The following is a 230686-nucleotide window of genomic DNA, read 5'->3' on the forward strand; positions in this document are numbered from 1 at the left end:
CACGGCCCGCGGCGACGGCGTGGTGGTGCGCACGTGGCGGCCCGAGAGGGACCGGCGCATCCTCATCGTGCTGGACACCGGGCGCACGTCGGCCGGGCGGGTGGGCGACACCCCGCGCCTGGACCACGCCATGGACGCCGCGCTGCTGCTGGCCGCCCTGGCGGGCAGGGCGGGCGACCGGGTGGACTTCCTGGCCTACGACCGGCGCACGCGCGCGCAGGTGCGCTCGTCGGGCAAGGGCGGCCAGCAGGTGGGCCGGATCGTGGAGGCCATGGCCCCGCTGGAGGCGGAGCTGGTGGAGTCCGACCCGGCGGGCCTGGTGGGGACGGTCCTGGGCACGCAGGGGCGGGCCCGGCGGCTGGTGGTGCTGCTGACCGACCTGAACGCGGCGTCGCTGGAGGAGGGGCTGCTGCCGAGGCTGCCCGTGCTCACCTCCCGGCACCTGCTGCTGGTCGCCGCGGTCAACGATCCGGCGGTGGAGCTGATGGCCGCCGAGCGGGGCAGCGCGGACGCGCTGTACCGGGCGGCGGCCGCGGAGCGGACGCTGGGCGAGCGGCACCGGGTGACCGCCGAGCTGCGCCGGATGGGCGTGGAGGTGGTCGACGCCGACCCCGAGCACATCGCGCCCGCGTTGGCTGACGCCTACATCAACCTCAAGGCTCAGGGCAGGCTGTAGGCCCGGGCCTCCCGCCCTCACCCTCCGGGTGCCGCCCAGACGGGGCGGCACCCGGACGTGCAGTATGGAGGGCATGGTTCCTCCCCCCGACGCCCATGACAACGCCTCCACCGGCGCCGTCCACGGCCAACTGCTCCAGGTGCGCGACATCCACGGCGGCGTGACCCTCCACGCGCCCGCTCCCGCGCCGCCGCCGCTCGCCGACGTGTCCCTGGACCCGCCGCGCCCGGCGACGGCCGTACGGGGACGTGAGGGGCTCCTGGAGGCCCTCGGCGGGGCGATGGAGGCCGGTGCGCCGGTTCCGCACGTGCTGACCGGGCCGGGCGGGTTCGGCAAGACCACGGTGGCGGCGGCGCTGGCCGAGCGTGCGCGTCGTGACGGGTGGACGGTGTTCTGGGTGCGGCCCGGAAGCGTGGCGTCGAGCATGGTCGAGGCCGCGGTGGAGGTGGGCGGCTCCCGGCAGGAGGCCGAGCGGGTGAAGGGGGCGCGGCGCCAGGCGGCCCGGTGGGTGTGGCGGCACCTGGACGCGGCGGCGCGGCCGTGGCTGCTGGTGATCGACAACGCCGACCGGCCCGAGGAGCTGGACCCGGAGAACCGGCCCGGGGACCAGTTGGGGTGGATGCGGGCGAGTCCGGGCGGGTTCGTGCTGGTGACCAGCCGGGTGGACGACCCCGCGCAGTGGGCGCCCGCGCGGGTGCACCGGATCGGGGAGCTGGAGGGGTCGGCGGCGTCCGAGGCCCTGGCCGACCACGCGGGGGCGGGCGGTGCGGCGGGGCTCGCGGGCGCGGAGGAGCTGGCCCGGCGGTTGGGCGGGGTGCCGCTGGCGCTGTCGCTGGCCGGGCGGATCCTGGCCACGCACCGGGTGCTGTTCCCGGACGCGCACGCGCTGTTGGCGCGGCTCGGCGAGGGCGTGGGGGCTCTGGACGAGCTGGCGGCGCCCTTCGTCACCGGTGGCGACGTCGAGCGCGGGCTGCTGTCGGGGGTGTGGGAGCTGTCCCTGCGCCTGGTGGAGGAGCGCGAGCCCAGGGCGGTGCCGCTGTTGAAGCTGTTGGCGGTGCTGGGTCCAGACGCCAGTGAGGTCCCGCTGCGCAGGCTGCCGCTGTCGGAGCTGGACGGCGGGGTGCTGGGATCCCCGACCGACGCGGACCTGGCCAGGGCGGTGAACGCGCTGGTGGTGCACGGGCTGGTCTCGGTCGTCTCGTCCCAGGGGGAGACCGCGCTGCGGCTGCACCCGCTGGTGTCGGAGACCGTGCGCTCCGGGTTCGGGGAGGAGGACTTGGAGCTGGTCAACGAGGCGGAGCGGCTGCTCGCCTGGCAGCGCGACCGGGACCTCCAGTTCGAGCTCAGGGTCCTCTACGAGATCGTCCTGCTGCGTACACGTCTGCACCCTCACGAAAAGGATGCGGCCATGGTGACCGTGGGGAAACTGACGGTGGCCACAACGGCCGTTCATCGAAAGGCATTCGTCTCTCTTGTGGCGGCTGCCCGAGCGCTACTCCGCCTCGGTGCCTTTGAGGAGGCCGAAGAAACCCTCTCCGCCCTTATGGCGTTCGCCGAGAAGCAGTTCGGCCGGTACGACCGCGCTGTGTTCTCGGCCAAGCACCACCTCGCTGAGTCCTGGCTGTACCAGGGCCGGGTGGAGGAGGCGGACGAAGCTTTCCGCGCTCTACACGAGGACAGGAGCAGGGCTCTGGGACACGAGCACGTCGAAACCCTGGATTCCCTCTACCAGCTGGGCCTGATCGCACTCAGGCAGGAGCGTTGGAGCGAGGCAGCGGCCACTTTGGAGGAAGTCGGGGAGGCACGGGTACGCGTCGCAGGGGAGGAGGACCCCCTGGCTCTGCTCGCCTTGCAGAACAGGGCCTACGCGACCATGTGCCAGGGTGACCCCGCCACGGCGGAGGTCGGGTTCCGGCGTGTTCACGCAGTACGGCGACGTGTCCTGGGCGCCGACCACCACATGACGGCTGACGCTGCTTTTTATGTGGCCAGAGCTGCTCAGGAAAAGGGCGACGCTCGAAGAGCTCTTGTGGGATTCACCGAGGTGCTACGGGTCTGGATCATGCAGCTGGGACAGGAACACCACCAGGTGAAAATGGTCGAGCAGCACATCGCGGAGGTCGAAGAACTCATCGTTCAGGGTGGATCCACCCCATCAGGGGCACCCTCATGAGCCGGAGACCACGCGCAGCAACGCCGTCCACTCCGGTGCGGCCAACCAGAGCGTTCGACCGTCCGCATGCACGGAGTCTCGGACACCGACGCCGGACGTAGTGACGACGGTCTCCACACAGCATGTTGCCGCTGCGCTGTAGCTGCTCTTGAACCAGCGCGGGGATTCGGTGTCCACGGCCCGGATGATGGCACGGCACCGCCCACCCGGCCAGTCCGTGGCCTCAATCGGCCAGAGATCGGACGACTCGGCGCGCAGCGGACCGGCCGCTGACCGCAGGCGGCCACGCCCCCGGTCCTCGGCCCTCCGCGCTCGCCGGGACAGGCCCTCAGGCCACCGGGACGGCGGCGGGGGCGTTCTCCAGGTCTCCGGTCTCGCCCTCCTGGTAGGCCTTCCTGCCCACCGTGAACACGTAGACCAGGAACAGCACCTCCGCCAGCACGCCGATGCCCAGTGCCACCGGGATCGGGATGACCCCGGCCGCGGCGTTGCCGGTCACCACGCCCTCGATGAGCCCGGAGACGAGCAGCACCACCACCAGCCCCAGGGCCACCGCGATGGCGGCGCGCCCCTCCTCGCCCAGGGCGCGCATGCGGGTGCGGTCGCCGGGCGCGATGATCGTCCACCCCAGCTTGAGGCCCACCCCACCCGCGACGAAGACGGCGGTCAGCTCCAGCAGGCCGTGCGGCAGGAGCAGCCCGAAGAACACGTCGCCCTGGCCGTGGGCGAGCATGATCCCGGCGGCGACGCCCACGTTCACCGCGTTCATCAGCAGCACCGCCAGGGTCGGCAGCCCCAGGGCCACGCCGTAGATGATGGCCTGCGCCGACACCCACGCGTTGTTGGTCCACACCTGGGCGGCGAACGAGCCCCGGGGGTTCTCCATGTAGTAGTTCGCGAAGTCGTGGTCGACGTACTGGGCCATGAAGTCCGGCGTGCCCAGGGCGTGCAGCACGTCGGGCTCGGACACGATCCACAGGGCGGTGACCGCCGCGATCGCGACCATGCCCGCGCTGGTGCCGATCCACCACCACCGCAGCCGGTACAGCACCGCCGGGAAGACGCGGGTGAAGAACCCGCCGACGTCGCGCCACGCGGAGGCGTGCGCGCCGGTCACCGCCGAGCGGGCCCGGGCCACCAGCGCGGACAGCCTGCCCACCAGCGCCGGGTCCTGACCGGAGGAGCGCACCACCGACAGGTGGGTGGACACCCGCTGGTAGAGCTCGACGAGTTCGTCGATCTCCTCACCGTCCAGCGAGCGGCGCCCGCGCACCAGTCTGTCCAGCCGTTCCCACTCCGGGGCGTGCGCCGCGGCGAACACGTCGATATCCACGCAGGGAACCCTATCCGTTCCGCGCGCGGTCCGGCTCTGGAGCCGGTTGACGAGGCCCCCGTCGACCCGTCCGTCCGGGTGCGCTCCCGACTCCGCCGCGAACAGCCGTCCCGTGTGCCGGGTAGTGTCGGGACGACGGTTTCAGACAGTCCCGAGGGAGCGAGTGCTGGTGTCCTATCCCGGCAACGGCGACGCCCGCGCCGACGTGTACGGCGTGACACCCCTGGTCACGGGTGACGCCGTGGTCCTGGACCTGCGTCCGGCCGGTTTCGCCACCAGGGCGGCGGCTCTGGCCATCGACGCCCTGGTCCAGGTCATCGCCCTGATCGCGCTGAGCGTCCTGGTCACCTGGATCGGCAGGGGCCTGGACCCCGCGATCACCGCGGCCGTGTCGCTGTCGAGCGTGATCCTGATCCTGGTCGGCTACCCGGCGGTCTTCGAGACCGTGAGCCGGGGGCGCTCCCTGGGCAAGATGGCCCTGGGCCTGCGCGTGGTCGGCACCGACGGCTCCCCCGAGCGGTTCCGTCAGGCGCTGGGCCGGGCGCTGGCCGCGTTCGTGGAGATCTGGCTGACGAGCGGCGTGGTCGCGCTGATCACGTCGATGATCAACCGCGACGGCCGCCGCGTGGGCGACTTCGTGGCCGGGACGATGGTGGTGGAGGAGCGCGGCGGCAGGCCGCGCGAGGAGGTCATCCCGATGCCCCCGCACCTGGCGGCCTGGGCGGCCACCACCGAGCTGTCGCGGCTGTCCCCGGAGACCGCGGCGGCGGCGCGCCAGTACGTGCTCCGGTACGGGGAGCTGGCCGAGCACACCCGCCACGAGATGGGCGTCCGGCTGGCCGACACGGTGGCCGCGCAGATCAGTCCGCCCCCGCCGCCGGGGACCACACCGCCCTACTTCCTGGCCGCGGTGCTCGCCGAGCGCCGGCGCCGCCACGAGGCGGCCGCCCAGCGCGCCCAGCCCGGATACCCGCAGGGCGGCCCCCAGCAGCAGTGGTACGGCCCGCACTCCTCCCGCTGAGCCCGGGCGCGCGGGAGCGGCTGGCGCGGCGGCTTCCCGCTCCGGCCGCGACCACGCTGAGCGCTGTCCGAAGCGGCCGGTACTGCGCGGGAGCGCCCGTCAGGCGTGCCAGGAGCGCAGATAGGCCTCCTGCCCGGGGGTGAGCGCGTCGATGCGCACCCCCAGCGCGGCCAGTTCGAGCCGGGCCACCTCGGTGTCGGTCTCCGCCGGCACCTCCACCACGCCCGGCTCCAGGTCGGAGGCGTTGCGGGCCAGCCAGGCCGTGGTCAGGGCCTGCACGGCGAAGGACAGGTCCATCACGGCCGCCGGGTGCCCCTCGGCGGCGCCGAGGTTGACCAGGCGCCCCTCGGACAGCAGGAGCAGGCGGCGCCCGTCGGCCAGCACGTACTCGTCGGCCTGCTCGCGCACGCCCCGGTTGACCTCCACGGCCCGGCTCTCCAGGGCGTTCAGGTCGATCTCCAGGTCGAAGTGGCCGGAGTTGGCCAGGATCGCGCCGTCCTTCATCAGGTCCAGGTGCTCGGCGCGGACGACGTCGCGGTTGCCGGTGACGGTGACGAACACGTCCCCTGCGGGGGCCGCCTCCTCCATGGTGGTGACGGTGTAGCCCTGCATGACCGCGTCCAGGGCCTTGACCGGGTCGACCTCGGTGACGACCACGCGGGCGCCCATGCCGCGGGCGCGCTCGGCCAGGCCCCGACCGCAGTAGCCGAACCCGGCGACGACCACCGTGCGCCCGGCGAGCAGCGCGTTGGTGGCCCGCAGGATGCCGTCGATGGTGGACTGGCCGGTGCCGTACCGGTTGTCGAACATGCGCTTGGTGGCGGTGTCGTTGACCGCGACCATGGGCAGCCGCAGTTCGCCCTCGGCGCTCATCCGGCGCAGCCGGATCACGCCGGTGGTGGTCTGCTCGCAGCCGCCCAGCACGCCGTCGAGGAGGTCGGGGCGGGCCAGGTGGGCCGTGTTGACCAGGTCGCACCCGTCGTCGAGCAGCAGGTGCGGCCGCGACTCCAGGACCGTGACCAGGTTCCGGTCATAGGCCGCCGGGTCCATTCCGGCCCACGCGTGGACCGAAACCCCGTACTCGGTGACCAGGGCGGCGGCGGTGTCGTCCTGGGTGGACAGCGGGTTGGACGCCGCCAGCCACACGCTCGCCCCGCCCGCGCGCAGTGCCCGCAGCAGGTTGGCGGTCTCGGCGGTCACGTGCAGGCACGCGGCCACGCGCAGGCCGTCCAGGGGGCGTTCGGCGGCGAAGCGCTCGCGCACGCTGCGCAGCACGGGCATGGAGCGCTCGGCCCAGTCCACGCGGCGGACCCCGGCCCCGGAGAGGCCGAGGTCCGCCACCTGGTGGGAGGGGAGTGTCATGTGCTGCCTAGTAGCGGTAGTGGTCGGGCTTGAAGGGGCCCGAGACGTCCACACCGATGTAGGCGGCCTGCTCCTTGGTGAGCTGGGTCAGCTTGACGCCGAGCGCGTCCAGGTGCAGCCGGGCGACCTTCTCGTCGAGGATCTTGGGCAGCGTGTACACGTCGGTCGGGTACTCGTCGGGCTTGGTGAACAGCTCGATCTGCGCGATGACCTGGTTGGTGAAGCTGTTGGACATCACGAAGCTGGGGTGGCCGGTGGCGTTGCCCAGGTTGAGCAGGCGGCCCTCGGAGAGCACCAGGACGGACTTGCCGTCGGGGAAGGTCCACTCGTGGACCTGCGGCTTGATCTCCTTCTTGACCACGCCGGGGACCCTGGCCAGGCCCGCCATGTCGATCTCGTTGTCGAAGTGGCCGACGTTGCCGACGATCGCCTGGTGCTTCATGCGGGTGATCTGGTCGGCCATGATCACGTTGAAGTTGCCGGTGGTGGTGATGAAGATGTCACCGGTCTCCAGCACGTCCTCCAGGAGCGTGACCTGGTAGCCGTCCATGGCGGCCTGGAGGGCGTTGATCGGGTCGATCTCGGTGACGACCACGCGGGCGCCCTGGCCGCGCAGGGCCTCGGCCGCGCCCTTGCCGACGTCGCCGTAACCGCACACCACGGCGACCTTGCCGCCGATGAGCACGTCGGTGGCGCGCATGATGCCGTCCGGCAGCGAGTGGCGGATGCCGTACTTGTTGTCGAACTTGCTCTTGGTGACCGAGTCGTTGACGTTGATCGCGGGGAAGGCCAGGGTGCCCTCGCGGCGCATCTCGTACAGGCGCAGGACACCGGTGGTGGTCTCCTCGGTGACGCCCTGGATCCGCTCGGCGATCCGGGTCCACTTGGTGTTGTCGCGCTCCAGGCTGGCGCTGAGCAGGCGCAGCACGACGCCCATCTCCTCGCTGTCGGCGCTGTCGGGGTCGGGGACCGCGCCCGCCTTCTCGTACTCGGCGCCCTTGTGGACGAGCATGGTGGCGTCGCCGCCGTCGTCCAGGATCATGTTGGGGCCCTCGGCGCCCGGCCAGGTCAGCGCCTGCTCGGTGCACCACCAGTACTCCTCCAGGGTCTCGCCCTTCCAGGCGAAGACCGGCACACCCTTGGGGTCCTCGGCGGTGCCGTCGGGGCCGACGACGACCGCGGCGGCGGCGTGGTCCTGGGTGGAGAAGATGTTGCAGCTGACCCAGCGCACCTCGGCGCCCAGTGCGACCAGGGTCTCGATGAGGACCGCGGTCTGGACGGTCATGTGCAGCGAGCCCATGATGCGCGCGCCCTGGAGGGGCTTGCTGTCCCCGTACTCGGCGCGGGTGGCCATGAGGCCGGGCATCTCGTGCTCGGCGAGCCGGATCTCGTCGCGTCCGAAGGCGGCCAGGGAGAGATCGGCGACCTTGAAGTCGAAAGCCATGCGTTCCTCACTCGTGATGGTCGTGGCGCACCCGATTCTAGGGCCGCGACCGGGATCACCGTGCGAAATTGACATTTCACCGTCAGGTTCGCGCTCCTTGGTGGGGAGGGTCGGTTAGGGTCGCGTGCATGGCCGCCCTCGACGACGACCCGCCCCCCTCCGACCTCCGGCCGCGCGGCCCCGTGCCGATCTCCGCGGCCGCCGACCGTGTGGGCACCACCGCGCGGATGCTGCGCTACCGCGAGGGCCTGGGCCTGCTGCCCCGTACCCAGGAGCAGCCCACCGGGCGCGGGCACCGGCACCGCCGGTTCACGGAGGAGGACCTGCGCACGATCGCGGTGGGCCTGGAGCTGGAGCGCGAGTTCGACATCCCGCCCGCCGCGCTGGCCTTCGCCCTGCGGGTGCTGGCCGAGCCCGAGGTGCTGGCGCGGGTGCGCTCGCACGGGGAGCGCCTGGGCAGGCTCGCCGCGGCGCCCGCCCGCGCGCTGGACTTCGAGAAGCAGAAGGCGATGCGGCTGCTGCACGGCCGCCGCCCCTGAACACTCCCGGTTTACGCTCCGACGCGTCCGGTAGCGGCCACAGGTCGGGGCCCGAGACAGGTTTTGGCCAACTGTCCACTGGCTACGGAAGACACGTGGATACCCTACGTTGCGGTGCGGACCTGGACCGGATTCCGGCCCTGGTGCGCGAGGACCTCATGGACGTCGACCGGCTGCGGGCCATCTGGGCCCAGCACCGGCAGAGCCAGCCCCGGCGGGCCAGGGACGCGGCGCGGCGCGAGCTGACCGGCCGCCGGGTGCGGGCGCTGGGCGGCGGGCCCGCCCTGGAGGAGCTGGTGGTCTCCGCCGCGGCGGACGGGGCCTCCGGGCGTCAGTTGACCGCCGCGTTCGTCCTGGAGCTGGCCGAGCGCGCCAGGAACCTGCCCGAGGACTGCCCCGCGCGCTCTCCCCAGCGCCCCGTGGACTCCGAGCAGGCGCTGCGTCTGGCGCGGGCCGCCTCGGTGCCCGCCCATCCGGTGGTGCGCGCCGCCCAGACCTACGCCGAGGCCGTGGCGGTGCTGGCCGAGCTGGACCCCGAGCGCCCCGGGGGCACGCACGCGTGGGCGCTGCCGTGGCTGCTGGCGTCCCTGGTGCTGCGGCGGGCGGACTTCCCGCCGCTGCTGCCCGACCCCCTGGCGCCGCCGTGGAGCGGGCGCGACGCCGACGAGCGCCTGGCCGGGATGGTCCGCCACTTCGCGCGCCTGGTGACCGGCACGCTGCTCGACGAGCTGAGCTGGACCCCCGAGCACGTCCCCGAACCCCGCTCCCCCGTGTCGCCGCTGGCGGCGGTGACGCGCCGCCGCGTCCTGGACTACGTGCGCTCGCGCCGGAGCTCGCTGGCCATGATCCTGCGGGCGCTGGACCCCGCGGCGCGCACGTCGGTGTACTCGGGCGGTTCGGACGACTCCGAGCCCGGCACCGCCTCGGAGGTGGTGGTCCGCAACCTGCTCACGCCGGGGGCCGCGCACTGGTGGACGGCGCTGGAGCTGACGGTGGGCGGGGCGTCCCTGACGCTGTTCGTGGTGGTCCAGGAGGTGGGCCGTCCCCGGACGGGGGTGCTCGCGGTCACCGCGGACGCGCGCCTGACCACCCCGGAGGGGGCGCGCGACGCGCTGGGCATGTCCGGCGCCGACAGCGTGACCGTGATGCCCACGGACTGTGTGGACGACCGCTGGCCCCAGGTGCGCGACCTCGTGGACGAGGCCGTGTCCCGGGCCATGAACGAGCTCACCCGGGTCTGAGCGGTCAGCGCCGCCGGTGGCCGGGGGTCAGCCGCTGATGGCCAGCAGGAGCAGCACCAGCAGCAGGATCACGATGGTGATGAGCACCGCCGGGATCACCCAGCTCTGCTGGAGCACCGAGTTCTGCTCGACGGGGCGCGGCATGGGCTGCTGCGCGCCGGGGCGGGCGTAGGTCTGGTTGGGGTTCATGCCCGTGGCCATGGGGTTGGCGCCCACGTGCAGGCCGTGGGGCATGCCGGGCGGCGGGGGCGGGTAGGCGGGGGCGCCCGGGCGCGGGTTGGACGTGCCCGGGTGGCCGGGGATTCCGGGCCTGGGGTTGGAGGTGCCGGGGTGGACGAAGCCGTGGCGGGGGTCGGAGCCCATGGGGTGCCCCGGCATGCCCGGACGGGGGTTGGCGGCGCCGGGCTGCGCGTACCCCGCGGCGCCCGCCTGCGGGCCGCTGTGCGGCTGCTGGGGGCCCGTGTGCGGCTGCTGCGGCCCGGTGTGCGGCCGGTAGGGCATCTGGGCGCCGGTGAACAGGCCGGTCTGGGCGATCTGCTCGCCCTGCTTGACGGCGTCGTCGGTGGAGGGGCCGGAGGCCTCGGGGCCCTCGTGGCCCAGCAGGCGCATGAGGAGCGTCTGGGCGTTGGGCCGGTTGTCCGGGTTCTTGTCCAGGCAGGACTCGACGATGGGGCGCAGGGCCTCGTCCATGCCGGTCAGGTCCGGGGGCGCGCTGACCACGCGGTGGACGACCGCCGGGACGGTGTCGGAGCCGAACGGCGCCCTCCCGGTGGAGGCGAAGGCGATGACGCAGCCCCAGGCGAAGATGTCGCACTTGTCGGTGATGTCGCGGCCCTCGATCTGCTCCGGCGCCATGTAGGAGGGCGTACCGACGATCGAGTTGGTCATGGTGGCGGTGCCGTCGTCGATCCGGGCGATGCCGAAGTCGATGACGCGGGGGCCGTCCGGGCCGATCAGCACGTTGCCGGGCTTGAAGTCGCGGTGGACGATGCCCGCCTTGTGGATGGCGACCAGGGCGGTGGCGGTGGTGATGGCGAGCCGCTGGAGGGTGGAGCCCTTCTGGGTGGCGCCCTTGGCGATGGTCTCCTGGAGGTCCTTGCCCGGCACGAACTCGCTGACCACGTAGGGCGGGTCGCCGTCGAGCCGGGCGTCGATGATCGCGGCGGTGCAGAAGGAGGCGACCTTCTGCGCCGCCCGGACCTCCTTCTCGAACCGCTTGCGCAGGTCGCTGTCGCGCGACCACTGGTCGTTGAGGACCTTGACCGCGTACTGCTCGCCGCCGGAGTCCTCGGCGAGGTAGACGATCCCCTGGCCGCCCTTGCCCAGCCGCCCTGTCACGCTGTACTCGCCGAACGAGGAGGGGTCGCTCGGCAGTAGCGGTTCGGGACCGGGCATCGGTGTCCTCCGGGAGATAGGGGTGAGGGGGCGCGCAGCACCAGGGTACGGGTTGTGGGGAACGCGGTGGTGCGTCCCGTCGTGCCCCGTTACCCCGGCGCAACCGTTATGACTGCTGGAACGCCCGGGGCGTTCCCGGTCTCACCCGATTTTTCGCGCCTCGTCGACCAGCAGGACCGGGATGCCGTCCCGGATGGGGTAGGCCAGGCCGCTCTCGTCGCAGACCAGCTCGTCGGTCTCGGGGTCGTGGCGCAGCGGGGCCTGGCTCTGCGGGCAGGCCAGGATCTCCAGCAGCCAGCCGTCGATCTTCGTGCTCATGTCCTCGTTCCTCTGCAGTGGGGTGTCCCTCTGCCCCCATGATGCCTGGTCAGGCGCGGACGATGGCCAGGACCTCGTCGCGCAGACCGGCCATGGACGCCTCGTCGGGGGCCTCGACGTTGAGCCGCAGCAGCGGTTCGGTGTTGGAGGCGCGCACGTTGAACCACGACCCGTCGGGGAGGGAGACGGTCAGGCCGTCGAGTTCGTCGACGGTGACGCCGTCCCGCCCGGCGAAGGCCTCGCGTACCGCGGCCATCCGCCCGGGGGCGTCGGCGACCTTGGAGTTGACCTCCCCGGACCCGGCGTAGCGCGAGTAGGCCTCGGCGATCCGGGAGAGGGGGCGGTCGTCGTTGCCCAGCACCCGCAGGACGTGCATCGCGGCGAGCATACCGGTGTCGGCGCGCCAGAAGTCGCGGAAGTAGTAGTGGGCGGAGTGCTCCCCGCCGAAGATCGCGCCCGTCTCGGCCATGGTGGCCTTGATGAAGGAGTGCCCGACCCGGGTGCGGACGGGCTTGCCGCCGTTCTCGCGGACGATCTCGGGCACGGCCTTGGAGGTGATGAGGTTGTGGATGATCGTGGCGCCCGGCTCGCGCTCCAGCTCCTGGGCGGCCACCAGGGCGGTGACGGCCGAGGGCGGAACGGCGTCGCCGTTCTCGTCCACGACGAAGCAGCGGTCGGCGTCCCCGTCGAAGGCCAGGCCGATGTCGGCGCCGGTCTCGCGGACCTTCGCCTGGAGGTCCACCAGGTTGTCGGGGTCCAGGGGGTTGGCCGGGTGGTTGGGGAAGGTGCCGTCCAGCTCGAAGTAGAGGGGGACGACCTCCAGCGGCAGGCCCTCCAGGACGGCGGGGACCGTGTGGCCGCCCATGCCGTTGCCCGCGTCCACCGCGACCCTGAGCGGGCGGATGCCCGAGAGGTCGACCAGTTCGCGCAGGTAGTCCGCGTACCCCGCCAGCAGGTCGCGGTGCGTGACCGTTCCCGCGGGGCCGTCGTGGGCGGGCGCTCCCCCCTCCAGGATCTCCTCGGCCAGGCGGCGGATCTCGTCCAGGCCCGTCTCGCCGCTGATGGGCGCGGCCCCGGCCCGGCACATCTTGATGCCGTTGTACTCGGCGGGGTTGTGGCTGGCGGTGAACATGGCGCCGGGCAGGTCCAGGTGGCCCGAACCGTAGTAGAGCAGGTCGGTGGAGCCGAGCCCGGCGAAGACCACGTCCAGGCCCTGGCCGGTGACGCCCTCGGCGAAGGCGGTGGCCAGCTCGGGCGAGGAGGGGCGCATGTCGTGGGAGACCACCACGGCCTCCCCGCCGACCACACGGGCGAAGGCCGCTCCGATCGCCCGCGCGATGTCGGCGTTGAAGGTGTCGGGGATCACGCCCCGCACGTCGTATGCCTTGAAGATGCTTGCGAGGTCAGCCACGTCTTCTCCGGCCAGGTCGGTTCTGCTTGGGTTCGGTCCCGCGCGGCCGGGCCGCGCGCGGTACAAAACTAGCAAGGCGTCCCCGTGAACCCCCGCACCACCGCCGGTTCGGGCCCGGGCCGGCTCCCCGCCGCGGCGGGGGCGGCGTCGTCTACCCGCCGGAGTGCCGGGGGGGCTGCTGTTCGCCGCGCCCCGGATCGGATCTGACCACGCGCAGGTGCCCCCGGCGCAGCGTCCCGGTCCCCTCGCCGATCTCGTCGGAGGGGTCCTTGCGGGCAGGCGGGCGGGCCGCCTCACGTACGGCGTCGGCGAGGGCCTCCAGGTCGTCGCTGCCCGGGCCGCCGCCCGTCGTCTCGACCGGGAGTCGGACGACCTCCCAGCCGCGCGGTGCCGTCAGCCGGTCGGCGTGCACGGCGCAGAGGTCGTAGCAGTGCGGTTCCACGTAGGCGGCGAGCGGGCCGAGGACGGCCGTCGAGTCCGCGTAGACGTACGTGAGCGTGAAGACGGCAGGCTGTCTGCAGGCGGTACGGGAGCAGCGTCGAACAGGGCTCACAGCGTTCGACTGTATGCCTTTACTGAGGGACACGCCAGCATCGTTCCATGAGCTGGCCCGTTCGCGCTCGTCCGCGGGCTCCGCGCGCCGCCCTCCGACGCTCTCCAGGGGGTCGGCGCACCCCCTCCGACCCGCCCCCCGTCACCGTCCGGCGGCCCGTTCCTCGGGCGAGTGAGCGCTTTCGCCTCGGGAGGGACTACGCGCGGGGCCCGCGATGGCTTAGTCTCGAAGTGTGCGACGAGTGCGCCTTTCCAGTGGCCAACCAGACCGAGTGCGGCGCCGGGACCGCCGCGGCCGAGGCATCCGCGGTCCTCTCGTGCCCTCTGACCTGCCGGTTTTCCGTAGCCGGGCGCAGGCCTTCGACGACCTTGTCCTGGACGCCGTCGAACGCCTCGAACGCCTGTGGGCGCGGGAGCTGGCCAATGTCGACTTCCTCGTGGAGGACGTCCCCCCTGTCGAGCCCCGCGGCCCCCTGACCGAGGCGATCCCCTTCTCCCGCCTGGAGACCGATCCCTCCGGCCGGGCCAGAATCGTGGTGTACCGGCGTCCGGTGGAGATCCGGACGAAGGATCCGGAGGAGATGGCCCTCCTCGTCCACGAGACGGTCGTCGAGGAGGTCGCCAACCTGCTCGGCGTGGAACCGGAGTCGGTGGACCCCGAGGGCTGACCGGGCCGGCCCGGGACCCGTCGGGGCCGCCCGGACGCGTCGGCCCCCGGCCAGCTCGGCTAGGGGACCGCCCCCACCATGCTGTCGCGTACCACCGGGAGTTCGATCCGCACCGGCGCGGGCGTCACCGGCAGCACACCCAGCCCGCCCCCGCCGCCGCGCAGCACGCGGGCGACGTGGACGGGCTCGGAACCGTCCAGGACCTCCAGGCGGACCGCGTAGCCGTCCTCGGGCGCGGTGCCCGGAGGCGCCTGCCAGCCGTCGTCCCCGCCGAACACGGTGGTGGTCCCGGCGGCGACCCGCACGCGCACGGCGTCGCCCTGGGTGGCGTCGGCGCCGATGGGGGTGGCCATGAGGGTGGCGTCGCCCCCGACGGCGGTCAGGAGCAGCTCGGTGTCGGCGCCCTCGGGGACGTCGGGCAGGACCGCGGTGGTGTCCAGCGGGAAGCCGAGCGGCGGCACCGCTGAGGTGTGGGCCGCCTCGACCACCTCGACGTCGTCCCCCTCCCCGGTCACCGCCTCGGCGGCGACACCGGCGACCACGGGCGCGTCCGCCCGCACCACGACCGCGCCGGGCTCCCCGGCCAGGACGGTCTCCAGGCTGAGCCAGGCGGAGGCGGCCGGGGGCACGCTGAAGGTCAGCGGGTCGTCGGCGGTGGCGCCCTGCGCCTCCCCGTCCTCCTCCCGCGTCTCGTCCGTCCCGGCCTCCGGGGCCGGGGTGACGGTGTACACGCGCACCTGGACGGGCTCGTCGCCCGGCGCGGCCACGTGCAGGCGGCGACGGCCGTCGCCGCCGGGAACGCCGGGGATCACGTGCTCCCGGGCGGGCGCGGCCGTGGGCGGGACCCAGTCGGCGGTGCCGGAGGAGTGCTCGGCGAGCAGGGAGGCCGCGACCCGTCCCGTGCTCGTGCGCACGTGGACTCCGACGGCGCTGGTTCCGCCGACCAGTCCGGTCAGGTCCAGCTCGGTCGCCGTCCCCGCGGGCAGGGCGATGCCCCTGCTCTCCTCGGAGGAGGAGGGGCCGCCCTCGGTGTAGACGTCCACGCTGACCGTGGCCCGGGAGTCCTCGGGGTTGGCCAGGTGCACGGTGAGCGCGTCGAGTCGCATGCCCTCGATGCCGTCGCCTCCGGGGAGGGCGAACCAGGTTCCGACGGAGGGTTCGAGGCAGCGGACCTCGGTGGCCGAGCCGTCGGAGAGGGTGGTCTGGGCGGTGTCGAGTCCGGAGGCCAGGGAGCCCTCGGCGCGCACGGCGGTGGGGGCTTCGGTCCCGGCGGTGTCGGTGTTCCACACGCGGCCGGGCTCGGTCAGCTCCTCGCCGACGGTGCCGCCCCGGGCACCGTCCGCGCCGCCGCCCCCACCGGCCTCACCGTTCCCGGAGTCCTCCTCGTTCCCGCCGTCCCCACCGGTCTCGTCGTCCCCGGTGTCCTCGGCGTCCTCCTCGGGGGCCTCGGGAACCGACTCGGCCCACAGCTCGCCCTCGTCGTCGCGGCTCACCCTCGGAGCGAACGCGGCCACGGAGCTGTCCCCCGACTCGTGCGGGGCGGGGCACACCCGCACCGCGTGGTCGGGCCGCACGGTCCCGGGGGCGGTGACGCCCAGCTCCGCGGTGATCGGCCCGGTCGCGAACGCGACGCCGAACAGCGCGGCCAAAGCCAGCGAGACCAGCCCGAACAGCGCGAACCTGTTCTCCACGATCAGTCGCACGGTCTGGTCCTCCCGCTCGGTGCCGGACGCCTGGCGGGCCTGATCGGCCCGGCCGTCCCGGTGTCCTCGTCTGCTGATCCCCGGCGCGGCGCCCCCGCCCGGCACACCGTTCCCGGGGCCGCCGTTGCCGGGTACGCCGTTCCCGGGACCGGCGACGGCCCCGGGCGCTCCCCCGTCGCCCCCGGCCGCGGGGCCGCCGTCCGCACACCGCCCTCCGGGCTCCCCCGGCGCGCTCTCCTCCCGCGGTCACCGGCCACGGCGCCGCTCCCCCCTGCGCACGCCGCGGGTGCCCCGGCGGCGGCCCCCGCCCCGCACGGCGGGCAGCGTGCCGGTGTCCTCCTCGGACGCGGAACCGGGCGGGACGCCGTCCTCCGGCGCGTCCGCTCCGGCGTCCCCGTCCGCGCGCACGCCGGGGTCCTCACCGCCGGGCCGCGACCGGCCGGGCCTGGCGCGTGAGCCCCGGCGCGAGGACGCCCGGGACCTCCCCGAGCGCCGCAGCCGCTCCGGCCGCCGCGGGCGGGGTGTGGGCGTGGCCTCGATCAGCCGCGCCTCCTCCTCGGTCCGCACACCCGGCGCGGCGAGGACCGCGACCACCGTGAGCAGGACCCCCTGCGTGAGCAGCCAGGCCGCGTGGACGTAGTCGGTGTGCCAGACGCGCAGGTCGCCGCCCTCCACGGGCAGCGCCCAGGCCTGGGTTCCGTTCTGGGTGGGGACGGGGTCCAGTTCGACGCCGTCCAGGCTGGCGCGCCAGCCGCTGTCTGCGGCCTCGGCCAGGGCGAGCCGCCGCCCGGTGCCGCCCTCGGGGACCGGGGCGCTCACCTCGTCCGCGTCCCCGCGCACCGCGAGGACCTCGGCTTCGACGCCGTCCTCGGAGACCACCCGCAGCGCGCCGGTGGGGGCGGCCAGCCGCCAGAGCGCGTAGTGGCGCGACAGCGACTGCCGCTCCAGCCCCGGTGTGCCGTCCAGGGTGTCGACCATGGTGACGTCGGCGGGCCCGCTGATCCGCGGGCGCGGGTAGAGCACGTACTGGATGCCGAAGTCGGCCAGGGTGTACATCTGGTCGCCGCCCTGGCCGACGGTGAGTTCGGCCACGGCCCGGTCCATCGCCCCGCGGATCCCGCTCTCGGGCACGAGGTGCTCCTCGCCCAGACGGGGTTCGCGTCCGCGCACGACCAGGTAGTCCACGCCGCCCTCACCGTCGGCGGTGACCACGAGGGTGCGCGGCCGGGTCCCCGCCCCGTCGGACCCGCCGCCCTCGACGGTCCCGGCCCCGGTCAGCGCGCCGGGGACGACGGGTTCGGCGTGCGCGGTGACCGGCCCCCGCACGCCCTCCCACATCCACACGCCCGCGGCGCAGACGGGGGTCGCCAGGGCGAGCAGTCCCACGGCGAGCGCGAAGACCCGCCTGGGCCCGCCCAGGCGCACCATGTCGCCGAAGGAGCGCGCGGCGGTCGCCGCCGACAGCAGCACCGCCGTGGCGGCGAAGGTCAGGGCGACCCCGGGCCAGACCGGCGCCGGGGGGCCGCCGTAGTAGGGCTCGACGACCACCCGGCTGGTCAGGACGGCCACGAGGATCCCGAACAGGGCGAGCGACCACCCCGCCGCGGCCAGCATCCGGTTGCGGAGCAGCAGCAGGGAGCACAGCGCGGCCACGGCGAACCCGGCCGTGACCCAGAACGGCGGTGTCCCGGGGCCGCCCGGCGAGAGCATGAGCAGTTCCTGCGGGGTCGGGCCCGGCGCCGACAGCTCGGGGCGGTGCAGTCCCGCCTCCAGCAGCCACAGGCTGGGGTGCAGGAGCAGTTCGAGCGTCCACGGCATCAGCAGCACGAGCGGGACGGCCAGGCCCAGCGCGACGCTGACGTAGATCCGGCGGCCGAGGTGGCCGAAGGCGACGGCCACCAGCACGCCGGTGACCAGCGACAGGAGCCACACCATCGGCACGAACGCGGTGGCGACCGTCAGGACCAGGCCCACTCCCCAGGCCGCTCGGCGCGAGGGCTTGGGCGGCATCGACACCAGCCGCACCAGCAGCAGTCCCAGCACCGGCAGCAGGACGTGGACCAGGGCGGTGCCCAGGCGGCCCTGGGCGACCGCGCCGGTGGCCGCCGGCAGCAGCGCGTAGGCCGCGGCCGTCCACAGGCGTGCGGGGCGAAAGCCCAGCACCTCGCGGGCGAGCAGGTAGGCGGTCAGCCCGGACAGGGGCACGCAGCCCAGCAGGACGATCGTGACGGCCAGCCAGGGCTTGCCCAGGGTGAGCGTGGACAGCAGGGCGAGCAGTCCGACGTAGGGCGGGACGGGGTCGGCCGCGCCGAGCCCGCTGTCGGGGCTGCCGGACAGGTACAGGTTCCACAGGTCGCCCGCGCCGCCCGCGACCGGGGGCAGGGCGCCGCCCGCCAGGAGGTCGCCCAGGAGCAGGGAGCGCTCGGCGACGAGGGCCACCGCGGCCAGGGCCAGGACCAGCAGCACCCCGGGCCGCAGGAGCACGCTGCGCACGAAGCCGGCGGTGTCCGTGGGGATCTCGTCCTCGTCCTCGGCGGCGGGCGGCGCGGTGACGGCCTGGTGACGGCCGGGGGTGTTGCGCACGGGCTCCCCGGACAGGATCCCGGTGAGCACGTCGTGGACCTGGCGCATGGCCACGCCGCGCGCGAGGAAGGGCCGGATGGCGCTGTAGGTGCGGCGGCGGTCGCGGCGGCGCCGGAAGCGGGCGCGCATCAGCCGGAGCGGCCGCAGGTAGACCAGGGTGATCGCGGCGGCCTCGTCCAGGGCGTTGGCGGGCTGCTTGATGAGCAGGTACCCCACCACCCGCAGCAGCGAGGCCACGGAGTTGCGCAGCAGCGCGGCCACCATGCCGCCCAGGGGCAGGTTGGCCAGCAGCACGAAGACGGCGTGGCGGCGGTCCACCCGGCGCGGGTGGTTGCGGGTGGCGGAGATGGGCCGGCGGCGCCGGGCGGAGGCCTCGGCGTGGTAGGCGACCGCGTCGGTGACGAGGACGGCGCGCAGTCCGGCGCCGCCCACCCGCCAGCAGAAGTCGATGTCGTCGCGGAACAGCGGCAGGGAGGGGTCGAAGCCGCCGAGGCGGTCCCACACGTCGCGGCGCACGAGCATGCCCGCGCTGGAGACCGCCAGGACCTGGCGTGTGCCGTCGTGCTGGCCGTGGTCGAACTCGCGCTGCTCCAGGCCGGTCTCGCGGCGGCCCGCGCCGTCGATGGTCACGCCCGCCTCCACCAGGAGGCGGCGGTCGAACCAATCGCGCAGCTTGGGGCCCAGGACGGCGGCGCGGGGGTCCTGGTCGGCGGCGTCCAGCAGGTGGGCGAGGGCGTCCCGGTCCGGGGTGAGGTCGTCGTGGATGAGCCAGATCCACTCGGTGGCGTCCTCATCGAAGCCGCGTACGGCGCTGGTGGAGCGCGGCAGTTCCAGGGCGGCGCGGACGGCGTCGCCGTACCCGGTGTCGGCGGGCAGCTCCACGACGGCGTCGGCGGGCAGGAACCGGGCCAGGACCTCGGCGCTGTCGTCGGTGCTGCCGGTGTCGGCGGCGACGGCCCGCTGCACGGGCCAGGACTGGCCGCGCAGCGCCTGCATCGTCTCGGGCAGCCAGCGGGAGCCGTCGTGGGAGACGATGACCGCGGTGACGACGTGTCGGGCGAAATCCTGGTCAGGCACGGCTGTGGTGGGTTCTCTCCGGGAGGGGGCGCGGCCCCGATCGGGTCCGCGGGTCCGGCCGGGCGGGGCCGACGGGCGCGACCGCGCTCCGGACGCGGTCCGCGCGCGGGACGTCACGGCCGACCGCGGCCCTCGTGACCTCGTGGGGCCGGACAGGGCCCGCGCGGGACATCACCCTACGCCACCCGCCACCATTACGGGCCTATTCGTCACACGCCGCTGCGGCCGACCATATCGGAGCATTCACACCGCGACGGGAAGGCTCCATTCGAACACACATCCGAATAGGGACCGGCATATCCGGGCATTACAGCCCCCGGCCGGGCCGCGGACACAATCGCCGTGCGCCGGGGAAGGGGCCGAACATGAAAAACGCGCGCCCGGGCTCGCGGCCCGGACGCGCGTCTCACACGCGGCCCTACAGCATCTCCGCCAGGAAATCGAAATCTCCCCCGGCGGCTTTCTTCAGCCTGCGGCGCTCGCGTTCGGAGAGTCCCCCCCAGATGCCGAAGCGCTCATCGTGCTCCAGCGCGTATTCCAGGCACTCCGCGCGTACCTCGCACGACTGGCAGACCTTCTTGGCTTCCCGCGTCGAGCCGCCCTTCTCGGGGAAGAACGCCTCCGGGTCGGTCTGCGCGCACAGGGCACGCTCCTGCCAGCCCAGATCCTCATCCGAGCCGTGCGCCAGCGGGATGACCTCGCTCATGCGCACCTCCTGTTGCCCCCCATAGATGTCCCCGGCCCTTTTCGTCCCCCGGGCCGGGTGGAATCCCACCTTGAAATTACACGTGGGTCGCTTGCTGAGAGTCAAGCGCCCTGCGTGGTAATCCACTGAATATCATGTAACGAACCGCCAACGGCAGCCCGGTGATGTCCGTTCTGCGGATTACCACGCAATTCACGACCTTCCGAGGCGGTGGGGAGCGCGGGCCGACGGAGCCGGGTCAGCGCTTGTCCTCGCCGCCGTACCACCCCTGCTGGTCACCGGTTCCGCCCTGTCCCTGCTGGTCAGAGCCGTATCCGGTGCCCGCTCCGTACTGCCCTCCGTACGATCCGCCGCCCTGGCCGGGCGTCTGGTTGCCGTTGTTCTCACCGGAGTTAAAGAAAGGATCAAGATTGCTGTCGGCGGGGGTGTCCTGCGCCTGCTGCCCCTGGTCAGCGCCCTGGTACCAGCCGTACTGGATCGCGTCCTGGGCGGCCTGCTCGCCGGAGGCGGGCTGCTGCTCGGTGCTCTGCGGGGCGTACTGGGACGGGTCGTAGGCGTACTCGCCCGGCTGGCCGTAGGCGGCCTGCTGGCCCGGGGCGTCGGTGCCGTACTGCTGGCCGTAGGACTGCTGGGCGCCCGTGCCGTACTGCTGCTGGGCCGGGGCGTCGGTGCCGTACTGCTGGCCGTAGGCCTGCTGCGCGGGGTCCGCCCCGTACTGCTGGCCGTACTGCTGGGAGGCGTCGTAGCCCTGCTGGACGGGCTGCTGCCCGGAGGCGTCGGTGCCGTACTGCTGGCCGTAGGCCTGCTGGGCGCCCGTGCCGTACTGCTGCTGCACGGGGTCGGTCCCGTACTGCTGGGCCGGGGCGTCGGTGCCGTACTGCTGGCCGTAGGACTGCTGGGCGCCGGTCCCGTACTGCTGCTGGACGGGATCGGTCCCGTACTGCTGGCCGTAGGCCTGCTGCGCGGGGTCCACGCCGTACTGCTGGGCGGGGTCGGCGGGCTGGCCCGGGTAGGCCGGCTGGGCGAAGGACTGCTGCGCGCCGGTGGCGGGCGGGAACTGCTGCGGGTAGGCGTTCTGCGGCCGCACCACCCTGGGGACCAGGGTGGGGTCGTTGAAGGCCTTGAGCGCGGCGAAGCCGAAGATGCCGAGCACCGCGCCCTGGGCGACGGTCCCCAGCATCCGGGCGAAGCCGTGGCCGATGTTGATCGCGTCGATGAAGCCGCAGATCACCGTGATCAGGCAGAACAGCAGGCCCACACCGGTGATGATCATCGCGGTCAGCACGACCGGGGAGGCGCCCGCCCTGGTCCTTTCGCTGGTCAGCACGAGGGCCACGGCGACGGCGACCAGGATCGTGATGGTCACACCGAAGAAGTTGGCGGAGCCCGCGTCGTACATGGCCGAGGCGAAGGACGTCTCCGAGCGCCAGCCGCTGGATCGGACGATCACCTGGATGAGTCCGGAGAGCATGAGCACGCCCGCGGCTGCAAGCAGGACCCAGGCCCCCGGAAGGCGCAGGCGTTCTAGCGTTTCGTTCTTCAAGAGAGGTTCCCCATCTACTGCTGCTTCGCCGTCGGGTCGTTGGGAACGGCGTCGGGCTGTCACGTGTGGATCGACCGCGTCCGGGCATGGATGTGGGGACACCGGGCGGGGCCGAAGAGTGGGATGGCGACCGCGGCCACGGAGTTCACGGATCTCCGATACCGGAACGGTCACACACGGATCATGCCCACGGCGGGGCAGACGACCCATACACGCCCCCAGACTGCCAGACTTGGACGCATGCGGATAGTCGTACCGGCTGGCGGTATCGGCGGCGCGCGGTTCCTCCGCGGCCTCAGGGCGGCGCTCGGAACCGTGGCGTCGGCCACCGAAGAGCACACCACAGACAGCAGCGTCACCGTCATCGGCAACACCGGTGACGACATCACCCTGTTCGGGCTGAGAATCTGTCCGGACCTGGACACGGTGATGTACACCCTCGGCGGGGGGATCAACGAGGAGCAGGGCTGGGGCCGGACCGACGAGTCCTTCACCGTCAAGGAGGAGCTCGCCGCCTACGGCATGAAGCCCACCTGGTTCGGTCTGGGCGACCGCGACACCGCCACCCACATCGTGCGGACGCAGATGCTCGCCGCCGGATTCCCCCTCTCGGCGGTCACCGAGGCGCTGTGCGACCGCTGGCGCCCGGGCGTGCGGCTGCTGCCGATGACCGACGACCAGGTCGAGACGCACGTGGTCGTCGACGACGGCGGGGGGCGCCGGGCCATCCACTTCCAGGAGTGGTGGATCCGGCACCGCGCGGCGCTGCCCGCCGAACAGATCGTCAGCGTCGGCGCCGAGACGGCCAAGCCCGCACCCGGTGTGCTGGAGGCGATCGCCGATGCCGACGCCGTGATCCTGCCCCCGTCCAACCCGGTGGTCAGCGTGGGCTCCGTCCTGGGCGTCCCCGGGATCCGCGAGGCCATGGTGGCCAAGACCGTGGTGGGCGTCTCCCCCATCATCGGCGGAGCGCCGGTGCGCGGCATGGCCGACGCCTGCCTGACCGCGATCGGGGTGGAGACCAGCGCGGGCGCGGTCGCCGCGCACCTGGGCGCCGACCTGCTGGACGGCTGGCTGGTGGACGAGGCCGACGCGGGCACCGAGGTGGAGGGGATCGAGGTGCGCTCGCGTCCCCTGTACATGAGCGACCCCGCCGCCACCGAGGCGCTCGCACGGGCGGCCGTGGACCTGGCCGTGGAGCTGGCGCAGAGGCGGGGAGGCGGCGAGTGAGCACCGAACTGCGCGTGCGCGGGCTCGGCGGCATCCCCGAGGTGCGGTCGGGCGACGACCTGTCGGCCCTGGTCGCCGAGGCGGTGGCCGCCTCCGGGACCGCGCTGGCCGACGGGGACATCCTCGTGGTCACCTCCAAGATCGTGAGCAAGGCCGAGGGCCGCGCCCGCCGTATGGACCGGGAGGAGGCCGTCGCCTCCGAGACCGTCCGGGTGGTGGCCCGCACGGGCAGGACCGGGATCATGCAGACCCGGCAGGGGCTGGTCATGGCCGCCGCGGGGGTGGACGCCTCCAACGTCGAGCCCGGCACCGTGCTGCTGCTGCCCGAGGACTCCGACGCCTCCGCCCGCGCGCTGCGCGCCGGGCTGCGCGAGCGCCTGGGCGTGAACGTCGGTGTGATCGTGTCCGACACCTTCGGGCGGCCGTGGCGGATCGGGCAGACCGACGTGGCCATCGGCGCCGCCGGGCTGTCCGCCGTGCAGGACCTGCGCGGCACCGCCGACACCCACGGCAACCTCATGGAGGCGACCGTCAACGCGGTGGCCGACGAGATCGCCGGCGCGGGCGAACTGGTCAAGGGCAAGACGAACGGTGTCCCGGTCGCGGTGGTCAGCGGCCTGGGCGGCCTGGTCACCGAGGAGGACGGTCCTGGGGCGGCGGTGCTGATCCGCACGCCCGAGGCCGACCTGTTCCGGTACGGGTCGCGGGACGTGGTCCCGGCCCGGCGGACGGTGCGCTCGTTCACCGACGCGCCGGTGGATCCGGCGGCGGTGCGGCGGGCGGTGGCCGCGGCGGTGACGGCCCCCGCGCCGCACCACACCACGCCGTGGCGCTTCGTGCTGGTGGAGTCGGCGCACACGCGCAAGCGGCTGCTGGACGCGATGCTCGCGGCGTGGGTGGCGGACCTGCGCGGTGACGGGTTCAGCGAGGAGCAGATCGCCCGGCGCACGCGGCGCGGCGACGTGCTGCGCGGCGCGCCGTACCTGGTGGTGCCCTTCCTGGTGGCCGACGGGGCGCACCCCTACCCGGACGCGCGCCGGGCCGACGCCGAGCGGTCGATGTTCCTGGTGGCGATGGGCGCCGGGGTGCAGAACCTGCTGGTGGGGCTGGCCGTGGAGGGGCTGGGGTCGGCCTGGGTCTCCTCGACCATGTTCTGCGCGGACGTGGTGCGCGAGGTGCTGGAGGTGCCCGAGGAGTGGCGGCCGATGGGCGCGGTGGCCGTGGGGCACGCGGCCGAGGCGCCGAAGGAGAGGCCGCCGCGCGACCCGGAGGACTTCGTCGCCGTGCGTTAGCGGACCGGCCGCGACCGTCGCCGACGTGGACCAGGGGACCTCCTTCGTGTCGGTCCCGTACCTGTGGCGGGGTCGGACGGTCCCGACCCGCCGCGGGTGCGGGACCACACTGGGCGGCACCGGTCGCGACGCGTCGGCCGGCGCCCCCTCCGGCCGGTGACGCGGTGGTCGCCGGGGCCTCTCCCCCGGCGACCGGCGCGTCAGGGCGACCGGCGGGCCCGGCAGCGCCATGCTGGTGCGTGCGGGGGCCGGCGGGGAGGTGCGGAGTGTCCGTCGAGGAGTACGTGGTCGCCACGCTGGTGATCGTGGTCGCGGTGATCTTCGGCCGACTGGTCGCGGGGCGGCTGCGGGTGCCGGGCGCGGTCGTGCTGGTGCTGCTGGGCATGCTCCTGGGGCTCGTGCCCTGGCTGCACTCGCTGTCGATCTCCCCCCAGGTCATCCTGCTGGTGTTCCTGCCCCCGCTGATCTACAACGCCGCGTTCTTCTCCTCGCCCAAGGACATGCGCGAGCTGGCGCGCCCCATCGTGGTGATGGCGGTGGGGGTGACGCTGCTGACGGCCTTCGGCCTGGCGGGGATCGTCCACCTGCTGATGCCGTCGGTGGGGTGGCCCGCGGCGATCGCCCTGGGCGCCGCCGTCGCGCCGACGGACGCCGTGGCGGCCTCGGCGATCCTCAAGCGGGTGGGCACCCCGCGCCGGGTGCTGACCCTCCTGGAGGGCGAGTCCCTCATCAACGACGGGGTCGCGCTGACCCTGTTCAGCCTGGCCGTGACCGCCATGGTGCACCCGCTCACGCCCGAGGAGGGCCTGGTCGAGCTGGTGAAGGTCGTGGCGGGCGGCCTGGTCTACGGCGCCGTGGTGGCCCTGGCGGTGTCGTGGTCGCGGACCCGCATGCGGGATCCGTCCCTCCAGCTGATGGTCGTGCTGATCACGCCGTTCGCGGCCTACATCCCGGCGGAGATGGCGGGGTTCTCCGGGGTGCTGGCGGCGGTGGTCGCCGGTTTCTACCTGGGCACGCGCGGTGAGGGGCTGCTGCCGCCGCGGGTGCGGGTGAACGGGCAGACGATCTGGGGCGCCCTCGTGGGGCTGTTGGAGTCGATGCTGTTCGTGGTGCTGGGGTTGCAGCTGGACTCGGTGGTCACGGCGGTGCGGGACCAGTTCGCCTTCCTGGACCTGGTGTGGGTGGCGCTGGCGACGACGGCCACGGCGGTCGCCCTGCGCATGGGGCTGATGCTGGTGGTGATCCCGCTGCACCGGATCCCGCCGTTCTCGAAACTGGAGGGCGCCGACCTGCGGGAGCGGTTGGTCGTCGGGTGGAGCGGGATGCGCGGGGCGGTGTCGCTGGCGATAGCCCTGTCCCTGCCCGCTGCGCTGGGCGGCGAGCCGTTCACCGAGCGGGGCGCGCTGGTGTTCGTGGCGGGGGTCGTGGTGCTCGGGACGCTGGTGGGGCAGGGGATGACGCTGCCGCTGCTGCTGCGCAAGCTGGGCATGGCGCGCGAGGGCGCGCGGCGGATGGAGTTCCTGCGGGCGGACGAGCAGATGAGCTGCGCGGCGCTGAGCAAGGTGGACGAGCTGCTGCGGGAGGGCGAGGTGGACGACCGCACCGCCGACTCGCTGCGCGCGGTGTACACGCGGCGCGTCTCGCAGGTGCGGGGGCTGATGGACGCCGCGGACGGGCGGGCGCGTGAACGGGTGGACAGCGGCAGGGCCGTGCACGCGCAGATCACGCAGGCGCGCAGGGACGCGCTGGTGTCGATGTACCGGGAGGGCGACATCGACCACGCCGTGTTCCAGGAGATGAGCCGGGACCTGGACATCCGGGACACGGGGGCGGGTCCGTACGGTTCGTGAGTCGCGGGGCGGCCGGGGCCGCCTTCTCCGTGGGGGCGGGGCCTCCGGGACCGCTGCGCACGCCGCGTGTGAATGTGTGGGAACCAGAGCCCGCGGGGCGCGAACGTCCGCGCGGGCGAGCACGGACTGTGACGAGCGGTGGACGCGTCGGTCGCCCCTCCTGGTACTGAAGAGGCTTTTGAGGCTTGAGGAAAGCGCTGAGGCTCCCAGAAAAACTACAAACTTTCCTTACCGTTTTCGTTGACGCAGCCGCGTGACAACTTTAAAGTTTCCTAACAATTAGCGGCTCACAGAGCCCCTTCGTCACCCCCGCTCGACGACAGGAGCAACCCCCGATGCCCGAACACCGCCTCAGGAAGGCCCCCAGGGCCGCGAAGGCCGCGCTGACCGGCGCCCTCGCCCTCCTGACCGCCGGACTCCTCGCCGGTTTCAGCCAGCTCTCCCCCGCTCCCGCCGAGGTCGAGACCGTGTCCGACAGCGACTCAGCCCAGGTCCAGCAGACCGGCCAGTGGCTCACCGGGTACTGGCACAACTTCAACAACGGCTCCACCGTGATGCCGCTGTCGGAGATCCCCTCCGAGTACAACCTGGTGGCCGTCGCCTTCGCCGACAACCACCCCACCCTCGACGGCGGAATCACGTTCAACCTGGCCAGCGGCGAGCTGGGCGGCTACACCGACCAGCAGTTCCGCGACGACATCGCGGCCATCCAGGCCGAGGGCCGCAAGGTCATCATCTCCGTGGGCGGCGAGCGCGGCCACGTGGACGTCACCAACGCCACCCAGGCGGGCAACTTCGCCGACACCGTGTACCAGCTGATGCAGGACTACGGCTTCGACGGGGTCGACATCGACCTGGAGCACGGCATCAACGCGCAGTACATGTCCCAGGCCCTGCACGACCTGAGCGGCCGGGCCGGGTCGGACCTGATCATCACGATGGCGCCGCAGACCATCGACTTCCAGAGCCCCGACCGGGAGTACTACAAGCTGGCGTCGGACATCTCCGACATCCTCACCATCGTCAACATGCAGTACTACAACTCCGGCTCGATGCTGGGGTGCGACGACCAGGTGTACCACCAGGGCACCCCGGACTTCGTCGCCGCGCTGGCCTGCATCCAGCTGGAGATGGGGCTGAGCCCGGACCAGGTGGGCCTCGGGCTGCCCGCCGTGCAGTCCGCCGCCGGGGGCGGGTACATGGCGCCCGGCCAGGTCGTGCGCGCCCTGGACTGCCTGGAGGCCGGGACCGACTGCGGCTCCTTCTCCCCCGCCGCCCCGTACGGCCCCATCGGCGGTGTGATGACCTGGTCCATCAACTGGGACGCCACCAGCGGCTACGCCTTCGCCGAGACCATCTCGGCGCGCCTGGCCACCGGCCCCGGCAACGGCGGCGGGCCCACCGAGGAGCCGACCGAGGAGCCCACCGAGCAGCCCGGCGACTGCACCGCCGCGGCCTGGACGGCCGACAGCGTCTACACCGGCGGCGACGTGGTCTCCCACGAGGGCTCGGAATACCGCGCCCAGTGGTGGACCCGCGGCGAGGAGCCGGGCACCACCGGCGAGTGGGGCGTCTGGAGGCTCGTCGGCACCTGCTGACCCGAGGCCGCGTGGGAGGGCCCCCACCCCTTCCGTCACACGCGGCTCCCCGGCGGCCCGTCACACGCTCCCCACGGGTGACGGGCCGCCGGCCCCCACGAGGAGGGGGTGAAGCGCCGTCCCCCGGCGCTTCACCCCCTCCTCCGGCGTCTAGACCAGCGGCAGCGAGGGGCGCCGGACGCTGGGGGCCACGCCGTCGCTGGCCTCGGCCGCGCGCTGGCGCTCCTGCGGCACCGGACCGTAGGCCGTGGTGCGCTGGCGGACGGGGCGGCCCGTCGGCTCGACCAGGGCGCGGATGTCGCTGATGGTCTTGAACGACCCCTGGCCCGACCCGGCCATCCGGCTGATGGTCTCCTCCATCAGGGTGCCGCCGACGTCGTTCACCCCGCCCGAGAGCAGCTGGCGGCAGGTGTCCTCGGCGAGCTTGACCCACGAGCACTGGATGTTGTCGATGTGCCCGTGCAGCAGCAGGCGGGCCAGGGCGTGCACGGCGCGGTTCTCCCGGACCGTCGGCCCGGTGCGGGCCAGCCCGGCCAGGTAGATGGGCGCGTTGGTGTGCACGAACGGCAGCAGGACGAACTCGGTGAACCCCCGGCGGCCGTTGCGCTCCACCGACCGCTCCTGGAGGGAGCGCAGCAGCTTGATGTGCGCCACCCAGTGCCTGGGCGAGTCCACGTGCCCGTACATCATCGTGGACGTGGTGGGGATGCCCAGGTCGTGCGCGGACGTGATGACGTCGATCCACTCGGCCGCGGGCAGCTTGCCCTTGGTGAGGATCCAGCGGACCTCGTCGTCGAGGATCTCGGCGGCGGTGCCCGGCACGGAGCCGAGCCCGGCCTCGCGGGCGCGCAGCAGCCACTCGCGGACCGGCAGGTTGGTGCGCGCCGCCCCGTTGACCACCTCCATCGGGCTGAACGCGTGGACGTGCATGTCCGGGACGCGCTCGCGCACGGCGGCGGCGATGTCGAAGTAGGCGGTGCCGGGCAGGTCCGGGTGGATGCCGCCCTGCATGCACACCTCGGTCGCCCCGGCCTTCCAGGCCTCCTCGGCGCGGTCGGCGACCTGCTCCAGGGAGAGCGTGTAGGCGTCGGCGTCGGTGCGGCGCTGGGCGAACGCGCAGAAGCGGCAGCCGGTGTAGCAGACGTTGGTGAAGTTGATGTTCCTGGTCACGACGTAGGTGACGTCGTCGCCGACCGCGTCCCGGCGCACCCGGTCGGCCAGGTCGGTCAGCGCCTCCAGCTCGGCCCCGTCGGCGTGCAGCAGGGCGAGCGCCGCGTCGTCGGACAGCCCCGCGGGGTCGGACTCGGCGCTGCGCAGGGCCGCCGCGATGTCGGGGTCGAACCTGCGCGGCACGGCCCCCTCGCGGTCCACGCCGGAGCGCAGCTCGTCCCAGTCCCCGTAGACGGCGTCGAAGTCGCCGCGGCGGTCGGCGGTGCGCCCCTCGGCGTCGATCCCCGTGTGCAGGTCGGTGCGGCCGGAGGAGACCAGCACCGCCTCGGGCTCCTGCCAGGGGCGGCCCACCACGGGCGCGTCCTCGCGGGCCAGGCCGGTCTCGGGGTCGGCGAGGGCGGCCACGTGCCCGGCCACGCGCGGGTCCAGCCAGGGCTCCCCGGCCAGGACGTACTCGGGGTAGACGGTGAGCCGCTCGCGCAGGGCGAAGCCGTGGGCGGCGGTGCGCGCGGCGAGGTCGTCGATCTGCGGCCAGGGCCGCTCCGGGTTGACGTGGTCGGGGGTGAGCGGGGAGACCCCGCCCCAGTCGTCGATCCCCGCGCGCAGCATCAGCCCGTACTCGTCCACGCCCCCGTGCTCGGCGCCGATGAGGTTGGGCGGCGCCTGCACGTGCGCCCTGGGCCCCATGACCAGGCGGGTGACGGCGATGGCGGCGGCCATCTCCTCGCGTTCGGCGTCGGGCCGGTGCATCATCGCGGTCGCGGGCTTGGCGCGGAAGTTCTGCACGATGACCTCCTGGACGCCGCCGTAGCGCCGCGAGGCGCCGCGCATCGCGAAGATCGACTCGGCGCGCTCGGCGGTGTTCTCACCGATGCCCAGGAGGATGCCGGTGGTGAAGGGGACGCTGGAGCGCCCGGCGTCCTCCAGCACGCGCAGCCGTACCGCCGGGTCCTTGTCCGGGCTGCCGTAGTGGGCCTGGCCCTTCTCGGTGAACAGCCGGGTGGAGGTGGTCTCCAGCATCATCCCCATGGAGGGGGCGACGGGCTTGAGGCGCTGGAGGTCGGCCCAGGTGAGCACGCCCGGGTTCAGGTGCGGGAGCAGGCCGGTCTCCTCCAGCACCATGATGGCCATGGCCCGCACGTAGGACAGGGTGTCGTCGTAGCCGTGGGCGTTGAGCCACTCGGCGGCCTGCTTCCAGCGGTCCTCGGGCCGGTCGCCGAGCGTGAACAGGGCCTCCTTGCAGCCCATCCCGGCGCCCCGCCGGGCGATGTCCAGGACCTCGTCGGGCGACAGGAACGGGGCGTCGAGGCGGCCGGGCACCGTGGCGAACGTGCAGTAGTGGCAGCGGTCGCGGCACAGGCGGGTCAGGGGGACGAACACCTTGCGGCTGTAGGTGACGACCCCGGGGCGGCCCGCGGCCTCCAGCCCGGCGTCGCGCACCCTTCCGGCGTGTTCGAGGAGGACGTCCAGGTCCTCGCCCCTGGCGTGCAGGAGTACCTCTGCCTCGGTGACGTCGAGGGTCTTGCCGTCCCGGGCGCGGGCCAGGGCCCTGCGCATGGCGGACGGGGTCGGGGAGGGGACGGGGGCCGGGTCGTTCGCACCACTCATAGGGCGCAACCCTACGCCCCGCTCCTTTCGCGCGCGCGGACGCACCACCGGTGGCACCGGATGTGTGCGGGGCGTCACCGCCGGGTTCCGCCGCTGGTCGGGAGTGCGGGAGGGGCCTCGGGGCGTGGTGGGGTCTGTGGTCCAGGAGTGCACGTTGTGGGCCACTGGTCCGGGAGTCCACGATGGCTGGGACGGCGTGGACGGACCCGCTGGGCCGGAACGCCCGCAGCGGCCGGGAGGCGGAGCGCGAGACGCGGACGCAGGTGCCGGTCCGGTACGTCCGCGGGGCTGGGCACTGCGGCGTGGGCGGGCCTCTGTCCGCAACGTCCACGGGGGGCCGGCGGGTGCGCGGGCGGCGTAGGGTCGGCACGTACGGGAGGGAGGCCACGTGCTGAGTCGGCTGCGCAGTAGCCCGTGGGTGCGGTTGGCGCTGTTGCTGGTGGTGTGCGTGTGCGTGGGACTGGCCCTGCGCGCGAACTGGGCACAGGCCCGGGACGCCGCGGCGGCGCTGCCCCTGTGGGTGCTGCCCGCGGCGGCGCTGACGGGCATGGCGGGGCTCACCGCGCAGATGCTCGCCTGGCGTGCGCTGCTGGCCGGGATGGGCTCCCCCCTGCCCCGCCGCACGGCGGCCCGCGTCATGTTCGTGGGACAGCTCGGCAAGTACCTGCCGGGTTCGGTGTGGGCCTTCGTGGCCCAGGTGGAGCTGGCCCGGGACTGGAACGTGCCGCGCACGCGCGGTGCGGCGGCGACCCTGCTCGCGGTGGGGGTGACGGTCGCGGCCGGTCTGGCGGTCGCGGCGGTGGCCCTGCCGCTGTCGTCGGCGGAGGCGGCCCGCCGCTGGTGGTGGGCGCTGGCGCTGGCGCCCGTGCTGCTCGCCGCGCTGCACCCGCGCGTGGTCGGCTGGGGGATCCGGCTGGCGGCCCGCCCCTTCGCCCGGTTCCGCGAGGTCGCCGAGGCCGGGCCCCTGGACGTGCGCGGGAGGTCCATGGCCGCGGCCGTGGGGTGGACCCTGGTGGCGTGGGTGCCCCTGGGCCTGCACGTGTGGCTGCTGACCTGGGCGGTGGGCGGCGAGGCGCTGCGGTCGCTCGGTCCGGCGGTGGGCGCCTACGCGCTGGCGTGGACGCTGGGGCTGCTGGTGGTGTTCGCCCCGGCGGGCCTGGGGGTGCGCGAGGCGGTGCTGGTGGTGGCGCTGTCACCGGTGGTGGACGCCGGGGCCGCGCTGGTGGTGGCGGTGCTGTCGCGGCTGGTGATGACCGTGGCGGACGTGGCCTGGGCGGGGTTGTCGGTGCTGCTGTCCCGGCGTGCCGTGCCGGGATCGGAGGCCGTGCCCGGACCGCGTCCCTGACGGGCGTCGTCCCGTTCCCCGGCCGGTCCCGCGGAGGCGGTGGGCCCGGGGCGGGGGTGGCGGCCGGGATCGTGGCGGCGCTGGGGGCACCACCGCGCTCGCCCGCGACCCGGCCGCCGCTCTGGCGCACCTGTCCGAGGACGACCGCGACGCCCTGCTCCTGAGCGCCCGGGGGAGCTGGCCTACGGGGAGACCGCTCTGGTGGCGTCCCCGTGGGCGCCGTGCACTCCCGCCTCCGGCGCCGGAGGCCCTCAGGCCCCGAGCAACCGCTCGGTGTAGGCCCGCCAGTACGGCTCGGTCTCCACCGGGCGGACCCCGGCGCGCAGCCGCTCGGGCTCCCCCGGCGCGTAGAACTCCCCCAGCGCGCGGGCCAGGTCGGCGGCGTCGCCCGGCGCGCACAGCAGGCCGTCGACCCCCTCGCGCACGTGGTCGGGGAGGGTCCCGGCTCGGGTGGCCACCACCGGAATCCCGTGCTCGTGCGCCAGCCACACGTTCTGGGTGGCGGTGGCGGTGCGGTAGGGCAGCACCACCGCGTCGGCCGAGGCGAACAGCTCCGGCAGCTCGGCGGCGGGGACGTACCCGTCCCGCAGCCGCACCCGGTCGGCGATCCCCAGCCCGGCGGCCAGTTCCTCCAGCTCCGCCGTGCCGCCCCAGAACTCCCCGGCCACGGTGAGCGCCACGTCCCCGGGCGCTCCGTCGGCCAGGGCGCGCAGCAGCAGGTCCACCCCCTTGTAGGGGCGGACGATGCCCAGGAAGAGCAGGTGCCGCCGCTCCCCCGGCGCCGGGGCGACCGCGCCGCCGGTCTCGGGCAGGTGCGGGGGCATCTGGGCGACCACGGGCCGCCGCGCCCCGGGGCCCCCGAGCCCCTCGGCCAGGCGCGCCTGCTCGGGCGAGTGGGCGACCACGCCGTCCACCCGCCGCAGCAGGGCCCGCACGAGGGACACGTCCACGGCACGCCGTTCGTGGGGCAGCACGTTGTGGCACAGCGCCACCACCCGCGCGCCCCCGGAACGCCGCACGGAGCGCACCCCGGCGAGGACGCCGAGGTAGGCGGGCACCTGCACCGGGGAGAACAGGGTGAGCACCACCAGGTCGGCCTCGCGGGCCAGGCGCCGCCCCGTCCGCCACCACCCGTCCGGCCGGTACCAGGCCAGCTCGTGGCGGGTGCCGGGGTAGGGCTCGCCCTCGGGGACCTCGATGGTCTGCTGTCCGGGGTAGAGGGCGGCCGGGTACTGCGCCCGCCAGGACTCCACGGCCGTGGGGTGGCCCAGCGCGCTCAGCCGGTGCGCCAGCTCGGTGGTGTGCCGGGCGCCGCCGCCCTTGTAGGGGTGGGCGGGCCCGACCAGGGCCACCCGCGCCGCCGGGCTCACGCGCTCTCCCTGGAGCGCACGATGAGGTCGGCCAGCAGGGCGATCGCCGCGATGATCAGCCCCGTCATGAGGATCATGACGGTGTTGTTGGGGATGTAGAGCGGGTTGCGCACCTGGTCGAAGACGAACTTGGCGGCGCCGACCCCCAGCAGCACCAGGGAGGGCGGCATGAGCACCTTGAGCGGGTTGAAGTACATCACCATGCGCAGCACCTGGAGGATGTAGCGGTAGGCGTCGCCCACGAAGTGGAACTTGGACGTGCCCGCGCGCTTGGCGTACTCGATCGGCACGTACCTGACCGGGTGCTGGTTGGACAGGAAGGCCAGCGTGATGGTGGTGACGCAGGAGAACCCGGGCGGCAGCAGCCGCAGGTAGGGACGGGCGACCTCGCGGCGGAACACGCGCAGCCCCGAGTTGAGGTCGGGGATGCGGGTGTTGGTGAGGCGTTCGGCGATCTTGCGGATGACCCACTTGGCGGGCACCCGCAGGGCCTTGTGGCTGCCCATCTCCTGCGTGCGCGCGCCCACGACCTGGTCGGTCTCGGGATCCTCCTCCAGCATGCCGACCAGCTCGGGGATGCGCTCGTTGGGGTAGCTCATGTCGGCGTCGGTCCACACGACGAACTCGCCGCGGGCCCGCTGGCTGCCGATCCGGCGGACGGTGCCCGACCCGCCGTTGTGCCCGAACGCGATGACGCGCATGTGCGGGTAGAGGGGCTCCACCTCGCGCAGCCGGGCCAGGGTCGCGTCGGTGGAGGCGTCGTCCACGGCCAGCAGCTCGTAGGAGTACCCGGAGGCGTCCATGGCGCCGCAGATCCGTTTGACCTCGTCGACGACGTGGGTCTCCTCGTTGTAGCAGGGGAGCACGATGGTGACGCGGACCGGCTGGTCCTCGCCGTGCTGCCTGGGTGCGTCGTCGCTTCTGTGGCTCATGGGTTCTTCTTCGGCGGGATGGGGGCGGGTTCGGGAAGGGGCCGGGCCGGGCGCTCATCCCCCGTCGGGGAACACGGACACCCACACGTTTCCCCTGAAGGCCCAGGAACCGGTCGGCGGTTCCATGAGGGTACTCGGGTCCATCCGGGCGTTCACCTGGAAGGGGCGCTCGGGCTCGGCCTCACCGCCCGTGAGGTCCTCCAGGACCTGCCAGTCGGAGGCGGCGAGCACGGCGTCGCGGTCGCGCTCGTGGATCTCGGAGACCACGCGGTCCACGTCCCCGGGGGTCGGCTCGTCCATGGACGCGGTGGGCACCCCGCAGACGTTGCGCAGCAGCGGCATGTAGTTACCGGCCGTGTCGGAGTCGACCACGACCACCGAGGCGTCCTCCGACAGCGCCGCGCAGAGCCGGTGCGTGGCGGCGACGGTGCCGACGTCCTGTCTGTACCCCATGATCCCGGCCGCCGTGCCCGCGGTGGGGACGATCAGCGCCACCGAGGCGCTGGCGGCGACCACGACGGGGAGGGCGCGGGCCGCCGCCGTGCTCCGACCGGAGTGGGCGGCGACGGCGCAGTAGCGGGTGAGCCAGGCCAGGAACCAGACGGCGAACAGGATGAACGCCGGGATGACCAGGGCGATCAGCCGTCTGCTGGCCCAGGGGTGGTCGGGGGTGATGGCGGGCCGCAGCAGGGTGGTGCCGACCGTCCACACCAGCAGCATGGCGGGCAGCAGCCACTGGGGGTCGCGCCGCTGGAAGAGGCGGCGCAGCACGTGGGCGACGCCGAGCGAGGCGAACAGGACCGTGGCCAGGCCCACGTACCAGCCCACCCAGTACAGGCTCATGTCGTAGTAGGTGCGGCTGCCCTCGACGGGCAGTCCCTCGCGCTGCTGGACGTAGGCGACCCAGCCGTCGGTGAAGTCGCTGCCGTGCCCGTGGTCCGGCCACAGCAGGGGGCGGACGGCGAACAGCACCATGGCGAGCAGGGCGAGCGCGGCCACCGCGTCGGGCAGCCGGCGCACGCGTTCCACGCGCGGAACGCCGTGGCGCCACAGGGCGGCGGTGGCCGCGACGGTGACGGCGATGACGACGGCGCTGATGAGCAGCAGGGGGTTGAGGGAGTCGGAGAGGTACTCCAGGTAGGGCAGGGACAGCCCGTACCCGGCGTACAGGCCCAGCCCCACGCCCGCGGCCAGCCCGCCCAGCAGCGGCAGGGCCTGTCCCCGGCGGGCGAGCAGCAGCAGGCCGACGAACCCGACCACGGGCAGCAGGTCGCGGATCGCGTCGATGCGCACCACCAGCCCCAGGCCGAACGCCAGTCCCGCCACGGCGGCCAGCGTGTGCGCGGCCGACCACCGGTCGGTGATCCGGGTGCGCCGCGCGAGCGCGTCGTAGGCCAGGACCAGGCCGCCCAGCAGCAGGATCTGGGTGACCGGCTCGCTGTAGGTGAAGCGGCTGACCCACTGCTGGGGCAGGCACACGGCCAGGACCAGGGCGGCCAGGGGCGCCCAGCGGATCCCGACCAGGCGCGCGGTGAGCCCGGCGAAGGTGAGCACGCCCAGCGCGCCCAGGACCGGCGTCGTGACGAGCATCCCGTCGAGCCCGCCCAGCCAGTAGCCGATGGAGGTCACCAGGGGCGCACCGGCCATGAACTGCGGCCAGATGACGTCGCCGCGCTGGTAGTGGGCCAGGCTCTGGTAGCTGAGCGAGGGGTCGTCGCCCGCGATCAGCTCGCGCTGCTGCGGGATGGGCAGGAACCCGTTCTCGGCGATCCACGCCGTGTACATGGCGTAGGAGGCGGGGTCGCGGCGGATGACCAGGGCCTCGGCGTGGTAGGCGATCTGCACGGCGGCGAAGGCGACCGTGATCAGCACGACGAGGGCGACCGGCCACCAGGGCGCGTCCTCCCCATCGGGCGGGTCCGGAATGAGCCGGGGCACCAGGAGGCAGGCCGCGAGCACGGCGGGCGTTCCGAGGACGGCTGCCGTCAGCGGGGTGAGGGAGCCCAGTGCCAGGAGGGGGAAGGCCACCAGGAGCCAGGCCGAGACGGCGATCGCGGGGAGCGCGGTGGCACGGGCGAGGAACCGTCCGGGGAGCAAGCGCATGGGGCAACTCTGACAGCTCCCCGGCACCAACGCACACCCGCGGCGGCTCGCGCGCGGGGTCCGCGCGGACCCCGCGCGACGCCCTAGAGTGGCGGGCATGTCCGAAACTCCCGCGCAGCTGTGGCGCGCCCTGGTCTCCGACGACCCGTCCCGACCCTTCGTGACCTCCTACGACGCCTCGGGCGGCCGGGTGGAGCTGTCGCGCGCCACCTTCGACAACTGGGTGTCCAAGACCGCGAACATGCTGGTGGACGGCTTGGGGGCGCAGCCGGACGACCGGGTGGTGCTGGCCCTGCCGGTGCACTGGCAGTCGCTGGTGTGGCTGGTCTCGTGCTGGTCGGTGGGGGCCGTGGCGGAGTTCGCGCGGCCCGGCGCGGACCTGCCCGAGGGCGCCCAGGTCGCCGTGGCCGACGCCGACCGCCTGGAGGCCGCCCTGGACAGCGGAGCCGAGGAGGTGGTGGGCACGTCCCTGCACCCGCTGGGGCTGCCGCTGGCCGAGGTGCCGCCCATGGTGCTCGACTACTCGGTGGAGGTGCGCGGGCACGGCGACCACTTCTCGCCCTACCCCGTGGACCCGGGGGCGCCCGCTCTGCGCGGCCCCGGCGTCCGGACCGGCGCGGAGCTGACCGCCGGGGGCCGCGACCGGGCGCGGCGGTGGGAGCTGGACGCCGGGGACCGGGTGGCGCTGTTCGCCGAACCCGACGCCCCGCTGACCCTGCTCGGGGAGGGCGCGGAGCTGCTGCTGGCCCCGGTCGCGGCGGGCGCGCCGCTCGTCCTGACGCCGCTGGGCTCCGCGGGCCCGGACGAGGTGCTGCGCAGGACCGGCATGGAGAAGGTCACCGTGGCGGTGCGCGGGGCGGAGGGGGCCGGGGGCGCGGCGCTGCCGGACCGGGCCCCCTTCCGGACGGTGGGGCTCTCCTAGGGGACGTGTCCCGCGGGCTCCTGGGCGGCGCGTCCGGCGACCCGGGGTCGGGGGGTCCCGGCGCGGCCGCTCACCCCTCGCGGTAGTAGGCGTCGAGCACGGTGCGCTCGCGTGTGGCCTCGTCGTAGGTGTAGACCTCGCGGCCCTCGACGAACACGCGCAGGGCGCGGCTCATCACGTCCAGCGGGTCGCCCGACCACACGACCACGTCGGCGTCCAGGCCCGGCTTGAGGGAGCCGACCCGGTCGGAGATGCCCATGATCTCGGCGGGGTTGACCGTGAGGGCGCGGATCGCGGAGCGCGGGTCCATGCCCTCCTTGACGCACAGGGTGGCCTGGTGGACCAGGAACTCGATCGGGACGACCGGGTGGTCGGTGGTCAGGGCGACCTTGACGCCCGCCCGGTCGAGGATGCCGGGGTTGGCCAGGGTCTTGTTGTTGACCTCGACCTTGGAGCGGCTGGTCATGAGCGGACCGGTGATGACGGGGATGCCGCGCGCGGCGATCTCGTCGGCCAGCAGGTGGCCCTCGGTGCAGTGGTTGATGATCAGCCGGTAGCCGAACTCGTCGGACAGGCGCATCGCGGTGTGGATGTCGTCGGCGCGGTGCGTGTGCTGGCACCAGGGGAGTTCGCCGTCCAGGACCCGGACCAGCACCTCCAGGGTGGTGTCCCGCTCGAACGGGGTGCCCTCCGAGGCCGCGTGCTCGCGCCTGGCCCGGTAGTCCTGGGCCCTGGTGAAGGCGTCGCGGATGACGGCGGCCACGCCCTGGCGGGTGGAGGGCAGCTTGTCCTTGTTGCCGTAGACCCGCTTGGGGTTCTCGCCCAGGGCGCTCTTGACGCTGGCCGGGTGCCGGATCAGGCGGTCCTCCATGCTGCGGCCCCAGCACTTGATCGCCACGGTCTGGCCGCCGATGGGATTGCCCGAACCGGGCTTGACGACCGAGCTGGTGACGCCTCCGGACAGGGCGTCGGCGAAGCCGCGGTCGGCGGGGTTGATGGCGTCCAGTGCGCGCATGCGGGCGCCGTTGGGGTCGGTCATCTCGTTGGTGTCGTCACCGGCCCAGCCGACGCCCTCCTCGTCGATGCCGATGTGGCCGTGGGCCTCCACGAAGCCGGGGAGCACCCACTTGCCGGAGGCGTCGACGACGGTGGCCCCCTCGGGGACCGTGACGTCGGCGCCGACGGCGGCGATCCGGCCGTCGGAGATGAGGACGGTGCCCCCGTCGATGGGGTCTCCGTCGACGGGAACGACGTATCCGGATGTGATCGCGATATCCATGGCGGGCAACCTAGCCCATCACGGGGCGTATCCCCAAGCCCTCCTGGGCTCGGGCGGACGGCCCGCTACCCCGCCGGCCAGCGGGCGGTGAGCAGCTCCGACCCCGGCGTGAGTTCCACGGTCGCGGCCTCGATGGCGTCGCGCACCGTGGTGCAGCGGCCCACCTGCTCGGGTTCGGCGGTCAGGTCCCCGCCCTCGGCCGCGAACGCGTAGACCATGCTGGGGCGGTCGGCGAACTCCATCAGCCGGAAGGCGCCGCCCAGACCGGGGTGGTTCGGGGTCTGCTCGGGGATGACTCCCATGGTGACGATGCCCGCCTCGATCAGGTCGGCGAGGAAGTCGCGCTGGGCGTTGAGGACGGCGGCGCCGCCCTGCGGCCGCTGGAGGGCCGACTCGTTGAGGACCACCCGCAGCACGGGCCCCTCCGTCCCGGTCATCGCGGCCCGGTGGGCCATCTCCTCCTCCACCATCTCCTCGACCTCGTCCGGGGACAGGTCCGGATGGCGCGGGCGCAGCACCGCGCGCGAGTACTCGCGGGTGCGCAGGAACACCGGGACCGCCATGGGCTGGTGCTCCCACAGGTGGGTGGCGTGGACGCCCAGCTCGCGCTGGTCGCCGAACTCGTTGGGGAAGGCCTCGGCCTGGAGGGTGATCGCCCAGGCGTCCACGAGCTGGTGTTCGGCGCCCAGGGCGGTGTCCACCCGTTCGACCAGCGAGCGGGCCGGCCGGCAGTGCGCGCTCTCCACCTCGCGGAGCTTGTCGTCGGTCACCCCGACCGTCGCGGCGAGTTCGGCGCGTGAGAGCCCCCTGTCGGAGCGCGCGCGCAGTACCCTCGCGGCGAAGGGGAGCCACATCGCGGACGGCAGTGCGGTGTTCAATCCACTTCCCTCCCTCCAGCGCCAGGCGGGGCCTCGCTCCCGGCACACCGCCGGCGCCCCGCCCCGTCCTCTTCCGACCCTCTCCCGTGCCGGGGTCGCCGGTCAAGCGACCGGACGGGTACGGCGATCCGTGACAAGTCATCGGGGCGTCGCGGCGGAGCGGCCTCGGGGGCGGACCGTGGTCGCGCCATGACGGAAAGCCAACCCGCTGACGAGGGCACTTCCCCCGGCCGAGTAGCCTGTGTGCCGCCCAGCCGCGATCCTCATTTCCGGAAGTGAACCGATGAAGCTTCTGCCCCTCCCGGCGACAGCCCTCCTGGCCTGCACCGCCCTGCTCGCCGCCTCCGCCTGCGCCAACGGCGCCGCAGCCCCGGCCGACCAGGGCGGATCGGAGGGCGGCGGCACGCCGGAGGAGACCGCCTCCGAGCAGACCGGCAGCCCCGCCGAGGTGGACGTCACCGGAGTCGAGGGCGCCACGCTGCACACCAGCGAGGGCGACATCGAACTGGAGCTGTTCCCCGAGGAGGCGCCCGTCACGGTGGCCAACTTCGTGGGCCTGGCCGAGGGCGAGGGCGTGCCCAACCCGGCGACGGGCGAGGCCGCGTTCTACGACGGCACCGTGTTCCACCGGGTGATCGACGACTTCATGATCCAGGGCGGCGACCCGCAGGGCACCGGCCAGGGCGGCCCGGGCTACACCTTCGAGGACGAGTTCGACTCCGGCCGCGAGTTCTCCGAGCCGGGCGTGCTGGCCATGGCCAACCGCGGCCCGGACACCAACGGCTCGCAGTTCTTCATCACCGTCGAGCCCACCCCGCACCTGAACGGCATGCACACGATCTTCGGGCACGTCGCGGACGAGGCGTCCATGGAGGTGGTGAACGGCATCGCCAACGTCGAGACCGACATGAACGACCGCCCCACCCAGGACGTGACCATCGAGTCCGTCACCGTGCACCGCGCGGAGTAGACGGCCCGTGTCCGGGGCCGCCGCGTCCGCCTAACGGCGTCTGGCGCGGGCGGCCCTGGCCCGCTCCACGGCCGGTCCGATGGCCCGCGCCAGCGCCGCCACGTCCTCCCGGGTGGAGGTGCGGCCCAGCGACAGACGCAGGCTGCTCAGCGCGGTCCCGGCGTCGGCGCCCATCTCCAGCAGCACGTGGCTGGGCTGGGCCACCCCCGCCGAGCAGGCCGAGCCGGTCGAGCAGGAAATGCCCTTGGCGTCCAGGAGCATGAGCAGCGCGTCCCCCTCGCAGCCGGGGAAGGAGATGTGCGAGATCCCCGGCAGCCTGCGCGCGGGGTCGCCGTTGACGACCGCGTCGGGCACCGCCTCGCGGACCCGCTCCTCCAGCTCGTCCCGCAGGCCCGCCAGGTGCTTGGAGTGCTCCTCGCGTTCGGCGACCGCCAGGTGGACGGCCGTGGCCAGTCCGCGCAGCAGCGGCGGGGACAGGGTGCCCGAGCGGATGTCGCGCTCCTGGCCGCCACCGTGCAGGACCGGCACCGGGGCCAGGCCGCGCGCGACCAGCAGCGCGCCCGCGCCCACCGGGCCGCCGAGCTTGTGGCCGCTGACCGTCAGCGCGCTCACCCCGCTCCCGGCGAAGTCGACCGGTTCCACGCCCACGGCCTGGACGGCGTCGGTGTGGAAGGGGATGCCGTACTCGGCGGCGACGGCGGCCAGCTCCCGGACCGGCTGCACCGTGCCCACCTCGTTGTTGGCCCACATGACCGAGACGAGCGCGACCGCCTCGGGGCCGGAGCCGCCCTCGATCGCCTCCCGCAGGACCTCGGGGTCCACCCGGCCCAGCGCGTCCACGGGGATCTTCTCGTGCACGGCCCCCTGGTGCTCGGCCATCCAGTGCGCGGGGTCGAGGGCGGCGTGGTGCTCGACGGCACTGGTGAGAATCCTGGGCCTGCGTGCGTCGGGCGTGTTGCGCGCCCAGTACAGGCCCTTGACGGCGATGTTGTCCGACTCGGTGCCGCCCCCGGTGAAGACCACCTCGTGCGGGGTCGAGCCGAGCGCACCGGCCAGGCGTTCGCGCGCCTCCTCCACCGTGCGGCGCGCGGCGCGCCCGTGGCCGTGCAGGGACGACGGGTTCCCGAGGGCGCCGAGCTCGGCCGCGACGTCGGCGGCGACCTCGGGGCGCACGTCGGTCGTGGCAGCGTGATCCAGATACACCATGGCCTGACAAGGATACGTCCGTCCCGGGTCGTCCGGCCTCTCCGGGCCCGCCGTGGCCGCACGCATCCGACGCGTTGTCCACAGGCGGGAAGGCGTTCCCCTGCGGCCGCGCCGCTCCCGATAACCTTGTGTCATGCCTGAGTCCGCGTCCTCGCAGCCCGTCCAGTCCGGCCAGAACCCCGAGACCGCACCGTCCCCGAGCCCGGCCGGGGCCCCCGGCGGGCACTGGCCCGCGCCCACGGCCGAGCGGCCGGTGCGCGCCCGGCTGTCGCTGCCGGGGTCCAAGTCGATGACCAACCGCGCGCTGGTCCTGGCCGCCCTGTCGGAGACGCCGTGCCTGGTGCGCCGCCCGCTGGTCAGCCGGGACAGCGAGCTGATGGCGGGCTCCCTGCGCGCCCTGGGTGTGGGGATCACCACCGAGGGGGAGGACATGGCGGTCACCCCCGCCCCGCTGCGCGGCCCGGCCTCCGTCGACGTCGGCAACGCGGGCACGGTGATGCGGTTCGTGCCGCCGGTGGCGGCCCTGGCCTCGGGCACGGTGGAGTTCGACGGCGACCCGCGCGCCCGCGAGCGGCCCGTGGGCGAGCTGCTGGCCGCCCTGCGCGCCCTGGGCGCCGACATCGACGACGGCGGCCGCGGCGCGCTGCCGATGGCCGTGCACGGCACCGGCGCCGTGCACGGCGGCGAGGTGACGCTCGACGCGTCCGGCTCCTCCCAGTTCGTGTCGGCCCTGCTCCTGAGCGGCGCCCGCTTCACCGAGGGCGTGCACGTGCGCCACTCCGGTCCCCCGGTGCCCTCCCAGCCGCACCTGGACATGACCGTGGAGATGCTGCGCGCGGCCGGGGTCACCGTGTCCACCGCCGACAACTCCTGGAGGGTCGAGCCGGGACCGGTCAAGGTCTCCGACATCACCGTGGAGCCCGACCTGTCCAACGCCGCGCCCTTCCTGGCCGCCGCCCTGGTCACCGGGGGCGAGGTGACGATCGAGGGGTGGCCGGAGCACACCAGCCAGCCCGGCGACGAGCTGCGTTCGCTGTTCACCCGGATGGGCGGCGAGGTCTCCCGCTCGCCCGAGGGACTGCTCACCCTGCGCGGCACCGGCCGGATCCTGGGCATCGACGCCGACCTGCGCGACGTGGGCGAGCTCACGCCCACCGTGGCCGCCGTGGCCGCGCTCGCCACGACCCCCTCCCGGCTGACCGGCATCGCGCACCTGCGCCGCCACGAGACCGACCGGATCGCCGCGCTGGCCGCCGAGATCAACCGGCTGGGCGGCGACGCCGAGGAGCTGCCCGACGGACTGGTCATCAACCCGCGCCCGATGCGCGGCGGGGTGTTCCACTCCTACGACGACCACCGGATGGCCACCTCGGGGGCGGTGATCGGGCTCGCGGTGCCCGGCGTGGAGGTGGAGAACATCGCCACCACGCGCAAGACCCTGCCCGACTTCCCGGGCCTGTGGGCGGAGGCCCTGGCGTGAGCCGCACGCGGGGCGGGGGACGCCACCTGGACGAGGACGACATCCGCGTGCGCGCCCGGGGCGGTTCGCGCCCCCGCACCCGCAACCGGCCCAAGCACGAGAACGCCGTGGAGGGCCTGGTCACCGCCGTGGACCGGGGCCGGTACCGCTGTCTGGTCAACGGCGTTCCCGTCGTGGCGATGAAGGCCCGCGAGCTGGGCCGCGGCTCGATCGTGGTCGGCGACCGCGTCGACGTGGTCGGCGACCTGTCCGGCAGACCCGACACCCTGGCCCGCGTCGTGCGGGTCAGGGAGCGGGCGTCCGTGCTCAGACGCACGGCCGACGACACCGACCCGGTCGAGCGGGTGATCGTGGCCAACGCCGACCAGCTGGCGATCGTCTGCGCCCTGGCCGACCCCGCGCCGCAGCCGCGCTTCGTGGACCGCTGTCTGGTCGCCGCCTACGACGCCGGGCTCGCACCCCTGCTGTGCCTGACCAAGGCCGACCTGGCCGACCCGGACGAGCTGGTGCGGGTGTACGCGCCCCTGGGCGTGCCCTACGAGGTGCTCGACCCCGAGAGCGGCCTGGACGGCCTGCGCGCCCGTCTGGCCGACCGCACCACCGTGCTCGTGGGCTCCTCCGGGGTGGGCAAGTCCACCCTGGTCAACCGGCTCGTCCCCGGCACCGACCGGGCCGTGGGCCACGTCAACGCCGTCACCGGACGGGGCCGCCACACCTCCACGTCCGCCGCCGCGCTGCCCTTCGAGGGCGGCTGGCTGATCGATACCCCGGGCGTGCGCAGCTTCGGCCTGGCCCACATCGACCCCGAGGACATCGTCGAGGGCTTCGCCGACCTGGCCGAGGCCGCCGAGGACTGCCCCGCGGGGTGCTCCCACCAGCCAGACGCCCCCGGCTGCGCGATCCAGGCCGCGCTGGAGCGGGGGGAACTCGACCCGGACCGCGTGGCCTCCCTGCGCCGTCTGCTCACCAGCCGCGAGGGAGACGCGGCCGGCACTGACGAGAACGAGTCCTGACCGGCACCACCCCTGTTCCCGGAGGAACCCCATGAAGGACGACGACAGGCGTACGAGCGCGGTGGGCGTCACGGGGGCCGCCAGCGCCCTCCTCGTGACAGCGGCGGTGCTCCTGGACATATGGATGGGGAACGGCGGGCCGGACCTGACGGTACTCGCCTACGTGCTCCTCGGGCTCGCCGTCGTCGCGCTCGCCTGGCAGGCGGTCCTCCTCGTACGGCCCCTCCGGCGTCGAGGCGCCCCGGGGAAGCACTCCGTCGAACGGTGACGGGCGGCCCCGGGCGTCAGCGCCGACGGGCGTCCACCGGCTCCCCGGTGTCGATGACGTGCGCGCGGCCCCAGGCCCCGAGCGGGGCCAGGGCCTCGTTCAGGGACTCCCCCAGCGGGGTGAGCGAGTACTCGACCCGGGGCGGCACCTCGCCGAAGTCCTCCCGGTGCACGACCCCGTCCTGCTCCAGCTCGCGCAGGTGGGAGGCCAGGACCTTCTCGGTGACGCCGTCGAGCGTCCGGCGCAGCTCACCGAAGCGGCGCGGCTCCTCCTCCAACGCCCACAGGATCAGCACCTTCCACCTGCCGCCGATGACGTCCATCGCCGCGTCGATGCCGCAGTGGTACGCGCCGGGCCTCCGTACGCCGACCATCGCCCCTCCCTCCCACCAGCACGCTTACCCCGGAGTGCGCACGCACTCCGAAGTGCGTACTTGTCGGGGCTCCGACGGGCGACGAGCCTAGTGCACATGAACGCACACGACACCGACAAGCCCCGCGTCGCCCTGCTCGGGCTCGGGGACATGGGCACCGCACTCGCCCGGGCCTGGCTCGCCGCCGGGTACCCGCTGACCGTCTGGAACCGGACCCCGTCCCGAGCCGAGCCGCTGGCCCGGGAGGGCGCCGACGTCGCCGCGACGGCGGCCGGGGCGGTGGCCTCCGCCCGCCTGGTGGTGGCCTGCCTGCTCGACGACGACTCCGTGGGCGCGGTGCTGGCCGACGCCGACCTGGCGGACCGGGACCTGTTCAACCTCACCACCGGGACGCCGGACCAGGCACGGGCCCGCGCGGAGTGGGCGCGCGGGCGCGGCGCCCGCTTCGTCAGCGGCGGCGTCATGGCCGTTCCGCCGATGATCGGCGCCCCCGGCTCGGGCGGGTACGTGTTCTACAGCGGTTCCGAGGAGGCCTTCGCCGAGCACGAGACGGCCCTGTCCGCCGTGGCCGGGACCGTGTTCGTCGGCGAGGACGCCGGGCTGGCCGACCTGTACGACGTGGCCCTGCTCAGCGCGATGAGCGGCATGTTCGCCGGGGTCGCGCACGCCTTCGCCCTGGTCCGCGACGAGGACGTGCCGCTGAAGGGGTTCGCGTCCCTGCTGGCGGACTGGCTGGGCGCGATGACCCTCGGCGTCCACACCACCGCGGAGCAGTTGGAGAGCGGCGACTACACCACGGGCGTCGTGTCCAACCTCGCCATGCGGGTGAGGGGCAACCGGACCCTGCTGCGCACCGCCGAGGAACGGGGGGTGAGCACCGAACTCCTCGCACCGTACGCGGAGCTGATGGAGCGCCGCCTCGCCGGGGGCCACGGCGACGAGGACGATACGGGGGTGGTGGACCTGCTCGCCGCGTCCCGCCGCTGAACGCGGGCGGGCCGCGCTCACCGGGCAGCCGCACCGGCTTCCGCCGACTGCGGCCGCCCGGTCAGGGCCCCGGGGCGGCGCCGGCCGGAAGGGTCCGTCGTGCCGGTGCTCCGCGGCGTGACCCCGTACCCGTAGCGGGGTTCGGGCGCCGGCACCGGCTACGGGCACAGGACCATCACAGCTCGAAGTCCCCGGAACCGCACCGGCGACGCCTTCTGGGGTCAGACCTCCACGGTCCCGCCGCAGCGCCAGTACCGGGTGCGGTCGCGCTCCATGAACCCCTCGTCGACCAGGCCGCGGCGCAGCACCGCCACGTTGGCGCTGAACCCGCTCAGGACCGCGTTGACCTCGGCCTCGCTGTAGCGCACCCCCGGTTCGAAGGCCCGGGCCACCTGGTCGAGCAGGACCAGCCGGGCGGCGCGTCGGACCGGGATCGCGGTGATCCGCCCGTCGGCCATGCAGGCGCGCAGCACCTCCCGGCGCTCGCTCTCCGTCAGCGGACCCTCCACCACGCCGCCACCTCCCTCAGCGGCCGACCATCAGCATCCCGTGCACGACCGTCTCGACCCTGCGCGCGGCCTCGTCGGGGTCGATGGGCTGCAGTGAGTAGGACACCGTCAGGCGCAGGGCGACGTCGGCCGCGACCTCGGCGGCGGAGTCGGCCAGCTCCGGGTAGCGCTCCCCCAGCAGGGCGGTGATGCGCTCGCCCAGGACGCCCAGCAGGGGCTCGGAGCGCGTGGTGAGCACCGGCAGGAGCCCGTGGTCCCCGGTCACCACCGCGCGCAGCAGCGGGTTGTCGCGGGCGGACAGCAGCACCAGGCGCGTGGCCCGGCTCACCGCGTGCGGCGGGTTCTCGCCCTCCTCCTCCAGGAGGCGCACCACCCGGTCCAGCAGCGCGTTGACCTCGCGTACCACGACGGCCTGGAGCAGGCCCTCCTTGCTGCCGAACACGTTGTACAGGGTCTGGCGCGACACCCGGGCGACCGCCGCGATGTCCGCCATACGCCGTTCGGACCAGCCGCCCGAGACGACCTCGGCGTAGGCGGCGTCCAGCAACCGCTCCCGCGCCGAGGTGCCCTCGGCGCGTCCCTGTCGGTTCGCGGTGTCCATGCTCCCCATCCTCGCATCCGCCGCCGCGGACGACATCCCCGACGCCCCGCCGGGCCGCCGCTCCCGCGGCCCCGGGCGATCGGGACCTAACACTCTGGTCACGCGTGTGCGTCCCTTTGGCCATGTTCGTGCCCGTGAGGGTAGCGTTACCGGTCATGGTGTCCTTTGACGATGACCTCCGGCTGGCCCACGTGCTCGCCGACGCTGCCGACGACATCGCGCTCAAGCGCTTCCGGGCGCTCGACCTCGTCGTCGACACCAAACCCGACTTCACCCACGTCACCGAGGCCGACCGGATGGTGGAGGAGACGCTGCGCGGCGTGCTCTCCCGCGCCCGGCCCCGCGACGCCGTGGTGGGCGAGGAGTACGGCAAGACGGGCAACAGCAACCGGGTGTGGGTCATCGACCCCATCGACGGCACCGCGAACTACGTCCGCGGCGTCCCGGTGTGGGCGACCCTGATCGCCCTGCTGGAGGGGGACCGCCCCGTGGTGGGCGTGGTCTCGGCCCCGGCGCTGTACCGCCGCTGGTGGGCCTCCCGGGGTGGCGGCGCCTGGCAGGGCCGCAGCCTGTCCAAGGCCTCGCGCTGCCACGTGTCCAAGGTGTCGGAGCTGTCGGAGGCCTCGCTGAGCTTCTCCTCGCTGACCGGCTGGGAGCAGCAGGGCCGCCTCGACTCCTTCCTCGGCCTGACCCGCTCGGTCTGGCGCACCCGCGCCTACGGCGACTTCTGGTCGCACGTGATGGTCGCCGAGGGCGTCGTGGACATCTCCGCCGAGCCCGAGCTGTCGCTGTGGGACGCCGCGCCGCTGCCCGTCATCCTGGAGGAGGCGGGCGGACGGGCCACCAACCTGCGCGGCGAGGGCTTCGAGGACGGCGGCCCCCTGGTGTGCACCAACGGGGAGATCCACGACCAGGTGCTGACCTGGCTCAACGGCGGCCCCACCCCGCTGCGCCGCGTCTGAGCCCCACCCCCGGGCACGACAGCGGGTACACAGGTGAGCACCGTACGTAGTAACGTGCGGTGGTGTGCTGAACACGACACCCCTGCGGGCCGTCCTGTGCGCGGCCGCGGTCCTGCTGGCCACCGCCTGCGGCGGTGGCCACGGGCACGGTCCCGGACAGCTGGGCGAGATGATCGCCGACACCGTGCGCTCCTCCGTACGGGGCGAGGGCCCCGGCCTGGGCGTCCCCGACACCGCTTTCGACCCCGCCAGGTACCTGTGCGTGCCCGCCGTGGACGGCCGGACCGCCCGCCTCTGGCGCACCGAGGCGCCGCGCACGGCCGCGGACGGCCCCGTCGAACTGGGCGTCCTGGCGCCGGAGGACGCGGACACCGACTCGGTGACCGTCTCCGTCATCGGACCCCGCGGCGGCACCGCCGCCACCGAGGCGGCGGTCTCCCCCGGCGAGTGGACCCGCGTGCGCTACCCCGACGACTTCGAGGGAGCCGGGGGCGACCCCTCCACCGGGGTGCACACGGTGGTCTGGTCGGACACCGGCTCCGGGACGCCGCTCACCTGCGACGGCTTCGAGGCGGTCTGAGGCCCGGGTCGCGCCGCGTCCCCAACCACCCCTCCCCCTACGCACAGCCCGAAACGGCGGCCCGAAATTCGCGCCGCCGGGTTGAACCGAAACCGTCCCCTTCCACGATGAGTCTGGTGAAACCCCGCCACCCCCGCGGGTATCCCGCCGCCGCCGTCGCGGCGTCCGGATCTCACAGACATCACGGGAAGGGGCCGAATGCTGCGTTCCCTCACAGCCGGGATCGTGCTGGCCTTCGCCGGTTCACGGGCCAACGTGGCCCGGACCATCCTGTCCTGCGCGGGCATCGTCGTCGGTGTCGGCGCGCTGATCCTCGTGGTCAGCGCCAGTGACTTCGGCCAGCGCTTCGCCACCGCCTACAGCGAGGCCAACGCGGGCCGCCCGGCGACCCTGGAGGTCACCGTGCACGGCCGGGTCACCGACCGCGCCGCCTTCGAGCAGGACCTGGTCCGGGCGGGCGGCCAGGACATCTCGATCTACCACAGGCCCTCCCAGGTCCCCTCGATCCGCTCCGGCGGCTCCGTCCTGCCCGACGTGGAGTTCCTCGGCGTGGACCCCACCCTGGGCGACATCCGGCGGATGAACCTGGCCGAGGGCCGCTGGTTCACCGAGGCCGACACCGAGTCACTGGCCCCGGTCATGGTCGTCAACGAGGAACTCGCGAACGCGCTGGGCGACCTCACCCGCGTCCAGGTCGGCACCGACCAGTGGACGGACGTGCGCGTCATCGGCGTCCTGGAGGGCTCCGCGCTGGACATGGGCTGGTACAGCGCCTACCTGCTGCGCGCCCCCGCCTCCGAGGAACTGCTCTTCGGGACCTCCACCGGCGCCCAGGAGCAGGAGGAGTCGGCCGACCCGTTCCTCATGGGCGACATGACCACCTACCAGGTGAGGATCGACCCCAGCGACCCCGCGGCGCGGGACCCGTGGGGCGAGGTCTTCTCCGAGCGACTGGCGTCGGTGTCCTGGCGCTGGGGCGTGGAGGACCAGGAGGCCGTCATGGCCTACCGCACGGACTACGCCGAGGAGATCGGCCAGGTCATCACCTACATGTCCTGGGGTCTGACCGGCATCGCCGCCGTCACCCTCACCACCGGCCTGCTGGGCGTGCTCAACGTGGGACTGGTCACCGTGCGCGAACGCCGCCGCGAACTGGCCACCTACCGCGCCCTGGGCGCGAGCCGGTTCACCCTGTTCGTGGCCGTGGTCATGGAGTCGGTCGTGGTGTCCCTGGTGGCCGGGCTCATCGCGCTGGCCGCATGCTGGGCCCTGCTGGCCGCTGTCGGCGCGGTGCTGGGCGGCGTCGTGTCGCTGCCCGCCGACGTCCCCCTCGTCATCCCCGCGTCCGGAGTACTCGTCGGCCTGGGCAGCGCCGCCCTCGTCGGGATGCTGGCCGGGATCATCCCCGCGATGCGGGCGCTGCGCGCGTCCGTGGTCGCCGGACTCCGGGAATAGGAGACATCACGTGAAGAAGTGGATCATCATCGGCGCGGTCCTGGTCCTCGTGGGAGGACTGACCGGCGCCGGCTACCTCCTGGTGTCCCGTCTGGGCGGCCCGGGCGCCGGAGAGGACGCCGGCATGCAGGAGGCCGCCCTGGACGTGGGCGGGGCCCCGGTCGAGGTGGTGCTGGGAGAGGTCAGCTCCGTGCTGGTGCTGGACGCCGTCGTCCGGGCCGAGCCCGGCGAGGCGGTCGAGGCCCGCAACGGGGGCACGGTCTCCCACCTGTGGGTGGGCGAGGGCGCCGAGGTCGACCGGGGCGCCCCGGTGGTCAACGTGAGGGTGCCCGCCGAGGGCGCGCCCGTCACCGGGGAGGACGGCCAGGCCCCCGACGCCCCCACCACCGAGGAGGTCACCCTGTACGCGCCCGCCGCCGGAACGGTGTCGGGGCTGGAGGACGTCATGGTCGGCGACGTGCTGGAGCCCGGCGCGGTGGTGGCCACGGTCGCCCCCGAGGAGTTCCGGGCCGTCGCGTCGATCCCGCCCAACGACCTCTACCGGTTCTACGAGGACCCCGAGGACATCCTGCTCCAGATCGACCAGGGGCCGCCCGCCGCCGCGTGCGAGTTCCTGTCCCTGGGTACGGCCGAGGGCGGCGCCCCCGTCCCCGGGGACGGGGGCGGCGAGGGCACCGAGGACGCCGGCGGGGGCGGCGGCGGGGCCGAGCTGGCCTGCCGCGTGCCCGCCGACCTGGAGGTCTTCGAGGGCGTCCAGGGACAGCTGTCGGTCAGCACCGGCGCGGCCACGAACGCGATCATCGTCCCCGTGACCGCGGTGCGCGGCACCGCCGGGTCGGGCGAGGTCGTGGTGGTGGGCGAGGACGGCACCGAGGAGACCCGTGAGGTGGTGCTGGGCGTCTCCGACGGGTCCTCCGTGGAGGTCACCGAGGGACTGAGCATCGGCGAGACGGTCCTGGACCCGATCCCGCTCGACCCCCGGTTCGACGTGCCCGGCGCGCACGACCCCGAGGACGCGTTCGTCGAGGAGGGTGAGGGCTAGATGTCCGTCGACGCACCGGCCCCCGAGGCCGCGCCGCGCCACGCCCGCCCGGCGCCCCTGCTGGACGTGGTGGGGATGACCCGGCACTTCACGGTGTCGGGGGCCCGGATCGACGTGCTGCGCGACTGCACGTTCCGGGTGGGGCGGGGCGAGGTGGTGGCGATCGTCGGCCAGTCCGGCTCGGGCAAGTCCACCCTGCTCAACGTGCTGGGCCTGCTCGACCGGCCCAGCGGCGGCACGTACACGTTCGACGGCGTGGACACCACCCGCCTGGGCGAGGGCCCGAGGTCGCGCCTGCGCGGCGAGGGGATCGGCTTCGTGTTCCAGCAGTTCCACCTGCTGGAGCGGCGGACCGCCCTGGCCAACGTCGGCGTGCCGATGGTGCTCGGCGGCGTGCCGCTGCTGCGCCGCCGGGCGCGGGCCCGCGAACTGCTGGAGGCCGTGGGGCTGGGGCACCGGCTGCACTCGCAGCCGCACCAGCTCTCCGGCGGTGAGCAGCAGCGTGTGGCCCTGGCGCGGGCGCTGAGCCGGGAGCCCGCCCTGATCCTCGCCGACGAGCCCACGGGCGCACTGGACGCCGCCAGCAGCACCATGATCATGGACCAGTTGCTGGAGCAGGCCCGGATCCGCGACGCGGCGGTGGTCGTGGTGACCCACGACCCCAAGGTGGCCGAGCGGGCCGACCGGGTGGTCGAACTCGTGGAGGGCCGTACCCGCTGAGCGCGCGCCGCCCGGGAGACCGGGCGGCGCACCGCCGCTCGGGCACACGAAAAACGCCGGGCGCGAAATGCGCCCGGCGTTTTGCTGGTAGCGGGGACAGGATTTGAACCTGCGACCTCTGGGTTATGAGCCCAGCGAGCTACCGAACTGCTCCACCCCGCGTCGTGATCTCTATTTTAGGGGGTTTGGCCCCTGGTGGCAAATCGGTTTTCCCTGCGTTTCCGCGTGGAAAACCGGTGGAGATCCCACCCTTCGGCAGTCGGTTTCCCGACCGCCTTCGGCAATCCTACCAGCGCTTGCGCCCTGGTCCGACCGCCCGGGCTCCCCTGGAGGAACCCGCCTTCCGTTCCCCTCCGCAAAAGGGGGGATCCGGAAAACCGACGGACCCGGGATTTCTCCCGGGTCCGGGTCTGGTAGCGGGGACAGGATTTGAACCTGCGACCTCTGGGTTATGAGCCCAGCGAGCTACCGAACTGCTCCACCCCGCGTCGTTGTGTCTACACAGTAGCGCGCCCCGGACCGAAACCCAAATCGGCGGACCCGGACGCGTCAGCGGGCCCGCGAAACCCCGGCGAACGCCGGACGCGGCGCCCGGTGGGCCCCGCGGGCCCGGCCCGCCCCGACGGCCACCATCCCCGGCTCCGGCGCCCGGGGAGCGCGCGGGCACCCGGGCGGGGCCTCCCGGGAACGCCGAGGGGGCGGGGGCCCGAGGACCCCCGCCCCCTCAGGGAACGGTCACCGCCGCAGGGCGGGGCTCAGTTCTCGTCCAGCTGCTGCTGGATGTCCTCCAGCGCCTCGCGCAGGCGGTCGTTGGCCTCCTCGTTGGACTGCTGGGCCTCTTCCCAGGCCTCGACGGCCTCGTTGAGGGACTCGGTGAGGTCCTCGTTGCCCCCACCACCGCCTCCGCCGCCGCCACCGGCCTCGGACTCCTCCTCGGGAGTCTGCTCGACGCCCTCCTCGGGGGCCGCGCCCTCTCCGTCGAAGAGGTTGCTGAGCGCGTCCGGCAGGCTGTTGCCGATGGCCACCTCGTCACCGAAGCCGACCATGACCTGCTGGAGCAGCGGGAAGGAGGCGGCTCCGCCGCCGCCCGCCTGCACGTACAGCGGCTCGACGTAGAGCAGGCCCCCGGCGAAGGGCAGCGTGAGCAGGTTGCCCCGCGTCACCTCCGCGTTGGACTGCTCCAGCGGCAGCAGCACCTCGCGGACGTCGGCGTCGGCGTCGAAGGCGTTCTGCACCTGCCCCGGGCCGAGGATCACCGTGCTCCGCGGCAGCTCCAGCAGCTTGAGCTGGCCGTACTCCTCGGAGCGCGGATCGCTGTCCACCGCCATGAAGGCCGCCAGGTTCTCACGGCCGCGCGGCACGAACGTGCTGGTCAGCGAGAAGGTGGACTCCTCACCCGGGTACTGGATGGTCTGCCGGTAGGGCGGCTCGGGGGCATCGGTCTCGCTGGTCGGGTCGCTGGGGACCGACCAGAAGTCCTGACCGCCGTAGTAGGCCGCGGCGTCCGTCACGTGGTACTCGCGCATGATCTGGCGCTGCACCTTGAACAGGTCGTCCGGGTAGCGCAGGTGGTCGACGAGCTCCTCGCTCATCTGGTCCCTGCTGACGACGGTCCCGGGGAAGGCGTCCATCCAGGTCTGGAGGACCGGGTCCGCCTCGTCCCACGCGTACAGGGTGACGGTGCCGTCGTAGGCGTCGACGGTGGCCTTCACCGAGTTGCGGATGTAGTTGACCTCGTTGCCCGGCAGCGCGCCCACCTGCTGGGCCGAGCCGTCGGTGAAGGTGTCGGTCACCGCCTGGGTGAAGTCGATCCGGTTGGCGTACGGGTAGCCGTCGGACGTGGTGTAGGCGTCCACGATCCACACGACCCGGCCGTCGACGACCGCCGGGTAGGGTCGGCTGTCCGTGGTCAGGTACGGGGCCACCTTCTCCACGCGCTCCACCGGGTCGCGCTCGTAGATGATGCGCGAGTCGTTGGTGATGGCGCTGTTGAGCAGGATGTTGGGTTCCTGGTACTTGATCGCGTACAGGATCCGGTCGAAGAAGCTGGCCAGCTGGACGCCGCCGTCGCCGTCGTAGCGGTTGTAGGCCTGCGAGTCGCTGCCCTCCCCACCGCCTCCGGCGCCCTCGGCGCCCTCGCCGCCGCCCTCGGCGGGCGCCTCCTCGGCGGTCTGCTCCGAGGCCTCCTGGTCCGCGTCGGACGGGGCGCGGGCCTCGTCCGGGCTCGGGGAGACCTCCGGCTCGACCGCGTCCTCCGGGGTCGGGACGTCGCCGGTCTCCTCCTCGGCGTCGAGGGGGTAGTCGTACTCCTCCTCGGCCTGCACGATCGCGTACTCGGCGCCCTCGCGGCCGTAGTAGATGCGCGGCTCGTACTCGCCGACGACGTCGCTCAGCTCACCGCGCGGAGGGATGTTGTACTCGGTGAAGACCGGGCGCCCCTCGGCGTCGATCTGGGTGCCCGCGGCGGCGACCATGCCGTAGCCGTGGGTGTAGATCAGGTGCCGGTTGAGCCAGTTGTCCTGGTCGGCGGGCGGCCCGTCCAGCTCTCGGACGGCCACGATCGTGTCGATCAGGTTGCCCTCGGAGTCCGGGTAGCGGTCGACCTCCAGCACCTCGGGGAACTGGTAGAAGCCGCGGACCTGCTGCATCTGCTGGAAGGTCTGCGAGACGACGGAGGGGTCGACCAGGCGCACGGTGGTGTCCTGGGACTCCTCCACCAGGTCCTGGGCGCTGAGCTCGGTGGTGGCGTCGTAGGCCTGCACCTCGGCGTCGTCGATGCCGTAGGCCTGGCGCGTGTACTCGATGTTGCGCTCGATGTAGGGGCTCTCCAGGCGCTGCTCGTTGGGCGCGACCTGGAAGCGCTGGACGATCTCGGGGTAGGCCACGCCGACCAGCACCGCGGACAGCACCAGCAGTCCGAGGCTGGCCATGGGCACCATGATGTTCTTGAAGTAGATGTTGGCGAAGAACAGCACGGCGCAGATGACCGAGATGACCGTGAGGATGAGCAGCGCGGTCTTGACGGCGTTCACGTCGGTGTACGAGGCGCCGAAGGTGTAGCCGCGCTCGGAGAAGACCAGGCCGTAGCGGTCCAGCCAGTAGGAACCGCCGCGCAGCAGCACGAACAGGCCCAGCAGCACCGACAGGTGCACGCGGGCCGAGGGGGTGGCGCGCTGGCCGGAGTCGTTCTGGAGGCGGACCCCGCCGTACAGGTAGTGCACGATCACCGCGGCGATGAACGCCAGGATGACCGCCGCGTACAGGTAGCCGAGCAGGATGCGCAGGAACGGGTAGGTGAACGCGAAGAAGGCCACGTCCATGCCGAACTCGGGGTCGTTCACCCCGAAGTCGGTGCTGTTCACGAACTGGAGGTAGGACCGCCAGTCACCGCTGGCCGCGGCTCCGGCCAGCAGCGCGAGGGCGCCCACGGCGATCCAGAAGAACAGTTTGCGGTGCGGGTCGATGGACTGCCGGTAGCGGTCCAGGCCCTGCTGCTCCAGGCTCATCGGTCGGATGCCGGGCCGGGAGCGGTAGGCGAAGAAGATGCTGGCGCCGACGATGACGGCCATCACCAGTCCGGCGACGGCGAACAGCAGCACGCGGGTCCACAGTTCGGTCAGGAAGACCGAGGTGTAGCCGACGGATTCGAACCACTTGAAGTCGGTCCAGAAGTTCGCGGCGAGCATCAGCCCCGCGATGATGACGACCACGGTCGCCGCGACTGGCGCGAGCAACCTTGATCGGCGAGGCATACGCGCAGGTGGTGCGCCGGGCGATCGGAAGCTCACGCCTCCCCCTCGTTCTGGCTTGGTAGGTGCGTATGGGTGCGCGTGTGGCGCTCTGTTACTGAAAACTTAATCGGTGGTCCCCGGGTTCCCGAAACGGCCCTCGTCCGGGTGACAAGGCTGCATCGTTGCTGTATCGGAGTCGCATCCGGAAGGCCACGTGGCGACCCTACTGTCCGAAAACAGGGGCGTCGCGCTTCCCGCATCGGTCACTATGGAAACGTGTCGAACATTCGCGAAGCCGTCATGGACCTCGAACGCCACGCCGCCGAGCAGGGCTGGGACCGGCCGCTGGGCCTGTACGCCCTGGTGCCGACCGCGGAGCTGCTGCGGGCGGAGCCCGCGCTGGCCGGTCTGCTGGGCATCGACTCCCCAGCCGACCCCGACGAGCTGACCCCCGTCGAGCAGGAGCAGCTGCCCGCCGACGTCCCGCTGGAGGAGGCGCTGGGCCGCATCCTGTGGCCGGAGGGCGTGGCCGGGTGCGCGCTGGTGATGGAGCGCCTGGTGGTCAAGGGCACGGACGAGACCCTGGCCCCGGACGAGCAGCCGGGCTCCTCCGGCCGCGAGACCGAGGAGATCCGCATGGTCGCCGGTGTGCTGCGCGACGGCTCGCGGCACTGCGCGATGCGCATGCGCAGCCACGACAGCGAGTCGGAGGTGCTCAACGGGGCGGATCTCATCCCGGCGCTGACCTCCGCGCTGGCGCTGACCCTGGACCTGGACGAGGAGTCCGGACAGGACTGATCTGGGCCGTTGGGGGCGCCCGCGGGGTCGCGCGGGGCCCGGGAGCGCACCCGGGGAACGCGGGTGCGCGCCCGGGGAGTCACCTGTCCAGGAAACCCGGGCACGGGACGGGCGCCGCGCCCCTACTCGCAGCGCGGCAGCTCGCCCTCGCCGGTGCGGATGGTCTCCAGGGCCGCGACCGCGTCGTCGAGGGTCTCCACCCGGACCACCTCCAGTTCGCCGTAGGCGGCCGACTGGGCGACCTGGGAGCAGCTGTCGGCGGCCACGAGGAAGTACTCGGCGCCGTCGCGCTGGGCGCTGACCATCTTCTGCGGGATGCCGCTGATCCCGCCCACCCGACCGTCGGCGGTGATGGTGCCCGACCCGGCGACGGCCGCGCCGCCGGTGAGGCCCTCCTCGCTGAGCCGGTCCATGATCCCGAGCGCGAACATCATGCCCGCGCTGGGCCCGCCGATGTCGCCGATCGTGATCTCCACGTCCACGGGGAAGTCGGTCTCGTCGGCGATGAGCACGCCGATCGCGGCGCCGCCGGAGTCGCCCTCCTCGCTGGCGACCTCCACCTCGACGGTCTCGCCGTCGCGCTCCAGGGTGAGTCCGACCGGGTCGCCGGGCTCGCGGTCGCCGACCATCTCCACGACCGCGGCGCTGCCGGCGGGGACGTCGGGGTCGCCGCCCTGGGTGGGCACCGGCTCGCCGTCCACGGCCACGACCGTGTCGCCCGCCTCCACCACGCCGTGCGCGGGCATGCCCTCCAGGGTGCCGCTGACCACGGGGACCGCCTCGTACTCCATGCCGAGCTGGGTGAGCGCGGCGGCGGTGGCGTCGGTCTGCGAGTCGTTCATCTGCACCGTCTGGCGCTCGGTGACCTCCTCGGGCGTGCGCCCGGCTGGGAAGAGCAGCTCCTCGGGCAGGACCGCCTGGGTGGGCGAGAGCCAGGCGGTGACGACGGTGAGGAAGTCGAGCCGGTGCCCGGGCCCGCCCGCGTACTGCACGGTCACCATGGACAGGGTGCCGTCGTGCTCGTAGCTCTCGGCGCCCTCGATCTCGATGACCTGCCCGCGGTCGGTCTCCCCGACCGTGTTGACGGTCAGGCCCGGCGCGGCGACCAGGTAGGGCACGGGCAGGTGGAGGCTGCCGATCCCGAGCCCGACGAGGAGGACGAGCGCGACAACGAGGGTCATGGCACGACGAAGCATGCTCCCCAGCCTATTGCCGCGTCCGGACCGGCGGGGGTCCGCCCTCCCTCCGGCTCACCCGGCCGCCGCGGGCGGTCAGGGGGCGCCCACCCACTCGCTGCGGCCGTCCTCGAAGTCCTGCTGCTTCCAGATGGGCACCTGGGCCTTGAGGTCGTCGATGAGGCGGCGGCAGGCCTCGAAGGCCTCCTGCCGGTGCGCGGCGGCGGCGGCCACGACCACCGCGATGTCGCCGATCTCCAGCTGGCCGACCCGGTGCGTCGCGGCCATCCGCACCACGGGGCGGCCCGGGACGGAGGTGTCGCTGAGGACCTTCTCCATGACGACGCGCAGCTGGGCCTCCACCGTCGGGTGGGCGGAGTAGGCCAGGCGCGCGACGTCACGGCCGTGGTCGTGGTCGCGGACGGTGCCGACGAAGACCGCGGTGCCGCCCGCGCGCGGGTCGGAGACCGCGGCGAGGACCTCGTCCACCGACAGGGGGGTGTCGCGTACTGACGCGAGAGTGATCTCTTCCACGACATGACCGTATCAACCGGTTGTTCCCCCATGTGGGGACACGGGTGCGCGTTCCGACGCACGCGCACGGGCACCGGCACAGGAAGCGCGCCGCACTCCCACGGTCCCGGGTCGGGTTGGGAGCCGGCGTCGGCCGCGTTCCCGGCGTGTGCCGCGCGCACGGGCTCCGGGTCAGGTGGCCGGGGTTCGTCGGCGCGCCGTCGATACGCGTGCCGCGCGGACCCCGGGCCTCACGCCCCCTTGCGTTTGCGCAGGTGGCGGATGGCTGCGGCGGTGCCGATGGCCGCCGCGGCGGCTCCGGCGGCGCCCGCGGCGGTGATGGTGACCTCCTTGCGGCCCAGGCTGCGGCCGACCAGCGCGGGCCTGCCGCTGCGGGACTCCAGCAGGGCTGCCAGGGCGGACTCGTTGTCGTGGGCGGGCTTCCACCCGGCCTCGCGCAGCACCGCGCAGTCCACCACGCACGGGTAGACGAGGAACTTCAGCTCGCCCTCGGCCGCCGGGGTGATCCGGGCCTGGTGGAGGCGGCGGACGGCGCCGAAGGCCAGGTTGGCGGGCACCTCGAAGTGCTTCATCCCGGAGACGGCCTCCACCTCGTCCTGGGTGAGGGAGCCCTCGCTGGCCACGGCGACCACGCCCTCGGGCCCGTCCACCCCGTGCAGGGCGCAGAAGGCCAGGGCGCTGACCAGGTCGTCCTCGTGGCAGAACTGCCAGTGCTGTTCGTGCCCCTTGACGGTGAGCAGGCGCGGGGCGGAGAAGTGGCGGCTGAGGAGGGTGTCGAGCCCGGGCCCCACGAGCGGGGCGGGGCGCACGACGGTGACGGTGAGGCTGGGGTGGGCCCGGCGGGCGCGCTCGGCGAGGGCCTCGATCTCGGCGAAGTCGCCCATGAGCCCCTCGCTGTTGTCGGACACGCGCGGCGCGTTCTCCGCCAGGGGCACGGGGCTGTCGGGGGCGGCCCCGTAGACCATGGTGCTGGTGACCAGGATGACGCGGGGGACCCCCGAGGCCGCGGCGGCGGTCAGGACCGTCTGGGCCGCGCGGATGTTGTGCGCGCGGCGCCGCGCGGGCCGGGTCTCCAGGGAGCGGTCGTCGGCGGTGTGCACGAGCACGTCCACCCCGCCGAGGCGGGAGACCAGCCCGGGGTCGCACACGTCGGCGATGCGCCAGGTGACGCCGCGCAGGTCGGCGAGCTCGGCGTCGATGGCGACGACCTCACGCAGGCGCGCGGAACTCTCCGGCGCGGCCAGGCGTTGCACGAGGAGCCGGCCCACCCCGGAGGCGGCACCGGTGACAGCGACCACCGTGCCCGCTCCCTCGGAGGGGCTGTGCTCTGGGCGAACCTGGCTGCTTTCGGTATTCACTCCGGGCGACTCCCAGCTAACGTGACAGTGGAGACCAAACCTAATCCTGCCTGAGGTCTGATTGTGAGCGACCTGCCATTCGGTTTCAGCATGCCGAACGATCCCGATGACGAGTCCGGACGCCGTTCTGGCGACTCCGGCTCGGGTGCCGGCAGCGGCGGCCCGGGCGGAGGAGGATCCGGAACGCCGGACGGCTTCCCGTTCGGCGACCCGCAGCAGATGGCCAACATGCTGCGTCAGTTCGCCGACATGATGTCGGCCCAACCCGGCCCCGCTCCCGGTTCCGGCGGCGACCAGAGGTCGTCGTCCGGTGTGAACTGGGACATGGCCAAGGACGTCGCGCGCCAGACGGTCGCCCAGGAGGGCGACCCGAGCGTTCCGGCGTCCGACTACGCCAGGGTCGAGGAGGCCCTGCGCCTGGCCGACCTGTGGCTCGACCAGGCTACCGACCTGCCGTCGGGCGTCCACACCGCCCAGGCCTGGAGCCGGTCGGAGTGGATCGAGCGGACGATGGACTCGTGGGCGCAGCTGTGCGACCCGCTGACCAGCAAGACCGTCCGGTCGATGGGGCAGAACCTGCCCGAGGAGATGCGGTCCGTGGCCGGTCCGCTGCTGGGCATGATCCAGCAGATGGGCAGCATGATGGTCGGCCGCCAGGCGGGCCAGGCCGTGGGCGAGCTGTCCCGCGAGGTGGTCGGCACCGCCGACATCGGACTGCCCCTGGCCGGTGAGGGCCGTGCGGCGCTGCTGCCCTCCGGCGTGGCGCGCTTCAGCGAGGGCCTGGAGGTCCCCGAGGACGAGGTGCGCCTGTACCTGGCCGCCCGCGAGGCGGCCGTGCACCGGCTGTACTCGCACGTGCCGTGGCTGCGCTCGCACGTGTCCCGGCTGGTCAACGAGTACGCGGACGGGATGTCCTTCGACATCAGCGGCCTGGAGGACCGGCTCGGCGAGATCGACCTCACCAACCCCGAGGCGCTCCAGGAGGCCCTGGGCGGCGTCGGGGGCGAGGGGCTGTTCCAGCCCGAGGACACCCCGCAGCAGAAGGCGGCGCTGGCCCGGTTGGAGACCACCCTGGCGCTGATCGAGGGCTGGGTGGCCACCGTGGTCTCGTCCGCGGTGTCGGGCCGTCTGCCGCAGGCGGACGCCCTGGCCGAGGCGACCCGGCGCCGCCGGGCGACCGGCGGGCCCGCCGAGCACACGTTCGCCGCCCTGGTCGGCCTGGAGCTGCGCCCGCGCCGCCTGCGCGAGGCGTCCGCGCTGTGGTCCGCCCTGGAGGAGGCGCGCGGTGTGGAGGGCCGGGACGCGGTCTGGGAGCACCCGGACCTGATGCCCACCGGCGACGACCTGGACGATCCCGAGGCCTTCGTGCGCGGGGGCGGTGACGGGTTCGGCGACGCCGACTTCGACATCTCCTCGCTGACCGGGGACGCTCCCGGCCGGGAGAGGGCGGGGACCGACGGGGACGCGTCCGGGGAGGGGCCTTCCGACGAGGGCGCCCCCGGCGGTGACCGGGACGGCGACGGGGACGACGACCGGAGAGAGGGCGCGTAGGTGTCGCTGCACGCGGACGCCCGGGCGGTGCTGGACGCGTGGACCGCGCCCGACGCCCGGCAGGAGGAGCTGCGCCGCTCCTACCTCGACCACCTGGACGCGCACGGGGACGGGATGTGGCGCTCCTGCCTGCCCGGCCACGTGACGGCCAGCACGGCGATCATCTCCGCCGACGGCTCGCGGGCGGTGCTCACCCTGCACCGGATCCACCGGATCTGGTTGCAGACCGGCGGGCACTGCGAGCCGGAGGACGCCACCCTGGGCGCGGCGGCGCTGCGCGAGGCCACCGAGGAGTCGGGCATCAGGGGGCTCACCCTGCTGCCCGAGCCCGTCGGGCTGGACCGCCACGCGGTGCCCTGCGGGGGCGGCAGCTTCCACCTGGACGTGCAGTACGCGGCGGTCGCCCCCGAGGACGCGGTGCTGGTGCGCGACCCCGACGAGTCGGCCGACCTGGGCTGGTTCCCGGTGGACGACCTGCCCGAGCCCTCCGACGAGGTGTGCCGTTCGCTGGTGCGCGCAGCGGCCGAGGCGGTGGGGCGCCGCCTGCGGGCGTCCGCCCGCCCCCCGAGCACGGACCCGGGCACGCGCTGACCTGGAACGCGGCGGCGCGCTGGAGCGGTCGCCAGCCCCGTTCCTGCGGTCCCACGGCACACGACGGCCCCGCACCGGTCACGGGTTCCAGCGATCCCCGCGGCACCCCGGAGTCCGGGGCGCCGCGGGGATCGTGGGTTCGGGGGCCGGAGGCGGGTTCTTCGAGGCGCTGGACCGGGAAGACGGCGGTGTCCCGGGCAGGGCCGTTCGCGTCGGGTCGGCGGCGTGGCCCCCGGCGGCCCGGGCACCGCGGCACCCGCCCCACCGGTGCGTGGCCGGGCTCACTCGTCGAAGGCGACCTCGGCGGCGTCGAGCTCCTCCTCGTCCTCCCCGGCTCCGCAGGGGTCGTCGGACTCGGCGCGGGAGGCGGCGCTGAAGCCCTCCAGGTAGCCGCGGGCCCGCTCGGCCTTGGGGTAGCGGCGCACCAGGTCCCAGAACTCCCGGCCGTGGTGCGGGATGAACAGGTGCGCGAGTTCGTGGATGAGCACGTAGTCCACGACCCAGGAGGGCATTCCGGCGACGCGGCGGGAGATGCGGATCGTGCGGGTCTCGGGGGTGCACGACCCCCAGCGCGAGTTCTGGTTGTCCACCCAGCGCACGCTCTCGGGGAGTTCGGTGCCGTCCAGGTAGCGGCGGGCCAGTTCGAGCGCGCGTTCGTGGAGTTCGGCGTCGCCGGGGTTGCGGCGCCCCTCGCGGGCCTCGAGTCGTTGCAGCATACGGCCCACCCAGCGCTTTTCCTCTGCGCGGGAGAACGTCGCGGGCACGAGGACGACCGTGGTGTCCCCGTCCCTGTAGGCCGACACCGTGCGTCGGCGACGAGGACTGCGTCGTACCTCGATTTTGGTGTTCGAGGGCACGGAGTTTACGGTAGCCGAGCGAGGCGCTCCAGCACAGGTGTGTCCTGTCCTGTTATGTCGCCGATCTTGCGTCTTCTCCGGATCCGGGAACGTAACCGAAAAACACGTCCCTGTAGCACATTCCGCCCTGACCAGGGTCCTTTTTCGGCTGTGGGACGGGCCACGGAGGGGCCCGTCGGGATGCCCCAGTGCTCTTTCGGATACACAAAAGAGACCGGACGGTGACCCCCGGAGGAGCCCCGCCCGGTCCCGTGATCAGCTCAGGGCGCCGTGCGTCCCGTCACGTCAACACAGACGTGACCACGCGATTTCCATGAGCGCCTGTTCGGCACGGCGCTCCTCGCGCTGGCGGGCGCGCAGCTGGCGGGCGGTGAGCCTCCTGCCCTGCTGTTCACGCGTTTCGACGTCGGTCCGCTCGACCACGCGCATGAGTTCCATCATCATCATCATCCGTCTTCGTCCTTCGGGTCTTGTGGGGGTCGGGTGAGGCTGTGGCTGGAACGGTCAGGCCGCGACCGGGGCGGGGTTCTTCCGGGGGCGGCCCCTGGGGCGCTTGCGCGCCACGACCTGTCCGGAGACGAGCAGCTGCCCGCCCCAGACGCCCCAGGGCTCACCGCGCTCCAGGGCGTCGGCCAGGCACTGCTCCCGCACGGGGCACGCGCCGCAGACGGCCTTGGCCGCCTCGACGTCGGCGGGCGCCTCGGCGAAGAACAGGTCGGGCTCCAGGCGGCAGGGAACTTCGGTGTCGCCCAGCCAGGGCGTTTCCAGGACCGACGCAAGCATCGGTGCCCTCCAAGATCTTTGATCGTTTCGTACAACGCGGTCGGTGACTGGTCACCGGAACCGGTCCGGTGGGGGACCTGGACTTGCGATGCCGCCGCCCTCTCCCTCGTCCCTGGGGGACGGGGAGCTGGCGAAGATACAAAGAAAGCCGCGGCCCCTGTCGGGGTCCGCGGCCACGGTCGAAACTCTCGGCCTGTCCTGCTCTAGGCCGGAATCCTCCGTGGACACTCCCCCGATGCGCCATACGGGCGCTGGGTAGCTTCTGCTGCGTGCTTCGTCTGGCGCTTGCCGCGATCAAGGGCGAGCCCGGACTCGACGGACACACCACTGCCGTCGCCGAGGACGGTCCGCTCGACCTGGGACACCGTCAACGGGGAGCGGGATCCGGGGACCCCGGTGCCGCCGTTGCCGATGGTGGCCTCGCCGAAGAGGGCGAAGACGTCCGTGTGACCGCGCAGGAGGTTGCCCTGGACAGCGGTCGGGGACAGCTGATGCGACGGCATGGCGAAGCCGGCGACGAAGCCTGTGGTCTCCGTGATGCTGGTCATTGGATCGGGCACCTCCTTCACTTTCGGGCGGCGGGATCTTGCACCCGCGCCGGGAGCGGTCATTGCGACGGGGTACACACTATGGGCTGGCGCGGAAAGAGAGCAACCTATTTTTGACCTGCGCAAACGTCCGCATCCGGTCAGGGGTTCGCGGGAATGCCGCGGCGCCCGGAAGCGTTGCCTTTGGGCATCCCCCGGGCGCCCTGCCGACGCCCCGCCCGCGACGCGGGGAGGCCCCGGTCACGGCGGGCGGCCCGAGCCTCCTCCGTCCCGGTCTCCGGGAGCGGCGCGGCGGCGCCCACCGCGGTGCCCGGAAGGGCGCCCGGGCCCGCGTCGTCCACCGTGATCCCGTACGTACGGCGAGGCCGGATGCTCCGACCTCGCCACATGTACAGGATCACCGCAGGTCAGAACCCCCGCTTCAGACCGACGACGGTTCCGGCCGGTCCGCTAGAGCGGTTCCGGAAGGGTGTCGGACCAGCCCTCGGCGTCCACCACCCGGATCAGTCCCTCCTGCACCACCGAGCACACGAGTTCGCCCTCGCGGGTGTAGACCAGCCCGCGCGCCAGACCGCGGGCGCCCTGGGCGGTCGGCGCCTCCTGCGCGTACAGCAGCCACTCGTCGGCGCGGAACGGCCGGTGGAACCACATCGCGTGGTCCAGGCTGGCCATGGAGATCCCCGCGAAGGAGCGGCCGTGGCGCAGCAGCACGGTGTCCAGCAGGGTCATGTCCGAGGCGTAGGTCATCAGGCACACGTGGGTGAGGCGGTCGTCGGGCAGCTTGCCGTCCACCTTGAGCCACACCGGGTTGTTGGCGGTGCGCAGCCGCGGATCGCGCTCGGCCTCGTAGGACAGCGGCCCCACCGGGCGCAGCTCGATGGGGTGCCAGCGCACGAACCCGGGCACGCGGCCGAAGGCCTCCTGCAGGCGCTCGCGCGTGCTCGGCAGCTCCTCCGGCGGCGGGACGTCGGGCATCGGGATCCGGTGGTCCAGGCCCGGCTCCTCCTTGTGGAAGGAGGCCGACAGGGTGAAGATCGGCTTGCCGTGCTGGATGGCCACCACCCGCCGGGTGGTGAAGGAGCGGCCGTCCCGGACGCGGTCCACCTCGTAGACGATGGGCACCGAGGGGTCGCCGGGGCGTATGAAGTACGCGTGCAGGGAGTGCACGTAGCGTTCGGCGGGGACGGTGCGCCCCGCCGCGACCAGCGCCTGGCCAGCGACCTGGCCGCCGAAGACCCGTTGGGGGCCCTCCTCGGGGCTGCTGCCCCGGAAGATGTCGTCCTCGATCCGCTCCAGGTCCAGCACGGTCAGCAGGTCGGCGAGGGACTGGCCCCGCGCCTGCGCGTCGGCGCTCTCACTCATCCGCCGCTTCCTCCCCGTCGTCCTCGGTCCGGCGGTCCATGACGTCCGCCGGGTCCGCGCCCGCCACCAGCGCCAGTACCGCCTCACCGTAGCGATCGAGCTTGACCGCGCCGACACCGGACACCGCCGCCAGCTGGGTGAGGCTGCCGGGCTCCTGCTCGGCGACGGCCTGGAGGGTGGCGTCGGTGAAGATCACGTAGGCGGGCACCTTCTGCTCCTGCGCGCACGCGCGGCGCCAGTCGCGCAGCCGCTCCAGCAGGGCCTCGTCGTAGCTGGAGGGGCAGTCCAGGCAGCGGCCCAGCTTGCGCTCGGCCGCGTCGGTGAGGGTGGCCGAGCACACCCGGCAGCGGGTCACGCCGCCCTTGCGGCGCTCGGCGCGCCGGGAGGCGGTGGACGGGGAGGCGGGGCGCAGGCCGTCGAGGAAGCGGGAGGGCTTGCGGGTCTTCCTGCCGCCGGGCGAGCGGGCCAGGGACCACGACATCGCCAGGTGCTCGCGGGCCCGCGTGACGCCCACGTAGAACAGGCGGCGCTCCTCCTCCACCTGCTCGTCGGTCTCGGCGTAGATGATCGGCATCATGCCCTCGGTGAGGCCGACCAGGAAGACGGCGTCCCACTCCAGGCCCTTGGCCGCGTGCAGGGAGGCGATGGTGACGCCCTCGAAGCCGGGCGCGTGCTCGGTGGCCATGCGCACGTCGAGCTCGTCCACGAGGTCGGCCATGGTCACCGGACTGCCGTCGGGCCTCGGCGCGGCGGCCATGTCCTCGGCCAGCTGGGCCAGCGCGGTCAGCGACTCCCAGCGTTCGCGGGCCTGGCGCCCCTCGGGCGCGCTCTCGGTCAGGCCGAGCTGTCCGAGCAGCTGGCGGACGGTGCGCACCAGGGGCTCGGCCTCCTCCCCCGCCGCCCCGTGCCGGGCGCCGCGCAGGGTGTGCACGGCCTGCTTGATCTCGGGGCGCTCGAAGAACCGGGTGGTCCCGCGCATCGTGAACGGCACGCCCTCGTCGGTCAGCGCCTGCTCGTAGGAGGCCGACTGGCCGTTGGTGCGCACCAGCACCGCGATCTCGCTGGCCGGGGTGCCGCCCTCCAGCAGGACGCTGATCTTGCGGGCGACCCCGGTGGCCTCGGCGGGCTCGTCGTCGTACTCCTGGTACATCGGGTCGGGGCCGTCGGGGCGCTGGGCCTGGAGGGTCAGGTGCTGGGCGGAGGTCGTGCCGCGCGCCTGGGCGATGACGTGGTTGGCCACCCGCACGACCTGGGGGGTGGAGCGGTAGTCGCGGACCAGCTGGACCACGGTGGCGTGGGGGTAGCGGGCGCCGAACCCGGTCAGGTAGCCGGGGGTGGCCCCGGCGAAGGAGTAGATGGTCTGGCTGGGGTCGCCGACCACGCACAGGTCGTCGCGGTCGCCCAGCCAGGCGTCCAGGAGCAGGCGCTGGAGCGGGTTGACGTCCTGGAACTCGTCGACGACGAAGTACCGGTACTGCTCGCGCACGCGCTGGGCGATGGCCGGGTACTCGGTGATCATGCCGGCGGTGAGTTCGAGCATGGACTCGAAGTCGAGGAGGTTGTGCTCGCGGCGCAGGTCCTCGTAGGCCTCGAAGACCCGGGCCACCTCGCCCGCGGGCAGCGGGGGCTGGCGGCCCGCCTTGACCACGGCCTTGTCGTAGTCGGTGGGGCGCACCTGGGTGACCTTGGACCACTCGATCTCGCCGGCCAGGTCGCGCAGGCCGTTGCGGTCGGGCTGGAGGCCCACCGAGTGGGCGGCGCGGGAGACCACCGGGAGCTTGCTCTCGATGAGGGTGGGCTTCTCGCCGCCCACGACCTGGGGCCAGAAGAAGGAGAGCTGGCGCAGGGCGGCGGCGTGGAAGGTGCGGGCCTGCACGCGGGGGGCGCCCAGGGCGCGCAGCCGGCCGCGCATCTCCCCGGCGGCGCGCGCGGTGAAGGTGACCGCGAGGACCTGCTGCTCGGCGACCACACCGCTGGAGACCGCGTACGCGATGCGGTGGGTGATGGCCCGGGTCTTGCCCGTCCCGGCACCGGCCAGGATGCACACGGGGCCGCGCAGCGCGCGTGCGGCCTGGGTCTGCTCCGGGTCCAGTCCCTCCAGGACGCGGTCGGGATCCATGGTGCTCCTGCGTAGGGTCGGGGTGGATGGGGTCCCAGTCTCTCAAGTATCGGCCGTGACGGGGAGCGGATCGGACCCCGTGCCCGCCGCCGGGGCCGCGGGAGGCACATCAGACATTCCAGAACCAGTTGGTCCTGTGAGGCGTCCCACGTTGTGTCACGCGGTCCCGGGAAGCGGTCCGGACCCCTCGGTGTTGAGATGACCGGACCGACCCATCGACCGTAGACGAAAGAAGGACGTGAGCGACATGACGAGCGCGGCGACCGAACAGTTCACGATGTACACCACCCCCTGGTGCGGGTACTGCAAGCGGCTCAAGAGCCAGCTCGCCCGCGAGGGGATCACCGGTCGTGAGGTGAACATCGAGGAGCACCCGGAGGCCGCGGAACTGGTCATGAGGGCCAACAACGGCAACCAGACGGTTCCGACGCTGGTCTTCAGCGACGGTGCGGCGATGACCAACCCGTCGCTCGCTCAGGTGAAGCAGAAACTGGCCGAGCTGTCGTAGGACGGTACGCGGGCCGCGGACCACGCCCCAGGGCGGGTCCCGCGGCCCGCACCGCGGGGCCCGCCTTCGGCGGTGCACCTCCGACGGCGCTCGGGTCACCAAGGACTCGGACGATGACGACGGGGAGTGTGGAGTTGGGGGAGGACATGAGGCCTCATGACATTGCGGTCGCCGACACGGTGGACACCGGTGTGGTCCGCCGCACCCCGGCCGGGTGGCGGGTGGGCGACGGCGAGGAGGTGCCCGACCTGGTGAGCGCGATGGTCCTGGCGGACCTGCTGACCGGCGAGTCGGGGACCCGGACCCCGCGTTCCCAGGCGCCCGGCCGGGCGCCGGAGGGCGCTTCGGAGGTGGAGCGGCTGCGGCACACCATCGCGCAGCTGGAGCACGCGCTGCAGTCGCGCGTGGTGGTGGAGCAGGCGATCGGGGTCCTGGCGGAGCGGCACACGATGGCGCCCCGCGAGGCCTTCGAGCGGCTGCGCTCCTCGGCGCGCTCGCGCGGGCGCAAGGTGGCGGACCTGGCGCGGGACGTGGTGGAGAGCAGCACGAGCCCCCTCACCGTGCTGCCCGACGAACTGGGCGCCTCCCCCGGTTCGCGCTAGCGCGGCGACGGGCCGGGCGGGGCCCCGAGCGAAACCCCGAAAGGCCCCGGCCCCGCCCCGGGCGCGTCCCCGCTCCCCGCTCCCGGCCCTGCGGGCGGCGGCTCCCGGCCGCCGCGGGGCCGGGAGCGGCCGTCGGCCCGGGGTCACCAGCCGCCGGGGAGCTCCGAGCCGTACCAGTGCTCGATGAGGGTGCGGGCGATCGAGACCCGCCCGGGCAGCAGGATCTCCTCCGCGTGCACGGCCTCGGCCAGTTCGGCGCGGGTGAACCACCGGGTGACGCCGATCTCGTCGTCGGTGCGCTCGGTCTCGCCCACGGCCCGCGCGGTGTAGCCCACCATCAGGCTGCGCGGGAAGGGCCAGGGCTGCGAGGACAGGTAGCGCGGGCGCTCGACCACGATCCCCGCCTCCTCGGCGACCTCGCGGACCACGGCCTGCTCCAGCGACTCCCCCGCGTCCACGAACCCGGCCAGCACCGAGAAGCGGCGGGCGTCCCAGTTCGGGTTGTTGCCGAGCAGCATCTCCTCGCGGCCGTCGCGCTCGCGGTGCACCAGCATGATCACCGCCGGGTCCATCCGGGGGTACTGCTCGGTGCCCTCCCGATCGCACACGCGCACGTGCCCGGCCGCGGCCGGGGTGGTGCGGGAGCCGCAGCGGGGGCAGAACCCGTGGGTGGCGTTCCAGTTCGCGAGGGCGACGGCGCGGGTCATCAGCCCGGTGTCGCGGTCGCCCAGGAGCGCGCCGATCTCGCGCAGGGAGGCCGGGGCGGTCCGTTCGGTGGCGGTGAGCTCCCGGCCGGAGCGGACCGCGAAGTAGGCGTCCCGTCCGTCGGTGCCCAGCAGGTAGCGCTCGCCCTCGGGCGCCTCGTCCGGGGGGACCAGGACCAGTCGGGGTTCGTCCCCGGTGGTGATCAGGGCCCGGGACTGCTTGGCCATGACGGCCCGCCAGCCGTGGGCGACGGGGTCCCCGCCCTCCAGGACCAGCACCCGGGTGCCGGGGGCCGCCCACGCCTCGGCCAGCCACTCCCCGTCCAGGCGCCGGTGCGCGGCGGGGTCGACGGAGAAGCGGGAGAGGGAGGGAGTCGCGTCGGCGTCCATGGGTCCTTCCGGGTCGGCGGGCCGCCTGGCGGGGCCCGTGTCCACAACGTGCATAACACCCGTCGGGGCCGCGCGCATCCTGGCGCGGCCCCCGCGCGCGGCGGATTCCCCGTGGGCGGGTCGGCACCGTGTGCGGAGCGGGCCCCGGCGCCGCGCGGTCACGGCTCAGCCGAGGCCGCCGAGCTCCTCCCACAGGTAGGCGGCGCTCTCGGCCCCCTTGAGCAGCAGGGGGATCTCCACCTTCTCGTTGGGGGCGTGGATGCGGTCCTCGTCCAGGCCGACGGCGAGGAAGACCAGCGGCGCCCCGAGGATGTCGGCGATGTCGGCCTCGGGGCCGCTGCCGCCCTCGCGGGTGAACAGGACCTGGGTGCCGAAGGCGCGCTCCATGGCCGAGCGGGCCGCCTTCAGCGCGGTGGAGGACAGGTCGGAGGCGCAGGCGCGCACGCCCGGCCCGCCGAACTCCGTCTCGGCGCGCAGACCCTCGGGGACGGCCGCCTCGACGTGGGCGCGGACGCGGTCCTGCACGTGCAGCGGGTCCTGGCCGGGCACCAGGCGGAAGCTGACCTTGGCGTGCGCGGAGCGAGGGACGATGGTCTTGCCGCCCGAGCCGGTGTGGCCGCCCCACATGCCGTTGATCTCGGCGGTCGGGCGCAGCCAGATCCGCTCCAGCGTGCTGTAGCCCTTCTCGCCCCAGGTGGCGGTGGAGGCGGCGGTGGCCAGCCACTCGCGCTCGTCGAAGGGCAGCCGGGCGATGAGTTCGCGCTCCTCCCGGCTGGCCTCGACCACCCCGTCGTAGAAGCCGGGGACCGCCACCCGGCCGTCCTCGTCGTGCAGGCCGGACAGCAGGTCGCTCATGGCCTTGAGCGGGTTGGGCACGGCGCCGCCGAAGGAGCCGCTGTGCAGGTCGCGCTCGGGGCCGTACAGGCTGATCTCCACGTCGGTGACGCCGCGCATGCCCACGCACATGGACGGGGTGTCGGCCGCCCACATGGTGGTGTCGGAGATGACGACGACGTCGCAGGCCAGGCGGTCGCGGTTGGCGCGCATCAGGTCGGCGAAGTGGACCGAGCCCGACTCCTCCTCGCCCTCCACGAGCAGCTTGACCGTGACGGGCGGGGCGTCGGCGCCGGATGCGGCCAGGGCGGCGCGCACGCCGAGGGCGTGGAAGAGCACCTGCCCCTTGTCGTCGGAGGCCCCGCGCGCGAACAGGGAGGTGCCGCGCTCGGTGGGCACGAACGGGTCGGTCTCCCACTCCTGGACCGGGTCGACGGGCTGGACGTCGTGGTGTCCGTAGACGAGCACCGTGGGGGCGTCGGGGTCGGCGGCGGGCCACTCGGCGAACACGGCGGGCAGGCCGGGGGTCTGCCACACCTCGACGGTGGGGAAGCCGGTCGCGGTGAGGTGGTCGGCGAGCCACCGGGCGGAGCGGACCACGTCGGGGTGGTGCGCGGGGTCGGCGGAGATGGAGGGGATCGCCAGCCACTCCTTGAGGGAGGAGACGAACTCGTCCCGGTGTGCCTCGATGTGGGCGCGTACGTCCATGGGACCGTCCTTGCTCGACGTCGTTGTCGGGAACGAGCCTAGGACCTGCGCGAACCGCCTCGGCACGCGGGCCGGGAGCCCCGCGCGCCCGTCCCCGGTCCGGTCCCGGTCCGGTCCCGGTCCGGCCCGGGGGGGCTCGGGAGCCCGGCCGCCAGGGGCGGCGGAGCCGCGGGGGACGGGGAACTCCTCGGCTCGCGGGACACTCGAAGGTGCAGGGGCGGGACGCGCCCGCCCGCCGACGAGAGGAATGCACGTGGACACCGTTCCCGCCACCGCGGTCGCCGAGAGGTTCGGCCGCCTCTTCGACACGCTGGACACCGACCGCGACGGGGCCATCACCTGGGACGACTACCAGCGCCTGGTCGACCGCTACACGAAGGGGTACGCGCTGGACCTGAGCGACCGCCGGGCCCAGGCCGTCCACGCCTCCTACCAGATGCTCTGGCTGGAGCTGCTGCGCCACGGCTCACCCGCCCAGGCGCGCCTGGACCGGGATGCGTTCGTCGCGGCGATGCACGCGGCCTCCGAGGACCGCAGCCGGTTCAACATGACCGAGGGCGTGGCCGAGGCGGTCTTCGACCTGCTCGACACCGACGACGGCGGGTCGATCAGCGAGGCGGAGTACGTCAGGTACGCCGAGGTCCTGGGGGCCTCCTCCTCCGACGCCCTGGACCGGTTCAGGGCCCTGGACACCGACGGCGACGGGTTCATCGGCCGCGCGGAGTTCGTCCTGTCGGCCCGGGAGTACCTCTTCGGCGAGGACTCCGACGCCCCGGGCGGGTTCGTCTTCGGCGTGATCTGAGCCCTCCCGCCGGTCCCGCGCGCGGTTCCTCCGGCGCGCGGGGCCGACGGCCGCGCACGGGTCGGCGGTGGCCCGGGAGGGCCGGGGTCAGCTGCCGGTGGCCTCGCGCCAGGCGTCGAGGTACTCGGGCAGGTTGGCGTCGATGTCGTCCCAGTCGGGCTCGAAGACCTCCACGCCCTCCATGAGCGCCTCCAGCTCCTCGGCGCCCCCGCCCTCCACCGGGACGTCGGTGCGGGCCGGGAAGCCCCCGGCCACGGGGACGACCTGCTCCTGGGCGGCCTCGGAGAGCAGGAAGTCCAGGAGGGCGCGGCCGTTGTCGGCCTGGGGCGCGCCCTCGACCAGCCCGGCGGTGTAGGGCAGGGCGAAGGTGCTCGGCTCCCCCTCCTCGTGCGCGGGGAACCAGATGCCGAGGTTGGGCATGGTGCGGGCCTGGGCGAGGTTCATCTGGACGTCGCCGTTGGCGACGAGCAGCTCGCCCTTGTCCACCTTGGGGCCCAGCGCGCCGGTGGAGGAGGACGGGCCGACGTTGTTGGCCTGGAGCCGTCCGAGGTAGTCCATGGCGGGCTCCAGGCCGCCGAAGTCGTGCATGGTCTGGATGAGCACGGCCGTGCCGTCGCCCGCCACGCCCGGCGTCGAGTACTGGAGGCGGCCCTCGAAGCGGGGGTCGAGCAGGTCGTCCCAGGTGGCGGGCGGCTCCTCCAGCTCCTCGGTGTTGTAGGTGAGGCAGAAGTAGTTGTCGACGATCGTGGTCCACCTCCCGTCGGGGTCCTTGGTCCCGACGTGCTCGGAGCCCTGCGGCTCGTACTGCTGGAGCAGGCCCATGCCGTCGGCCTGCTGGATGAAGGGCGGCAGGGTGATGATGACGTCGGCCTGCGGGTTGGCGGTCTCGCGCCCGGCGCGCTGGACGATCTCGCCCGAGCCCCCCTCGACGTACTGGACGGTGACGCCGGTCTCGGCCTCGAAGTCGGCGAAGACCTGGTCGAGCCAGCCGGTGCCCTCCTCGTTGCGCAGGCCGTCGGCGGTGTAGACGGTGACGGTGTCGGCGGGGTCGGAGGCGGCGCAGGAGGTCAGGGCTCCGGCGAGGGCGAACGCGGCGGTGGCGGCGGACACGCGGGCGGCGGTCGTGCGGACGGCGGGCATGGCGGGCCTTCCTGGGAGAAGGAGAAGAGGTCAGCGGTAGGCGGCGCGGGTGCGCACGCGGGACAGCAGCAGCAGGACGGCCAGGGTGGCGGCCATCAGGACGATGGCGGAGGCAGCCCCGGAGAAGAGGGCGCCCCGGTCGGTGGCGGCGTAGATCTGGACCGGCAGCGGCATCCAGCTGGGCGGGTAGAGCATCATCGTGGCGCTCAGTTCGCCCATGGACAGGGCGAAGCAGAGCCCGGCGGCGGCGCTGAGCGAGGGCAGCAGCAGGGGCAGCCGCACCTGGAACAGCACCCGCGCCGGGCGGGCGCCGAGGGAGGCGGCCACCTGGGCGTAGGCCGGGTCGAGCCGGTCCAGGGCGGCGGAGACCGACTGGTGGGCGAAGGCCGTCACCAGCACGGTGTGCGCCATGACCACGATGGTTCGGGTGCCGTTGAGCAGCACGGGCGGTTGGCTGAAGGCCACCAGCAGGGCCAGTCCGACGACCACCGTGGGGACCGCGACGGGCAGCATGAAGAGGGCGTCCAGGACGGCCCTGCCGCGTCGGCGCAGCGCGTGCGCGGTCAGCGCGGACCAGGTCCCGGCCACCAGGGCCAGGACGCTGGCGGTGGCGGCGGTGACCGCGCTGACGCGCAGCGCCTCCAGGGTGGAGCCCCGGGACAGTCCGGCGAAGTTGTCCAGGGTGGGCCCCGAGGGCAGGACGCCGCTCCAGTTGGTGGACACCGACGCGGTGACGATGACGCCGAGCGGGAGCAGGAACAGCGGCAGGACGAGCGCGGCGAACAGCGCCCACACGACCCGGCGGGCGGGTCGGCTATGCACGAGCACGGCGGCCTCCGGAGGGTGCGCGCAGCCGGGCGGTGGCCGCGCGGTAGACGAGGTAGAGCGAGACCGACAGGGCCGCGTTGACCGTGGCCACGACGCAGGCGGTGGTGTAGTCGGCCTCCAGGATCGCCGCGCTGTAGACGAGCATCGGCAGGGTCACCACGTCCTTGGCCCCGGTGAACAGGACGATCGCGAACTCGTTGAGGCACAGCACCAGCACGAGCGCGCCTCCGGCGGCGAGCGCGGGCAGGGCCTCGGGCAGGATGACGGCCCGCACGATCCTGAGGGGGCGGGCCCCCAGGGAGGAGGCGACCTCGATCTGCGCGGTGTCGAGCTGGGCGAACGCGGCGAGCAGCGGCCGCATGACGAACGGCGTGAAGTAGGTGATCTCCGCCAGGATCACGCCCCAGGGTGTGGCGAGGAAGCTGATCGGCCCGGTCCCGGCCCCGGTGACCTCCGTCCACGCGCCGTTGGCCACGCCCACGGTGCCGTAGAGGAACAGCAGCGCGAGGGTGATGAGGAAGGACGGGAAGGACAGGTAGGTGTCGATGAACCGGGCGGTGGCCCCGCTGCCCGGGAAGGGCACGAACGCCACGACCAGGGCCAGGAGGAAGCCCAGGACCAGGCAGCCCAGCGTGGCGGTGACCGCGATGAACACGGTGGTGGCCAGCGCGGACCGGAAGGACTCCGAGCCCAGGACGTCGGCGTGGTGGGCGAGGGTGAGTCCGCCCCCGGGCGCGGTGACCGACTCCAGGGCGACGAGGACGAGCGGGTACAGGAACACCAGGGCGAGCAGCACGACGGGCGGCACCGCCCACACCCACACGGGGAGGGTGCGGGGCGCCCGGGCCGGGGCGTCCCCGCCCGCGGGGGGCGCGGGCGCGGTGCCCGCCGGGGTCGGCGCGGTCCGGACGTTCACGAGGCCTCCTCCTCCGGCAGCAGGACGGCGTCCCGGCGGGCGAAGCCGAGCGTGACCGCCGCACCGGTCTCGGGCGGGGTCCGCATCTCCCGGAGTTCGGCGGTGACGGGGACGCCGTCGACCAGGACGGTGACCCGGTGGGTGGAGCCGCGCCACTGGACGTCGGTGACCCGGCCCTCCAGGGTGTGCTCGCCCTCGCCGAGGGCGAGCCGGTGCGGGCGCAGGCACACGCGCAGCCCGTCGCCGTCGCCGGTGCCGGGCGGCAGGTCGCCGGGGTCGGCCTCCAGGACGGTGCCGCAGCAGTGCACGCGTCCGTCGGCCAGGCTCGCGGGCAGCAGGTTGGCGCCGCCGACGAAGCGGGCGGTGAACGGCGTCCGGGGGCGCTGGTAGAGGCGCTCGGGCGTGTCGCAGTCGCGCAGCCGGGCCCGGTCCAGGACCGCCACCCGGTCGGCCAGGGTGAGCGCCTCGCTCTGGTCGTGGGTGACGTACAGGACCGTGACGTCGGGGAGTTCGCGGTGCAGGCGGGCCAGTTCGGCGAGCATGTCCGAGCGCAGCTGGGCGTCGAGCGCGGACAGCGGCTCGTCCAGCAGCAGCACGCCGGGGCGGATGGCCAGGGCGCGGGCGATGGCCACCCGCTGCTGCTGTCCGCCGGACAGCTCGCGCGGGTGGCGGCGCGCGTAGTCCCCCATCCCGGTCATGGCCAGCGCCTCGGCGACCCGTCCGGCGATCTCGCGGCGGGGCACGCCCTGCGCCCTCAGCCCGAAGGCGACGTTCTGGTCCACCCGCATGTGGGGGAAGAGGGCGTAGCTCTGCACGACCATGCCCACGCCCCGCAGGTGCGGCGGCAGGCCGGTGACGTCGCGCCCGCCGAGCAGGACGCGCCCGGAGGCGGGGCGGACGAACCCGGCGACGGCGCGCAGCGCGGTGGTCTTGCCCGAGCCGGAGGGCCCCAGCAGCGCCATGAACTCGCCGGGTTCGACGGTGAGGTCGAGGTCGTCCAGGACCACGGTCTCCCCGTAGGCGACGCTGACGCGGTCGAAGCGGATGCCCACGGGTTCAGCCCTCCCTCGACGCGAGCAGTCCGGGCAGGTCCGCCACGCCGTCCAGGACGTGGGTGGCCCCGGCCGCGCGCAGGGCGTCGTCGTCGTGGGCGCCGGTGCGGACCCCGGCGGCGACCGAGGCCCCCGCGCTCAGCCCGCTGCGGATGTCGGAGGCGGTGTCGCCGACGACGGCGACGGCGGCCACGGAGGAGACCCGCGCGCGCAGGGCGGCGGTGAGCACCATGTCGGGGTGGGGGCGTCCGCGCCCGCCCGCGTCGGCGGGGCACAGGACGAGGTCGGCGGCCTCCCGCCAGCCCAGGGCGCTCAGGATGCGCTCCTGGGTGTCGCGGGAGAAGCCGGTGGTCAGGGCGGTCGTGCGGCCCTGGGCGCGCAGCTCGCGCAGGGCGTCCTCGGCTCCGGGCAGGGGCGCGCAGCGGCCCTCGTCCACCAGGCGGGCGTAGGCACGCTCGAAGGCGCGGTTGGCCTCCTGGGCGCGGTCCTCGTCGCCGCACAGGTGGCGGAAGACGGTGATCTTGGACTCGCCCATGGTGGCGCGCACGTACGCGGCGGCCTCGGGGGTGTGGTCGGGCAGGGCCGCCTCGAAGGCCGCCTCGACGAGGCCGTCGTCGGCGACGGTGGTGCCCGCCATGTCCAGGACGACGAGTTCGACGGGCGGGGCGGGGACGGTGGTGGAGTGCATGGTTACCAGCCCAGTTCGTTGGCGGTGGTCTCGGCGATGGCCGGGGAGCAGGTCATCCCCCGCCCGCCCGGTCCGGTGACCAGCCAGGCGTCGGGGCCCACGGGGGCGCGGTGGACGACCCGGGAGGGGTCGGCGCACTGGGCGTAGACGCCCGCCCAGCGCCGGCGGATCGGGGGCAGCGGTCGGCCCAGGAGGCGGCTGGCGACACCGGCGAGGTGCTCGTAGGGGTCCTCGGCGGTGTCGAAGGAGAAGGGCGCGTCGTACTCGTGGGTGTCGCCGATGGTCAGGGAGCCGTCGGCGCGCTGGACCATGAGCAGCTGCATGCGGTGGTCGCGCGCGGTGGGCGGCTGGGGCTGGGCCTCGTCGAGGGAGTCCAGTTCGGGGCCCCGGTAGGCGGGGTAGTAGCGGAAGCTGTCGCCGTCGGCGACGGAGGTGGTGAGGGTCTCGCCCAGGGGCTCGGTCTGCGCCATCTGGAGGCGGACGCGGCGCACGGGCAGGTCGGGGACGAGTTCGCGGACCAGGCCGCCGAGCCAGGCGCCGGTGCACAGGACGACGGCGTCGCCCCGGTGGACCTGCCCGTGGTCGTCGCGGACGGCGCCCGGTCCGGCCAGGTCGCGGACCTCGCGCCCGGTCAGGAGGGTGTAGCGGCCGCTGCGGCCGAGTTCGGCCTGGAGGGCGGCCTGGGCGGTGCGGGGTTCGACCTGGGCGTCGCTGCGGCACCACAGGGCGCCGAGGTGGTCGCCGCGCAGGGCCGGGTTGACCTCGCGGGTCCGCTCCGGGCTGAGGAGTTCGTAGCCGCGCTCGGCGGCTTCGGAACCCCCGGCCGCCGCCTCGGCCACGGCCAGTTCGTGGCCGGTGGTGGCGACGGTGAGGGAGCCGGAGGCCCGGAAGCCCAGGGCGGGGACGCGTTCGGCGATCTCCTGCCACAGGACGCGGGCCCGGCGGGCGGCCTCCAGTTCGGGGCCGGGAGCGCGTCCGCCGACCCAGACGAGGCCGAAGTTGCGGACGGAGGCGCCGCGGGCGGCCGCCTCCCGTTCGAGGTGGACGACCTCGTGACCTCGGGAGACGGCGTGCCAGGCGTGCATGGTGCCGAGGACTCCGGCACCGACGATGATCACTCGCATGGTCCGAGGTTCGCCGGTGCGGATGGAGGCGACCGAGCGCGGCGGGGACGTCCCGGTGAACCGGGGTCAAACTTTGGACCAGACCCGTTACCTTTTCGATACAAAAGCGCCCGGCGGACGGGGCCGCGGTCCGGTGCCCGCCAGCGGACTCCCCTACTCGCGCCCGTCCCCGGCCAGGTGGACGCTGAAGCTGAACCGGTCGCCCCGGTAGAGCGAGCGCACCCGTTCGAAGGGGCCGCCCTTCTCGTCCCGGGAGACGCGGTGGATGAGCAGCATCGGCAGCGCCGGAGGGGTACCGATGAGCAGGGCCTCGCGCGGGGTGGCCAGCACGGTCTCCAGGCGCTCGTCGGCGTCGCCGAACGTGATGCCGACCCTGTCGGCGAGGTAGCCGTAGAAGGTGGAGTCCGGGTCGAAGTCCACGTCCAGGCGGGGCACGCGCGCCACCGCGATGTAGGTGGACTCCAGCCCCACCCGCTCGTCGTCGGCCAGCAGCACCCGCTCCAGGTGCCAGACCGGCTCGCCCGGGCTCAGGTGCAGCTCCTCGGCCAGCCGGGGCGGGCACGGCCAGCTGCGCAGGTCGATGAGGGAGCGGCCCGGCCGCCGCCCCTGGCGGCGCACGCCCTCGGTGTAGCTGGCCAGGGACAGGGGCTGCTCCAGCTTGGGGCCGGCCACCACCGTGCCGCGCCCGCGGCGGCTGAGCCTGCCCTCCAGCAGGAGGTCGCGCAGCGCCTGGCGGACCGTCTCGCGGGCCGCGCCGAAGCGCTCGGCCAGCTCGCGTTCGGTGGGCAGCGGCTGGCCCACCACCAGCCCGGACACCAGCTCGGTGAGCTGTATCCGGACCGCGTAGTACTTGGGGACGCGCCCGTGCTCGGGGACGCCCGCGCGCACGGGGGCGCCGCTGTCCTGGGGGATTCCTGGGATCGACACGCGGGTCATTGTCCACCACACCGGTGAACGGACGGCGACCCGCGGCGGTGGCGGACCTCTCACCCGGGTTCGGGTACGGCGTCGATGAGCGCGGCCAGTCCCTCGGCGTCGAGCAGGTCCGCGGGGCGCACGGTCAGCCCGGCCCGCACGTAGTGGAAGGCGGCGCTCACCTCCTCCAGGGAGACCCCGGCCAGATCGGCCCAGGCCAGCCGGTAGGCGGCCAGCTGCACGCCCACGGCGCGGCGCTCGGGGCCGTTGCCGGGCGGGCTCCCGGTCTTCCAGTCCACCACGTCGTAGCGGCCGGAGGCGGGGTCGTGGAAGACCGCGTCCATGCGCCCCCGCACGAGCCGGTCGCCGATGACCGTCTCGAAGGGCACCTCCACCTCGACGGGCACGCGCGAGCCCCACTCGCTCTCCTCGAAGCGGCTCTGGAGGTCGGCGAGGTCCTCGTCCTGACCAGCCGTCTCGTCGGCGGCGCCGGGCAGCTCGTCCAGCAGGGCGGCGCGCTGGCCGAACCGCTGCTCCAGCCAGGCGTGGAACGCGGTGCCCCGGCGCGTGTGCGGCGCGGGCGGGCGCGGCAGCGGCCTGCGGATCTGCCGGGCCAGGGCGGAGGGGTCGCGGGCCAGCCACACCATGGACGACACCGACAGGTGCGCGGGCAGCTCGACCTGGACCGTGCCGTCCCCGGATCCCGGCCCCTCGGCGCGGCGGTGGGCGAGCAGCAGCTCGGTGTCGCGCTCCCAGCCCCCGATGCGGCGGCGCAGCCCGGGCGGCGGCGCGGCCTCCTCCGCGGGGTCGGCCTCCCCCGCGAGCAGGCGGGCGCGGGCGCGCTCGACCATGGCCGCGCCCTCGGCGATCTGGGCGCGGCGGTCGCGCGGCCGGTCCGGTTCGGCGCCCTCCTCCGGGGGGCCGGAGCCGTCGTCCTCCTGCGGCGGCCACACGGCCGTGCCGTCGTCCTCCTCCTCGTAGGGGTTGTCGTCGGGGTCGGGCCTGGGCTCCCAGTGCGCGACCTCCCCGGCGCCGCCCTCGCAGGCGAGGCGGATCTCCTCCAGGAACGGGGAGGGCCCGCGCTCGCTCGCGGCGTCGGTGCCCCACCAGTGGCCGGTGCACAGCAGGGCGAAGGAGGCGCGGGTGACGGCGACGTAGGCCAGCCGCCGCTCCTCCAGCAGGTGGCGCTCGCGTTCGGCCTCCTTGAACGCCTCGATGCCCTTCTTGTCCACCGCCAGGAGTTCGGGCAGGTTCTGGCGGTCGCCGCGCAGCCGGTAGGGCAGCAGGTGCTCGCCCTTGATCCACATGTCGCCCTCGGACAGGCTCGTGGGGAACAGCGGGGCGTACTTGCCGCCGCTGACGCCGGGCACGACCACCACGGGCCACTGGAGCCCCTTGGAGGCGTGCACGGTCATGAGCTTGACGGTGTCGCTTCCGCCGACGCGCTCGCCGGGGGCCAGGCCGCTCTCCCGTTCCGATGCGGCCCTGAGGTAGCTGAGGAAGCTGCCGAGGGTGGGGTCCTCGCTGCTCCCGGCGAAACGGACCGCGTGGTCGACGAAGGCGTCCAGGTCGGCGCGGGCGGACAGGGGGTCGCGGCCGCTGCGGGCGCCCACCTCGATGTCCAGTCCGAGCATCCGCTCGGTCTCGGTGACCAGGTCGGGCAGCGGCTGGCCCACGAGCTTGCGCAGGGAGCGCAGCTCCTCGGCGAGGCGGCCCAGGCGCTCGTAGGCGGTCGCGGAGTACCTCTCGGCGGGGCCGGGGTCGTCCACGGCGTCCACCAGGCTGCCGCTCTCGGCGGTCAGGTCCAGGACCGTGCGGCGCAGGATGTCGTCCTCGGCGCTCTGGTCGGGCTCGGGCCCGGTGAGGTCGCGCCGGGTCTGGCGGGCCAGCTCGGCGGCGCGGGCCCCGAGGGCGGCCAGGTCGCGCGGGCCGATCCGCCAGCGCGGCCCGGTGAGGAGGCGGGCGAGCTCGTTGCCCGCGGAGGCGTCGTGGACCACGCGCAGGGTGGCGATGATGTCGCGGACCTCGGGCACCATCATGAGCCCGCCCAGGCCGACCACCTCCACCGGGATGTCCAGCTCCTCCAGGGCCTCCCGGATCGCCGGGAACTGCGAGCGCTTGCGGCACAGCACGGCGACGTCGCCGGGGCTGACGCCGCCGTCCGCGGCGCCGCCCGACTCCCCCGGCGGCCAGGGCAGCCCGTCGGGGGCGGTCGTGGCGCTGCCCGCCCGGCCGGGGGCGGCGCGCAGGTAGCCGGCGACCTGCTCGGCGATCCACCGCGCCTCCTCCCGCTGCCCGATGAACAGACCGGTCCGGACGGCGCCGCGGCCGCGCCGGGCCGGGCCGGGGTAGAGCACGGGCACCTCGGCGCTCTCCGCGCGCAGCGGCTCGGAGATGTGCTTGGCCACCTCCAGGATCCTCTCGCCGTTGCGGAAGCTGGTGGCCAGGCGGCGCACGGACGCGGCCCGGCCCGGCGCGGCCGGGAAGTCGTTGGGGAAGTTGGCGAGGTTGGCGGCGATGGCCCCGCGCCAGCCGTAGATGGACTGGCAGGGGTCCCCGACGGCGGTCACGGCGTGGCCCTCGCCGAACAGCGCGCGCAGCAGCACGAGCTGGGCGTGGCTGGTGTCCTGGTACTCGTCCAGCAGCACCACGCGGAACCGGCCCCGTTCGATGAGGCCGACCTCCGGGTGGTTCTGGGCGATGCGCGCGGCCAGGGACACCTGGTCGCCGAAGTCCATGGCCTCGCGCACGTGCTTGGCGTGCTCGTAGCCCTCCACGAGCGGCAGGAGCTGTTCGCGGCGCAGCTGGGCGTTGAGCAGGTTGCGGGTGGGCACCGCGGGTTTGCGCGGCAGGGCGTCGACGGCCGCGCGCAGCCACCGGCCGATGCCGCGCACCTGCTCGGTGGTGGTGAGGTGGTCGGCGATCTGCCCGGACAGCTCCAGGACCCGGCGGGTGACGGTGTCGGCCCCGACCGTGATCAGGTCCATGGGACCGTCGTACTCGCCCACGACGCGGGCGGCGATCTGCCAGGCCTGCCCCTCGCTGAGCAGCCGGGAGGTGGGCTCGACGGCCTCGCGCAGGGCGTGGTCGGCGACGATGCGCCCGGCGTAGGCGTTGTAGGTGGACACGGTGGGCTCGCCGTCGAGCAGCTCCTCGGGCAGCTGTTCGGTGGCGCGCAGCTGCTCCAGGCGTTTGCGCACGCGCTCGGCCAGCTCGGCGGTGGCCTTGCGGGTGAAGGTCAGGCCGAGGATCTGCTCGGGGCGCACGTGGCCGTTGGCGACCAGCCACACCACGCGCGAGGCCATGGTCTCGCTCTTGCCGGACCCGGCGCCCGCGATGACCACGCCCGGCTCCAGCGGGGCGCAGATGACCTCGGACTGCTCGGCGGTGGGCTCGGGCTGGCCGAGGAGGCGGGCGAGTTCCGGGGGCGAGAAGCGGGGAGGAGGAGCGGGAGCGGGTTCGGGTTCGGGGTGGGGGCGGGACGGGGACCGGCGGGGGTGGGGGTGGGTTTCAGACATGTCTGCCCTCGTCCTGAACCGGGCAGCAGGCGCGCACGGCGCACGACCTGCATCCCTTGTTGCGTGTCGCGGTGAATCGGGATCCGCCCATGCCGGTGGCGACCTCGCGCACCAGCGTCCCGGCCCATCCGGGGTCGGGGTCCTCGCTCAGGGGCGGCTGGGGTTGTTCCCGGGCCCTCTGGATCTTCTCGCCGACCTGCACGAGCGCGGCGCCGCCCGGCTCGGTGAGGCCGAGCTTGGCGAAGGCGCCCTTGAGCACGGCCATCTGGTAGACGCCGAGCTGGGGGTGGTGGGCCAGGTCGTCGGCCTTGTTCTTCCCGGTCTTGATGTCCACGACCACGGCCCTGCCCTGGTCGTCGCGTTCGAGGCGGTCCACGCGGCCGGTGATCTCGATGCCGCCCACGTCCACCCGGAAGCCCTCCTCGGTGACGACGAGTTCGCGGTCGTTGGCGGCCTCCCAGTCCACGAGCTTGCGGACCATCGTGTCGGCGCGGTCGCGCTGCGCCCTGGCCTGCCAGGGGCCGCCGAAGTCCAGGTCGGCCCAGATCTCGTCCATGCGCCCGCTGATCTCGTCGGGGGTGCTGCCCTGGGCGACCAGGACGGCGACCGCGTGCACGACGGTGCCCAGGGCCGAGGCCGAGTCGCCGGAGGAGGCCCCGGCGGCGCGTTCGAGGAGCCAGCGCAGCTGGCAGTTGGTGAAGCTCTCCACCTGGGAGGGCGAGACGCGGATGGTGTCCTCCTCCTCGGCCAGGGGCCGGTCGTCGGTGAAGGGGGTGAGCGCGTACCACTCCGCGGGGTCGGCGCCGCGCACGCCCTCCTCGGCCAGGCGGGCCAGGTGGGTGGCGGCGGCCTCGCGCAGCGGTTCGGGGGCGCCGGGGTCGGTGACCACCGAGCGCAGGTCGGCGACGAGCGAGGGCAGGGACAGCCAGCGCAGGCCGGTGCTGACCGGCTCGGGCTCGCCCACGCCCATCTCGTTCAGGAAGCGCGAGGGCCGCTCGTCGGTGTCCTCCCCGCCCACGGCGGTCACCACCAGGGTGCGGCGGGCGCGGGTGAGGGCCACGTAGAACAGGCGGCGCTCCTCGTCCAGGAGTTTGGAGGCCAGGGCAGCTCCGGAGGAGTCGGCGGAGTGCACGTCGGTGTCGACGAGTTCCTCCACGCCGAGCAGGGAACCGCGCAGGCGCAGGTCGGGCCAGTCGCCCTCCTGGGCTCCGGCGACCACGACCAGGCCCCACTCCAGGCCCTTGGAGCGGTGGGCGGTGAGGATGCGCACCGCCTCGCCCTCGGGCGCGCGCTCGGCGAGGCTGTCGCCGGGGATCTCCTGGGCGGCGAGGTCCTCCAGGAACCCCGCGGGACTGCCGGGGGGCAGCCGGTCGCAGTAGCGGGCGGCGCTCTCGAACAGGGCGACCACGGCGTCCAGGTCGCGGTCGGCGGCGGCGCCCCGGCGGCCCCCGGCCAGGCTGGCGCGCAGCAGGCGGTCGGCCAGGCCGCTGTCGCGCCACAGCTCCCACAGGACCTGTTCGGCGTCGGCCCCCCTGGCGTTCAGGTCGCGGACGGTCCGCAGCGCCTGGGCGACACGGGTGGCGGGCGCGGCGATCTCGGGGTCGACGAGGGTGAGCTCGGCCGGGTCGCGCAGGGCGTCCACGAGCAGCTGCGCGGAGGGCCGGTAGGCGCCGCTCCTCTCCTCCCGGGCGCCTTCCCGCGAGGCGTCCCCTTCCGGGGCTCCGCCGTGGGCGCCGCCGTCGTGGGCGCGGTCCAGGTCCAGGCGGCGCAGCGCGCGCACGAGCCTGCGCAGCCGTACCGTGTCGGCCTCGCCGAAGGGGCTGGTGAGCAGTTCGCGCGCGGCGTCCTCGTCCAGCTCGGCCGGGGCCAGCCCGTAGCGGATCAGCGCGAGCATGGGGCGCACGATGGGCTCGGCGGCCACGGGCAGGTCGTCGGCGCCGACCGCGACCGGGACCGAGGCGGCGGTCAGGGCGCGGCGCAGCACCGGCAGCTGGCGGGTGGAGGAGCGCACCAGCACGGCCATGTCCGACCACGGGACGCCGTCCACCAGGTGGGCGCGGCGCAGGGTGTCGGCGATGACCGCGGCCTCCTGGGCGGCGCTGTCGGCCAGCAGCACGCGGACCTCGCCGTCGGGCACGCCCTCGGCGGGGGTCAGGTCGCGGTGCTCGTTGACGTGGCCGCGGGCGGAGGCGACCGCGGGCAGGCGCCGGGTCAGGCCGCGCGAGGCCGACAGCAGGGCGCGGCCGCTGCGGCGGCAGGTGCGCAGCGCGACCACGGGCGCCTCGGTGCGCCGCGCGGTCGGGAAGCGGCGCGGGAAGTCGAGGATGCCCCGCACCTCGGCCCCGCGGAAGGCGTAGATGGACTGGTCGGGGTCGCCGACCGCGACCAGGTCGCGGCCGTCCCCGGCCAGGGCGCGCAGGAGTTCCTCCTGGGCGGGGTCGGTGTCCTGGTACTCGTCGACGAACACCGCCTCGTGGGCGGCGCGCTCGCGCTCGCGGACCCCGGGGTCGGAGAGCAGGTTGGCGGCGACGCGCACGAGTTCGGCGTAGTTGAGCGTGGGCACGGGGGCGATGTCGAACCGGCCGGTGTAGCGGTCCAGGAACCCGGCCGCGGCCACCCAGTCGTCGCGGTCGCGGTCGCGGCCGAGCGCGGCCAGCTCGTCCGGGCCCATGCCGCGTTCCTGGGCGCGCATGAGGAAGTCGCGCAGCTCCTCGGCGAACCCGCGGGTCTCCAGGGCGGGGCGCAGGCGCTCGGGCCAGTCCGCGGCGCCGTCCAGGGCCTCGCCCCGCAGGAGTTCGCGGACCTCCATGAGCTGCTCGGGTCCCGAGAGCAGGCGCGGCGGCAGGTCGCCCATGCGCTGGAACTCGCGCCGGATCAGGGCGTAGGCGTAGCTGTGGAAGGTCAGGGCCAGCGGTTCGCGGGTGGTGCGGCGCAGCCGGGCGGTGATGCGCTCGCGCAGCTCCTGGGCGGCCTTGCGGCTGAAGGTGAGCACCAGCACGCGCGAGGGGTCCGTGCCCCGGTGGTCGATGCGGTCCACGACCGACTCGACGATCGTGGTGGTCTTGCCTGTCCCGGGACCGGCGAGCACCAGCAGGGGCCCGCCCTCGTGCTCGACCACGCGCCGCTGGTTCTCGTCCAGCACCGGCGGCGGCTGCACCTGGTGGGCGCGCCGCACGAGACGGTACGGAGATGTGTTCACACCCCCCAGTTCACCAGAGGGTGGCGACCATCCCGCACGTCATCCCCGCCACAGCGGACCGCTCAGCCCCCGCCCTCCCCGTCCCAGCGGGCCCTGCGCATGTCCACGCGATCGCTTGCGGGGCGCATGGGCGTGCCCTCCGCCGCGTAGTGGGACAGGGCGCGGACCTCGTTGCAGGAGGGCGGTCTGCCGTCCGCGCGCACCACGCGCCACCAGGCCACCGCCCCGCCCCAGGAGGACATGACCGAGCCGACCTGGCGGGGTCCTCCCCTGCCGACGTACTCGGCGATGTCGCCGTAGGCCATCACCCGTCCCGGCGGGATCCGCTCGACCACCGCCAGGACCTCCTCGGCGTAGTCGTCCGGCCCGCCCTCCGCGTCCTCGAACACAGGCGGCAGCCTACCGGGGGCCGCCGACACGGCGGGGCCCGCCGCGGAGGCGGCCCCGGCGTGCGCGGTGTCCGGTCAGGCGGTGACCTGGTCGCCGTGCGCGCCCCAGGCGAGTTCGGGGTCGCGCCTGCGGGCCTGGCGCGCCTTGACGAGTCCGAACGCCCCCAGCAGCGCCACGACGGCGCCGAGGATCCACGCCGTCCAGGCGGCGGCGGTGAGGTCGGTGAAGCCCAGCAGCCACGGCATCACGAAGACCAGGACGCCGATCGCGAGGACGCCCGCCTCGCTCGACAGCGCCCCCGGCCGGGTGATGGATACCACCGAGGCCACGATGACGCCCAGTCCGAGGACGAACATCGCTCCCCCGCCGAAGCCGTACATCCCGTGCCAGATCCAGCTCAGTCCCAGGGCCAGGCCGGCGAGGATCGCCACCCAGTCCGCCCAGCGTCCCCTGCGTCCCATGGAGCCACCTCCCGAGGAGCGGGCCGCCGTCGGCCGGCGGCCCCTGTCCGGACCCCTACCCATCCGGCGGGCTGAGCAGGCACGACGGCGGAACCCGGGACGGCTCGGGGGCCGGGGCGCGAACGCGGCGGGGCGGTGCCGGAAGTCGCCTCCCGGCACCGCCCCGTCCCCCGTCGGGCCCGTCCGTCAGTACTCGGGCAGGCTCGGGTCGACCTGGTTGATCCAGGCCAGGACGCCGCCGCCCACGTGGACGGCGTCGGAGAACCCGGCCGCGTGCACCGCGGCCAGCGCCTCGGCGGAGCGGACGCCCGACTTGCAGTGCAGGACGATGCGCCGGTCCTGCGGCAGCCGCTCCAGGGCCTTGCCGTTGAGGAACTCGCCCTTGGGGATGAGCGTGGCGCCCGGGATGCTGACGATCTCGTACTCGTTCTTCTCCCGGACGTCCACGAGGAAGATCTCCTCGGGCTTGTTGTCCAGCAGGTCCTTGAGCTCGCCCGCGGTGATCGTGGAACCGGCGGCGGCCTCGGTGGCCTCCTCCGACACGGCGCCGCAGAACGCCTCGTAGTCGATGAGCTCGGTGACCGGCTCGGTGTCGGGGTCCTTGCGGACCTTGACCTCGCGCCAGGTCATCTCCAGGGCGTCGAAGATGAGCAGGCGGCCCACCAGCGGCTCACCGATGCCGGTGATCAGCTTGATGGCCTCGTTCACCATGACCGAGCCGATGGAGGCGCACAGCACGCCCAGGACGCCGCCCTCGGCGCAGGAGGGCACCATGCCGGGGGGCGGGGGCTCGGGGTACAGGTCGCGGTACTGGGGCCCGTACTCGTTCCAGAAGACGCTGACCTGGCCGTCGAAGCGGTAGATCGAACCCCACACGTACGGCTTGTCGAGGATGACGCAGGCGTCGTTGACCAGGTACCGGGTCGCGAAGTTGTCGGTGCCGTCCAGGACCAGGTCGTAGTCGGCGAAGATCTCCAGCGCGTTGTCCGAGTCCAGGCGCTCCTGGTGCAGGATGACGCGGACGCCCGGGTTGATCTCCTTGATGCTGTCCCGGGCGGACTCGGCCTTGGGGCGGCCGACGTCGCTCTGTCCGTGGATGACCTGGCGCTGGAGGTTGGACTCGTCGACGACGTCGAAGTCGATGATGCCGAGCGTGCCCACGCCCGCGGCGGCCAGGTAGAGCAGCGCCGGGGAGCCCAGGCCGCCCGCGCCGACGACCAGGACCTTGGCGTTCTTCAGGCGCTTCTGCCCGTCCATACCCACGTCGGGGATGATCAGGTGACGCGAGTAACGGCGCACCTCGTCCACGGTCAGCTCGTCAGCTGGTTCCACCAGCGGCGGCAGCGACACGGTGACTCCTCATGTCTGTTCGGGTTGCTTCGCACCGCCCGTACCGCGGGGGCCACCGGGCGAGGGGGCGGGGAGGCGAAGCGTGCTTGCACTCATACCCAACCTAACGGGTGGGGTATTGCATTCCCGCCACCGGGAGGCGTGGAGCACACCCTTCGCGGGTCCGTCCCCGCCCGTCACAACCAACGCGGCGTGCGAGTTCATCCCGGGGGCCGCGCGTACCGGCCCGGGCGGCGGGTAGTGGTCGGGCGTACGCACGGCGACGACGTTGGGGAGGACCCCGTGGCACAGGAGAACCGTTCCGTGGGACGACGCCCGGCCGCCGGAGGGGACCCCGCGGCCGAGGTGCCCGAGGCCGACGCGGTCGAGCAGCGCGCGTCCGCCGGGGCCGACGAGGGCGGGGACGGGTGGGAGGACCCGCCGCAGGAGAGCTTCGAGCACGCCGCCGAGGCCGACGTGGTCGAACAGGCCCGCGAGGCGGGCCCGGACGACGAGGAGCGGCGCTGACGGGGGGCTCCCCCGCCCGGGACCGCGTCCTTTTTCCTCCGCTTCCTCCCGGCCGCCGATCGCGGCCCTGACCACGTGTTCGGCCGGTGCCTCACCGTGCCCGCCCGGAACCCCGACCGGCTTCCCGCTGCTCACGGGGAACCTACGCCGGAGTAGGATGAGGGGGACCGCTGTGGAGCGCGCCACTGGCCGCGCTCCGCGAGCACTAGCCACGCAGATGTCCGGTTATGGCGTGCATCTGCCATGCCGAGTTCGGAGGGTCGGTGTGACAGCTCCTTCAGACTCCCGCGCCCGGGGAACCCGTCTGCCCCGGGTCAGGCGCCGCCGCCAGCTCCTGGCCGCGGCCCAGGAGGTCTTCGTCGCGCGCGGGTACCACGCGGCGGCGATGGACGAGATCGCCGACCGCGCCGGAGTCAGCAAACCGGTCCTGTACCAGCACTTCCCTGGGAAGCTGGAGCTGTACCTGGCCCTGCTGGAGGAACACTCCGAGGTGCTGGTCGACAAGCAGCGCGAGGCCCTGGAGAGCACGGACGACAACCGCCAGCGCGTCATCGCGAGCTTTCGCGCCTACTTCGACTTCGTCGCGGGCGACGGCGAGGCCTTCCGCCTGGTCTTCGAGTCCGACCTGCGCAACCTCCCGGCCGTTCGGGCCAAGACCGAGGAGACCTTCCAGCGCTGCGCCGAGGCCATCGGCGAGGTGATCCGCCAGGACACCAGCATCTCCGACGAGGAGGCGCACCTGCTGAGCATCGGACTGGTCGGCATGGCCGAGACCAGCGCCCGGTACTGGCTCAACAGCCGCGGCTCCGTGCCCAAGGACGCGGCCGAGCAGCTGGTGGCCCGCCTGGCCTGGCGCGGGATCAGCGGCTGGGACCTCCAGCGCGGCTCCGGCGAACAGGGCTAGGGGCGCGGCCGCACCCGCCGCCCGCAAGGCGAGGGCCCCCGTGCGCGCACGGGGGCCCTCGCCTTTCCCGGTGCTCCCCGGAAAGCGCCCCGGCACACGGAAAAGGAATTTCTTCCCACCGCCGCGCAAGGAATGTCCCAAAAAAAGGTAATCACCTCCGCTTGCGTGGGACAAGCGATTCAATTGCCGCCCTCCGGGTATCGCCGGAATGAGAAGTAACGCACTTCTCTTCGCCGTATCCGCCCGGTCCTTCGCTTCGAAGCCCCGGCGGAGCAAGCGATTTGGGGGTGAAGACGTTATGGACATGGGTCAGGGCCTGTCGACGGCCTGGCAGGCGGTGGCGAGTTTCGTGCCTCTGCTGATCGGCTTCCTGGTGATCCTGGTCCTGGGATGGATCATCGCCTGGCTGGTGGGCAAGGCGGTCGCCAAGGGTCTGCACGGCGTCGGACTGGACCGCGCCCTGCACCGCGGAGGTGTGGGCGAGTACTTCGAGCGCAGCCGGTGGAGCGCCAGCGAGCTGTGCGGAAAGATCATCTACTACGTCGGGCTGCTGTTCGTGTTCACGCTCGCGTTCAGCGTCTTCGGACCGAACCCGATCAGCACGCTGCTCAACGACGTCATCGCCTGGATCCCGCGCGGCATCGTCGCGCTGGTGATCGTGGTGGTGGCCGCGATGATCGCCAAGGCGGTCCGCGACATCGTCTCCGGCGCGCTGGGCGGCCTCTCCTACGGCCGCTTCCTGGCCAACGCCGCGGGCGTGTTCATCCTGGCCCTCGGCGTCATCGCGGCGCTGAACCAGATGGGCGTGGCGGTGACCGTCACCGTGCCGGTGCTGATCGCGGTCCTGGCCACGATCGGCGGCATCCTCGTCGTCGGCGTGGGCGGCGGCATGATCGAGCCGATGCGCTCGCGCTGGTCCCGCTGGCTGGACGTGGCCGAGCGCGAGACCAACCGCATGAGCGAGGAGGGCAGCTACCGGGCCGGCCGCGAGGCGGCCCTGGGCCGTCCCGCGGACGCCGGGCGCACGGAGCCGCGCGAGGGCGCGACCTCCCAGAGCGCGCGGCGCGGCACGGGCGGCGAGCCGCCCGCTCCGTAGCCGGGGCGCGGACACGCGACGAGGGCGGGGCCGTGCGGCCCCGCCCTCGCCGTGTGCCGTCAGGATCGCTCGGCGGGCCGGTGCGAACGGCCCGCGAGGCGCCTCCTAGAGGAATTCGGAGTCGCGCAGCTCCAGGCGGGAGAGGTGCTCGATCCGCCGGAAGGTCAGTACGACGGAGGCGATGATCGGGAGGAAGGCCAGCCAGAAAGCGGCGTTCCCGGGCCCGGTGAAGACCATCGACACCAGCGCGACGACGAAGATCAGTGCGAAAAGCGCGAAGTCGACGCGGTCCTGTTGGATCAGGACGCCGACCGGTGGGCGCGCCGCCCCATGCCGACCGCTCCTCATTCGCCTTCCTTTCTCGCGGCTCTGCGGGCCGCTCCGCAAGTTACGGTGTCTGTGGTCCGTTTTCCGGACCGACATAACACCGTCAGTCCCAGGTTGCATTCCGCAGGGCCCTGGTTCTGCCGCGGTGCGCCGGGCCGTGGTCGGCCGCTGTGGAGTCACCGGTACTTTTCAGCGTACGCCCGATGACGGGCCTCCACCGGAGAACGGGCAGGGGCGGGGGCCACGAGGAGCTCGGGTTGTGGACCACACCGTTCTGCGGACGCCACCAAACCTAGCGGACGAAACCGCGCTCCTTGGCCAGTCGGCAGATCGCGAGGATGCGCAGTGTCTCCCAGTCGTACTCGACCGCCTCGGAGTCCCAGCCCCGTTCGAGGCAGCCGTCGAGGAACCCGTGCAGGTAGGTGCCCAGGGTGCGGGCGTTGAGCACGCCGCCGGAGGAGGTGATGCCTTCGCACACCTGTGCGGCGTGCTGGTCCAGCTCAGCGCACATCCAGGGCTCGATCGGGGCGCCTAGGGGGCCGATCCGGTGGAAGTCACGGGTGAGTCCGGCCAGCGGATGGCGCACGGAGGTCCCACTGGGCATGGAAGTACCTACTCGCGTGGTCAGGAGACGGAAACTTCACTGATTTTACGGCCAGTGCCCAACGAATCGTCACGAAAGTGTTGGATATTACCCGCGCTTGACCAAGGTCGCACAGGTCCCGGTCAAGGACGGGCAAGGAATCGGGCCGCCGCGACAGCGGGTCAGGCGGTCAACCCCATGGCCCTGAGGCGGTCGGAGTGGCGATCGGTGAGCGAGGCGAACATCCGGCTGACCGCGGCGAGGTCTCCGAGCCCCGTGCCGTCCGCGGCGTGTCCGCCGTCCCCCGCCAGGAGCGCGGCGAGCCGGGGGCGCGAGACCGCCACCGCCTGCGCCTGGCTGAGCGCCTCGCCGACCAGGCGGCGCGCCCACAGGGACAGGCGCCCGACCAGCTTGGGGTCCTCCTCCACGGCGGCGCGCACCGTCGCGGAGACGAACTCGGCCCGGTCGGTCTCGGCCAGCACGCCCTCGACCAGGGTGCGCGTGTCCTCGTCGGCCAGCTCGGCGACCTTGCGGTAGAAGTCCCCCGCGATGCCCTCGCCGACGTAGGTCTTGACCAGGCTCTCCAGCCAGCTCTGCGGCTCGGTCCTGTCGTGCCAGGCGTCCAGCGGCTCCACGAAGGGCTCCATGGCCTCCTCGGGCACGACGCCCAGCTCCTCCAGCCGGTCGCGCAGCGACTGGTAGTGCGCCTGCTCGGTGGCGGCGAGGGCGGCCAGCTGACCCTTGGAGCGCAGCGACGGGGCCAGGCCCGCGTCGTCGGCGAGGCGGAAGAAGGAGCCGAGCTCCGCGTAGGCGAGCAGGCCGAGCAGGTCGATCACGCCGGGCTCGGCGGAGGGGCCGTGGGTCATGCCCGTCAGGGTATCGCCAGGCCGCCCGGGCGCCGAACCGGGGACTAAACGGACCGAAGGCACGGTTGTACACGCCGGGAGCGGGTACGGTCCAAGCCGTCCACAGCCCGGTGAACTGGTATGTCCACCTGGCGAGTCACCAGCTAGACTCTGCGTGATGACCGGTGTGTGCGCCCGACGCGGACATCTCCCTCACACACGCGGGATCTCCCACGTACCGGCGCCGCGGAGGCGGCGCCCGCACAGGCGCGGACCCCACCGACGGTGGCCCGGACCGCGCGAGGAACAACGACGAACCACGGATGCACCCCGTCCCGAGCGGGGACGGTCCCGATCCGCGGCCGGACAACCCCTGCGCCGCACGGGTCCTCACGGCAGCGCCACCGCACCGTTCCGCGAGAGGAACGACCGGTGAGCCGCGCCCCCGCGGCGGCCAGGAGCCGTCCGCAACCGCATCCCGCCGCGGCCACGCCAACGTTGCGGCCCGCCAAGATGGAGGCTTGAGCCCTGAGCAGCACAGCAGAGACCACCAAACCCAAGACGACCTTCCGCGACCTCGGTGTGAGCACCGAGCTCGCGGACGCCCTCGAGGCCGAGGGGATCATCGAGCCCTTCCTCATCCAGGAACTCGCCCTGCCGATCGCGCTGGGCGGCAGCGACATCATCGGCCAGGCCCGTACCGGCACCGGTAAGACCCTGGCCTTCGGCCTGCCCCTGCTCCAGCGGGCGCAGAAGGACCCCGGAACGCCCAAGCGGCCGCGCGCCCTGGTCGTGGTCCCCACCCGCGAGCTGGCCATCCAGGTCGCCGCGGACCTGACCACCGCCAGCAAGCGCAGCGGGACCCGCATCCTGACCGTCTACGGCGGCCGCTCCTACGAGCCGCAGGTCAACGGGCTCAAGGAGGGCACCGACGTCGTCGTCGGCACCCCGGGCCGCCTGCTGGACCTGGAGAAGCAGAAGCACCTGCGCCTGGACGGGGTGTCCGCGGTGGTGCTGGACGAGGCCGACAAGATGCTCGACCTGGGCTTCCTGCCCGACATCGAGCGCATCCTCACCAGGACCCCGGACGACCGCCAGACCATGCTCTTCTCGGCCACCATGCCGAGCGAGATCGTCTCCCTGTCGCGCAAGTACCTGCGCCGTCCCACGCACGTGCGCGCGAGCGACGACGACGAGATCGACGGCTCGGCCATCACGGGGCAGATCACGCAGCACGCGTTCCGCACCCACCAGATGGACAAGATCGAGATGCTCGCCCGCCTGCTCCAGGCCAGCGACCACGGCCAGAGCATGGTGTTCTGCCAGACCAAGCGGGCCTGCGACCGGGTGGCGGGCGACCTGGAGGCGCGCGGGTTCGCCGTCGCGGCCGTCCACGGCGACCTGGGGCAGAGCCAGCGCGAGCGGGCCCTGCGGGCCTTCCGCAACGGCAAGATCAACATCCTGGTCGCCACCGACGTGGCCGCCCGGGGACTGGACGTGGACGACGTCACGCACGTGGTCAACTACGAGACCCCCGAGGACGAGAAGACCTACACGCACCGCATCGGCCGCACCGGCCGGGCCGGGCGCAGCGGCACCGCCGTCACCTTCGTGGACTGGCAGGAGATGCCGCGCTGGAAGCTGATCAACGGCGCCCTCGGACTGCCCTTCCACGAGCCGGAGGAGACCTACTCCACCTCGCCGCACTTCTTCGAGGCGCTGCGGATCCCGGCCGGGACCAAGGGCAAGCTGGCCGAGGACCGGCGCGACGATCACGCGGGTCTGGAGGCCGAGGAGATCGAGGACATCGGCGACACCGGAGTGGCGCGCGGCGAGCGCGGCGGCCGGCGGGGCCGGGGTCGCGTCGAGGGCGCGCGCTCGGGGAGCGGACGCGGTGAGAGCGACCGTGACGAGGGCGGGCGCGGTCGCGGCCGCAACCGTTCGCGTCGGCGCACCCGCGGCGGCCAGGGCACGGCCGGGGTCGAGACCGCCCCGGGCGGGAGGGCCGAGAGCACGCCCGCCGCCCAGGAGGCGCCGCGCGAGGGCGCGGCCCCCTCCGACGAGGGCGCGCGCAGGGTACGGCGCCGCCGCCGCACCCGAGGCGCGGTCCGCAGGGACCCCGAGAACACCTGACCCCTCCCGGCGCCCGCCCGTGGCGGGCGTCGCGGCCGTGCGCCCCGCGCCCGTTCGCGGGGCCCTGGGACCGACGTCCGCGCCGGTCCCGGCCGTCGGCCACGGCCCGGGTTATCTCTGCCCGGGCCGGCGATCGTCTAGGGTGACCCGACGTGAGTACACCTCAGTTCCTCGACCTGCCACCGGGCGTGCGACGCGCCGATCTGAACCTGTCGTACGGTCCGGTGGCCGCCCTGCGGGCGCTGCCCACCTCCGGCGGCCCCGAACTCGCCCCCGCTGTCCTGGTGCACGGGTTCACCGGCAGCAAGGAGGACTTCATCTCCCTCCTCCAGAGCCTGGCCCAGGCCGGGCGGGAGGTGGTCGCGATCGACCTGCCCGGCACCTACGAGTCGCCGGGCCCCGAATCCCTCTCCCCTCCCCCGGGCGTGCGCAGACCGGACTACGGCCTGCCCTCCCTGGGCGCGGTGGTCACCGAGGTCATGGACCAGATCGGTGACGGCGGCCCCGTCCATCTGCTGGGCCACTCCTTCGGCGGGCTGGTCTCCCGCGAGGCCGCGCTGGTGGAGATGGCCCCGCTGGCCTCGCTCACCCTCCTGTGCTCGGGCCCCGGCGCCCTGAGCGGCCCGGGCGCGAACACGGCGAGCGCCCTCATCGCCGCCGTGTCCATCAACCCCACCGCCGAGCGGCTCCGCGAGCTGTGGGAGGAGCAGTTCGACTCCGTGGCGCGGGCCCGCAGCCCCCGGCCCGAGATCCGCGACTTCCTGCGCGAGCGGCTGCTCAGGAGCAGCGCCGTGGGCCTGATGCACATGGCCGAGGAGCTGGTGTCCGCGCCGGACCGCGTGGACGAGGTGGCCCGGGTGGAGGTCCCCAAGCTGGTCCTGTACGGCGAGAACGACGAAGCCTGGCCGCTGGAGGAGCAGGACCGGATGGCCGAGCGGCTGGGCGCCAAGCGCCTCGTGGTGCCCGGCGCCGGTCACTCCCCCAACGTGGAGGCGCCCGAGACCGTCGCGAGCGCGCTGACCGCGTTCTGGAACGAGGCGGAGTCGGTGGGCCGCCGCTGACCCCGTCCCGCACGGCGACGGCCGCCGCCCCGTCCGGGCGGCGGCCGTGCGGGGGCGGGGCCCCGGAAGGTCCGTGCTCAGACCCAGGAGTCGAAGTTCTTGCCCTCGGCCGCCGCGGTGGTGGCCGGGCCGCGGTCGGGCAGGATGCGCGTGTCCGGGGGCAGGGACAGCAGCGCCTCGCCGATGGAGGCGAGCTGCGTGGTGTAGTCGATGTAGGTGTTGCCGACCATGCCGGGCTCGCCCTTGCGCAGGGTGTCGCCGCCGAAGACGACGCCGCGTTCGCTGACGTAGTATCCGACGGTGCCGGGGGAGGTGCCGGGCAGGGCCAGGACGTCGATGTGCAGCTTGCCGATGTCGAGGGCGCCCTGGCCCTCCACCTCGATCTCGGGGCGGTGCTCGGCGCCGTGGTGGCGGCGCCAGGCGCGCATCTCGCGGGGGTGCAGCGCGATGGGGGCCTCGGACTCCTCGGCGACCTTGATGGCCGACTCGATGTGGGGGCTGTAGGCGTTGGTGCAGGCCACCAGGTAGACCTCGCGCTCACCGATGGCCGCCAGGATCGCCTCGGCGTCGTGGCCGGGGTCGATGACGACGACGCCCTCGTCGTCGGCGTCGATGATCCAGGTGTTGCTGACGACCGGGTACTCCTCGCCGTCGAACTCGAAGGTCCCGGCGGTGCGCACGCGCGTGATGCCGTCCTCGTCGGGGCCGGTCACCCCGGCCTCCTCGCCCTCGTCGGCGAAGACGTCGGCCTTCACCGGCGCCTCGTCCTCCTCGTCGTCGGACTCGTCGTCCGCGTCGGAGTCCTCGGACCCGTCCGCCTCCCCGGCCTCCTCCGCCTTCTCGTCGGCGGCGGAGCCCTCGGCGGCCCCGTCCTTCTCCGCCCCGGTGAGCTCCCCGGCGTCGACGGCGGGCTCGGCGGCGCCGTCGTCGGCGGCCTCGGCGGAGGCCTCGGCGGTCCCGGCCGGGTCCTTGGCCCCGTCCTCCGCGGCCACGTCCCCGCTGGCGGCGGTGGTCTCCTCGCGCTCCGCCGCGGCCTCCGCAGCGGAATCGGTGGCCTCCTGGCCCTCCTGCTTCTTCGACTTCCGATTCCAGAACACGGCTCAGACCTCTCGACTTCGTCCGGGTATGGGTGGTTGCGCTGCGACCATTGTCGCGCTCCCGCACAGTGGTCGGTACCGTACCGGACGCCGGGACGAGGACACGCGGTTCACCCGCGCAGAAGGGGGGCGCCCGTCGCGGGCGCCACCAGCCGTTCGAACGCCTCCGGGTCGGTGGTCCTGCACCCCAGGCGGCGGCCGGTGAGGCTTCCGTGGTCGTCGCTGGAGCCGGTGACCAGCACGCCCAGCTCCTCGGCCACGCCCCGCCAGTGGCGGGCCTGGTGCCGGTTGTGCGAGGGGTGGTCGGCCTCGATCGCCCCCAGGCCCGCCCCGGCCATGCGCTCCACGAGTTCGAGGGGGACCGCGCCGTTGAGGGCGCCCTCCGCCCGCCCCGGGTGCGCCAGCGAGCAGACCCCGCCCGCCGCCCGGACCAGCTCCACCGCGCGGACCGGGTCGATGGCGTACCGCGAGACGTAGGCCGGGCCGCCGGAGCCGATCCAGCGGTCGAAGGCGTCCTGCACGTCCTTGGCCGCGCCCGCCTCCACGATCGCGCGGGCCAGGTGCGGGCGGCCGATCGTGTTGGCGTCGGCGTACTCGTCGCGGCCGGCGCCCGCGATCTCCAGCACCCGCTCCCAGGTGACGCCGACCCCGTTCTCGTGGAGCTTGCGGACCATCTCCTCGGCGCGGGAGGCGCGGTCGGAGCGGACCCGGCGCAGTTCACCGTCGAGCGCGGGGTCGTCGGGGTCGAACAGGTAGCACACCAGGTGGACGCTGGACCCCGCGTGGGCGCAGGAGAGCTCCATCCCGGGGACCAGGGTGAATCCGGGGGGCAGGTTCTGGGCCGCCTCCCCGATGCCGCCGACCGTGTCGTGGTCGGTGAGGGCGAGCACGTCGAGACCCGCGGCGACCGCGTGCTCGACGACTTCGGCGGGCGTGTCGGTTCCGTCGGAGACCGAGCTGTGGGCGTGCAGGTCGATACGTGTCACCGGGCGATTGTACGTAGGGCGCGGTCCGGCGCGCTCGGCCGGGGCGAGACCCCTTGCCGGTTCAGTCCGGGTCCCGCCGGGGCGCCAGGGCCTGGGTGAGGAAGGGGCTGGGGGCGCCGAAGGGCGGTTCCAGGGAGAGCCCGCCGTCACGGATGTCGCGCAGGTCCCGCAGGGAACCGATCTCGCACATGAGCACGCCGGTGTCGGCGGAGGCGAAGACCAGCCACAGCCACTGGGCGAGCGCCTCGCCGGTGTAGACGGCGCGGTCGGGGCCCACGTCCAGGCTCCACAGGGCGATCTCGTGGCCGTCGAAGCGCACCTTGGCGTCGGCGGCGGAGGCGTCGAAGCCGTCGCCTGGGTCGGGGCCCTCCAGCCCGGCGAGGCGGGCGCCGAGCCCGATCCCCGGGTCCTCGGCGACGATGACCACCTCGCCGACACCGCCGACCAGGTCGGGCCCGGAGAGGGCCACGGCCGTGGCGAGGGCGCCGCTGCGGTCGTCACCGGCCTCGGCGAAGCCGGTGACCACCCAGTTGGCGGGCAGCGGCCAGGGGATCCAGACCGGGACGTGCGCCTGGGGCAGGAGTGCCTCCAGCGCGGCCGCCCCGGGGGCGCGCACCTCCTGGAGGGGCGCCACCGGCCCGTGGGCGTCACACTGCCAGGCGCTGGTCCACAGCCCCGGAGGCTGGACCGCGCGCCCGCAACGGGGACACGTGGGCTCGGACTTCATGCTGCTCAGGGGTCTACCCGAGGGGACCGGCCGGAAAACGCGTCGTGGGCGGGCCGCCGGAGCGGCCCGCCCACGGGCGGTGGCAGCGGTCCTACTGCTGCTGGCGCTTCTTGTTGGCCGTCATGCGGCCGCGCTCCTTCTGGTCCAGGACGACCTTGCGGATGCGCACGTGCTCGGGGGTGACCTCCACGCACTCGTCCTCGCGGCAGAACTCCAGGGCCTGCTCCAGGGACAGCTTGCGCGGCGGCACCAGGCGCACCAGCTCGTCGCCGGTGGCCGAGCGCATGTTGGTGAGCTTCTTCTCCTTGGTGATGTTGACGTCCATGTCGTCGGCGCGCGAGTTCTCGCCCACGATCATGCCCTCGTAGACCTCGGTGCCCGGCTCGACGAAGAGCGTGCCGCGCTCCTGGAGGTTGAACATCGCGAACGCGACGGCCGAGCCGGCGCGGTCGGCCACCAGGGACCCGTTGGGGCGGGTGCGCAGCTCGCCGAACCACGGCTCGAACTTCTCGAAGACGTGGTGGGCGATACCGGTGCCGCGGGTCTCGGTGAGGAACTCGGTGCGGAAGCCGATGAGGCCGCGGGAGGGCACCAGCCAGTCCATGCGCACCCAGCCGGTGCCGTGGTTGACCATGTTCTCCATGCGGCCCTTGCGGATGCTGAGCAGCTGCGTGATGGCGCCCATGTACTCCTCGGGGGCGTCCACGGTGAGGCGCTCGACGGGCTCGTGCACCTTGCCGTCCACGACCCGGGTGACCACCTGCGGCTTGCCGACGGTCAGCTCGTAGCCCTCGCGGCGCATCTGCTCGACCAGGATGGCCAGCGCCAGCTCGCCGCGGCCCTGCACCTCCCAGGCGTCGGGGCGCTCGGTGGGCAGGACCCGCAGGGAGACGTTGCCGACGAGCTCCTTGTCGAGGCGGTCCTTGACCAGGCGCGCGGTGACCTTGGCGCCCTTGACCTTGCCGACCAGCGGCGAGGTGTTGGTGCCGATGGTCATGGAGATGGCGGGCTCGTCCACCTGGATGAGCGGCAGCGGGACCGGGTTCTCCAGGTCGGCGAGGGTCTCGCCGATCATGATGTCCTCGATACCGGCGATGGCGACGATGTCGCCGGGCCCGGCCTTCTCGGCGGGCTTGCGCTCCAGGCCCTCGGTCATGAGCAGCTCGGTGATCTTGACCTGCTGGGTGCTGCCGTCGGTGCGGATCCACGCGACCTGCTGGCCCTTGCGCAGCTCGCCCTGCTGGATGCGGCACAGCGCCAGGCGGCCGAGGAACGGGGAGGCGTCCAGGTTGGTCACGTGCGCCTGGAGCGGGGCCTCGGGGATGTACTCGGGGGCCGGGATGGTGTCCAGGATGGTGCTGAACAGCGGCACGAGGTTGTCGTTGTCGGGCACCGTGCCGTTGGCGGGGCGCTCCAGGGAGGCCTTGCCGTCGCGGGCGCAGGCGTAGACGATCGGGAACTCGATCTGCGACTCGTCGGCGTCCAGGTCCATGAACAGCTCGTAGGTGTCGTCCACGACCTCGGCGATCCGGCTGTCGGGCCGGTCGACCTTGTTGATCACGAGGATGACGGGGAGCTTGGCCTGGAGGGCCTTGCGCAGCACGAAGCGGGTCTGCGGGAGGGGGCCCTCGCTGGCGTCCACGAGCAGGACCACGCCGTCGACCATCGACAGGCCGCGCTCGACCTCGCCGCCGAAGTCGGCGTGGCCGGGGGTGTCGATGATGTTGATGACCACGTCCTCGCCCTCGGGCGTGGTGTAGTGGACGGCCGTGTTCTTGGCGAGAATGGTGATGCCCTTCTCGCGCTCCAGGTCGTTGGAGTCCATCACCCGGTCGTCGACGTCCTGGTTCTCCCGGAACACACCGGACTGCCAGAGCATGGCGTCAACGAGGGTCGTCTTGCCGTGGTCCACATGGGCCACGATCGCGACGTTGCGGAGGTCGCTGCGGCGTGCGGAGCCCTCGACGGGCGTAGCGCTGGACATGGGAAAGCTCGATCTCCTGGTACTGGGAAGAACCGCGGAGTGCCACGGCCCACCGCCAGTTTATGCGGTCATGGTGGACTGCTGGGGAAACGTGCAGGCCGCCGCCGTCACGGCCCGGTGCGGGCGAGCCCCGTGCACGCAAGCCCGGCGCGGACGGGCCCAGTGGAGGCGGGTCCCGCGCGGGCGGGCCCGGTGCGGGCGGGCCCGCGCAGACAAGCGCGGTGCGGGCGGGCCCCGTGCGGGCGTGCCGATGGAGACGAACCCGGTGGAGGCCGGTCGCCCCCGCGGGGCGCACGGCGGCGCCGGGCGGCACCCGTTCGCCGCAGGGTCCCGCTCGGGGACGCGGGAGGCCCGCTGGGGCGGCCCCGCGGCGCCCGCGGGGGTCAGGAGCGGGGGACGGCGCCCGGGGTGAGCAGGGGTTCGACGAGGTCGAGGAAGGGCACGTCGGCGGGCAGCCAGTCCGGTCCGCGCAGTTCGTCGGCGGCGAGCCAGCGCAGGGACAGGTGCTCCAGGGGCCGGGGCTCCCCCTCGACCAGTTCCGCGCGCCAGAGCCGCAGCACGGCGGGGCGCATGTGCCCCCTGGCGGGCGCGGGGAAGGGCGCGTCCGCGCCGAGCTGGTGCAGGGGTCGGACGGTGGCGCCGAGTTCCTCGCGGCACTCGCGGACCAGGGCCTGCTCCGGGGTCTCCCCCGGATCGACCTTGCCGCCGGGGAACTCCCACCGGCCGCGCAGGGCCTCGGGTTCGGCGCGCTGGGCGGCCAGGACGCGGCCGTCACGGACGAGGACGGCGCCCACCACGATCAGGGTCTGCTGTTCCACGGTTCCCGAGCCTAACCAGTGCCGGTGACCTTCGGGTCGGGGCCCCGGGCGCCGACGCGGGGAGGCCGGCGCCCGGGGGTGCCGCCGCTCTCCGGGGGGAGTGGAAAGAGCGTCGGCCTCCGATGTGGCTGGTGGTCCGACCGGGGCGGGACGCGGCGCCCGGAACCGGAGGTCGGGGCAGAGCCTACGTCGCCGGACGGAGGCGCGTGAGGGATGTCGGCGAACGTTCACCTTCTTTTTCCGTGGCGTGCGGTCAGGGGGCGTCCGGGGGCGGGGGCTCCTCCGGCGGCCGACCGGCCGACCGCAGCCGGTGCGCCAGGGCCGTGTGCCTGCGCCCGGAGGAGGCGTTGCGCACCGCCTGGGCCAGGGCGCGGCGGGAGCCGACCAGGACCACCAGCTTCTTGGCCCTCGTGACGGCCGTGTAGAGCAGGTTGCGCTGGAGCATCATCCAGGCGCTGGTGGTGACCGGCACGACCACCGCGGGGTACTCGCTGCCCTGGGAGCGGTGCACGGTGATGGCGTAGGCGTGGGCGAGCTCGTCGAGTTCGGCGAAGTCGTAGGCGATCTCCTCGTCCTCGTCGGTGCGGACCAGGACCTCCTGGGCGACCTCGTCGAGCCCCGTGACCACGCCGAGCGTTCCGTTGAACACCCCGTTCTCGCCCTTGTCGTAGTTGTTGCGGACCTGGGTGACCTTGTCTCCGACGCGGAAGACGCGCCCGCCGAACCGGCGTTCGGGGACGTGCTCGCCGGAGGGCGTCACGGCGGCCTGGAGGGCCGTGTTGAGGTTGGCCGCCCCGGCCGGGCCGCCCTTCATGGGGGTGAGGACCTGCACGTCCCGGCGCGGGTCGAGGCCGAACCGGCGCGGGATGCGGCGGGCGACCACGTCCACGGTCATCTCGGCCGCGTCCTCGGACTCCTCGCAGGGGAAGAGGAAGAAGTCGGACATACCGTGGAACTCCGGCGGCTCGCCGCCGTTGATCCGGTGGGCGTTGGTGATCACCCCGGAGTTCTGGGCCTGGCGGAAGACGTGGGTCAGTCGCACGCTCGGCACGGGCGAGTCCCCGTCCAGCAGGTCGCGCAGCACCTGGCCCGCGCCCACGGAGGGCAGCTGGTCCACGTCGCCGACGAACAGCAGGTGCGCCCCGGGCGGGACCGCCTTGACCAGCTTGTTGGCCAGGATCACGTCCAGCATGGAGGCCTCGTCCACCACCAGCAGGTCGCAGTCGAGGGGGTTGTCCCGGTCGTAGGCGGCGTCGCCGCCCGGGCGGAGTTCGAGGAGCCGGTGCACAGTGCGGGCCTCGATGCCGGTCATCTCGGTGAGGCGCTTGGCGGCGCGCCCGGTGGGCGCGGCCAGGACGATCGTGGCGCGCTTGGCCATGGCCAGGGTGACGATGGAGGCGACCGTGAAGGACTTGCCGCAGCCGGGCCCGCCGGTGAGCACGCACACCTTCTCCGACAGGGCCAGCCGCACGGCCTCCCTCTGGGCCTCGGCGAGGTCGGCGCGCGTGCGCGAGCGCAGCCAGTCCAGGGCCACGTCCCAGTCCACCCCGGCGAACGCGGGCATGCGGTCGGCCGGGGCGTGGAGCAGGCCGCGCAGGCCGGAGGCGAGACCGATCTCGGCGCGGTGCATGGGCAGCAGGTAGACGGCGCGCACCGGCTCGCCCTCGGGCCCGGGCACGGTCTCGCGCACCACGCCCTCGGTGGCCACGAGTTCGGCCACGCACTCGATCACCAGCCCGGCCTCCACCTGGAGGATCTTCACGGCCGCCGAGATGAGCTTCTCCTCGGGCAGGTAGACGTGCCCGTCGCCGGTGGACTCCGAGAGGGTGAACTGGATGCCCGCCATGACCCGCTGCGGGCTGTCGTGCGGGATGCCGACCGCTCGGGCGATGGTGTCGGCGGTCTTGAAGCCGATCCCCCACACGTCGGTGGCCAGGCGGTAGGGCTCCTTCTGCACGATCTGGATGGAGGCGTCGCCGTACTTCTTGTAGATGCGCACGGCCAGGGAGGTGGTGACCTCCACGCCCTGGAGGAAGACCATCACCTCCTTGATGGCCTTCTGCTCCTCCCAGGCGTCGGCGATGAGCCGGGTGCGCTTGGGCCCCAGGCCCGGGACCTCGATGAGCCGTTCCGGATGCTCCTCGATGACCTCCAGGGCGTCGGTGCCGAAGTGGTCGACGATCCGCTCGGCCATCTTGGGGCCGATCCCCTTGATCAGGCCGGAGCCGAGGTAGCGGCGGATGCCCTGGACCGTGGCGGGCAGGACGGTCGTGTAGTCGTCCACGTGGAACTGGCGGCCGTACTGCGGGTGGGAGCCCCAGCGGCCGCGCATGCGCAGCGCCTCGCCGGGCTGGACTCCCATGAGGGAGCCCACGACGGTGAGGAGGTCGTGCGCGCCCCGGCCCGTGTCGACCTTGGCGACGGTGTAGCCGTTCTCCTCGTTGGCGTAGGTGACCCGCTCCAGGACGCCCTGGACGACGGCTGGTCGGAAGGTCGCGTCGGGCACGTGGCCGTCCTCTCCTCGTTCACGCCCTCTCCGGGGCCCGCGGGGCCGGTCCGCCGGTCTCCGGCGCGCCGTCGCCCAGCGCCGCGAGCACGCGGTCGCGGTCGGCCCGGCGCAGGCTCCCCGCCACCAGGACGTAGGAGTGTCTGAGCATCTCCAGGATCTCGTCCTCGGGCACCGTGCCGTCCAGGAGCACGGAGTTCCAGTGCTTCTTGTTCATGTGGTACCCGGGCGTGACGGCGGGGAACTGGTCGCGCAGCTCCAGGGCCAGCCCGGGGTCGCACTTGAGGTTGGCCGTGGCTGGGCCGTTTCCGTCGTCTCCCCCCATGAGCAGGGCGAACATCTTCTGCCCGGCCACCTTGTAGACCAGGTAGCCGGGGCCGAAGGGCTCGGTCTCCCCGGCCTCGGGGAACCACAGGGCGGCGTCGATGAACTGTCCGGGGGTCATGCGGGCTCCCTTCCTCCCCTACGACAGTGCCAGAGACCGCCGACGTTCGGCGGACCCGGCCTCGGCCTGTGGACAACCCGCGCGGGAGCGGTTCAGTCCTGGTCGTCGGCCAGCGCGGCCACCCGCAGGGCCAGTTCCTGGGCCCGCACGAGGGAGTCGAGCGTCTCGGCGCTCTGCTCGTGCACGGCGCCCGCCTCGGCGGCCTCGGCGGCGATCGCGTCGAGTTCCCGGGCCGACCTGCGGTCCTGGTCGTCCAGTTCGGCGGCGCGCACGCGGTCCGCGTAGTCCTCCAGGACGGCGATCCGCGCCGTCACCTCGGCCGTCTCGGCGGCCAGGACGGCGGCGGCGCGTGCGGCGGCCTCGCGGCTGCGCTCCCCGGGCGTGGGCGTGCGGGAGATCCGCTCCCTGACCCGGGTCTGGTGGAGGAGGCTGCGCGCGAGGGACCACTCCACGTCGGCCAGCACCACGCGGTTGCGGACGGTGTCCAGCAGGAGCCCCCGCTCGTGCAGCGGGGAGCCCAGGACCGCGTCCACTGCCCTCTGCCCGCGCTTCAGGAGGGCGCGGGACTCCTCGTCGAGCGCTCCGGGGGACACGAACTCCCCCTCGGCGGACTGGACGATCCGCACGGGGTCGCGCTCCCTCTCCGCGCGCTGGTGGCGCGTGCGGGCAAGTGCCGCGCCCGCCACCGCGAGCGCGGACGCCGCCAGAAGGGTGATCTCGGCGCCCAGGGGCAGGTCCAGGACCATCCAGCACACGGCGAGGGCCCAGAAGAGCGCGTAGGCCACCCGTGCGAACGCCCTGTTCCGTTCGCCGCCGCCGGTGCCGCGCGGGAAGCGCCTGCCGCGCACCGCGTCCAGGGCCAGGCGCAGCCTCCGGGCGCGCTCCTCGGGGAGGGAGGGGTCGAGCGTGGGCCTGCCCTCGCGTCCGGGCTCGCCGAGCAGCCCGGCCAGGGGCATGAGCACGGACCGGGCCTGGACCCCGCGCTCGGTGAGGACGAGCACCCCGTGGGCGTCGCGTTCGGCCAGGCCCTGGGCGATGAGGGGCGCGCTCTCCCCCGGTTTGCGGACGTCGGGGCACCACACGTCCGGCCGGCCGGGCGGGGGCGCGGCCAGGCGGATCGACCGGATCATGTCGGAGGTGAGGATGACGTTGTACCCGCCGGAGAGGGTGAGCTCCATCGTGTCCTTCCCGGTTCGGGCGCGCGACCACGCATGGGCTTTACGACATCTTTATACCGAAACCTCCTGCGGTGTAGGGGTTTTCGACCACGCGGACCCGCGGCGCCGCCTCCGTGCCGGATAGGATCGCGTCCCCTGTGTCCCCAGGGAGGCGTGTCCCCGGTGAGGAGGGAGTCCCCATGAAGGCGCGAGGCGTGCGCAGACTCGACCCCCTGGAGCCGGACGACCCCCGTGAGATCGGAGGGCACCGGGTGCGGGGGCGGATCGGCTCCGGGGGGATGGGCACGGTCTACGCCGCCGACTCCCCCGGCGTGCACGGCTACCTGGCGGTCAAGGTCGTCCACGCCGAGCAGGCGGCGGACCGGCGCTTCCGGGAGCGCTTCGCGCACGAGGCCCGCCTCCTGGCCAGGGTGAACAGCCCCTCGGTGGCGCGGTTCGTGCGCGCCGACGTGGAGGCGCCGCGGCCGTGGATGATCACCGAGTACGTGCCGGGGCCCACCCTGCGCCGCCACGTGGAGCGGTACGGCCGCCTGCGCGGGGGGATGCTCCTGGGTCTGGCCGTGGGCACCGCCGAGGCGCTGCGGGCCGTCCACGCGGCCGGGGTGGTCCACCGCGACCTCAAGCCCAGCAACGTGGTGCTCTCGGCCAGGGGGCCCAAACTGCTGGACTTCGGGATCGCGCACCCGGTGGAGGACCCCGACCCCACCAAGTGGATGCGTCTGCGGCGGATGCGCCGCGCCTACCGGGACCTGCGGCTGCCCTCGCCGGAGGGGCTGGCCGACGAGCGGGTCAGCGAGCGGGTCGACCGGTTGGGCACCCCGGGGTGGATCAGCCCGGAGCAGTACCGGCGCCAACCCACCGCGCAGAGCGCGGACGTGTTCCTGTGGGGCGCGACCGTGGCCTTCGCGGCGGCCGGGCACGACCCCTTCGGGCGGGCCGGGGCCAAGGAGATGGCCCGGCGCGTGATGTTCGAGGAGCCGGACCTGGAGTACCTGCCGCCCGGCCTGGAGAGGCTGGTGCTGGCCGCGATGTCCAAGGACCCCGACGAGCGGCCCGACTCCGCCGGACTGCTGCGCGCCGCCCTGGGCCTGGAGAACGTCGAGGGCGGGGTACGCGCGTCCGGGGAGGGCGGAGAGGCGGCCGTCACCGGGACGGCGGCCGTGCGGGGTCTGCTGGAGCGGCGGTGGACCGAGGTGGCGGTGCGCCCGCCGCAGCCCCCGCGGGCCGGGCTGTTCGGCCGCGGGGAGGGCTGAGGGGACCGCGGGAGCCGGGGGCCTGCGCCGGGCCGGTCGGGGCCAGTCGTGGGTGCCCCGTCACGGAAGGCGGGCAGCACGGCGTGGGAGAGCCCCGGGGACCCCCCGACTTCCAGGAAACCGCACAGGGGCGGGCGCCGGTAGGGGCTGTGGACGACCCCCGGTCAGAGGAGCCCGTAGTGGGCGCGGCCCTCCCTGGAGAGCATGTACGCCACCATCATGACCGCGAAGCCCAGCGGGACGAGCGCCAGGATGTCCCCGGACAGCACGGTCCACAGCAGGAGCGCGCCCGCCGCGCCCTGGAAGAGCACCACGCCCCAGAAGACGCCGACCGTGCGGCGCCGGATCCGGCCCGCCAGGAGCGTGGACAGCAGCCCGTACACGCCCGTGACCGCCGCCATGACGACCATCATGGCGCGCATGGCCTCGGCGCTGACCGCGAGCTCCAGCCCCTCCTGGGCGGCGAGCTCGGTCTGCTGGCGCAGCGCCTCGTCCATCGCGTCGGCCGGGACGCTGAGCCCCATGAGGAAGAGGCCGGACAGGGCCAGTCCGCAGGCGCCGCCCACGAACATCAGGGCGCGGACGACGGCCACCTTCCTGGGGAGGGGGGCGTCGGGGTGGAGCGCGTCGAAACCGGCCCCGGAGCCGGGCGCCCCGTACGGCGGGACGCCGCCCGCGCCCTGTGTCCCGTTGGGGTCGTACGGGTCCTGGCCAGAGGAAAACACGGACGTCCTCCGAGGGATGTGAGACGGCTTGTCCCGTCCATGGTAGGGGTCCGGGGCGCGGGAGGCGCGGCCCCGGGCGGACCAGGGGAGCCGTCCGGTGACGCAGCGCGATACGGGCAGGCCAAAAACCGGTATCGGAACCGCAGATTCTGCAAATCGTAACCGTGGGAACCATGTGTCCCCGGCCCGGGCGGCTCTAGGGTGAACCCCTCCGGACCTGTCCGCCCACCCCCCGTCCGCCCCGGCGGATCCCCCGCCCCCGCCCGCGAAGGAGCCCCGCAACGATGTCCAGACTCGTGCGCGCCTCGGCCGCGCTGGTGCTGACCGGCGCCCTGGTGGCGCCGTCCGCCCCCGCGGCCGGAGCGTCCGTCCCCATGAACCCCGGGGACGGCGCCGACTTCACCCTGACGATCCTGCACGCCAACGACCCCGAGTCCCAGCTGCTGTCCGCCTCCGGACAGGAGGACTTCGGCGGCGCCGCCCGCTTCACGACGCTGCTCGACCGGCTGCGCGAGGCCGAGGGCGGCGGCGCCGCGGCCGGGGAGGACGAGGCCGACGAGCGCGGCGTCGTCACGGTCAACGCGGGGGACATGTACCTGCCGGGGCCGGAGTTCGCCGCCTCCCGGGAGGAGGGCGCCCCCTTCTACGACGCCCTCGCCGCCGACCAGGCGGACTACGACGCCGTCTCCATGGGCAACCACGAGTTCGACTTCGGACCGGACGTGTACGCCGACTTCCTCGAACAGCTGGGCGGGGACGCCGCGGTGGTCGCCGCCAACGTGGACGTGTCCGCGGAGCCGCGCCTGGCCGCCCTGGCGGACGCGGGCCGGATCGCGCCCAGCACCGTGGTGGAGGCCTCCGGCCACGAGGTCGGCGTCGTGGGAGCGCTGTACCCGCCGCTGGACACCATCACCAGTCCGCGCGACGTGGTGGTGGAGGACCTCGTCGCCCCGGTGCAGGCCGAGGTCGACCGGCTGACCGCCGAGGGCGTGGACAAGATCGTCCTCCTCTCGCACCTCCAGGGGATCGCCTACGAGGAGCGCGTGGCCAGCGAGCTGACCGGCGTCGACGTCATCGTCGCGGGCGGCGGCCACGAGGTGATGGCGGGCCCCGACGACGCCCTGGTGCCCGGCGACGAGGTCACGGCGCACCCGGAGACCGGCGAGCCGCTGTCCTACCCGCTCATGGCCACCAACCCCGAGGGCGTCGAGGTGCCCATCGTCACCGCCGGGTCGAACTACAAGTACGTGGGCCGCCTGGTGGTGAACTTCGACGGCGGTGACCTGGTGTCGGTCTCCGACCGTTCCGGGCCGGTCCGGGTCTCCGGCGCCGGAGAGGACGCGGTGGAGCCCCACCCCGAGGTGGAGTCGCGGGTCACCGCGCCCGTGTCCGGGTACGTGGCGGGCCTGGCGGAGACGGAGGTGGCCACCAGCGAGGTCGACCTCAACGGCGTCCAGAACCCCGGCGTGCGCACCCAGGAGACCAACCTGGGCAACCTGGTGGCCGACGCGCTGCTGGACACCGGCGTGCGCAACGCGCAGGAGTACGGCGTGCCCGCCCCCCAGATCGGCATCCAGAACGGCGGCGGCATCCGCAACGCCTCGGTGGTCCCGGCCGGTCCGCTGACCGCGCTGGACACCTACTCGATCGCCCCGTTCGCCAACCAGGTGGCGGTGGTCCCCGACATCCCGCGCTCGCAGGTCAAGGAGCTGCTGGAGCAGGGCGTGGCCGCCGCTCCCGCGGCCAGCGGCGCGTTCATGCAGGTCGCCGGGGTCAACTTCGCCTACGACCCGGAGCGCACGGCGCAGGTGGTGGACGGGGAGGGCGCCGTGACCACGCCCGGCGAGCGGGTCCGCAGCGCGGTCCTGCACGACGGAACGGTGCTCGTGGAGGGCGGCGAGGTCGTGGACGGCGACCCGATCACGGTCGTGACCAACGACTTCTCCGCCCGGGGCGGCGACATGTACCCGTTCCGCGGGGCGGACTTCACCGTGGTGGGCGCGACCTACCAGGCCGCGCTGGAGGGCCTGCTCACCGGAACGCTGGAGGGCCGGGTGACCGAGGCCGCCTACCCCGAGGGCGGTTCCGGCCGCATCGTGGTGGGCGAGCGGGCCACCGTTCCCGACGGTGACGGCGGCGGAACGCCCACCGACCCGCCGACCGGCGGACCCACCGACGGGCCCGCCGACCCGGACGGCGGGCCGAGCCCGGACCCGACGGACCCGCCCGCCACGGACGGCCCGGACGACGGCTCCGGCAAGCCCGGCGGGAACGCCGACGGCTCACTGCCGCGCACGGGCGGCGCGCTGCTCGGTCTGGTGGCGGCGGCCGTGGTCGCCGTCGCGGCGGGCGGGGCCGCGCTCTACCTGGGCCGCAGGCGCGGGAGGACGGCGGGCGCGGACTCCCCCGGCTCGGACTCCTGACAGCGGGGCCGGGGCCGGGGTTCGGCCCCGGAGGCCCGGCCTCGCAGCGTCGGCCCGCGGTGCTGACCTCGCAGGTCCGCCCCGCGGGGCTGGCCCCGAAGGCGGCCGGACGGCCTCCCGACTCCGCGCGCGGTGCCGGGCGGCCGGACGGCCGCCGCGCTTCGCAGGTCCCGGGTCCCGGGACCCGGCGCCGTACCGGCCGCTCCCACGGGGTCCGGATCCGCGACCCGGGCCGCTCAGGGGCAGCCCGCGATCTCGCGCGTGGCCTCGGCCATGTCGTCGCGCTCCTGCTGGTCCAGGCCGTTCTCCTCGAACCACACCAGCACGAAGTGACAGGCGTCCTGGATGTCCGCCGCGGTGTTCTCCTCGCTCTCCAGCATGGCCATCGCGGCGATCATCGCGATTCCGGAGTTCTCGAAGGCGGCCACCCGCACCAGGTTGGTGTCCATCGACGAGGTGCACTGGAAGAGGGTCGTCTCCTCGGCTCCGGGGTCCGAGCCGCAGACCTCGTCGGTGATGTCCAGACGGGCGTCGATCTCGAAGTCGCGGCGCAGCTCGTCGATGAGCTCCTCCGAGCTGATGAGGTTCTCCGCCCCGGAGGACGGTGGGTCCGTCGGCTCCGCGGAGGGCTCGTCGGTGGGCAGGGGCTCCCCGGTGGGCGCGGGGGCGGCGGTGGGGGCGGGGTCCCCGGTCGGCGCCTCCCGGGTCGGCTCGCCGCCGGGCTCCGCCGAGGGCTCGGAGTTCCTGACGGCGGCGACGAGGTCGGTCATCCTGCCGCCGAAGGCGAGGCCTCCGCCGAGGAAGGAAGCGCCCGCCAGCACAGCGATCACGGCGAGCACGGCCACCAGGCCGGTGCCGTAGCGGCCAGGGCGAGGCGACCGGGGCGGCTGGGGCGGCTGCCCGTAGGGCCCCTGTGGACCTTGAGGTCCCTGAGGCCCCTGCGGGCCTTGGGGAACCCGCCCGTGAACGCCCTGTGGACCTTGAGGGGCAGGAGGCCCCTGATGTGTCTGGAACCTCTGAGGAAGCGGAGGCACCTGGGTGCTCTGGGAGGTGTGCGGCCCCTGAGCCCCCGGTGTGGGCTGAGGGCCTTGGGCGCCCTGCGCTGCCTGAGGGCCCTGGCCTGCCTGAGGGCCCTGCTGCCCCGGAGGCGACGGCGGGCCCTGAGGACCTGCGCCCTGCGGGTCTCCGGCTCCGTGGGGATGCGGCCCGCCCCGGGGCGTGTACGCCCCCGGCGGCCTCCAGGGCGGTGGCGAACTGTCGGGATTCACGTACGTTCTCCTCGTTGTCGGGGCTGGTGGCGGACGCCTCGGCTCCACGCTTCGCTGTCCTGACGCCGACTTACCAAACGTTTTGCAATGAATCGTCCCATTTTCTCCGCCACACTGTTCACCGGGGGGCACGATCCGGACGACGCGGAACCCGAACCAAGCTTCCCATTATCACCATGTAAGTGTAAAGAAAAGTACCAAGATGACGAATTGAACCTTTTGCCCGGTATGTGATTAGCGTATTTTCGACCAACCTTGGGACATCCGGCGCGCATAATAGGGAAATGCGCGTCCCCGGACCTACGATCGACAACATGACCTGCGTTTTGCTGGCCGAAGACGATGTCTCGATCTCCGAGCCTCTCGCGCGCGCGCTCCGGCGCGAGGGCTACACGGTGGACGTGACCGTCAACGGCGTTGAGACACTCGACCGTGCCCGTGCGGGAGACATAGACCTCATGGTCCTGGATCTCGGGCTGCCCGAAATGGACGGGCTAGAGGTGGCGCGTCGGCTCCGGGCCGAGGGTCACGGAACGCCCATCCTCATCCTGACCGCCCGCGCCGACGAGGTGGACACCGTCGTCGGCCTCGACGCGGGCGCCGACGACTACGTCACCAAGCCCTTCCGGCTCGCCGAACTCCTGGCGCGCGTGCGCGCCCTGCTGCGCCGGGGCGGCGCCGAGGTGCCCGTCGTGCACGGCGTGCGCATCGACAACGACTCCCGCAGGGCCTGGCTGGGCGAACGCGAGCTCCAGCTCACCACCAAGGAGTTCGACCTGCTGCGCGTGCTCGTCCGCGACGCGGGCAAGGTGGTCACCCGCGAGCAGATCATGCGCGAGGTGTGGGACACCAACTGGTGGGGTTCGACCAAGACCCTGGACATGCACATCTCCTGGCTGCGCCGCAAGCTGGGGGACGACGCCAACCAGCCGTCGTACATCACGACCGTCCGGGGTGTGGGCTTCCGGTTCGAGCGAGACTGACGCGACCTTCCGGGGCGCCCCGCGCCGGTCGGTCGCCTCCGGGTCGCACGGACATGAGGTGACATGCGCAGGCGGATGGTTTTCTCCACCCTGGTGGTGACCGTCATCGCCGTCATGCTGCTCGGGCTGCCCCTGGGCGCGCTCACGTACAAGCTGGTGTACGACGAGAGCACCCGCCAGCTCCAGGGCGAGGCGGAGCTGATCGGCGCCGAGAGCGACACCATGCTGGAGCTGCACGGCCAACTCGACCTGGGCGAGTTCGACCGCGACCATCCCCACCGCTTCATCCGGATCACCCCGGCGGAGGAGCCCACCTCGGTGACCGCGGGCGATCCCGCGCTCGATCCCGAGGCGCCCGACTCCCCGAGCATGCTCAAGGCGACCGCGACCACCGGCCGGGGCACGCGCGTCGAGGTGTGGATGAGCGCCGAGAGCGTGCAGCAGAGCGTGGTCCGCGCCTGGATGGGGATCGCGTCGCTGTCCCTGCTGGCCATCGGCGTCGCCGTGGGCCTGTCGATGTTCCAGGCCCGCAGGCTGACCCTGCCCCTGCTCGACCTGGCGGCCACCGCGGAGCGCCTGGGCTCGGGCGTGACCACGCCGTGGGGCCACCGGTACGGGATACCGGAGGCCGACCGGGTGGCGGAGGTCCTGGACCGCAGCGCCGAGCGCATCGCCGGGCTGATCGCCACCGAGCGCCACTTCGCGACCGACGCCTCGCACCAGCTGCGCACGCCGCTGACCGCGCTGACGATGCGCCTGGAGGAGATCCTGGCCGAGGCGGACAACCCCGAGGTGGTCCGCGAGGAGGGCGAGGCCGCCCTGGCCCAGACCGAGCGCCTGGTGGAGACCGTGGAGAGCCTGCTGGGACGGGCCCGCAAGAGCCAGAACCCCGAGGTGGAGGCGGTGGAGATCGACCCCGTCCTGCACCACCTCCAAGAGGAGTGGCAGCCGGTCTTCCAGTCCGCGCAGCGCAGGCTGCTGGTCACCGGCGACCCGGGGCTGACCGCGATGACCGTCTCCGCCGACCTGGCGCAGATCGTCGCGACCCTGGTGGAGAACGCCTACAAGCACGGCGCGGGGACGGTCACCATCCGGCGGCTGGACACCGGGCAGTCGGTGCGCATCGAGGTGAGCGACGAAGGCGAGGGCGTGCCCGAGCACCTGTCGGGCCGGATCTTCGAGCGCGAGGTGAGCGGCGGGGGCGGGACCGGGCTGGGCCTGGCCCTGGCACGGCACATCGCCGAGTCCGAGGGGGCCCGGATCGAGCTGGTGCAGACCAAGCCGACGACCTTCGCGCTGTTCCTGCCCGCGGGCGCGGGGGGCCTGTCCAAGATGACGGGCCCGGTGTAGGCGCCCCCGGGAGGCGCGTCGCGGGCCTTTCGGGGAGCGGCCCCGCTCCCCGGAAGGCCCGCGGCCCCTCAGGGAACGGGTTCACCGGCGCGGGCCCCGGGCTCCGGCCGACGCCTCGCCCGGGCCCGCGCCGTGCCTCAGGCGCCTGCTGTGGCGGCGGAGTGCTCCGCCTGGGGCGCCCTGCCGCGGACCACCAGGTCGCTCCACAGCGACCGCACCCGGGACAGGCCGTAGGCGGTGGTGACCTCCTCGCGTGCGCGCGCGGCCTCCGAGGAGAACCGCCCCTCGCTGACGGTCGCGTGGATGGCCTCGGCCATCGCCACGGCGTCGTCGTGGATCCAGTGCGGGTCGTAGATGGTGTCCGCGCCCGGCCACGGCAGCAGGGCGGGCACACCGCCCGAGGCGGCGCACTCGGCGGGCGCCAGGTGGAAGGACTCGTCGTCGCTGGTGGAGAGCATGAACCCCACCCGCCGCAGCCAGGTGGCCACGTCCGGCCCGAAGGGGTCGAACACCACCCCGGAGGCGAGGCGCTCGTCGCGCTGGATCCGCCGGTAGACGCGCTCGAAGTAGGCGCGCTCCTCCGGCCGGTTCCAGATCCACCAGTACTCCCACGGCTGCTTGGTCTTGACCGACAGCGTGTACCGCGGGTCCATGCGCCGCAGCTCGGCGATGACGTCCAGGCCCCGGTCCAGCCGCTTGCGCGAGGGCGCGATGCCGACCATGCCCAGGGAGTACTCGGCCCCGGGGAGCTTGGGGCGGCCGAGCTGCTCGTCGTCCACCCAGTTGGGGACCACGACCACCTTCCCGGCGGGCCACCCGGTGATCTCGCGGGTCAGGTCGGCGTAGTGGGGGCTCACGCACACCACCGCGTCGACCTTGTCGATGTCGAGCTTGCGGGGCCACTCCGCGTAGAGCTCGAAGCGGTGCAGCCGCACGATGAGCCGCTGGTCGGGGCGCTTCCACTTGGAGTAGAACAGCGCGTTGGGCCCGCACCACTCGCAGATCACCACGTCGGCCCAGGCGGCCAGCTCCCGGGAGCGGTACTGGTCGTGGGTGCTCAGCCCCTCCCACTCGTCCATGCGCACGTCGAGACCGGGCAGCGAGTCCAGGTACTCGGCCAGGCGGGTGAAGAACTTCATGTCGTGCCCGGCGATGACCACCTTGAGCGGCCGCTCGGGGTCGGCGCCCTCGGGGGTGGGCGGCAGGGCGTCGGCGAGGTAGCCGCGCAGCCGCTCGGCGGCCCGCTCCAGCGTGTGGTCGGCCGCGGCGTCGCGGCAGCGCGCGGCGGCGTCCGCGTAGACCGCGCGGTCGCCGTGGGCGCGGGCCACCACGTCGGCGACCGAGGCGACGTCGGTCCCGGCGAAGAGCGGGTAGTCCGCGCCCAGCATGGCCTCGTGCATGGGCGTGCGGTTGAGCACCACCGGCAGTCCGAGCGCGCCCAGCTCCAGCACCTTGGTGGACAGCTCCAGGCTGGCGTCCATGGACGGGTCGCGCCAGGACAGCCCGAAGCCGCACTCGGCGGCCTGGCGGAGCGCCTCGGCGCGCGACATCCCGCCGCGCCAGTCCACGTTCGGGGTGCCCTCCAGGGCCCTGCGCATGTTCTTGGCCCAGTCGGCGGGTTCGGCGTGGATCTTGTCGCCGATCATCACGAGTTCGGCGTCCACCCCGCGCCGCGCCAGCTCGGCGGGCAGCTCGGTCATCTCCAGGGTGTTCCAGCGGGGCGCGAACTTGCCGGTGTAGGCCAGGCGGGCGCGGCCGCCGGCCCCGCCGTCGGCGCGCACGTCCTCGGGGACGACCACCACGGGCGGGAACAGGACCGACCGGCCGCAGGCGGCGGGCACCGTCGACTCCAGGAAGGCGCGCAGCTCCTCGGTCTGGCAGAGCAGGAACCGCGAGGCCAGCGCGATCTCGGTGAGTTCGGCGGTGGCGGTCGCGGACAGCTCGCCCACGCTGTGCGGGAAGTCGGTCAGGTAGGTCCACAGGCGGCCCGCCAGCGCCTCCTCCTGCGCGGCCAGCCCGGCCAGGCGGCGCCCGCGCACGACGACGAGGTCGAAGGGCTTGCGCTCGTGGTGCCTGGTCATCAGGGTGACGGCCTGCTCCGGGGTGAGCCCCCTCGGCCCCAGGTCGGGCAGCGCCTTGTCCTCGTAGGGCCGCAGCAGCCGGACCCCGGGCACCCTGGTGAGGGGCTCGGTGAGCCGGTCGGTGCGCACGGGCGCCTTCAGCAGCAGGGTCACCTCGCATCCGGCGGCGGCCAGGGCCTGCGCCATCGACTGCGCCCAGATCGCGGAACCGTCGATGATGTTGAGGTCCACGTCCCCGTACAGGAGTGCGCGCGGAGGCGGTGTGCTCACGTTCTTCCCTTCGGATGCTTTCTCGTTGCCCGTACGGCTCATCCGACGGCGCCGGTCGAGGCGTCGGCCGCGTCGGACACGGGGTCCTCCGCGTCGTCGCCCGTCCCGTGGTCGGGGCCCAGGGCCAGGAGCCGGGTGCCGCGGCGGTTCCACTCCGCCGGGTCCCAGCCGCGCCTCAGCAGCGTGGTGCGGACCAGTTCCGGCACGACCGCGCTGACGAAGACGTACTGACGGTCCGCGGTGCCTGGACGGTCGAGGAGACCGTGCGCGCCCGGCTCGGCGGCCGACGCGTCGACGGTACCGACCGCGTCGGCGTCCGTGCACTCCACCGCGCAGACCAGGTCGGCCAGGCGCCTGCGGCCGACCGGAGCGGTCCACAGGTGCGACCACGGCGCGGTGGCGCGCTCGGCCAGGGTGGCCCAGGGCTCCCCGGCGCGGCCTCCGGGCTCGTCGCGGGTGAGTTCCTCGGGGGTGTCCGGGGCGTTGAAGCGTACCGTGCGCACGGTGACGCCCTCGGCGCGCAGCCGCTGGATCCCGGGCAGGCGGGAGGCCGTGCCGGGCACGACCACCTCGGCGGGCCTGAGCGCGGAGGCCAGCAGGTCGTCGGCGAGCCGGTCGGCGTCCGCCTCCCCCGCGGGGTCGGCCAGGACAGCTACGGACCGGCCGCGCAGCGGCAGTTCACGGCCGGGCGTGCCGGGCGGGAAGTCCAGGCCGTCCAGGATCTCGGCGAGGCGCACCGGGGTGGCCTCGCGCAGGAAGACCTGGCGGAGCATGCCGCGCTGCTCGGCCGCGGTGGGCTCCTCGGCGCGCATGCGCGGCACCGTGACGGCCAGGCCCTCCCCCGCGGTCACCGCGCGGGTGCCGCAGGCCCAGGCGCGGCTGTGCAGCCGGGGCTCCTCGGCGGTCAGGGGCGCGACGACGGCGACCTTGGCGGCGCGCAGGGCGTCGGCGAGGCCGCGGGAGTCGGCCTCCACCACGCCCGCGTCCAGCCCGGCGAGGACGCCGGGGACGGGCTCCTCGCGGTGGACGCGCACGAAGACCGTCTCGGGCCCGGGCGTCAGGTCGGCGGCCACGGGGTTGAACAGGTGCAGGGGGACCCCGGCGTCGCCCCGGTGGACCCTGTCGAAGCCCAGCTCGCGCAGGGCGGGCGGCGAGGGGACGTCGTCGAGCAGGACCGTGGGGATGCCGCGGGAGGCGGCGGACTCCAGCACCCAGTGCAGGGCGCGGGTGCGGTCGGCGGCCGCGGGGTCGCCCACGTGCGCCCACGGCGACCCGGGGGCGGCGGCCGAGGCCGAGACCAGGACCAGGTCCACGTCGACGCCGTCCATGACGATCTGGGCGTCGTGCGGGCGCAGCGGCACCGGGCGCACGTAGGGGTCGATCGCCTCCGCGATGGAGGGGCCGACGACCGTGGCGACGACCAGCAGGTCCTCGCTGCCGCCGCTCAGGCCGGTGAGCAGGCGCGACTCCTGGCGCTCGGCGTCGAAGGAGCGGACCGGCTCGGCGCCGCCGCGGCGGCGGCGCTCGGTGTGCCGGGTGTTGCCGCTACTGCGCCAGAGGCGGTAGAGGTCACGGGGAAGTTTGACCAGGGATTTGCCTGGGCGCTTGGCGGCGGCCGTGAGCGCCTTGCCCACCTGGAGCGAGGTGGAGCCCTCCAGGGCGGCGAGCCGGCTGCGCGCCTCCTGGAGCTGGGCCTCGCGCTCGGCCAGCGCCTGCCGGAGCTGTTCGGTCTGGCTCTGTTCACGCCGTTTCACGGTCTGCCACCTTGTGTTCGGTTCGGTTCGGCGAAACCACCGCGCCGTGCGTCGGGTCCGACTGCGACGTGCGGTGCACCCTGCGAGTGCCCGGCCGGGTGCGGATGCCCATGGCCAGGCGTGTCGCGGGCCCGGCGGGGCCCCTGGGGTGCGGGACGGTTGGAGGGACGTGTGCCATGGTGGATCACCTGGACCGCTGCGGGGGAATAGGGGCCGCTCTTCGGCGCGCCCCGCGTGCCTGGACCGGGACCGCGCCCCGTACGGCGCGTTCCCGCGCGCTGGCGTTCCTGGGTGCGGGAACGGGTGCGCGGTGTTCGTGTGTCATGGGGTTCACCTCGACCACTGGGTGAGCACGGAGGCGATGCGCTCCCCCGCGCGGCCGTCCCACAGGGGCGGGGTGTCGCCGATCCGCTCCGGGCTCCGCCCGTGCAGGACCTTGGTGACGGCCTGGAGGAGGTCGGCCTCCGTGACGAGCTGGTTGGTGCCGTGGGTGATGGTGACGGGGCGCTCGGTGTTGGGGCGCAGGGTCAGGCAGGGGACCCCGAGGATCGTGGTCTCCTCCTGGACGCCGCCGGAGTCGGTGACCACGGCGGCGGCGCCGCGGGTGAGCGCGACGAAGTCGAGGTAGCCCAGGGGTTCGAGGAGCCGCACGCGCGGGTGGTCGCCGAGCCCGGCCCGGTCGAAGGCGGCCTTGCCGCGCGGGTGCACGGGCATGACCACGTCGGCGAGGTCGGCGATCTCGTGCAGGCGCGCGGCGAGGCGGGCGACGGTGTCGGGGTCGTCCACGTTCGCGGGCCGGTGCAGGGTGGCGGCGACGTAGCGCTCGGGCAGGTCCAGGCGCTCGCGCAGGGCGTCGGCGTCGAAGCGGTCGAGGTTGCCCAGGAGGGTGTCGATCATGGGGTTGCCGACCAGGTGGACGCGGGAGGGCGGGACGCCCTCGGCGGCCAGGTGGCCGACGGCCTCCGGGCTGGTGGCGAAGCACACGTCGCTGAGCTGGTCGGTGACGCGGCGGTTGATCTCCTCGGGCATGGTGTTGTCGAAGGAGCGCAGCCCCGCCTCCACGTGGGCGACGGGGACGTGCAGCTTGGCGGCGACCAGGGCCGCGGCCACGGTGGAGTTGACGTCGCCGTAGACGACCACCATGCCGGGCCTGCGCTCGGTGAACTCCTTCTCCAGGCCCACCATGAGCGCGGCGGTCTGGGCGGCGTGGGAGCCCGAGCCGACGCCGAGGTCGACGTCGGGGGTGGGCAGGCCCAGGTCGCGGAAGAACACCGCGGACATGCGGTCGTCGTAGTGCTGGCCGGTGTGCACGACCGCCTGGTGCGCGCCGCGTCCGCGCAGGGCGGAGACCACGGGCGCTGCCTTGACGAAGTTGGGGCGCGCGCCGACGACGTGCACGATCCCGGTGTCCTGGCTCCCCAGGGGGGCACTCGTTGCCACGGCTCTCACGTTTCCTTCTGTTGGGGTGGTGTTCCCGCCGTGACCGGCGGGACTGGTGTGGTCCGGCGGCGTTCCTTGCCCGAGCCGTCCCGTCCGTGTCGCCGTGGTGTCACCGTACGGTCACGTCCGCGTGGTTGTGTGACTGACCGTGCATGACACCCAAGCTTCCGAAACCCAGGTTCCGCGTCCGCGCGCCCGCTGGCCGCGAGCGGCGACGTTCACCCTCTCGTTGGCCTGGCGACACCTGCGGGCCGAACCGGCCCGGCTGCCGCTGCTGGCGCTGCGGCTGACGCCCGGTCCGCCCCGGCGCGCGGTGCGCGCCCTGGCCTCCCGGGCGGGCGGCCGGGCCCGCGCCTACGCCCTGTGGGACCAGGGCCGGCGCGCGGACGCCCGCGAGGCGGTGCTCGCCGCGGCGAGCGGTGCCTCCCCCCGCCGGGTGGGCCGCCTGGTGGCGTCCTGCCTGGCGGCGGGAGACGCGGCCACCGCCCGGGAGCTGGTCGAACAGCTTCCGGAGGGCGCTCTTCGGGAGGCCGCGGAGCATCGGACGGCCCTGGCCACGGGACGCGCTGTCGCCGCGCCCCCGTCCACGTCGCCTGACCGTCACGCCATCACGTTAACCCGCGATCCACGAACGCCGCCCGACGCCACGGTGAACGCTCGGCGACCGGAGGCGTCGGAGGGTGAACGGTGGCGTGTGGCCGGGGACCCGGCGTCACCCGGAGCGGGCCTGCGGGTGCTGCACCTGGTGACCAACGCGCTGCCGCACACCAACGCGGGCTACACCCAGCGCACCCACAAGATCGCGGTCGCCCAGCGCGAGGCCGGAATGGACGTGCACGTGGTCACCCGGGCGGGGTACCCCCTGGTCAAGGGGGTTCCCGACCCGCGCACGCTGGTGCGGGTGGACGGCATCCCCTACCACCGCCTCCTCCCCTGGACGGCGCCCGCCGACGCCGCCCAGGAGCTGGCCGCGGGGGTGCGGCTGGGGTCGGAGCTGGTGGAGGCGCTGCGGCCCGACGTGCTGCACGCCGCGAGCAACCACCACAACGCCCGCCTGGCCCTGGAGCTGGGCCGCAGGTTCGGCCTGCCGGTGGTGTACGAGGTGCGGGGCTTCCTGGAGGAGTCGTGGCTCTCGCGCGACCCCTCGCGCAGCGTGGACGACGCCTTCTACCGGGCCGAGCGCGCGAGCGAGACCGAGTGCATGCTGGCCGCCGACCTTGTGGTGACCCTGGGCGAGGCGATGCGCGCCGACATCGAGGCGCGCGGCGTGCCGCGCGAGCGCCTGCTGGTGGTGCCCAACGCGGTGGACGCCTCCTTCCTGGCCCCGCTGCCGCCGGGCGCGGGGGTGCGCGCCGAGCTGGGGATCGGCGGCGAGGACTTCGTGGTGGGCACCACCACCAGCTGCTTCGGCTACGAGGGCCTGGACACGCTGCTGGAGGCGGTGGCCCTGATGCGCGAACGCGGCGAGGCGGCGCACGCCCTGGTGGTGGGGGACGGCCCCGAGCTGCCCGCGCTGCGCTCCCTGGCCGACTCGCTGGGTCTGGAGGGGGCCGCGCACTTCACCGGCCGCGTCCCGGCCGCGCGGGTGCGCGACCACCACGCCGCGCTGGACGTGTTCGCGGTGCCCAGGCGCGACGAGAGGGTGTGCCGTCTGGTCACCCCGCTCAAACCCGTGGAGGCCATGGCGGGCGGGCTTCCGGTGGTGGCCAGTGATCTCCCCGCGTTGCGAGAGATCGTGGAACCGGGAGTGACAGGAGAGTTAATTCCGGCAGGCGAATCGGCGACCCTAGCCGATGTGCTGACAAAACTCGCTTACAGTCGTGAAAAGCGGATCTCCTACGGCAGTGCGGGTCGCGATCTCGTCGGCGACCGTACCTGGGCCGAGGCCGCATACCGCTACAACCAGGCGTATCGGGTTCAGATTCGCGAAATGACCGAACCAGGCCAGAACCCGTAAGCGTGGACAACACGTGCTTACACTCAGACGTCTAACGCACTGAGCAATGGCACTTCCCGCTATTTACGCCCGTTCACGAGATGAATGCGAGTGTGACCACGAAGTGGATGCCGCAGCCTCCAACCCAGCCCTTGTCTCCGAGCAGTCCGCCGGTGCGGTCAGCGACCTCGTCGTTCTCGGCCTCGGCTACGTCGGCCTGCCGCTGGCGGCCGAGGCCGTGTCCGCCGGCCTGAAGGTCACCGGTCTGGACGTGAGCGACCGCGTCGTCGACGGGCTCAACAACGCCGTCTCGCACGTGGACGACCTCTCCGCGGAGGACGTGCGCCGGATGCTGGACCGCGGTTTCACCGCGACCACCGACCCGGCCTGCCTGGCCGCCGCGCGCACCATCGTGATCTGCGTGCCCACGCCGCTGTCGGCCGAGGGCGGCCCCGACCTGGGCGCGGTGACGTCCGCGGCCGAGGCGATCGCCGCCCAGCTGCAGCCCGGCACCCTGGTCATCCTGGAGTCGACCACCTACCCCGGCACCACCGAGGAGGTGGTCCGCCCGCTGCTGGAGAAGTCCGGCCTGGTCGCGGGCGCCGACTTCCACCTGGCCTTCTCGCCCGAGCGCATCGACCCCGGCAACCCGACCTTCGGCGTGGCCAACACGCCCAAGGTGGTCGGCGGCCTGACGCAGGAGTGCGGCGAGGCGGCGGCGGAGTTCTACGGCGCCTTCGTGAACACGGTGGTGCGGGCGCGCGGCACCCGCGAGGCCGAGATGGCCAAGCTGCTGGAGAACACCTACCGCCACGTCAACATCGCCCTGGTCAACGAGATGGCCATCTTCTGCCAGGAGCTGGGCGTGGACCTGTGGGACTCCATCGCCGCGGCGGCCACCAAGCCGTTCGGCTTCCAGGCCTTCTACCCGGGCCCGGGCGTGGGCGGCCACTGCATCCCCATCGACCCGAACTACCTGTCGTACAAGGTCAAGACCCTCGGCTACCCGTTCCGGTTCGTGGAGCTGGCCCAGGAGATCAACGGCCGCATGCCCTCCTACGTCATCCAGCGGGCGCAGGAGCTGCTCAACGACTCCGGCCTGGCCCTGTCGCGCTCCAAGGTGCTGCTGCTGGGCGTCACCTACAAGGCCGACATCGCCGACCAGCGCGAGTCCCCGGCCCGGCCGGTCGCGCGCAAGCTGGCCGCCAAGGGCGCCACGCTGACCTACCACGACCCGCACGTGGAGTCCTGGCAGGTCGACGGCGTGGACGTGCCCAGGTCCACCGACCTGGACCGCGCCCTGGCCGAGGCCGACCTGACCATCCTGCTCACCGACCACGCCGAGTACCGGCCCAAGCGGCTGGAGGAGTACGCGCGGCTGCTCCTGGACACCCGGGGCGTGCTGCGCCGCCCCGACCCCGAGGACTCCGCGGTCCCCTCGCAGGTGCGGCGCCACGTCACACGGGAGGGCATCGAGGTCCTGTGAGCTGAGGGACCCGTCCCGACGGGCACGCCGATCCGCGAGCACACCGCGTTCATCGGCGTGCCTTTCGGCGTTCACCTTCCCCCGGCCGAAGGTTCACCCGCTGCACTCCGTGCGGCCACCGGGCTTTCCTCGGCGCGTCTTTCCCGCTGAATACCGTGACGAAGAGCTGATACCGCTCCGAGAGGAGCGGCCAGGCCGATCCGCCCGAGAGGGCCTCAGACGGCGACACAGGTAGGTGAGATCGATGCACGCGCTCGTGGCCACGGTGGTGCACCACCCGGAGGACGCACGGATCCTGCACCGGCAGATCCGCGCCCTGTTGGACGCCGGACACAGCGTGACCTATGTGGCGCCGTTCCGCGAGTGCGGGGTGACCCCCTGGTCGGAACTGCGCTCGGTGGACGTGCCGCGCTCCTCGGGGCGCGAGCGGCTCGCCTCGCTGCGCGCCGCCCGCGCGGTGCTCGCCGAGCAGGCGCCCCTGGCCGACCTGCTGCTCTTCCACGACCCCGAACTCCTGATGGCCCTGCCGTCCAGACGCCCGGTGACGGTGTGGGACGTGCACGAGGACACGGCGGCGGCCCTGCTCACCAAGGCGTGGGTGCCCCGGGCGCTGCGGCGTCCGCTGGGCACGGTGGTGCGCTCCTTCGAGCGGCACGCGGAGCGGCGGATGCGGCTGATGCTGGCCGAGGAGGGGTACCGCTCCCGGTTCCGCCTGGAGCACCCGGTGGTGCCCAACACCACCGAGGTGCCGGAGTTCCCGGCGCGCGAGCCGGGCGACGACCGGATCGTGTACCTGGGCCAGGTGTCCGAGGCGCGCGGCGCGCGCGAACTGGTGGAGCTGGGGCGCATGCTGCGCCCGCACGGCGTGCGCCTGGAGGTGATCGGCGGGGCCGACGCCGGGGTGCGGCCGCTGCTGCGCGAGGCCCAGCAGGAGGACGTCCTGCACTGGTACGGGTTCGTGCCCAACGACCGGGCGCTGCGGATCTGCGCGGGCGCCATGGCGGGGCTGAGCCTGCTGCACGACACGCCCAACTACCGGCACTCGATGCCGACCAAGGTCGTGGAGTACATGGCGCACGGCCTGCCGGTGGTGACCACGCCCAACCCGATGGCACAGGAGCTGGTGACCGGCCGTCCGGAGGGCCCGTCGGGCCTGGTGGTGCCGTTCGGGGACGTGTCGGCCGCGGCGGAGTCGGTGCTGCGGCTGCGCCGGGACGCGGAGCTGCGCCGGAACCTGGCGCGCACCGGGCACCGGATCGCGCGGACCTCCTTCCACTGGCCGGTCCAGGCGCGCCTGTTCGTCAAGCGCCTGGAGGCGTGGGCGGACGAGGCCTCCGGCGGGCCGCTGGCCGTCGTGCCGCCCCCGCGGAGTCGCCAGCGCACTCCCGTGCGTGACTGACCCCACTTCCAGTCCAAGAAATATCTTCCTCGTCAACAAGTGTTGTGGTCCACGTCGGAGCCGACTCCGCACGGCCCCCCGCCACACCACGAGCACGACCGAGGAAACACATGACTGACGCGCTGGTACTCGACAAGGCGGCCCAGGACCTGCTCTTCCGGGACGCCCGTACCGCGAACAGCTTCACCGACGAGCCGGTCACCGAGGAGCAGGTCCGCGCGATCCACGACCTGGTCAAGTACGGGCCGACCGCCATGAACAACCAGCCGCTGCGGGTCACCGTGGTGCGTTCGGCCGAGGCCCGCGAGCGCCTCGTGGCGCACATGGCGGGCAACAACGCCCCCAAGACCTCGACGGCGCCGCTCACCCTGATCCTGTCCGCGGACTCCGACTTCCACGAGCACTTCCCGAAGACCTTCCCCGTCGCGCCCGACGCCCGGGACAACTTCTCCGGGATGCCCGTCGAGGCCCGCGAGAGCATGGCCCTGCAGAACGCGTTCCTCCAGATCGGCTACCTGGTCCTGGGCGTGCGCGCCGCAGGTCTGGCGGCAGGGCCGATGACCGGCTTCGACGCCGAGGGCGTGCGCCGCGAGTTCTTCGGCGAGGACTCCACACTGCGGCCCCTGGTGGTCATGAACGTCGGCAGGCCGGGCCCGGACGCGTGGTTCGACCGCCTGCCGCGCCTGGAGTACGACGAGGCCTTCACCGAGATCTGATCCGCGGCCCCTGCGCCGGCCCCGGGAGGGCGGGCGACGGGGGCGGGGCACCGCGTCAGGGGCCGGGCACCGAGGGTGCCCGGCCCCTCGCGCGCGCGGACCCGGGCCGCCGCTACCCGTCCGCCCGCGGGGCGTCCCGCTCGGCTGCGAGGAAGACCAGCAGGCACACGTCGTCGTCGCAGTCCTGGTACTTGACCATGGCGTCCAGCAGGTCGTCGGCCGCCTTGTCCGGGCCGCCCCGCCAGTACGGCGGTCCCCCGAAGCCCTCCACCAGGCGCGCGATCCCGTCGTCGATGGACTCCCCGCGCCGCTCGATCAGGCCGTCGCTGTACAGCAGCAGCGCGGCGCCCGGGGGCAGTTCGACGGTGTGGTCGGTGTAGGACAGCTCCACCGGCAGGCCGAGCATGCCGCCGGACGGCAGGGGCACCGCCTCCGCCCTGCCCTCGCCGTCGCGCCACAGCGGCGGCGGGTGCCCGGCCCCGGCCATCACCACCTCGGGGTCCCCCGGCCGGAAGCGCACGATGACCGCGGTCGCGAACAGGTCCGGTTCGAGGTGGCCCAGCAGCCGGTGCAGGCGTTCCAGCAGCACGGCCGGGCTGCGCTCCTCCAGCGCGTACGCGCGCAGGGCCGTGCGCAGCTGGCCCATCATCACCGCCGCGTGGATGCCGTGCCCGGTGACGTCGCCGACCACGCCGATGAACTCGCCGTCGCCCCGCGAGAAGACGTCGTACCAGTCGCCGCCCACGTTCATCCCGCGCGTGGCGGGCAGGTAGCGGGCCGTCAGCTCCATCCCCGGGGTCTCGGGCAGCTCGGTGAGCATGGCGCGCTGGAGGGTGGCCGCCGTGTCGCGCTCGCGCTCGAAGCGGCGCGCGTTGTCCAGCGACGCCGCCGCCCGCCGCGCGAGTTCGACCAGCACGACCTCGTCGTCGGCGTCCAGGGGGTCGGTGCGGCGCAGCAGCAGCACCCCGAGCAGCCCCGAGCCCGTGAGCAGGGGGAGGGCCAGCTCTCCCTCCCCGGCCAGGGCGTCCGTCGGGCGTTGCCGGGCCGCGGCCAGGAGCACCGTGTCCGGCACGGCTGCCTCACGCGCGTCGGAGGCGCACAGGCCGCCGTCCTCGTCGGTGAGCCACGCCTCGACGGCGTCGGCGCGCTCGGGCACGAGCAGGTCCTGGAGGCGGGCGAAGATCTCCGACTGGTTCAGGGAGGTCATGAGCCTCGCGCTGGCCGTGGAGAGGAACGTGAGCCTGTTGCGGGCGGCCTCCGCCTGGTCCCGGGCCGCCCGCTCGGCCGCCAGGAGCCTGCGCTGTTCGTCGCTGGCCTCGGCGAGTTCGGCGTGCAGCGCGAGCACGCCCTGGTTGGTCTCCTCCAGCTCGCGCTGGTGCCACTCCAGCTCGCGTGCGCGCTCGGCCGCGACGGCGGCCACCCTCCCCGCGCGCTCGGAGGTGCGCAGCAGCTCCGCCGCCAGGAGTTCGGCGTCGGCCTCCTCCTGACCGCCGTCCGCCGCGGCCTCCGGGTCGAGGGGCTCGGGGAGGGGCAGGGCGGACTCCCAACAGTTCTCCCCCGCGCCGTCGCGGACGGTGGCGCGCAGCACGAGCCCGTCCTCGGACAGCTCCACCGCCAGCGCGGCCGGGCCGTCGGGTTCCGCCGCGCGCAGCGCCGACGAGGAGGCGCCGTCCAGGAACTCCAGTTCGGCCTCGTCCCCGCCTCGTGCGGCGCCGAGCACGCGTGCCATGGCCGCGCGTGCCCGCGCCGCGTCGACCGTGCCGCGGACCCGCAGGTCGAGCAGCGGTTGCGTCATCGTCCTCCCCCGTCAGGGCGTGCGGTGTGCGTGACCACGGCGACGCTGGTGTCGTCGCGCAGCGGACGGGCCGCGCTGCCCGAGTCCCGGAACACCGCTCCGGCCACGACCGCGGCGTCGTGGCCGCGCAGTGCCTCGACGCCCTCGGGTTTCCAGCGTCCCGGCACCCCGTCGCTGTGCAGGATGAGCATGTCGCCCGGGGACCACTCCCGCCGGGCCGGGACCGGCGTCCGCAGGGAGAAGGCCCCCACGATCCCGGGTTGGGAGAGCAGTGTCTCCCAGCGCCCGCCCCGGTACAGGCGCGCGCCGATGTTGCCGACCCCGCAGAAGGTGAGGCGGCCCCGGGACTCGTCGATCTCGACGATCGCCACGGCCGCCCCGCGCGTACGCCGCAGCGCCTCGTGCAGCCCGCGCAACAGCGTGTCGGGGGTCCCTCCCCGGCTCCCGGTCACGAAGCGCGAGGCCACGTCGGCGGCCTCCGAGGCGGCCTCACCGTGCCCGAGTCCGTCCGCGAGCATGACCGTGCGCAGGGCTCCGCCGCTGCGGAAGGCCAGGGCGTCCCCGGAGAGCTTGTAGCCGCCCAGGGGGACGTGTATCCCGCCCGTGGCCGCGCGGGCGCCGAACAGCGCGCGGTCGGCGGGCCGGGCGAACCGGGCCACCGCGACCGTCCCCCTCCCGGGAGCGCTCTGGACCTCGAAGAAGTCGGCGGCGCGCGCGCAGGCGCCGAGCCCCGCCCCCAGGGAGTCCTCGGAGGTGGAGAAGCCGTCCTCCATGGCGCGCGGGACGTCGGGGATCCCGGGGCCGTGGTCCAGGGCGAGGATCTGCAGGGCCCGGGCCGTTCCCCACGGCTCCCTGGCCTCCTCCGCAACGAAGCGCCCACCGCCGGCGTACCTGCACATGTTGGTCGCCAGTTCGGACGCGGCGAGGGCCGCGGCGTCCGCCGCGGCCCCGTCCAGACCGATGCCGAGCGCGGCCTTGCGGGCGGTCCGGGCCGCGTCGGACACGTGCGTGGCGTCGGTGACCGCCAGGTCCCAGACCCTGGTCATCGGGCTCCGCGCCCGTAGGGGTCGGCCCAGGAGGTGATGGTCACCCTGGTCCCTCCCTCGGGGAGGTTCTCGATCTCGAACTCCTGCACGAGGCGTTTGGAGCCGCTCAGGCCCATGCCCAGGCCGCCCGCGGTGGAGTAGCCGTCGGTCAGGGCCATGTCCACGTCGGGGATTCCCGGCCCGGAGTCGACGAAGGACACGCGCAGTCCCTGTCCCGCCTGGCCGTGGACGACGCGGATCTCGGTGGACCCGCCCCCGCCGTGCAGGAGTGTGTTGCGGGCCAGCTCGCTGGCCGCGGTCACGAGCTTGGTCTGCTGGACCAGGCCGAATCCGGTCTGCTGTGCCAGGGCGCGCACCTGTTGGCGGACCACGGTCAGGTCGGTGTCCCTGCGGATGGGCACGTGGATCGGTTCCGCGGAGGTCCGGCTCACGTCGCGCCCCGTTCCGGCCGATCCTTCCGTTCGATGGTGACCCCGAAGCTGGCCGCCGCCTCGGTGACCGTGCGGGCGGTGTCCATGCCCGGCAGGGTCAGGCCCAGTTCGACCAGGGTGATGGCCACCGCCGGGCGCATGCCGACCAGGACGGTCCTGGCCGCGAGGAGCCGGGAGGAGGCCGCCACCTCGGCGAGGACGCGTGCGAGGAAGGAGTCGACCATGTCGAGCGAGCTGATGTCGATGATGAGTCCGCGCGAACCGGTGTCGGCCACCGCGGCGGTCACGTCGTTCTGGAGATCGACCGCGGCCTCGTCGGGGAGTTCGCCCTGGATGCTCACGAGCAGCAACCCGCCGAGGTCGAGGACCGGGATGGTGGGAGGACTAGTCACGTACCTGTCCAATCAGCTCTCGGGGCCCTTGACGGACCGCACGTTGCGCTGACGGCGCTCCAGCGCCCACTCCAGCGCGTCGGCCAGACTGGCGCGGGTGGTGACCGGGCCCAGGTCGAGGCCGAGTTGGACGATGGTCTGGGCGATGGCGGGGCGGATACCGGAGATCACGCACTCCGCGCCCATGAGCCGCGCCGAGGCGACGGTCTTCATGAGGTGCTGCGCCACGAGCGAGTCCACCGTGGACACGCCGGTGATGTCCAGGATGGCGATGGTGGCCTTGTGCTCGACGATGGCCTCCAGGAGGTTCTCCATCACCACCTGGCTGCGCGCGCTGTCGAGCATGCCGATGAGCGGCACGGCGACGAGGCGGTCCCAGAGCTTGACGACCGGGGTCGCCATCTCCAGGAGCTGCTGGCGCTGGCGCTGGATGATCTCCTGGTTCTCCTGGAGCATGCTCTCCACGACCATAACCCGCAGGGTGGCGAACAGCGTGACGAGCTGGATGCGGACGTCGCACAGCTCGTCGGGCCCGGTCTCGGGGGCGTCCGCGACCAGCAGTTCCATCGCGGCCTCGCCCAGGACGCCGACCTCGCGGTCGACCTGGGCGATGGACAGCCCCGACCTGGTCCGCGAGGCGGTCATCGCGACGAGCTGATCGCGGACGGGGTGGAAGCCCGGGGCCTCCAGGTCGTCGACGCGTCCGCTGTCGGCGACCACCGCGAGGGAGTCGACGACCGCGTGGCAGGCCTCGACGGCCTCGTCCCGGGTGACGGTGAACACCGTCTGGAAGAGGGGCAGGTCGGCCCACCGCTGGGCGATCTGCTCCCTGCGGCGCCGGAGGAAGGCGGACACGATCCGCGCGCCCGACCCGGAGTGGTCGGATGCTCCGTCAGTCATACATCTCCTCGTGGTCCTGCGTGTCGCTGGAAGGGGGGTCCTGCGTTGTTTGCCGCGTGGCAATTGTCTACCAGACGCGGGCCGGGTGGAAACGGGGCGCGGCGCGCGCCGGAGGCGGCCGAGGCGCCTACTCCGGCTCGCTCCGGCCCCGCCAGTCCAGGCATACCACCAGCGCGTCGTCGACGGACTCGTGCTCACCGCGGTACTCGGCCAGGTGGCGCAGGACCTCCTGGGGGACGGAGGCGCTGGGCACCAGCCTGGTGGCCAGGATGGCCAGGGACAGTGCCCGGCTGCCGAAGGTCTCCTCCTCGGACGGCCCCTTGGCGTCGAACACGCCGTCGCTGACGAACACCAGCCGGTCGCCCGGCTCGACCCGGAAGCGCTCCGCGGTGTAGACGGTGTCCTCGGCCATGCCCATGGGCAGCTGGGCCTCGAAGGGCAGCTGCTCGACGCGGTCGCCGCGCAGGCGGTAGAGGAGGGGCGAGCCCGCGTCGACCGCCTGCACCTCGCCGGTGGCCAGGTCGAAGCCGAGCAGGAGGACGTCCAGGTAGCGCTCTCCCCGGTAGTGGGCGTAGACGGCCTTGTCGGCGAGGGCGACCTGGTCGGCCAGCGGGATCCCGCTGCGGCGGGCGTTGCGCAGGGCGTTGACCGCCAGGCTGGTCAGCAGCGAGGCATCGATGCCCTCGCCCATGCCGTTGGTGATGCCCAGGGTGAGCCGGTCCGGCGCGGCCGACCAGTCGAAGTTGTCGCCGCGTATGGAGTAGGCCGGCTCCAGCTGGGCGCCGATGCTGTACTCGGGGCACTCGAATCCCCGGCCCGGCAGCAGGTCCCACTGGACCTCGGCGGCCAGGGTGAGGCGGTCCCTGCGGCGCAGCGTCCGGTAGACGTCGGTGTCGCGCTCGGCGACGAGGATCTCGTGGCCCAGCAGGCTGGCGACCTGCTCCAGTTCGGCGAGCACCCCGGCGGAGTAGTCGGCCGCCTTCAGTTCGACGGTGAGCACGCCCAGGCGGTCGCCGCGGGCGCTCACCGGAAGGTGGACGGTGACGGCCTCGGAGCCGAAGCTGTCCTCGACGAAGGTCTCCTGAGCGCCGAAGACCCTGCCCACGACACTGTTGAAGACGGAGTACTCCCCCGCGCACTCCCCGGGCGGATCGGGGACGTGGCAGAGTACCTTGAGTCCGTAGTCAGCGAGGAAGAGTTCGGCGGACACCGCCGCGTAGTCCTCGGAGAGAGCCCCACGGAGGACCGCCATGAGCCCGTGCGGCTGGGCCTCGCGGAGGGACCGCGCTACGGTCTCGTATCTGTTCACTGGCTCGACCTGTTTTTTCTGTGCCGATTGGAGAAGTATCCCGCACACCGGCACGGGTACGGTCGGCGGGCGCGGAACGGGGCGTTCCGTTATGGTCGTAGAGGTACCCCATTTCCGATGCCGGATGGGTACAGCTCACAGACGCGACGTGTGAGAGTGGAAAGTGAGTCCTGAATCGCAGGAACCGACAGCCGAAGCAGCCCGTGCGGCCTCCACCGTCACCGAACTCATGGAAGTGCTCTGGGGGCGCGGCCGTGAGGTCGCCTCCTCACCGGTCTCCCCTCCGCAGCTCAAGGTCCTCTTCATCCTTGAGGAGGAGGACGGTGTGAACCTGCGTACGGTGACCGAGCGCCTGGGTTCCACTCCTCCGTCCGTGAGCAGGCTGTGCGACCGCCTCCAGGCGGTCGGCTTCGTGACCCGGACGCCGAGTCCGAACAGCCGTCGTGAGCTGAGGCTCTGGCTGAGCGAGAGCGGCCGGACCTTCCTGCGCGACCTGAGGGCCCGCAGGGAGGCTGAGCTCCACGAGGTCATCGCCCGCATGCCCCCGCGCAAGCGGGTGATGCTCATGGAAGGGCTCGTGTCCTTCCGCGAGGCGGCGAGCCGCTCCGAGGAACGCTCCGAGAGTTCCGACCAGCCGAACTTCCGCACGGCCTGAGCCACTGGTGCGGACCGGACGGTCGGCCCGGCGCCACGTCTGGGTGGAACCCCGGCGTCCCCGCCCTGCCCTGGGCAGCCGCCACCTCGGGGCGGGCTTCCCAACCGTAAACAATGCCGCCAGAGTCAACTATTGTCAAGCGGCAACAGTTTTCCGTCACCGCATCGAGGCCGCGGCCGCCGCCCTGCCCCCGCCGCGTCCCGCCCCGAGGAATCCGGGTCGAAAACGCCGAACCGCCGGTCCGTCGGAGCCCGCTCCCCTAGGCTTCACCTACGCTTGGGCCACAGCAGCTCAGGCGCCGACCCCTCTCCCCTCTGTGCGACCGGCTGGGACTGCGTATGGTTCGTCCACGACACCCGAACAAGGATCTGGAATCCGTGCTCCGGGCAGCCGAGGTCAGGCAGTGGAGGGTCGAGCGCAGGAGGAAGTACTACAAGATGTACTGCCCGTGCCCGGAGAAACACTTCAAGACCGTTAAGCTCACGCCCTCCGGGGCAAATTACCTCAAGGACCTGCTGGGGCAGCTGCGTCGGGCCACATGCTGGGAGGAGCGGAACCTGTGACCACACACCACCTCGTAGCCGACCTTTCCTTCGAAGCACGGAACGGCGCCGACAGTGACCGGGACTTCGACGACTTCGTCGACCGCTTCGTCGACGAGTTGGACAACCTCCAGGAGTGCGATCCCGGCATCGTCGACCCCGACGTGGTCGGAAGCCTGGCCAACCGCACGCTCTCGGTGACGATGGGTGTGGAGGCCGGAACCCTGGAGGACGCCTCACGCCTGTTCTCCGCCAACGTGCGCGCGGCACTGCACGCGGCCGAATGCGGAACGCCGACCTGGCCCCACTTCGTGCCGAAGGATCGCGCCCCCCAGGTGCGCCACCGCGACGCGGCCACCAGCTGAGCGAAAAGCCCCCTCGACCGGTGGGTCCGAGGAGTTCTGGAACTCCGGAGCCCGTCGGTCGAGGGGGCTTTTCGCTGTCGTGGCCGGACCGGCCACCGGCGCGCGGGGGCGGCGGGCCCCGCCCGGCGCCGGGGCCGGCCGGGGGCTCAGATGATCGGCGGGCGTCCGGCGCGGGTCATCCGCCACGCGGTCGACCAGCTGATCGGGGTGCGCGGACCGGCCTCCTCGCGCCAGCCCTCCCGGAAGCCCCCGAACCACGAGCGCAGCGCGTCGCGGTCGCGCTCGCGCAGCACGGTCAGCCCGACCCAGGTGCCGAGGTAGGCCGCGGCCAGGGGCCAGGGCAGGTTGCGGCGGGCCAGCCACACCCGGTTGCGGGCGTTGAGCCGGTAGAAGTTCTCGTGCCGGGTCGGCGCCACCGCCGGGTGGTACATCACCGCGTCGGCGTCGTACTCGATCCCGTAGCCCGCGTCCATGATCCGCCAGGCGAGGTCGGTCTCCTCGTGCGCGTAGAAGAAGTCGCCCGGCAGGCCGCCCCCGGCCTCGAAGGCGGTGCGCCGGATCGCGCACGCCCCGCCCAGGAACGTGGTCACCACGCTCGACTTGCGGGAGTCGCCCACGCGCAGGCGCGGCACGTGGCGGCGCTGGTCGGGGCCGCCGTCGGGGTCGGCGATGCGGAAGGACAGCGCGCCCAGCGACGGGTCGGCGGCGAAGCGCTCGCGCACGTGGCGGGCCAGGTCCCTGGAGCGGTACCAGCCGTCGTCGTCCAGGAAGAGGATGATGTCGCCGCTGGTCGCGCGCACCCCGTGGTTGCGTCCCTCGGGGATGCCCACGTTCTCCGGCAGGCGCACCCGCGTGACGCCCTCGGGCAGCTCCGGCAGGTCCGCGCCGTTGCCGACGACCACGACCTCGACGTCCGCGTCCTCCTGCTCGAACACGCTGGTGATGGCGCGGCGCAGCTCGGCCGGACGGTTGCCCATCGTCAGCAGGACGCAGGACAGGGTGGGCGCGGACACCTGGGGGCGGCTCCGTTCGGCTCTGGGCGCTGGGGAGACCGTCACCTCCGGCTTCTCCGGGCTCGGTGAGGACGGAATCACGGGTGTGGCCATGGTTGCGACCGTTCAGTGGACGAAGTGTTACTGGAAGGTTGACACACGGCCAACGATCGCAGGAACAGACTAACGAAAGAATAAAGGGAAGGTGGACGGGACCGTGGACAGGGTAACCTGCACGGCCCCGTTCGTGACGTCAACGTCATCGGCGCGTCGTTCGTGACGCTCCGACCCGGTTCGGGCCGGGGGCGCCCGAAGTGTCCGCGCTATTCGAGGCGGCGCGAGGCGAGCACGCTCACGAAGTGCGCGAAGCTCATCAGCACGCCCACCGCGGCGCACGCCGCCACCAGGATCCGGGTGGCCGTCAGGTCGCCGAGGAAGGCGTCCACCACGGCCGCCACCACGACGATCAGGGACAGCTCCACGGCCTGGATGAGGCGGTGCACCTTCAGCGCCGAGGCCAGGCGGCGGGCCAGGCTGAGCCCGGACGAGCGCGGACGCATCGCCTCGTCCGAGACCTTCTCCGGCAGGCCCGCCTTGGCCCGCGCCACCACCACGTTGTCGGTCTCGGCCTTGATGAGCGCCACGCCGATCGCCGCGGCCATGCCCAGGATCACCCAGCCGCCCGGCTCCCACCCGCCCTGGGCGCGCACGCCCAGGCCGATGAGGAGCGCGATCTCGGACACGTAGTGGCCGATGCGGTCCAGGTAGATCCCGGCCACGCTGGTGCGGCCGGTGTAGCGCGCCACCTCGCCGTCGGAGCAGTCCAGCAGCAGGTACACCTGCACGAACAGCGCCGCCGCGATCGCCGACCACAGGCCGCCGAAGGCGACCACGACCCCGGCGAGCACGCCGAAGGCCATCATCAGGTAGGTGATCGGGTTGGGGGGGACGCCGAGCCGGACGAAGAACGTGGTCAGGTACGGGGACAGGTCGCGCATGTAGAGGCGGCCCGCCCAGTGCTCCTCGTTCGTCCTCTCCTTGATGCCGGCGGGCTGGCCGCCCGCGCGGACCTCAGCGACCGACGGCTTCGACATAGTCCTTGACGCTCCGTCCGATCTCGTCCTCGGAGAGGTTCAGGTGTTCCAGGATGGTGAACCGGCCCGGACGGGTGTCCGGGGCGTGGACCACCGCCCGTGCGAACTCCGCCTCGTCGAGTCCGACGTCGGAGGGCACGACGGGCAGCTCGTGACGGATCAGGCAGTCGCGGATCTCGTTCATCCGCGCCTGCGACCAGTCCAGGTGCCGCACCCGCAGGAAGGACGCGTACAGCGCGCCCAGCCCGGCGAGCTCGCCGTGGTTGCTGGTGCCCGGGTGGAGCTGGGTGACCGCGTGCAGGATCTCGTGGCACGCGCCGCTGGCGGGGCGGCTGGACCCGGCCACCGACATCGCCATCCCCGAGAGCACCAGGCCCTCGGCCAGCACCGTGAGGAAGGCCTCGGACTCCACCGAGTCCGGGCGGTGCAGGACCGCCTCGGCCGCGACCCTGGCGAAGGTGACGGACATGCCGTCCACCGGCTCGCCGTTGACCCGGCCCGCCAGCTCCCAGTCCTCGATGGCGGAGATGTTGCTGACCACGTCGCCGATGCCCGAGCGCACCAGGTGCGAGGGGGCCGCCCGGACGTAGTCGACGTCGATGACCACGGCGATGGGCATGGTCACGCCGATGGAGGGCTTGCCGCCCTCGTGCTCCAGCGAGCTGACCGGCGAGGCGATGCCGTCGTGCGCGAGGTTGGTGGCCACGGCCACCATGGGGATCCCCGCCATGGTGGCGGCGAACTTGGTCACGTCGATGGTCTTGCCGCCGCCGATCCCGGCGACCGCCTCGTAGGCGCCCGAGCGGAGCTTCTTTCCCAGCTCGGTCGCGGCGTCGACGGTGCCCTCCTCGACGTGGAAGACCTCGCAGTTGGGCAGGTCCAGCTCGGAGGCGATCTGCGCCCCCTGCCCCGGGCCGACGGCCACGGCGATGCGGCCCTCGGTGGCGATCCTGCGGTCGGCGAGTAGCGTCCCGAGGGAGGAGACGGCTCCCCGGCGCACGTCGATCGCCAGCGGGGAGGGGAGCATGCGGGCTAGTAGCGGCATGCGATCTCCCTCGCCTTGGCCAGGTCGTCGTGGTTGTCGACCTCGACCCAGTCCACCTCGCCGATCGGCGCCACGGCGACCTTCTCGCCGCGGTTGACCAGCTCCTGGTAGCCGTCCTCGTAGTACAGCTGCGGGTCGCGCTCCCAGGTGGCCTTGAGGGCGTCGGCGAGACGGGCGTCCAGGGAGCCCTCGATGAGGGTGGCGCCGATGTACTCGCCCGCGGCGGTGGCCGGGTCCATGAGCTTGGTGATCGTGCGCAGGTGGCCCTCCTCGTCCAGGGTCACCTTCATCTCCTCGTCAGCGAGGCTTTTCACGCTGTCCACCGCGAGGAGCAGTTCCGGTCCCCGTGCGGCGAGTAGCGTTTCCTCGACGCTCACGGGGTGAACCGTGTCGCCGTTGACGAGGAGGACGCCCTCGGAGAAGAACTCGCGCGCGGTCCACAGGGAGTAGGCGTTGTTCCACTCCTCGGCCTTGTCGTTGTGGCTGAGGGTGAGCTTGACGCCGTGGCGCTCCTCCAGTGCCTCCTTGCGCGCCTCGACCGCCTCCGCGCGGTAGCCGACCACGACGACGACGTCGGTCAGCCCGGCCGCCGCCAGGTTGCGCAGCGAGATGTCCATGATGGTCGTCTCGCCGTCGACGGGCACCAGCGCCTTGGGCAGGGTGTCGGTGTAGGGGCGTAGACGGCGCCCCGCGCCTGCGGCGAGAACCATTCCGAGCATGAGGGCGTGTTCCTCCTTAGTCGGGGAGGGCTCTCACGCCTCCCCGTTCGTTCCGGCGGCCGGTTGGCCCCCGTCTGCGTGGCCTGGTCGGGGGATCCGCGGATCCCCCTGGTCCGTGTCGCCCTCGCCGGGGGCGGCGCTGGCGCGTACGTCGGCCACCGGTGTCGCGCTCCAGGTGCGCACGGCCTCGCGGACGAGCAGCACCGCCAGGTATCCGGCGAGTATGCCGTAGGCGGGGGCGAGCGCGTGCAGCGCTCCCGCGACCGCGATGACGAGCATGCGGCCGTCCCAGCCGAGCGCCGCGGCGCGCACCCCCGCGGGGCGGGCCGCCCCGACCGCGGGACGGGCCACGTCGTCGCCGTGGTGACAGGCGACCGCCATCAAGAGTACGAACACCAGTGGACCCGGTACACCGGACGCCAGCCCCAGGACCGCCAGGTACCCGTACTCGGTGACGCGCAGGACGGGTGGCACGAGCCAGTCGAACCGTCCGTCGTGGGGGTGGCCCGAGGCCAGTCCGGACAGTAGCAGGGCAGCGACCGGTGCGAACAGGGTAATGCCTGCCAGCCGTCCGTGGCCTGCCGCGAGGAGCGTTCCGACGACCAGGAGTCCGGTGAGCGCCGTGAGCAGGGGCGGCGCTCCCCCCGGCGCGATCCGGCCGAGCAGGAGCGCCATGTGACTGTCATCACGAAGAAACCGCAGGTCGGGACGGATCGGGTCGTACCGGTCCCGGTCCGAACCCCCGTGCGCGGCGCTCGCGTTCACTGTCGGCTCCGCGCGGGATCGGCGAGTTGGGCGGTCACCGCGACGACGCAGCCGACCACGAGGGTGACGAAGGCGACGCGCGCGTCCCACAGCGTGGCGGTCACCGCGATGGCCAGGAAGCGCACGGGTTGGGGGAAGTCCGCGATCCGGCGCAGCGGCGAGGGGGCGGGGCGGTCGTCCGCGCCGCGGTCGTCGGCTCCGGTGTCGGCGCGGTCCCGGTCAGGGGTCCCGTTCGGGGGTAGGCCGTTCGGGCCGGCCCCTTCCTCGGGGCCTCCGCACAGGGGGGTCCCGTGCCTGACGGCCCCGTTCACCCGGACGCCGTTGGCGGAGACCCCGTTCACCGCGGGCCGGTTCACGGCCGTTCCGTCGGCGCGGGCCCCGGCGGGGGCGCGGACCGGACGCGAACCGCCCGTTGTGCCGTCCACCACAGTGGCGCCGAACAGGCGCTCGGTCAGACCGGGATCGCTGGCGCGCGGCCCCCGCGGCGGGCGGGGCGCCAGACCCCCCAGAAGGCCGCCAGCGGGCCGCTGGGCGGACGAGGGGGGTCTCCTTCGACCCGGCCCCGGCTCCGGGACGGCCGGAGCGGACCCGGCCGCCAGGAGCGAGTCGCGCAGGGCCAGGGCGACCAGCGCGCCCGCGGCCCACCCCCAGGCCCCGCCGATCCCGGCGGCCACGGCGCCCGCCGCCAGGCCGAGGTAGACCGCGTACTCGCGCAGCTGCGACAGCATCGCCGCGAGCCACAGGGCGAGGGCGTCGCGCCGGTCGGCCCGCATGCGCTCGCGGACCGCGTCGCAGAACAGGACCGCGCCGAGGAAGGCCGAGCCCGCCAGGCCTCCGACCGCGTCGGCCCGGGAGAACCAGACCGCCGCGCCCACGGCCCCCAGGACGCCGATCCGGGCCACCCCGGAGCGGGTGACGTGCCTGCGTTCGAGCATCCGCGCGGCCAGCCGCGCCACGGTGCCGCTGTGGGCCATGGACGTGTCCTCTCCCAGCTCTGATGGGAGACACCGTTTCTCACTCTGTGTAACGGTTCAATCACTGACACACGCGCAGATCGTCGCGGCGGGGTCGGGCGGTGCGGGGCCCTGTCCGGACATGTGGCGAAACGCCGGACGCGCACCGCCGGGCAGTCTCCGGTGGTGCGCGTCAGCGCGTCAGCGCGTTCGGTGGGAAGGCCGGGCGGACCCGGGCGGCTTCAGGCCGCCTGGCCGCCGTCGCCGCCGCCGTTGTCGGCCTCGGCGGCCTTCCTGGCCTTCTCCTCCGCGCGCTTCTTCTTCTCGGCGTCGCGCTTCTTGCGCTCCTCGATCTCCGCCTGGGTGTCCTCGTTGTAGGCGGCGAGCGCGGCGTCGATGTCGGTGTCCAGGGCGAGCCCGCCGCCCTTGACGTAGAGCCCGCGGTTGCAGAACCGGCGCAGGTCCCTCTCGCTGTGCGACACCAGGACCATCGTGCGCTGGTTGGCCAGCATGCGGTCGATGGCCTCGTAGCACTTGCGCTTGAAGGCCTTGTCGCCGACCGCGAGCACCTCGTCGACCAGCATGATCGGGTGCTCCAGCTGCGAGATCAGCGCGAAGCCGAGCCGCACCTTCATGCCGCTGGAGTAGTGGCGCACCGGGGTGTCCACGAACTTGGACTTGATCTCGGCGAAGTCGACGATCTCGTCGAAGCGCTCGTCGATCTGCTTCTCGGACATCCCGTGCAGGGAGCCGACCAGGTACACGTTCTCGCGGCCGGTCAGGTTGTCGTTGAACCCGGCGCGCAGCTCCAGCAGCGGGGCCACCTTGCCGTGCACGTGCACCTCGCCCTCGTCGGGGATGAGCACCCCGGCGATCAGCTTGAGCAGGGTCGACTTGCCGGTGCCGTTCTTGCCCACGATGCCCACGCACTCGCCTCGTCCGATGTCGAACGTGACGTCGCGCAGCGGCCAGAACTCGTCGCCCTCGGCGTTGGGGTCGCGCTTGGTGCCGTGGATGAACATCTCGCGCAGGCTGCGCTTGCGTCGGCGGTTCACGGCGAACTTGACGCCGAGGTTCTTGGCCTCGATGACCGGCCCGGTGGTGATCCCGGCGCCGTAGGTCGTCTGCGCCATCACAGCTCCTTCAGGACGGACATCTCCAGACGGCGGAACGTCCAGTATCCGATGATCAGCATGAGAATCGAACCGACCACCGACGAGGTCAACGCGAGGGTGCTCGGGGTGAGTTCGTCGAATCCGGCGAACCACACGGCACGGTGCATCTCGAAGATACCCAGCAGCGGGTTGAGCTGGAAAAGTGTCTTCGCCCACTCCGGAACGCTGGGCTCGGTGAGCACCAGCGAGGCGGGGAACAGGACCGCCGAGCCGTAGAACAGCAGGCGGGAGGCGATGCGCACCAGGCGCTCGACGTCGCGCAGCAGCACGTTGACCGCGGACAGGAAGAGGGTGAGGCCCAGCCCGAAGACGAACTGGAGCACGACGGCCAGCGGCAGCCACACCAGCACGCCCTCCCACGAGGGCCTGCCCCCGAGGAAGATCACGAAGAGGATCAGCACGGGCCAGGTGAGCAGGTACTCGATGAACTTCGTGCCGACCGTGGCCGTGGGGAAGATCTCCCGCGGCACCTTCATGGTGGTGATCAGCTTGGCGTGCGTGATCATCGCGCGGGGGGCCTCGGACAGGATCGCCCCGAAGGTGTTCCAGGGCAGGATCCCCGCCACGAGGAACAGCAGGAAACCGCCCTGCGCCAGGGCCTCCTCCGGCATGCCCCGTTCCGCGTTGAGGATGACGCCGAAGACGACGAAGTAGACCATCGTCAGAGCCAGCGGCTCCAACATCGTCCACGCGTACCCCAGTACGGACTGCTGGTACTTGACCTTCAGGTCGCGCCGGACCAGGAGGCCGACGACCTTCCGGTGCTCCCAGACGGCCAGCGCCCTTGACGCCACCGCCACCTCCAAGGGTTGATGTCTCGTCCGATCCACGCTGGGGACGGACGGGCGTGCTCGTACTCGCCTGTGCGCACCGGCCGACATACGCGGTCCACCCCGTACGGCGTACCGAAACGGGGGAGCGTGTCCGGGCGACCGGGGGATGTCACGGACCGCGCCCGGTTCAACGACCGCTTCTGGGAGGAGGTCGGCACCGGGCACGCCATACAGGCGTCCATAGGTTACCGCTGCGAACGACGGGCTGTGCCACCCCACCTGTCACCAATGCGTGTTTTGTACCTTCGCCCAGGGAGGCCGGACGCGGCGCGCCGAGGCCGCGCGGGGCGCGAAGCGCCGTGCGCGACGGGGCGCCGTACCGGGTGGAGGCGCCGTCGGGCGGGGGCGCGGGGCGGGGGCGCCGCCCGGCGGACCGTCGGCTAGCCTCGGCCGGGAACGCACCGGGCCCGGGGAACCGCGCCGGATGGCGGGGCGCGGAACCGCGGGCGGCACGGTGTCGTTGGGAAACACGGTGTCGGCGGGCCCGGAAGGAACCGCGCGCGAAGCGCGTCCGTTGAGGGCGGTGGAGGGCGGCGGGTGGGCCCCCGTACATCCGGGAAACCCGAACGCGACCGGGCGCACCGGGGGTATCCGGCCGCTGTGGACGGCGGCCGTGGACGACGGAAGAGGTGGAGCCATGCGTCCGCGCGTGATCGCGGCGGTTCTGGCCGGAGGGGTGGGCGCGCGGATGGGCGCGCCCGCGCCCAAGCAGCTGCTGCCTTTGGAGGGCCGGCCCATCCTGGAGCACGCCGTCGCCGCGTTCGAGGCGTGCCCGGACGTCGACGAGATCGTCGTGCTCATGGTGGAGGAGTACCTCGACCGGGTCCGGGAGATCGTCGACGCGGCCGGGTTCACCAAGGTCACCGCGGTCCTCCCCGGCGGGGCGACCCGCACCGGCACCTCCGTCGCCGCCCTGGCCGCGATGGGCGGCGCCGCCGACACCGACCTGGTGCTGCTGCACGACGCGGCGCGCCCGCTCGTGAGCCCGGCGGTCATCAGCGCGTGCGTGGCGGCGCTGGCGGAGACGGGCGCGGTCGGGGTGGCGGTGCCCAGCGCCGACACCGTGGTGCGGGTGGCGCCCGGCGGTTCCGGCGGCGAGGTGATCATGGAGGTCCCCCCGCGCGCGCGGCTGCGCAGGATGCAGACCCCGCAGGGCTTCCGGCTCGGTGTGGCCCGCCGCGCCTACGAGCTGGCCTCGGCCGACCCGGACCTGGTGGCCACCGACGACTGCGGCGTGGTGCTGCGGTACCTGCCGGAGGAGGAGGTGCGGATCGTGCCCGGAGAGGAGACGAACATCAAGGTGACGAACCCGGGCGACGTGGAGATCGCCGAGACGCTGCTGCGCCGCGGGCGCGAGCGCGCCGCCCTGTCGGGGGCGGACGCGTGAGCCGGGTCTTCGAGGCGACCGAGGTGGTCGGACACCGCGGCGCGGGGCGCGGCGTGGTGGACGGCGCCCGGGAGAACACGCCGGAGTCCTACGCCGCGGCGGCGCGGGCGGGGGCTCACTGGATCGAGATCGACGTGCGCCGCACCGCCGACGACGCGCTGGTGCTCTACCACAACGCCGCCCTGGACGACGGCCGCGCGATCGTGGAGCTGACCGCGCGCGAGTGCGCCGGGGCCGGGCTGGTCGGCCTGGAGGAGGGCCTGGCCGCGATCCCGGCCGGGGTGGGCCTGGACGTGGACGTCAAGTCGGTGATGGAGGACGCGGTCGACGCCCCCTCGCGCCGGACGGTCTCGCTGCTCCTGCCGTACCTGCGCAGGGAGGCCGGACGCCGCCGGGTGTTCGTCTGCTCCTTCGACCCGGGCGTCCTGCTCGCCGTCCGCGAGGAGGTTCCGGCGGCGCCCACGGCGTGGATGCCGTTCGTGCGCAACCCGCTGGACCAGGCCGTGGCGGGCGCCGCCGGGATGGGGTGCCCGGTGGTGGCGATCGACGCGCGCTCGTTCGGGCTGTCCGGCGACGCGCCCCGGCCGGACCGCCGGTCGGTGGAGTACACCGTGGACCTGGCGCACCGGGCGGGGATCGAGGTCGTCTCCTGGTGTCCGGACCCGGTGGACGCGGCGCGGTTCGCCGAGGCGGGGATGGACGCGGTCGTGGTGGACGACGTCCCCGGGACGGTGTCCGCGCTCAAGGGCGGCACCGCCGGGGAGTACTGAACCGGGTCCCCGCCCCACCGCGCCGATCCCACCGACCGGGTTCCGCCGCCCGCTCCCGGGACCACGGGTCCCGGGACCGGGCCGCGGTCTCAGATCCGGCCGAGCAGCTCGGCCTTCTTGGCGGAGAACTCCTCGTCGGTGAGCAGTCCCCTGGCGTGCAGTTCTCCCAGGCGCTCGATCTGCTGGAAGATCCACTCGTTGTCGGGTCGGCCGTCCGCCTTCCCCGCGGCGTCCAGGGCCTGCTGCGGGGAGGCCGCCCCGGCCCCCGGTCCGGCTCCGGGTCCGGCGCCCTCCCCCGCGTCCGGAGCCGCGGACCCCGCGGACAGGGCCCGCAGCTGGTCGGTCGAGCGCGCCGCCGCGTCCAGCCACCACCGCGGGTCCCTGAGCCTGGCGGCGACGCCGCGCCCCTCCCGGCCGCCGGCCCCCGACGCCTCCGCGGCCCACACGTGGGCGGTGACCGCCGCGGCCATGAGCAGGGTGTCGTAGCCCTCCGCCCCCTCCTCGGCGACGAGGGCGTGCAGGTCCTGCTTGGGTTTGCCGGTGTCCCTGCCGCCGGTGTCGGCGGTGACCAGGCGCATGTAGCCCCACTCCCAGCCGTCGGAGGGCGCCCAGTCCACCCCGGTGATCTCGGAGAGGTCGTACTCGCGGCGCTGCGCCCTGCGCTTGCGCCCGCTCGCCTCACCGCCGGACCAGACCAGGCGCACGGTGGAGCCGTCCAGGGTCGCGGTCCCCTCGGAGGTCTGGATGTGGAAGGGCAGCCGGGGCACCAGGCGGACGGCCGTGTCGGGGGCGGGCGGCCCGCTCTGCTCGGCGGCGAACCGGATCTGGTCGGCCAGGTACTCGGCGACCAGTTCGCCGCTGGCCTGGCCGGTGAGCCGGAAGGGCTGGGACTTCTCCTTGAGCATCGCGCCGACCGCCGCGTAGGGGTCGGTCCGCTCGTGCAGGCGCAGCTGCAGCAGCCAGCCCTTCCTGGGGCCCGCGCCGGGCTGGAAGTCGACCTCGGCGATCGCGGCCACGGGGAGTTCGAGCTGGCCGATCCGTTTGAGCAGGGGGTCCTTGAACCAGCCCTGGGCCTCGTACCTGATCGCGACCGTCTCACCGTCGAACCGCCACACGGCCTGGTTGCCGCGCAAGTCGTCCATGGCACCCACTTTCCCTTTCCCGTCCCTCACCCCTGCTTAGCAGAAGGCCCTCTCCCGCACGAGAGAGGGCCGGGGCCGGAAGCGGCCGGGGGAGGCGCCTCAGGCCCGGGCGGCCTGCGCCGTGCGCGAGTCCGAGCCGAGTCCGGGCGGGCTGGTGATGAACCCGGCGCCCCACGACATGTGCATGGTGGCCAGCGCGAGCGGGATCATCGGCAGGCTGGCGGCGGGAAGGCCGCGGCCGAGCGGCACCGACGCGGCGGTGACCAGGACCAGGTAGGCGGCCGGGACCAGGAACAGCGGCCAGAGGAAGAAGCCGCCGACCAGCCCGGCGACCACACCCGCCAGGGCGACGGGCGGGGCCAGGTAGCGCAGGTTGATGGTGCCCTTGTGCTGGCGGGAGACCACCCTGCGCCAGCGGCCGTAGTGGAAGTACTGCTTGGCGAGCAGGCGCACGTTGCGCCGGGGGCGGTAGGAGACCCGCATGCGCGGCTGGAACCACACCGTGCCGCCGGTGGTGCGGATGCGGTGGTTCATCTCCCAGTCCTGGGCCCGCAGGAAGGCCTCGTCGTAGCCGCCGACCCGCTCCAGCGCCGAGCGCCGGAAGACGCCCAGGTACACGGTGTCGGCCGGACCGCCCTCGCCGCCGGTGTGGAAGCGCGCGTTGCCCACGCCCACCTTGGAGGTCATGGCGGCGGCGACCGCCTTCTCCCAGGGGGTCGTGCCCTCGGCGGCCATGATCCCGCCGACGTTGTCGGCGCCGGTCTCGCGGAGCGTCTCCACGGCCACCCGCAGGTAGTCCGAGGGCATCATGGCGTGCCCGTCGATGCGGGCGACGATGTCGTGCGAGGAGGCCCCGATGGCGGCGTTGAGCCCGGAGGGGGTCCTTCCCGTCGGGTTGTCCACCACCTTCACGCGCGGGTCGGCGGCGGCGATCCCGTCGGCGACCTCGCGGGTGCGGTCCGAGGAGGGCCCGACCCCGAGCACGACCTCCAGATCGCCCGGGTAGTCCTGGGCGAGGACGTGCTCCACCGCGGCGGCGAGGTGGCGCTCTTCGTTGAGTACGGGCATGACGACGGAGACAGGCGGCCAGGACACGGGCACTTCCCAGGGTCAAGACGTGTCGGGACTGCGTAGGAGCGTGTCGTACGCGCGTCAACGGTACTGCACACCCGTCGCGGTCCCGGCCCGGCGGAGCCCGCCGGGCCGGGGTCGCGGTGTCTCAGCCCTGGTTCTTGACGGGCCTGCCCTCGGCGTCCTTGAAGGAGCCGACGATGATCATGATCAGGTCGATGAGCGTCCACACGCCGGCGCCGCCGCAGGTGAGGATCATCAGGACGCCGGTGCCGATCTTGCCCGTGTAGAAGCGGTGGACGCCGATCGTGCCCAGGAACAGGCAGAGCAGGAGGGCCACGAGCCAGCTCCTGCTGGAGACGGCCTCGGGGTAGGGGTGGGTCACTGGAACTCCGTGCTGCGAGAGGGATGTGGTGAGGGGGGACGGCGCGCTGCGGGCGCCCCCGTGCGGGCCCTCGCCGGACACGGCGGGGTCCCGTTCGGCCGCGGGCCGGGTCCGGCGTGGCCGCGCCAGGACATTGTCACCGCATCGGACCGCGATTTCGGTCACGTGGCGGTACCGGATACGGCTCAGGATGACACCGCCCGCACGGAACCCCCGCGCAGTTCACGGCGTCATAACAAGGAGAGGGCCAGGCAAAGAGGAGGACAACACGCCGGGGGTTGACATCCCGCGCGCTTCGGCGAATCGGGTGACAACCTAGAGATAAGGACACCGTTGACCGGTTGGGACGGGGACGCCGATGAGCGATGACAGAGCGGGACGGCAGGGACCCGCGGAGGAGTTCCGCCGCCAGCGCTCACAGCCCCTCCCGCCCGAACGCTCCCCGAGGTCCGGCCGGGTGACCGTGCCCAGCGCCGCCACCCGTCGGCGCCGTACCGGCCTGCTGGTGATGAGCGCGCTGTCGACGCTGGTCCTGCTCGCCTCGGGCACCTCGTGGGCGCTCACCGGGTGGATGTCGGGGACCCTGAACCGGTTCGACGTGTTCGGCGGCCTGTCCGAGGAGGGGCGCCCCGAGCAGACCGGCGGCCTGACCTTCCTGGTGATCGGCTCCGACAACCGCGACGAGATGAGCGCGGAGGCCCAGGAGGACCTGAGCGTGGGCTCCACCCCGGGCCAGCGCTCCGACAGCATGATGCTGGTGCGGCTCAACCACGACCGCGACCACCTCACCGTCGTCGGCATCCCCCGGGACCTGTGGGTGGACGTCCCCGGCCAGGGTCCCGACAAGATCAACGCCGCCTACGCCCACGGCGGCCCCCAGTTGGCCGTGCGGACCGTGGAGTCGGTGACCGACGTGCGCGTCGACCACTACGTCGAGGTGGACTTCAACGGCTTCGTGGACGTGGTGGACGCCCTGGGCGGCATCGAGGTGTGCCTGCCCGAGGCGATCCACGACCCCAAGGCCCAGCTGGACATGGAGGCGGGCACGCACCGGGTGGACGGGGCCGAGGCCCTGGCCTTCTCCCGCACCCGCGCCACCTCGCGCGGCGACCTGGACCGGATCGAGCGCCAGCAGCAGGTCCTGTCCGCGATGCTCGACCAGGCGATGAGCACCGAGACGCTCTCCGACCCGGCCAAGCTGACCGACTTCCTGGACAGCGCCCTGTCGTCGGTGACCGTGGACCAGGGGCTGGACACCAGCACCATCAACGAGCTCGCGTACCAGATGCGCGACATCGACCTGGGCGAGGTCACCTTCACCCAGGTGCCCATCGCCGACATGGAGTACTGGACGCCGCGCGGCGACGTCGCCGTGCTGTGGGACGAGCCCGCCGCCCGGGAGCTGTTCGCCGCGGTCCGGGCCGACCGGCCCGTGGACGGCTCCGGGGAGGAGGAGCGGGCCGGGTCCGAGCCGGAGCCCGGCGGCATCCGGGTCCAGGTGTTCAACGGGATCGGCACCGCGGGCCTGGGCGCGCAGCTGGACGCCGAGCTGGCCGCGGCCGGGTTCCAGGTGACCTCCCCGGCGCGGAACTGGAGCAGCCTCGACGTCGCCACCACCCAGGTGCGCCACGGTCCCGACGACGCGGCAGCGGCCGAGTACGTGGCCGGGATGATGCCGGGCTCGCAGACGGTCGAGGACGACGCACTGGACGGTGGGCTCCAGATCGTGATCGGGTTCGACTACACGGCGTTCGAGGCCCCGCAGACCGCGGACGCCACCCCGCGGGAGGAGCCCTCGGCCGCGGAGGGGACCGGTTCGGTCTCGACCGCGCGGGAGAACGTCTGCGGGTGACGCGAGGGAAGGAATCACCGTGCTGCACCATCTGGTAGGCCTGCTCGGCGGCGTCGCCCTGGCCCCCGTGCTGTGGGTCGCCGCGGCCTGGTCGTCCGGCCTGCTCCCCCGGTTCGCCGAGGGGGAGGTGACCGTGGCGACGGTGTCGTCGGCGGTGGTGCTGGGGCTGCTGGGGGCGGTGTGCGCCTACCTGGTGGCGTCCCGGCTGTCGCCGCTGGTGGCCGGTGCCAGCGGGGCCCTGCTCACGGCGCTGAGCCTGTGGCCGGTCGCGCACCCGGCGTCCATGGGGGCGGCGCTGTCCTGGCTGAACGAGGACAGCTTCCTCTACCCCTCGGGCGCGGGTCTGGCCGTGGCGCTGCCGCTGGGAACGCTGCTGCTGTTCTCCGCGGCGATGCCCCTCCGCTGGCGTGCCGCGAACGACGGGGCCCCGCCCTCCGGGCGCCGGGTCGTGGCCCGCGCCAGCCGGGAGGAGTACCGGCGCGGGGCGGTCGGTGACACCGTTCCGGACGCGGTCCCCGGCGTCCCGGACCCGGCGTGGCCCGCCGACGACCCCGCCGCTGACCCCGGTGCCGGGTTCGTTGACGGTCCCGACGGCTTCGAGGACGACCCGGACAAGACGACCACGCCCTTCCGCCGCGGGGAGGACGGCTCCGGGTGGACACCCCTGGACCGGGGCGGGCGCGGGCCGAGATTCGGTCGCCGACGCTGAACACGCCCCTGTGGCCGATACGCCGGACCCACCGGTAACCTGAGCGCCTGACTGTTCACGCGGCGTTCGGTCGTGCGCCACGCCCCGGCGCGTAAGGTGATGCATCGCGCCCCGGGCACACCCGTAGGCTGAACAATGTCCGTTTTCTGCCCTCAAGCAGGGTGTTGACCGCCTCCAGCGGGCACAACCAGCGAAACGGGAGCGGACGAAAGCGAGGAAGGACACCACCAGTGGTCGAAGCGGACCGTATGCGCGTCTCCGTCATCGGTACCGGGTACCTGGGTGCCACCACCGCGGCCTGCCTGGCCGAGATGGGGTTCGAGGTCCTGGGACTCGACGTCGACGAGGCCAAGATCGACATGCTCCGCTCCGGCAGGGTCCCCTTCTTCGAGCCCGGGCTCGAAGAGCTGCTCACCGCGAACCTGGGAACCGGCCGCCTGCACTTCACGACCTCCTTCGCCGAGGCCGCGGAGTTCGCCGACCTGCACCTGATCTGCGTGGGCACCCCTCAGCGCGACGACTCCGGCGCGGCCGACCTGCGCTACGTCAACGCCGCGGTGGACCAGCTGGCCCCGCACCTGACCCGCCCCACCGTGGTCGTGGGCCGCTCGACCGTTCCGGTGGGCACCGCGGCGACCCTGGCCGCCCGCCTGTCCGCGCTGGCCCCCGTGGGCGAGGAGGCCGAGCTGGGGTGGAGCCCGGAGTTCCTGCGCGAGGGCTTCGGGGTGGAGGACACCCTGCACCCGAACCGGATCGTGATCGGCACCGACTCCCCCCGGGTCGAGAAGGCCGTGCGCGCCCTGTGGCAGCGCCAGATCGACGACGGCGTCCCCTTCCTGTTGACCGACCTCCAGACCGCCGAGCTGGTCAAGGTGTCGGCCAACGCCTTCCTGGCCACGAAGATCTCCTTCATCAACGCCATGGCGGAGGTGTCGGAGGTGGCCGGGGCCGACGTCATCCAGCTGGCCGAGGCGCTGTCCTACGACGACCGCATCGGCGGCAAGTTCCTCGGCCCGGGCCTGGGCTTCGGCGGCGGCTGCCTGCCCAAGGACATCCGCGCGTTCATGGCGCGCGCCGACGAGCTGGGCGTGGAGCCCGCGCTGTCCTTCCTGCGCGAGGTGGACGCGATCAACCAGCGCCGCCGCGCGCGCACCATCGACATCGCCCGCCAGCTGATCGGCGGGAGCTTCGCCGGGCGCACGGTGACCGTGCTGGGCGCGGCGTTCAAACCCAACTCCGACGACATCCGCGACTCGCCCGCCCTGGACGTGGCCTCCACCATCGCCTCCCTGGGAGCGCAGGTGACGGTGTACGACCCGCGGGCGCTGGAGCGGGCGCGCGAGGCGCACCCGGAGCTGAACTACGCCGACTCCATGCTGGCGGCGGCGCGCGGCGCCGACGTGGTGCTGCTGCTCACCGAGTGGGCGGAGTTCCGCGAGGCCAACCCGGAGGAGCTGGCCGGGGTGGTGGCCCGCAAGCGCATCGTGGACGGGCGCAACGCGCTCGACCCCACGTACTGGCGCGCCTCGGGCTGGACCTACCGGGCGCTGGGCCGCCAGTAGCCCCTCCCCCTCGTCACGCACCACGGCCGGGCCCGCGCGGGCCCGGCCGTCCGCTTTTTCGGCCGGAACCCCGATCGTGACGCGTTGACCGTGGTTGACTTCACTCCGTAGTTGCCCGTGTACGCCCGGCGCCGTGCCGGGTGTCCGAGGACGGACGGAGTCCCACCCGTGAAGCTTTCCGTGACGGTCGGCACCGCGCTGGCCCTGCTCATGGCGGCCCAGCCCGCCCACGCGGTGCCCGCGCCCCCCGCGCCGTCGGCGCCGTTCGCCCCGCAGGAGGCGCGGTGCCCGGTGCTCGACCCGCCGCCGAGCGAGGAGGACCTGGAGCGGTACCTGTGCGGCGACCCCCGCCTGGGCCCCGCCGAGCTGCCCGAGGACGGGCCGGTCGGCGCGCTGCTGGAGGGGTACGAGCGGCTCGGCGGCCTCTCCCCCGACGCGTTCCTGGACCGCTGGGCCACACCCGAGGGCTGGGACTACCCCGACCACATGGGCTTCGTGGTGGAGGACGGCGAGCCGGTGACCGAGCTGCGGGTCCTGCCCGAGGGGTGGATGCTGGACCGCTTCGGGTCCCCGCGCGGCACGTTCCTGGCCCCGGCGGGGGCTCCGTACGAACGGCGCGCCCTGCCGCCGGACTCGCTGAACACGTGGCCGGACGGTCCCGAGCACAACTACAACTGCTACGAGGTGACCGAGGAGTTCACCGCGCTGGTGGGGCCGATCGCCCCGCACTTCGAGCAGCCCGGCGGCGGCGAACAGGTACTCGTCCCCGCCGAGGGGGTCGTGGAGGCGCCCGAGGCGGAGTACGCCTCGGTCAACCAGCTCCTGGAGGGCGGCCACCTGGAGCAGCGCCCGGTCGGGGAGTGCGTCCTGACCGAGGGCTCCGCCGACCGCCTCGGCACCGCGGCGAGGTGAACGGGAGCCGGTGCGCCCGCCCCCGTGGTGCTCGGGCGCACCGGCCCGGCGCCGCTCGCGACCGGTGCGGCCCCGCGGGGAACGGCGGTCGGCGCGCAGGGCGGTCCGGTCACGGACGGGCCGGGACTCCCCCGGCCGGGGCCGGTGCGCCGGGCTCCCCGCCGGTCGCGGGGGGCAGCCTCCGCAGCGCGACGGCGACCAGGAGCGCGACCGCGGCCAGCACGCCCGCGCCGGTGAGGGCGGCGGTGTTGACCCCGGCCGTGTAGGCGTCGAAGGCCGCGTCGAGCAGGGCCCCGGGGTCCTGTGCTCGGGGGGCGGCGGCCAGGGCTCCGGTGACGGTCTCGGCCGCGGCCCCGTCCACCGAGGGCAGCGCGTCCGCCACGGAGGTGCGGTAGACGGCGCCTGCGGCGGTGCCCAGGACCGCGATGCCCAGGGCGGTGCCGAACTCGGTGCTGGTCTCGGAGATCCCCGCGGCGGCCCCGGCGCGCTCCCGGGGGGCCGTGGCCAGGACTAGGGTGTTGGCCAGGGTTCCGACGACGCCGGCCCCGAGGGTCAGCAGGGTGTAGCCGCCGAGGAACACCGCCAGGCGGGTGTCGGCGTCCACCAGGCCCACGACCGCGAACCCCGCCGCGCTGAGGGCCAGCCCCGCCGCCATGAGCACGCCGGGTCTGGCCCGGGGCGCGAGCGAGCCGGCCAGGACCGCGCCCAGGACGGTGCCCAGGATCGTGGGCAGCGCCCACAGGGCGGCGTGGAGCGGGCTCAGGCCGTGCACGGTCTGGAGGAAGGTGAAGGTCAGGAGCCCCATCCCCCCGACGGCGAAGGACAGGGCCAGGTTGCCGATGATCGCGGCGGTGAAAGCGGGGCGGGCGAGGAGCGAGAGGTCCATCAGCGGGTGCGCGGCACGGCGCTGCCGGAGCACGAACAGAGCCAGGAGCGCCGCTCCGGCCGCCAGGGCGGTGAGGGCGTGGGGGTCGGCCCCGTGCTCGGCCAGGCGCTTGGCGCCGTAGACCAGGCCCAGGACGGCCGCGAGCGAGAGGCCCGCGCCCGGCAGGTCGAAGCCGGAGGCCTCCGGGTCGCGCGACTCGGGCACGAGCAGGGGTGCGGCGGCCACCAGCACGACCATGAACGGCAGGTTGACGAGGAAGGCCGAGCCCCACCAGAAGAACTCCAGGAGCAGTCCGCCGAGGATCGGCCCGGCGACGGCGCCGCCGGTGAAGGCGACGGTCCAGGCCCCGACCGCGGCGCCGCGCTGGCGGGGGTCGGTGAACATGTCCCGGACCAGGGAGAGCGTGGAGGGCGCCAGGGTCGCCCCTGCCACGCCCAGCAGGGCCCGCCCGGCGATGAACAGCTCCGGCGAGGGCGCCAGCGCCAGCAGCACGGACGCGGCGCCGAAGAGCACCCCGCCGGTGAGCAGCAGGCGCCTGCGGCCGATCCGGTCGCCCAGGCTTCCCATGGTGACGAGCAGTCCGGCGAGCACGAAGCCGTAGACGTCCATCATCCACAGCCACTGCGCGGACGTGGGTCGCAGCGCCTCGGTGATGGCGGGCGCGGCGACGAAGAGCACCGAGATGTCCATGGACACCAGCAGTGCCGGGATCAGCAGGAGGGCCAGTCCGGCCCAGGTGCGGGCGGTGGCGCGTCGAGGGTTCATGGCCGTGATCGTACGTACGTCAAAATCAGGTGTCAATATGTACGTACGTCCAGATGCTAGGATCGCGGTCATGAGCCAACGCGAAGACCTGCTGGCGGGCGCCAGGAAGTGCCTGGTGGAGAAGGGCTACAGCAAGACCACGGCGCGCGACATCGCCGCCGCCTCCGGAGCGCACCTGGCCTCCATCGGGTACCACTTCGGGTCCAAGGACAACCTCATGAACACGGCCGTGATCGAGGCGACCGGGGAGTGGGGCGACACCTTCGGGGCCGCCGTCAGCGCCTCACGCGCCGAGGCCCCGGCCGACAGGCTGCGCGTCCTGCTCGACTCGCTCTTCCGGACCCTGCCCGAGGAGCGCGACCTGCTCGTCGCCAGTGTCCAGGCCTACGCGCAGGCCCAGTTCGACGACGGTGTCCGCGCCGTGCTGGCCGAGGGCCTCAGGGGCGCCCGCCGGGGGCTGGCCGCGCTCCTGCTCGACCTGGAGCCCGGGGAGGTCGACCCGGCCGTCGAGGCCGGTCTGGGTTCCATGGCCTACAACTTCGTCACCGGCTACCTCATCCAGTACCTCATCGCCCCGGAAGCGCTGCCGACCGTGGAGCAGGCCGTCGAGGGCCTGCGCCTCCTCCTGCCCTCCGAGGGCTGAGCGGACACGCGAGGGCCCCGGCACCCGTGACGGGTACCGGGGCCGTTCGGGCGTCGGCGGGCTAGCGGCCGAAGCCGGTGGGCCTGCCCCCGTTCTCCACCTCGCGGCGCAGCCGCTCGCCCTTGGCGTGGGCCTGCTCCTTCAGCTCCTCCTGGAAGCGGACCATGCGCTCGGTGAGCGCGGGGTCGCCCGCGGCCAGCATCCGCACCGCCAGCAGACCCGCGTTGCGGGCCGCGCCCACGGCCACGGTCGCCACCGGCACCCCGGCGGGCATCTGCACGATGGACAGCAGCGAGTCCATGCCGTCGAGGTACTTGAGCGGCACCGGGACGCCCACCACCGGCAGGGTGGTCACCGAGGCCAGCATGCCCGGCAGGTGCGCCGCCCCTCCCGCGCCGGCGATGATCACCTTCAGGCCGCGGCCGGCGGCCTCGGCTCCGTAGGAGACCATCTCGTGCGGCATGCGGTGCGCCGAGACCACGTCGGCCTCGAAGGGGACGTCGAACTCGCGCAGGGCCTCGGCCGCCTCACGCATCACCGGCCAGTCGGAGTCCGAGCCCATCACGATGCCCACCACGGGGCCCCTCGCGTCCCGCCCGTTGGCGCTGTCGGTCACTGTTCGTCTCCTCGCAGGTAGGCGGCGGCGTCTCGCGCGCGCGCCAGCAGGTCACGGTAGTCCTCACCCATCACGGTGACGTGCCCGATCTTGCGGCCCGGACGCACGTCCTTGCCGTAGAAGTGCACCTTCACCTCGGGGTCCTTCGCCATCACGTGCAGGTAGCGGCGGTAGACCTCGGGGTCCTCGCCGCCCAGCAGGTTGGCCATGACGGTGTAGGGCGCGTTGGTGCGCGGCGAGCCCAGCGGCAGGTTCAGCACGGCCCTCAGGTGCTGCTCGAACTGGGAGGTGCGCGCGCCCTCGATGCTCCAGTGGCCGGAGTTGTGCGGGCGCATGGCCAGCTCGTTGACGACCACGCCGTCGGCGGTCTCGAACAGCTCCACGGCCAGGACCCCGGTCACGTCCAGCGCCTGGGCGATCTCGATGGCCAGCTGCTGGGCGTGGGTGGCCTTGTCCTCGGACAGGTCCGGGGCGGGGGCGATCACCTCGTGGCAGATGCCGCCGCGCTGCACGGTCTCCACGACCGGGTAGACCGCGACCTGCCCGTGCGGGGAGCGGGCGACCTGCACGGCCAGCTCGCGCGAGAAGTCCACCTTCTCCTCGACCAGGAGCGGCACCTCCTCGGCGGCGGCGCGGTCCACGACCCCGCGGGCCTCGTCGGCGTCACCGACGACCCACACGCCCTTGCCGTCGTAGCCGCCGCGGGCCGCCTTGAGCACGACCGGCCACCCGGTCTCCCCGGCGAAGGCCGTGACGTGCTCCAGGGTGGTGACGGCACGCCAGCGCGGCGAGGGCGCGCCCAGCTCGGCCATACGGGTGCGCATGCGCAGTTTGTCCTGGGCGAAGCGCAGCGCGTCGCGGCCGGGGCGCAGCAGGCCCCCGGCCTCCTCGACCGCGCGCAGGACGGGCTCGGGCACGTGCTCGTGGTCGAAGGTGACCACGTCGTGGGCCTTGGCGAAGGCCAGGACGTCGTCGAGGCCGCGGTCGTCGCCCAGGGAGACGTCACCGCACACCAGCGCGGCGCTGTCGGCGGGGCTGGACGCCAGGACCGAGAAGTCGACCCCCAGGGCGATGCCCGCCTGGTGGGTCATCCGGGAGAGTTGGCCCCCTCCCACCATTCCCACGCGCGGGACGGTGCGGTTACGCTCGCTCACAGTTCCTCAACTCACATGCTGCTCGTCAACCGCGGTGACGGGACGGCCCCGCGCGGCGGGACCTGGCCGGATCGGCTCGGAACCCGCGGCCGGGGTCCTGGTGCGACCCCCGGCTAGAGTCTAGGGCGTGCGGACGCGGCGGTCCCGGGCCCCCTCCGCCCCTGGTCGGCGGCCCGGCCGGGACCGGTCCGCGCGGAGGCGGATCCGACCACCCCGACCACAGGACCGGAGGCGCAGAACGTGCGCGACTTCCTCTCCCGCCATCCCGGGATCGCCAAGCTCGTCCGGGAGGTGGGCAAGTTCGGCTCCGTGGGCGCCGTGGCCTACGTGGTCCAGCTGGGGACGACCAACCTGCTGTGGAGCGCGGCCGGGGCGGGCCCGCTCACGGGGCAGGTGATCGGGACGCTGTGCTCGATCGCGGTGGCCTTCGTGGGCAACCGGTTCTGGACCTTCGGCGACCGGGCCCGGACCGGCTACGGCCGCGAGACCGCGCTGTTCCTGCTGATGAACGGCGTCGGGATGCTCCTCCAGCTGGCCTGCCTGGGGTTCTCGGTGTACGTGCTGGGGTTCGACGGCCCGCTCGCGAGCAACATCGCGGGCAACGTGGTCGGGGTGGGCCTGGGCACGCTCTTCCGGTTCTTCTCCTACCGCACGTGGGTCTTCCCCGAGCGGGACGGCGGCACGGTCCGCGAGCCCGCGGAGAACCCCCCGGGCGAGCCGGTCGCCGGGCCCGGAGCCGACGAGCTCTAACGGACGGCGGCCGCGCTCCTGCGCCGCACCCCGCGGCGGCCCGCCAGCCACACCACCGCCAGCACGTACAGCCCCACCTGGATCAGGGTCAGCACCAGCACCAGCGGCGTACCCGCGCCCAGGGGCAGGCCGGAGCCGACCATGACCCCCGTGCCGATCTGCTCCATGCGGCCCTCGAACACGCACAGCGTGAACTGCACGAGGCTGTTGACCACGTGCAGGCTGATCGCCGCCTCCAGACCGCCGGTGCGCCAGGTCAGCCAGGACATCCCCAGCCCCATCACCGCGAGCGCCGCGGTCGTCCAGGGGTCGCCCGGGTGCGTGGCCAGGTACAGCGCCGCGAACAGGGTTCCGCTGGCCAGGATGGCCGGACCCGGGGAGCGCAGGACCCGCGAGACCGCCGACCGGCCGCGCCGCTCGTCGGGACGGGCGCCGAGCGCGCCCACCAGCTGCATGAGCATGCCGCGCAGGGTCAGCTCCTCGGCCGCCGACTGCAACGGCACCAGCAGCACGATGGCGGTCATCGCCGCGGCGAACACCTCGGTTCCGCCGGAGGCCTCGCGGGGCACCAGGTCGGGCTGGAGGAGTTCGGCCAGCGGCAGGAAGGCCACGACGCACAGGGCGACCGGGACGACCGCCACCGCCGTGCAGCGGGCCAGCCACCCCCAGCGCAGCCGTCCCTCGACGGAGAACAGGGAGCCGGTCCGGCGCCACTGCACGACGCGGACCAGGAAGAGGACGATGGGGATGAACAGCGCCGACGACAGCAGCCCGAAGGCCATCTCGGCGATCACGCTCAGGGTGACCGAGTCCGGGGCCAGTCCGCTGCCGTTGATGATCGCCACGATCGTCACCGACAGGATGACGGCTATCCACAGGAAGAAGAGCAGCACCGCGAGGACGGCCAGGGTGAGCGGCGTGAACCACCAGCGGAAGCGGGACGTGCGGCCCAGCCTGTGGTAGGACTCGTCCGCGGGGAGTTCCGCGCGGGCGAAGTGGTTCCTGCGCACCGGCCTCGGCGGCGGCCAAGCCCACACGTCCGGGTCGGTGGCGGCCACGGCGTAGCCCCCGGGCGGCGTCAGCCTCCCCCCTCCGGGAGGATCCGCCCAGGTCTGCTCCTGCGTGTAGGCCCCGACAGTCCGCCCCTCCGGCCCCTCGGGCGCGGCGGGCCAGGACGAACCAGGCGGTGGCGGCACATTTCCCATCGTGGGCCGAGACTACTATCCGGGCATGTATTGCCAGCGTTAAGGCCACGCCGTTATCGCCTGGTCACGGCACGCACAGGGTGGTGCGCACGGCGCCGGACGACGCCCTCTCCGCTCCCCTCTCCTCCGCGACATCCCTCACACCTTTCTCCCCGGCCCCTTCCGCGGTGCCCTCGGTGCGCCGCCTCGGCGGCGGCGCGCGGCACGGGCCCGCGGGGAGGAGGAATGCGCGGCGCGGCTCCCTCGTTGAACGAGGTGGCCCGCGGGAGCGATCCGGCAGGCCGCCGTCCCGTCCCGCTGACCTACGATTGAGCACATGTCCTCCACACCATCCACCGAGCAGGTGCACAAAGCCCTGGCCACGGTGCAAGACCCGGAGATCCACCGCCCCATCACCGATCTCGGCATGGTCAAGAGCGTCGACGTCGCCGACGACGGTGCCGTGAGCGTCGGCGTCTACCTCACGGTGGCCGGATGCCCGATGAAGGGCCGTATCGAGAAGGACGTGACCGCCGCGGTGACCAAGGTCGCCGGGGTCACCTCCGTGCGCGTCGAGCTCGACGTGATGAGCGACGAGCAGCGCAAGGAACTCCAGACCAAGCTGCGCGGCGGCCAGGCGGAGAAGGAGATCCCCTTCGCCAAGCCGAACTCGCTCACCCGCGTCTTCGCCGTCGCCTCCGGCAAGGGCGGTGTCGGCAAGTCCTCCGTCACCGTGAACCTGGCCGCGGCCATGGCCGCCCAGGGCCACAAGGTGGGCGTCGTGGACGCCGACATCTACGGCCACTCGGTGCCCCGCATGCTCGGCGCGTCGGACTTCCCGACCAAGGTCGAGGACATGATCCTGCCGCCCACCGCGCATGACATCAAGGTCATCTCGGTCGGCATGTTCACGCAGGGCAACCAGCCGGTGGTGTGGCGGGGCCCGATGCTGCACCGCGCCCTCCAGCAGTTCCTGTCGGACGTGTTCTGGGGCGACTTGGACGTGCTGCTGATGGACCTGCCCCCGGGCACCGGCGACATCGCCATCTCCACCGCGCAGCTGCTGCCCAACGCCGAGCTGCTCGTGGTGACCACCCCGCAGCAGGCCGCCGCCGAGGTCGCCGAGCGCGCGGGCGCCATCACCGCCCAGACCCACCAGCGGATCGCCGGCGTGATCGAGAACATGTCGTACTACCTGCCGCCGGACGGCGGGGAGCCGATCCACCTGTTCGGCGAGGGCGGCGGGCGCACGGTCGCCGACGCCCTCACCCGGACGCTGGGCACCGACATCCCGCTGCTGGGCCAGGTGCCGCTGGACACCCGCCTGCGCGAGGGCGGCGACGAGGGCAAGCCCCTGGTGCTGACCGAGCCCGAGGCCGAGGCCAGCAAGGTGATCGCCTCGATCGCCGAGACCCTGGTCGGCAAGCCCCGCGGACTGGCCGGTATGCAGCTGGGCATCTCCCCGGCGGGCCGCTAGGCGGCGCCTCCCCGGACCCGGCTCTTCGCCGCGGCCCGTGTCCGGCGCTCCCGGACGACACCTCGTACGGGGCTCGCGGCCCCGAACGGCGACGAGGCCCCCGAGCTCCGTGCTCGGGGGCCTCGCGTGCGTCCGGGGCGGTCGTGCCGGTCAGTCCGACGAGCCCAGCGTGACCGTGACGGTGTCGCGTCGGCCGTCGCGGTCGTACTCGACCTCGACCTCCTCGCCCGGGCTGCGGCTGCGCAGCATGGCGAGCAGCTCCTGGCCCGAGTTCACCGGGCGCCCGTCCAGGGAGAGGATGACGTCGCCCGGCTCCAGCCCCGCCTCGTCGGCCGGGCCGCCGCTCTCCACCGCGCCCCCGCCGTCGGCGATGACCGCGCCCGCGACCGGACTGTCCAGGTCGATCTCGGCCCCGATGTCGGCGTAGCTGGTCTCGCCGTACTCGACGAGGCGGTTCACGACGCGTTCGGCCTCCACCGACGGGATCGCGAAGCCCAGGCCGATGTTGCCCGTGGGCTCCCCCATGGAGCTCATGGTGACGATCATCGAGTTGACCCCGATGACCCGGCCCTCCAGGTCCACCAGCGGGCCGCCGGAGTTGCCCGGGTTGATGGCGGCGTCGGTCTGGAGCGCGTAGAAGCGGCTGGCGTTCTCGCCCTCGCCGGAGCTGACCGGGCGGTTGACGGCGCTGATGATGCCCTGCGTGACGGTTCCGGACAGGCCCAGGGGCGCGCCGATGGCGATCACCTCGTCACCGACGATGACCTGCTCGGAGTCGCCGAACTGGAGCGGCTCGACGTCGATCGGGTCGTCCAGCGACAGCACCGCGAGGTCGGAGCTGGGGTCGGAGCCGACCACGGAGGCGCTGGAGAGGCTGCCGTCGCTGTACTCCACGACGATGCCGTCCGCCTCCAGACCGGCGGAGACGTGGTCGTTGGTCACCACGTAGTTCCCGTCGATGACGAACCCGGAGCCGCTGCTCGGGATGGTGGGATCGGCGCTGTGGATGAACACCACGCTCGGGCTGACCCGCTGGGCCACACCGGCGATGGTGTCGGGGTCGCGCCGGGGGGCCTCGGGCGGCGGCTCGTTCATGACCGGACCCTCCTCCTGCGCGGCCTCGTCAGTGGAGGAGCCGTCGAGGAGGTTGCCCGCGACACCGCCGGCGCCTCCGGCGATGAGCGCGACGACGAGCATGCCCGACAGCGCCATCCACACCGGGACGCCGCGCCGGGGCCGCTTGGGCGCGGGGGGCTGCGGGGCGCTGTGGGGGCCGGTCGTGTGGGGTCCGGGGACACCGGGGGGCGGAGCGCCCGGGCCGGGGGCGGCGTGCCCCGCCTGGAAGGCCGCCGCGTAGCCGCCGTGGGCGGCAGACTGACCGGTGTGGCCGGTGTGCTGCCCGGGAGCCGAAGGAGCGCCGGGGTTCATGGGATTGGCAGGACCGGAGGGACCGCCGATACCCGGGTGGCCGGGACCGGAGGGGTTGGCGAAGCTGGTGTGGGCGGTGGGGCCCGAGGGATCACCGGAGCCGGGGTTGGCGGCGGAAGCGCCGTAGACGGCGGGACCGGAGGGGTTGGCGGAACCGGGGAACCCTCCGCCCACGGGGTGCGCGGAGGCCTGGTCGGATCGGGGGGCGCCGGGCTGCTCGCCCGGTCCGGGGTCAAGGTTCATGGGGTCTCCACTGCCGGGAGGCGGGGTGGGGGCGGCCTGCGCTCCGGGGACTCCCTGTCCGGGCTGCGGGAGCGGCCCGGGGTGGCGCGGGGGCGCGGGGTCGCCCTGGTCCGCGGAGGCGTTCCGGGAGGGTGCCGACGGCCTTCCGGCGGCCCGGGCGGGCCACCGGGGGCGCTCCGCGGGCGCCCGGTCCGGCGCGTTCGCCGGACCGGGCGCGGCGCGCTCAGGGGGTGTTCCACCGCCCGGCGGGGTCGCCCGGCCGGGCTCTCCCCCGTGTTCCGGGCGGCCGTTTTCCTCACTCAAGACCTGCTCCGTAAGTCGCTCGGCTGTGGGACGGCACGGGACCGGCCGGAGCCCTAGAGGAACCCCAGCCGGGACAGACCGCGGTGCACGCGGGCCCAGAAACCCGAACCCGGCCCGGGCAGCGCGGACACGGCGGACGAGGCCAGCCCCGCGGGGGCGTCCGCGAGCACCGTGTAGACGAAGCCGTTCGCCTGCCACATGCTCTGGTACTGGCCCGCGTCACCGCCGAAGATCGTGCCGTGTTGTGGTGTGACGCCGCTTCCCCCCGTCCCGGTTCCGGCGTATCCGTTCGGTTCTGTGGGGGAATGCTTGCTGCCCAGCTTCCCACGTTGGGTGAAAACCGACACCTGGGACAGACCGTCCGAGTAGACGGCGTGCACCACGCGGTGCCCGCCGTGCTCGGTGGACCGGGCGTCGACCAGCCGCAGGTTCCAGGCCAGGTACTCCGGGAGGGGCCACTCCTCCGCGCGCAGGTCCGCGCGCTCGGTGCGGGTGAGGGTGTCGCTCCAGGGGGAGTCTCCGAGCGCCTCCTCCGGCCAGTCCTCCTCCCCCAGTTCGAGCCCCGTGAGGCGGAAGCCGATCGCGTGCTCGCCGCCGGTGCCGTAGACGGTCCGGCCCAGGAGCAGGCCGGTGGCGGTGTCCACCCAGAACCGCCCGGCGACGGTGCCGTCGGCGTGCCTGGCCTCCACCAGGCGGGCCTCCCGGCCGTCCAGGCGGGCGGGGCCCGCGTCCGAGACGGCGTAGGTGTCGCCGAGCATGCTGAGCAGGCGGTCGTCCAACGACTCCAGGGCCGAGGACGCGTCCACCACCAGGGCGGACTCCTCGTCTCCGACGGGCGCCAGGGCGATGCCTTCGCCGGGCCTGTTCACCACGCGCACGCGCAGCGTCCGGCCCTCGGCGGACTGCCCGCCCTCCGTGTCCTCCGGTCCGGTGACCTCGCGCACGGCCGAGTAGGCGACCTCGTCCTCCGCTGCGGCGGCGCGGTGCAGCACCGACATCCCGTCGTCCTCCCCCTCGGCCGGGACGGCGGTGGGATGGGGGTGCGCGGCGGCCGTGAGCAGCAGCGCGCACAGCAGTGCCACGACGAGGATCGTGACCGGGGCGGAGCGCGCGGAGGAGGGTTCCTCCGCGCTCACCGGGTGGTTTCGGTGGGGCCGTGGGGGGCTTCGGCGGCGGTGGGCCGCGCGTCGACCACCGGGATGTTGCGGCTGGTCAACGCGTGCTCGACCGCGTAGTCGGCCAGGCGGGGCTCGACCACGGGCGTCTCCTCGGCCTCGCCCCCGGCCACGAACGCGCTGCCGAGCAGGGCCGTGGCCACGGCGAAGCCCGCGACGGCGTAGCGGCCGCCGGGGAAGGCCGGAAACAGGTGCGCGAGGCGGTCGCCGCGGCGGCGGCGCCCGGGCGCGGCGGCGCGCTCCGGCCGTGAGGGGGCCGGGCCGCCCGCGGCGGGCGGAGTGCCCCCCGCGGTCGGGGGCACGGCGGCCAGGGCGCCGCCGGGGAAGCCGCCCAGGGGGCGCGAGGAGCCCAGGGGCGGACTGCTGCCGAAGCCGGTTCCGCCGACGGAGGGGCCGGAGGGGCCCCGGTCCGAGGGTCCGTGGTCGCGGGACAGGCTGGTGAGCCGTCCCATGAAGTCCATGTCGGGCTCGGGCTCGCACAGGCCGTGCAGGCGCCGCTTGAGGCGGCGCATCATGTCGGCCTCGAAGCGGCACGACTCGCACTTGGCCAGGTGGATGAGGGCGCTCTCGTGGTCGACCGGGCCGAGCTCGCCGTCGACGAGCGCGGAGAGCCGCTCTCCGAGGTGGTCCATACTCACTCCGCCTCCCCGTTGATGACGTTTCCGCCGCTGCGCGCCTCGTTGTCGGCGGCCAGGGACCGCCGGTGCTCCAGGGCCCGGCGCAGCTGGGCCCGGCCCCGGTGGATCCGGCTGCGGACGGTGCCGAGCTTGACGTCGAGCGTCGCCGCGATCTCCTCGTAGGAGAGCCCCTCGATGTCGCACAGGACGACCGGGGCGCGGAACTCGGCGGGCAGCGCGTCCAGGGCGGACTGGATGTCGGCGTCGAAGTGCCGGTCGTCGTAGCGCTGCGCGGGGGAGGGCTCACGGCCCTCCAGGCGCTCGTCGGCGTTCTCGGCAAGGCCCTCGAAGCGGATGCGGGCCCGGCGGCGGGCCGTGTCGAGGAAGAGGTTGGTGGTGATGCGGTGCAGCCACCCCTCGAAGGTGCCGGGGGTGTAGTTGGCCAGCGAGCGGAAGACCCGGATGAAGACCTCCTGCGTGAGGTCCTCGGCGTCGTGCTTGTTGCCGGTCAGCCGGTAGGCGAGCCGGTACACGCGCGGGGAGTGGGTCCGCACGACCTCGTCCCAGCTCGGGGGTTCCCATGCCTCGAATTCCACGGCAGGGCCGGACTCTGGCACCGCTGCTCCCTTCATCCCGTCGATTCGCCGCCAGGTTGGTCAGGGGGAGTTTGCTTCGTGGCGATCAACGTACGTTCATCCCGTTTCAACGCCCGGGGACGTGGATTAAGTTCCCGCCACAACGCTCGGAGTTCGGTCCGGTTCAGGCTAGTCTTTTGCCAGGGACATGACCTGGCCGCGACCGACATTCTACGGTGGGTGACCACCCGCTGGTCAGAGCCCCACCAGACACGTGAACGCTGTGGGAGGCCGTTATCGCCAGCCCGGAGGAGACCGCGGCCCGGATCACCTGGGTCCGCGCCGAGCAGTCCCGGTTCGAGCAGGACGCCATGGAGGACGAGCCCCTGGCGGACGCCTACGAGGCGGGCAGCCGGTCGTCGGCCCCGCCGGTGGACGCGGCGACGGGCACGGCCCTGCGCTTCCTGGCCGCCTCCATCGGCGCCCGCTCCGTGGTGGAGATCGGCACCGGGTGCGGGGTTTCGGGGATCTGGCTGCTGCGGGGGATGGCCCCGGACGGGATCCTGACCACGGTGGACACCAACGCCGCCTACCAGGACTACGCGCGCTCGGCGTACTCCCGCGCCGGTTTCGGCCCCGGACGTGCCCGGCTGATCCGCGGGACGGCCCTGGACGTGCTGCCGAGGCTGACCGACGGCGGGTACGACCTGGTGTTCGTGGACGCCGACGCGGTGTCCTACCCCCTGTACATGGACGAGGCGCTGCGCCTGCTGCGCCGGGGCGGGATGGCGGTGTTCAACGGCGCCATGGTGGCCTCCAGCGAGCCGGACGGGCCGCTGCGCGTGCCCGACCCCCGCGAGACCGCCGTGCGCGAGGTGATCCGCCGCGTGCGGGAGGGGGAGGAGTTCATCCCCATGCTGATGCCGGTGGGCGAGGGACTGCTGGCCGCCATCCACCAGGAACCCGGCCGACGGTGATCAGCCGCGTCGACGGCACCGACCCAGCCGCCTTCGACTCCTGGTACGCGGCCGTGCGGGCGGCCTCGCTCGCCGACCGCGACCCCGGGGTGGTCCCGCTCCCCCACCCGGACTCCCTGCGCGCGGTGCTCCGCGGACGCGGGGGCGAACGGCGGGCCCTGGCCTACGCGGCCCACGGGGAGGACGGCGGGGTGGCGGGCGCGCTCCTGCTGGAGTTCGGGGACCGGGACAACCTGCACCTGGCCGAGGTCGACGTCAACGTGCCCGTCGCGACGCGGCGCCGCGGCCACGGAACCCGCCTGTGGGAGCACGCCGAGCGCGTCCTGGCCGAGGAGGGGCGCACGACCGCGCTGGGCGAGGTCCAGCTGCCCTCGGACCGCTCCTTCGAGGACTGGCCCGGCGTCCGCTTCGCGCTCGCGCGCGGGTTCGCGGCGGTCCACGAGGAGGACTACTACGTCCTGGAACTTCCGTTGGCCGCGCGGGTCCGCGAGGAGGTCGGCGCCGACGTGCTCGCCCTCGGGTCCCGTTACGAGCTGCTGACCTGGACGGACACGTGCCCGGAGGAGCTGCTGGCCGACTACGCGCGGCTGCGCACGCGGATGCAGGCCGACGTCCCGCTCGGGGATGCGGCCTTCGAGCGGGGGCTCTGGGACCCCGCGCGCGTGCGTGACCAGGAGGAGCGCCGCCGCGCCCAGCGGTACCGCACGCTGGTCTGCGCGGCCAGGGCCGCCACCGGCGGCCTGGCCGGGTACAGCGAGATCGCCCTGCCCGAGGGGGAGGGCTCGGCCTACCAGGAGGACACCCTGGTGGCGCCCGAGCACCGGGGCAACCGCCTGGGCTCGGCGCTGAAGCTGCGCAACCTGGAGACGCTGGCCGCGGAGTTCCCCGAGCGGGTCCAGGTCCGCACCTGGAACGCCCCGGACAACGCCCCCATGCGCCGGGTCAACCTGCGCCTGGGCTTTCGCCCGGTGGAGCGCATGCACGAGTTCCAGCGCGCCCTGCCGGGGTGAGGTCCCCCGCCGGGGCGGCAGGAACTCCCGGACCGGACCCGCTGGCCGGGCCGTCACCGGTGTGACGCACGGGCACCCGGCCCGGGGGCTCGGCTAGCGCTCGGCGAGCCAGCGCAGCAGCGTGCGCGTGGCGAAGGCGGTGCCGCCCTTGCTGAGCAGGCCGCTCTCCTTGGTCGACCGGCCGGGACCGGCGATGTCCAGGTGGGCCCAGGGCACGCCGCCGGTGAACTCGCGCAGGAACAGGGCGGCGTCGGTGGCGCCGGCCGGGCCGAACTCGCGACGGGTGCCGATGTTGGCCAGGTCCGCCACGCGGGACTCGGTGGTCTCGACGTACTCCTCGGTCAGCGGCATCCGCCACAGCGGCTCGCCGGAGGCCCGGCCCGCGGTCTCGATCTCGGCGGCCAGCGCGTCGTCGGTGCTGTACAGGGCGCCCGTGCCCGTACCGAGCGCGACCTTGGCCGCGCCGGTGAGCGTGGCCACGTCCACGAGCACGTCCGGGGCCAGCTCGGCGACCGCGTAACCCATGGCGTCGGCCAGGACCAGGCGGCCCTCGGCGTCGGAGTTGAGCACCTCGACGGTCGTGCCGCCGTAGGTGGTGAGCACGTCGCCGATGCGTGTGGCGTCGCCGCCGAAGGCGTTCTCGGCCAGGGCCAGCAGACCGGTCACCCGCACCGAGGCGCCCACGGCCGACAGCGCGGACAGCACGGCGAGCACGACCGCCGAGCCGCTCATGTCGGTCTTCATCAGCGACATGTTGTCGTTGGGCTTGAGCGAGAGGCCGCCGGTGTCGAAGGTGATGCCCTTGCCGACCAGCACCACGTGCGCGGTGGGGTTCTCGGGGGTGTAGGAGAGCTGCACCAGCCGGGAGGGGCGTGAGGAGCCCCGGCCGACGGCGAGGATCGCGCCGAAGCCGTCGCGCTCCAGCTCCGCCTCGTCCCAGACCCGCACCTGGAGGCCGGAGTCCGCGGCGACCTCGCTGGCGCGCGCGGCCATCCACGCGGGGTCCTTGACCATGGACGGGGTGTTGATGAGGTCGCGGGCCAGGGCGGTGGCCGCGGCCAGCCGGGTGCCGCGCTCCAGCGCGTCGGCGAGGTCCCCGGCGCCCGGGTCCACCACCTCGACCACCGGGGCGGGACGCTTGTCCGCCGGGGGTTCGGCGGTCTTGAGGCTGAAGGTGTAGGAGGCCAGGAGGGCGCCCTCGGCGAAGGCGGTGGCGGCGTCGCCGCCGACACCCGGCCAGGCCAGGGCGGCCCGCTCTCTTCCCCGGGCGGCCCGGGACAGGGCTGCGCCGGCCTTCCGGAGGTCGTCGGGGGAACCCGAACCGACCCCCAGAAGGGCCAGCCGTACCAGCCCCTGGTCCCGGGACACCGGGAACTGGGCCAGCTCACCGGGTTTCCCGGTGAGCGAGTAGTGCGCGAACAGATCGCCGAGCGGAGCCGGAAGCACCTGTGTCAGGCCGCCCTCGGCGACCCCTTCGACCTCCGCGGGTCCGCCGTCTCCCGAGAGGACGGGAAGGACCAGCAGGTCCGCGGTGGATTCGGCGAGGCTCCCCGAACGGGGCTGGATCTCCGTGGCGAATGGCACAGGCCGCTCACAATCGTTCGCTGTCATGGGGGTCTACGACCTCGGGGGGCCGTCGGGCGTTCCGGCCCGGGTGGGGGAGGGAAGAACGTGGTGCCGGACCTAGCCGACGACACCCTTGAGCGCGTCCCGGAGCTCGGTCGCCTCGGCCGGCGTCAGCTCGACGACCAGGCGTCCGCCCCCCTCCAGCGGGACCCGCATGATGATGCCGCGACCCTCCTTGGTGACCTCCATCGGCCCGTCGCTGGTCCTCGGCTTCATCGCCGCCATGCCATTCCCCTTTCTAGGTGTTTCCTCGCGGGTGACCGGGGCCGACCCACAGCACCGGCGCCGATCCGCTTGGCCCGTCTCGGCTCCGGAGCCGTAGGCCGGTTCCGCGTGACTCTCGCCCGTGTGGCTTGGGGGACGTGAATCACTCTCCGACCATTATCTCGGAGGTTGGCCCCCGTGTGTGCGCCGGTCGGCGGCCGGGCCGCCTCCGGCGGTTTCCACCAACGAGGAAACGTCGGTCAGTAAGGTTATATCGGTACTGGCCGAAACCCGGTGAGCGCACGGGGATCCGCGTCAGCCCCCGCCCGGGGGCGGTGGGCCGGACCCGACAGTCCGGCGACACCTGAACAACATCTCCGACCTGCGCTTTCGTCCCCACAGGGAATCCGGGCCCCGGGGGCCGCGGTCGGACGGATCCGGAACGGCACCGCCTCCAGGCGGTCGAACCGGCGCCCGGGGCGGGCGGCGATCCGGGCGACCGGATCAGCTCAGGGGACCCGTCGACGTCATCCGGGTGCCCTCGTCGGTGACCGAGGACCACTCCGCCCTCAGACCGCCGTCCGCGGCGGGCGCCAGGGTCAGCTCGGCCTCGTCGACGCAGCGGTCCTCGGGGTCGGCGGTCTCGGTGTAGGCGTAGACGCGCCGGTCGTTGTCGCCCGCGGACAGCACGAGCGTCCCCGAGCAGGCGAAGGTCGTCCAGGCGGTGCTGCCGCGCTCGGCGCCCTCCTCGATCCGCACCTCGGCGTGCCAGTCGGCGACGTGCTGGCCCTCGGTGTTCACCTGGACCATCTCGCCCGCCCAGGCTCCGACGAAGTCCTCCGCCGGGGCGACGGCCTCCTGCGCGGTCTCTTCGCCGTCGGCCAGCAGGGCCCACGCGGTGGCCCCTCCGCCGACCAGGAGGACGGCCAGCGCGGCCGCGCCCAGAACGGTGAACTGGCGGCGGCGCCTGCCGCTGTGCCGGGTCGACCGGGGCGGCGGCCACAGGGACAGCTGCACGGGGGAGGCGGCTGTCACGGAGGAAGCGGGCCCTTCGCGCCGATCGTCGGCTCCCGACTCCAGTTCGGCTGCTGTGTCCATCCTCGCCATCCTCAACGGTGATGCACCCGCTCCGGCGGAGCGGGGGGAACGCGGATACAGCGACCGAGGATAGAGCACCCGAACCCGCGGGTTTCGCCCGATAACCGCGCGGGGGCTGTGATGCACGGCATAGAAGAAGGCGAACGCCAGGTCAGCACGGTACCGCCAAACGTGACCCGCGCCACAGCTTTGGGTGCGGGGTCAGCGCTCGTCGCCGCGCGAGGGGGAGGCGTCGGAGGCGTCCGCGGTCCCGGAACCTCCCGCCGCCTCGGGGCGCTCCCCGGTCACGGCGGCCGTCGGGTCCCCCGGAGCCCCGGCCCCGTCGGAACCCTCCGCTCCCCCGGAGCCCGGGGCGGGCTCGGGGCTCCGGGGGAACCCGGGGTCCCCGGGGCCCTCCGAGCGCGCGGCGCCCTCCGCCTCCTCCCCGGTCTCCCGCTCGTCCGCGGCCTCCCGGGTGTCCTCGGCCTCGGCGCCCTCGATGACCTCGGTGGGCGCGGTGGCCCCTGTGACATCCATGGGCGCGGTGGTCCCCGCGGCACCGGCGGACGCGGAACCCCGGGCGGCGGAGTCCCCCGGTCCGGTCGGGCCCCCGGGCCGGAAGCCCGCGACCGCGGTGCTCCCGACCGCGGCGGGGCCGCGCGCGCCCTGCTCGGGGGCGTAGGCGTCGCCGGGCAGGTGCGCCCCGGGGATCGGGCCGGTGCCCTCCGGAACGTAGGACGGGTCCAGGCGCGACAGGCGCCACTCCAGGTCCTCGATGCGCTCCTCGCGCTCGCGCAGCGTGGCGGTGAGGCGCAGCAGCAGCTCGTCCACGGCGCGCACGTGGTAGCCCCACATGGCCAGGGGCAGCATCAGGCGGCCCAGGTCGAACGCCTTGACGGGCCGGTCTTCGGGCAGGGCGAGCGGGGGGTGGTCGGCCTCGAAGCGGGCGAGCTGGCCGCCCTTGCCCAGCACGATGTAGACGACGCCCACGAGGACGGCGAGCGCGGCGGCGGCGACGAGGACCATGATGAGAACAGGCACGGACACGATCGTGCCACACGCCGCCCGGGCCGGGTACGGCCCTCGCGCTCGGCCGGGGCCGCACCCGCCGCGCCGCCAGCGCCGGAACGGCGCACGGCCCGTACGCCGTGCGCCGTTCCCCCGTCGTCCCCCTACTGCTCCGGGCCGGGCTGCTCCTCCGACTGCACGTGCTGGCGGTGGATGTCCAGGTGGGACTTGCGGATGATGTCGACCACCTCGTCGAGGTCGTCGGTCACCTGGACCAGCTCCATGTCGTGCGACTTGATGAGCTGGTTCTCCAGCAGGCTGGAGCGGATCCAGTCCCGCATCCCGCCCCAGAACTCGGTGCCGACCAGCACGATCGGGAAGCGGGTGACCTTGTTGGTCTGCACGAGGGTGGCCGCCTCGAACAGCTCGTCCAGGGTGCCGAAGCCCCCGGGCAGGACCACGAACGCCTGGGAGTACTTCACGAACATCGTCTTGCGGACGAAGAAGTACCGGAAGGTCACCCCGATGTCGACGTAGTCGTTGAGCGACTGCTCGAACGGCAGCTCGATGCCGAGTCCGACCGACAGCCCGCCCGCCTGCTGGGCGCCCTTGTTGACCGCCTCCATCATCCCCGGACCGCCGCCGGTGATGGTGGCGTACCCGGCCTCCGCCAGCTTGGCGCCCATCTGGACGCCGATGTCGTAGTAGCGGTTGCCGGGGCGCAGACGGGCCGAGCCGAACACGCTCACCGCCGAGGGCAGCTCCGAGAGCAGGCCGAAGCCCTCCACGAACTCCGACTGGATGCGCAGCACCCGCCACGGGTCGGTGTGCACCCAGTCCGTGGGTCCCCGCTGGTCGAGGAGGCGCTGGTCGGTGGTGGTGTTGGGGATGGAGTCGCCCCGGTAGGTGAGGGGCCCTGCGCGTCGTACGGTCTCTTCTTCTTCCGTCATGACGTAAAGCTATCCGCGTGGAACCGGCTCACACCTGAACCACACGTTTCACGGGGGTGACCACCAACGGCCTTTTCGCCGCCCCGGCCGGTGTCGGGGCTGGTCAGGGATCCGTCGGCCGGGGCGCGGCGGGGGCTCAGCGGGCGCCCGACAACCAGGCGACCATGCGCTCCTCGGCCTCGTGGATGCGGGGGATCTCGGCGTACTCGTCCTTGGTGTGGGCGAGCGTCGGGTCGCCGGGGCCGTAGTTGACGGCGGGCACGCCCAGCTCGGAGAAGCGGGAGACGTCGGTCCAGCCGAGCTTGGCGCGGGCGCTGCCCTCCCCCACCGCGGTGACGAACGCCGCTGCCGAGGGCTCGTCCAGCCCGGGCCGGGCGGGGGCGGCGGCGTCGACCACGGCGAGCTCGAACCCGTCGAAGACCTCGCGCAGGTGCGCCTCGGCGTCGGCGACGGACAGGTCGGGGGCGAAGCGGTAGTTGACCCGGACCACGCACTCGTCGGGGATGACGTTGCCCGCGACCCCGCCCTCGATGGCCACGGCGTTGAGGCCCTCGTGGAAGCGCAGCCCCTCCACCTCGGGTTCGCGCGGGGTGTAGGCGCGCAGGACGTCCAGGACGGCTCCGGCGCCGTGGATGGCGTTCACGCCCATCCAGGAGCGGGCGCTGTGGGCGCGCTTGCCCCGGGTGGTGACCTCCACGCGCATGGTGCCCTGGCAGCCCCCCTCGATGACGCCGTCGGTGGGCTCCATGAGGACCGCGAAGTCCCCCGCCAGCCACTCGGGGTGGTTGCGGGCCAGGCGGAGCAGGCCGTTGCGGGAGGCGTCGACCTCCTCGTTGTCGTAGAAGACGTAGGTGACGTCGTGCACCGGCTCGGCGACCAGGGCGGCCAGCCTGAGCTGGACGGCGACACCGGCCTTCATGTCCGAGGTGCCGCACCCGTAGAGGCGGTCGCCGACGACGCGGGAGGGCACGTTGTCCACGATGGGGACGGTGTCGATGTGCCCGGCGATGACGACGCGGCGGGGGCGGCCCAGGTCGGTGCGGGCGACGACGGCGTCGCCGTCGCGGCTGACGCGCAGGTGGGGCAGGGCCGACAGGGCGCCCTCGACCGCGTCGGCGAGGACCTTCTCGTCGCCGCTCTCGGATCGGATGTCCACGAGGGCGGCGGTCAGGGCCGCGGCGTCCGAGGTCAGGTCAAGCATGTGTCGCCCCGTTTCGGTGAGGTCGGGAAGCCGTTGGGCCGGGGGTCCGCGCCCCCGGTGACTGTCGATACCCCAGTCTGGGGCAACCGGGGGACGGCGAGAACCAGCCCTGACGGACGACCGGGGCGCCCTCCCCGTGCGGAAGGGCGCCCCGGTCGGGTGCGGACGGGTCAGGCGTTGACGCCGTGCTCGCGGAGCAGGTCGTTGAGCGCGAGCTTGTCGTGCTCCTCGCCCTCCTTCAGGCGCCTGAGCACGAGCAGCACCGGCATGCCGAAGTCGCCGCCGGGGAAGCTCTTGGCGCGGTTGGCGGTGACGCACACCGACCAGGCCGGGGCCTCGCCGCGCGGCAGCTCCTCGCCGGTCTCGGCGTCGAACACGCGGGTGGAGGAGGTGAGGATGGTGCCCGCGCCGAGCTTGGCGCCCTTGCGCACGCGGGCGCCCTCGACGACCATGCTGCGGGAGCCGAGGAAGGCGTCGTCCTCGATGACCACCGGGGAGGCCTGCGGCGGTTCGAGGACGCCGCCGACGCCGACGCCGCCGGACAGGTGGACGTTCTCGCCGACCTGCGCGCAGGAGCCGACCGTGGCCCAGGTGTCGACCATCGTGCCGGAACCGACGTGGGCGCCGATGTTGGTGAAGGACGGCATCAGGACGACACCGGGGGCGAGGTAGGAGCCCCAGCGGGCGATCGCCCCGGCGACGACGCGGACGCCGTCGAAGCGGGTCTTGAGCGGCATGCGGTCGTGGTGGTAGAAGTCGCCGACGTGCGACTCCTTCATCTCCAGGACCTTGAAGCCGAGGAGGATGGAGCGCTTGGCGCGCTCGTCGACGACGACCTCGTCGGTGGAGGGGTCGACGAAGGCCACGCGGGCCTTGCCCTCGTCGATCTGGTCGATCGCGCCGATGATGGTCTCACGGGCCTCGGTGTGGCCGGGCGTGAGCTCGGCGCGGCTCTCCCAGAGTTCGTCGATGCGGTCGGGCAGCGGGCTGGAGTACGAGCTGGTCATGTGCACACACGTTAGCCGCTCGCTCCGGGTGCGGGGGCACCCCCTCCCCGAGGCGGCCGTCACCTTCGCGCACGACCCGACGCCCGCCCCGGCGGCGGCTACAATGCGGCCGTGGCGCCGCGTGCGCCCCCGCGCGACGCCCCCTGCCGGTGCGGAGCGCCCACCTGTCGCCGACCCTTGGTTCGCCCGTGCCCAGTAAGCGCCGGAGGCTCTCCGCCTTCGTCAAGATCCTGCTCTCCCTGGTCCTCGTCTGCGGCTCGCTCGTCGCCGGGGCCTACTACGTGCTGACCACGTTCGAGCCGATCGACACCACTCCCCCGCCCGAGCCCGGGTGCCGCCTGACGATGGCCGACGGCCGGTACTCGATGGAGAACGCCCAGGCCGCGAGCGCGGCCACGGTGGGAGGCGTGGCGTTCGGCCAGGACCTGCCCCCGGAGGCCGTGACGATCGCCTTCGCGACGGTGTGGCAGGAGTCGGCGTTCTACAACGTGGAGTACGGCGACCGGGACTCCCTGGGGCTGTTCCAGCAGCGGCCCTCGCAGGAGTGGGGCGACCCGGAGCAGATCCTGGACCCGGTGTACGCCAGCAGCTCGTTCTACGAGGAGCTGGTGGAGGTGGAGGGCTGGGAGTCCATCCCGGTCTACGAGGCGGCCCAGGCGGTGCAGCGCAGCGCCGACGGCTACGCCTACGACCAGCACGAGCGCCTGTCCACGCGGATGGCCGAGGTCTTCACCGGCGCGCAGGGGGCCGCGCTGACGTGCTGGTACGGCGCCGAGGGGCTGGCGGACCTGCGGTCGGGCGAGGCGGACGCGGACGCCGCCCTGGAGGAGATGGAGCGGGTGTTCGGCACCGCCCCGGCGGACCTGCCGCTGGACGGGGACGAGGAGCCGCGGACCGGTGACCTGGGCTGGGCGATGGCCCTGTGGGCGGTGGCCCACGCCGAGGAGTACGGGCTGACGTCGGTGTCCTACGACGGGCAGCGGTGGCGGGCCTCGGACGGCACCGGCGACTCCGAGGACTGGGCGGCGGCCGACGGGGGCGACACCGGGGGCGGCCTGGTCCTGGAGTGATCCGGGCCGGCCGCGGGCCGGGTCGGGTGGCGGACCGGCTCGGATGGTGGACCGCGGCACGGTCCCGCGCGCCGGTCTCCCGGCGGCCCGGGCGGGCAGGCGGGCACGCCGCATGGCACCGGGACGGGTGGGCCCCCGATACGACAAGGGGACCACACCCCCGCACGCGGCGGCCACCGCCTCCGCCCGCCTGTGGACGACCGGCGGGGCCGCCCGGACGGCGGCCCCGGCTCAGGCCAGGCGCTCGGCCGCGGCCTCGACCCGCTCGTCGGTGGCGGTGAACGCCACGCGCACGTGCCCGGCGCCCGCCGGGCCGTAGAAGTCCCCGGGAGCGACCAGCACGCCGCGTTCGGCCAGGTGGGCCACCGCGCCCCAGGCGTCGTGGTCGGGGTGGCTGGCCCACAGGTACAGCCCGGCGTCGGAGTGCTCGATGCGCCAGCCCGCGCCCTCCAGGGCCTCGCGCAGCCTGGCACGGCGGGACCGGTAGCGCTCCTTCTGCTCGGTGGCGTGCGCGTCGTCGTCCAGGGCGGCGCCCATGGCCGCCTGGACGGGCGCGGGGACGATCATCCCGGCGTGCTTGCGCACCGCCAGCAGCTCCTCGACCAGCGCGGGGTCCCCGGTGACGAAGGCCGCGCGGTACCCGGCCAGGTTGGAGCGCTTGGACAGCGAGTGCACGGCCAGCAGGTTGTCGTGGGAGCCGCCGCACACGTCCGGGTGCAGGATGGACACCGGTTCGGCGCCGTCCCAGCCCAGGTCGAGGTAGCACTCGTCGGAGGCCACGATCGCGCCGCGCTCGCGGGCCCACTCCACCACCTTGCGCAGGTGCGCGGTGCCCAGGACCCGGCCGGTCGGGTTGCTCGGCGAGTTCACCCACACCAGTCCGACGGGGGCGGGGCCGAGGGAGGTGAGGCCGTCGGAGGCCACCGGGGTGGCCCCGGCCACGCGCGCGCCGATGTCGTAGGTGGGGTAGGCCAGCTCGGGGTGGACGACCGTGTCGCCCGCGCCGAGGCCCAGGAGCGTGGGCAGCCAGGCCACGAGCTCCTTGGAGCCCACGGTGGGCAGGACGGCGCCCTCCGCCACGCGCACGCCGTGGCGGCGCTCCAGCCAGCCCGCGACGGAGGCGCGCAGCGCGGGCGTGCCCCAGGTCTGGGGGTAGCCGGGCGCGTCGGCGGCGTCGGCGAGGGCCTTGCGCAACAGGGCGGGCACCGGGTCCACGGGGGTGCCGACGGACAGGTCGACGATGCCGCCGGGGTGCTCGGCGGCCCTGCGCTTGTACGGCGCCAGCCGGTCCCACGGGAAGGTCGGGAGCCGCTTCGCCACGGGTCGCCGCTCGGCCATCGCACTTACTCCATCCAGGTCGGGTCTTTGCCACAGGTCACACGGGGCTACAGGGGGCCACAGGTCACACAGGAATCGCGCCGACCCCCGCCACGGGGGTCGGCGCGACACGTCGTCCACGCCGGGCCGGTCGGGCCCGCGCACCCTCTGCGCCATAGGGGTGCCGCGGGCGTCCTCCCCGGCTCGGGAGCGCCGGAACCCGCCCGGCGCGCCGCCGGGCTACTCGGCCTGCGGCGGCAGCTTGGCCACGAGCGGGTGGTCGCGGTCGATCTTGCCGACCTTGGAGGCGCCGCCCGGGGAGCCCAGGTCGTCGAAGAAGTCGACGTTGGCCTTGTAGAAGTCGGACCACTGCTCGGGGAGGTCGTCCTCGTAGTAGATGGCCTCCACCGGGCAGACAGGCTCACACGCACCGCAGTCAACGCACTCGTCCGGGTGGATATAGAGCATGCGGTCGCCCTCGTAGATGCAGTCCACGGGGCACTCGTCAATGCACGCCTTGTCCAGTACATCAACACAGGGCTGCGCGATGACGTAGGTCACGTCGTACTCCTTGTCTCACCCCCGCGTCCCACGGGGGAGGCGGGGATCTTCGCAGACTCCGGGCCGGGACCGGCGTGCGGGCGCCCTCGCCCCTGTTCCCGGGCTCTGCAAGCAATTGGCACAGATGTCGTACTCCTAGTATGACGGCGGAGAACACCCAGCGCACAATCGGGGGGCATTTCCTTGCACATGGGAGGACGTCTGGTCCACAGGATCTCTCCCGCCGACATCGGTCGGCGCGTCTCCGTACGAATACGCCTCCCCGAGGGCGGCTTCACCGATATCGTCGGTGTCGTGGAGTCCTGGGACGACGGTGTCCTCACCGTGCGCCGCCGTGACGGCTCCGCGGTGGAGGTCGCCGAGCCGACGATCGCCGCGAGCCGGGTCGTTCCCCCCGTACCCCCTCGCCGCCGCGGCGGAAACCCGCCGCGAACGCCCTGAACCCCGTGCGTTCCGGGTTCCACGGAGTGAGGCGGCGTCCGCCCGGCGGGCGTCGCGAGGCGTGCAGGTCGCGCCTGGACAGTGGCATTCTTCGGGCCCTGCGGGGTAGAAAACGCACAGTTCCGCAGCGGGTCCAGCCAGTCCGCCGGGGAACCGACAACGAAGCATCGCGCCCCCCGGCGGCACATCCACGCGGAACGGGCGCCGGTACGCGGGGAGGTGGTGAGCGCCCGTCATGCGCGAAGCAGTAGCGTCCGCCCTCGCCGAGCTGGCACGCCGGGACGAGCGGGCGGCCGACATGGCCCGGTCGGCCCTGGACACGCTGGCTCCGGAGCAGGAGATCGAGAGGCTCAACCAGCACGCCGTCCAGCGGTTCTGCTGGTTCGAGCTACCGGTCCGCTTCCACGACCGCGCCGAGGACCGGCTGTTCGCGGTCCGCGCCCTGGGCAACCTCTTCGCCCTCCTCCAGCTGCACCGGTACGCGCAGATCTGCTCGGCGCCGGAGACCGCGGCCCTGCTCACCGTCTACGAAGGCGACCACGCCGCGGGCCTGGCGATGTACGAGCGGCTCATGTGGGAGTCGGGCGTGGAGCCGCCGGACCTGCCCGAGCTGACCTGGGGGACGGCGGTCGGCGACGCCGAGATCCTGGCCCGCGACGAGACCGCGTCGGCGCTGGAGCTGGCGATCACCCTGGGCGACGTGCGCCCCGGCAAGCGCGGATGGCGGCCCGCCCAGGAGCGGTTCGCCCGGTCGTTCCTCACCCAGCCGGACAACCGGGGGCTGAGCCACCTGGACCGGATCCGCGAGGAGCGGGTGCGGGCCTGGTTGAGCTCGTCCGCGCACCCGCACCGCCAGCGCCTGTGGCCGCTGGTGGGCCAGATCATCGCGGGCGCCGACGTGCCGCGCGGGGCCGAGGCCGCGATGGCGCCGCTCCAGCGGCTGCTGGACCTGGCCGCGGAGGGGATCGCGCTCACCCAGATCGGCTACATCTCGCCGGGCGTGGTGCGCCAGATGTGCGAGGACTTCGGGTGGCGGACCACCCCCGAGCCGCCGCGCAGCGAGACCGACGCCACCCAGCTCATCGCCCTGCACCAGGCGCTGCGGGGCATGCGCGCGGTGCGCCGGTCGGGCCGCCGCCTGGTCCTGACGCGGCGCGGGCGCCAGCTGCGGGAGGACCCCGAGGCGCTGTGGCAGGCGGCCACCGAGACCCTGTGCCGCACCGGGGGCCTGGACCAGGCCGCGGCGGAGACGCTGCTGGGCATGCTGCTGGCGCGCACCCCGCAGGGCAGCGGTTCGCACGCGCGTCGCGGCGAGTCGGACGTGGAGGCGGCCGAGAGGGCGCTGACCGAGTCGGGGTGGGTCCCGGCGGAGCCCCCGGCTCCCTCGGGCAGGCACGCCGCGTCGCACCGGCGCACCGCGGAGGCCGCCTCGGACCAGGTGCGCGCGCTGGTGATGGCGGTGAGCTGGCTGCTGGAGACCCTGGGCCTGCTCACCGACGACGACGGAGCCGGACGCCGGGAGCTGACCGCGCCGGGGCGGGCGTTCGCGATCGCCTGCCTGCACCAGTCGGCGGTGGCGCCCCGGGCCGTGGTCTGACAGGCGGGCTGTGGTCTGACAGGCGGGCCGTGGCGTGCTCTGGCCGGTGGGCCGTCTCCCGGCGCGTCCCTCATCGGCCACCCGCTGCGAAGGGGTGCGGACCAGGGCCTAACCTGGAGCGCGAACCATCCGAGACCAGCAGGAGCACCATGCCCGCGCCCGAGCCGCCGCGCAAGGCGGAGACGACCGACGTGCCCGAGGCCGGCGGGGCAGTCGCCGACCCGTGGGAGCAGATGCCCGAGGACGCCCTCAACCGGCCGGACCTGGGGGAGGACACCGGGGGCCCCGGCGGGGCCGGGGACTCCGGGACCGGCGCCCGGCCGCTGGACGCCGCGGGGACGAAGGACGCGGGACCCGCGTCCGCGCGCCCGGACGCCTCCGGGGACGCCGACCCGGACGCCTCCCGGGGCGGCCCCGACGCCGCGCGCTCCGGGAGCTGGGCGGACTTCCTGCCCAGCCCGGTGTTCGTGCTGCTGCTGGGCCTGGCGGGGTTCGCGGGCTGGCTGTCGTGGACCGCCGCGGAGCTGGAGTGGGCCGCCGAGGGCACCAGCGTCACCCCGCTGGTCCCGCCGCTGTTCATCCTGCTCTGCTGGATCGTCTCCCTGGCCGTGCACGAGTTCGCGCACGCGCTCGCCGCCTACCTGGCCGGTGACCGCTCCCTGCGCGGCAGCGCCTACCTGCGGCTCAACCCGTTCGCCTACCGGCATGCCTTCGCCGGGCTGGTCCTGCCCTCGGCCTACCTGGGCCTGGGCGCCTTCGGCATGACCGGTCCGCCCACCTACGTGGACTGGGACCGCATCCCGTCCCGGGGCCGCCGCGTCCTGGTGGCACTCGCAGGACCGCTGGCCAGCCTCCTGGTGGCCGCCGCGTTCGCGGTCACCGTGTCCGTTCTGGTCCCCCCGGGCAACGACACCACCAACTGGGCGATCTCGGCGATGGCCTTCCTGTGCTTCGCGAACCTGACGGCCGCCCTGATCAACCTGCTGCCCGTCCCCGGCCTGGACGGCTTCGAGGTGCTGGCCGCCTGGACGCGCGGGAAGTGGGTCACCGCGGCCCGCGCCAACGCGCTGTTCGGCTCGGTGGCCGTGTTCGCGGTCCTGTGGTTCCCGGGCCTGAACGACCTGCTGGTGAACGCGGTGTACGGCCTGTTCGACCTGGTGCTGCCCAACCCGGTGTTCCGCGGCATCGCCTTCTACGGCGAGCTGCTCCTCCAGTTCTGGGCCTGACCGGGACCGGAGCCGCGGGGGCCCGTGAGGCGTGCGCCTCACGGGCCCCCGCCTTTGGCGGCCGCGCCCCTAGCCCTCGCGCCAGGGACGCGCCTTCGCGGAGGGCCGCGCCCGCCGGTAGCCCCCGGCGGCGGACGGCGCGTCGGCTCCGGGCGCCCCGGTCCCCGGAGAACCGGGCGGCGGGGAGAACGACCAGCTGCGGATCACGGCGAACACCAGCGCGAGCATCACCCCGAAGAGGTACGCGTTGTGCATGATGTGGTTCGTGAGCACGATGTCGCCGCCGGGCATGTAGCCGATCATCCCGATCAGCGCGGCCAGGTAGCCGAGCGCGAAGGCCGCCGCCCCCGAGGTGCGGCGGCTGCCCCACGCGCACAGGCGGCACGCGGCGTACAGCAGCACCAGGAAGGCCAGCAGTCCGACCGCGCTCACGGCCTGGACCGTCGCTCCCCCGTCCCAGTAGCGGGTCAGCCAGCCCGCGCCGGTGGTGCCGAGCATGCTCGCCGCGGCGCCGAGCAGCAGCAGGACCACGAGGGTCGTCCCGGTCAGCACCGGCGACAGGAACCCGGCGGAGGACTCGCCCTCGGCGGGCACTGCGGTCTCAGGTGTGGTGGTCACAGCGACGAGGGTAGACGCTCGCTCCCACCGGTCGCGGTCACAGCCCCGCGAACAGGTCGGTCTCGTACTCCCCGTGCTGGATGCGCGGCGTCGGCCCCACCAGCAGGGTGAAGTACTCCACGGCGTCGATCTCCTGGGCGATGCCGTTGGACAGGGCGAAGCGCTCGCCCTCCACCGTGATCTGCGTGGCGTGGGCGCGCATCGCGAGCGCCTTGGCCGCCCAGTGGTCGGTGGCGTCCACGCGGGTGGTCACCGCCGTCTCGGGGGTGCCCCGGGCGATGTCGGACACCCGGGCGGGCGGGGTGAAGGAGCCGGACTCCTCACGCAGCCGCGCGATGGACTCCTCGATGCGCGAGACCGGCTGGGCGATCGCGTAGAGCTTGCGTACCTGCCAGGGCGTGCCGGGCATGGCCCGCTCCCCCGCCCGGAGGAAGGCCCGACGCGCGACCCTGTGCGCCTGGATGTGGTCGGGGTGCCCGTAGCCGCCGTGCTCGTCGTAGCTGACCAGCACGTGCGGGCGGACCTCGCGGATGACCTGCGCCAGGAGCGTGGCGGCCTCCTCCACGTCCGCGCCCCAGAACGCCCGGGGGTGCTCGTTGGTCGGCGCGCCCATCATCCCCGAGTCCCGGTAGCGGCCGGGGCCGCCCAGGAAACGGTGGTCGCGCACGCCGAGCGCCAGACAGGCCTTGTCCAGCTCGCCGATCCGGTGCTCGCCGAGGGTGCCCTCGCGGTCGGAGGTCAGGTGCGCGAGGTCGTCGGGGATGACCTCGCCCTCCTCCCCCAGCGTGCAGGTCACCAGGGTCACACCGGCTCCCTCGGCCGCGTACTTGGCCAGGGTGGCTCCGGTGACGATGCTCTCGTCGTCGGGGTGCGCGTGCACCATCATCAGTCGCCTGTCAGTCACGTAGCGAACGATACCGGTCGCATCCGCCCGCCACCTCCCGCGTCGCACGCCTCACGGGGGCGTCGGGCCGCCGTCCGGCTCCCCGTGCGGGTGCGGCATGGGACACAATCGGCCTATGAGCTTTCCTCGCCAACAGGCCCGCACGCAGCGCTTCTCGATCGGTGTCCCCCGCGCGTTCCAGATCTCACCGGACGGACGGCGCGTCGCCTTCCTCCGGGGGCGCGACGGGGTGGACAAGGCCACCTGCCTGTGGGTGCACGACACGGAAGGGGCGGGAACGGACACGGTGGTCGCCGACCCCCGCTCCCTGGGCGCCGACGACGAGAACCTTCCGCCCGAGGAACGGGCCCGCCGCGAGCGGCTGCGCGAGAGCGGCGGCGGGATCGTGTCGTACTCGGTGGACGAGGCGTTCACCCGCGCGGTGTTCACCCTGTCCGGACGGCTGTTCTACGTCGACCTGGTCGGCGACGACACCGCTCCGCGCGAACTGCCCGCCGCCACCCCCGTCGTGGACCCGCGCATCAGCCCGGCGGGTGACCGGGTCGCCTACGTCAGCGGCGGCGCGGTGCGCGTCCTGGACATCACCGCCGCCGAACCGGACCACGGCGACCGCCCGGTGGTCGAACCGGACGGCCCCGACGTCACGTGGGGCCTGGCCGAGCTGGTGGCCGCCGAGGAGATGGGGCGCTACCGGGGCTTCTGGTGGGCTCCGGACGGCTCCGCGCTCGCCGTCGCGCGCGTGGACGAGTCCGGGGTGAACACCTGGTACGTCTCCGACCCCGGCAACCCCGCCCAGGAGCCGACGGCCCTGCGCTACCCGCCCGCGGGCGGCGCCAACGCCGACGTGCGCCTGGCCGTGTTCCGGGTCGGCCCGCGCGGGGACGGGCGGCCCGAACCGGTCTGGGTCGAGTGGGACCGCGAGGCCCTGCCCTATCTGGCCACGGTCGGGTGGACGACCGGGCCGGACGGCACACCGACCGTGGTGTTCACCGCGCAGAGCCGCGACCAGCGCACGCTGACCCTGTTCAGCGCCGATCCCGCGACCGGCCTGGTGGTGGAGTCGCGCACCGAGTCCGACGGCGTGTGGGTCGAGCTGATGCCGGGCGTGCCCGCCTTCACCGGTGCGGGCGACCTGGTGTGGATCGGCCGCGAGGCCGGGGGCGAGCGCCGGGTCTACGTCGGCGACGCCCCGGTCAGCCCCCCGGACGTGTACGTGCGCGGCGTGGTGGACGTGGACGGCGACCGGCTCCTGTACTCGGGGTCGCCCGCCGGGAGCCCCGGGGACGTGTCGCTGTGGCTGGTCGAGCTGGGCACGGGCCTGGCCGCGCCGGTGGAGGTGCCCGGGCACGGGTGCAGCAGGTCCGCGGACTCGGGCGCGCACAGCGGTCTGCGCTCGGGGCGGCTGCGCGGTGACACGCTGGTGGTGCAGCACCGGTCGATGGACTTCCCGGGCGCGCACACGGTGGTGCTGCGCGGCGCCGGTACCGAGACGCGCCGGTCCTGCTCGGAGATCGAGAGCCTGGCCGAGGCCCCGGACCTGCCGGAGCCGCGCGTGGAGTTCTGGCGCGCCGGTGAGCGCCGTATCCCGAGCGCCCTGGTGCTGCCGTCCTGGTACCGGGAGGGGCTGCGTCCGCTGCCGGTGCTGATGGCGCCCTACGGCGGCCCGCACGCCCAGCGGGTGCTCAACGCGCGCGGGGCGTACCTGACCGCCCAGTGGTACGCCGAACAGGGGTTCGCGGTGCTGATCGCGGACGGCCGGGGCACCCCGGGCCTCGGGGTGGAGTGGGAGCAGAGCGTCCACCTCGACCTGGCCGCGCCGGTCCTGGAGGACCAGGTGGCGGCGCTGGAGGACGCGGCGGAGCGGTTCGACTTCCTGGACGTGTCGCGGGTGGGCATCCACGGCTGGTCGTTCGGCGGCTACCTGGCGGCGCTGGCGGTGCTGCGCCGCCCGGACGTGTTCCACGCGGCGGTGGCGGGCGCGCCGGTCATCGACTGGGAGCTGTACGACACCCACTACACCGAGCGCTACCTGGGCACCCCCGGGGACGAGCCGGAGGCCTACGGGCGCAGCTCGCTCCTGGCGGAGGCGGCCAAGCTGGAGCGCCCGCTGATGATGATCCACGGACTGGCGGACGACAACGTGGCCTTCGCGCACACGCAGCGGATGTCGTCGGCGCTGATGGCGGCGGGGCGCCCGCACACGGTGCTGCCGCTGTCGGGGGTGACGCACTCGCCCTCGGACCCGACGGTCGCGGAGAACCTGATGCTGCTCCAGGTGGAGTTCCTCAAGGAGAACCTGCGCGGCGAGGGGTAGCGCCCGTCCCGCCCCGGTGCCGCGCGCGAGGGCACGGCACCGGGGCGGGTTCGGCGGTGCTGCCGCCCCCGGAACCCCTCCCGGGGTCCTCACGGGCGCCCGCGTGCGGGGCGGCGCTCAGCCGGTCCCGGTCTGCGGGGCCGCCTCCTCGCGGCTGGCGGCGATCTCCGACTCCTCGGGGACCTCGACCTCCACGGGTCCGTTGAACTGGAGGAAGCCGACGGTCGTGGAGTACCCGGTCATGAAGGCGCCGTTGATGCCCTCCTCCTCCGCGGACTCGTAGGTCTGGAAGTGCTGCGGGTAGCCGTCCTCGCCGATCCACAGGTCGAAGGTGAGCTCCGCCTCCTGCTGGCCCGGGGCCAGGGCCGCCTCCCCGACGTAGGTTCCGGTGTAGTGGTGCCCCGTGCGCCCGGCCAGGTCCATGCCCTCGGTCATGTCCTGGGGGTAGTCGGTGACGGGGGGCGCCGACTCCCCCTGGTAGCTGACCCGGCTCCCCTCGCCGAGGACGGCCCGGAGGGACTCCACGGTGGTCGTCCAACCCGCCCGGGGCCCCTCCTCCAGTTCCTCCGGCGCGGGGCGGTAGTACGCGCCCTCGACCACCCCGACCAGGTTGGAGTCCGTGCGGGCCAGGACGTCGTCGGGCCCCTCGCCGATCTCCAGGGTGACGTAGGTGGCCGGTCCCGCGTAGAGGCTCTGGAAGTACCTGGGTTCGGGGTCCTCGGTGTAGGAGTAGCTGGTCGTGCCCCCCGTGCCCATCTCGGCCTGCCTCGTCGCGGAGTAGGCCGTGAAGCTCGACGCGCCCAGGGCCAGCTCGACGGCCTCGCCCACCACCGCCTCCACGTTCTCGGGGTCGGCCAGCACGGCGGGTTCCCCGGTGTCCGCCGCGCCCCCGCCGGTGCCCGTGTCGTCTCCGGTCTCGGTTCCCCCGTCGGCGGCTCCCCCGCCCGCGGTCTCCTGGCCGTCCTCGGGGCGCACGACCAGCCAGGTCGCGACCAGCGCGGCGGCCAGGACGGCCGCGGTGGCCGCGAGCAGCGGCGTCCGGCCGGACCGGCGGACCCGGCCGGACCGGCGCACCCGGCGGGGCGTGGGAGCCTCCACGCCCCGCCACTCGGTGGCGAGCAGGCCGGGGACGACCTCGGTGACCGGGTCGCCCTGGAGCGGCTGGACCCGGGTGGCGTTCCAGCCGGAGGTGAGCTCGGTGACCACCTCGGCCGCCGTGGGCCTGCGCCCGGGGTCCTTGTCGAACGCCCGCCGCACCGGGTCCAGGAGTTCGGGCGGCACCCCGTCCAGATCCGGCTCGCCGTTGCGGACCCGGTGGGAGACCACCTCGGCGGACTCCCGGCCGAAGGGGTCGCGGCCGGTGGCGGCGAAGGCGATCAGGCCCGCCCAGGCGAACATGTCGGAGCGGTCGCTGGCGGCCCGCCCCTCGTACTGCTCCGGCGCCACCCACCCCGGGGTGCCGAACAGGCCGCCGGTGCGGGTGAGCGCGGTGCCCTCCACCGCGCGGGCGATCCCGAAGTCGAGCACCTTCGGGCCGCTCGGGGCCAGGATGACGTTGCCGGGCTTGAGGTCGCGGTGCACCACGTCCGCCGCGTGGATCGCGGTGAGCGCCTCGGCGAGGCCGACGGCCAGGGCCAGCAGGACGCCCCCGGAGAGCGGTCCGTGCCGCCGCACGTGCTGGCGCAGGGTCAGTCCGGGCACGTACTCGGTGGCCAGCCACGGCGTGTCGGCCCGCGTGTCGGCGTCCAGGAACGCGGGCGCGCAGGCGGCGCGCACCCGCCTGACCATCTCCACCTCGCGGGCGAACCGGGCCCTGAAGTCGGGGTCGGCGGCGAAGTGGGCGTGGACGACCTTGACCGCGGCGCAGCCGCCGCCCGCGTCCAGGCCCGCGTAGACGGCCCCCATACCGCCCGCCCCGACGCGGCCGACCACGCTGTAGCCGCCGATGCGCTCGGGGTCGGACCCGGTGGGCGGTTCCACGCCGGGGGGGAGCCGTTTCCGGTCGAAGGCGGGAGTGGTCGCTGTGGTCAACGTGGGCCCTTCCTGGGGGTTGGGGGTCGAAGGCGGTGGGCGCGGCTCAGGAGAACGGGTCGGACTCCTGGTACGCGCAGCTGTTGACGGGGACGCCGTCCACCAGGGCGGCGTCGTGCGGGGCGAGCCCCGGCGAGTCGGTGAAGCCGGGGTGGGACTGCTCGTCGCCCGGGTTCGGTGCCACGTGGCAGAAGCCGCCGGGGTAGCCGGGGGCGATCCGCTGCTCCTCGTCCAGGGCCTCGGCGGGCAGGTAGTAGAAGACGCCGAAGGTGACGGCGCCGACGATCGTCACGGTGAACTCGGCCACGGGGTTGTCCGGGTCGAGTTCGGCGAGCACGCCCCTGCTGCCGGGCCGGGAGAAGTCGAGGTGGTCCTGCTCGGGGGTGATCTGGCTCACCCAGGCGAAGTCGTCGTTGTGGATGCTCAGGCCGCCGAAGTCGGGGAGGTACTCGGCGGTGGCCGTGACGGTGATCGAGTTGGTGAAGCGCTCGCCGCGGGTGAGGGTCAGCCGCAGCTGGTCCAGTGCCTCGCCCTCCCCCTCCGCGGGTTCGAGCGTGCGGACCAGTTGGGCGCTGTCGCCGGGGACGGACTCCACGGCCGCGGTCCCGGTGGCGTACAGGTCCCGGTACTCGGCGGGCACGTCCTCCCCCGCGCCGCCCTGTCCCGCGCCGTCGCCGTCGGCGGTGTCCGAGGCGGAGGTGCCGCCGCCGGTCGCCGCGGGCCCCTCGTCCCCGCCCCCGGAGAGGGCGGTCAGCCCCGTTCCGGCCAGCACGGCGAGCGCGAGTCCGGCCGCGCCGAGCGCCAGGGGCCGCTGGTTGCGGCGCGCCCAGGAGCGCCGGGGCGGGGCGTGGAAGCGCCAGAGGTCGGTCCGGCCGTCGTCGGGGGCGACGGCGCCGGTCCAGGCCCGGGCCACGAGCCGGGGAAGGTCCGCGCCGGGGTCCGTACCGGGGCCGGTGGCAGCGCCCCCGGAAGCGCCCGCCGCGAAGGCGCCCGCCTGAGCGGCACCGGCCGTGGGCGCGCCCGCCTGAGCGGCACCGGCCGTGGGCGCGCCCGCCGGAGGAACGTCGGCCCCGGGAACGTCGGCCGCAGGAGCGCCCGGCCCGAAGGCACCCACCGCACCGGAGGCCCCCGCCCCGCCCGGGGCGGCGCGCAGCAGCGCGGCCGTCTCCCGCAGCGCGGCGGCGGCGTCCGGCCGCCGCGCGGGGTCCTTGTCCAGGGCCCGCTCCACCAGCGCGCGCAGGGCCCCGGGAAGGCCCTCCAGATCAGGCGGCTCCGACAGCACGCGCGGCACCAGGGTGTCGGTGCCGCCCGCGCCGAACGGGTTGCGCCCGGTGGCGGCGAAGGCCGTCAACCCGCCCCAGGCGAACATGTCGGAGCGGTCGGTGGCCCCACCGCCCGCGTACTGCTCCGGGGAGGTCCAACCCGGTGTGCCGACCAGCCCGCCGGTCCGGGTGAGCGCGGTGCCGTCGACCGTCCGCGCGATACCGAAGTCCAGCACCCTCGGGCCGCCCGGGGACAGGATCACGTTGCCGGGCTTGAGGTCGCGGTGCACCACGCCCGCGCCGTGGATCGCGGTCAGGGCCTCGGCCACGCCCAGCGCGAACGCGGTGAGGGCCGCTCCGGTGAGCGGTCCGCGGGCCCGTACACGGGCGTCCAGGGTCGGTCCGGGGACGTACTCGGTGGCCAGCCAGGGGACCTCGGCACGGGTGTCGGCGCCCAGGAAACCGGGCACGCAGGCCGCGCGCACCCGACGCACCAGGGCGACCTCCCGGGCGAAGCGCTCCCGGAACTCACCGTCGCCCGCGTAGACCCGGTGCACGCACTTGACCGCCACCCGCCGGTCGGCGTCGTCCAGCGCCGCGTAGACCACGCCCATGCCTCCCGAACCGATCCGGCCCACCACCCGGAAGGGGCCGACGCGCCGGGGCTCGTCGGAGGCGAGCGGTAGCACACCGGGCGGCAGGGGAGGCGGCGCGGAACCGGGGTGCATGGGCGAGGGGGCAGCGCTCATGTGGCGTGGACGACCTTCTGTTGTCGGGGGTTCGGGTGGGGCCGCGGGGGCACGAACGGCGCCGGAGACCGGAGCGGTAGGCGATCACCAACCTAGGACACGGCCGCGACGGTCATGGTTCTCGTCCGCTCCACCCGATCCCCCGGTTCCCCGACCGCCGCCGGACCGGCCGCGACCGGAATCCGCGCTCCGCCGACGCGGCGCACCGCCCGCACCACCGTTCCCCCGACCCCGCACCCACCACCGAACCGGCCCGCGACCGGAGCCCGCGCTCCACCGACGCGACGCACCGGACGTGCTCCACCGACACGTCGCGACGCTGCGCCCGCCCCGCCCGGCCGTTCCCGCGGCCCGGGCATAGCCTGGCCGTATGCGTTCCTCCACCGCTCCGCGCGCCCTCGCCGCGCTGCTGGCCGACCTGGTCTGCGTGCTGGCCTTCGTCGTGATCGGCAGGACCGACCACGGGACCGGCACGGCCCTGGCCGAGATCGCCTGGACCGCATGGCCCTTCGCCGCCGCGACCGCCCTGGGCTGGGCGGTCACCCGCGCCTGGACCGCCCCTGTCCGGATCTGGCCGACGGGCCTGTTCGTGTGGGCCGTGACCGTGGTCGGCGGGATGGCGGTGCGCGTGTTCCTCGGGGAGGGCGCCCCGACCAGCTTCGTCATCGTCACCTCCCTGTTCCTCGCCGCGACCATGCTCGGCTGGCGCGGGGTGGCGCTTCTCGTCGCGAGGAGGAGACAGCGCCGCGCCTGAGGGGGAAGACTGGGTCGCGGAACGCAACCTCCCTCACGAAGGAGCCCCCCGTGGCCGATCCCGTCACCCTCGCCATCGCCGCCGCCGTCGTCACCGGCGCGGTCGGCAAGATCACCGAGGCGGCGACCGAAGGCACCGTCGCCGCTTTCAAGTCCCTGCGCAAGGCGGTCTTCGCGCGCTTTCGCTCCGACCCCGAATCCCAGCAGGTCCTGGACGACGCACTCCTGGAGCCGGAGGACCCCGAGGCGCTTGCCGCCGTCGCCGCGCACCTGGAGCGGGCGGAGGGCGAGGACCCCGCCGTGCGCGCGCTGATGGGGGAACTGCGCCGCGAGTTCGTCCAGGAGGGCGACGGAGCCGTGCACAACAGCATCCAGGGGGACGTCAGCGGCAGGGCGCGCGTGTTCCAGGGCCGCGACTTCCACGGGGACATCCACCTGTAGGAGGTCCCACCGCGGAGCGTTCGTAAGCTGGAACGGATGAACGAGCACCCCGCACCCCAGTTCCCTCCCTCCGGCTCCGTCCGCGGTCCCGCCTCCCGCGAGCCCGCGGACGGAGCCGGCGAGGACGAGGCGCGCGAGGTGGGCGTGGGCCCGTGGGAGGGCCCCTGGCCCGAGGGCGACCACTACGACCCCGAACTGCTCGCGGGCGGCGACCGCCGCAACGTCGTGGACCGCTACCGGTACTGGCGACGCGAGGCGATCGTCGCCGACCTCGACACCGTGCGCCACCCCTTCCACGTCGCCGTCGAGAACTGGACACACGACTTCAACATCGGCTCGGTCGTGCGCACCGCCAACGCGTTCGGGTGCGCGGCCGTGCACATCGTGGGCCGCCGCCGCTGGAACAAGCGCGGCGCGATGGTGACCGACCGCTACCAGCACGTCCACCACCACCCCGACACCGAGGCGCTGGTGGCGTGGGCCGAGGAGCGCGGCCTGGCGCTGCTCGGCGTGGACAACCTGCCGGGTTCGGTGCCGCTGGAGACCTACCCGCTGCCCAGGAACGCCGTGCTGGTGTTCGGGCAGGAGGGGCCGGGGCTCTCCGAGGAGGTGCGGCGGGTCTGCCGGGCGGTGCTGTCGATCTCCCAGTTCGGTTCGACCCGGTCGATCAACGCCGGGGCCGCGGCCGCGATCGCCATGCACGCCTGGGTGCGGGCCCACGTGTTCGACCAGCCGGTCCCGGCCGCCTTCTCCGCGGACTCCCCGACCCCCACCACGGCACTGTCGTGATGGTTCCGTGATCTACCATGGTCGAAAGGCCCCTATCAGAGAGATTTCGGGATGAGTCCAACCGTCACAGCAGCCTCCCGTACCGCCACGATGGACGACGTCGCCGGTGTCGCGCGCGTTCTGGCCAGGTCAGCGCAGGAGGACCCGCTCTTCCGGTGGCTGTTCCCCGACGACGAGATGCGGATGGCCCGGACCCGCCGCTTCTTCGCCCTGACCGCGGGCTTCGGCTACGTCCCCTCGGGTGACACACGGGTCGCCGAGACCAGGGACGGCAGCGAGGACGCGCCGGTGGTGCGCGGCGCGGCGCTGTGGGCTCCGCCCACCGCCAACCCCGAGGGCCAGCTGGTGTCGCTGCGCACCTGGCCGCACTGGGGTCCCCTGATCGGCCGCACCCGGCTGGCCGCGTTCGTGCGCGTGTTCGCCGAGTGGAAGCTGGCCGCGCCCCAGGAGCCCCACCTGTACCTGGCGGCGCTGGGCGTGGACCCGGCCGCCGTCGGCACCGGCGTCGGCGGGGGGCTGCTCACCTCGGGTCTGGACCGCGCCGAATCCCAGGGCCTGCCGGTGTTCACCCAGACGCTCAACCCCAAGACCGTCGGCTTCTACGAGCGGTTCGGGTTCCGGCTGGTCCGGGAGGCGCAGAGCCCCGAGGCGGGAACCAACTACTTCCTGCTGCGCGAACCCTCCTGAGGCCCCGCGGACCCGCTGCCCCCTCCGGGAGCCGTCCCTTCCCGGAGAGCCGTCCTTTCCCGGGAAAACGCCCCACCCGCGACGGTCGCGCGCCCTACCATGAGCGGTGATCGGAGCCCCAGGCACAGGGGGACCCCGGCCCCAGGGAAGAGGCAGCGCCCGTGACCCCCACAGCGGTACAGCCGGTCCGCACCGCGACCATGAACGACGTGCCCGCCGTGGCCCGGGTTCTGGGCCGCGCCCTCTACCACGACCCGCTCTTCCGGTGGCTCTTCCCGGACGACGACCTGCGCATGGCGCAGAACTTCCGCGCGTGCGCGCTGCTGGCCGGGTTCGGGCACGTCCCCGGCGGCCACGCCACCGTGGCGGAGTCCCCGGAGGGCCCCGCGCGCGTCCCGGTGGTACGGGGCGCGGCCCTGTGGACCCCGCCCGGCGCGGGTCGGGAGGGAGCCGCGGTCCCGCTGCGGTCGCTGCCGCACTGGTTCAGCCTGGTGGGGCTGTCCCGGCTGCCGGAGCTGACCTGGTACAACGGCGAGGTCAGGGCGTCCGTGCCGGAGGGTCCGCACTGGTACCTGTGCGTGCTGGGCGCCGACCCGGCGACGGACGGGACCGACACGGGGGCGCGGCTGCTGCGCGAGGGCCTGGCCCGGGCCGACGCGGACGGCGTGCCGGTCTACCTGGAGACGGCGGACCCGGCGGACATCGGCTACTACGAGGGCTACGACTTCCGGGTGGTGCGGGCGGTCCACCCCCCCGGCGGCCCCCTCGACCTACTGCATGCTGCGCCCCGCCGCCTTCTGAGGTCCGCTCGTCCGGCGGTCCGCCGCCCCGGGCGTTCCGACGCCTCCCGGAGCCCGGCGGTCCGCCGCCCCCGGAGCCTCGGGCGTTCCGACGCCTCCCAGAACCCGGCGGTCCGCCGCCCCCGCCGTCTCCGGAGCCTTGCGCCTCCGGGGCCCGGTGCCTCCGGGGTCCCGGCGCACGCGGAGGCCTGCCGGGGACAGGCCCGGGACGGAACCCGGACGGATCGGGGCCTTCTGATCCCCCGCGCCCCCTGACAGGATGGGCGCGTGGACATCCGAGGAATCTCCCACCACACCGACAACGTCTCCGAGGACGCGGCGGCGCGCGACATGCGCGTCATCCGCGAGGACCTGCACTGCACCTCGGTGATGCTGATCGGCGCCGACACCGGACGGCAGAGGGCAGCCGCGCGCGCCGCCCTGGAGGCGGGCCTGGACGTGTGGGTGCGCCCGCAGCCGGAGAACCCGCCGCTCGCGGAGCGGCTGGAGCACCTGGCCGCCACCGCCCGCATGGCCGAGGAACTGCGCCTGGAGCACCCCGGCCGCGTGACCCTCATGGTCGGCACCGAGTTCTCGCTGACCTCCCCCGGCCCGCTCCCCGGCCGGAGCGAACTCGGCCGCCTCCAGTTCGTGACCCGCCCGTGGCTGCGCCGCCCCTTCGAACGGAGGATGCGGCGCAGGCTCGCCTCGCTGCTCGCCGCGGCCCTGGACGTGGCCCGCGAGCACTTCGGGGGGCCGGTGACCTACGGGGCCGGGGCCTGGGAGGAGGTGGACTGGTCGGGCTTCGACCTGGCCGGGGTGAACCTGTACCGGTCCGGGACCGACGCCGACGCCTACGAACGGCGCCTGGACGCCCTCCGGGACGGCTGCGGCAAGCCCCTGGTGATCACCGAGTTCGGCTGCGGCACCCACGACGGGGCCGACCTGCGGGGGGCCGCGTCCTTCCTCGCGGTGAACTGGTTCGCCGACCCGCCGCGCCTGCGCCGGGGCACCGCGCGCAACGAGGCCGTGCAGGCCGGGTACCTGGACGCGCTGCTGGGGCTGTACCGGGAGCGGGGGGTCCACGGCGCGTTCGTGTTCACGTTCGCCATGCCGGGCTTCCCGCACAGCGAGGACCCCGTGTACGACCTGGACGCGGCCGGGTTCGGCGTGGTGCGCACGGCCGTGGACGACCCGTCGTCCTGGGAGCCCAAGGAGGCCTTCCAGACGGTCGCGCGGCGCTACCGGACCTGAGGGAGTCGGCTGCCGCCCCGAGGCTCGGCACGGCCGCCGGACGACACACCGCGAACGTCCGGGTGACACGCCGCGGATGGGCCCGGTCGCCGGACCCCGCGCGGTTAGGGTCCTGAGCCATGACGGGTAGCGAATGGCCACGTCCGGGGCGTCCCCGCAGGTCCGGGGGCCTCCTCGCGCGGTGCGCTCCCACCGCCCTGGCGGCGGCCCTCGCGCTGGCGTCAGCGGCCTGTACCGCCCCGGCGCTGACCGGTGACGCCTACCTCGACGACGCCCGGCAGACCACCGGGGACCTGCTGTCGGCCGTCCGCACGGGGACGCTGGTCGCGGAACTGGCCGAGGACGACCGGGCGTTCCGGCCCTACCTGGAGGTCAGCGCCAAGGACGCGGAGGACTCGGCCCGGTCCCTCACCGACACCTTCGGCGCCCTCCAGCCGCCCTCTCCGGGCTGTGACGGCCTGCGGGACGAGGTGACGGACCTGTCCGACGCCGCCGTCCACGGCCTGTCCGCCCTGCGCATCGCGCTGGGGCGGGAGGACCGCGACGGGGTGGCCGGGGCCGCCGAGGAGCTCCGCGGGACCGCCGACGCGCTGGCGAAGCTCCAGGAGGAGCTGCGGTGAGGATCCTCCTGTCCTTCACCCTGGGCATGCTCACCGCCGTCGGCGGGTTCCTGGACATCGGCGACCTGGTCTCCGCCTCCGTGGTCGGCTCCCGCTTCGGGATGTCCCTGGCCTGGGTGATCCCCCTCGGCGTCGTCGGGATCATGCTCTTCACCGAGATGGCGGCGCGCGTCACGGCCGTCAGCGGCCGGGCCGTCTTCGACCTGGTCCGCGAGCGGCTCGGCGCCCGCGCGGGCCTGGCCAACCTGCTGGCGTCCTACGTCATCACCCTGCTGACCATGTCGGCGCAGATCGGCGGTATCGCGCTCGCCCTCGAACTGGCCAGCAGCGTCCACTACCTGCTGTGGGTCCCGGTGGCCGGGTTCCTGGTCTGGGTGGTCGTGTGGCGGATGCCGTTCGGGTGGATGGAGAAGACCTACGGGCTGCTCGGCCTGGCCCTGGTCGTGTTCGCCTTCGCCCTGTGGCGGCTGGAGCCCGACTGGGGAGGTCTCGCGGCCAGCGCCGCGAGCCCCTCCCCTCCCCCGGACGAGGAGTGGTCGGTGTGGGCCTACTACGCGATCGCGCTGTTCGGCGCGACGATGACCCCCTACTCGGTCCTGTTCTTCTCCTCCAGCGGGGTGGAGGAGCGGTGGACCCCCCGCGACCTGGCCACGGCCAGGGTCAACATCTTCCTCGGCTTCCCGGTGGGCGGCCTGCTCGCCCTGGCCATCATGGGCTGCGCCGCGGCCTGGCTCATGCCCGCCGACGTCCACGTGGAGGACCTGGGCCAGGTCGCGCTCCCCGTGGTGGCGGCACTGGGCAAGCTCGGGCTGGTCGTGGTCGTCGTGGGCTTCTTCGCGGCCACCTTCGGCGCCGCGCTGGAGTCGGCCCTGGCATCGGGCTACAGCGTGGCCCAGTACTTCGGCTGGCCCTGGGGCAAGACCCGGCCGCCCGTGCGGGCGGCCCTCTTCCACTCCGTCATCCTGCTGGGCCTGGTGGCGGGCACCCTCTTCGTCCTCACCGGGATCGACCCGGTCAAGGTGGTCGAGTACAGCATCGTGCTGTCGGCGGTGGCGCTGCCGCTGACCTACCTGCCGATCTTCGTGGTCGCCAACGACCGCCGCTACCTGGGCGACCGGGTGAACTCGCGGTTCACCAACATCGTGGGCTCGGTCTACCTGGTCCTGCTGCTCGCGGTGTCGGTCGTCGCCGTCCCCCTCATGCTCTACACGAAAGCGGGGCAGTGAGATGCCGAAGGACCGGGAGCGCGAGTCCGTGTTCCGGATCGGCTTCACCGTGCTGGACCGACAGATCGTCGACCGCGACGGACAGCCGGTGGGCAAGGCGGACGACGTCGAGTTCTCCTGGGAGGAGGGGGCCTCTCCGACCATGGCGGCGCTGCTCACCGACTCCGCCGCCCTGGGCCCCAGGCTCTCGGGGCGCCTGGGGAGGCTGTGGCGCACGGTGCTGAGGAGGCTGCGGCCCTCCGAGCACGAGCCCGTGCGGATTCCGGTGGGCGACGTCGAGGAATTCTCCCCCACGACCCGCCTGTCCACTCCCGCGCCCGAGGGGAGCCGCGCGGCGGAGAGGTGGCTGAGCCGCAACGTCATCGGCCGGATCCCGGGGGCGGGGCGGTGAGCGGGTTCCTGTTCAGCGAGCTGCTCGGCCGCCGGGTCACGGACGGCTCCGGCCGGACGGTCAGCGAGGTCCAGGACGTGGTCGTGCGCCGCGACGGGGAGGTCTACACCGTCCTGGGCCTGGTGCTGGGCCGGGGCGCGTTCGCGGGCCGCCTCGGCTACGGGGGCTCGCTGGAGCCGCCCTCCCCCTGGCACCGGGTGCTGGGCTGGATGCGCCGCCACGAGCGGTACGTGGCCTGGGAGGACGTGCGGAGCCTGGACGGGGAGTCCGTGGAGATCGGCGTCGGGTACGGGGACCTGCCCCGGCACTGGCGCGAGCACGAGGGCTGAGCCGCTACGGAGGGGCTTTCCATTGCCTGTCAAAGAGCGATACCGCTTCCGGTTACCATCTCGGCATGAACATGCGTCTGCGCCTGCCCGAGGACGTACACGCGGAGGTCAGGCAGGCCGCCGAGGAGGACGGCAACAGCGTCAACACCGAGGTCGTCATCGCGCTCAGGGAGTTCCTCGCGAACCGTCGGACCGAGAAGGTGCGCCGGTACGCGCTGGAGATCGCCGAGGAGGACGCGGAACTGCTGGCGGGGCTGGCCGAATGACGCCCTACCTGACCAAGGCAGACGCCGTCGCGGTCATCGACGCGACCCTTCCCGGAAAACGGCGACGGGCCGCGCACGCGCCCGGAGGCATCGGTCTCCGCGTTTTCCCCACGCCCGGACCCGGCAGCCGCTACCTTCGTGCCATGGACATGCATCTGCACATGCACGACGGCCTCCATGCCCTGATCAGGGAGGTCGCGGAGCGGGACGGCGTCAGCGTCGAGGCCGCGGTGATCACCGCCGTCGAGGACTTCGTCGCGAGCCGCCAGGCGCACAGGGTCCCGGAGCAGTCCCGGAAGACGGTGGAGCAGGCCGCCGAACCGCCCCGCCGTCCGGCGGAGTGACCTCCGCGAACGGCGACGGGCCGCGCCCCCGGGGGAGCGCGGCCCGTGCGGTGCGACAGGGGGCGGCGGTCAGCCGACGCCCTTGCTGAGCGAGCCCAGCAGATCGCGGTTGAGCTGCGAGATCGTGTCCAGCGGGATGCCCTTCGGGCAGACCGCGGCGCACTCACCGATGTTGGTGCAGCCGCCGAAGTCCTCCTCGTCCTGCTGGTTGATCATCTTCACCACGCGCGAGGCCCGCTCGGGCTGTCCCTGCGGGAGCATGCCCAGGTGCGTGACCTTCGCGGCGGTGAACAGCATGCTGGAGGCGTTCGGGCAGGCCGCCACGCACGCGCCGCAGCCGATGCAGGTCGCGGCGTCGAACGCGCGGTCCGCGTCCGGCTTCGGGATCGGGTTGGCGTGGGCGTCGGGCGCGGTACCCGTCGGGGCGCTGATGTAGCCGCCCGCCTGGATGATGCGGTCGAACGCGCCGCGGTCCACGACCAGGTCCCTGACGACCGGGAACGCCTTGGCCCGCCACGGCTCCACCGTGATGGTGTCGCCGTCGTTGAAGCTGCGCATGTGCAGCTGGCAGGTCGTGGTGCGCTCGGGGCCGTGCGCCTCACCGTCGATCACGACACCGCAGGCACCGCAGATGCCCTCACGGCAGTCGTGGTCGAAGGCGACCGGGTCCTCGTTCTCCAGCGTGAGCTTCTCGTTGAGGACGTCGAGCATCTCCAGGAACGACATGTCCGGGGAGACGTCGGTGAGCTTGTACGTGGCCAGCCGACCCTCGTCGTCCGGCCCCTTCTGACGCCATACGCGCAGGGTGATGTTCACTTGTAGCTCCGCTGCTTCATCTCGACGTACTCGTACTCCAGGGCTTCCTTGTGGAGCACGGGCTTGCTGTCATCGCCGCCGAACGCCCAGGCGGCCACGTAGGCGAACTCGTCGTCGTGACGCAGCGCCTCGCCGTCCTCGGTCTGGCTCTCGGCGCGGAAGTGGCCGCCGCAGGACTCGCGGCGGTGCAGGGCGTCGATGCACATGAGCTCGCCCAGCTCCAGGAAGTCGGCCACGCGGTTGGCCTTCTCCAGGGCCTGGTTGAACTCCTCGTTGGTTCCCAGCACCTTGACGTCGCGCCAGAACTCGGCGCGCAGCGCCCGGATGAGCTCGATGGCCTTGGTCAGGCCCTCCTCACTGCGCTCCATGCCGCAGTACTCCCACATGATGTGGCCGAGCTCCTTGTGGAAGGAGTCGACGGTGCGGGAGCCCTGGACGGAGAGCAGCTTGTCGATGCGGGAGGTCACCTGCTCCTTGGCCGCCACGGCCTCGGGGTGCGACTCGTCGAGGGCCTCGAACGGGCCCGACGACAGGTAGTCGTTGATGGTGTTGGGCAGGACGAAGTAGCCGTCCGCCAGCCCCTGCATCAGCGCGCTCGCGCCCAGGCGGTTGGCGCCGTGGTCGGAGAAGTTGGCCTCACCGGTCACGAACAGGCCCGGGATGGAGCTCTGGAGGTCGTAGTCGACCCACAGACCGCCCATGGTGTAGTGCACGGCCGGGTAGATGCGCATCGGAACCTCGTACGGGTTCTCGCCGGTGATGCGCTGGTACATGTCGAACAGGTTGCCGTACTTGGCCTCGACGGCGTCCTGCCCCATGCGCGCGATGGCGTCGGCGAAGTCCAGGTAGACGCCCAGACCGCCGGGGCCCACGCCGCGGCCCTCGTCGCAGACGTTCTTGGCGGCGCGGGAGGCGATGTCGCGCGGCACCAGGTTGCCGAAGGCCGGGTAGATGCGCTCCAGGTAGTAGTCGCGCTCCTCCTCCGGGATCTGGCGCGGGTCGCGGGTGTCCCCGTGCGCCTTGGGCACCCAGATGCGGCCGTCGTTGCGCAGCGACTCGCTCATCAGGGTCAGCTTGGACTGGTAGTCGCCGCTGACCGGGATGCAGGTCGGGTGGATCTGCGTGTAGCACGGGTTGGCGAAGAGCGCTCCCTTGCGGTGCGCGCGCCAGGTCGCGGTGACGTTCGAGCCCATCGCGTTGGTGGACAGGAAGAACACGTTGCCGTAGCCGCCGGTGGCCAGCACCACGGCGTCGGCGAAGTGCGTCTCGATCTCACCGGTGACCATGTCGCGGACGATGACGCCGCGCGCGCGGCCGTCCACGACGATGACCTCCAGCATCTCGTGGCGGGTGTGCATCTTGACGCTGCCCGCCGCGATCTGGCGCTCCAGGGCCTGGTAGGCGCCGATGAGCAGCTGCTGCCCCGTCTGGCCGCGCGCGTAGAACGTACGCGAGACCTGCACGCCGCCGAAGGAGCGGTTGTCGAGCAGGCCGCCGTACTCGCGGGCGAAGGGCACGCCCTGGGCGACGCACTGGTCGATGATCTCGACGCTGGTCTGGGCCAGGCGGTAGACGTTCGACTCGCGGGAGCGGAAGTCGCCGCCCTTGACGGTGTCGTAGAACAGCCGGTAGATGCTGTCGCCGTCGTTGCGGTAGTTCTTGGCGGCGTTGATGCCGCCCTGGGCCGCGATGGAGTGCGCGCGGCGCGGGCTGTCCTGGTAGCAGAACGAGGTGACCTTGTAGCCCGCCTCGCCCAGGGTCGCGGCCGCGGAGGCGCCGGCCAGGCCGGTGCCCACCATGATCACCGAGAGCTTGCGCCGGTTCGCGGGGTTGACCAGCTTGGCCGAGAAGCGCCGCTTGTCCCAGCGCTCGTTGATCGGGCCCTCGGGGGCCTTCTCGTCCCGGATCGGGTCGCCGACGCGGTAGAAGTCGTTGTCAGACAATTAACTCACCAGTCCAAAGGTGACCGCCAGAGGCGGGAGCAGGAAGCCGACCGTCACGATCAGCGACAGACCCACGGCGACCGCGTTGAGCTTGCCCTGACGGCTGGCCTGGTTGGCGCCGAGGGTGGCCAGGGCGCTCCAGATGCCGTGCCGCAGGTGCAGGCCCACGGCGATCACGGACAGGATGTAGAACAGGGTCACGTACCAGAACTCGGGCTGGAACCCGTTCACGAGCCGCTCGTAGGGGCTGTCGGACGCGCCGCCGGGGGCGATGGTGTTCGTGGTCAGGTGCAGGATGTGGAAGACCACGAACAGCGCGACCAGGACGCCGCCGTAGCGCATGGTGTAGGAGGCGTAGCTGCGGGCCACCCTCTTCTTCACCTGGTAGCGCTGGGCCGCCGGACGCGCTCTGCGGGCGCGGGCCCACAGTGTCACCGCCGCGTAGATGTGGATCAGGACGCTCGCCAGCAGGACGATGCGGAAGATCCACAGGAATCCGCTCTCGGGCAGCAGCGGGTAGCCCAGCTCCCGAAGGCTGTGGGCGTAGCCGTCAAAAGCCTCCTGGCCCGAGAACACTTTCAGGTTGCCGTACATGTGCGCGATCAAATACAGCACGAGGATCGCCCCGGTGATCGCCATCGCTGCCTTGAGCGCCACCGTGGACCCGTAGGCCGTAGACCGCTTCTTGGTCAAGGTACTGTTCGCCACAGCCTGTCACTGTAAGTTCTGGTTAAGTCGGCGTCCAAGTCATCAGGATGCTTGAGTCGATAGACGTAGGCTATGGAGCATGCAGTTCCAGCAGCTGGCCTACTTCGTCGCGGTGGCCCGCACACGCCATTTCACCCGCGCAGCAGAGCTTTCGCGCGTCGCACAGCCCAGTCTGAGCAAGCAGATCCGCAGCCTCGAACAGGAGCTGGGTGCGCCGTTATTCAGTCGTGCCCGGGGAAACATCACACTCACACCGGCCGGTGAGGCGCTGCTTCCGCTCGCCCAGCGCATGCTCGCCGACCTGGAGACGGCCCGGCGCGAGGTCGCCGAACTGGCCGGGGTGCGCCGGGGCCGCGTGCGGCTGGGCGCGACCCCGTCGCTGTGCGCGGGGCTGCTGGCCGACGTGCTCGCCGACTTCCATACCCGCTTCCCCGGTATCGAACTCCAGGTGGAGGAGAGCGGTTCGCGCGACCTCATCCGCGACCTGGGGCGGGGCGAGCTGGACCTGGCGCTGATCATCCTGCCGCTGCACAGCAGCGACCCCGACTTCTCCACGACGCCGATCCTGCGGGAGAACCTGGTGGTGGCGAGCCCGATGTCGGGCCCCTCCCCCAACGGGCGGGCCTCGATCCGCATCACCGAGCTGCGGGGCCGCCCGCTGGTGATGTTCCGGCGCGGCTACGACGTGCGCGAGGCGACGCTGCGCGCGTGCCGGGCGTCCGGGTTCGAGCCCGAGCTGGCCGTGGAGGGCGGGGAGATGGACGCCGTGCTGCGGTTCGTGGAGGCGGGCATGGGGCTGGCGGTGGTGCCGAGCATGGTGCTGCGCAACCGGCAGAGCCTGCGCGGAACCCCGCTGGCCCGGCCGCGCCTGCTGCGGACGGTGGCGCTGGCGCGGCGCCGGGACGTGGAGCCCTCGCACTCGGCGGAGGCGTTCCGCCGGCACCTCAACGGCTACCTGCTGGGCATGTCGCCGCAGGACCTGGGCCCGGACCTGGAGGTCCTGCTCTCCCCCGAGGACGGGGCGGACTGACCCGCCGGACCCCTCCCCGGAGGGCGGGACGGACTAAACGGACTAACCCGTCAGGCCCCCGGGCGGCCTCGCCCATAAGCCCGCCCGGAAGGGCACCCGCGCCCCTTCGCCACGGGCCGGGGCCGCTGGCGCCACACCGGTAACACTTCCGGCCGACCCGAACCCGGCAACCCGTCGGCGGACGCTCCACGTCCACCCGCCCCGGGCACCCGCGCCCTCCGCGCGCCTGCCGGAGCGCCACGCTCCGGGGCGACCGCTGCCGGATTCGGGCGGCAGACTCCTTTACCACACGCCACCGGCGCCCCTGAAGCAACCCCACTGCCATAAGGGATTTTTGGCCACTTAAGGCGACAAAACTCCCCAAATAAGCGCTTAGAAGTGGCGCATTTCACATAGCTTTCCCCAACGCCTCCCGCCCTCCGGGACGTGACCGTGATCACAACGCCCTAACGTTGCGTTGCGGGACGGTTCGCCACGGCTCCTCCCCGCGGCCGTCCGGCGCTGCGGTCGCGGCCGAAGCAGGCGGGTACCGCGCCCCGCCCGACCGGGACCTTCCCACAGGAGGTGCAAGACAACGGTGACAGCGACCGAGAACGCAGGCCCCGGGGGCGGCCGGGCGCGCATCCCCCAACGAACCCTGCGCACCGACAACTGGTGGCTCGGCCCCCTCCTCACCGCGCTGGGGCTGGCCACCTTCGTCGTCTACGCGACCCTGCGGGTGTTCCAGCAGGACCACTACTGGGTCCAGGAACACCACTACCTGACCCCGTTCTACTCGCCGTGCATCGCGCAGCAGTGCGCGCCCGACGCGGCCCTGTTCGGACGCCTGCCGGTGGAGTTCCCGCCGCTCATCCCCTACGCCCTGGTCAGCCTGCCGATCCTGCTGCTGTTCCGGCTGACCTGCTACTACTACCGCAAGGCCTACTACCGCTCGTTCTGGTTCTCTCCCCCGGCGTGCGCCGTGCGCGAGCCCCACGGCGCCTACACCGGCGAGACCCGCCCCCTGATGCTGGTCCAGAACGGCCACCGCTACTTCTTCTACGCGGCCTTCGTCATCACGCTCATCAACACGTGGGACATGCTGATCGCCTTCCTCCACGGCGCCGAGGGCGGCTTCGGCATCGGGCTGGGCAACCTGATCATGCTCGTCAACGTGCTCATGCTGTGGGGCTACACGCTCAGCTGCCACTCGTGCCGCCACATCTTCGGCGGACGGCTGAGCAGCTTCGGCAGGCACCCCGTCCGCTACTGGATGTGGGGCCGCCTGTCCGTGCTCAACCACCGGCACATGTACTTCGGCTGGCTGAGCATCGCGACCCTGATCCTCACGGACGCCTACATCGCCCTGGTCGCCAGCGGCACCATCAACGACCTGCGCATCCTCAACTGAGCCAAGGGGAAGGAAGGCACGACCAGATGCCCCCCACAGCAGAACCCGGGATCACCCGGTACGCCTACGACGTCGTGGTGATCGGGGCAGGCGGAGCCGGGCTGCGGGCCGCGATCGCCGCCCGCGAGCAGGGCAAGCGCACCGCGGTCATCTCCAAGTCGCTGTTCGGCAAGGCCCACACCGTGATGGCCGAGGGCGGCGCGGCGGCCGCCCTCGGCAACGCCAACCCCGACGACGGGTGGCGCGTGCACTTCCGCGACACCGTGCGCGGCGGCAAGTTCCTCAACGACCCGCGCATGGCCGAGCTGCACGCCCGCGAGGCGCCCGAGCGCATCCTCGAACTGGAGTACTGGGGCGCGCTCTTCGACCGCACCGCCGAGGGAAAGATCAGCCAGCGCAACTTCGGCGGCCACGAGTACCCGAGGCTGGCGCACGTGGGCGACCGCACCGGCCTGGAGATGATCCGCACCCTCCAGCAGCGGGTCGTCGCGCTCCAGCAGCAGGACGCCGCGGAGCTGGGCGACCCCGAGGCGCGCATCCGCGTGTTCGCCGAGACCGCGATCACCCGGCTCATCACGGAGGACGACGCGGCCGTGCGGCCGGACGGCGGCGCGGGCGGGGCCACCGCTGTGGACGCGGGCTCGGGCGGGAACACGGGTGCGGACCCGGCCGGGGGCGGAAGGACGCCGGGCCGGATCGTCGGCGCGTTCGGCTACCGCCGGGTGGACGGCGGGTTCGTCCTGTTCGAGGCGCCCTCGGTGGTCCTGGCCACCGGCGGCATCGGCAAGGCCTTCCGCACCACCTCCAACTCCTGGGAGTACACCGGCGACGGCCACGCGCTGGCGCTGCGCGCCGGGGCCTCCCTGATCAACATGGAGTTCGTCCAGTTCCACCCCACCGGGATGGTCTGGCCGCCGTCGGTGAAGGGCATCCTCGTCACCGAGTCGGTGCGCGGGGACGGCGGCGTGCTGCGCAACTCCGAGGGCAGGCGGTTCATGTTCGACTACGTGCCGGACGTGTTCCGCTCCCAGTACGCCGAGAGCGAGGAGGAGGCCGACGGCTGGTACGACGACCCCGCGGGGCACCGCAGGCCGCCGGAGCTGCTGCCCCGCGACGAGGTCGCGCGGGCGATCAACACCGAGGTCAAGGAGGGGCGGGGCTCGCCGCACGGCGGCGTGTTCCTGGACGTGTCCACGCGCCTGCCCGCCGAGGAGATCGTCAAGCGGCTGCCGTCCATGCACCACCAGTTCAAGGAGCTGGCCGACGTGGACATCACCGCCGAACCCATGGAGGTGGGCCCCACCTGCCACTACGTGATGGGCGGGGTGCGGGTGGACGCCGACACCGCCGCCTCCGACGTGCCCGGGCTGTTCGCGGCCGGTGAGGTGGCGGGCGGCATGCACGGCTCCAACCGGCTGGGTGGCAACTCCCTGTCGGACCTGCTGGTGTTCGGGCGCCGGGCAGGGCTGGGCGCGGCGGCCTACGTGGACGGGCTCGGCGACCGGCCCGCACCGGCCGGGCTCCTGGACCGGGCGGCGGACGAGGCGTCCTCGTACGCGCTGCGCTTCCTCAGGGCGGAAGGCGGCGAGAACCCGTACACGCTGCACGCCGAACTCCAGGAGACCATGAACGACCTGGTCGGCATCATCCGCAGGGGTCCGGAGATGGAGCGGGCCCTGGAACGGCTGGAGGAGCTGGCGGAGCGGTCGCGCGCGCTCAGCGCGCCGGGCGACCGGGTCTACAACCCGGGCTGGCACCTGGCGCTGGCGCTGCCCAACATGGTCCTGGTCTCGCGCGCGGTGGCCGCGGCCGCCCTGGAGCGCACGGAGTCGCGCGGCGGGCACACGCGCGAGGACTTCCCCGGCATGTCGGCCGAGTGGCGGCGGGTGAACCTGGCGGTGCGGGCCGACCGCTCCGACCGGGTGTCGCTGTCGCGGCTCGCGCTCGCCGACATCCCGGCCGGGCTGCTCGCCCTCTTCGAACGCGACGAGCTGGCCAAGTACCTGACGGAGGAGGAGCTGCCCGCGTCGGGGGCGGCGGACGGCGCGGCCGAGGAGGGCCAGTCATGAGCGAGCGTGTGTTCCGGGTGTGGCGGGGTTCGGGCGAGGGCGGGCTCGCCGAGTACCGGGTCGAGGTCAACGAGGGCGAGGTGGTGCTCGACGTGCTGCACCGCCTCCAGGCCACCCAGACCCCGGACCTGGCGGTGCGGTGGAACTGCAAGGCGGGCAAGTGCGGTTCGTGCTCGGTGGAGATCAACGGCCGTCCCCGGCTGTCCTGCATGACGCGGATGAGCGTGTTCGAGGACGACGAGGTGGTGACGGTGACGCCGATGCGCGCCTTCCCGGTGGTCCGGGACCTGGTGTGCGACGTGTCGTACAACTACCAGAAGGCGCGGGAGATCCCCTCGTTCACACCGGATCCGGCCAAGGCCCCGGGCGACTTCCGGATGAACCAGGAGGACGTGGAACGCCAGCAGGAGTTCCGCAAGTGCATCGAGTGCTTCCTGTGCAACAACACCTGCCACGTGATCCGCGACCACGAGGAGAACAAGGAGCACTTCTCGGGTCCGCGTTACCTCATGCGGGTGGCGGAGCTGGAGATGCACCCCGAGGACACCGCCGACCGCAGGCTCATCGCCCAGGAGGAGTTCGGGCTGGGGTACTGCAACATCACCAAGTGCTGCACGGAGGTGTGCCCGGAGAACATCCGCATCACCGACAACGCGCTGATCCCGCTCAAGGAGCGGGTGGTGGACCGCAAGTACGACCCGCTGGTGTGGCTGGGGTCCAAGATCGGCGTGCGGCCCAAGGACACCCCGCCGGTGCCCAACGTCGGTCGGTACTCGGACCTGGCCTGATCGGACCTGGCCCGAGGCCGGTCCCGTCCGCCGACCCGGGGGTGCGTTCCCGGGTCGGCGGACGGGGCGCGAACCCGAACCGGCCCCGCCGCACCCCCTGGCCGGTTCGACCGGAGGGTCGTCGGGACGTGGACCGGGGCCCTCCCCCGTCAGGGCGGCGTTCACGCCGTCGCGCCCTGCCGCTGCTGGAGCAGGAGGCGGATGCGGGAGGTGAGTTCGTCCCACTCGCCGGGCTGAGCGGGCGTGGGTCGCGGGGGTCCGACGACGCCGAAACGGGGCACGGGGCCGCCGAGCAGGTCACCGCCGGGGTCCTCCCGCCACTGCCGGACGATGGCGGCGGCGCGTATCCGGGCCTGCTCGAACGCGCGGCGCACCTCCTCGGTCTCGGTTTCCCGGGGCGCGGTGCCGGAGCCGGGTCCGCCAGGTGCGGGGGTTCGGGGCGCGAGGTTCTGGGGCTCGGGTTTGCGGGGTTCGGGCTTGCGGGGTGCGGGAACCCGGGTCTCGGCGGCGCGAAGGCTTTCGTGGGCGGTGAAGTAGGGGCGTACGAGGGCGACTTCCTCGGCGTCGATCCGTTCCCTGGGCGGCGCGAGTCGCGGCGCGGGAACCCTGGGGCGCGCGGGCGTTTTGCGAGGCCCGGGAGACGCGGGAGGTGTGGGAGCCGTGCGACGTGAGGGGGCCCGGTTCCGACCGGTCTGCACGGGAGCGGCGGGCGGTGAGGGAGCGTAACGGCGGACGCGGGAGGAGCGTCGTCGGCGGCCGACAACGGTGGAGTGGCGTCCGCACGGGGAGGAGAAGAACGCGATCAGCGGGCCGAAGGCACGGCTGAGAAGCGCAGCGCTAAACTGGCGCATGCTGGCAAATTCCTTGGGTTAAAGGTTCGTAGTTGCTGGCCACGACCCCGGGCGGTGGGAAACCGTCGCGGGGTCTTTCTGCGTATGGAGTTGTGTGTTCGGGTAGAAGATTAGGGCACACGGAGCGTGATGGCGAACTTTTCTTCGAACCCGACTCGAAAAAACCACCCGGTCGGACATAACCCCAGATCAGAGCACACGCCGGAAAAGGACAGGTGAGTTTTCACCCTCCGCCAGAGTTATCCTTTTAGCCCGAATTGGAATCATTTGCGATCGCCCTGCCGGGCATGAAGAAGGGCAGCGCCTCCCATGGAGGTGCTGCCCTTGGTCAGGTGGTCGCTAGCCGTGGTGCTTGAGGGAGTCCACGAGCGCGGTCCACTCGCTGGCGGCGAACTCCAGTTGCCCCAGCTCGCGGTTCTGGGTGTCGCGCACGTCCACGCCTGCCGCGTGCTCGCGCGCCTCGACGCAGTTCGACCCGTTGAGGCTGTAGCTGCTCTTGTGCCAGTCGTTCACGACAACTCCCTGGGTGCCGGATGGGCTGTTACAGGCCCCGCTCCAGTCCGGCCAGAAGCGCCACCCACTGACCCGCCGGGACGGTGATGTATCCATGTTCCCGGTTCTGGGTGTCGCGTACGTCCACCCCTCCCGCGTACTCCCGCGCCTCGACACAGTTATGCGCGTTGGCGCTGTAGCTGCTCTTGCACCAGTCGTTCATGCCAATTCCCTGAGTACTTCGAGTGAGTGTCGAGCGGGAAGCGCCACCGCGAGTGCCCCCGTGATGAGTGCGTGCAACCGCTCGTGCATGTGGGCCGCGTGAATGACATTTCCATCTGGGTTGTCGCTCGTGATCACCGCTTCCCCCGAGCGCAGCCGGAACGCCATCATCGGTGTGGGGGGCTCCATCAGCATCGAGCCCTCCGGAACCAGGTGCACCACCACCCGACCCGAGCCGATCAGGTCCAACAGATGAGCGGCCTGTTCCCGTCGTACCGCCTCGTCCACTCCGGTCAACGCCGTCACCGGGAACACCGCTGTCACTCGAAGTCGGGGCAACCGGCCGAACACCTCCATACGAACCTTGGTGAGCCGGGCAATCTCCTCGTCAGAGGCGAAGGGCCAGCCGGACCGGAAGAGCAACGACGCGTACGACGGGCTCTGGAGGTATCCCGGTACGAGTACGGGCATCACAACCTGAACAGTTCGCGCTTCCATCTCGATGTCCGCAATCGAGCGCACCCACTCCGGAAGTGTCGTACCTGTGGTCGCCTCACGCCACGCGGCCAGCAGCTTTCCGTTCGCTTTCAGCTCGGCGTCCAGTTTTTCCGCCATGGGCAGTTGCGGTAGTGCATGCCCATTCGTCCATCGGGAAGCCGAGGCCACGGACGTGTGGACACGGTGCGCGAGTTGCTTCTGGGAAAGCCCGTTCAGCTCTCGGAACTTGGTGAGCACATCGGGAAAAGGGGGTTCCGCCATACGCGAGAGGTTACGCCTGGGTTCCCCACCTCGTCAGGTGTTTACCGAGACCCCGCAGATGGTCGAGGAAACCTTCTCCTCAGGCGCATGCTGACTCCGTGAAGGGCCGAGGCTACCGACCGCCCTTCGCCCGACTCGGACGTGAGCAGTGGGGGAATGGTGAGCGCAGTGGCCTGGGAAGTCAGCGACGACCGCGCGCAGTACTCGGCCGCCCAGCAACTCCACGCACACCACCGCCGCCTCTGGTGGGTGATGTGGGCACCGGCGTCCCGGCGCTTCTTCGCCTTCTACCAGGGCGACGCCGAGTTCGCACCCCTCTCCGACGCCACCCCCCACGGGTTGGACGCCCGGATCCGCCGCGCCCAGGCGGTCATCGCCCGCGTCCATCCCACCGCGCACTGGCACTGCCCCGTGTCCGGCTGCGCGTGGACCTCCGTCAACCCGACGCTCCACGGCCCCTGTCCCATGCCGGGATGAACCCCTCGACCCCCGAAACGGAACCGCACCCCCGTGTCCACACTCATCACCGGCCTCCTCGTCGCCCTGACCGAGGTCCACCGGCTCGCCCTGACCATCGGCGCCCACGCCGAGGCCGCCGACATCGCCCGCCTCATCCACACCCTCCGCACCCACTGACGAGCCTTCGGCACGTTGACGGCCGTCCGGGACACGGGCACCGCGACCGGGTTCCGGGCCGAGGTCCTGAAGGCCGGACCCGCCCCGGGCCAGACCTGCTGATCGGGCCGGGGCGGCCTTCCGAAGCGGTCGCCCCGGGGCCGGTCAGAGGGAGGAGCCGTCCAGCCGGAACGGGCCTTTGCTGTCGCCGGGGCGCCAGCCCTCGGCCAGCGCGCCGCGGACGGCGGCGGCCACCCGCGCCGGGGTGACCGGCTCGGGCTCCGGGCCGGTCGGGGCGCAGAAGGGGCAGCAGTACCCCTGGGGGCGGGCGTGGCCCAGGGTGACCACGAGCGGGTTGCCGGGGGTCTCGGCGCCCTCGACCACGAAGGTCATCGGTCCGCCGTGGGGCTGCCTGCGCTGGGCCCGGGTGAGGCCCTTGCGGGTGCGCCACCGGTAGGCGGTCCCGTCCACCGTGATCCGCCGGGTTCCCTTGCGTACCAGTGTCATCCGCTTCCGCCTCTCGTCGTCGGAGGGCCAACGCTAGAGGCTCGGGCGTGCCGGGTTCCACCGGTTTTACGCGCCTCAGGCGGTGTTCGGGGCGACGGTGGCGGAGCGGTTCGCCGGGGAGCGGGCCCGATCGGGTTCGGCATGGAGCTCGGCACCGGTTCCTCCGGACCGGGCGACCGCCGCGGTCCAGCGGCTCCCCCTGCCCGCGGGCGGAGCAGACGGTGCCGGGCGGGCGGTCGTGCCCCCGTGGGGAACGGGCTTCCCCGGCGGACGCGGCGCCTTTGCCGTGTCCGGCTCCTACGCGACGTCCCGCATGTCCACCACGAACCAGTCACCGGAGTTGTTGACGGCGAAGCACCTGTACTCGGCGCGCTCCACCTCGCCGGCGTCGTTCTCCGTGGTGGCGCTGGCGACGACCTCGTACTCCCACGGATCCTCGGCGCTGGTCACGGTGATGTCGGAGGAGGTCTCGAACTCCGCGCTGACCAGGGACTCCCACGAGCGCTCGACGTGCTCCTGGCACGTGGCCGCGGCCGTCGGCTTCTCGCTCTCGGCAGTGGGCTCGGGGCCGCACGCGGTGGCGGCCAGGGCGACGAGGAGAACCGCGGGGGCGAGACGGGTGGGGTTCATGGTGCTCCGATCCAGAATGTGCAATCCGAGCGTAGAGGACCGGTTCGGAAGGGGCTGACCGGCCCTGCTGTCCCGAAAGGCCCCGACACGGCGGATGCCGGAGCGGGCCCCGGACGGCCCCGGGGAGCGGCCCGCCCGGCGCCGGTCGGCGCCGAGCAGTACCCGGCTCAGAACCCCCGGGACGCCCAGGCGTCGAGGTTCTCGGCGGCCTCGGCCACGGTGGTGGACTCCCCGTGGCCGGGGTGGACGACCGTGTCCCGCGGCAGGCCCGCGAGGTGCTCGCGGATCGAGGCGATGATCGTCGGGAAGTCCGAGAACGGCTGCCCGGTGGCACCGGGGCCGCCCGGGAAGAGGGTGTCGCCGGTGAAGACCGCCCCGAGCGCGGGCGCGTACAGGCACACCCCTCCAGGCGTGTGGCCCGGGGTGTGCAGGACGTCCAGCTCCACTCCCCCCACCACCAGCGTCTCGCCGTGCAGCAGCGGGGCGTCCGGCTCCCGGTGCGGGTGCACGCGGTACCACAGTTCGGCGTCGTCGGGGTGCAGCAGGATCGGGCAGTCGGCCAGGTCGGCCAGCGCGACGGCCGCGTTGACGTGGTCGTTGTGCCCGTGGGTGGCCACGATGGCCATGAGTTCGCGGTCTCCCAGACCCCGGGCGATCGCCTCGTGGTCGTGGGCGGCGTCGATGACGATGGCGCTGTCGTCGTCTCCGACGATCCAGACGTTGTTCTCGACGTCGAAACCGCCGCCCTCGAGGCTGAAGACACCCGAGGTACGCAGACGATGGACGGGGGAGGGATCGGTCACCGGCTCACCACCTGGCCTCTCGCGGTCGGGTGCGACGCCTTCGAGCCTATCCCGTCGGGCCCGGGCGCACACGGTGGTCGGGCGGGCAGGGACGGGGGGTTCTCAGCCCGCGGGCTCGAAGTTGCGGCGCAGGGCGTAGGGCTGGATGAGGCCGAGTCCGTGCGCGTGCCGGGCGCGCACCTGTACCACCTGGAGTCCCTCCTCCTCGGCCAGGCTCTCGGCGAGGCTCTCGTCGATGAGGACGGTGCCGGGTCTGGCGAAGGAGGTCAGGCGGCTGGAGCGGTTGACGGTCGTGCCGAACACGTCGCCGTGCAGGGTCAGCACCGGCCCGGCGGCCAGGCCCACCCGGACGTCGGGCACCTCCACGTGGGTCTTGACGCCCGAGGCCAGGCGCAGCGCGATGTCGGCGGCCTCGGCCGGGGAGTCGGCCACGTAGAGGATCTCGTCGCCCAGGGTCTTGACGACACGGCCGCCGCCGGAGGCCACGATGTCGGCGGCGGTGGCCTCGAAGCCCTCGACCACCCCGGCCAGCTCGACCTCGTCGAGTTCGCGGCTCAGCGTGGTGAAGGAGACCAGGTCCGCGAACCCGACGACCAGCGGGTAGTAGTTGGGCACGGCGTCGTTGTCGGACATCACCGCGAGGGTGCGGGCCGAGGAGGCGGCGAGCTGTCTGCGCCAGATGTGCAGCAGGAGCCGCTCCACGTCGGGCAGCAGCTCCTTGACCCGGTTCATCAGCGGGCTGACCGAGTCCTCGCCCTCCTGGTAGATGAGGGTGCTCAGTATGCTGGTCTGCCAGTCGGCCAGGCGGGCCATGGTCTGGCCCATCGCACGGGCGAAGCGGACCACGCCCTCCTCGTCCAGGACGCCCTCCTGGACGAGGGAGTTGGCGATGCGCAGCGACTCGACGTCGCTCTCGGCGAAGGTGACCGTGTCGTCGCCCTGGTTGGGAAAGCCCAGGGCGCGCCAGATGCGCCCGGCCAGCTCGTTGTCGGCGCCGGCGAGCTCGATCGCCTGCTCCCTGGTGTAGACCGCTTCACCGCCGAGCAGGGCGGACTCGATCGCTTTCGGGTCGGGACGCGACGGCATACGTTCTCTTTCACGGGCCATCCCCGCCGGGGCGGGGAACAGTCACTTCGGCACCGGCCAACAACGCGGCACGGGGTTCCACTCCAGCTTACGCCCGCGGTTCTCCCCCTGACAGGGTGCCTGCCGACAGGCCCGCGCGGCCGCGGTCGGCGGCGGCCGCACCCGGTGATGATCGCACACGGAAGGGCCGCCGCGGGAGTGCCCGAAGTCCCCTGTGGACGGCGGCGAAGGGCCCGGGGCGGGGGTCGGGCACCGGGGGCGGTCGTCAGGAACCGGGGCGCACGTGGACGACGTCGCCCGCGCTCAGGGCCCGCTCCCCGCCGGGTCCGCGCACCAGCAGCTGGGCGTCGGCGTCCACACCGGTGGCGGCGCCCTCCAGCACCCGGTCCCCGGGCAGGTGGACCCGCACGCGGCGCCCGATGGTGACGCACGCGTCCCGGTAGGCGGCGGCCAGCCCGCTGGCCTCGGCGTCGCCTCCGGCGGCGGTCCACACCGTGTACAGCTCCTCGAACCCACCCAGGACGGCGGCGAGCAGGACGCCCCGGTCCAGGGCGTCCGACCCCTCCCCGCGCAGGGAGACGGCGGTGTCCACGGGGAGTTCGGCGCGTTCCTGGGACACGTTGAGGCCCATCCCCACGACCACGCCGGGGTGGCCGGAGGAGAAGTCGGCCTCGGAGAGGATGCCCGCGAGCTTGCCGTCGGCCGTCGCGGGCTCCGAGCGCAGGTGCGCGGGGACGATGACGTCGTTGGGCCACTTGAGCGCGGCCTTGACCCCCGTCACCCGGTGCACGGCGCCGACCGCGGCCACGCCCATGAGCGCGGGCAGCCAGCCCAGGCGGGTGACGGGCACCGCGGGCCGGACCAGGAGGGAGAAGGTGAGGGCGGCGCGCGGCGGGGTGGAGAAGCCGCGGCCGAGGCGTCCGCGCCCGGCGGTCTGGTGCTCGGTGACCAGCACGCTGCCGTGCGGGGCGCCCTCCACGGCGCGCGCGGTCAGCTCGGTGTTGGTGGAGGCGGCCTCGGGGAGCACCTCGACCCGGTGCCACATGCCGCCCGGTCGGGCGAGGGCGGCGTCGAGGGCCGCCCCGTCGAGCGGGGGTCGCGGGAAGGGGTCGTGTGCGCTGGCCATGCCCCCATTACAGCAGCGCCGCAACCCTGTCCGGAAACCCCTGTGCGGCAAAGGGCCGCCCGTTAAGCTGAAACCAGCACTTTGATGGTCGTGCGTTGCTACGTTCAGCTACTGGAGGTGACGCGACAGATGAGTATCGCGGAAACTGAGACGGCTCCCGGAACACCGTCTCACTGGGAGCTCATGTTGCGCACCTGGAAGGAGTTGGACCTGCCCGACGGGTGGCGGGCCGAGATCATCGAAGGCGGGCTCTTTCTTGTGGCACCCCCAACACGCGAACACGCCCACATCGTCTCCCTGATCCAAAGGGAGATGTATCGCGAGTTCCTGCGGGATGGAAGCGACCTCGCGGACGCGAGCCTCCATCAGACTCTTGATGTGCGCGTCCCCATGAGGACCGGCGTCTACATCCCCGACCTCGTGATCCTGCCCTACTCGGCCATGGAGTACGACCCCGACAGCATGATGTCCGACGCCCTACTGGTGGTCGAGGTGACATCGAGGAGCACTGCGGACAAGGACCGCAAGCCCAAGCTCTGGGGTTACGCGCACGCCGGTATCCCCCTGTACCTGCTGGTGGACCGCTGGGACCCGCAGACCGGCGGGGGCGAGGTCACCCTCTACTCCGATCCGGAGAACGGCAGGTACACCAGCTCCACGAAGGTCCCCTTCGGCAAGGAGATCCACCTCCCCGAGCCGTTCGACCTCACCATCGACACCAGCGCTTTCCCCGAGTAACGGGCTCGGGCACGCGCGAGGGCGCCCCGCGGCCCCCTCCCGGGTGCGGGGCGCCCTCGCGTGTACGGGCCGACCAGCGGTCAGCCGGTGTTCTGGAGTCCGGCCGCCACGCCGTTGACCGAGAGCAGCAGCAGCCGCTCCAGGTGCTGCTGGTCCTCCTCAGACAGGGAGTCGGCCTCCTCGCCCCGCAGCGCCTCCAGGGCGCGCAGCTGGAGGTGCGAGAGCGCGTCCACGTACGGGTTGCGCAGGTCCACCGCGCGGGAGAGCACCGCCCGGTTCTCCAGCAGGCGGCTGTGCCCGGTCACCTTGAGCACCAGGTCGCGGGTGCGGTCGTACTCGGCGAGCACCCGCTCGGTCAGCTCCGGCCGCCCGCCCAGCGCCAGGTAGCGCTGGGCGATGTCGCGGTCGGTCTTGGCCAGGCTCATCTCCGCGTTGTCCAGCAGGGACGAGAACATGGGCCACTCGCGGTAGGCCGCCTGGAGCACGCCCAGGTCCTCCACCGCGGCCAGGCCCGTGCCCAGGCCGAACCAGCCCGGCAGGTTGACCCGGGTCTGGGTCCAGGCGAACACCCACGGGATGGCCCGCAGGTCGCCGAGCCCGCGCGCGGCGCCGCGCCGCGAGGGGCGCGAGCCCAGCCGCAGCTCGCCCAGCTCCTCCAGGGGGCTGACCCGGGAGAACCACACCGCGAAGTCCTCGGTGTTGATCAGCTCCAGGTAGGCCTCCTGAGCGGCGCGGGCGATGGTGTCGGCGTGGGCGCGGTACCGGCGCTCGGCGGAGCGCTCGCGCTCCTGGACGGCGTCGGTGGAGGCCATCAGCACCGCGTGGCCGACCTGCTCGATGTGGCGGCGGGCGATCGCGGGCTGGCCGTAGCGGGCGAAGATGACCTCGCCCTGCTCGGTGACCTTGAACCGTCCGCCGACCGAGCCGGGCGCCTGGGCGAGCAGGGCGCGGCTGGCCGGGCCCCCGCCGCGGCCGAGCGAGCCGCCGCGGCCGTGGAACAGGGTCAGGCGCACGTCGTGCTCTTCCGCCCACGCGGCCAGGCGGGCCTGGGCGTCGTAGAGGCGCAGGGTGGCGCTGACCGGCCCGACGTCCTTGGCGGAGTCGCTGTAGCCGAGCATGACCTCGATCCTGCGGCCGGTCTCGTCCAGGCGCTTGTTGACCTGGGGCAGCTTGAGCATGCCGTCGAGCACGTGCGGCGAGGCGTCCAGGTCGGCGCCGGTCTCGAACAGCGGGACGACGTCCAGGACGGGCACGCGTCCGGCGGGCAGCGCGTGGGCGGCCAGCTCGTACACGGCCGCGATGTCCTCGGCCGAGCGGGTGAAGCTGACGACGTAGCGGCGGCAGGCCTCCACGCCGAAGCGCTCCTGGATCCAGGCGATCACCCGGATCGTGGCGAGGACCTCCTCGGTGCGCTCGGAGAGCTCCCCGCCCTCGCGCAGTTCGGCGAGCGCGGCGGCGTGCACCTCGCTGTGCTGGCGGATCTCCAGTTCGGCGAGGTGGAAGCCGAAGGTCTGCGCCTGCCAGACCAGGTGCTGGAGCTCGCCGTAGGCCTGGCGGACCGCGCCCGCCTCGGCCAGGGACTCCTGCACGGTGCGCAGGTCGGCCAGGAAGGCGTCGGCGTCGGGGTAGGCCAGGTCGGCGTCGCGCTCGCGCGTGGCGCGCAGCCGGGCGGCGGCCAGCAGCAGGAGCTGGCGGTGCGGTTCGTTGGGCGAGCGCGCCCCGATCTCCGCCGTCAGCTCGGGCTGTCCCGCCTTGGCCGAGGCGAGCGCGTCGAGCAGCGCCGGGCTGGCGGGGGTGAGGTTGGAGTAGGCGGTGAGGGTGCGGGCCACCTTGGTGCAGGAGGCCTCCAGGCCGCGCAGCACGTGCTCGGACTGGATGAGCACGGCCTCCCGGGTGATGTCGGAGGTGACGTAGGGGTTGCCGTCGCGGTCGCCGCCGATCCAGCTGCCGTAGCGCACGAAGGGCGTGGCGCGGGGCGGGCGCACGCCGGTGCCCTCGGGGTCGATGGCGGCGTCCAGGCTCCGGTAGACCTGCGGGATGACGGAGAAGATGGTCTCGTCGAACGCGGCGAGGGCGGTGCGCACCTCGTCGAGCGGGTTGAGCCTGGTGTAGCGCAGCTGGGAGGTGCGCCAGAGCAGGTCGATCTCCTCCAGCAGGCGCCGGTGCGCCTCGGCCGCGGCGCTGCTGCCCTCGTGGGAGGAGTGCCAGGCCTCCAGCTGGGCGCTGACGCGCAGGATGGAGGTGGACACGGCGCGGCGGCGCGCCTCGGTGGGGTGGGCGGTGACCACGGGGTGGAACTCCATGCCCGCGATCAGCTCGTCGAGGCGTTCCTCACCGCCCTCGCCCTCGCGGATGGCGCGGACGGCCGCCGCGAGGGACTCGCGGGGCGGGTTGGCGGCGTCGTCGCGCTCGCGCAGGGCCCGCATCCGCTGGTGTTCCTCGGCCAGGTTGGCCAGGTGGAAGTAGACGGTGAAGGCGCGGGCCACCTGCTTGGCGCGCTCCAGCGGCCAGGCGGCGACGATCGCGGTGATCTCCTCCCCCGTGACCGACCCGTCGCGGGCGCCGATGACCGCCCTCCTGAGCTTCTCGACATCGGCGAGCAGATCCTCGCCGCCGCTTTCGGCGAGGACCGTTCCGAGCATCTCGCCGAGCAGTTTGACGTCATTCCTGAGCTGCTCGGGAACTTCCTGCCGTGCACTGTCGCGTTCCGCGCTTACCGCTGTCATGGTCACCGACCCTACAGAGATCGCACCCGCCGCCAGGTGCGCGGGGGCGTATTTTCGATGTTTTGCCCGGGCGTTAACCATTGTTGCTCACAAGAAAGGAGAGCACATTTCCTCACGCGTTTTCGGTGATACCGCGTTCCTCGCCGCGGACTCCGCGTGTACGTTCCGTGGGCTTTGTGTGCTTCTCGTGCACGCTCCGGATCCGGGCTCCGGCGACGGGCCTGGTCGGGGGCCCGCCGCCGCGTACCTACTGGCCGGTAACCCGGGCTGGGTTCTCGTGTGACGACCCCTCGCGGTTAACCTGCGTAGTTATGGCCACCGAAGCCCCTGAACCGCTGTCCGCGGACGAGATCGACATCCACACGACCGCGGGCAAGCTCGCCGACCTGCAACGACGCCGGTACGAGGCCGTACACGCAGGGTCTGCTCGAGCCGTTGAGAAACAGCACGCCAAAGGCAAGATGACCGCCCGCGAGCGGATCGACGCACTGCTCGATCCCGGCTCGTTCGTGGAGTTCGACGCCCTGGCCCGACACCGCTCCACCAGCTTCGGCCTGGAGAGCAACCGCCCCTACGGTGACGGCGTCGTCACCGGCCACGGAACGGTCGACGGACGTCCCGTGGCGGTGTTCAGCCAGGACGTCACCGTCTTCGGCGGATCGCTGGGCGAGGTCTACGGCGAGAAGATCGTCAAGGTCCTCGACCATGCCCTCACCAACGGGTGCCCCGTCGTGGGCATCAACGAGGGCGGCGGCGCGCGCATCCAGGAGGGCGTGGTCGCGCTCGGCCTGTACGCCGAGATCTTCAAGCGCAACACCCACGCCTCGGGCGTCATCCCGCAGATCTCCCTGATCATGGGCGCGGCCGCGGGCGGCCACGTCTACTCCCCCGCCCTCACCGACTTCGTCGTGATGGTGGACGAGACCTCGCAGATGTTCATCACCGGCCCCGACGTCATCAAGACCGTCACCGGCGAGGACGTCTCCATGGAGGAGCTGGGCGGCGCCCGCACCCACAACACCAGGTCGGGTGTGGCGCACTACATGGGCGCCGACGAGCAGGACGCTATCGAGTACGTGAAGACGCTGCTCTCGCACCTGCCCGACAACAACCTGGAGGAGGCGCCGCAGCTGCCCCCCGAGGACGCCCCGGGCGACGAGGCCACCGACGCCGACCTGGCCCTGGACGCGTTCATCCCGGACTCGGCCAACCAGCCCTACGACATGCGCACGGTGGTCGAGGCCGTCCTGGACGACGGCGACTTCCTGGAGGTCCACGCCCAGTTCGCCACGAACATGGTGGTGGGCTTCGGCCGCGTGGACGGCCAGTCCGTCGGCATCGTCGCCAACCAGCCCCTGAGCCTGGCGGGCTGCCTGGACATCGACGCCTCCGAGAAGGCCGCGCGCTTCGTGCGCACCTGCGACGCCTTCAACGTGCCGGTGCTGACCTTCGTGGACGTGCCCGGGTTCCTGCCCGGCACCGACCAGGAGTGGGACGGCATCATCCGCCGCGGCGCCAAGCTGCTGTACGCCTACGCCGAGGCCACGGTGCCCCTGATCACCGTCATCACGCGCAAGGCCTTCGGCGGCGCCTACGACGTCATGGGCTCCAAGCACCTGGGCGCCGACGTCAACCTGGCCTGGCCCACGGCGCAGATCGCGGTCATGGGCGCCCAGGGCGCGGTGAACATCCTGCACCGGCGCACGCTGGCCGCCGCCGACGACGTCGAGGCCGAGCGCACCCGGCTGGTCGGCGAGTACGAGGACACCCTCCTCAACCCCTACTCCGCGGCGGAGCGGGGCTACGTGGACGGGGTCATCATGCCCTCCGAGACCCGCGTCCGGATCGCCAAGTCCCTCAAGGCGCTGCGCAACAAGCGCAAGCAGCTGCCGCCCAAGAAGCACGGGAACATCCCGCTGTGAGCGCGCCGAAGAACCCGCCGCACCTGGCCGTGGTCCGCGGCGAGCCCACCGCCGAGGAGCTCGCGGCCCTGACCGCCGTGCTCAGCGCCCGCGCCCGGGCCGCCCGGGCCGCCGAGGAGCTCGCCCCCGAACGCCCGTCCGGGTGGCGGGACCGCTCGCGCCTGGTGCGCGGCGCCCCGCCGCGTCCGGGCCCCGGCGCCTGGCGGCTGAGCACGCGATGACCCCGCCGTCCCCACCCGCAGACTCACCATGGAGCGGACGGCGCGCTGCCCGCCCCGCGCCGACCAGAAGGATTTCCCACCGTGCGTAAAGTACTGATCGCCAACCGCGGCGAGATCGCCGTGCGCATCGCCCGCGCCTGCCGCGACGCCGGACTCGCCAGCGTCGCCGTCTACGCCGAGCCCGACCTGGACGCCCTGCACGTCAAGGTCGCCGACGAGGCCCACGCGCTGGGCGGGGCCACCCCGGCCGACTCCTACCTGGACATCGCCAAACTCCTGGCGGTGGCCGAGGCCTCCGGGGCGGACGCCGTCCACCCCGGCTACGGGTTCCTGGCCGAGAACGCCGACTTCGCCCGGGCCGTCATCGACGCCGGGCTGACCTGGATCGGTCCGCCCCCCTCGGCGATCACCGCCCTGGGCGACAAGGTCCAGGCCCGCCACATCGCCCAGAAGGTCGGCGCCCCGCTGGTGGCGGGCACCGCCGACCCCGTGGAGTCGGCCGAGGAGGTCGTGGCCTTCGCCGAGGAGCACGGCCTGCCCATCGCGATCAAGGCCGCCTTCGGCGGCGGCGGGCGCGGCCTCAAGGTCGCCCACACCCTGGACGAGGTCGCCGACGCCTACGAGTCCGCGGTGCGCGAGGCGGTCACCGCCTTCGGCCGGGGCGAGTGCTTCGTGGAGCGCTACCTCGACCGGCCCCGGCACGTGGAGACCCAGTGCCTGGCCGACACCCACGGCAACGTCGTGGTGGTCTCCACCCGCGACTGCTCGCTCCAGCGGCGCCACCAGAAGCTGGTGGAGGAGGCGCCCGCGCCGTTCCTGTCCGCGGAGCAGATGGAGCGGCTGCACAGCTCCTCCAAGGCCATCCTCGCCGAGGCCGGGTACACCGGCGCGGGCACCTGCGAGTTCCTGGTGGGCGTGGACGGCACCATCTCCTTCCTGGAGGTCAACACCCGTCTCCAGGTCGAACACCCCGTGACCGAGGAGGTCACCGGGATCGACCTGGTGCGGGAGATGTTCCGCATCGCCGACGGCGAGGAGCTGGGCTACGGCGACCCCGAGGTGCGGGGGCACTCCTTCGAGTTCCGCATCAACGCCGAGGACGCCGGGCGGGGCTTCATGCCCGCGCCGGGCACCATCACCGAGCTGAACCTGCCCGGCGGCCCGGGCGTGCGCGTGGACACCGGCTGCGAGGCCGGGTTCACGGTGCCCCAGGCCTTCGACTCGATGGTCGCCAAGCTCGTGGTGACCGGCCGCACCCGCCAGGAGGCCCTCCAGCGCTCGCGGCGGGCCCTGGCCGAGTTCACGGTCGGCGGGATGCCCACGGTGATCCCGTTCCACCAGGCCGTGGTGAGCGACCCGGCCTTCGCACCGGCCGACCCCGAGCAGCCGTTCGGGGTGTACACCCGGTGGATCGAGACCGAGTTCGAGAACACCATCGAGCCGTGGTCGGGCACTCCGGGCGAGCCCGTCGAGGCCGAGCGAGAGAGGGTCACCGTCGAGGTGGGCGGCAAGCGTGTGGAGGTGGTCCTGCCCGCCGGGCTGGGCGCCTCGGCCGCCGCCCCCGCCGGTGGCGGTCAGAGCCGCAGGAAGCGGACCGCGCGCAAGGGCGGCGGGAACACCGTGGCGGCGGGCGGCGACTCGCTGGTCTCGCCGATGCAGGGCACCGTGGTCAAGCTGGTGGCCGAGGAGGGCCAGCAGGTCGCCGAGGGCGACACCGTGGTCGTCATCGAGGCGATGAAGATGGAGCAGCCGCTCAACGCGCACAAGGCCGGGACGGTGACGGGCCTGAGGATCGCCGCGGGCGAGACCGTGGGCAACGGCGCGGTGGTCTGCGAGATCAAGGACGCCTAGCGTCCGCGCCACGCGCGGGTGAGCCACGCGCAGGCGAGGGGGGAGGTACCGGCTGCCGGTGCCTCCCCCCTCGCACGTGGTCAGCGGTTCGGGATGTCGGTCGGGTCGATGTCCGGACCGCAGGGCGCGCTGACCCGCGCACGTTCCCGATGGGCACCGACGTTCACGTACCCGCCGTTGACGGGGTCGAACAGCATCCGCCCTCCCAGGACACGGAGCGCTCATCCCGGAACGGAGCGTAGCCGCCCTGGGACGGTCCGCGCGGGCTTCTGCGGCTCCTGCCCTGCGGAACGAGTGATCCTCGACGCATCCGCGCCGGGCGGAACGCGCCGCAGTGCCCGTGGAGTGGACGTTGTGGCGCCAGGGACAGGAAGTTGTCGACACCCGCGTATGGAATAGATAAGGAACGAACGTTATTGTCCTTGTCTGTGACGAACATCTGGGGACTGACGCGACGGTGGCACATCGACCTGTGCCGCCGCGGCTGTCAGGCGTGTCGCTAGGTCCACGCGCGCCCTTCCGGGCAGCGCGCCGCGCACCCTTCTTCCCCGTGTCACCATCCCCTCGGTGATGCCCGCCGTTCCCCGTGCCGGAAACCCCGGCGGCGCCGACCGCTCCGCCGTGCGTACCCCTCCGGCTGCCTTCACCACCACTGGAGTCCCATCCCGTGTCCGCACAGAGCACAGACGCGCCCAAGAAGCGCAGAGCCCTCCGTTTCCCGTTCGCGGCACAGGTCCTGGCGGGCCTGGTCCTCGGCGTCGTCCTGGGCGCCGTCGCCTTCCAGCTCAGCCCGCCCGACCCCGAGACCGGTGACGCCACCAACTGGCTCGCCGTCACCCTCGACACCGTCGGCTCGACCTTCGTCACCCTGCTGCGGACCATCGTCCCGCCGCTGATCGTCCTCGCCGTCATCTCCTCCATCGCCAACCTGCGCAACGTCACCAACGCGGCGCGACTGGCATGGAAGACCCTGCTGTGGTTCGGCGCGACCGCCCTGGTCGCGGTGGGCATCGGCATCGCCCTGGGCCTCATCGTGCGGCCCGGCGTCAACAGCGGCGTGGACGCGGCCACCGCCGCCGAGCCCTCGGGCACCGGCTCCTGGATGGCGTTCATCGAGAGCATCGTCCCCGCCAACTTCCTCGGCCTGGGCGCGAGCGTCTCCGGCGCCGACGACGGCAGCTTCAGCGCCTCGCTGGACTTCAACGTCCTCCAGCTGATCGTCATCGCCATCGTCCTGGGCATCGCCGCGATCAAGGTCGGCAAGGCCGCCGAGCCCTTCATCGCCTTCACCGACTCCGCGCTCCAGGTCGTGCTCAAGGCCCTGTGGTGGATCATCCGCCTGGCCCCGATCGGCACCGTGGGCCTGCTCGGCAACGCCGTGTACAGCTACGGCTGGACCACCATCGGCGCCCTGGGCAAGTTCGCGCTGACCATCTACATCGGCCTGGCGCTGGTGCTGTTCGTCGTCTACCCGGTGCTCGCCCGCGTCAACGGCCTGTCCCCGGTGAAGTACTTCAGCGGCGTGTGGCCCGCGGTCCAGCTGGCCTTCGTGTCCCGCTCCTCGATGGGCACCATGCCCGTCACCCAGCGCGTGACCGAGCAGAACCTGGGCGTGCCGCGCTACTACTCCGCGTTCGCCGTGCCCTTCGGCGCCACCACCAAGATGGACGGCTGCGCCGCGATCTACCCGGCGATCTCGGCGATCTTCATCGCCCAGTTCTTCCCCGGCATCAGCCTCGGCCTCACCGACTACCTGCTGATCGTGTTCGTGTCGGTGATCGGCTCGGCCGCGACCGCCGGAACCACCGGTGCGACCGTCATGCTGACCCTGACCCTGTCCACCCTGGGCCTGCCCCTGGAGGGCGTGGGCCTGCTGCTGGCCGTCGACCCGATCCTGGACATGGGCCGCACCGCGGTCAACGTGGCCGGTCAGGCGCTGGTCCCGGCCATCGTCGCCAAGCGTGAGGGCATCCTGGACGTGGCCCGCTACCACGCGCCGCGCGACGCCTCCGGCTTCGTGCCGCTGGACGAGGCGCACGACGACGTCGAGGGCGAGGTCGGCGAGCCCGGCGTGAAGAAGGTTCCCGCCGGAGCCTCCGGCCAGGGCTGACCCGCCGCCCCCGTCCGCAGCGGCCCGCCGGAGCACTTCCGGCGGGCCGCTGCGCGTGTACGGCCGGTGGGAGCGTGCACGGCGGATGGGCTGCGTGTTGCGGGCGGGACTGTGTGTGCGGGTGAGGCTGCGTGTGCGGGTGAAGCTGCGTGTGCGGGTGAAGCTGCGTGTGCGGGTGAAGCTGCGTGTGCGGGTGAAGCTGCGTGTGCGAGTGAGGCTGTGTGTACGGGTGAGACCTTTTACGGCGGATGGGGCTGTGTACGGCGGATGAGACCGTGTACTACCGGTGAGATCCGGCACAGGGGGAACCCCGCAGGGGCGCCCGTTCGTCTAGGTTGGAGAGGGAGGCGAGAGGAACGATCATGTTGCGCCGCTTGGTAACACCCACAGTGCTGACCGCCGGACTCGCGGCGGCGATGGTGAGCGCCGCGGTGGCGCCCGCCTCGGCTGACGCCCAACCCCAACCGCCCGAGGCCCAGGCGATCGCCGAGGAACTCGGGAACGACAACGTCTTCATCGACCCGAGCATCGACGCGATCCCCGAGGCCGAGCAGGGAATCCTGGAGTCGACCGCCGCCGAGGCGGACGTCCCCGTCTACTACGTGATCCTGCCCACCGACAGCATCTCCTCCCAGGCCGGTCTCGACGCCCTGATGAACCCCGTCATGGACGAGGTCGGGGACGGGGTCTACGGCGTGTTCGCGGGCAGCCAGACCTTCCAGGTGCTGTCCCCCAACGTCGAGGACACCGAGGCCATCCAGCAGCTCGCCGTCCGGGAGGGCGGCGGCAACCAGGTCGACACCCTCGTCGCCATCCCCGACGCCGCCACCCAGGTCGAGGAGGCCGAGGCTGCCGGGGCCACCTCCGGGTTCGTGCTCCTCGGACTCCTGCTGGCGGTCGTCGCCGCGGGCGCGTGGTTCGTCCACCGCAGCCGCAAGAAGCGCGAGGCCGAGAAGGCCAAGCAGCTGGAGGAGATCAGGCAGATGGCCACCGAGGACGTCGTGCGCCTCGGTGAGGACGTCGCCCGGCTGGAGATCGACGTCTCCAAGGTCGACGACGCCACCCGCAACGACTACTCCCAGGCCATGGACGCCTACGACCAGGCCAAGGCCCAGCTGGACAACATCCGCGAGCCCGAGCAGGTCAGGCTGGTCACCAGTGCCCTGGAGGACGGCCGTTACTACATGACCGCCACCCGGGCCCGCCTCAACGGCGACCCGGTGCCCGAGCGGCGCGGCCCCTGCTTCTTCAACCCGCAGCACGGCCCGTCCGTGGAGGACGTGACCTGGGCCCCGCCCGGCGGCGCGCCCCGCGAGGTCACCGCCTGCGCCGACTGCGCGCGTGCGGTGCGCACCGGCGGCCAGCCCGACGTCCGCCTGGTCGAGGTGGACGGCGAGCGCCGCCCGTACTACGACGCCGGTCCGGCCTACTCGCCCTACGCGAGCGGCTACTTCGGCATGAACATGATGATGGGCATGTTCACCGGCATGATGATGGGCTCCATGATGGGGTCGATGATGGGCATGGGTATGGGCATGGGCGCCGGTGAGGTCGGCGCCGGAGAGGACTTCGGCGGAGGCGACTTCGGAGGCGGGGACTTCGGGGGCGGCGACTTCGGGGGCGGCGACTTCGGCGGCTTCGACTTCTGACCCGCGCGCAACCGAAGGAACGATGACGAGCGAAGGGCCCCGGGCGATCCGCCCGGGGCCCTCTGTGTGTTTCCACGTTTTCCACAGGCGGGGGTTGGGGGTGTTCCGGGGTGGGGTGGGGATGGTTTCCTGGAAATAGGGGGGATCCCACCCAGTAGGCGTTTTGGCATGCCCTTAAACGTCCTACATCCGGCGCCCCCATGCCCCACATTTCAACGGGGATGATGAACTGAGGGGCAGGGAGGGGCCGCCCACAGGTCTCTCCCCTACGCCATTCCTGTCGGGGGTTTCTGGCGGCAACGAAAGCGCGCCAGCTGCCGCGAAAGGGTACGGACGGCGGAGAGCGGTCGGGGCCGGTGAAGGGTTGGGCATCCGACGAACAGCGGCACCAAAGGCGGGAGCAACCACCGGAGGGCGACCAACGCCCAGGGTGTAGAGATGGTCGGGCTCTGCTGCGTCGGCACCAACGGCAAGCAGGCCCTCCAGCCTCGGGCAACGGCCCCGGCCCCTGCGGCCGGGGAGGGCGACAATCGCTCTAACGTCGAGCGCTCATTCTGGCCGTGCCTTTTTGGACACCTTTTGAGCCCGCCCTAATTGCAGCCTTCCAATCAAGGGCGCCTCCAGGAGAGAAAGACTTCTAATTCCATCTGCAAATAGTGGAGAAATGGCGGACGCTGGCCTATAATAAGAAGCATGGAGATGATGATCGCAGCACCCAAAGTGGCCCCCGGGGAATGTTCCCCGGCCGTGGCCGCTCTGGCCGGTGCGCGCGAGATCATCCACCAGGCGTTGAACGCCGAGGTACCGCCCGGGGCCGATGAGGCCGCCGCTGAGGAGATCGCGGCGCTGTGGGCGCAGTTGGACCAGATCCGGTATCAGGCGTTGGCGCGGATGGCGCGCCTGTACGCGCGTGGTGAGGTCGCCCGCTACAGCGGCTACTCCACGCTGGACAAGTGGTTGGTGCACCACGGCACGATGCCCACCGCTCAGGCCAAGGATTTGGCTCGTCTGGCCCAGCACGTGCAGGAGGAGACGCTGCCCGCCACGGTGGAAGCGGTGGAGGAGGGCGCTCTGGCTTTGGGTGAGGCGGTCGCGATCGCCAAAGCCACCGACAAGGCCGTCCAGACCCGCGACGCCCAGCATTTCCCCGACCAGGTGGAGTATCGGCAGGGGTTCGAAGCGGCGCTGGTGGCCGCGAAGGCGGAGCGGCCTGCGTTGTCGGTCAACCAGCTCCAGTCGGTGGCCCGCCAGGTCGCCTACCGTTTGGACCCCCACCGCCTGGACCGCGACCACGAAGCTGCTCATGCCGCCCGCGGGCTGACGGTGCATGACACGTTCCAGGGCAGCTACCAGCTCCAGGCCTGGGGTGGGTCTGGGGATGCGTTGGTCGTGCGCGCGGCCATCGACACCTTCGACGTTTCGCACTCGGATGAGGACACGCGCAGTCGTTCGCAGCGTGAGCACGACGCGCTCATCGCGGCGCTGCGTTTTGCCACCACCCACACCGGATGCGGCAACGCTCCGGCTCCATTGGCGCAGATCCGCATCGTGGTGCCCGTGCAGACCTACCTGGACGCCCAAGGCCAAGAGGTTCCCGCGCTGGACGAGCACGGTCGGGTGATCCCGGTCGGGCTGGTCCACGAACTCGCCGCCGATTCCGAGGTGGTACGGATGCTCACCGCACCCCCCACCGGACAGGTGCTGGATGTGGGCCACAGCCGCCGCCTGGCCTCAACCCGCCAACGCACCGCCGCCTTCCACGGACACGCCACCTGCGCGCACCCGGGCGGATGCGAAGTGCCAGTCGCCCTCTGTCAAGCCGACCACGTGCAGTCGTTCTCCCGAGGAGGGCGCACCGTGGTCGCCAACCTCCAACCTCTGTGCGGGCCGCACAACCGGGCCAAGTACCAACGCGAACTGCGCACACACCCGCGCCAAGGACGGCGGCGGGGACGGGGAGGAGACCACCCACCCGGCGGGGAGCCGGATCCACCACCCCGGGAATGACTCCCGGGTCGTGCCGCTCCCCGGCATGCCCGCGCCCGACAGGCGGCCCGGGCCTCACGCCCACCGTGGTCGCTGCCACCGTCGCCCGCCCCCGCCCCGGGGGCCGGTACCGCTGCCCGAGGCCCGACAACCCCGCCGCCTTTGGCGCCAACGCAGCAGAGCCCCACCACTCTCGAACAACAAGCGTTGATCGCCCTCCCGGGCCACTTCGCGGCAGCTGACGACGCCACCACCGGCCACCATCAGCGGGTGGAGCGTTGAACGGAGCCCCCGGACACCCGCCGCCTTTGGTGCCAACGCAGCAAAGCCTCACCACGCGCGCACAGTAAGCGCTGGTCGCCCTCCCGGGCCACTTCGCGGCAGCTGACGCCGCTACCTCGACCACCACCCGCAACCAGGGCGTTGGTCGGAGCCCTCACTCACCCACAACCATCCCGGGCCCCAACCAACGACGACAGGTAGCGACGTCAGGTCAGGAGGCGGCGGCCCGCACGTGCCGTTCCTCGATCCACCGGCACACGGCGTCGGCGGTCTCCCGGGGCTCGGCGCTGGTGGTGTCCAGCAGGTCGACCGGGGGCTCCAGGCGCGCGGCCTCGGACTCCACCCAGGCCGCGTACTCCAGGGCCTCGGCGATCCGCTCCTCGTCCCACTGGCGCCAGGCGGGGCGGGCCCGCAGGCGCCCGGCCAGGACGTCGGGCTCACAGGTCAGCGCGAGGTAGTGGACGTCGGTGAACAGGGCGCGCTCGGGCAGGTGCTCCAGCTCCGGCGGTACCACCGTGCCGCACAGCACGACGGGCCGTCCGCTCTGCTGGACCATGGCGGCGGTGCGCAGCCAGGTGGAGCGGAACAGCCGGTGGTGGTCGGCCGGGTCACGGAGTCCGCCGACCCACAGGAGGTCCTGTTCCAGGACGACGAAGCGGTCGCGGAGCCGCTCCAGCAGCGCTCCGGCGATGGTGGACTTGCCGGTGCCGCTCGGTCCCGACACGCAGTACAGGGGCAGGCGCAGGAACGGGCGGGTGCGCTGGCAGAAGGCGCAGCGCAACACGGAGACCCCCGCGGCGGTGTCGGGGGTCTCGTCCCATTCCCCGCAGTGGGTACAGATCAGCGGGTGCACGGGTTACTCGTTCAGGTTGTCGGAACTGCTCGGCTCAGTCGAAGAGGCCTTCGAGGAAGCTCTTCTTTCGGCGTCCGCCGTAGCCGCGCGGGGAGTCGGGGTAGCCGCCGTGGCCGCCCCGGTAGCCCTTCGGGGAGTCCGGGTAACCGCCGCGGTAGCCCTTCGGGGAGTCGGGGTGACCGCCCCGGTAGCCCTTGGGCGAGTCCGGGTAACCGCCGCGGTGCTGCTGCGGGTAACCGTGGGGCGGAGCCTGGTGGGGGTCGGGAGGCGGCGCGACACCGTAGTGGCGCTGCTCGGCGTTGACGACCCGCTCCAGCTCACCCCGGTCGAGGAAGATGCCCTGGCATCCGTCACACCGGTCGATGTGGACGCCCTGGCGGTCGAACGTGCGCATGGTGCTTTGACACTTGGGACAGATCACGAAACGACATTACTCGATTCTTGTCAGGAGCGGATAAAAAGGGACGGCCTACTCCGGGGAGGCCAGCATGAGCGAGCGGGCGGCCTCGGTCACGCTGCCCGACAGCGACGGGTACACCGAGAAGGTGTGCGCGATGTCGTCCACGGTCAGGCGCTGCTGGACGGCGATGGACACGCCCAGGATGAGCTCGCTGGCGCGCGGGCCGACGATGACGCCGCCCAGCACGATGCCGGTGTGCTGGCGGCAGATCAGCTTGACGAAGCCGTCCTTGACCTCGTTCATCTTGGCGCGCGGGTTGGTGTTGAGCGGCAGGGTGACCGACCGGCCGTCGATCCGGCCGCTGCGCACGTCGTCCTCGCTGGCGCCCACGGCGGCCAGCTCGGGGTGGGTGAACACGGTGGAGGCCACGGTGGAGAGCTTGAGCGGGGACACGGCCTCGCCGAGCGCGTGCCACATGGCGATGCGGCCCTGCATGGCGGCCACGGAGGCCAGCATGTTCACGCCCGTGCAGTCGCCCGCGGCGTACACGCCGGGGACGGTGGTGCGCGAGACCCGGTCGACCTCGACGAAGCCGCCGTCGCCCAGGCGGACACCGGCCTCCTCCAGACCCAGGTCCTGGGTGTTGGGGATCATGCCGACCGTCATCAGGCAGTGGCTGCCCTCCACGGTGCGGCCGTCGGAGAGGGTGACGAGCACGCCGTCGTCGGTGCGCACCACCGACTCGGCGCGGGTCTTGTTGAGAACGGTCATGCCGCGGCGCATGAAGACCTGCTCCAGCACCTCGGCGGCGTCGGGGTCCTGGGTGGGCATGACGCGGTCGCGCGAGGAGACCAGGGTGACCTGGGAGCCGAGGGACTGGTAGGCGCTGGCGAACTCGGCGCCGGTGACGCCGGAGCCGACCACGATCAGCCTCTCCGGGAGCTCCTCCATGTCGTAGAGGTGGCGCCAGGTGAGGATGCGCTCGCCGTCGGGCTTGGCGGAGGGCAGTTCGCGGGGGTGGGCGCCCGTGGCGATGAGGACGACGTCGGCGCGCAGGCGCTGGTCGCCCACGGCCACGATGTGCGGGTCGACCAGACGGGCCTCCCCGTTGATCACCTCCACGCCCTCCTTGACCAGGCGGGCGCGGGTGTCCTCGGACTGCGCCTGGGCCAGGAGTTTGATGCGGGTGTTGATCCGGTCGGTGTCCACCCGGACCGCGTCCTTGTCCTGGGCGTCGCGGATACGGATGCCGAGGCTGTCGGACTCGCGTACGTACGTGGTGCGGGTGGACGTGGCGATCAGGCTCTTGGAGGGCACGCAGTCGGTGAGGACGCAGGCGCCGCCGATACCGTCGCGTTCCACCACCGTCACGTCCGCGCCGAGCTGCGCGGCGACCAGTGCCGCCTCGTAGCCCCCGGGTCCGCCACCGATGATCACGACCTTCGTCACGCTAGCCTCACTCCCTCTGCTGCCTGGCCGCCACGCGCGTCCCCGGTCCGGGTGATATGCGGGCATGGCGCGGCACCACCTGTTTTCGTCGCTTGCTCCCATTGTCGGCCATGCCGACCGGGGGAAATAGCAGGCACCCCGGGCCAACCGGTCTACGATGGCCCCGTGTCCATCTACGCGGCGTACGGAACCAGTCTCCACCCCGGGCAGATGGCCCGGCGGGCCCCGCACTCGCCCCTGATCACCACCGGCTGGTTGGAGGGTTGGCGGCTGACCTTCGGCGAGTGCCTTCCCGAGCCCGGGGGCGCGCTGGCGACCCTGGTCGAGGACGCTGGTCAGCGGGTGTTCGTGGCGCTGTACGACCTCATGGAATGGGACGAACCCCACTTGGACTTCTGGCAGGGCGCCCTGGAGACGCCGCGCGGAGGTCAGCACCGCCTGCGGGGCGTGTCCGAGGACGAGTACGAGGACCTGCGGCGCAGGCGGGCGCTGTGGTCGGTCGCGGGTGACGGGCGGGCCTACCGCAAGGTCACGGTGCGCGCCCGGACGGCCGACCACGGCGTGGTGCCGGCCTGGGCCTACGTGCTCGACGGCTACGAGGGCGGGATGCCCTCGGCGATCCAGCTGGGCGAGCTGGCGGTGGCCGCCGAGAAGGCGGGGGCGCCCGACTGGTACGTCTCCGAGCTGCTCGCCCGGGAGTGCCTGCCCACCGAGCTGTGACCACCGCGTCCGCCGTGCGGCCGGGCGCGGGAACACACGTGCGCACGCTCCCGGACGCCGCGGTCACCCGGAGGTAGCATCCGTCGTGTGACGGAACCAGAGCAGCAGCCGAGGACGACCGGCGAGGCCAGGGAGCTGGCGGCCGACGCGGCGCGCGAACTCCTGTCCCGTACCGGTGCCGACAGCTTCGACGCGCTGGTGGTGCTCGGTTCGGGCTGGGCGGGCGCGGTGGACACGCTGGGCTCGTACGACATCGAGCTGGACGCCACCGACCTTCCCGGCTTCCACGAACCCGCCGCCGAGGGGCACTCGGGCAAGATCCGCAGCATGTGGGTGGGCGACAAGCGCGTCATCGTGTTCATGGGGCGCGTCCACCTCTACGAGGGCCGCGACCCGCTGGAGGTGGTCCACGCGGTCCGCACGGGCGTGGCCGCGGGTGCGAGGACCGCCGTGCTGACGGGCGCCGCCGGGTCGCTGCGCACGGACTTCGCCACGGGGCAGCCCGTGGTGGTGCGCGACCACATCAACCTGACCGCCCGGTCGCCGCTGGTGGGGCCCTCGTTCGTGGACCTGTCGTCGGCCTACAGCCCCCGGCTGCGGCGGGCCGTCCAGGAGGCGGACGCATCGGTCCCCGAAGGTGTGTACGTGTGCACGACGGGGCCGCAGACGCAGACCCCGGCGGAGCTGAAGGTGCTGCACCAGGCGGGCGCGGACCTGGTGGGCCACTCGATCGCCCTGGAGGCGGTCGCGGCGGTGGAGGCGGGCGCCGAGGTGCTGGGGCTGGCGGTGGTCAGCAACGACGCCGTGGGGGCGGTGTTCGAGCCCTTCGAGGCCGAGCGCGCCCTGGACGTGGTCACCCAGCGGGCCCGCAGGCTGGGCGAGCTGCTCAACAGGGTGATCGGCCAGGCCTAGGAGCCGGGCCTGGAGAGAACCGTGGGGGTGGGGCGCCTCCGACCGGGCCCGTCCGGTACCGGCGTGGCGAGCGTACACCCCGAGGCCTGGGGGTGGACGGTACCGACCGGGTTCCGGTCGGAGGCAGTGCTTGCCCCGGTGCCCGCGTCGCGCGGAATCCCCGCAGATCCCGTTGGACTCGCGACCTGGGCACCTTGTACTTCCGTTATTCAGTTGGACCGCGCGCGTCGCCCTCGGGGAAGGTCCGGGCGGACGGCCATCCGCGCGAAGTCGCCCGCCCGGAACGCTCTCCCTTAGGCATGCCTTACCTAACCAGAACTCGGGAAGCGCGTCAACCCCCGACATGGCGGACCCGGCCGCCGCACGGGGGTGGGGGCCGGGTCGGATCCGGGAGGGGCGGCGCTCAGGCCAGCAGGAACACCGCCACGAGCAGGGCCGCGGTCGCGCCGATGACCACGATCACCTCCAGGGGGACCATGGTCTGGGGCTCGTCCTCCGCACCCAGCGCGGCGGGGCCCGCCCCGTCCACGTCCCTGACCGGCCCGCTGAGCGGGCGCGCCTTGTGGCGCTCGGCGTCCTGGCGCAGCTGTCGGGCGGCCAGGTCCACCGGACGCGTGGAGGCGGGGTCCCCGTCGTCGTCCGGATCGAGGAATCCCCCCTCCCGGCGCATGTTGTCGCGGACCCGCTGACGCTTGGTCTCGCGCAGCGGCCACGAGCGCACCACGCCCCCCGGCGTGTGCACCCGCAGGACGTCGGTGACGTCCACCCAGAGCACCGCCGCCCACGGCACGAAGGTCTCGCGCAGCGGGTTGACCACCCTCAGGCCGCGCTCGGTGGAGACCACGCGCGGGCGCAGCCAGACCAGGTACACCGCGGAGACGGTCGCGATCAGCAGGGCCCCCGCGATCCAGGCCTGGCGGCCCTCGCCGCGCAGGAGCACGTCCACCAGCAGCAGGGCCGCGATCACGGTCCACACGATCGCCGCCACCCGCGTGAAGGTGGAGTAGTGGGTGGTGGGGTTGGGTCCGTCCATCAGGAGGTCGTCCACTTCAGCTGCGCGAAGCCGGGCTTGATGACCCCGTTGATCAGCGCGAGGCGCTCGTCGAAGGGCAGGAAGGCCGACTTCATGGCGTTGACCGTGAACCACTGGACGTCGTCCCAGCCGTACCCGAAGGCCTCGCAGAGGCGGGCGAACTCCTCGGACAGGCTGGTGCCGCTCTGGAGGCGGTTGTCGGTGTTGACGGTGACGCGGAAGCGCAGGTCGCGCAGGAGCCGGATGGGGTGGTCGGCGATGGACTCCGCGGCTCCGGTCTGCACGTTGGAGCTGGGGCACATCTCCAGCGGCACCCGCTTGTCGCGCACGTACTGGGCCAGGCGGCCCAGCCGCGGGGCGCCGCCGGTGTCGGTGTCGATGTCGTCGATGATGCGCACGCCGTGGCCCAGGCGGTCGCACCCGCACCACTGGAGGGCCTCCCAGATGGAGGGCAGGCCGAACGCCTCGCCCGCGTGGATGGTGAAGTGGAAGTTCTCCCGGCGCAGGTACTCGAACGCGTCCAGGTGCCGGGTGGGCGGGTTGCCCGCCTCGGCGCCCGCGATGTCGAACCCGGCCACGCCCGCGTCGCGGTAGCGGACCGCCAGCTCGGCGATCTCCGAGGAGCGCGCGGCGTGGCGCATGGCGGTGACGAGCTGGCCGGTGCGGATGCTGCGCCCCTGGTCGGCGGCGCGCTTCCGGCCGAGTTCGAGTCCCTCCTGGACGGCCTCGACGACCTCCTCCAGGGTGAGCCCGGCCTCCAGGTGCTGCTCGGGGGCGTAGCGCTGCTCGGCGTAGACCACGCCGTCGGCGGCCAGGTCCTCCGCGGCCTCGGCGGCGACCCGCACCAGGGCGTCACGGGTCTGCATGACCGCCGTGGTGTGCGCGAACGTCTCCAGGTAGCGCTCCAGCGAGCCGGAGTCGGAGGCCTCGCGGAACCACCGCCCCAGCTCCTGCGCGTCGTAGGTGGGCAGACCGGTGTAGCCGGTCTCCCGGGCCAGTTCCACGACGGTGGCCGGGCGCAGCCCGCCGTCGAGGTGGTCGTGCAGCAGTACCTTCGGCGCCCGCCGGATCTGGTCGACTGTGAGTGGCTGGTTCATGGATTCAGGATGCCACCAGCCGGGGAGCCGCCCCGACAGGCGGACGCGGGTCGCCGCGTCGGGCGGCCGGGGCGGCGGGCGGGGAGCCGGGTGGTGCTATGCGCTCGTGCGCGCTGGGGTCCGCCGCGGTGCGCGCGGCGGCTCGGGGCTCCCCGTCCCGCGGGCCGCCTCAGGCCATGGCCTCCTCGGTGTCCACGCGGGTGTCGCGGCGCGAGCTCTCCCACAGCGCCGTCAGCGCGGTGGTCACCATGAAGCGGGTGCCCGTGCCGATGGCGCGCTCATCCACGTCGAAGGTGCCCCGGTGCAGGTCCAGCATGGGGCCGTCCCAGTCCGGGGAGTGGGTGCCCAGGCGGGCCAGCGCGCCGGGGACGTGCTCCAGGTACCAGGCGAAGTCCTCGCCGCCCAGGCTCTGCGGGGTGGAGGCCGCCGCCTCGGGGCCCAGGGCGGCGGTGACGGCCTCGCGCATGAGGGCCACGCTGGTCGCCTCGTTGATGGTGGGCGGCACGCCCCGCCGGTAGGTCACCTCGGCCTCGGCGCCGTAGGCCGAGGCCACCGACTCCACCAGCCCCTTGATGATGTCGGGGGCCGCGTGCCAGGCCTCGTCGTCCAGGCAGCGCACGGTGCCCTCGGCGACGGCGTCGTCGGGGATGACGTTGGGCGCGGAGCCGGCGCTGATCCTGCCCCACACCAGGCTGAACCCGGCCCGGGGGTCGATCCGCCGCGACAGCGCGGCGGGCAGCTCGGTGACGATCTTGCCCAGGGCGTAGACGAGGTCGGAGGTCAGGTGCGGGCGCGCGGTGTGCCCGCCCGGGCCCGACAGGCGCACCATGAGCTGGTCGCAGGCGGCGGTGATGCCGCCCGTGCGCAGCCCGACCCGGCCCGTCACCAGGCGGGGGTCGCAGTGCAGGGCGAAGATGCGGTCCACGCCCTCCATGGCCCCGGCGTTGATCACCTCCACGGCGCCGCCGGGGAGCTCCTCGGCGGGCTGGAAGATGAGCCGGACCCGGCCAGGCAGCGCGCCCGCCCTCTCCAGCTGCGCCAGGAAGACCCCGGCCGCCAGCACGACCGTGGTGTGCACGTCGTGCCCGCAGGCGTGGGCGACCCCCGGCACGGTGGAGCGGTAGGGGACGTCCTTCTCGTCCGTCAGTGGCAGGGCGTCGATGTCGGCGCGCAGGGCCACCAGGGGACCGGTGCCGGATCCGATGTCGCAGACCAGACCGGTGCCCTGGGGCAGTTCCCGCGGTTCGAGGCCCACCTCGCGCAGGCGTTCGGCGATCCGCCCCGTGGTGCGGTGTTCGGCGAAGGCGAGTTCGGGGTGCATGTGCAGGTCCCGGCGGAAGCCGCTCAGCTCCCGCCCGTGCCGCGCCAGGAAAGCGGTCAACTGTTCCGGCAGGTCATGTCCCTGCATGCGAGGGTCCCCTCTTCTCCACGTCTCAGCGCGTACCGGCTCCGTCGCCGGCACCGACCCTTGCGCGGGTGGGAGGACCGCCCTGGAGCTCGGCGGCGAGCATGTCCACGACGTCGTCGAGGGTCCCGCCCTCGGCGATGACCGCGCGCTGACGTTCGTAGGAGGCGCCCTTGTCCAGGATCTCGGAGATCAGGTCCAGGTCCTCGGCGCAACCCAGGCGGGTCGCGACCGGTTTCAGCTCGCGGACCAGCTCGTACAGGTCGTCGCGGAGCGGAACCGTGGTTCCGCGCGCGTCCGTGATGACACGAGCGTCGAGTCCGTAGCGGGTGGCACGCCACTTGTTGTCCTTCACCACCCAGGACGGCGGGCTGGGCAGACCGTACCCGCGGTCGAGCTGGTGATCGAACAGCTCCACCAGGCTCTGAGAGAGCGCGGCGGCCATTCCCACCTCGCGCAGGGTGGGAATACCGTCGAACATCCGGATCTCGATGGTGCCGAAATCAGGGTGCGGACGGATGTCCCACCACACTTCCTTGATAGAGGCGATGGTACCTGCCCGGAGAAGCGTTTCGAGGTATTCCTCGAAAGCGGCCCAGTGCGGAAGGTTCGGCGGCGGCCCCGCGGTGGGCAGCGTGCCGAAGATGACGGACCGGGAGGAGGCCAGGCCGGTGTCCTGTCCGCCCCAGAACGGGCTGGACGCGCTCAGGGCGAGGAAGTGCGGCAGGTAGCGCGACAGGGCGTTGACCATGGGGATGGCCTTGTCCCTGTCGCGCACGCCGACGTGGACGTGGACGCCGCACGTCAGGATGCGCCGGACCAGCCACTGCATCTGCTCGACCAGCTCGCCGTAGCGCTCGCCGGGGCTGAGCTCCTGGTCGCGCCAGTCGTCGATGGGGTGGGTTCCCGAGCAGGTCAGCGTGGTCCCCCAGGGCGCGAGGACCTCCCTCATGCGGTCGATGTTGCGGCCCAGGTCGCCCTTGGCCTCCTCGACCGTCTCGCAGATCCCGGTCACGACCTCCACCTGGGACTGCATGAGCTCGTGGCGCAGCGGCGGGGCGGAGTCGGAGCTGAGCTCGGGGAGTTCGGCCAGGAGCTTGGGCGCCTCCTGTCTCAGGTGCCGACTGCGCCGGTCGACGAGCTGGAGTTCCCACTCCACTCCGATCGTCGCGCGTTCGGACGAGTTGAATGCGATTCCCATCTGCCCTCCGAAGGGGGTGTTTGCGGCCGTCCCCGGCCGTCGCACCGTCGCGCCCCGGAGAACCGGTCAACCGGGACAGGGGAGGACTACCCCTCACGCACCGCACACATACGGGACAATCGCCTCGCTTCATGCGAATTCCGTGGAAAGAATTTCTGTTTCGGGCGTGCCGCCGGAACGCCTACACGCGATCGCCGCGGCGTCGGCGCAGCGCCCACGCCGTGGTGCCCGCGGCACCGGCCGCTCCCAGCAGGGACAACACCCCGGCCAGCGCGCGCCGTGCCCGGCGGCGCTCGGCCGCCTCCCGCGCCGCCACCCGCGCCGTCACCCCCGAGACCCAGTCCGGGCGGGTCCAGTCCATGCCGTGCTCCTCCGGCAGGGGCAGGGAGCCGGTGTAGGGCGGCGGCATCGGCAGCCACGTGGCCGTCCACGCCGCGCTGAACATCACCAGGCGCATCACGAGGTTGATCCACACCAGCAGCCCGACCAGGACGGCGAAGGACGCGTAGACGGGGTTGCCGAGCGTCCCGGCCAGCAGCACCGCCGCCGCGGCCTTGAGGACCTCGAATCCGACCGCCCCCAGCAGGGCTCCCCTCCACATCATCCGCGTGGGCCGCCCGCTGCCCGACAGCAGCGCGAAGGCCAGCACGAAGATCACTATGTTGGCGCCGACCGCGATGACCAGGGCCAGCGCGCGCAGGGACAGGTTGGCCAGGAGCGAACCGTCCAGGCCCACCAGCCCGAGGAGCCACTGCGTGGCGGTCTGGGCGACGCTGGTGAAGGCCACCGCGAGCAGCAGCGCCGCGCCCAGGCCCAGCATGACCAGCAGGTCGGCCAGCTTGCGCAGGAGGATGTTGGGACCCTCCCTGAGGTTCTTGAGCCAGATGGAGTGCAGGGCCTCGCGCAGCGCCGACACCGCGTTCAGGCCCGCGTAGAGCAGACCGAGCACACCGATGACACCGGCGCCCACGCGGGCCTGGGCGATCTCGTCGATGGGCAGCTGCTCGGACAGGCCCGGCAGGACGCCGTCCAGCGCCTGCTGGAGGTAGTCGCCCACCTCGACCTGCACGGCGGCGAGGTAGCCGACCGCGGCGAAGGCCAGCGCCAGCAGGGGGAAGAAGGACAGGAAGGCGAAGTAGGTGACCGCTCCGGCCAGCTGGTTGCCGTTGCGGTCGGCGTAGCGCTCGTAGGCCCGGACCAGGTGGTCGAGGGCGGGCCTGCGCCTGCGCAGCTCCCAGTACGCGTCCATGCCCAGGTTCCGGTAGTGCCTGCCGGTGTCCCTGGCCCGGTCCAGCGCTGCGGCCACGCGGCCTCCCTCTCCGTCGCACGTGTCACCCGTGTCCCT

General features: G+C 73.2%; 206 protein-coding genes, 2 tRNA genes and 2 pseudogenes (1 of these 210 only partly in view). 87 read left to right on the forward strand and 123 right to left on the reverse strand.

From position 1 onward, the window contains the following. Together UIS43_RS12430 and UIS43_RS12435 are read left to right on the forward strand one after the other, a co-directional pair. Positions 1-676, forward strand: partial view of a DUF58 domain-containing protein gene (locus tag UIS43_RS12430; RefSeq protein WP_370013180.1) — the 3' portion only. Its footprint begins 629 nt before the window's first position; only the last 676 of its 1305 coding nucleotides appear in the window; its start codon lies off the left edge, out of view; it ends in the stop codon at positions 674-676. Positions 677-740: 64 nt separating this feature from the next. Further along, on the forward strand, positions 741-2849 hold the full coding sequence (locus tag UIS43_RS12435) for a tetratricopeptide repeat protein (protein ID WP_370013181.1): 2109 nt from the start codon (positions 741-743) through the stop codon (positions 2847-2849). On the opposite strand, the gene UIS43_RS12440 is transcribed toward UIS43_RS12435, so the two are convergent. Continuing rightward, a complete protein-coding gene (locus UIS43_RS12440; protein ID WP_071622669.1) occupies positions 2844-3026 on the reverse strand; it encodes a DUF397 domain-containing protein in 183 nt (60 codons plus the stop codon). The genes UIS43_RS12435 and UIS43_RS12440 overlap by 6 nt on opposite strands. Before the next feature lie 151 nt (positions 3027-3177). Further along, positions 3178-4182, reverse strand: a complete 1005-nt coding sequence (locus UIS43_RS12445) for a stage II sporulation protein M (RefSeq protein ID WP_071622670.1) — start codon at positions 4180-4182, stop codon at positions 3178-3180. A gap of 163 nt (positions 4183-4345) precedes the next feature. On the opposite strand from UIS43_RS12445, the gene UIS43_RS12450 reads away from it, so the two are divergent. Beyond that, entirely contained in the window at positions 4346-5203 is an 858-nt protein-coding gene (locus UIS43_RS12450; RefSeq protein WP_013154758.1) for an RDD family protein, read from the forward strand. Between the two features lie 99 nt (positions 5204-5302). Here the strand turns inward: UIS43_RS12450 and ahcY (UIS43_RS12455) are convergent, their stop codons facing one another. Then, complete coding sequence (ahcY, locus tag UIS43_RS12455; protein ID WP_013154759.1) at positions 5303-6565, reverse strand: adenosylhomocysteinase; 1263 nt, start codon at positions 6563-6565, stop codon at positions 5303-5305. A 7-nt stretch (positions 6566-6572) separates the two neighbouring features. Beyond that, entirely contained in the window at positions 6573-8009 is a 1437-nt protein-coding gene (ahcY, locus tag UIS43_RS12460; RefSeq protein ID WP_013154760.1) for an adenosylhomocysteinase, read from the reverse strand. Between the two features lie 128 nt (positions 8010-8137). Here ahcY (UIS43_RS12460) and UIS43_RS12465 point away from each other — a divergent pair, with 128 nt between their 5' ends. Continuing rightward, complete coding sequence (locus tag UIS43_RS12465) at positions 8138-8548, forward strand: MerR family transcriptional regulator (protein WP_013154761.1); 411 nt, start codon at positions 8138-8140, stop codon at positions 8546-8548. Positions 8549-8643: 95 nt separating this feature from the next. Beyond that, complete coding sequence (locus tag UIS43_RS12470; protein WP_041552854.1) at positions 8644-9789, forward strand: hypothetical protein; 1146 nt, start codon at positions 8644-8646, stop codon at positions 9787-9789. Positions 9790-9816: 27 nt separating this feature from the next. Here UIS43_RS12470 and UIS43_RS12475 read toward each other — a convergent pair whose 3' ends face one another. The 4 genes from UIS43_RS12475 to UIS43_RS12490 form a co-directional block, all read right to left on the reverse strand. Next, positions 9817-11184, reverse strand: a complete 1368-nt coding sequence (locus UIS43_RS12475; RefSeq protein WP_370013182.1) for a protein kinase — start codon at positions 11182-11184, stop codon at positions 9817-9819. Between the two features lie 141 nt (positions 11185-11325). Then, positions 11326-11502 (reverse strand): Trm112 family protein, encoded by a 177-nt coding sequence (locus tag UIS43_RS12480; protein WP_013154764.1) that lies wholly within the window; start codon positions 11500-11502, stop codon positions 11326-11328. 49 nt (positions 11503-11551) lie between these two features. Further along, complete coding sequence (locus UIS43_RS12485; RefSeq protein ID WP_117199306.1) at positions 11552-12913, reverse strand: phosphomannomutase/phosphoglucomutase; 1362 nt, start codon at positions 12911-12913, stop codon at positions 11552-11554. Between the two features lie 151 nt (positions 12914-13064). After that, positions 13065-13466: a DUF3499 domain-containing protein gene (locus UIS43_RS12490; protein WP_026338144.1), complete on the reverse strand. Its 402-nt coding sequence runs from the start codon at positions 13464-13466 to the stop codon at positions 13065-13067. Between the two features lie 271 nt (positions 13467-13737). On the opposite strand from UIS43_RS12490, the gene UIS43_RS12495 reads away from it, so the two are divergent. Next, positions 13738-14133: a metallopeptidase family protein gene (locus tag UIS43_RS12495; protein ID WP_013154767.1), complete on the forward strand. Its 396-nt coding sequence runs from the start codon at positions 13738-13740 to the stop codon at positions 14131-14133. A 59-nt stretch (positions 14134-14192) separates the two neighbouring features. Here UIS43_RS12495 and UIS43_RS12500 read toward each other — a convergent pair whose 3' ends face one another. The 4 genes from UIS43_RS12500 to UIS43_RS12515 all read right to left on the reverse strand — a co-directional run bounded on the left by UIS43_RS12500 (position 14193) and on the right by UIS43_RS12515 (position 21745). Continuing rightward, positions 14193-15836 carry a DUF5719 family protein gene (locus tag UIS43_RS12500; RefSeq protein ID WP_370013183.1) on the reverse strand — a complete coding sequence of 548 codons (1644 nt, stop codon included), beginning with the start codon at positions 15834-15836 and terminating at the stop codon, positions 14193-14195. A 246-nt stretch (positions 15837-16082) separates the two neighbouring features. Further along, the gene (locus UIS43_RS12505) at positions 16083-19496 is read right to left on the reverse strand and encodes a glycosyltransferase family 2 protein (protein ID WP_013154769.1); all 3414 of its coding nucleotides are present in this window, start codon (positions 19494-19496) and stop codon (positions 16083-16085) included. A gap of 418 nt (positions 19497-19914) precedes the next feature. After that, entirely contained in the window at positions 19915-20202 is a 288-nt protein-coding gene (locus UIS43_RS12510; protein ID WP_013154770.1) for a WhiB family transcriptional regulator, read from the reverse strand. Positions 20203-20440: 238 nt separating this feature from the next. Then, a complete protein-coding gene (locus tag UIS43_RS12515; RefSeq protein WP_370013184.1) occupies positions 20441-21745 on the reverse strand; it encodes a hypothetical protein in 1305 nt (434 codons plus the stop codon). A gap of 240 nt (positions 21746-21985) precedes the next feature. Here UIS43_RS12515 and cofD point away from each other — a divergent pair, with 240 nt between their 5' ends. From cofD to UIS43_RS12535, 4 genes are all read left to right on the forward strand, one after another. Next, entirely contained in the window at positions 21986-22975 is a 990-nt protein-coding gene (gene cofD / locus UIS43_RS12520) for a 2-phospho-L-lactate transferase (protein ID WP_013154772.1), read from the forward strand. Next, the gene (locus UIS43_RS12525; protein WP_013154773.1) at positions 22972-24267 is read left to right on the forward strand and encodes a coenzyme F420-0:L-glutamate ligase; all 1296 of its coding nucleotides are present in this window, start codon (positions 22972-22974) and stop codon (positions 24265-24267) included. The genes cofD and UIS43_RS12525 overlap by 4 nt, the downstream gene beginning before the upstream one ends. A 266-nt stretch (positions 24268-24533) precedes the next feature. Continuing rightward, positions 24534-26117, forward strand: a complete 1584-nt coding sequence (locus tag UIS43_RS12530; protein WP_013154774.1) for a Na+/H+ antiporter — start codon at positions 24534-24536, stop codon at positions 26115-26117. Between the two features lie 335 nt (positions 26118-26452). Then, the gene (locus UIS43_RS12535) at positions 26453-27715 is read left to right on the forward strand and encodes a glycosyl hydrolase family 18 protein (protein ID WP_071622674.1); all 1263 of its coding nucleotides are present in this window, start codon (positions 26453-26455) and stop codon (positions 27713-27715) included. Between the two features lie 150 nt (positions 27716-27865). Here the strand turns inward: UIS43_RS12535 and UIS43_RS12540 are convergent, their stop codons facing one another. Continuing rightward, positions 27866-30493 carry a bifunctional FO biosynthesis protein CofGH gene (locus UIS43_RS12540; protein ID WP_117199140.1) on the reverse strand — a complete coding sequence of 876 codons (2628 nt, stop codon included), beginning with the start codon at positions 30491-30493 and terminating at the stop codon, positions 27866-27868. A gap of 388 nt (positions 30494-30881) precedes the next feature. On the opposite strand from UIS43_RS12540, the gene UIS43_RS12545 reads away from it, so the two are divergent. After that, entirely contained in the window at positions 30882-31838 is a 957-nt protein-coding gene (locus UIS43_RS12545) for a YbhN family protein (RefSeq protein ID WP_358169002.1), read from the forward strand. 251 nt (positions 31839-32089) lie between these two features. On the opposite strand, the gene UIS43_RS12550 is transcribed toward UIS43_RS12545, so the two are convergent. The 3 genes from UIS43_RS12550 to UIS43_RS12560 are packed head-to-tail and all read right to left on the reverse strand — an operon-like array spanning position 32090 to position 36243. Next, on the reverse strand, positions 32090-33208 hold the full coding sequence (locus UIS43_RS12550) for a glycosyltransferase family 4 protein (protein WP_013154779.1): 1119 nt from the start codon (positions 33206-33208) through the stop codon (positions 32090-32092). Continuing rightward, a complete protein-coding gene (locus tag UIS43_RS12555; RefSeq protein ID WP_071622677.1) occupies positions 33205-34140 on the reverse strand; it encodes a glycosyltransferase family 2 protein in 936 nt (311 codons plus the stop codon). Before UIS43_RS12555 ends, UIS43_RS12550 begins: the two co-directional genes overlap by 4 nt. Before the next feature lie 54 nt (positions 34141-34194). Then, on the reverse strand, positions 34195-36243 hold the full coding sequence (locus tag UIS43_RS12560) for a hypothetical protein (protein ID WP_013154781.1): 2049 nt from the start codon (positions 36241-36243) through the stop codon (positions 34195-34197). A 97-nt stretch (positions 36244-36340) separates the two neighbouring features. Here UIS43_RS12560 and UIS43_RS12565 point away from each other — a divergent pair, with 97 nt between their 5' ends. Then, the gene (locus UIS43_RS12565) at positions 36341-37165 is read left to right on the forward strand and encodes a TIGR03089 family protein (RefSeq protein ID WP_358454217.1); all 825 of its coding nucleotides are present in this window, start codon (positions 36341-36343) and stop codon (positions 37163-37165) included. 70 nt (positions 37166-37235) lie between these two features. Here UIS43_RS12565 and UIS43_RS12570 read toward each other — a convergent pair whose 3' ends face one another. Then, on the reverse strand, positions 37236-38444 hold the full coding sequence (locus tag UIS43_RS12570; RefSeq protein WP_013154783.1) for an amidohydrolase: 1209 nt from the start codon (positions 38442-38444) through the stop codon (positions 37236-37238). A 65-nt stretch (positions 38445-38509) separates the two neighbouring features. Next, a complete protein-coding gene (locus tag UIS43_RS12575; protein WP_013154784.1) occupies positions 38510-39322 on the reverse strand; it encodes a Scr1 family TA system antitoxin-like transcriptional regulator in 813 nt (270 codons plus the stop codon). Between the two features lie 283 nt (positions 39323-39605). Here UIS43_RS12575 and UIS43_RS12580 point away from each other — a divergent pair, with 283 nt between their 5' ends. Then, positions 39606-40292 (forward strand): peptidylprolyl isomerase, encoded by a 687-nt coding sequence (locus UIS43_RS12580; protein WP_013154785.1) that lies wholly within the window; start codon positions 39606-39608, stop codon positions 40290-40292. Positions 40293-40322: 30 nt separating this feature from the next. Here UIS43_RS12580 and UIS43_RS12585 read toward each other — a convergent pair whose 3' ends face one another. Next, a complete protein-coding gene (locus tag UIS43_RS12585) occupies positions 40323-41498 on the reverse strand; it encodes a cysteine desulfurase family protein (protein ID WP_013154786.1) in 1176 nt (391 codons plus the stop codon). Positions 41499-41631: 133 nt separating this feature from the next. On the opposite strand from UIS43_RS12585, the gene aroA reads away from it, so the two are divergent. Genes aroA through UIS43_RS12600 form a run of 3 tightly spaced genes read left to right on the forward strand, consistent with a single transcriptional unit; the run spans position 41632 to position 44259 of the window. Beyond that, positions 41632-42978 carry a 3-phosphoshikimate 1-carboxyvinyltransferase gene (aroA, locus tag UIS43_RS12590; RefSeq protein ID WP_013154787.1) on the forward strand — a complete coding sequence of 449 codons (1347 nt, stop codon included), beginning with the start codon at positions 41632-41634 and terminating at the stop codon, positions 42976-42978. Further along, entirely contained in the window at positions 42975-43991 is a 1017-nt protein-coding gene (gene rsgA / locus UIS43_RS12595; RefSeq protein ID WP_013154788.1) for a ribosome small subunit-dependent GTPase A, read from the forward strand. The genes aroA and rsgA overlap by 4 nt, the downstream gene beginning before the upstream one ends. A 31-nt stretch (positions 43992-44022) precedes the next feature. Continuing rightward, positions 44023-44259 carry a hypothetical protein gene (locus tag UIS43_RS12600; protein ID WP_013154789.1) on the forward strand — a complete coding sequence of 79 codons (237 nt, stop codon included), beginning with the start codon at positions 44023-44025 and terminating at the stop codon, positions 44257-44259. 16 nt (positions 44260-44275) lie between these two features. Here the strand turns inward: UIS43_RS12600 and UIS43_RS12605 are convergent, their stop codons facing one another. Then, positions 44276-44632, reverse strand: a complete 357-nt coding sequence (locus UIS43_RS12605; protein WP_013154790.1) for a helix-turn-helix domain-containing protein — start codon at positions 44630-44632, stop codon at positions 44276-44278. Between the two features lie 96 nt (positions 44633-44728). Here UIS43_RS12605 and UIS43_RS12610 point away from each other — a divergent pair, with 96 nt between their 5' ends. After that, complete coding sequence (locus UIS43_RS12610; RefSeq protein WP_013154791.1) at positions 44729-45619, forward strand: NAD(P)-dependent oxidoreductase; 891 nt, start codon at positions 44729-44731, stop codon at positions 45617-45619. 221 nt (positions 45620-45840) lie between these two features. Here the strand turns inward: UIS43_RS12610 and UIS43_RS12615 are convergent, their stop codons facing one another. Both UIS43_RS12615 and UIS43_RS12620 read right to left on the reverse strand, forming a co-directional pair. Next, positions 45841-46131 carry a DUF2087 domain-containing protein gene (locus UIS43_RS12615; RefSeq protein WP_013154792.1) on the reverse strand — a complete coding sequence of 97 codons (291 nt, stop codon included), beginning with the start codon at positions 46129-46131 and terminating at the stop codon, positions 45841-45843. A 13-nt stretch (positions 46132-46144) separates the two neighbouring features. Beyond that, complete coding sequence (locus tag UIS43_RS12620; RefSeq protein WP_013154793.1) at positions 46145-46729, reverse strand: TetR/AcrR family transcriptional regulator; 585 nt, start codon at positions 46727-46729, stop codon at positions 46145-46147. Between the two features lie 155 nt (positions 46730-46884). Between UIS43_RS12620 and hisN the strand changes: the two genes are divergently transcribed. The 5 genes from hisN to UIS43_RS12645 all read left to right on the forward strand — a co-directional run bounded on the left by hisN (position 46885) and on the right by UIS43_RS12645 (position 51488). After that, a complete protein-coding gene (gene hisN, locus UIS43_RS12625) occupies positions 46885-47691 on the forward strand; it encodes a histidinol-phosphatase (protein WP_071622682.1) in 807 nt (268 codons plus the stop codon). Positions 47692-47755: 64 nt separating this feature from the next. Then, positions 47756-48271, forward strand: coding sequence for a hypothetical protein (locus UIS43_RS12630; RefSeq protein ID WP_013154795.1), 516 nt, complete (start codon positions 47756-47758; stop codon positions 48269-48271). Positions 48272-48469: 198 nt separating this feature from the next. Continuing rightward, positions 48470-49726, forward strand: coding sequence for an ABC transporter permease (locus UIS43_RS12635; protein ID WP_013154797.1), 1257 nt, complete (start codon positions 48470-48472; stop codon positions 49724-49726). 10 nt (positions 49727-49736) lie between these two features. Next, positions 49737-50768 (forward strand): efflux RND transporter periplasmic adaptor subunit, encoded by a 1032-nt coding sequence (locus tag UIS43_RS12640; RefSeq protein WP_071622683.1) that lies wholly within the window; start codon positions 49737-49739, stop codon positions 50766-50768. Further along, on the forward strand, positions 50769-51488 hold the full coding sequence (locus tag UIS43_RS12645) for an ABC transporter ATP-binding protein (protein WP_358169010.1): 720 nt from the start codon (positions 50769-50771) through the stop codon (positions 51486-51488). It abuts the gene before it with no gap. Positions 51489-51573: 85 nt separating this feature from the next. Here the strand turns inward: UIS43_RS12645 and UIS43_RS12650 are convergent. The 3 genes from UIS43_RS12650 to UIS43_RS12660 form a co-directional block, all read right to left on the reverse strand. Next, positions 51574-51650, reverse strand: a tRNA-Met gene (locus tag UIS43_RS12650). 249 nt (positions 51651-51899) lie between these two features. Further along, positions 51900-51976, reverse strand: a tRNA-Met gene (locus UIS43_RS12655). Between the two features lie 267 nt (positions 51977-52243). Continuing rightward, the gene (locus UIS43_RS12660; protein ID WP_370013247.1) at positions 52244-55198 is read right to left on the reverse strand and encodes a UPF0182 family protein; all 2955 of its coding nucleotides are present in this window, start codon (positions 55196-55198) and stop codon (positions 52244-52246) included. 297 nt (positions 55199-55495) lie between these two features. Here UIS43_RS12660 and UIS43_RS12665 point away from each other — a divergent pair, with 297 nt between their 5' ends. Further along, positions 55496-56017: a PPA1309 family protein gene (locus UIS43_RS12665; protein WP_013154801.1), complete on the forward strand. Its 522-nt coding sequence runs from the start codon at positions 55496-55498 to the stop codon at positions 56015-56017. A 122-nt stretch (positions 56018-56139) separates the two neighbouring features. On the opposite strand, the gene UIS43_RS12670 is transcribed toward UIS43_RS12665, so the two are convergent. The 3 genes from UIS43_RS12670 to UIS43_RS12680 all read right to left on the reverse strand — a co-directional run bounded on the left by UIS43_RS12670 (position 56140) and on the right by UIS43_RS12680 (position 59024). Further along, the gene (locus tag UIS43_RS12670; RefSeq protein ID WP_041552857.1) at positions 56140-57198 is read right to left on the reverse strand and encodes a PDZ domain-containing protein; all 1059 of its coding nucleotides are present in this window, start codon (positions 57196-57198) and stop codon (positions 56140-56142) included. A 90-nt stretch (positions 57199-57288) separates the two neighbouring features. After that, positions 57289-57726 (reverse strand): molybdenum cofactor biosynthesis protein MoaE, encoded by a 438-nt coding sequence (locus tag UIS43_RS12675; protein WP_013154803.1) that lies wholly within the window; start codon positions 57724-57726, stop codon positions 57289-57291. 230 nt (positions 57727-57956) lie between these two features. Continuing rightward, positions 57957-59024 carry an NAD-dependent epimerase/dehydratase family protein gene (locus UIS43_RS12680; RefSeq protein WP_013154804.1) on the reverse strand — a complete coding sequence of 356 codons (1068 nt, stop codon included), beginning with the start codon at positions 59022-59024 and terminating at the stop codon, positions 57957-57959. A 123-nt stretch (positions 59025-59147) separates the two neighbouring features. Between UIS43_RS12680 and UIS43_RS12685 the strand changes: the two genes are divergently transcribed. Both UIS43_RS12685 and UIS43_RS12690 read left to right on the forward strand, forming a co-directional pair. Beyond that, positions 59148-60635, forward strand: coding sequence for a zinc-dependent metalloprotease (locus UIS43_RS12685; RefSeq protein ID WP_071622685.1), 1488 nt, complete (start codon positions 59148-59150; stop codon positions 60633-60635). Then, positions 60636-61226 carry an NUDIX hydrolase gene (locus UIS43_RS12690; protein WP_013154806.1) on the forward strand — a complete coding sequence of 197 codons (591 nt, stop codon included), beginning with the start codon at positions 60636-60638 and terminating at the stop codon, positions 61224-61226. 281 nt (positions 61227-61507) lie between these two features. Here the strand turns inward: UIS43_RS12690 and UIS43_RS12695 are convergent, their stop codons facing one another. From UIS43_RS12695 to UIS43_RS12720, 6 genes are all read right to left on the reverse strand, one after another. Beyond that, a complete protein-coding gene (locus UIS43_RS12695; protein WP_013154807.1) occupies positions 61508-62083 on the reverse strand; it encodes a M48 family metallopeptidase in 576 nt (191 codons plus the stop codon). A gap of 285 nt (positions 62084-62368) precedes the next feature. Continuing rightward, on the reverse strand, positions 62369-62533 hold the full coding sequence (locus tag UIS43_RS12700; protein WP_370013286.1) for a hypothetical protein: 165 nt from the start codon (positions 62531-62533) through the stop codon (positions 62369-62371). Positions 62534-62587: 54 nt separating this feature from the next. Further along, entirely contained in the window at positions 62588-62866 is a 279-nt protein-coding gene (locus tag UIS43_RS12705; RefSeq protein WP_013154809.1) for a WhiB family transcriptional regulator, read from the reverse strand. A gap of 203 nt (positions 62867-63069) precedes the next feature. After that, positions 63070-63414 (reverse strand): hypothetical protein, encoded by a 345-nt coding sequence (locus UIS43_RS12710; RefSeq protein ID WP_117198123.1) that lies wholly within the window; start codon positions 63412-63414, stop codon positions 63070-63072. Positions 63415-63864: 450 nt separating this feature from the next. Beyond that, positions 63865-64776, reverse strand: coding sequence for an acyl-CoA thioesterase II (tesB, locus tag UIS43_RS12715; protein ID WP_071622687.1), 912 nt, complete (start codon positions 64774-64776; stop codon positions 63865-63867). Next, complete coding sequence (locus UIS43_RS12720) at positions 64769-66895, reverse strand: ATP-dependent DNA helicase UvrD2 (RefSeq protein WP_013154811.1); 2127 nt, start codon at positions 66893-66895, stop codon at positions 64769-64771. Before UIS43_RS12720 ends, tesB begins: the two co-directional genes overlap by 8 nt. 247 nt (positions 66896-67142) lie before the next feature. Between UIS43_RS12720 and UIS43_RS12725 the strand changes: the two genes are divergently transcribed. Then, a complete protein-coding gene (locus tag UIS43_RS12725) occupies positions 67143-67403 on the forward strand; it encodes a mycoredoxin (protein ID WP_013154812.1) in 261 nt (86 codons plus the stop codon). Positions 67404-67549: 146 nt separating this feature from the next. Further along, the gene (locus UIS43_RS12730) at positions 67550-68005 is read left to right on the forward strand and encodes an ANTAR domain-containing protein (protein WP_174546883.1); all 456 of its coding nucleotides are present in this window, start codon (positions 67550-67552) and stop codon (positions 68003-68005) included. 143 nt (positions 68006-68148) lie between these two features. Here the strand turns inward: UIS43_RS12730 and nudC are convergent, their stop codons facing one another. Continuing rightward, a complete protein-coding gene (nudC, locus tag UIS43_RS12735) occupies positions 68149-69099 on the reverse strand; it encodes an NAD(+) diphosphatase (RefSeq protein ID WP_013154814.1) in 951 nt (316 codons plus the stop codon). A 165-nt stretch (positions 69100-69264) separates the two neighbouring features. Then, positions 69265-70641: a dipeptidase gene (locus UIS43_RS12740; RefSeq protein WP_013154815.1), complete on the reverse strand. Its 1377-nt coding sequence runs from the start codon at positions 70639-70641 to the stop codon at positions 69265-69267. Between the two features lie 247 nt (positions 70642-70888). Here UIS43_RS12740 and UIS43_RS12745 point away from each other — a divergent pair, with 247 nt between their 5' ends. Continuing rightward, entirely contained in the window at positions 70889-71443 is a 555-nt protein-coding gene (locus UIS43_RS12745; protein ID WP_041552858.1) for an EF-hand domain-containing protein, read from the forward strand. An 87-nt stretch (positions 71444-71530) separates the two neighbouring features. On the opposite strand, the gene UIS43_RS12750 is transcribed toward UIS43_RS12745, so the two are convergent. From UIS43_RS12750 to moeZ, 12 genes are all read right to left on the reverse strand, one after another. Next, a complete protein-coding gene (locus UIS43_RS12750; RefSeq protein ID WP_071622689.1) occupies positions 71531-72583 on the reverse strand; it encodes a 2-aminoethylphosphonate ABC transporter substrate-binding protein in 1053 nt (350 codons plus the stop codon). 30 nt (positions 72584-72613) lie between these two features. Beyond that, the gene (locus UIS43_RS12755) at positions 72614-73411 is read right to left on the reverse strand and encodes an ABC transporter permease subunit (RefSeq protein WP_358169018.1); all 798 of its coding nucleotides are present in this window, start codon (positions 73409-73411) and stop codon (positions 72614-72616) included. Further along, a complete protein-coding gene (locus UIS43_RS12760; RefSeq protein WP_071622691.1) occupies positions 73398-74327 on the reverse strand; it encodes a 2-aminoethylphosphonate ABC transporter permease subunit in 930 nt (309 codons plus the stop codon). The genes UIS43_RS12755 and UIS43_RS12760 overlap by 14 nt, the downstream gene beginning before the upstream one ends. Continuing rightward, positions 74324-75379 (reverse strand): ABC transporter ATP-binding protein, encoded by a 1056-nt coding sequence (locus UIS43_RS12765; protein WP_013154820.1) that lies wholly within the window; start codon positions 75377-75379, stop codon positions 74324-74326. The genes UIS43_RS12760 and UIS43_RS12765 overlap by 4 nt, the downstream gene beginning before the upstream one ends. A gap of 4 nt (positions 75380-75383) precedes the next feature. Further along, positions 75384-76067, reverse strand: coding sequence for a phosphonatase-like hydrolase (locus UIS43_RS12770; protein ID WP_013154821.1), 684 nt, complete (start codon positions 76065-76067; stop codon positions 75384-75386). 2 nt (positions 76068-76069) lie between these two features. Then, complete coding sequence (locus tag UIS43_RS12775; protein ID WP_041552860.1) at positions 76070-77185, reverse strand: TIGR03364 family FAD-dependent oxidoreductase; 1116 nt, start codon at positions 77183-77185, stop codon at positions 76070-76072. A 159-nt stretch (positions 77186-77344) separates the two neighbouring features. Next, a complete protein-coding gene (locus UIS43_RS12780) occupies positions 77345-78127 on the reverse strand; it encodes a GntR family transcriptional regulator (RefSeq protein ID WP_013154824.1) in 783 nt (260 codons plus the stop codon). A gap of 50 nt (positions 78128-78177) precedes the next feature. Continuing rightward, complete coding sequence (locus UIS43_RS12785; RefSeq protein WP_370013185.1) at positions 78178-81624, reverse strand: ATP-dependent helicase; 3447 nt, start codon at positions 81622-81624, stop codon at positions 78178-78180. Beyond that, positions 81617-84799, reverse strand: coding sequence for an ATP-dependent helicase (locus UIS43_RS12790; RefSeq protein ID WP_370013248.1), 3183 nt, complete (start codon positions 84797-84799; stop codon positions 81617-81619). Before UIS43_RS12790 ends, UIS43_RS12785 begins: the two co-directional genes overlap by 8 nt. A gap of 86 nt (positions 84800-84885) precedes the next feature. Beyond that, complete coding sequence (locus UIS43_RS12795) at positions 84886-85212, reverse strand: MGMT family protein (RefSeq protein ID WP_013154827.1); 327 nt, start codon at positions 85210-85212, stop codon at positions 84886-84888. Between the two features lie 75 nt (positions 85213-85287). After that, on the reverse strand, positions 85288-85674 hold the full coding sequence (locus UIS43_RS12800; RefSeq protein ID WP_013154828.1) for an SPW repeat protein: 387 nt from the start codon (positions 85672-85674) through the stop codon (positions 85288-85290). Between the two features lie 186 nt (positions 85675-85860). Beyond that, a complete protein-coding gene (gene moeZ / locus UIS43_RS12805) occupies positions 85861-87024 on the reverse strand; it encodes an adenylyltransferase/sulfurtransferase MoeZ (protein WP_013154829.1) in 1164 nt (387 codons plus the stop codon). Between the two features lie 282 nt (positions 87025-87306). Here moeZ and UIS43_RS12810 point away from each other — a divergent pair, with 282 nt between their 5' ends. The 3 genes from UIS43_RS12810 (at position 87307) to UIS43_RS12820 (ending at position 89531) form a co-directional block, all read left to right on the forward strand. Further along, a complete protein-coding gene (locus UIS43_RS12810; RefSeq protein ID WP_013154830.1) occupies positions 87307-87531 on the forward strand; it encodes a hypothetical protein in 225 nt (74 codons plus the stop codon). Positions 87532-87796: 265 nt separating this feature from the next. Beyond that, on the forward strand, positions 87797-88435 hold the full coding sequence (locus tag UIS43_RS12815; RefSeq protein WP_013154831.1) for a TetR/AcrR family transcriptional regulator: 639 nt from the start codon (positions 87797-87799) through the stop codon (positions 88433-88435). Positions 88436-88733: 298 nt separating this feature from the next. Then, entirely contained in the window at positions 88734-89531 is a 798-nt protein-coding gene (locus UIS43_RS12820) for a hypothetical protein (protein WP_117198273.1), read from the forward strand. A 105-nt stretch (positions 89532-89636) separates the two neighbouring features. Here the strand turns inward: UIS43_RS12820 and UIS43_RS12825 are convergent, their stop codons facing one another. The 3 genes from UIS43_RS12825 to UIS43_RS12835 form a co-directional block, all read right to left on the reverse strand. Continuing rightward, positions 89637-89879, reverse strand: a complete 243-nt coding sequence (locus UIS43_RS12825) for a hypothetical protein (RefSeq protein ID WP_013154833.1) — start codon at positions 89877-89879, stop codon at positions 89637-89639. 271 nt (positions 89880-90150) lie between these two features. Next, on the reverse strand, positions 90151-90462 hold the full coding sequence (locus UIS43_RS12830; protein ID WP_013154834.1) for a DUF6401 family natural product biosynthesis protein: 312 nt from the start codon (positions 90460-90462) through the stop codon (positions 90151-90153). A gap of 161 nt (positions 90463-90623) precedes the next feature. Continuing rightward, positions 90624-91307 (reverse strand): ferritin-like fold-containing protein, encoded by a 684-nt coding sequence (locus UIS43_RS12835; RefSeq protein ID WP_013154835.1) that lies wholly within the window; start codon positions 91305-91307, stop codon positions 90624-90626. A 561-nt stretch (positions 91308-91868) separates the two neighbouring features. Between UIS43_RS12835 and UIS43_RS12840 the strand changes: the two genes are divergently transcribed. Beyond that, positions 91869-93419: a DEAD/DEAH box helicase gene (locus UIS43_RS12840; RefSeq protein WP_013154836.1), complete on the forward strand. Its 1551-nt coding sequence runs from the start codon at positions 91869-91871 to the stop codon at positions 93417-93419. A gap of 188 nt (positions 93420-93607) precedes the next feature. Beyond that, on the forward strand, positions 93608-94480 hold the full coding sequence (locus tag UIS43_RS12845; protein WP_041552862.1) for an alpha/beta fold hydrolase: 873 nt from the start codon (positions 93608-93610) through the stop codon (positions 94478-94480). Between the two features lie 77 nt (positions 94481-94557). Here UIS43_RS12845 and UIS43_RS12850 read toward each other — a convergent pair whose 3' ends face one another. The 8 genes from UIS43_RS12850 to UIS43_RS12885 form a co-directional block, all read right to left on the reverse strand. Beyond that, complete coding sequence (locus UIS43_RS12850) at positions 94558-95577, reverse strand: MBL fold metallo-hydrolase (RefSeq protein ID WP_013154838.1); 1020 nt, start codon at positions 95575-95577, stop codon at positions 94558-94560. Positions 95578-95687: 110 nt separating this feature from the next. Next, positions 95688-96563, reverse strand: a complete 876-nt coding sequence (locus UIS43_RS12855) for a PHP domain-containing protein (RefSeq protein ID WP_013154839.1) — start codon at positions 96561-96563, stop codon at positions 95688-95690. Positions 96564-96624: 61 nt separating this feature from the next. Continuing rightward, on the reverse strand, positions 96625-97290 hold the full coding sequence (locus tag UIS43_RS12860) for a DUF6758 family protein (protein ID WP_013154840.1): 666 nt from the start codon (positions 97288-97290) through the stop codon (positions 96625-96627). Between the two features lie 91 nt (positions 97291-97381). After that, positions 97382-99274, reverse strand: a complete 1893-nt coding sequence (typA, locus tag UIS43_RS12865) for a translational GTPase TypA (protein WP_013154841.1) — start codon at positions 99272-99274, stop codon at positions 97382-97384. A gap of 383 nt (positions 99275-99657) precedes the next feature. After that, entirely contained in the window at positions 99658-100092 is a 435-nt protein-coding gene (locus UIS43_RS12870) for a (deoxy)nucleoside triphosphate pyrophosphohydrolase (protein WP_370013186.1), read from the reverse strand. 253 nt (positions 100093-100345) lie between these two features. Further along, entirely contained in the window at positions 100346-102598 is a 2253-nt protein-coding gene (locus UIS43_RS12875) for an ATP-dependent RecD-like DNA helicase (RefSeq protein WP_013154843.1), read from the reverse strand. 19 nt (positions 102599-102617) lie between these two features. Then, positions 102618-103043 (reverse strand): MmcQ/YjbR family DNA-binding protein, encoded by a 426-nt coding sequence (locus tag UIS43_RS12880; RefSeq protein ID WP_013154844.1) that lies wholly within the window; start codon positions 103041-103043, stop codon positions 102618-102620. Between the two features lie 92 nt (positions 103044-103135). Further along, complete coding sequence (locus UIS43_RS12885) at positions 103136-104221, reverse strand: hypothetical protein (protein WP_370013187.1); 1086 nt, start codon at positions 104219-104221, stop codon at positions 103136-103138. 179 nt (positions 104222-104400) lie between these two features. Here UIS43_RS12885 and UIS43_RS12890 point away from each other — a divergent pair, with 179 nt between their 5' ends. Continuing rightward, positions 104401-105474, forward strand: a complete 1074-nt coding sequence (locus tag UIS43_RS12890) for a serine/threonine-protein kinase (RefSeq protein ID WP_071622699.1) — start codon at positions 104401-104403, stop codon at positions 105472-105474. 164 nt (positions 105475-105638) lie between these two features. Here the strand turns inward: UIS43_RS12890 and UIS43_RS12895 are convergent, their stop codons facing one another. Next, positions 105639-106199, reverse strand: a complete 561-nt coding sequence (locus tag UIS43_RS12895) for a hypothetical protein (RefSeq protein WP_013154847.1) — start codon at positions 106197-106199, stop codon at positions 105639-105641. Between the two features lie 284 nt (positions 106200-106483). Here UIS43_RS12895 and UIS43_RS12900 point away from each other — a divergent pair, with 284 nt between their 5' ends. Further along, positions 106484-108622, forward strand: coding sequence for a 5'-nucleotidase C-terminal domain-containing protein (locus UIS43_RS12900; protein WP_117197741.1), 2139 nt, complete (start codon positions 106484-106486; stop codon positions 108620-108622). A 236-nt stretch (positions 108623-108858) separates the two neighbouring features. On the opposite strand, the gene UIS43_RS12905 is transcribed toward UIS43_RS12900, so the two are convergent. Then, on the reverse strand, positions 108859-109467 hold the full coding sequence (locus tag UIS43_RS12905; RefSeq protein WP_013154849.1) for a hypothetical protein: 609 nt from the start codon (positions 109465-109467) through the stop codon (positions 108859-108861). Between the two features lie 737 nt (positions 109468-110204). Between UIS43_RS12905 and UIS43_RS12910 the strand changes: the two genes are divergently transcribed. Both UIS43_RS12910 and UIS43_RS12915 read left to right on the forward strand, forming a co-directional pair. Next, entirely contained in the window at positions 110205-110873 is a 669-nt protein-coding gene (locus tag UIS43_RS12910; protein WP_013154850.1) for a response regulator transcription factor, read from the forward strand. A 63-nt stretch (positions 110874-110936) separates the two neighbouring features. Beyond that, on the forward strand, positions 110937-112223 hold the full coding sequence (locus tag UIS43_RS12915; RefSeq protein WP_013154851.1) for a HAMP domain-containing sensor histidine kinase: 1287 nt from the start codon (positions 110937-110939) through the stop codon (positions 112221-112223). Between the two features lie 137 nt (positions 112224-112360). On the opposite strand, the gene UIS43_RS12920 is transcribed toward UIS43_RS12915, so the two are convergent. From UIS43_RS12920 to wecB, 3 genes are all read right to left on the reverse strand, one after another. Then, positions 112361-114574 (reverse strand): glycosyltransferase, encoded by a 2214-nt coding sequence (locus UIS43_RS12920; RefSeq protein WP_232051702.1) that lies wholly within the window; start codon positions 114572-114574, stop codon positions 112361-112363. Between the two features lie 38 nt (positions 114575-114612). Next, complete coding sequence (locus UIS43_RS12925; protein WP_013154853.1) at positions 114613-116328, reverse strand: hypothetical protein; 1716 nt, start codon at positions 116326-116328, stop codon at positions 114613-114615. 330 nt (positions 116329-116658) lie between these two features. Then, a complete protein-coding gene (gene wecB, locus UIS43_RS12930) occupies positions 116659-117768 on the reverse strand; it encodes a non-hydrolyzing UDP-N-acetylglucosamine 2-epimerase (protein WP_041552863.1) in 1110 nt (369 codons plus the stop codon). 229 nt (positions 117769-117997) lie between these two features. Here wecB and UIS43_RS12935 point away from each other — a divergent pair, with 229 nt between their 5' ends. From UIS43_RS12935 to UIS43_RS12950, 4 genes are all read left to right on the forward strand, one after another. Beyond that, on the forward strand, positions 117998-119725 hold the full coding sequence (locus UIS43_RS12935) for a glycosyltransferase family 4 protein (protein ID WP_013154855.1): 1728 nt from the start codon (positions 117998-118000) through the stop codon (positions 119723-119725). 103 nt (positions 119726-119828) lie between these two features. Then, positions 119829-121190 (forward strand): nucleotide sugar dehydrogenase, encoded by a 1362-nt coding sequence (locus UIS43_RS12940; protein WP_013154856.1) that lies wholly within the window; start codon positions 119829-119831, stop codon positions 121188-121190. Positions 121191-121434: 244 nt separating this feature from the next. Further along, a complete protein-coding gene (locus UIS43_RS12945; RefSeq protein WP_013154857.1) occupies positions 121435-122589 on the forward strand; it encodes a glycosyltransferase in 1155 nt (384 codons plus the stop codon). Positions 122590-122699: 110 nt separating this feature from the next. Beyond that, entirely contained in the window at positions 122700-123305 is a 606-nt protein-coding gene (locus UIS43_RS12950) for a malonic semialdehyde reductase (RefSeq protein WP_013154858.1), read from the forward strand. Between the two features lie 112 nt (positions 123306-123417). Here UIS43_RS12950 and UIS43_RS12955 read toward each other — a convergent pair whose 3' ends face one another. The 6 genes from UIS43_RS12955 to UIS43_RS12980 all read right to left on the reverse strand — a co-directional run bounded on the left by UIS43_RS12955 (position 123418) and on the right by UIS43_RS12980 (position 129121). Beyond that, on the reverse strand, positions 123418-125100 hold the full coding sequence (locus UIS43_RS12955; RefSeq protein WP_013154859.1) for a PP2C family protein-serine/threonine phosphatase: 1683 nt from the start codon (positions 125098-125100) through the stop codon (positions 123418-123420). Further along, positions 125097-126146, reverse strand: coding sequence for a SpoIIE family protein phosphatase (locus tag UIS43_RS12960; protein ID WP_013154860.1), 1050 nt, complete (start codon positions 126144-126146; stop codon positions 125097-125099). The genes UIS43_RS12955 and UIS43_RS12960 overlap by 4 nt, the downstream gene beginning before the upstream one ends. After that, positions 126143-126577, reverse strand: coding sequence for an anti-sigma regulatory factor (locus UIS43_RS12965; RefSeq protein ID WP_013154861.1), 435 nt, complete (start codon positions 126575-126577; stop codon positions 126143-126145). Before UIS43_RS12965 ends, UIS43_RS12960 begins: the two co-directional genes overlap by 4 nt. Then, positions 126574-126969 (reverse strand): STAS domain-containing protein, encoded by a 396-nt coding sequence (locus UIS43_RS12970; protein ID WP_013154862.1) that lies wholly within the window; start codon positions 126967-126969, stop codon positions 126574-126576. Before UIS43_RS12970 ends, UIS43_RS12965 begins: the two co-directional genes overlap by 4 nt. A gap of 12 nt (positions 126970-126981) precedes the next feature. After that, entirely contained in the window at positions 126982-127869 is an 888-nt protein-coding gene (locus tag UIS43_RS12975; protein ID WP_071622705.1) for an STAS domain-containing protein, read from the reverse strand. Positions 127870-127996: 127 nt separating this feature from the next. Continuing rightward, positions 127997-129121, reverse strand: a complete 1125-nt coding sequence (locus UIS43_RS12980; RefSeq protein WP_117198182.1) for a PP2C family protein-serine/threonine phosphatase — start codon at positions 129119-129121, stop codon at positions 127997-127999. A gap of 286 nt (positions 129122-129407) precedes the next feature. On the opposite strand from UIS43_RS12980, the gene UIS43_RS12985 reads away from it, so the two are divergent. The 3 genes from UIS43_RS12985 to UIS43_RS12995 all read left to right on the forward strand — a co-directional run bounded on the left by UIS43_RS12985 (position 129408) and on the right by UIS43_RS12995 (position 130740). After that, complete coding sequence (locus UIS43_RS12985) at positions 129408-129833, forward strand: MarR family transcriptional regulator (protein WP_013154865.1); 426 nt, start codon at positions 129408-129410, stop codon at positions 129831-129833. Between the two features lie 377 nt (positions 129834-130210). Beyond that, positions 130211-130396: a hypothetical protein gene (locus UIS43_RS12990; RefSeq protein WP_041552865.1), complete on the forward strand. Its 186-nt coding sequence runs from the start codon at positions 130211-130213 to the stop codon at positions 130394-130396. Further along, complete coding sequence (locus UIS43_RS12995) at positions 130393-130740, forward strand: hypothetical protein (RefSeq protein WP_013154867.1); 348 nt, start codon at positions 130393-130395, stop codon at positions 130738-130740. Before UIS43_RS12990 ends, UIS43_RS12995 begins: the two co-directional genes overlap by 4 nt. A 146-nt stretch (positions 130741-130886) precedes the next feature. Here the strand turns inward: UIS43_RS12995 and UIS43_RS13000 are convergent, their stop codons facing one another. The 8 genes from UIS43_RS13000 to UIS43_RS13035 form a co-directional block, all read right to left on the reverse strand. After that, a complete protein-coding gene (locus tag UIS43_RS13000) occupies positions 130887-131753 on the reverse strand; it encodes a glycosyltransferase family 2 protein (RefSeq protein WP_013154868.1) in 867 nt (288 codons plus the stop codon). A gap of 302 nt (positions 131754-132055) precedes the next feature. Beyond that, positions 132056-132826, reverse strand: coding sequence for a CDP-alcohol phosphatidyltransferase family protein (locus UIS43_RS13005; RefSeq protein WP_013154869.1), 771 nt, complete (start codon positions 132824-132826; stop codon positions 132056-132058). Continuing rightward, entirely contained in the window at positions 132804-133853 is a 1050-nt protein-coding gene (locus UIS43_RS13010; RefSeq protein ID WP_041552866.1) for an iron-containing alcohol dehydrogenase family protein, read from the reverse strand. The genes UIS43_RS13005 and UIS43_RS13010 overlap by 23 nt, the downstream gene beginning before the upstream one ends. 5 nt (positions 133854-133858) lie before the next feature. Then, on the reverse strand, positions 133859-134590 hold the full coding sequence (locus UIS43_RS13015; protein ID WP_013154871.1) for a sugar phosphate nucleotidyltransferase: 732 nt from the start codon (positions 134588-134590) through the stop codon (positions 133859-133861). A 33-nt stretch (positions 134591-134623) separates the two neighbouring features. Further along, complete coding sequence (locus UIS43_RS13020; protein ID WP_238347033.1) at positions 134624-135265, reverse strand: DUF5941 domain-containing protein; 642 nt, start codon at positions 135263-135265, stop codon at positions 134624-134626. Between the two features lie 86 nt (positions 135266-135351). Then, on the reverse strand, positions 135352-136329 hold the full coding sequence (locus UIS43_RS13025; RefSeq protein WP_370013188.1) for a hypothetical protein: 978 nt from the start codon (positions 136327-136329) through the stop codon (positions 135352-135354). A gap of 221 nt (positions 136330-136550) precedes the next feature. Further along, on the reverse strand, positions 136551-137441 hold the full coding sequence (locus UIS43_RS13030; RefSeq protein WP_013154874.1) for an ABC transporter ATP-binding protein: 891 nt from the start codon (positions 137439-137441) through the stop codon (positions 136551-136553). Beyond that, positions 137441-138289 (reverse strand): ABC transporter permease, encoded by an 849-nt coding sequence (locus tag UIS43_RS13035; protein WP_019608200.1) that lies wholly within the window; start codon positions 138287-138289, stop codon positions 137441-137443. Before UIS43_RS13035 ends, UIS43_RS13030 begins: the two co-directional genes overlap by 1 nt. Positions 138290-138953: 664 nt before the next feature. Here UIS43_RS13035 and UIS43_RS13040 point away from each other — a divergent pair. Beyond that, positions 138954-139703, forward strand: a complete 750-nt coding sequence (locus tag UIS43_RS13040; RefSeq protein ID WP_013154876.1) for a 2-C-methyl-D-erythritol 4-phosphate cytidylyltransferase — start codon at positions 138954-138956, stop codon at positions 139701-139703. Then, complete coding sequence (locus UIS43_RS13045; protein ID WP_013154877.1) at positions 139700-140473, forward strand: glycerophosphodiester phosphodiesterase; 774 nt, start codon at positions 139700-139702, stop codon at positions 140471-140473. Before UIS43_RS13040 ends, UIS43_RS13045 begins: the two co-directional genes overlap by 4 nt. Positions 140474-140562: 89 nt before the next feature. Here UIS43_RS13045 and UIS43_RS13050 read toward each other — a convergent pair whose 3' ends face one another. The 3 genes from UIS43_RS13050 to UIS43_RS13060 all read right to left on the reverse strand — a co-directional run bounded on the left by UIS43_RS13050 (position 140563) and on the right by UIS43_RS13060 (position 143071). Further along, positions 140563-141615, reverse strand: coding sequence for a DUF4429 domain-containing protein (locus UIS43_RS13050; RefSeq protein WP_013154878.1), 1053 nt, complete (start codon positions 141613-141615; stop codon positions 140563-140565). A gap of 99 nt (positions 141616-141714) precedes the next feature. Beyond that, positions 141715-142710: a glycosyltransferase family 2 protein gene (locus tag UIS43_RS13055; protein WP_013154879.1), complete on the reverse strand. Its 996-nt coding sequence runs from the start codon at positions 142708-142710 to the stop codon at positions 141715-141717. Between the two features lie 124 nt (positions 142711-142834). Next, entirely contained in the window at positions 142835-143071 is a 237-nt protein-coding gene (locus tag UIS43_RS13060) for a TM2 domain-containing protein (protein WP_013154880.1), read from the reverse strand. Between the two features lie 358 nt (positions 143072-143429). On the opposite strand from UIS43_RS13060, the gene UIS43_RS13065 reads away from it, so the two are divergent. The 4 genes from UIS43_RS13065 to UIS43_RS13080 all read left to right on the forward strand — a co-directional run bounded on the left by UIS43_RS13065 (position 143430) and on the right by UIS43_RS13080 (position 148106). After that, positions 143430-144923, forward strand: a complete 1494-nt coding sequence (locus tag UIS43_RS13065; protein WP_013154881.1) for an LCP family protein — start codon at positions 143430-143432, stop codon at positions 144921-144923. Between the two features lie 19 nt (positions 144924-144942). Beyond that, entirely contained in the window at positions 144943-145632 is a 690-nt protein-coding gene (locus tag UIS43_RS13070; protein ID WP_013154882.1) for a hypothetical protein, read from the forward strand. Between the two features lie 230 nt (positions 145633-145862). Beyond that, positions 145863-147194: a UDP-glucose/GDP-mannose dehydrogenase family protein gene (locus UIS43_RS13075; RefSeq protein ID WP_013154883.1), complete on the forward strand. Its 1332-nt coding sequence runs from the start codon at positions 145863-145865 to the stop codon at positions 147192-147194. Between the two features lie 168 nt (positions 147195-147362). Further along, positions 147363-148106, forward strand: a complete 744-nt coding sequence (locus UIS43_RS13080) for a TNT domain-containing protein (protein WP_013154884.1) — start codon at positions 147363-147365, stop codon at positions 148104-148106. A 109-nt stretch (positions 148107-148215) separates the two neighbouring features. Here the strand turns inward: UIS43_RS13080 and UIS43_RS13085 are convergent, their stop codons facing one another. Then, positions 148216-149757, reverse strand: coding sequence for an MFS transporter (locus UIS43_RS13085; protein ID WP_013154885.1), 1542 nt, complete (start codon positions 149755-149757; stop codon positions 148216-148218). 70 nt (positions 149758-149827) lie between these two features. Here UIS43_RS13085 and UIS43_RS13090 point away from each other — a divergent pair, with 70 nt between their 5' ends. Next, positions 149828-150400, forward strand: a complete 573-nt coding sequence (locus tag UIS43_RS13090; protein ID WP_370013189.1) for a TetR/AcrR family transcriptional regulator — start codon at positions 149828-149830, stop codon at positions 150398-150400. A 61-nt stretch (positions 150401-150461) separates the two neighbouring features. On the opposite strand, the gene purE is transcribed toward UIS43_RS13090, so the two are convergent. Then, on the reverse strand, positions 150462-151016 hold the full coding sequence (purE, locus tag UIS43_RS13095; RefSeq protein WP_370013190.1) for a 5-(carboxyamino)imidazole ribonucleotide mutase: 555 nt from the start codon (positions 151014-151016) through the stop codon (positions 150462-150464). Next, on the reverse strand, positions 151013-152170 hold the full coding sequence (locus UIS43_RS13100) for a 5-(carboxyamino)imidazole ribonucleotide synthase (RefSeq protein WP_071622710.1): 1158 nt from the start codon (positions 152168-152170) through the stop codon (positions 151013-151015). Before UIS43_RS13100 ends, purE begins: the two co-directional genes overlap by 4 nt. A 240-nt stretch (positions 152171-152410) precedes the next feature. On the opposite strand from UIS43_RS13100, the gene UIS43_RS13105 reads away from it, so the two are divergent. Continuing rightward, entirely contained in the window at positions 152411-152920 is a 510-nt protein-coding gene (locus UIS43_RS13105; RefSeq protein WP_013154889.1) for a GtrA family protein, read from the forward strand. Here the strand turns inward: UIS43_RS13105 and UIS43_RS13110 are convergent. Further along, positions 152917-153978 carry a CPBP family intramembrane glutamic endopeptidase gene (locus UIS43_RS13110; protein ID WP_197724894.1) on the reverse strand — a complete coding sequence of 354 codons (1062 nt, stop codon included), beginning with the start codon at positions 153976-153978 and terminating at the stop codon, positions 152917-152919. The genes UIS43_RS13105 and UIS43_RS13110 overlap by 4 nt on opposite strands. Positions 153979-154441: 463 nt before the next feature. On the opposite strand from UIS43_RS13110, the gene UIS43_RS13115 reads away from it, so the two are divergent. Beyond that, a complete protein-coding gene (locus UIS43_RS13115) occupies positions 154442-155581 on the forward strand; it encodes an Mrp/NBP35 family ATP-binding protein (protein WP_013154891.1) in 1140 nt (379 codons plus the stop codon). A 150-nt stretch (positions 155582-155731) separates the two neighbouring features. On the opposite strand, the gene UIS43_RS13120 is transcribed toward UIS43_RS13115, so the two are convergent. From UIS43_RS13120 to sigE, 4 genes are all read right to left on the reverse strand, one after another. Next, the gene (locus tag UIS43_RS13120) at positions 155732-156793 is read right to left on the reverse strand and encodes a S1C family serine protease (RefSeq protein ID WP_117198004.1); all 1062 of its coding nucleotides are present in this window, start codon (positions 156791-156793) and stop codon (positions 155732-155734) included. A gap of 815 nt (positions 156794-157608) precedes the next feature. Continuing rightward, complete coding sequence (locus tag UIS43_RS13125; RefSeq protein ID WP_071622711.1) at positions 157609-158691, reverse strand: transcriptional regulator; 1083 nt, start codon at positions 158689-158691, stop codon at positions 157609-157611. Continuing rightward, positions 158688-159362 (reverse strand): anti-sigma factor, encoded by a 675-nt coding sequence (locus UIS43_RS13130; protein ID WP_013154894.1) that lies wholly within the window; start codon positions 159360-159362, stop codon positions 158688-158690. Before UIS43_RS13130 ends, UIS43_RS13125 begins: the two co-directional genes overlap by 4 nt. A 2-nt stretch (positions 159363-159364) precedes the next feature. Then, positions 159365-159979 carry an RNA polymerase sigma factor SigE gene (gene sigE / locus UIS43_RS13135; protein ID WP_013154895.1) on the reverse strand — a complete coding sequence of 205 codons (615 nt, stop codon included), beginning with the start codon at positions 159977-159979 and terminating at the stop codon, positions 159365-159367. 314 nt (positions 159980-160293) lie between these two features. Between sigE and UIS43_RS13140 the strand changes: the two genes are divergently transcribed. Continuing rightward, entirely contained in the window at positions 160294-160899 is a 606-nt protein-coding gene (locus UIS43_RS13140; RefSeq protein WP_013154896.1) for an O-methyltransferase, read from the forward strand. After that, positions 160896-161909 (forward strand): GNAT family N-acetyltransferase, encoded by a 1014-nt coding sequence (locus UIS43_RS13145; protein ID WP_071622712.1) that lies wholly within the window; start codon positions 160896-160898, stop codon positions 161907-161909. Before UIS43_RS13140 ends, UIS43_RS13145 begins: the two co-directional genes overlap by 4 nt. A 93-nt stretch (positions 161910-162002) precedes the next feature. On the opposite strand, the gene UIS43_RS13150 is transcribed toward UIS43_RS13145, so the two are convergent. From UIS43_RS13150 to UIS43_RS13180, 7 genes and pseudogenes are all read right to left on the reverse strand, one after another. After that, positions 162003-163493, reverse strand: coding sequence for a leucyl aminopeptidase (locus UIS43_RS13150; protein WP_358454264.1), 1491 nt, complete (start codon positions 163491-163493; stop codon positions 162003-162005). Between the two features lie 99 nt (positions 163494-163592). Next, on the reverse strand, positions 163593-163760 hold the full coding sequence (locus UIS43_RS13155; RefSeq protein ID WP_013154899.1) for a DUF3117 domain-containing protein: 168 nt from the start codon (positions 163758-163760) through the stop codon (positions 163593-163595). Between the two features lie 483 nt (positions 163761-164243). Then, on the reverse strand, positions 164244-164837 hold the full coding sequence (locus UIS43_RS13160) for a hypothetical protein (protein ID WP_071622713.1): 594 nt from the start codon (positions 164835-164837) through the stop codon (positions 164244-164246). 659 nt (positions 164838-165496) lie between these two features. Next, positions 165497-165857, reverse strand: a pseudogene (locus tag UIS43_RS13165) (hypothetical protein); the annotation flags it as partial. Between the two features lie 131 nt (positions 165858-165988). After that, a complete protein-coding gene (locus tag UIS43_RS13170; protein ID WP_013154902.1) occupies positions 165989-166774 on the reverse strand; it encodes a TIGR00730 family Rossman fold protein in 786 nt (261 codons plus the stop codon). Between the two features lie 136 nt (positions 166775-166910). Next, a complete protein-coding gene (gene dapE / locus UIS43_RS13175; RefSeq protein ID WP_071622714.1) occupies positions 166911-167975 on the reverse strand; it encodes a succinyl-diaminopimelate desuccinylase in 1065 nt (354 codons plus the stop codon). 170 nt (positions 167976-168145) lie between these two features. Next, positions 168146-168982 carry a 2,3,4,5-tetrahydropyridine-2,6-dicarboxylate N-succinyltransferase gene (locus UIS43_RS13180; RefSeq protein WP_013154904.1) on the reverse strand — a complete coding sequence of 279 codons (837 nt, stop codon included), beginning with the start codon at positions 168980-168982 and terminating at the stop codon, positions 168146-168148. Between the two features lie 188 nt (positions 168983-169170). On the opposite strand from UIS43_RS13180, the gene UIS43_RS13185 reads away from it, so the two are divergent. After that, positions 169171-170052: a hypothetical protein gene (locus tag UIS43_RS13185; RefSeq protein ID WP_013154905.1), complete on the forward strand. Its 882-nt coding sequence runs from the start codon at positions 169171-169173 to the stop codon at positions 170050-170052. A gap of 231 nt (positions 170053-170283) precedes the next feature. Here UIS43_RS13185 and dapC read toward each other — a convergent pair whose 3' ends face one another. Both dapC and fdxA read right to left on the reverse strand, forming a co-directional pair. After that, the gene (gene dapC / locus UIS43_RS13190) at positions 170284-171390 is read right to left on the reverse strand and encodes a succinyldiaminopimelate transaminase (RefSeq protein WP_013154906.1); all 1107 of its coding nucleotides are present in this window, start codon (positions 171388-171390) and stop codon (positions 170284-170286) included. Between the two features lie 219 nt (positions 171391-171609). Next, a complete protein-coding gene (gene fdxA, locus UIS43_RS13195; RefSeq protein ID WP_013154907.1) occupies positions 171610-171930 on the reverse strand; it encodes a ferredoxin in 321 nt (106 codons plus the stop codon). 183 nt (positions 171931-172113) lie between these two features. Here fdxA and UIS43_RS13200 point away from each other — a divergent pair, with 183 nt between their 5' ends. The 3 genes from UIS43_RS13200 (at position 172114) to UIS43_RS13210 (ending at position 175194) form a co-directional block, all read left to right on the forward strand. After that, positions 172114-172371, forward strand: a complete 258-nt coding sequence (locus tag UIS43_RS13200; protein WP_081461760.1) for a hypothetical protein — start codon at positions 172114-172116, stop codon at positions 172369-172371. A gap of 235 nt (positions 172372-172606) precedes the next feature. Then, positions 172607-173968, forward strand: coding sequence for a hypothetical protein (locus UIS43_RS13205; protein ID WP_013154909.1), 1362 nt, complete (start codon positions 172607-172609; stop codon positions 173966-173968). 149 nt (positions 173969-174117) lie between these two features. Then, positions 174118-175194, forward strand: coding sequence for a site-2 protease family protein (locus UIS43_RS13210; protein WP_071622716.1), 1077 nt, complete (start codon positions 174118-174120; stop codon positions 175192-175194). A gap of 69 nt (positions 175195-175263) precedes the next feature. Here UIS43_RS13210 and UIS43_RS13215 read toward each other — a convergent pair whose 3' ends face one another. Further along, positions 175264-175812: a hypothetical protein gene (locus UIS43_RS13215; RefSeq protein WP_358169050.1), complete on the reverse strand. Its 549-nt coding sequence runs from the start codon at positions 175810-175812 to the stop codon at positions 175264-175266. 37 nt (positions 175813-175849) lie between these two features. Next, the gene (gene mshB / locus UIS43_RS13220) at positions 175850-176716 is read right to left on the reverse strand and encodes an N-acetyl-1-D-myo-inositol-2-amino-2-deoxy-alpha-D-glucopyranoside deacetylase (protein ID WP_370013191.1); all 867 of its coding nucleotides are present in this window, start codon (positions 176714-176716) and stop codon (positions 175850-175852) included. A gap of 115 nt (positions 176717-176831) precedes the next feature. Here mshB and UIS43_RS13225 point away from each other — a divergent pair, with 115 nt between their 5' ends. Then, positions 176832-179030 carry a prolyl oligopeptidase family serine peptidase gene (locus tag UIS43_RS13225; protein WP_370013192.1) on the forward strand — a complete coding sequence of 733 codons (2199 nt, stop codon included), beginning with the start codon at positions 176832-176834 and terminating at the stop codon, positions 179028-179030. A gap of 117 nt (positions 179031-179147) precedes the next feature. On the opposite strand, the gene UIS43_RS13230 is transcribed toward UIS43_RS13225, so the two are convergent. Next, complete coding sequence (locus UIS43_RS13230; RefSeq protein ID WP_370013193.1) at positions 179148-181061, reverse strand: serine/threonine-protein kinase; 1914 nt, start codon at positions 181059-181061, stop codon at positions 179148-179150. A gap of 46 nt (positions 181062-181107) precedes the next feature. Further along, positions 181108-183072, reverse strand: a complete 1965-nt coding sequence (locus UIS43_RS13235) for a serine/threonine-protein kinase (protein ID WP_370013194.1) — start codon at positions 183070-183072, stop codon at positions 181108-181110. Positions 183073-183442: 370 nt separating this feature from the next. On the opposite strand from UIS43_RS13235, the gene UIS43_RS13240 reads away from it, so the two are divergent. From UIS43_RS13240 to UIS43_RS13295, 12 genes and pseudogenes are all read left to right on the forward strand, one after another. After that, entirely contained in the window at positions 183443-183826 is a 384-nt protein-coding gene (locus UIS43_RS13240; protein ID WP_117197826.1) for a DUF3054 domain-containing protein, read from the forward strand. 50 nt (positions 183827-183876) lie between these two features. Continuing rightward, entirely contained in the window at positions 183877-184266 is a 390-nt protein-coding gene (locus tag UIS43_RS13245) for a hypothetical protein (protein ID WP_013154917.1), read from the forward strand. A gap of 36 nt (positions 184267-184302) precedes the next feature. Then, complete coding sequence (locus UIS43_RS13250; RefSeq protein ID WP_013154918.1) at positions 184303-185055, forward strand: TrmH family RNA methyltransferase; 753 nt, start codon at positions 184303-184305, stop codon at positions 185053-185055. A 51-nt stretch (positions 185056-185106) separates the two neighbouring features. Beyond that, entirely contained in the window at positions 185107-185742 is a 636-nt protein-coding gene (locus UIS43_RS13255; RefSeq protein ID WP_370013195.1) for a GNAT family N-acetyltransferase, read from the forward strand. 161 nt (positions 185743-185903) lie between these two features. Continuing rightward, positions 185904-186543: pseudogene (locus UIS43_RS13260) on the forward strand (GNAT family N-acetyltransferase). A gap of 266 nt (positions 186544-186809) precedes the next feature. Further along, on the forward strand, positions 186810-187775 hold the full coding sequence (locus tag UIS43_RS13265; protein ID WP_370013196.1) for a hypothetical protein: 966 nt from the start codon (positions 186810-186812) through the stop codon (positions 187773-187775). A 119-nt stretch (positions 187776-187894) separates the two neighbouring features. Beyond that, on the forward strand, positions 187895-188395 hold the full coding sequence (locus tag UIS43_RS13270; RefSeq protein ID WP_370013197.1) for a hypothetical protein: 501 nt from the start codon (positions 187895-187897) through the stop codon (positions 188393-188395). Further along, the gene (locus tag UIS43_RS13275) at positions 188392-189621 is read left to right on the forward strand and encodes an NRAMP family divalent metal transporter (protein ID WP_117197822.1); all 1230 of its coding nucleotides are present in this window, start codon (positions 188392-188394) and stop codon (positions 189619-189621) included. The genes UIS43_RS13270 and UIS43_RS13275 overlap by 4 nt, the downstream gene beginning before the upstream one ends. Position 189622: 1 nt before the next feature. Beyond that, positions 189623-190012, forward strand: coding sequence for a hypothetical protein (locus tag UIS43_RS13280; RefSeq protein ID WP_071622725.1), 390 nt, complete (start codon positions 189623-189625; stop codon positions 190010-190012). Next, complete coding sequence (locus tag UIS43_RS13285; protein WP_019611356.1) at positions 190009-190341, forward strand: PRC-barrel domain-containing protein; 333 nt, start codon at positions 190009-190011, stop codon at positions 190339-190341. Before UIS43_RS13280 ends, UIS43_RS13285 begins: the two co-directional genes overlap by 4 nt. A gap of 65 nt (positions 190342-190406) precedes the next feature. Further along, a complete protein-coding gene (locus UIS43_RS13290; RefSeq protein WP_071622726.1) occupies positions 190407-190607 on the forward strand; it encodes an Arc family DNA-binding protein in 201 nt (66 codons plus the stop codon). 143 nt (positions 190608-190750) lie between these two features. Next, complete coding sequence (locus tag UIS43_RS13295; RefSeq protein ID WP_013154924.1) at positions 190751-190951, forward strand: hypothetical protein; 201 nt, start codon at positions 190751-190753, stop codon at positions 190949-190951. A gap of 69 nt (positions 190952-191020) precedes the next feature. On the opposite strand, the gene UIS43_RS13300 is transcribed toward UIS43_RS13295, so the two are convergent. The 3 genes from UIS43_RS13300 to UIS43_RS13310 are packed head-to-tail and all read right to left on the reverse strand — an operon-like array spanning position 191021 to position 194367. After that, a complete protein-coding gene (locus tag UIS43_RS13300; protein WP_013154925.1) occupies positions 191021-191767 on the reverse strand; it encodes a succinate dehydrogenase/fumarate reductase iron-sulfur subunit in 747 nt (248 codons plus the stop codon). Continuing rightward, positions 191764-193710, reverse strand: coding sequence for a fumarate reductase/succinate dehydrogenase flavoprotein subunit (locus tag UIS43_RS13305; protein WP_013154926.1), 1947 nt, complete (start codon positions 193708-193710; stop codon positions 191764-191766). Before UIS43_RS13305 ends, UIS43_RS13300 begins: the two co-directional genes overlap by 4 nt. Continuing rightward, on the reverse strand, positions 193711-194367 hold the full coding sequence (locus tag UIS43_RS13310) for a succinate dehydrogenase cytochrome b subunit (RefSeq protein ID WP_071622727.1): 657 nt from the start codon (positions 194365-194367) through the stop codon (positions 193711-193713). A gap of 130 nt (positions 194368-194497) precedes the next feature. Between UIS43_RS13310 and UIS43_RS13315 the strand changes: the two genes are divergently transcribed. The 4 genes from UIS43_RS13315 to UIS43_RS13330 all read left to right on the forward strand — a co-directional run bounded on the left by UIS43_RS13315 (position 194498) and on the right by UIS43_RS13330 (position 199695). Further along, a complete protein-coding gene (locus tag UIS43_RS13315) occupies positions 194498-195448 on the forward strand; it encodes a LysR family transcriptional regulator (RefSeq protein WP_013154928.1) in 951 nt (316 codons plus the stop codon). A gap of 577 nt (positions 195449-196025) precedes the next feature. Further along, entirely contained in the window at positions 196026-196838 is an 813-nt protein-coding gene (locus UIS43_RS13320; RefSeq protein ID WP_013154929.1) for a hypothetical protein, read from the forward strand. A gap of 26 nt (positions 196839-196864) precedes the next feature. Continuing rightward, positions 196865-198907: a fumarate reductase/succinate dehydrogenase flavoprotein subunit gene (locus UIS43_RS13325; RefSeq protein ID WP_117197821.1), complete on the forward strand. Its 2043-nt coding sequence runs from the start codon at positions 196865-196867 to the stop codon at positions 198905-198907. Continuing rightward, on the forward strand, positions 198904-199695 hold the full coding sequence (locus tag UIS43_RS13330) for a succinate dehydrogenase/fumarate reductase iron-sulfur subunit (RefSeq protein WP_370013198.1): 792 nt from the start codon (positions 198904-198906) through the stop codon (positions 199693-199695). The genes UIS43_RS13325 and UIS43_RS13330 overlap by 4 nt, the downstream gene beginning before the upstream one ends. Positions 199696-199856: 161 nt before the next feature. Here the strand turns inward: UIS43_RS13330 and UIS43_RS13335 are convergent, their stop codons facing one another. The 4 genes from UIS43_RS13335 to UIS43_RS13350 all read right to left on the reverse strand — a co-directional run bounded on the left by UIS43_RS13335 (position 199857) and on the right by UIS43_RS13350 (position 202019). Then, positions 199857-200069, reverse strand: a complete 213-nt coding sequence (locus tag UIS43_RS13335) for a hypothetical protein (protein ID WP_358412915.1) — start codon at positions 200067-200069, stop codon at positions 199857-199859. Positions 200070-200885: 816 nt separating this feature from the next. After that, positions 200886-201059 carry a DUF397 domain-containing protein gene (locus UIS43_RS13340; protein WP_013154933.1) on the reverse strand — a complete coding sequence of 58 codons (174 nt, stop codon included), beginning with the start codon at positions 201057-201059 and terminating at the stop codon, positions 200886-200888. 28 nt (positions 201060-201087) lie between these two features. Continuing rightward, positions 201088-201261, reverse strand: coding sequence for a DUF397 domain-containing protein (locus UIS43_RS13345; protein WP_013154934.1), 174 nt, complete (start codon positions 201259-201261; stop codon positions 201088-201090). Continuing rightward, complete coding sequence (locus UIS43_RS13350; protein WP_013154935.1) at positions 201258-202019, reverse strand: Scr1 family TA system antitoxin-like transcriptional regulator; 762 nt, start codon at positions 202017-202019, stop codon at positions 201258-201260. The genes UIS43_RS13345 and UIS43_RS13350 overlap by 4 nt, the downstream gene beginning before the upstream one ends. A 168-nt stretch (positions 202020-202187) precedes the next feature. On the opposite strand from UIS43_RS13350, the gene UIS43_RS13355 reads away from it, so the two are divergent. Next, positions 202188-202496: a hypothetical protein gene (locus UIS43_RS13355; RefSeq protein WP_041552870.1), complete on the forward strand. Its 309-nt coding sequence runs from the start codon at positions 202188-202190 to the stop codon at positions 202494-202496. A 33-nt stretch (positions 202497-202529) separates the two neighbouring features. Then, complete coding sequence (locus UIS43_RS13360) at positions 202530-202655, forward strand: hypothetical protein (RefSeq protein WP_370013199.1); 126 nt, start codon at positions 202530-202532, stop codon at positions 202653-202655. Between the two features lie 144 nt (positions 202656-202799). On the opposite strand, the gene UIS43_RS13365 is transcribed toward UIS43_RS13360, so the two are convergent. From UIS43_RS13365 to UIS43_RS13385, 5 genes are all read right to left on the reverse strand, one after another. Further along, the gene (locus tag UIS43_RS13365; RefSeq protein WP_013154938.1) at positions 202800-203141 is read right to left on the reverse strand and encodes a hypothetical protein; all 342 of its coding nucleotides are present in this window, start codon (positions 203139-203141) and stop codon (positions 202800-202802) included. Positions 203142-203438: 297 nt separating this feature from the next. After that, complete coding sequence (locus tag UIS43_RS13370; protein ID WP_013154939.1) at positions 203439-203771, reverse strand: GIY-YIG nuclease family protein; 333 nt, start codon at positions 203769-203771, stop codon at positions 203439-203441. A gap of 167 nt (positions 203772-203938) precedes the next feature. Continuing rightward, on the reverse strand, positions 203939-204574 hold the full coding sequence (locus UIS43_RS13375) for an MBL fold metallo-hydrolase (RefSeq protein ID WP_013154940.1): 636 nt from the start codon (positions 204572-204574) through the stop codon (positions 203939-203941). Positions 204575-204676: 102 nt separating this feature from the next. After that, a complete protein-coding gene (locus tag UIS43_RS13380) occupies positions 204677-205660 on the reverse strand; it encodes an adenylate/guanylate cyclase domain-containing protein (protein WP_019611367.1) in 984 nt (327 codons plus the stop codon). A gap of 265 nt (positions 205661-205925) precedes the next feature. Continuing rightward, positions 205926-206786 (reverse strand): biotin--[acetyl-CoA-carboxylase] ligase, encoded by an 861-nt coding sequence (locus UIS43_RS13385; RefSeq protein ID WP_013154942.1) that lies wholly within the window; start codon positions 206784-206786, stop codon positions 205926-205928. A gap of 183 nt (positions 206787-206969) precedes the next feature. Between UIS43_RS13385 and UIS43_RS13390 the strand changes: the two genes are divergently transcribed. Beyond that, complete coding sequence (locus UIS43_RS13390; RefSeq protein WP_117198992.1) at positions 206970-207524, forward strand: Uma2 family endonuclease; 555 nt, start codon at positions 206970-206972, stop codon at positions 207522-207524. A gap of 80 nt (positions 207525-207604) precedes the next feature. Here UIS43_RS13390 and UIS43_RS13395 read toward each other — a convergent pair whose 3' ends face one another. Then, a complete protein-coding gene (locus UIS43_RS13395; RefSeq protein WP_269473041.1) occupies positions 207605-210250 on the reverse strand; it encodes a phosphoenolpyruvate carboxylase in 2646 nt (881 codons plus the stop codon). 311 nt (positions 210251-210561) lie between these two features. On the opposite strand from UIS43_RS13395, the gene UIS43_RS13400 reads away from it, so the two are divergent. From UIS43_RS13400 to UIS43_RS13425, 6 genes are all read left to right on the forward strand, one after another. Continuing rightward, positions 210562-212172 (forward strand): acyl-CoA carboxylase subunit beta, encoded by a 1611-nt coding sequence (locus UIS43_RS13400; protein WP_013154945.1) that lies wholly within the window; start codon positions 210562-210564, stop codon positions 212170-212172. Continuing rightward, positions 212169-212393, forward strand: a complete 225-nt coding sequence (locus tag UIS43_RS13405) for an acyl-CoA carboxylase subunit epsilon (RefSeq protein WP_370013200.1) — start codon at positions 212169-212171, stop codon at positions 212391-212393. Before UIS43_RS13400 ends, UIS43_RS13405 begins: the two co-directional genes overlap by 4 nt. 81 nt (positions 212394-212474) lie before the next feature. After that, positions 212475-214244, forward strand: a complete 1770-nt coding sequence (locus UIS43_RS13410; protein ID WP_370013201.1) for a biotin carboxylase N-terminal domain-containing protein — start codon at positions 212475-212477, stop codon at positions 214242-214244. A gap of 667 nt (positions 214245-214911) precedes the next feature. Further along, positions 214912-216354 (forward strand): dicarboxylate/amino acid:cation symporter, encoded by a 1443-nt coding sequence (locus UIS43_RS13415; RefSeq protein ID WP_013154949.1) that lies wholly within the window; start codon positions 214912-214914, stop codon positions 216352-216354. 389 nt (positions 216355-216743) lie between these two features. After that, on the forward strand, positions 216744-218003 hold the full coding sequence (locus UIS43_RS13420) for a hypothetical protein (protein ID WP_041552872.1): 1260 nt from the start codon (positions 216744-216746) through the stop codon (positions 218001-218003). 702 nt (positions 218004-218705) lie between these two features. Continuing rightward, positions 218706-220010: a DUF222 domain-containing protein gene (locus tag UIS43_RS13425; protein WP_370013249.1), complete on the forward strand. Its 1305-nt coding sequence runs from the start codon at positions 218706-218708 to the stop codon at positions 220008-220010. 472 nt (positions 220011-220482) lie between these two features. On the opposite strand, the gene UIS43_RS13430 is transcribed toward UIS43_RS13425, so the two are convergent. Genes UIS43_RS13430 through UIS43_RS13440 form a run of 3 tightly spaced genes read right to left on the reverse strand, consistent with a single transcriptional unit; the run spans position 220483 to position 222973 of the window. Further along, entirely contained in the window at positions 220483-221124 is a 642-nt protein-coding gene (locus UIS43_RS13430; RefSeq protein WP_358455954.1) for an AAA family ATPase, read from the reverse strand. Positions 221125-221158: 34 nt separating this feature from the next. Then, positions 221159-221545, reverse strand: a complete 387-nt coding sequence (locus tag UIS43_RS13435; protein WP_013154953.1) for a zf-TFIIB domain-containing protein — start codon at positions 221543-221545, stop codon at positions 221159-221161. A 48-nt stretch (positions 221546-221593) separates the two neighbouring features. Next, on the reverse strand, positions 221594-222973 hold the full coding sequence (locus UIS43_RS13440) for an NAD(P)H-quinone dehydrogenase (RefSeq protein WP_370013202.1): 1380 nt from the start codon (positions 222971-222973) through the stop codon (positions 221594-221596). Between the two features lie 165 nt (positions 222974-223138). Here UIS43_RS13440 and UIS43_RS13445 point away from each other — a divergent pair, with 165 nt between their 5' ends. Beyond that, on the forward strand, positions 223139-223693 hold the full coding sequence (locus UIS43_RS13445; RefSeq protein WP_013154955.1) for a gamma-glutamylcyclotransferase family protein: 555 nt from the start codon (positions 223139-223141) through the stop codon (positions 223691-223693). 87 nt (positions 223694-223780) lie between these two features. Then, entirely contained in the window at positions 223781-224605 is an 825-nt protein-coding gene (locus UIS43_RS13450; RefSeq protein WP_013154956.1) for a purine-nucleoside phosphorylase, read from the forward strand. A gap of 403 nt (positions 224606-225008) precedes the next feature. Here the strand turns inward: UIS43_RS13450 and UIS43_RS13455 are convergent, their stop codons facing one another. The 5 genes from UIS43_RS13455 to UIS43_RS13475 form a co-directional block, all read right to left on the reverse strand. After that, positions 225009-225638 (reverse strand): PH domain-containing protein, encoded by a 630-nt coding sequence (locus tag UIS43_RS13455; RefSeq protein WP_013154957.1) that lies wholly within the window; start codon positions 225636-225638, stop codon positions 225009-225011. Next, positions 225638-226735, reverse strand: a complete 1098-nt coding sequence (locus tag UIS43_RS13460) for an adenosine deaminase (protein WP_013154958.1) — start codon at positions 226733-226735, stop codon at positions 225638-225640. Before UIS43_RS13460 ends, UIS43_RS13455 begins: the two co-directional genes overlap by 1 nt. 169 nt (positions 226736-226904) lie before the next feature. Next, positions 226905-228143 carry a M20 family metallopeptidase gene (locus UIS43_RS13465; protein WP_370013203.1) on the reverse strand — a complete coding sequence of 413 codons (1239 nt, stop codon included), beginning with the start codon at positions 228141-228143 and terminating at the stop codon, positions 226905-226907. A gap of 25 nt (positions 228144-228168) precedes the next feature. Beyond that, positions 228169-229341, reverse strand: a complete 1173-nt coding sequence (locus tag UIS43_RS13470; protein WP_013154960.1) for a glutamate--cysteine ligase — start codon at positions 229339-229341, stop codon at positions 228169-228171. Between the two features lie 181 nt (positions 229342-229522). Next, the gene (locus UIS43_RS13475; protein ID WP_013154961.1) at positions 229523-230647 is read right to left on the reverse strand and encodes a YihY/virulence factor BrkB family protein; all 1125 of its coding nucleotides are present in this window, start codon (positions 230645-230647) and stop codon (positions 229523-229525) included. Positions 230648-230686 lie beyond the last annotated feature (39 nt).

The organism is Nocardiopsis sp. LDBS0036 (assembly GCF_041228755.1).
Classification (GTDB): domain Bacteria; phylum Actinomycetota; class Actinomycetes; order Streptosporangiales; family Streptosporangiaceae; genus Nocardiopsis; species Nocardiopsis dassonvillei.

Coding starts and splice junctions, on each gene's coding strand:
- ahcY (WP_013154760.1), bottom strand. CDS start 8,009: ATGGCTTTCGACTTCAAGGTCGCCGATCTCTCCCTGGCCGCCTTCGGA.
- UIS43_RS13350 (WP_013154935.1), bottom strand. CDS start 202,019: ATGGCGGAACCCCCTTTTCCCGATGTGCTCACCAAGTTCCGAGAGCTG.
- tesB (WP_071622687.1), bottom strand. CDS start 64,776: ATGAGTGAGAGCGCCGACGCGCAGGCGCGGGGCCAGTCCCTCGCCGAC.
- UIS43_RS12960 (WP_013154860.1), bottom strand. CDS start 126,146: ATGACCAGGGTCTGGGACCTGGCGGTCACCGACGCCACGCACGTGTCC.
- ahcY (WP_013154759.1), bottom strand. CDS start 6,565: ATGACACTCCCCTCCCACCAGGTGGCGGACCTCGGCCTCTCCGGGGCC.
- UIS43_RS12860 (WP_013154840.1), bottom strand. CDS start 97,290: ATGAAGTCCGAGCCCACGTGTCCCCGTTGCGGGCGCGCGGTCCAGCCT.
- UIS43_RS12745 (WP_041552858.1), top strand. CDS start 70,889: ATGCACGTGGACACCGTTCCCGCCACCGCGGTCGCCGAGAGGTTCGGC.
- UIS43_RS13330 (WP_370013198.1), top strand. CDS start 198,904: ATGAGCGAGCGTGTGTTCCGGGTGTGGCGGGGTTCGGGCGAGGGCGGG.
- UIS43_RS12725 (WP_013154812.1), top strand. CDS start 67,143: ATGACGAGCGCGGCGACCGAACAGTTCACGATGTACACCACCCCCTGG.
- UIS43_RS13465 (WP_370013203.1), bottom strand. CDS start 228,143: ATGCAGGGACATGACCTGCCGGAACAGTTGACCGCTTTCCTGGCGCGG.
- UIS43_RS13395 (WP_269473041.1), bottom strand. CDS start 210,250: ATGACAGCGGTAAGCGCGGAACGCGACAGTGCACGGCAGGAAGTTCCC.
- UIS43_RS13025 (WP_370013188.1), bottom strand. CDS start 136,329: ATGGCCCACAGCGGCACCGTGGCGCGGCTGGCCGCGCGGATGCTCGAA.
- UIS43_RS12945 (WP_013154857.1), top strand. CDS start 121,435: ATGCACGCGCTCGTGGCCACGGTGGTGCACCACCCGGAGGACGCACGG.
- UIS43_RS13250 (WP_013154918.1), top strand. CDS start 184,303: ATGAACGAGCACCCCGCACCCCAGTTCCCTCCCTCCGGCTCCGTCCGC.
- UIS43_RS13270 (WP_370013197.1), top strand. CDS start 187,895: ATGACGGGTAGCGAATGGCCACGTCCGGGGCGTCCCCGCAGGTCCGGG.
- UIS43_RS13295 (WP_013154924.1), top strand. CDS start 190,751: ATGGACATGCATCTGCACATGCACGACGGCCTCCATGCCCTGATCAGG.
- dapC (WP_013154906.1), bottom strand. CDS start 171,390: ATGGCCGAGCGGCGACCCGTGGCGAAGCGGCTCCCGACCTTCCCGTGG.
- UIS43_RS13390 (WP_117198992.1), top strand. CDS start 206,970: ATGTTGCGCACCTGGAAGGAGTTGGACCTGCCCGACGGGTGGCGGGCC.
- UIS43_RS13115 (WP_013154891.1), top strand. CDS start 154,442: ATGTCCTCCACACCATCCACCGAGCAGGTGCACAAAGCCCTGGCCACG.
- sigE (WP_013154895.1), bottom strand. CDS start 159,979: ATGAAGGGAGCAGCGGTGCCAGAGTCCGGCCCTGCCGTGGAATTCGAG.
- UIS43_RS12835 (WP_013154835.1), bottom strand. CDS start 91,307: ATGACCCACGGCCCCTCCGCCGAGCCCGGCGTGATCGACCTGCTCGGC.
- UIS43_RS12890 (WP_071622699.1), top strand. CDS start 104,401: ATGAAGGCGCGAGGCGTGCGCAGACTCGACCCCCTGGAGCCGGACGAC.
- UIS43_RS13380 (WP_019611367.1), bottom strand. CDS start 205,660: ATGCCGTCGCGTCCCGACCCGAAAGCGATCGAGTCCGCCCTGCTCGGC.
- UIS43_RS13050 (WP_013154878.1), bottom strand. CDS start 141,615: ATGGACGACTTGCGCGGCAACCAGGCCGTGTGGCGGTTCGACGGTGAG.
- UIS43_RS12670 (WP_041552857.1), bottom strand. CDS start 57,198: ATGACCCTCGTTGTCGCGCTCGTCCTCCTCGTCGGGCTCGGGATCGGC.
- UIS43_RS12900 (WP_117197741.1), top strand. CDS start 106,484: ATGTCCAGACTCGTGCGCGCCTCGGCCGCGCTGGTGCTGACCGGCGCC.
- UIS43_RS13255 (WP_370013195.1), top strand. CDS start 185,107: ATGAGTCCAACCGTCACAGCAGCCTCCCGTACCGCCACGATGGACGAC.
- UIS43_RS13005 (WP_013154869.1), bottom strand. CDS start 132,826: ATGTCGAAGCCGTCGGTCGCTGAGGTCCGCGCGGGCGGCCAGCCCGCC.
- UIS43_RS12730 (WP_174546883.1), top strand. CDS start 67,550: ATGAGGCCTCATGACATTGCGGTCGCCGACACGGTGGACACCGGTGTG.
- UIS43_RS13365 (WP_013154938.1), bottom strand. CDS start 203,141: ATGACACTGGTACGCAAGGGAACCCGGCGGATCACGGTGGACGGGACC.
- UIS43_RS12480 (WP_013154764.1), bottom strand. CDS start 11,502: ATGAGCACGAAGATCGACGGCTGGCTGCTGGAGATCCTGGCCTGCCCG.
- UIS43_RS13280 (WP_071622725.1), top strand. CDS start 189,623: ATGCCGAAGGACCGGGAGCGCGAGTCCGTGTTCCGGATCGGCTTCACC.
- UIS43_RS12915 (WP_013154851.1), top strand. CDS start 110,937: ATGCGCAGGCGGATGGTTTTCTCCACCCTGGTGGTGACCGTCATCGCC.
- UIS43_RS13170 (WP_013154902.1), bottom strand. CDS start 166,774: ATGACGGAAGAAGAAGAGACCGTACGACGCGCAGGGCCCCTCACCTAC.
- UIS43_RS13120 (WP_117198004.1), bottom strand. CDS start 156,793: ATGGCGCTGTCGGGCATGCTCGTCGTCGCGCTCATCGCCGGAGGCGCC.
- UIS43_RS12565 (WP_358454217.1), top strand. CDS start 36,341: ATGTCCGAAACTCCCGCGCAGCTGTGGCGCGCCCTGGTCTCCGACGAC.
- UIS43_RS12580 (WP_013154785.1), top strand. CDS start 39,606: ATGAAGCTTCTGCCCCTCCCGGCGACAGCCCTCCTGGCCTGCACCGCC.
- UIS43_RS13235 (WP_370013194.1), bottom strand. CDS start 183,072: ATGAGCGCTGCCCCCTCGCCCATGCACCCCGGTTCCGCGCCGCCTCCC.
- UIS43_RS13400 (WP_013154945.1), top strand. CDS start 210,562: ATGGCCACCGAAGCCCCTGAACCGCTGTCCGCGGACGAGATCGACATC.
- UIS43_RS12605 (WP_013154790.1), bottom strand. CDS start 44,632: ATGGTCGGCGTACGGAGGCCCGGCGCGTACCACTGCGGCATCGACGCG.
- UIS43_RS13225 (WP_370013192.1), top strand. CDS start 176,832: ATGAGCTTTCCTCGCCAACAGGCCCGCACGCAGCGCTTCTCGATCGGT.
- UIS43_RS13240 (WP_117197826.1), top strand. CDS start 183,443: ATGCGTTCCTCCACCGCTCCGCGCGCCCTCGCCGCGCTGCTGGCCGAC.
- UIS43_RS12980 (WP_117198182.1), bottom strand. CDS start 129,121: ATGGCGGTCCTCCGTGGGGCTCTCTCCGAGGACTACGCGGCGGTGTCC.
- UIS43_RS13085 (WP_013154885.1), bottom strand. CDS start 149,757: ATGAACCCTCGACGCGCCACCGCCCGCACCTGGGCCGGACTGGCCCTC.
- UIS43_RS12910 (WP_013154850.1), top strand. CDS start 110,205: ATGACCTGCGTTTTGCTGGCCGAAGACGATGTCTCGATCTCCGAGCCT.
- UIS43_RS12975 (WP_071622705.1), bottom strand. CDS start 127,869: ATGACTGACGGAGCATCCGACCACTCCGGGTCGGGCGCGCGGATCGTG.
- UIS43_RS13370 (WP_013154939.1), bottom strand. CDS start 203,771: ATGAACCCCACCCGTCTCGCCCCCGCGGTTCTCCTCGTCGCCCTGGCC.
- UIS43_RS12785 (WP_370013185.1), bottom strand. CDS start 81,624: ATGTCTGAAACCCACCCCCACCCCCGCCGGTCCCCGTCCCGCCCCCAC.
- UIS43_RS12570 (WP_013154783.1), bottom strand. CDS start 38,444: ATGGATATCGCGATCACATCCGGATACGTCGTTCCCGTCGACGGAGAC.
- UIS43_RS12535 (WP_071622674.1), top strand. CDS start 26,453: ATGCCCGAACACCGCCTCAGGAAGGCCCCCAGGGCCGCGAAGGCCGCG.
- UIS43_RS13460 (WP_013154958.1), bottom strand. CDS start 226,735: ATGAACCAGCCACTCACAGTCGACCAGATCCGGCGGGCGCCGAAGGTA.
- UIS43_RS13345 (WP_013154934.1), bottom strand. CDS start 201,261: ATGAACGACTGGTGCAAGAGCAGCTACAGCGCCAACGCGCATAACTGT.
- UIS43_RS12720 (WP_013154811.1), bottom strand. CDS start 66,895: ATGGATCCCGACCGCGTCCTGGAGGGACTGGACCCGGAGCAGACCCAG.
- UIS43_RS13180 (WP_013154904.1), bottom strand. CDS start 168,982: ATGACCAGCTCGTACTCCAGCCCGCTGCCCGACCGCATCGACGAACTC.
- UIS43_RS12465 (WP_013154761.1), top strand. CDS start 8,138: ATGGCCGCCCTCGACGACGACCCGCCCCCCTCCGACCTCCGGCCGCGC.
- UIS43_RS12585 (WP_013154786.1), bottom strand. CDS start 41,498: ATGGTGTATCTGGATCACGCTGCCACGACCGACGTGCGCCCCGAGGTC.
- UIS43_RS12740 (WP_013154815.1), bottom strand. CDS start 70,641: ATGGACGTACGCGCCCACATCGAGGCACACCGGGACGAGTTCGTCTCC.
- UIS43_RS13385 (WP_013154942.1), bottom strand. CDS start 206,786: ATGGCCAGCGCACACGACCCCTTCCCGCGACCCCCGCTCGACGGGGCG.
- UIS43_RS13425 (WP_370013249.1), top strand. CDS start 218,706: ATGATCGCAGCACCCAAAGTGGCCCCCGGGGAATGTTCCCCGGCCGTG.
- UIS43_RS12750 (WP_071622689.1), bottom strand. CDS start 72,583: ATGCCCGCCGTCCGCACGACCGCCGCCCGCGTGTCCGCCGCCACCGCC.
- UIS43_RS12475 (WP_370013182.1), bottom strand. CDS start 11,184: ATGCCCGGTCCCGAACCGCTACTGCCGAGCGACCCCTCCTCGTTCGGC.
- UIS43_RS12635 (WP_013154797.1), top strand. CDS start 48,470: ATGCTGCGTTCCCTCACAGCCGGGATCGTGCTGGCCTTCGCCGGTTCA.
- UIS43_RS13290 (WP_071622726.1), top strand. CDS start 190,407: ATGAACATGCGTCTGCGCCTGCCCGAGGACGTACACGCGGAGGTCAGG.
- UIS43_RS13160 (WP_071622713.1), bottom strand. CDS start 164,837: ATGGACACAGCAGCCGAACTGGAGTCGGGAGCCGACGATCGGCGCGAA.
- UIS43_RS13010 (WP_041552866.1), bottom strand. CDS start 133,853: ATGCTCCCCTCCCCGCTGGCGATCGACGTGCGCCGGGGAGCCGTCTCC.
- UIS43_RS13015 (WP_013154871.1), bottom strand. CDS start 134,590: ATGCTCGGAATGGTTCTCGCCGCAGGCGCGGGGCGCCGTCTACGCCCC.
- cofD (WP_013154772.1), top strand. CDS start 21,986: ATGCGGATAGTCGTACCGGCTGGCGGTATCGGCGGCGCGCGGTTCCTC.
- aroA (WP_013154787.1), top strand. CDS start 41,632: ATGCCTGAGTCCGCGTCCTCGCAGCCCGTCCAGTCCGGCCAGAACCCC.
- dapE (WP_071622714.1), bottom strand. CDS start 167,975: ATGCTTGACCTGACCTCGGACGCCGCGGCCCTGACCGCCGCCCTCGTG.
- UIS43_RS12955 (WP_013154859.1), bottom strand. CDS start 125,100: ATGACGCAACCGCTGCTCGACCTGCGGGTCCGCGGCACGGTCGACGCG.
- UIS43_RS12880 (WP_013154844.1), bottom strand. CDS start 103,043: ATGACCCCCGGACAGTTCATCGACGCCGCCCTGTGGTTCCCCGAGGCC.
- UIS43_RS13130 (WP_013154894.1), bottom strand. CDS start 159,362: ATGGACCACCTCGGAGAGCGGCTCTCCGCGCTCGTCGACGGCGAGCTC.
- UIS43_RS13315 (WP_013154928.1), top strand. CDS start 194,498: ATGCAGTTCCAGCAGCTGGCCTACTTCGTCGCGGTGGCCCGCACACGC.
- UIS43_RS13325 (WP_117197821.1), top strand. CDS start 196,865: ATGCCCCCCACAGCAGAACCCGGGATCACCCGGTACGCCTACGACGTC.
- UIS43_RS12820 (WP_117198273.1), top strand. CDS start 88,734: ATGGACATGGGTCAGGGCCTGTCGACGGCCTGGCAGGCGGTGGCGAGT.
- typA (WP_013154841.1), bottom strand. CDS start 99,274: ATGTCCAGCGCTACGCCCGTCGAGGGCTCCGCACGCCGCAGCGACCTC.
- UIS43_RS12540 (WP_117199140.1), bottom strand. CDS start 30,493: ATGAGTGGTGCGAACGACCCGGCCCCCGTCCCCTCCCCGACCCCGTCC.
- UIS43_RS12620 (WP_013154793.1), bottom strand. CDS start 46,729: ATGGACACCGCGAACCGACAGGGACGCGCCGAGGGCACCTCGGCGCGG.
- UIS43_RS13140 (WP_013154896.1), top strand. CDS start 160,294: ATGGAGGACGAGCCCCTGGCGGACGCCTACGAGGCGGGCAGCCGGTCG.
- UIS43_RS12780 (WP_013154824.1), bottom strand. CDS start 78,127: ATGACCCGCGTGTCGATCCCAGGAATCCCCCAGGACAGCGGCGCCCCC.
- UIS43_RS13040 (WP_013154876.1), top strand. CDS start 138,954: ATGCGTCCGCGCGTGATCGCGGCGGTTCTGGCCGGAGGGGTGGGCGCG.
- UIS43_RS12600 (WP_013154789.1), top strand. CDS start 44,023: ATGAAGGACGACGACAGGCGTACGAGCGCGGTGGGCGTCACGGGGGCC.
- UIS43_RS13470 (WP_013154960.1), bottom strand. CDS start 229,341: ATGGGAATCGCATTCAACTCGTCCGAACGCGCGACGATCGGAGTGGAG.
- UIS43_RS12705 (WP_013154809.1), bottom strand. CDS start 62,866: ATGCTTGCGTCGGTCCTGGAAACGCCCTGGCTGGGCGACACCGAAGTT.
- UIS43_RS12800 (WP_013154828.1), bottom strand. CDS start 85,674: ATGGGACGCAGGGGACGCTGGGCGGACTGGGTGGCGATCCTCGCCGGC.
- UIS43_RS12435 (WP_370013181.1), top strand. CDS start 741: ATGGAGGGCATGGTTCCTCCCCCCGACGCCCATGACAACGCCTCCACC.
- hisN (WP_071622682.1), top strand. CDS start 46,885: ATGGTGTCCTTTGACGATGACCTCCGGCTGGCCCACGTGCTCGCCGAC.
- UIS43_RS12560 (WP_013154781.1), bottom strand. CDS start 36,243: ATGCGCTTGCTCCCCGGACGGTTCCTCGCCCGTGCCACCGCGCTCCCC.
- UIS43_RS13030 (WP_013154874.1), bottom strand. CDS start 137,441: ATGGCGCAGACGACCTACGGCGCCGGGATCACCACCGGGCCGGTCATC.
- UIS43_RS13210 (WP_071622716.1), top strand. CDS start 174,118: ATGCCCGCGCCCGAGCCGCCGCGCAAGGCGGAGACGACCGACGTGCCC.
- UIS43_RS12885 (WP_370013187.1), bottom strand. CDS start 104,221: ATGGAGCTCACCCTCTCCGGCGGGTACAACGTCATCCTCACCTCCGAC.
- UIS43_RS12830 (WP_013154834.1), bottom strand. CDS start 90,462: ATGCCCAGTGGGACCTCCGTGCGCCATCCGCTGGCCGGACTCACCCGT.
- UIS43_RS12985 (WP_013154865.1), top strand. CDS start 129,408: ATGGAAGTGCTCTGGGGGCGCGGCCGTGAGGTCGCCTCCTCACCGGTC.
- UIS43_RS12825 (WP_013154833.1), bottom strand. CDS start 89,879: ATGAGGAGCGGTCGGCATGGGGCGGCGCGCCCACCGGTCGGCGTCCTG.
- UIS43_RS12770 (WP_013154821.1), bottom strand. CDS start 76,067: ATGCACTCCACCACCGTCCCCGCCCCGCCCGTCGAACTCGTCGTCCTG.
- UIS43_RS12700 (WP_370013286.1), bottom strand. CDS start 62,533: ATGATGATGATGATGGAACTCATGCGCGTGGTCGAGCGGACCGACGTC.
- UIS43_RS12645 (WP_358169010.1), top strand. CDS start 50,769: ATGTCCGTCGACGCACCGGCCCCCGAGGCCGCGCCGCGCCACGCCCGC.
- UIS43_RS12555 (WP_071622677.1), bottom strand. CDS start 34,140: ATGAGCCACAGAAGCGACGACGCACCCAGGCAGCACGGCGAGGACCAG.
- UIS43_RS12510 (WP_013154770.1), bottom strand. CDS start 20,202: ATGAGCGAGGTCATCCCGCTGGCGCACGGCTCGGATGAGGATCTGGGC.
- nudC (WP_013154814.1), bottom strand. CDS start 69,099: ATGGACGCCGACGCGACTCCCTCCCTCTCCCGCTTCTCCGTCGACCCC.
- UIS43_RS13065 (WP_013154881.1), top strand. CDS start 143,430: ATGAGCGATGACAGAGCGGGACGGCAGGGACCCGCGGAGGAGTTCCGC.
- UIS43_RS12610 (WP_013154791.1), top strand. CDS start 44,729: ATGAACGCACACGACACCGACAAGCCCCGCGTCGCCCTGCTCGGGCTC.
- UIS43_RS12950 (WP_013154858.1), top strand. CDS start 122,700: ATGACTGACGCGCTGGTACTCGACAAGGCGGCCCAGGACCTGCTCTTC.
- UIS43_RS13020 (WP_238347033.1), bottom strand. CDS start 135,265: ATGGCGCTCCTGCTCGGCCGGATCGCGCCGGGGGGAGCGCCGCCCCTG.
- UIS43_RS13205 (WP_013154909.1), top strand. CDS start 172,607: ATGCGCGAAGCAGTAGCGTCCGCCCTCGCCGAGCTGGCACGCCGGGAC.
- UIS43_RS13455 (WP_013154957.1), bottom strand. CDS start 225,638: ATGGACGGACCCAACCCCACCACCCACTACTCCACCTTCACGCGGGTG.
- UIS43_RS13155 (WP_013154899.1), bottom strand. CDS start 163,760: ATGGCGGCGATGAAGCCGAGGACCAGCGACGGGCCGATGGAGGTCACC.
- UIS43_RS13090 (WP_370013189.1), top strand. CDS start 149,828: ATGAGCCAACGCGAAGACCTGCTGGCGGGCGCCAGGAAGTGCCTGGTG.
- UIS43_RS12710 (WP_117198123.1), bottom strand. CDS start 63,414: ATGACCAGCATCACGGAGACCACAGGCTTCGTCGCCGGCTTCGCCATG.